Annotated in this window: 201 protein-coding genes, 2 tRNA genes, 18 pseudogenes and 1 riboswitch (2 of these 222 cut by a window edge); of the genes and pseudogenes, 136 read left to right on the top strand and 85 right to left on the bottom strand. The window is 69.7% G+C overall.

What is annotated here, in order from left to right; all coding sequences use genetic code 11:
* The 4 genes from hpnH to ACFVWW_RS04800 form a co-directional block, all read left to right on the top strand.
* Positions 1–353 carry the 3' portion of an adenosyl-hopene transferase HpnH gene (hpnH, locus tag ACFVWW_RS04815; RefSeq protein ID WP_384191083.1) on the top strand. It extends 667 nt beyond the left edge of the window, so the window shows 353 of its 1020 coding nt (coding positions 668–1020); the start codon falls outside the window, past its left edge; its stop codon occupies positions 351–353.
* A gap of 151 nt (positions 354–504) precedes the next feature.
* Positions 505–1941 (top strand): aspartate aminotransferase family protein, encoded by a 1437-nt coding sequence (locus tag ACFVWW_RS04810; protein ID WP_386875944.1) that lies wholly within the window; start codon positions 505–507, stop codon positions 1939–1941.
* Positions 1942–2027: 86 nt separating this feature from the next.
* On the top strand, positions 2028–2651 hold the full coding sequence (locus ACFVWW_RS04805) for a helix-turn-helix domain-containing protein (RefSeq protein WP_384333220.1): 624 nt from the start codon (positions 2028–2030) through the stop codon (positions 2649–2651).
* A gap of 24 nt (positions 2652–2675) precedes the next feature.
* Positions 2676–2867, top strand: coding sequence for a DUF6126 family protein (locus ACFVWW_RS04800; protein ID WP_384191090.1), 192 nt, complete (start codon positions 2676–2678; stop codon positions 2865–2867).
* Positions 2868–2910: 43 nt separating this feature from the next.
* On the opposite strand, the gene ACFVWW_RS04795 is transcribed toward ACFVWW_RS04800, so the two are convergent.
* Positions 2911–3723, bottom strand: a complete 813-nt coding sequence (locus ACFVWW_RS04795) for a tyrosine-protein phosphatase (RefSeq protein ID WP_386875942.1) — start codon at positions 3721–3723, stop codon at positions 2911–2913.
* 442 nt (positions 3724–4165) lie between these two features.
* Positions 4166–4325, top strand: a riboswitch (cyclic di-AMP (ydaO/yuaA leader).
* A gap of 4 nt (positions 4326–4329) precedes the next feature.
* Between ACFVWW_RS04795 and ACFVWW_RS04790 the strand changes: the two genes are divergently transcribed.
* Positions 4330–5232, top strand: a complete 903-nt coding sequence (locus ACFVWW_RS04790; protein ID WP_386875941.1) for a peptidoglycan DD-metalloendopeptidase family protein — start codon at positions 4330–4332, stop codon at positions 5230–5232.
* A gap of 170 nt (positions 5233–5402) precedes the next feature.
* Complete coding sequence (locus ACFVWW_RS04785) at positions 5403–6227, top strand: SGNH/GDSL hydrolase family protein (protein WP_384191097.1); 825 nt, start codon at positions 5403–5405, stop codon at positions 6225–6227.
* 25 nt (positions 6228–6252) lie between these two features.
* Here the strand turns inward: ACFVWW_RS04785 and ACFVWW_RS04780 are convergent, their stop codons facing one another.
* From ACFVWW_RS04780 to ACFVWW_RS04760, 5 genes are all read right to left on the bottom strand, one after another.
* On the bottom strand, positions 6253–7098 hold the full coding sequence (locus ACFVWW_RS04780) for an STM4011 family radical SAM protein (RefSeq protein WP_386875939.1): 846 nt from the start codon (positions 7096–7098) through the stop codon (positions 6253–6255).
* A 6-nt stretch (positions 7099–7104) separates the two neighbouring features.
* A complete protein-coding gene (locus ACFVWW_RS04775) occupies positions 7105–8487 on the bottom strand; it encodes an STM4012 family radical SAM protein (protein WP_386875937.1) in 1383 nt (460 codons plus the stop codon).
* On the bottom strand, positions 8484–9296 hold the full coding sequence (locus tag ACFVWW_RS04770; RefSeq protein ID WP_384191126.1) for an STM4013/SEN3800 family hydrolase: 813 nt from the start codon (positions 9294–9296) through the stop codon (positions 8484–8486). The genes ACFVWW_RS04775 and ACFVWW_RS04770 overlap by 4 nt, the downstream gene beginning before the upstream one ends.
* A gap of 1 nt (position 9297) precedes the next feature.
* The gene (locus ACFVWW_RS04765) at positions 9298–10473 is read right to left on the bottom strand and encodes an STM4014 family protein (RefSeq protein ID WP_386876744.1); all 1176 of its coding nucleotides are present in this window, start codon (positions 10471–10473) and stop codon (positions 9298–9300) included.
* 73 nt (positions 10474–10546) lie between these two features.
* A complete protein-coding gene (locus ACFVWW_RS04760; protein ID WP_384333208.1) occupies positions 10547–11500 on the bottom strand; it encodes an STM4015 family protein in 954 nt (317 codons plus the stop codon).
* Positions 11501–11662: 162 nt separating this feature from the next.
* Here ACFVWW_RS04760 and ACFVWW_RS04755 point away from each other — a divergent pair, with 162 nt between their 5' ends.
* Both ACFVWW_RS04755 and ACFVWW_RS04750 read left to right on the top strand, forming a co-directional pair.
* Positions 11663–12001 carry a hypothetical protein gene (locus ACFVWW_RS04755; RefSeq protein ID WP_386875935.1) on the top strand — a complete coding sequence of 113 codons (339 nt, stop codon included), beginning with the start codon at positions 11663–11665 and terminating at the stop codon, positions 11999–12001.
* 111 nt (positions 12002–12112) lie between these two features.
* A complete protein-coding gene (locus ACFVWW_RS04750; RefSeq protein ID WP_386875933.1) occupies positions 12113–13114 on the top strand; it encodes a DUF6745 domain-containing protein in 1002 nt (333 codons plus the stop codon).
* A 77-nt stretch (positions 13115–13191) separates the two neighbouring features.
* On the opposite strand, the gene ACFVWW_RS04745 is transcribed toward ACFVWW_RS04750, so the two are convergent.
* The 4 genes from ACFVWW_RS04745 to ACFVWW_RS04730 all read right to left on the bottom strand — a co-directional run bounded on the left by ACFVWW_RS04745 (position 13192) and on the right by ACFVWW_RS04730 (position 17757).
* Positions 13192–14070: a carbohydrate kinase family protein gene (locus ACFVWW_RS04745; protein ID WP_386876742.1), complete on the bottom strand. Its 879-nt coding sequence runs from the start codon at positions 14068–14070 to the stop codon at positions 13192–13194.
* Positions 14071–14231: 161 nt separating this feature from the next.
* Positions 14232–14852: a TetR/AcrR family transcriptional regulator gene (locus ACFVWW_RS04740; protein WP_384333205.1), complete on the bottom strand. Its 621-nt coding sequence runs from the start codon at positions 14850–14852 to the stop codon at positions 14232–14234.
* A gap of 23 nt (positions 14853–14875) precedes the next feature.
* A complete protein-coding gene (locus ACFVWW_RS04735; protein WP_386876740.1) occupies positions 14876–16063 on the bottom strand; it encodes a Glu/Leu/Phe/Val dehydrogenase dimerization domain-containing protein in 1188 nt (395 codons plus the stop codon).
* 65 nt (positions 16064–16128) lie between these two features.
* Positions 16129–17757 (bottom strand): 5-guanidino-2-oxopentanoate decarboxylase, encoded by a 1629-nt coding sequence (locus ACFVWW_RS04730; protein WP_386875931.1) that lies wholly within the window; start codon positions 17755–17757, stop codon positions 16129–16131.
* Between the two features lie 287 nt (positions 17758–18044).
* Here ACFVWW_RS04730 and ACFVWW_RS04725 point away from each other — a divergent pair, with 287 nt between their 5' ends.
* Entirely contained in the window at positions 18045–19262 is a 1218-nt protein-coding gene (locus tag ACFVWW_RS04725) for an MBL fold metallo-hydrolase (protein WP_384191120.1), read from the top strand.
* A 234-nt stretch (positions 19263–19496) separates the two neighbouring features.
* Here the strand turns inward: ACFVWW_RS04725 and ACFVWW_RS04720 are convergent, their stop codons facing one another.
* Entirely contained in the window at positions 19497–20396 is a 900-nt protein-coding gene (locus ACFVWW_RS04720; RefSeq protein ID WP_386875929.1) for an oxidoreductase, read from the bottom strand.
* Positions 20397–20775: 379 nt separating this feature from the next.
* Positions 20776–21558, bottom strand: coding sequence for a DeoR/GlpR family DNA-binding transcription regulator (locus ACFVWW_RS04715; RefSeq protein ID WP_386875928.1), 783 nt, complete (start codon positions 21556–21558; stop codon positions 20776–20778).
* A 123-nt stretch (positions 21559–21681) separates the two neighbouring features.
* Here ACFVWW_RS04715 and ACFVWW_RS04710 point away from each other — a divergent pair, with 123 nt between their 5' ends.
* The 4 genes from ACFVWW_RS04710 to ACFVWW_RS04695 all read left to right on the top strand — a co-directional run bounded on the left by ACFVWW_RS04710 (position 21682) and on the right by ACFVWW_RS04695 (position 25481).
* Complete coding sequence (locus tag ACFVWW_RS04710) at positions 21682–22566, top strand: SIS domain-containing protein (RefSeq protein ID WP_384193663.1); 885 nt, start codon at positions 21682–21684, stop codon at positions 22564–22566.
* Positions 22567–22868: 302 nt separating this feature from the next.
* Positions 22869–24665, top strand: a complete 1797-nt coding sequence (locus tag ACFVWW_RS04705) for a sensor histidine kinase (RefSeq protein ID WP_386875926.1) — start codon at positions 22869–22871, stop codon at positions 24663–24665.
* Entirely contained in the window at positions 24652–25107 is a 456-nt protein-coding gene (locus ACFVWW_RS04700) for a roadblock/LC7 domain-containing protein (protein WP_386875924.1), read from the top strand. Before ACFVWW_RS04705 ends, ACFVWW_RS04700 begins: the two co-directional genes overlap by 14 nt.
* Before the next feature lie 2 nt (positions 25108–25109).
* Complete coding sequence (locus tag ACFVWW_RS04695; RefSeq protein WP_386875922.1) at positions 25110–25481, top strand: DUF742 domain-containing protein; 372 nt, start codon at positions 25110–25112, stop codon at positions 25479–25481.
* Positions 25482–25537: 56 nt separating this feature from the next.
* Here ACFVWW_RS04695 and ACFVWW_RS04690 read toward each other — a convergent pair whose 3' ends face one another.
* The gene (locus ACFVWW_RS04690) at positions 25538–26578 is read right to left on the bottom strand and encodes a LacI family DNA-binding transcriptional regulator (RefSeq protein WP_384193690.1); all 1041 of its coding nucleotides are present in this window, start codon (positions 26576–26578) and stop codon (positions 25538–25540) included.
* Between the two features lie 225 nt (positions 26579–26803).
* On the opposite strand from ACFVWW_RS04690, the gene ACFVWW_RS04685 reads away from it, so the two are divergent.
* The 5 genes from ACFVWW_RS04685 (at position 26804) to ACFVWW_RS04665 (ending at position 30762) form a co-directional block, all read left to right on the top strand.
* The gene (locus tag ACFVWW_RS04685) at positions 26804–27652 is read left to right on the top strand and encodes an ABC transporter permease (protein ID WP_386876738.1); all 849 of its coding nucleotides are present in this window, start codon (positions 26804–26806) and stop codon (positions 27650–27652) included.
* A gap of 31 nt (positions 27653–27683) precedes the next feature.
* Positions 27684–28703: an ABC transporter substrate-binding protein gene (locus tag ACFVWW_RS04680; protein ID WP_386875920.1), complete on the top strand. Its 1020-nt coding sequence runs from the start codon at positions 27684–27686 to the stop codon at positions 28701–28703.
* A 2-nt stretch (positions 28704–28705) separates the two neighbouring features.
* Positions 28706–29569 carry an ABC transporter ATP-binding protein gene (locus ACFVWW_RS04675; protein WP_386875918.1) on the top strand — a complete coding sequence of 288 codons (864 nt, stop codon included), beginning with the start codon at positions 28706–28708 and terminating at the stop codon, positions 29567–29569.
* Between the two features lie 93 nt (positions 29570–29662).
* On the top strand, positions 29663–30244 hold the full coding sequence (locus ACFVWW_RS04670) for a helix-turn-helix domain-containing protein (protein WP_386875916.1): 582 nt from the start codon (positions 29663–29665) through the stop codon (positions 30242–30244).
* The gene (locus ACFVWW_RS04665; protein WP_386875914.1) at positions 30241–30762 is read left to right on the top strand and encodes a GNAT family N-acetyltransferase; all 522 of its coding nucleotides are present in this window, start codon (positions 30241–30243) and stop codon (positions 30760–30762) included. The genes ACFVWW_RS04670 and ACFVWW_RS04665 overlap by 4 nt, the downstream gene beginning before the upstream one ends.
* A 67-nt stretch (positions 30763–30829) precedes the next feature.
* On the opposite strand, the gene ACFVWW_RS04660 is transcribed toward ACFVWW_RS04665, so the two are convergent.
* From ACFVWW_RS04660 to ACFVWW_RS04650, 3 genes are all read right to left on the bottom strand, one after another.
* Positions 30830–31744 (bottom strand): sugar phosphate isomerase/epimerase family protein, encoded by a 915-nt coding sequence (locus ACFVWW_RS04660; RefSeq protein WP_386875912.1) that lies wholly within the window; start codon positions 31742–31744, stop codon positions 30830–30832.
* 13 nt (positions 31745–31757) lie between these two features.
* Positions 31758–35210, bottom strand: a complete 3453-nt coding sequence (locus tag ACFVWW_RS04655) for a ThuA domain-containing protein (protein ID WP_386875910.1) — start codon at positions 35208–35210, stop codon at positions 31758–31760.
* A gap of 264 nt (positions 35211–35474) precedes the next feature.
* Positions 35475–36332: an aldo/keto reductase gene (locus ACFVWW_RS04650; RefSeq protein WP_386875908.1), complete on the bottom strand. Its 858-nt coding sequence runs from the start codon at positions 36330–36332 to the stop codon at positions 35475–35477.
* A gap of 138 nt (positions 36333–36470) precedes the next feature.
* Here ACFVWW_RS04650 and ACFVWW_RS04645 point away from each other — a divergent pair, with 138 nt between their 5' ends.
* Positions 36471–37430 (top strand): LysR family transcriptional regulator, encoded by a 960-nt coding sequence (locus ACFVWW_RS04645; protein WP_386875907.1) that lies wholly within the window; start codon positions 36471–36473, stop codon positions 37428–37430.
* On the opposite strand, the gene ACFVWW_RS04640 is transcribed toward ACFVWW_RS04645, so the two are convergent.
* The 3 genes from ACFVWW_RS04640 to ACFVWW_RS04630 all read right to left on the bottom strand — a co-directional run bounded on the left by ACFVWW_RS04640 (position 37402) and on the right by ACFVWW_RS04630 (position 39781).
* Positions 37402–37914 carry a DUF664 domain-containing protein gene (locus tag ACFVWW_RS04640; RefSeq protein ID WP_386875905.1) on the bottom strand — a complete coding sequence of 171 codons (513 nt, stop codon included), beginning with the start codon at positions 37912–37914 and terminating at the stop codon, positions 37402–37404. The genes ACFVWW_RS04645 and ACFVWW_RS04640 overlap by 29 nt on opposite strands.
* 229 nt (positions 37915–38143) lie before the next feature.
* On the bottom strand, positions 38144–39052 hold the full coding sequence (locus ACFVWW_RS04635; RefSeq protein ID WP_386875903.1) for a transketolase family protein: 909 nt from the start codon (positions 39050–39052) through the stop codon (positions 38144–38146).
* A gap of 27 nt (positions 39053–39079) precedes the next feature.
* Positions 39080–39781, bottom strand: a complete 702-nt coding sequence (locus tag ACFVWW_RS04630) for a transketolase (protein WP_384193519.1) — start codon at positions 39779–39781, stop codon at positions 39080–39082.
* Between the two features lie 136 nt (positions 39782–39917).
* Between ACFVWW_RS04630 and ACFVWW_RS04625 the strand changes: the two genes are divergently transcribed.
* Positions 39918–39994: transfer RNA gene (locus tag ACFVWW_RS04625), tRNA-Pro, on the top strand.
* 101 nt (positions 39995–40095) lie between these two features.
* Here ACFVWW_RS04625 and ACFVWW_RS04620 read toward each other — a convergent pair.
* A pseudogene (locus ACFVWW_RS04620) lies at positions 40096–40353 on the bottom strand (tyrosine-type recombinase/integrase); the annotation flags it as partial.
* On the opposite strand from ACFVWW_RS04620, the pseudogene ACFVWW_RS04615 reads away from it, so the two are divergent.
* Both ACFVWW_RS04615 and ACFVWW_RS04610 read left to right on the top strand, forming a co-directional pair.
* Positions 40353–41228, top strand: a pseudogene (locus ACFVWW_RS04615) (RHS repeat-associated core domain-containing protein); the annotation flags it as partial. The pseudogenes ACFVWW_RS04620 and ACFVWW_RS04615 overlap by 1 nt on opposite strands.
* A gap of 663 nt (positions 41229–41891) precedes the next feature.
* Complete coding sequence (locus tag ACFVWW_RS04610; RefSeq protein ID WP_386875901.1) at positions 41892–42413, top strand: SMI1/KNR4 family protein; 522 nt, start codon at positions 41892–41894, stop codon at positions 42411–42413.
* 67 nt (positions 42414–42480) lie between these two features.
* Here ACFVWW_RS04610 and ACFVWW_RS04605 read toward each other — a convergent pair.
* Positions 42481–43310 (bottom strand): IS5 family transposase gene (locus tag ACFVWW_RS04605; RefSeq protein ID WP_386876736.1). Its coding sequence is split into 2 segments (ribosomal slippage): positions 42481–43298 and positions 43298–43310, totalling 831 coding nucleotides; the frame shifts between segments, so codons are not numbered across the junction.
* A gap of 153 nt (positions 43311–43463) precedes the next feature.
* Between ACFVWW_RS04605 and ACFVWW_RS04600 the strand changes: the two genes are divergently transcribed.
* The gene (locus tag ACFVWW_RS04600; protein WP_386875900.1) at positions 43464–44435 is read left to right on the top strand and encodes a hypothetical protein; all 972 of its coding nucleotides are present in this window, start codon (positions 43464–43466) and stop codon (positions 44433–44435) included.
* A gap of 575 nt (positions 44436–45010) precedes the next feature.
* Here the strand turns inward: ACFVWW_RS04600 and ACFVWW_RS04595 are convergent.
* The 5 genes and pseudogenes from ACFVWW_RS04595 to ACFVWW_RS04575 form a co-directional block, all read right to left on the bottom strand.
* Positions 45011–45406, bottom strand: coding sequence for a hypothetical protein (locus tag ACFVWW_RS04595; RefSeq protein ID WP_386875898.1), 396 nt, complete (start codon positions 45404–45406; stop codon positions 45011–45013).
* Positions 45407–45448: 42 nt separating this feature from the next.
* Positions 45449–47263 (bottom strand): FAD-dependent oxidoreductase, encoded by a 1815-nt coding sequence (locus tag ACFVWW_RS04590; protein WP_386875896.1) that lies wholly within the window; start codon positions 47261–47263, stop codon positions 45449–45451.
* Entirely contained in the window at positions 47263–47526 is a 264-nt protein-coding gene (locus ACFVWW_RS04585) for a UBP-type zinc finger domain-containing protein (RefSeq protein ID WP_067378125.1), read from the bottom strand. Before ACFVWW_RS04585 ends, ACFVWW_RS04590 begins: the two co-directional genes overlap by 1 nt.
* A 5-nt stretch (positions 47527–47531) precedes the next feature.
* Positions 47532–47978, bottom strand: a complete 447-nt coding sequence (gene trxA, locus ACFVWW_RS04580; RefSeq protein WP_386875893.1) for a thioredoxin — start codon at positions 47976–47978, stop codon at positions 47532–47534.
* Positions 47975–48158: pseudogene (locus tag ACFVWW_RS04575) on the bottom strand (hypothetical protein); the annotation flags it as partial. The gene trxA (ACFVWW_RS04580) and the pseudogene ACFVWW_RS04575, both read right to left, overlap by 4 nt.
* 415 nt (positions 48159–48573) lie before the next feature.
* Here ACFVWW_RS04575 and ACFVWW_RS04570 point away from each other — a divergent pair.
* Positions 48574–48807, top strand: coding sequence for a transposase (locus tag ACFVWW_RS04570; RefSeq protein ID WP_384192642.1), 234 nt, complete (start codon positions 48574–48576; stop codon positions 48805–48807).
* On the opposite strand, the gene uvrA is transcribed toward ACFVWW_RS04570, so the two are convergent.
* Positions 48759–51245, bottom strand: coding sequence for an excinuclease ABC subunit UvrA (uvrA, locus tag ACFVWW_RS04565; RefSeq protein WP_386875891.1), 2487 nt, complete (start codon positions 51243–51245; stop codon positions 48759–48761). The two genes, ACFVWW_RS04570 and uvrA, sit on opposite strands and share 49 nt — an antisense overlap.
* A gap of 625 nt (positions 51246–51870) precedes the next feature.
* Between uvrA and ACFVWW_RS04560 the strand changes: the two genes are divergently transcribed.
* The gene (locus tag ACFVWW_RS04560) at positions 51871–54048 is read left to right on the top strand and encodes an FUSC family protein (RefSeq protein ID WP_386875889.1); all 2178 of its coding nucleotides are present in this window, start codon (positions 51871–51873) and stop codon (positions 54046–54048) included.
* Here the strand turns inward: ACFVWW_RS04560 and ACFVWW_RS04555 are convergent.
* Entirely contained in the window at positions 54022–54558 is a 537-nt protein-coding gene (locus ACFVWW_RS04555; RefSeq protein ID WP_386875887.1) for a phosphate-starvation-inducible PsiE family protein, read from the bottom strand. The genes ACFVWW_RS04560 and ACFVWW_RS04555 overlap by 27 nt on opposite strands.
* A 422-nt stretch (positions 54559–54980) precedes the next feature.
* On the opposite strand from ACFVWW_RS04555, the gene ACFVWW_RS04550 reads away from it, so the two are divergent.
* The gene (locus ACFVWW_RS04550) at positions 54981–56000 is read left to right on the top strand and encodes a DUF4331 family protein (protein ID WP_384192651.1); all 1020 of its coding nucleotides are present in this window, start codon (positions 54981–54983) and stop codon (positions 55998–56000) included.
* Positions 56001–56063: 63 nt separating this feature from the next.
* Here the strand turns inward: ACFVWW_RS04550 and ACFVWW_RS04545 are convergent, their stop codons facing one another.
* The 4 genes from ACFVWW_RS04545 to ACFVWW_RS04530 form a co-directional block, all read right to left on the bottom strand.
* Positions 56064–56825 carry a hypothetical protein gene (locus ACFVWW_RS04545; protein WP_386875885.1) on the bottom strand — a complete coding sequence of 254 codons (762 nt, stop codon included), beginning with the start codon at positions 56823–56825 and terminating at the stop codon, positions 56064–56066.
* Positions 56822–57733: a hypothetical protein gene (locus ACFVWW_RS04540; RefSeq protein ID WP_384192657.1), complete on the bottom strand. Its 912-nt coding sequence runs from the start codon at positions 57731–57733 to the stop codon at positions 56822–56824. The genes ACFVWW_RS04545 and ACFVWW_RS04540 overlap by 4 nt, the downstream gene beginning before the upstream one ends.
* Positions 57734–58039: 306 nt before the next feature.
* Positions 58040–59086, bottom strand: a complete 1047-nt coding sequence (locus ACFVWW_RS04535; protein ID WP_384192660.1) for a hypothetical protein — start codon at positions 59084–59086, stop codon at positions 58040–58042.
* Positions 59083–60549: a phenylacetate--CoA ligase family protein gene (locus ACFVWW_RS04530; RefSeq protein ID WP_386875883.1), complete on the bottom strand. Its 1467-nt coding sequence runs from the start codon at positions 60547–60549 to the stop codon at positions 59083–59085. Before ACFVWW_RS04530 ends, ACFVWW_RS04535 begins: the two co-directional genes overlap by 4 nt.
* 423 nt (positions 60550–60972) lie before the next feature.
* Here ACFVWW_RS04530 and ACFVWW_RS04525 point away from each other — a divergent pair, with 423 nt between their 5' ends.
* Positions 60973–61401 carry a hypothetical protein gene (locus ACFVWW_RS04525; RefSeq protein WP_386875882.1) on the top strand — a complete coding sequence of 143 codons (429 nt, stop codon included), beginning with the start codon at positions 60973–60975 and terminating at the stop codon, positions 61399–61401.
* Here the strand turns inward: ACFVWW_RS04525 and ACFVWW_RS04520 are convergent.
* From ACFVWW_RS04520 to ACFVWW_RS04510, 3 genes and pseudogenes are all read right to left on the bottom strand, one after another.
* Positions 61389–61543, bottom strand: a pseudogene (locus ACFVWW_RS04520) (AAA family ATPase); the annotation flags it as partial. The gene ACFVWW_RS04525 and the pseudogene ACFVWW_RS04520 overlap by 13 nt on opposite strands.
* Positions 61544–61658: 115 nt before the next feature.
* The gene (gene ltrA / locus ACFVWW_RS04515; RefSeq protein ID WP_384189813.1) at positions 61659–63179 is read right to left on the bottom strand and encodes a group II intron reverse transcriptase/maturase; all 1521 of its coding nucleotides are present in this window, start codon (positions 63177–63179) and stop codon (positions 61659–61661) included.
* A 585-nt stretch (positions 63180–63764) separates the two neighbouring features.
* A pseudogene (locus tag ACFVWW_RS04510) lies at positions 63765–63890 on the bottom strand (AAA family ATPase); the annotation flags it as partial.
* Between ACFVWW_RS04510 and ACFVWW_RS04505 the strand changes: the two are divergent.
* A complete protein-coding gene (locus tag ACFVWW_RS04505) occupies positions 63838–64155 on the top strand; it encodes a helix-turn-helix domain-containing protein (protein WP_386875880.1) in 318 nt (105 codons plus the stop codon). The pseudogene ACFVWW_RS04510 and the gene ACFVWW_RS04505 sit on opposite strands and share 53 nt — an antisense overlap.
* Positions 64101–64301 (top strand): annotated as a pseudogene (locus ACFVWW_RS04500) (transcriptional regulator); the annotation flags it as partial. The gene ACFVWW_RS04505 and the pseudogene ACFVWW_RS04500, both read left to right, overlap by 55 nt.
* A gap of 275 nt (positions 64302–64576) precedes the next feature.
* Here the strand turns inward: ACFVWW_RS04500 and ACFVWW_RS04495 are convergent.
* Positions 64577–64966, bottom strand: coding sequence for a hypothetical protein (locus ACFVWW_RS04495; protein WP_386875878.1), 390 nt, complete (start codon positions 64964–64966; stop codon positions 64577–64579).
* A gap of 297 nt (positions 64967–65263) precedes the next feature.
* On the opposite strand from ACFVWW_RS04495, the gene ACFVWW_RS04490 reads away from it, so the two are divergent.
* The 6 genes and pseudogenes from ACFVWW_RS04490 to ACFVWW_RS04465 all read left to right on the top strand — a co-directional run bounded on the left by ACFVWW_RS04490 (position 65264) and on the right by ACFVWW_RS04465 (position 71603).
* The gene (locus ACFVWW_RS04490) at positions 65264–65803 is read left to right on the top strand and encodes a hypothetical protein (protein WP_386875876.1); all 540 of its coding nucleotides are present in this window, start codon (positions 65264–65266) and stop codon (positions 65801–65803) included.
* Between the two features lie 206 nt (positions 65804–66009).
* Positions 66010–66207: a hypothetical protein gene (locus ACFVWW_RS04485; RefSeq protein ID WP_386875874.1), complete on the top strand. Its 198-nt coding sequence runs from the start codon at positions 66010–66012 to the stop codon at positions 66205–66207.
* Positions 66208–66211: 4 nt separating this feature from the next.
* Positions 66212–66838: pseudogene (locus tag ACFVWW_RS04480) on the top strand (IS5 family transposase); the annotation flags it as partial.
* A gap of 302 nt (positions 66839–67140) precedes the next feature.
* Positions 67141–67935, top strand: coding sequence for an SDR family NAD(P)-dependent oxidoreductase (locus ACFVWW_RS04475; protein ID WP_386875872.1), 795 nt, complete (start codon positions 67141–67143; stop codon positions 67933–67935).
* Positions 67936–68107: 172 nt separating this feature from the next.
* Entirely contained in the window at positions 68108–69184 is a 1077-nt protein-coding gene (locus ACFVWW_RS04470; protein WP_386875871.1) for a protein kinase family protein, read from the top strand.
* Between the two features lie 841 nt (positions 69185–70025).
* Entirely contained in the window at positions 70026–71603 is a 1578-nt protein-coding gene (locus ACFVWW_RS04465; RefSeq protein ID WP_386875869.1) for a helix-turn-helix domain-containing protein, read from the top strand.
* A gap of 474 nt (positions 71604–72077) precedes the next feature.
* On the opposite strand, the gene ACFVWW_RS04460 is transcribed toward ACFVWW_RS04465, so the two are convergent.
* Positions 72078–72644, bottom strand: a complete 567-nt coding sequence (locus ACFVWW_RS04460) for a TetR family transcriptional regulator (protein WP_386875867.1) — start codon at positions 72642–72644, stop codon at positions 72078–72080.
* A gap of 85 nt (positions 72645–72729) precedes the next feature.
* Between ACFVWW_RS04460 and ACFVWW_RS04455 the strand changes: the two genes are divergently transcribed.
* On the top strand, positions 72730–73653 hold the full coding sequence (locus tag ACFVWW_RS04455; RefSeq protein WP_386875866.1) for an SDR family oxidoreductase: 924 nt from the start codon (positions 72730–72732) through the stop codon (positions 73651–73653).
* Between the two features lie 129 nt (positions 73654–73782).
* Here the strand turns inward: ACFVWW_RS04455 and ACFVWW_RS04450 are convergent.
* The 3 genes and pseudogenes from ACFVWW_RS04450 to ACFVWW_RS04440 all read right to left on the bottom strand — a co-directional run bounded on the left by ACFVWW_RS04450 (position 73783) and on the right by ACFVWW_RS04440 (position 76509).
* Positions 73783–74938: pseudogene (locus ACFVWW_RS04450) on the bottom strand (beta-1,6-galactanase).
* 111 nt (positions 74939–75049) lie between these two features.
* Positions 75050–75313, bottom strand: coding sequence for a ferredoxin (locus tag ACFVWW_RS04445; RefSeq protein ID WP_386875864.1), 264 nt, complete (start codon positions 75311–75313; stop codon positions 75050–75052).
* Complete coding sequence (locus ACFVWW_RS04440) at positions 75310–76509, bottom strand: cytochrome P450 (RefSeq protein ID WP_386875862.1); 1200 nt, start codon at positions 76507–76509, stop codon at positions 75310–75312. Before ACFVWW_RS04440 ends, ACFVWW_RS04445 begins: the two co-directional genes overlap by 4 nt.
* 454 nt (positions 76510–76963) lie before the next feature.
* Between ACFVWW_RS04440 and ACFVWW_RS04435 the strand changes: the two are divergent.
* Positions 76964–77554, top strand: a pseudogene (locus ACFVWW_RS04435) (NmrA family NAD(P)-binding protein); the annotation flags it as partial.
* Between the two features lie 53 nt (positions 77555–77607).
* Here ACFVWW_RS04435 and ACFVWW_RS04430 read toward each other — a convergent pair.
* Both ACFVWW_RS04430 and ACFVWW_RS04425 read right to left on the bottom strand, forming a co-directional pair.
* A complete protein-coding gene (locus tag ACFVWW_RS04430) occupies positions 77608–77808 on the bottom strand; it encodes a hypothetical protein (RefSeq protein ID WP_389679195.1) in 201 nt (66 codons plus the stop codon).
* 135 nt (positions 77809–77943) lie between these two features.
* A complete protein-coding gene (locus ACFVWW_RS04425) occupies positions 77944–79635 on the bottom strand; it encodes a PucR family transcriptional regulator (RefSeq protein WP_386875860.1) in 1692 nt (563 codons plus the stop codon).
* 311 nt (positions 79636–79946) lie between these two features.
* Between ACFVWW_RS04425 and dnaK the strand changes: the two genes are divergently transcribed.
* The 7 genes from dnaK to nhaA all read left to right on the top strand — a co-directional run bounded on the left by dnaK (position 79947) and on the right by nhaA (position 88888).
* The gene (gene dnaK / locus ACFVWW_RS04420; protein WP_386875858.1) at positions 79947–81851 is read left to right on the top strand and encodes a molecular chaperone DnaK; all 1905 of its coding nucleotides are present in this window, start codon (positions 79947–79949) and stop codon (positions 81849–81851) included.
* Between the two features lie 9 nt (positions 81852–81860).
* Positions 81861–82499, top strand: coding sequence for a nucleotide exchange factor GrpE (locus ACFVWW_RS04415; protein ID WP_386875857.1), 639 nt, complete (start codon positions 81861–81863; stop codon positions 82497–82499).
* A gap of 7 nt (positions 82500–82506) precedes the next feature.
* Positions 82507–83508, top strand: a complete 1002-nt coding sequence (locus ACFVWW_RS04410; protein ID WP_386875855.1) for a DnaJ C-terminal domain-containing protein — start codon at positions 82507–82509, stop codon at positions 83506–83508.
* Complete coding sequence (locus ACFVWW_RS04405) at positions 83505–83888, top strand: chaperone modulator CbpM (RefSeq protein WP_384184504.1); 384 nt, start codon at positions 83505–83507, stop codon at positions 83886–83888. The genes ACFVWW_RS04410 and ACFVWW_RS04405 overlap by 4 nt, the downstream gene beginning before the upstream one ends.
* Positions 83879–86509 (top strand): ATP-dependent chaperone ClpB, encoded by a 2631-nt coding sequence (gene clpB, locus ACFVWW_RS04400; protein WP_384184502.1) that lies wholly within the window; start codon positions 83879–83881, stop codon positions 86507–86509. The genes ACFVWW_RS04405 and clpB overlap by 10 nt, the downstream gene beginning before the upstream one ends.
* Positions 86506–86949, top strand: coding sequence for a thioredoxin (gene trxA / locus ACFVWW_RS04395; protein WP_386875852.1), 444 nt, complete (start codon positions 86506–86508; stop codon positions 86947–86949). The genes clpB and trxA (ACFVWW_RS04395) overlap by 4 nt, the downstream gene beginning before the upstream one ends.
* A 103-nt stretch (positions 86950–87052) precedes the next feature.
* Positions 87053–88888: a Na+/H+ antiporter NhaA gene (gene nhaA, locus ACFVWW_RS04390; protein ID WP_386876734.1), complete on the top strand. Its 1836-nt coding sequence runs from the start codon at positions 87053–87055 to the stop codon at positions 88886–88888.
* A gap of 55 nt (positions 88889–88943) precedes the next feature.
* Here the strand turns inward: nhaA and ACFVWW_RS04385 are convergent, their stop codons facing one another.
* The gene (locus tag ACFVWW_RS04385) at positions 88944–89243 is read right to left on the bottom strand and encodes an STAS domain-containing protein (protein WP_386875850.1); all 300 of its coding nucleotides are present in this window, start codon (positions 89241–89243) and stop codon (positions 88944–88946) included.
* A 187-nt stretch (positions 89244–89430) separates the two neighbouring features.
* Positions 89431–89877 carry an ATP-binding protein gene (locus ACFVWW_RS04380; RefSeq protein ID WP_389679191.1) on the bottom strand — a complete coding sequence of 149 codons (447 nt, stop codon included), beginning with the start codon at positions 89875–89877 and terminating at the stop codon, positions 89431–89433.
* A 415-nt stretch (positions 89878–90292) separates the two neighbouring features.
* Between ACFVWW_RS04380 and ACFVWW_RS04375 the strand changes: the two genes are divergently transcribed.
* The 4 genes from ACFVWW_RS04375 to ACFVWW_RS04360 all read left to right on the top strand — a co-directional run bounded on the left by ACFVWW_RS04375 (position 90293) and on the right by ACFVWW_RS04360 (position 94215).
* Positions 90293–91435, top strand: a complete 1143-nt coding sequence (locus ACFVWW_RS04375; protein ID WP_384184532.1) for a PP2C family protein-serine/threonine phosphatase — start codon at positions 90293–90295, stop codon at positions 91433–91435.
* 14 nt (positions 91436–91449) lie between these two features.
* Positions 91450–93192, top strand: coding sequence for a CHASE3 domain-containing protein (locus ACFVWW_RS04370; RefSeq protein WP_386875848.1), 1743 nt, complete (start codon positions 91450–91452; stop codon positions 93190–93192).
* A complete protein-coding gene (locus tag ACFVWW_RS04365) occupies positions 93189–93632 on the top strand; it encodes a response regulator (RefSeq protein WP_384184490.1) in 444 nt (147 codons plus the stop codon). The genes ACFVWW_RS04370 and ACFVWW_RS04365 overlap by 4 nt, the downstream gene beginning before the upstream one ends.
* 112 nt (positions 93633–93744) lie before the next feature.
* A complete protein-coding gene (locus ACFVWW_RS04360; RefSeq protein WP_384184487.1) occupies positions 93745–94215 on the top strand; it encodes an ATP-binding protein in 471 nt (156 codons plus the stop codon).
* A gap of 91 nt (positions 94216–94306) precedes the next feature.
* Here the strand turns inward: ACFVWW_RS04360 and ACFVWW_RS04355 are convergent, their stop codons facing one another.
* Positions 94307–95467, bottom strand: a complete 1161-nt coding sequence (locus tag ACFVWW_RS04355) for a PP2C family protein-serine/threonine phosphatase (protein ID WP_386875845.1) — start codon at positions 95465–95467, stop codon at positions 94307–94309.
* Between the two features lie 96 nt (positions 95468–95563).
* Here ACFVWW_RS04355 and ACFVWW_RS04350 point away from each other — a divergent pair, with 96 nt between their 5' ends.
* The gene (locus ACFVWW_RS04350) at positions 95564–96076 is read left to right on the top strand and encodes a MarR family winged helix-turn-helix transcriptional regulator (protein ID WP_384184482.1); all 513 of its coding nucleotides are present in this window, start codon (positions 95564–95566) and stop codon (positions 96074–96076) included.
* Positions 96077–96327: 251 nt separating this feature from the next.
* Positions 96328–96705: an STAS domain-containing protein gene (locus tag ACFVWW_RS04345; RefSeq protein WP_384184529.1), complete on the top strand. Its 378-nt coding sequence runs from the start codon at positions 96328–96330 to the stop codon at positions 96703–96705.
* On the opposite strand, the gene ACFVWW_RS04340 is transcribed toward ACFVWW_RS04345, so the two are convergent.
* The 3 genes from ACFVWW_RS04340 to ACFVWW_RS04330 all read right to left on the bottom strand — a co-directional run bounded on the left by ACFVWW_RS04340 (position 96673) and on the right by ACFVWW_RS04330 (position 98886).
* The gene (locus ACFVWW_RS04340) at positions 96673–97167 is read right to left on the bottom strand and encodes a MarR family winged helix-turn-helix transcriptional regulator (protein ID WP_384184479.1); all 495 of its coding nucleotides are present in this window, start codon (positions 97165–97167) and stop codon (positions 96673–96675) included. The two genes, ACFVWW_RS04345 and ACFVWW_RS04340, sit on opposite strands and share 33 nt — an antisense overlap.
* Positions 97168–97417: 250 nt before the next feature.
* Positions 97418–98632 (bottom strand): phosphatidylserine/phosphatidylglycerophosphate/cardiolipin synthase family protein, encoded by a 1215-nt coding sequence (locus tag ACFVWW_RS04335; RefSeq protein WP_386875842.1) that lies wholly within the window; start codon positions 98630–98632, stop codon positions 97418–97420.
* Positions 98629–98886, bottom strand: a complete 258-nt coding sequence (locus ACFVWW_RS04330; RefSeq protein WP_384336109.1) for a DUF5133 domain-containing protein — start codon at positions 98884–98886, stop codon at positions 98629–98631. The genes ACFVWW_RS04335 and ACFVWW_RS04330 overlap by 4 nt, the downstream gene beginning before the upstream one ends.
* A gap of 230 nt (positions 98887–99116) precedes the next feature.
* Here ACFVWW_RS04330 and ACFVWW_RS04325 point away from each other — a divergent pair, with 230 nt between their 5' ends.
* From ACFVWW_RS04325 to ACFVWW_RS04310, 4 genes and pseudogenes are all read left to right on the top strand, one after another.
* Positions 99117–99527: an ATP-binding protein gene (locus tag ACFVWW_RS04325; protein ID WP_384184471.1), complete on the top strand. Its 411-nt coding sequence runs from the start codon at positions 99117–99119 to the stop codon at positions 99525–99527.
* 177 nt (positions 99528–99704) lie between these two features.
* Positions 99705–100856 carry a Gfo/Idh/MocA family protein gene (locus ACFVWW_RS04320; RefSeq protein ID WP_386875839.1) on the top strand — a complete coding sequence of 384 codons (1152 nt, stop codon included), beginning with the start codon at positions 99705–99707 and terminating at the stop codon, positions 100854–100856.
* Positions 100857–100903: 47 nt separating this feature from the next.
* A complete protein-coding gene (locus tag ACFVWW_RS04315; protein ID WP_384184528.1) occupies positions 100904–101857 on the top strand; it encodes a PmoA family protein in 954 nt (317 codons plus the stop codon).
* A pseudogene (locus ACFVWW_RS04310) lies at positions 101851–102567 on the top strand (cupin domain-containing protein); the annotation flags it as partial. The gene ACFVWW_RS04315 and the pseudogene ACFVWW_RS04310, both read left to right, overlap by 7 nt.
* A 151-nt stretch (positions 102568–102718) precedes the next feature.
* On the opposite strand, the gene ACFVWW_RS04305 reads toward ACFVWW_RS04310, so the two are convergent.
* Both ACFVWW_RS04305 and ACFVWW_RS04300 read right to left on the bottom strand, forming a co-directional pair.
* Positions 102719–103630, bottom strand: coding sequence for an MIP/aquaporin family protein (locus ACFVWW_RS04305; RefSeq protein ID WP_386875837.1), 912 nt, complete (start codon positions 103628–103630; stop codon positions 102719–102721).
* A 333-nt stretch (positions 103631–103963) separates the two neighbouring features.
* The gene (locus tag ACFVWW_RS04300; protein ID WP_386875835.1) at positions 103964–106339 is read right to left on the bottom strand and encodes a discoidin domain-containing protein; all 2376 of its coding nucleotides are present in this window, start codon (positions 106337–106339) and stop codon (positions 103964–103966) included.
* 372 nt (positions 106340–106711) lie between these two features.
* Here ACFVWW_RS04300 and ACFVWW_RS04295 point away from each other — a divergent pair, with 372 nt between their 5' ends.
* Positions 106712–110026 (top strand): family 78 glycoside hydrolase catalytic domain, encoded by a 3315-nt coding sequence (locus ACFVWW_RS04295; protein ID WP_386875833.1) that lies wholly within the window; start codon positions 106712–106714, stop codon positions 110024–110026.
* A 156-nt stretch (positions 110027–110182) separates the two neighbouring features.
* On the opposite strand, the gene cobF is transcribed toward ACFVWW_RS04295, so the two are convergent.
* Complete coding sequence (cobF, locus tag ACFVWW_RS04290) at positions 110183–110956, bottom strand: precorrin-6A synthase (deacetylating) (RefSeq protein ID WP_386875831.1); 774 nt, start codon at positions 110954–110956, stop codon at positions 110183–110185.
* A 138-nt stretch (positions 110957–111094) separates the two neighbouring features.
* Here cobF and ACFVWW_RS04285 point away from each other — a divergent pair, with 138 nt between their 5' ends.
* The 3 genes from ACFVWW_RS04285 to ACFVWW_RS04275 are packed head-to-tail and all read left to right on the top strand — an operon-like array spanning position 111095 to position 113978.
* Positions 111095–111814, top strand: a complete 720-nt coding sequence (locus ACFVWW_RS04285; protein ID WP_384184451.1) for a (Fe-S)-binding protein — start codon at positions 111095–111097, stop codon at positions 111812–111814.
* Positions 111811–113340 carry a LutB/LldF family L-lactate oxidation iron-sulfur protein gene (locus tag ACFVWW_RS04280; protein ID WP_386875828.1) on the top strand — a complete coding sequence of 510 codons (1530 nt, stop codon included), beginning with the start codon at positions 111811–111813 and terminating at the stop codon, positions 113338–113340. The genes ACFVWW_RS04285 and ACFVWW_RS04280 overlap by 4 nt, the downstream gene beginning before the upstream one ends.
* Positions 113337–113978: a lactate utilization protein C gene (locus ACFVWW_RS04275; RefSeq protein WP_384184445.1), complete on the top strand. Its 642-nt coding sequence runs from the start codon at positions 113337–113339 to the stop codon at positions 113976–113978. The genes ACFVWW_RS04280 and ACFVWW_RS04275 overlap by 4 nt, the downstream gene beginning before the upstream one ends.
* Before the next feature lie 57 nt (positions 113979–114035).
* Here the strand turns inward: ACFVWW_RS04275 and ACFVWW_RS04270 are convergent, their stop codons facing one another.
* Positions 114036–114500, bottom strand: a complete 465-nt coding sequence (locus ACFVWW_RS04270; protein WP_386875826.1) for a DUF309 domain-containing protein — start codon at positions 114498–114500, stop codon at positions 114036–114038.
* A 104-nt stretch (positions 114501–114604) separates the two neighbouring features.
* On the opposite strand from ACFVWW_RS04270, the gene ACFVWW_RS04265 reads away from it, so the two are divergent.
* Positions 114605–114678 (top strand) — tRNA-Pro (locus ACFVWW_RS04265).
* 547 nt (positions 114679–115225) lie between these two features.
* Here ACFVWW_RS04265 and ACFVWW_RS04260 read toward each other — a convergent pair.
* Genes ACFVWW_RS04260 through ACFVWW_RS04245 form a run of 4 tightly spaced genes read right to left on the bottom strand, consistent with a single transcriptional unit; the run spans position 115226 to position 118103 of the window.
* Positions 115226–115996, bottom strand: coding sequence for a JmjC domain-containing protein (locus ACFVWW_RS04260; protein WP_386875824.1), 771 nt, complete (start codon positions 115994–115996; stop codon positions 115226–115228).
* 25 nt (positions 115997–116021) lie between these two features.
* Positions 116022–116300 carry a hypothetical protein gene (locus tag ACFVWW_RS04255; RefSeq protein ID WP_386875822.1) on the bottom strand — a complete coding sequence of 93 codons (279 nt, stop codon included), beginning with the start codon at positions 116298–116300 and terminating at the stop codon, positions 116022–116024.
* Between the two features lie 2 nt (positions 116301–116302).
* Complete coding sequence (locus ACFVWW_RS04250; protein ID WP_386875820.1) at positions 116303–116536, bottom strand: hypothetical protein; 234 nt, start codon at positions 116534–116536, stop codon at positions 116303–116305.
* Positions 116537–116585: 49 nt separating this feature from the next.
* Positions 116586–118103, bottom strand: a complete 1518-nt coding sequence (locus ACFVWW_RS04245; RefSeq protein ID WP_386875818.1) for a GMC family oxidoreductase — start codon at positions 118101–118103, stop codon at positions 116586–116588.
* A gap of 68 nt (positions 118104–118171) precedes the next feature.
* Between ACFVWW_RS04245 and ACFVWW_RS04240 the strand changes: the two genes are divergently transcribed.
* The 3 genes and pseudogenes from ACFVWW_RS04240 (at position 118172) to ACFVWW_RS04230 (ending at position 120505) form a co-directional block, all read left to right on the top strand.
* The gene (locus ACFVWW_RS04240) at positions 118172–118642 is read left to right on the top strand and encodes an NAD(P)-binding protein (protein WP_384184427.1); all 471 of its coding nucleotides are present in this window, start codon (positions 118172–118174) and stop codon (positions 118640–118642) included.
* Positions 118543–119104, top strand: a pseudogene (locus ACFVWW_RS04235) (transposase); the annotation flags it as partial. The gene ACFVWW_RS04240 and the pseudogene ACFVWW_RS04235, both read left to right, overlap by 100 nt.
* A gap of 480 nt (positions 119105–119584) precedes the next feature.
* A complete protein-coding gene (locus tag ACFVWW_RS04230) occupies positions 119585–120505 on the top strand; it encodes a PucR family transcriptional regulator (protein ID WP_386875816.1) in 921 nt (306 codons plus the stop codon).
* An 805-nt stretch (positions 120506–121310) separates the two neighbouring features.
* On the opposite strand, the pseudogene ACFVWW_RS04225 reads toward ACFVWW_RS04230, so the two are convergent.
* Positions 121311–121659, bottom strand: a pseudogene (locus ACFVWW_RS04225) (transposase family protein).
* 75 nt (positions 121660–121734) lie between these two features.
* On the opposite strand from ACFVWW_RS04225, the gene ACFVWW_RS04220 reads away from it, so the two are divergent.
* Positions 121735–122115, top strand: coding sequence for a hypothetical protein (locus ACFVWW_RS04220; protein ID WP_386875814.1), 381 nt, complete (start codon positions 121735–121737; stop codon positions 122113–122115).
* A 124-nt stretch (positions 122116–122239) separates the two neighbouring features.
* On the opposite strand, the gene ACFVWW_RS04215 is transcribed toward ACFVWW_RS04220, so the two are convergent.
* Positions 122240–122533 carry a DDE-type integrase/transposase/recombinase gene (locus tag ACFVWW_RS04215; RefSeq protein WP_386876731.1) on the bottom strand — a complete coding sequence of 98 codons (294 nt, stop codon included), beginning with the start codon at positions 122531–122533 and terminating at the stop codon, positions 122240–122242.
* A gap of 439 nt (positions 122534–122972) precedes the next feature.
* Here ACFVWW_RS04215 and ACFVWW_RS04210 point away from each other — a divergent pair, with 439 nt between their 5' ends.
* The gene (locus ACFVWW_RS04210) at positions 122973–124136 is read left to right on the top strand and encodes an MFS transporter (RefSeq protein ID WP_384184419.1); all 1164 of its coding nucleotides are present in this window, start codon (positions 122973–122975) and stop codon (positions 124134–124136) included.
* A gap of 191 nt (positions 124137–124327) precedes the next feature.
* On the opposite strand, the gene ACFVWW_RS04205 is transcribed toward ACFVWW_RS04210, so the two are convergent.
* On the bottom strand, positions 124328–124648 hold the full coding sequence (locus ACFVWW_RS04205; RefSeq protein WP_384184416.1) for a hypothetical protein: 321 nt from the start codon (positions 124646–124648) through the stop codon (positions 124328–124330).
* Positions 124649–124920: 272 nt separating this feature from the next.
* On the opposite strand from ACFVWW_RS04205, the gene ACFVWW_RS04200 reads away from it, so the two are divergent.
* A complete protein-coding gene (locus ACFVWW_RS04200) occupies positions 124921–125214 on the top strand; it encodes a LuxR C-terminal-related transcriptional regulator (RefSeq protein ID WP_384184414.1) in 294 nt (97 codons plus the stop codon).
* A gap of 126 nt (positions 125215–125340) precedes the next feature.
* Here the strand turns inward: ACFVWW_RS04200 and ACFVWW_RS04195 are convergent.
* The 3 genes and pseudogenes from ACFVWW_RS04195 to ispH all read right to left on the bottom strand — a co-directional run.
* Positions 125341–125676: pseudogene (locus tag ACFVWW_RS04195) on the bottom strand (flavodoxin-dependent (E)-4-hydroxy-3-methylbut-2-enyl-diphosphate synthase); the annotation flags it as partial.
* A gap of 1 nt (position 125677) precedes the next feature.
* A pseudogene (locus tag ACFVWW_RS04190) lies at positions 125678–126235 on the bottom strand (1-deoxy-D-xylulose-5-phosphate synthase N-terminal domain-containing protein); the annotation flags it as partial.
* Between the two features lie 262 nt (positions 126236–126497).
* Positions 126498–127448 carry a 4-hydroxy-3-methylbut-2-enyl diphosphate reductase gene (ispH, locus tag ACFVWW_RS04185; RefSeq protein ID WP_386875812.1) on the bottom strand — a complete coding sequence of 317 codons (951 nt, stop codon included), beginning with the start codon at positions 127446–127448 and terminating at the stop codon, positions 126498–126500.
* Between the two features lie 537 nt (positions 127449–127985).
* Here ispH and ACFVWW_RS04180 point away from each other — a divergent pair.
* The 5 genes and pseudogenes from ACFVWW_RS04180 to ACFVWW_RS04160 all read left to right on the top strand — a co-directional run.
* The gene (locus ACFVWW_RS04180) at positions 127986–128894 is read left to right on the top strand and encodes a methyltransferase domain-containing protein (RefSeq protein WP_384184408.1); all 909 of its coding nucleotides are present in this window, start codon (positions 127986–127988) and stop codon (positions 128892–128894) included.
* 409 nt (positions 128895–129303) lie between these two features.
* Positions 129304–130134, top strand: a complete 831-nt coding sequence (locus tag ACFVWW_RS04175; RefSeq protein ID WP_384336050.1) for a methyltransferase domain-containing protein — start codon at positions 129304–129306, stop codon at positions 130132–130134.
* Between the two features lie 137 nt (positions 130135–130271).
* Positions 130272–130364 (top strand): annotated as a pseudogene (locus ACFVWW_RS04170) (IS5/IS1182 family transposase); the annotation flags it as partial.
* Positions 130353–130541: pseudogene (locus tag ACFVWW_RS04165) on the top strand (transposase family protein); the annotation flags it as partial. The pseudogenes ACFVWW_RS04170 and ACFVWW_RS04165, both read left to right, overlap by 12 nt.
* 13 nt (positions 130542–130554) lie before the next feature.
* Positions 130555–130821, top strand: a pseudogene (locus ACFVWW_RS04160) (IS1380 family transposase); the annotation flags it as partial.
* A gap of 161 nt (positions 130822–130982) precedes the next feature.
* Here the strand turns inward: ACFVWW_RS04160 and ACFVWW_RS04155 are convergent.
* The gene (locus tag ACFVWW_RS04155) at positions 130983–132296 is read right to left on the bottom strand and encodes a cytochrome P450 (RefSeq protein ID WP_386875809.1); all 1314 of its coding nucleotides are present in this window, start codon (positions 132294–132296) and stop codon (positions 130983–130985) included.
* A 16-nt stretch (positions 132297–132312) separates the two neighbouring features.
* Positions 132313–132696: a hypothetical protein gene (locus tag ACFVWW_RS04150; protein WP_386875807.1), complete on the bottom strand. Its 384-nt coding sequence runs from the start codon at positions 132694–132696 to the stop codon at positions 132313–132315.
* A gap of 511 nt (positions 132697–133207) precedes the next feature.
* Between ACFVWW_RS04150 and ACFVWW_RS04145 the strand changes: the two genes are divergently transcribed.
* The 11 genes from ACFVWW_RS04145 (at position 133208) to car (ending at position 148429) form a co-directional block, all read left to right on the top strand.
* Positions 133208–133360: a hypothetical protein gene (locus ACFVWW_RS04145; protein ID WP_386875805.1), complete on the top strand. Its 153-nt coding sequence runs from the start codon at positions 133208–133210 to the stop codon at positions 133358–133360.
* A 194-nt stretch (positions 133361–133554) separates the two neighbouring features.
* The gene (locus tag ACFVWW_RS04140; protein WP_386875803.1) at positions 133555–134709 is read left to right on the top strand and encodes a cytochrome P450; all 1155 of its coding nucleotides are present in this window, start codon (positions 133555–133557) and stop codon (positions 134707–134709) included.
* Between the two features lie 79 nt (positions 134710–134788).
* Positions 134789–135616 (top strand): UbiA family prenyltransferase, encoded by an 828-nt coding sequence (locus ACFVWW_RS04135; protein WP_384184391.1) that lies wholly within the window; start codon positions 134789–134791, stop codon positions 135614–135616.
* Between the two features lie 14 nt (positions 135617–135630).
* Positions 135631–136461: an arylamine N-acetyltransferase gene (locus tag ACFVWW_RS04130; RefSeq protein ID WP_386875801.1), complete on the top strand. Its 831-nt coding sequence runs from the start codon at positions 135631–135633 to the stop codon at positions 136459–136461.
* Complete coding sequence (gene pabB / locus ACFVWW_RS04125; RefSeq protein WP_384184522.1) at positions 136461–138557, top strand: aminodeoxychorismate synthase component I; 2097 nt, start codon at positions 136461–136463, stop codon at positions 138555–138557. The genes ACFVWW_RS04130 and pabB overlap by 1 nt, the downstream gene beginning before the upstream one ends.
* Before the next feature lie 8 nt (positions 138558–138565).
* A complete protein-coding gene (locus ACFVWW_RS04120) occupies positions 138566–139381 on the top strand; it encodes an aminotransferase class IV (protein WP_386875799.1) in 816 nt (271 codons plus the stop codon).
* Positions 139382–139394: 13 nt separating this feature from the next.
* Complete coding sequence (locus ACFVWW_RS04115; protein WP_384184383.1) at positions 139395–140339, top strand: diiron oxygenase; 945 nt, start codon at positions 139395–139397, stop codon at positions 140337–140339.
* A 23-nt stretch (positions 140340–140362) separates the two neighbouring features.
* Positions 140363–141784 (top strand): class II 3-deoxy-7-phosphoheptulonate synthase, encoded by a 1422-nt coding sequence (locus ACFVWW_RS04110; protein WP_386875797.1) that lies wholly within the window; start codon positions 140363–140365, stop codon positions 141782–141784.
* Positions 141785–141812: 28 nt separating this feature from the next.
* On the top strand, positions 141813–143069 hold the full coding sequence (locus ACFVWW_RS04105; RefSeq protein ID WP_384336064.1) for a cytochrome P450: 1257 nt from the start codon (positions 141813–141815) through the stop codon (positions 143067–143069).
* Between the two features lie 115 nt (positions 143070–143184).
* The gene (locus ACFVWW_RS04100) at positions 143185–144846 is read left to right on the top strand and encodes a carbamoyltransferase N-terminal domain-containing protein (protein ID WP_386875795.1); all 1662 of its coding nucleotides are present in this window, start codon (positions 143185–143187) and stop codon (positions 144844–144846) included.
* Positions 144847–145057: 211 nt separating this feature from the next.
* Entirely contained in the window at positions 145058–148429 is a 3372-nt protein-coding gene (gene car / locus ACFVWW_RS04095; protein WP_386875793.1) for a carboxylic acid reductase, read from the top strand.
* Here car and ACFVWW_RS04090 read toward each other — a convergent pair.
* Together ACFVWW_RS04090 and ACFVWW_RS04085 are read right to left on the bottom strand one after the other, a co-directional pair.
* Positions 148383–149306, bottom strand: coding sequence for a helix-turn-helix domain-containing protein (locus ACFVWW_RS04090; protein WP_386875791.1), 924 nt, complete (start codon positions 149304–149306; stop codon positions 148383–148385). The genes car and ACFVWW_RS04090 overlap by 47 nt on opposite strands.
* Positions 149303–149962, bottom strand: a complete 660-nt coding sequence (locus tag ACFVWW_RS04085; protein WP_384184371.1) for a lysophospholipid acyltransferase family protein — start codon at positions 149960–149962, stop codon at positions 149303–149305. Before ACFVWW_RS04085 ends, ACFVWW_RS04090 begins: the two co-directional genes overlap by 4 nt.
* A 119-nt stretch (positions 149963–150081) precedes the next feature.
* On the opposite strand from ACFVWW_RS04085, the gene ACFVWW_RS04080 reads away from it, so the two are divergent.
* The 23 genes from ACFVWW_RS04080 (at position 150082) to ACFVWW_RS03970 (ending at position 172049) form a co-directional block, all read left to right on the top strand.
* On the top strand, positions 150082–150267 hold the full coding sequence (locus ACFVWW_RS04080; protein ID WP_386875789.1) for a hypothetical protein: 186 nt from the start codon (positions 150082–150084) through the stop codon (positions 150265–150267).
* A gap of 206 nt (positions 150268–150473) precedes the next feature.
* Complete coding sequence (locus ACFVWW_RS04075; RefSeq protein WP_384336070.1) at positions 150474–151685, top strand: helix-turn-helix domain-containing protein; 1212 nt, start codon at positions 150474–150476, stop codon at positions 151683–151685.
* Positions 151686–151810: 125 nt separating this feature from the next.
* Positions 151811–152227, top strand: coding sequence for an ATP-binding protein (locus ACFVWW_RS04070; RefSeq protein ID WP_384336072.1), 417 nt, complete (start codon positions 151811–151813; stop codon positions 152225–152227).
* A 294-nt stretch (positions 152228–152521) separates the two neighbouring features.
* Positions 152522–153226 (top strand): hypothetical protein, encoded by a 705-nt coding sequence (locus ACFVWW_RS04065; protein WP_386875787.1) that lies wholly within the window; start codon positions 152522–152524, stop codon positions 153224–153226.
* Positions 153227–153301: 75 nt separating this feature from the next.
* On the top strand, positions 153302–153523 hold the full coding sequence (locus ACFVWW_RS04060; RefSeq protein WP_384184360.1) for a hypothetical protein: 222 nt from the start codon (positions 153302–153304) through the stop codon (positions 153521–153523).
* Positions 153524–154289: 766 nt separating this feature from the next.
* Positions 154290–154463, top strand: coding sequence for a hypothetical protein (locus ACFVWW_RS04055; RefSeq protein ID WP_386875785.1), 174 nt, complete (start codon positions 154290–154292; stop codon positions 154461–154463).
* 154 nt (positions 154464–154617) lie between these two features.
* Positions 154618–155478 carry an alpha/beta fold hydrolase gene (locus tag ACFVWW_RS04050; protein WP_386875783.1) on the top strand — a complete coding sequence of 287 codons (861 nt, stop codon included), beginning with the start codon at positions 154618–154620 and terminating at the stop codon, positions 155476–155478.
* A gap of 66 nt (positions 155479–155544) precedes the next feature.
* Positions 155545–156276, top strand: a complete 732-nt coding sequence (locus ACFVWW_RS04045; protein ID WP_386875781.1) for an SDR family NAD(P)-dependent oxidoreductase — start codon at positions 155545–155547, stop codon at positions 156274–156276.
* A 227-nt stretch (positions 156277–156503) separates the two neighbouring features.
* On the top strand, positions 156504–157292 hold the full coding sequence (locus ACFVWW_RS04040; RefSeq protein WP_384184346.1) for an SAM-dependent methyltransferase: 789 nt from the start codon (positions 156504–156506) through the stop codon (positions 157290–157292).
* A 329-nt stretch (positions 157293–157621) separates the two neighbouring features.
* Positions 157622–158695, top strand: a complete 1074-nt coding sequence (locus ACFVWW_RS04035) for an amidohydrolase family protein (protein WP_384184343.1) — start codon at positions 157622–157624, stop codon at positions 158693–158695.
* 6 nt (positions 158696–158701) lie between these two features.
* Positions 158702–159745 carry a hypothetical protein gene (locus tag ACFVWW_RS04030; protein ID WP_386875779.1) on the top strand — a complete coding sequence of 348 codons (1044 nt, stop codon included), beginning with the start codon at positions 158702–158704 and terminating at the stop codon, positions 159743–159745.
* On the top strand, positions 159742–160431 hold the full coding sequence (locus ACFVWW_RS04025) for an RraA family protein (protein WP_386875777.1): 690 nt from the start codon (positions 159742–159744) through the stop codon (positions 160429–160431). Before ACFVWW_RS04030 ends, ACFVWW_RS04025 begins: the two co-directional genes overlap by 4 nt.
* The gene (locus ACFVWW_RS04020) at positions 160428–161114 is read left to right on the top strand and encodes an RraA family protein (RefSeq protein WP_386875775.1); all 687 of its coding nucleotides are present in this window, start codon (positions 160428–160430) and stop codon (positions 161112–161114) included. The genes ACFVWW_RS04025 and ACFVWW_RS04020 overlap by 4 nt, the downstream gene beginning before the upstream one ends.
* Entirely contained in the window at positions 161111–161746 is a 636-nt protein-coding gene (locus tag ACFVWW_RS04015; RefSeq protein WP_386875773.1) for a 4-carboxy-4-hydroxy-2-oxoadipate aldolase/oxaloacetate decarboxylase, read from the top strand. Before ACFVWW_RS04020 ends, ACFVWW_RS04015 begins: the two co-directional genes overlap by 4 nt.
* Before the next feature lie 6 nt (positions 161747–161752).
* Positions 161753–162751, top strand: coding sequence for a PDR/VanB family oxidoreductase (locus tag ACFVWW_RS04010; RefSeq protein ID WP_386875771.1), 999 nt, complete (start codon positions 161753–161755; stop codon positions 162749–162751).
* Positions 162752–162851: 100 nt separating this feature from the next.
* On the top strand, positions 162852–164027 hold the full coding sequence (locus tag ACFVWW_RS04005; RefSeq protein ID WP_386875769.1) for an ABC transporter ATP-binding protein: 1176 nt from the start codon (positions 162852–162854) through the stop codon (positions 164025–164027).
* Positions 164024–165907 carry an ABC transporter permease gene (locus tag ACFVWW_RS04000; RefSeq protein WP_384336090.1) on the top strand — a complete coding sequence of 628 codons (1884 nt, stop codon included), beginning with the start codon at positions 164024–164026 and terminating at the stop codon, positions 165905–165907. Before ACFVWW_RS04005 ends, ACFVWW_RS04000 begins: the two co-directional genes overlap by 4 nt.
* A gap of 80 nt (positions 165908–165987) precedes the next feature.
* A complete protein-coding gene (locus tag ACFVWW_RS03995; protein ID WP_386875767.1) occupies positions 165988–167028 on the top strand; it encodes an ABC transporter substrate-binding protein in 1041 nt (346 codons plus the stop codon).
* An 18-nt stretch (positions 167029–167046) separates the two neighbouring features.
* Entirely contained in the window at positions 167047–168135 is a 1089-nt protein-coding gene (locus tag ACFVWW_RS03990; RefSeq protein WP_384336094.1) for a cupin domain-containing protein, read from the top strand.
* Between the two features lie 38 nt (positions 168136–168173).
* Positions 168174–168539 carry a hypothetical protein gene (locus tag ACFVWW_RS03985; protein WP_386875765.1) on the top strand — a complete coding sequence of 122 codons (366 nt, stop codon included), beginning with the start codon at positions 168174–168176 and terminating at the stop codon, positions 168537–168539.
* A 42-nt stretch (positions 168540–168581) separates the two neighbouring features.
* Positions 168582–169739, top strand: coding sequence for a Rieske 2Fe-2S domain-containing protein (locus ACFVWW_RS03980; RefSeq protein ID WP_384336098.1), 1158 nt, complete (start codon positions 168582–168584; stop codon positions 169737–169739).
* A complete protein-coding gene (locus tag ACFVWW_RS03975; RefSeq protein ID WP_386875763.1) occupies positions 169739–170461 on the top strand; it encodes a class II aldolase/adducin family protein in 723 nt (240 codons plus the stop codon). Before ACFVWW_RS03980 ends, ACFVWW_RS03975 begins: the two co-directional genes overlap by 1 nt.
* 4 nt (positions 170462–170465) lie before the next feature.
* Positions 170466–172049: an ethanolamine ammonia-lyase reactivating factor EutA gene (locus tag ACFVWW_RS03970; protein WP_386875761.1), complete on the top strand. Its 1584-nt coding sequence runs from the start codon at positions 170466–170468 to the stop codon at positions 172047–172049.
* A gap of 51 nt (positions 172050–172100) precedes the next feature.
* On the opposite strand, the gene ACFVWW_RS03965 is transcribed toward ACFVWW_RS03970, so the two are convergent.
* Positions 172101–172910, bottom strand: a complete 810-nt coding sequence (locus ACFVWW_RS03965; RefSeq protein WP_384184304.1) for an IclR family transcriptional regulator — start codon at positions 172908–172910, stop codon at positions 172101–172103.
* A gap of 67 nt (positions 172911–172977) precedes the next feature.
* On the opposite strand from ACFVWW_RS03965, the gene ACFVWW_RS03960 reads away from it, so the two are divergent.
* The 6 genes from ACFVWW_RS03960 (at position 172978) to ACFVWW_RS03935 (ending at position 179814) form a co-directional block, all read left to right on the top strand.
* On the top strand, positions 172978–174237 hold the full coding sequence (locus ACFVWW_RS03960; RefSeq protein ID WP_386875758.1) for an FAD-dependent oxidoreductase: 1260 nt from the start codon (positions 172978–172980) through the stop codon (positions 174235–174237).
* 52 nt (positions 174238–174289) lie between these two features.
* Positions 174290–175411 (top strand): cupin domain-containing protein, encoded by a 1122-nt coding sequence (locus ACFVWW_RS03955; RefSeq protein ID WP_386875757.1) that lies wholly within the window; start codon positions 174290–174292, stop codon positions 175409–175411.
* On the top strand, positions 175408–176295 hold the full coding sequence (locus ACFVWW_RS03950) for a fumarylacetoacetate hydrolase family protein (protein WP_386875755.1): 888 nt from the start codon (positions 175408–175410) through the stop codon (positions 176293–176295). Before ACFVWW_RS03955 ends, ACFVWW_RS03950 begins: the two co-directional genes overlap by 4 nt.
* A 104-nt stretch (positions 176296–176399) precedes the next feature.
* Positions 176400–177557, top strand: a complete 1158-nt coding sequence (locus tag ACFVWW_RS03945; RefSeq protein WP_386875753.1) for an extracellular solute-binding protein — start codon at positions 176400–176402, stop codon at positions 177555–177557.
* Between the two features lie 44 nt (positions 177558–177601).
* Positions 177602–178657 (top strand): cupin domain-containing protein, encoded by a 1056-nt coding sequence (locus ACFVWW_RS03940; RefSeq protein WP_384184290.1) that lies wholly within the window; start codon positions 177602–177604, stop codon positions 178655–178657.
* A gap of 26 nt (positions 178658–178683) precedes the next feature.
* Positions 178684–179814 carry a hypothetical protein gene (locus ACFVWW_RS03935; protein ID WP_384184287.1) on the top strand — a complete coding sequence of 377 codons (1131 nt, stop codon included), beginning with the start codon at positions 178684–178686 and terminating at the stop codon, positions 179812–179814.
* 92 nt (positions 179815–179906) lie between these two features.
* Here the strand turns inward: ACFVWW_RS03935 and ACFVWW_RS03930 are convergent, their stop codons facing one another.
* Positions 179907–180629 carry a chitinase gene (locus ACFVWW_RS03930; RefSeq protein WP_384184285.1) on the bottom strand — a complete coding sequence of 241 codons (723 nt, stop codon included), beginning with the start codon at positions 180627–180629 and terminating at the stop codon, positions 179907–179909.
* Positions 180630–180843: 214 nt separating this feature from the next.
* The gene (locus tag ACFVWW_RS03925; RefSeq protein ID WP_384184282.1) at positions 180844–181362 is read right to left on the bottom strand and encodes a lytic polysaccharide monooxygenase auxiliary activity family 9 protein; all 519 of its coding nucleotides are present in this window, start codon (positions 181360–181362) and stop codon (positions 180844–180846) included.
* Positions 181363–181709: 347 nt separating this feature from the next.
* On the opposite strand from ACFVWW_RS03925, the pseudogene ACFVWW_RS03920 reads away from it, so the two are divergent.
* From ACFVWW_RS03920 to ACFVWW_RS03910, 3 genes and pseudogenes are all read left to right on the top strand, one after another.
* Positions 181710–183167 (top strand): annotated as a pseudogene (locus ACFVWW_RS03920) (glycoside hydrolase family 76 protein).
* 114 nt (positions 183168–183281) lie between these two features.
* On the top strand, positions 183282–183740 hold the full coding sequence (locus ACFVWW_RS03915) for a hypothetical protein (protein ID WP_384184276.1): 459 nt from the start codon (positions 183282–183284) through the stop codon (positions 183738–183740).
* Positions 183741–183864: 124 nt separating this feature from the next.
* The gene (locus ACFVWW_RS03910; RefSeq protein ID WP_386875750.1) at positions 183865–184062 is read left to right on the top strand and encodes an antitoxin; all 198 of its coding nucleotides are present in this window, start codon (positions 183865–183867) and stop codon (positions 184060–184062) included.
* Between the two features lie 126 nt (positions 184063–184188).
* On the opposite strand, the gene ACFVWW_RS03905 is transcribed toward ACFVWW_RS03910, so the two are convergent.
* From ACFVWW_RS03905 to ACFVWW_RS03890, 4 genes are all read right to left on the bottom strand, one after another.
* Positions 184189–184836, bottom strand: a complete 648-nt coding sequence (locus ACFVWW_RS03905; protein ID WP_384184271.1) for an endonuclease — start codon at positions 184834–184836, stop codon at positions 184189–184191.
* 49 nt (positions 184837–184885) lie between these two features.
* Positions 184886–185182 carry a DUF4235 domain-containing protein gene (locus tag ACFVWW_RS03900; RefSeq protein ID WP_386875748.1) on the bottom strand — a complete coding sequence of 99 codons (297 nt, stop codon included), beginning with the start codon at positions 185180–185182 and terminating at the stop codon, positions 184886–184888.
* 302 nt (positions 185183–185484) lie between these two features.
* Positions 185485–186063: a hypothetical protein gene (locus tag ACFVWW_RS03895; protein WP_386875746.1), complete on the bottom strand. Its 579-nt coding sequence runs from the start codon at positions 186061–186063 to the stop codon at positions 185485–185487.
* Positions 186050–186622, bottom strand: coding sequence for an RNA polymerase sigma factor (locus tag ACFVWW_RS03890; RefSeq protein ID WP_384184265.1), 573 nt, complete (start codon positions 186620–186622; stop codon positions 186050–186052). The genes ACFVWW_RS03895 and ACFVWW_RS03890 overlap by 14 nt, the downstream gene beginning before the upstream one ends.
* Positions 186623–186780: 158 nt before the next feature.
* Between ACFVWW_RS03890 and ACFVWW_RS03885 the strand changes: the two genes are divergently transcribed.
* Positions 186781–188028, top strand: a complete 1248-nt coding sequence (locus tag ACFVWW_RS03885; protein WP_386875744.1) for an SGNH/GDSL hydrolase family protein — start codon at positions 186781–186783, stop codon at positions 188026–188028.
* A gap of 85 nt (positions 188029–188113) precedes the next feature.
* Here the strand turns inward: ACFVWW_RS03885 and ACFVWW_RS03880 are convergent, their stop codons facing one another.
* The 3 genes from ACFVWW_RS03880 to ACFVWW_RS03870 form a co-directional block, all read right to left on the bottom strand.
* Entirely contained in the window at positions 188114–189013 is a 900-nt protein-coding gene (locus ACFVWW_RS03880; RefSeq protein WP_386875742.1) for a hypothetical protein, read from the bottom strand.
* On the bottom strand, positions 189010–190020 hold the full coding sequence (locus ACFVWW_RS03875) for an SPFH domain-containing protein (RefSeq protein WP_384184256.1): 1011 nt from the start codon (positions 190018–190020) through the stop codon (positions 189010–189012). The genes ACFVWW_RS03880 and ACFVWW_RS03875 overlap by 4 nt, the downstream gene beginning before the upstream one ends.
* Before the next feature lie 105 nt (positions 190021–190125).
* Positions 190126–190548, bottom strand: a complete 423-nt coding sequence (locus tag ACFVWW_RS03870) for a DUF350 domain-containing protein (RefSeq protein ID WP_384184253.1) — start codon at positions 190546–190548, stop codon at positions 190126–190128.
* A gap of 203 nt (positions 190549–190751) precedes the next feature.
* Between ACFVWW_RS03870 and ACFVWW_RS03865 the strand changes: the two genes are divergently transcribed.
* The 4 genes from ACFVWW_RS03865 (at position 190752) to ACFVWW_RS03850 (ending at position 192844) form a co-directional block, all read left to right on the top strand.
* Positions 190752–191282: a DoxX family protein gene (locus ACFVWW_RS03865; RefSeq protein WP_384337730.1), complete on the top strand. Its 531-nt coding sequence runs from the start codon at positions 190752–190754 to the stop codon at positions 191280–191282.
* Between the two features lie 24 nt (positions 191283–191306).
* Positions 191307–191651 carry a GNAT family N-acetyltransferase gene (locus ACFVWW_RS03860; protein WP_386875739.1) on the top strand — a complete coding sequence of 115 codons (345 nt, stop codon included), beginning with the start codon at positions 191307–191309 and terminating at the stop codon, positions 191649–191651.
* Positions 191652–191869: 218 nt separating this feature from the next.
* Positions 191870–192496 (top strand): aspartate/glutamate racemase family protein, encoded by a 627-nt coding sequence (locus tag ACFVWW_RS03855; protein ID WP_386876729.1) that lies wholly within the window; start codon positions 191870–191872, stop codon positions 192494–192496.
* A gap of 120 nt (positions 192497–192616) precedes the next feature.
* Positions 192617–192844, top strand: coding sequence for a hypothetical protein (locus ACFVWW_RS03850; RefSeq protein WP_384184245.1), 228 nt, complete (start codon positions 192617–192619; stop codon positions 192842–192844).
* Here the strand turns inward: ACFVWW_RS03850 and gndA are convergent, their stop codons facing one another.
* Positions 192845–194287, bottom strand: coding sequence for an NADP-dependent phosphogluconate dehydrogenase (gene gndA, locus ACFVWW_RS03845; RefSeq protein ID WP_386875737.1), 1443 nt, complete (start codon positions 194285–194287; stop codon positions 192845–192847).
* A gap of 411 nt (positions 194288–194698) precedes the next feature.
* On the opposite strand from gndA, the gene ACFVWW_RS03840 reads away from it, so the two are divergent.
* From ACFVWW_RS03840 to ACFVWW_RS03805, 8 genes are all read left to right on the top strand, one after another.
* Entirely contained in the window at positions 194699–195805 is a 1107-nt protein-coding gene (locus ACFVWW_RS03840; RefSeq protein ID WP_384184239.1) for a DUF1996 domain-containing protein, read from the top strand.
* A 76-nt stretch (positions 195806–195881) separates the two neighbouring features.
* The gene (locus tag ACFVWW_RS03835; RefSeq protein ID WP_384184236.1) at positions 195882–197630 is read left to right on the top strand and encodes a discoidin domain-containing protein; all 1749 of its coding nucleotides are present in this window, start codon (positions 195882–195884) and stop codon (positions 197628–197630) included.
* Positions 197631–198058: 428 nt separating this feature from the next.
* Complete coding sequence (locus tag ACFVWW_RS03830) at positions 198059–198820, top strand: DeoR/GlpR family DNA-binding transcription regulator (protein ID WP_384190842.1); 762 nt, start codon at positions 198059–198061, stop codon at positions 198818–198820.
* A 112-nt stretch (positions 198821–198932) separates the two neighbouring features.
* Entirely contained in the window at positions 198933–200291 is a 1359-nt protein-coding gene (locus ACFVWW_RS03825) for an ABC transporter substrate-binding protein (protein WP_384190839.1), read from the top strand.
* On the top strand, positions 200288–201271 hold the full coding sequence (locus ACFVWW_RS03820) for a carbohydrate ABC transporter permease (protein WP_384190836.1): 984 nt from the start codon (positions 200288–200290) through the stop codon (positions 201269–201271). Before ACFVWW_RS03825 ends, ACFVWW_RS03820 begins: the two co-directional genes overlap by 4 nt.
* Positions 201268–202176, top strand: coding sequence for a carbohydrate ABC transporter permease (locus ACFVWW_RS03815; protein WP_384190834.1), 909 nt, complete (start codon positions 201268–201270; stop codon positions 202174–202176). The genes ACFVWW_RS03820 and ACFVWW_RS03815 overlap by 4 nt, the downstream gene beginning before the upstream one ends.
* Entirely contained in the window at positions 202176–203165 is a 990-nt protein-coding gene (locus ACFVWW_RS03810) for a zinc-dependent alcohol dehydrogenase family protein (protein WP_384190831.1), read from the top strand. The genes ACFVWW_RS03815 and ACFVWW_RS03810 overlap by 1 nt, the downstream gene beginning before the upstream one ends.
* Positions 203162–204106 (top strand): carbohydrate kinase, encoded by a 945-nt coding sequence (locus ACFVWW_RS03805; protein WP_384190828.1) that lies wholly within the window; start codon positions 203162–203164, stop codon positions 204104–204106. Before ACFVWW_RS03810 ends, ACFVWW_RS03805 begins: the two co-directional genes overlap by 4 nt.
* Positions 204107–204218: 112 nt before the next feature.
* Here the strand turns inward: ACFVWW_RS03805 and ACFVWW_RS03800 are convergent, their stop codons facing one another.
* The 4 genes from ACFVWW_RS03800 to ACFVWW_RS03785 are packed head-to-tail and all read right to left on the bottom strand — an operon-like array spanning position 204219 to position 208779.
* Positions 204219–205574 (bottom strand): GH1 family beta-glucosidase, encoded by a 1356-nt coding sequence (locus tag ACFVWW_RS03800; RefSeq protein WP_384190848.1) that lies wholly within the window; start codon positions 205572–205574, stop codon positions 204219–204221.
* Positions 205575–205594: 20 nt separating this feature from the next.
* The gene (locus ACFVWW_RS03795; protein ID WP_384190825.1) at positions 205595–206455 is read right to left on the bottom strand and encodes a carbohydrate ABC transporter permease; all 861 of its coding nucleotides are present in this window, start codon (positions 206453–206455) and stop codon (positions 205595–205597) included.
* A complete protein-coding gene (locus tag ACFVWW_RS03790) occupies positions 206448–207455 on the bottom strand; it encodes a carbohydrate ABC transporter permease (RefSeq protein WP_384190822.1) in 1008 nt (335 codons plus the stop codon). Before ACFVWW_RS03790 ends, ACFVWW_RS03795 begins: the two co-directional genes overlap by 8 nt.
* A gap of 10 nt (positions 207456–207465) precedes the next feature.
* The gene (locus ACFVWW_RS03785; protein ID WP_384190820.1) at positions 207466–208779 is read right to left on the bottom strand and encodes an ABC transporter substrate-binding protein; all 1314 of its coding nucleotides are present in this window, start codon (positions 208777–208779) and stop codon (positions 207466–207468) included.
* A 142-nt stretch (positions 208780–208921) separates the two neighbouring features.
* On the opposite strand from ACFVWW_RS03785, the gene ACFVWW_RS03780 reads away from it, so the two are divergent.
* Positions 208922–210262, top strand: coding sequence for an ROK family protein (locus ACFVWW_RS03780; RefSeq protein WP_384190817.1), 1341 nt, complete (start codon positions 208922–208924; stop codon positions 210260–210262).
* A 7-nt stretch (positions 210263–210269) separates the two neighbouring features.
* On the opposite strand, the gene ACFVWW_RS03775 is transcribed toward ACFVWW_RS03780, so the two are convergent.
* Both ACFVWW_RS03775 and ACFVWW_RS03770 read right to left on the bottom strand, forming a co-directional pair.
* Positions 210270–211397, bottom strand: coding sequence for a LacI family DNA-binding transcriptional regulator (locus ACFVWW_RS03775; protein WP_384190812.1), 1128 nt, complete (start codon positions 211395–211397; stop codon positions 210270–210272).
* Positions 211398–211405: 8 nt separating this feature from the next.
* A complete protein-coding gene (locus ACFVWW_RS03770; protein ID WP_384190808.1) occupies positions 211406–213892 on the bottom strand; it encodes a glycoside hydrolase family 3 C-terminal domain-containing protein in 2487 nt (828 codons plus the stop codon).
* A 258-nt stretch (positions 213893–214150) separates the two neighbouring features.
* On the opposite strand from ACFVWW_RS03770, the gene ACFVWW_RS03765 reads away from it, so the two are divergent.
* Entirely contained in the window at positions 214151–215443 is a 1293-nt protein-coding gene (locus ACFVWW_RS03765; RefSeq protein ID WP_384190805.1) for a transglycosylase family protein, read from the top strand.
* Here ACFVWW_RS03765 and ACFVWW_RS03760 read toward each other — a convergent pair.
* Complete coding sequence (locus tag ACFVWW_RS03760) at positions 215324–216361, bottom strand: DMT family transporter (protein WP_384190803.1); 1038 nt, start codon at positions 216359–216361, stop codon at positions 215324–215326. The two genes, ACFVWW_RS03765 and ACFVWW_RS03760, sit on opposite strands and share 120 nt — an antisense overlap.
* Before the next feature lie 352 nt (positions 216362–216713).
* On the opposite strand from ACFVWW_RS03760, the gene glgA reads away from it, so the two are divergent.
* The 6 genes from glgA (at position 216714) to ACFVWW_RS03730 (ending at position 222963) form a co-directional block, all read left to right on the top strand.
* On the top strand, positions 216714–217895 hold the full coding sequence (gene glgA, locus ACFVWW_RS03755; protein ID WP_384190800.1) for a glycogen synthase: 1182 nt from the start codon (positions 216714–216716) through the stop codon (positions 217893–217895).
* 11 nt (positions 217896–217906) lie between these two features.
* Complete coding sequence (gene glgC / locus ACFVWW_RS03750) at positions 217907–219124, top strand: glucose-1-phosphate adenylyltransferase (RefSeq protein ID WP_384190797.1); 1218 nt, start codon at positions 217907–217909, stop codon at positions 219122–219124.
* Between the two features lie 124 nt (positions 219125–219248).
* A complete protein-coding gene (locus tag ACFVWW_RS03745) occupies positions 219249–220169 on the top strand; it encodes an NADP-dependent oxidoreductase (RefSeq protein ID WP_384190795.1) in 921 nt (306 codons plus the stop codon).
* Between the two features lie 92 nt (positions 220170–220261).
* Positions 220262–220954 carry a GNAT family N-acetyltransferase gene (locus tag ACFVWW_RS03740; RefSeq protein ID WP_384190845.1) on the top strand — a complete coding sequence of 231 codons (693 nt, stop codon included), beginning with the start codon at positions 220262–220264 and terminating at the stop codon, positions 220952–220954.
* Positions 220955–221080: 126 nt separating this feature from the next.
* Positions 221081–222571, top strand: coding sequence for an SDR family NAD(P)-dependent oxidoreductase (locus ACFVWW_RS03735; RefSeq protein WP_384190793.1), 1491 nt, complete (start codon positions 221081–221083; stop codon positions 222569–222571).
* Between the two features lie 218 nt (positions 222572–222789).
* Positions 222790–222963 (top strand): hypothetical protein, encoded by a 174-nt coding sequence (locus ACFVWW_RS03730; RefSeq protein WP_384190791.1) that lies wholly within the window; start codon positions 222790–222792, stop codon positions 222961–222963.
* 69 nt (positions 222964–223032) lie between these two features.
* Here ACFVWW_RS03730 and ACFVWW_RS03725 read toward each other — a convergent pair whose 3' ends face one another.
* On the bottom strand, positions 223033–223581 hold the full coding sequence (locus ACFVWW_RS03725) for a DUF1990 family protein (protein WP_384190788.1): 549 nt from the start codon (positions 223579–223581) through the stop codon (positions 223033–223035).
* A 352-nt stretch (positions 223582–223933) separates the two neighbouring features.
* Between ACFVWW_RS03725 and ACFVWW_RS03720 the strand changes: the two genes are divergently transcribed.
* Together ACFVWW_RS03720 and ACFVWW_RS03715 are read left to right on the top strand one after the other, a co-directional pair.
* Entirely contained in the window at positions 223934–225133 is a 1200-nt protein-coding gene (locus ACFVWW_RS03720) for a DUF6777 domain-containing protein (protein ID WP_386875728.1), read from the top strand.
* 63 nt (positions 225134–225196) lie between these two features.
* Positions 225197–227238, top strand: partial view of a SpoIIE family protein phosphatase gene (locus ACFVWW_RS03715; protein ID WP_386875727.1) — the 5' portion only. 37 nt of this gene lie beyond the right edge of the window; only the first 2042 of its 2079 coding nucleotides appear in the window; its start codon is at positions 225197–225199; the stop codon falls past the right edge of the window.

Here is a 227238-nt window from a genome sequence, read left to right as displayed (position 1 = left end):
TCAAGAAGGCGTTCTCCGGCGGCAACCGGGCACGCTGGCGCCTCAATCACTCGCCCCTCTTCCTGGACTTCCTCGAAGGAAAGGCCGACTTCCCCTGCACGGCGTGGGCCATTCCCAACTACTCGCTCTTCGGCTGGCAGCGACCCTGCTATCTGATGAGCGACGGGTATGTGCCGACCTACCGTGAGCTCATCGAAGAGACCGACTGGGACAAGTACGGCCGGGGCAAGGACCCGCGCTGCGCCAACTGCATGGCGCACTGCGGCTACGAGCCGACCGCCGTCCTCGCCACCATGGGCTCCCTCAAGGAGTCCCTGCGGGCGGTCCGTGAGACGGTCGCCGGCTCGCGCTGACGGGACGACCGCTGGAGAGCCTGTCGCACCGGGGCTCCCCGAGCCGCCGGCCCGGCCGATCGCGACGCGCCGTTCATGGCGCGTCCGGGCCCGGCCGGCGGCGGCCGGTGGGGGGCGGTGCGGCAGGCCCGGCACACAAGGAGAGCACGGAATGACCCAGCCCAAGGAGTCCGCGCAGCTCAACGAGGTCAAGGAACTCAAGCAGCCGAAGGGCTTCGACCTCACCCAGCTTCTCGCGGAGCGCGGCGCCGAGCGCTACGAACTGCACGCCAAGTACCTCAACCACCAGCTCCCGCGCATGCTGCACACCATCGGCTTCGACCGGGTCTACGAGCGGGCCGAGGGCGCCTACTTCTGGGACGAGGACGGCAACGACTATCTGGACATGCTCGCCGGCTTCGGCGTGATGGGGCTCGGCCGGCACCACGCCGTCGTACGCAAGGCCCTGCATGATGTCCTCGACGCCTCGCTCGCCGATCTCACCCGCTTCGACTGCCAGCCGCTGCCCGGACTGCTCGCCGAGAAGCTGCTGGCCCACTCCCCGCATCTGGACCGGGTGTTCTTCGGCAACAGCGGTACGGAAGCGGTGGAGACCGCCCTCAAGTTCGCCCGGTACGCGACGGGCAGGCCCAGGATCCTGTACTGCGCGCACGCCTTCCACGGGCTCACCACGGGATCCCTGTCGGTCAACGGCGAGGACGGATTCCGGGACGGCTTCGCACCGCTGCTGCCCGACACCGCCATCGAGCTCGGCGATCTCGACGCGCTGGAGAGGGAGTTGAAGCGCGGCGACGTGGCCGGGTTCATCGTCGAGCCCATCCAGGGCAAGGGGGTGCACGCGACGCCGCCCGGCTTTCTGCGCGCCGCCCAGGACTTGCTGCACCAGCACAAGGCGCTGCTCATCGTCGACGAGGTGCAGACCGGTCTCGGCAGGACCGGTGACTTCTACGCGTACCAGCACGAGGAAGGGGTGGAGCCCGATCTCGTCTGTGTGGCGAAGGCGCTCTCCGGCGGCTATGTGCCCGTCGGCGCGACCCTCGGCAAGGACTGGATCTTCAAGAAGGTCTACTCCTCGATGGACCGGGTGCTGGTCCACTCGGCGAGCTTCGGATCCAATGCGCAGGCCATGGCGGCGGGCCTGGCCGTGCTGTCGGTGATGGAGGACGACAAGATCGTCGCCAACGCGCGGGCGACCGGCGATCTGCTCAGATCACGGCTGGCCGCGCTCGTCGGCCGCTACGAGCTGCTGCACGAGGTACGGGGCCGGGGCCTGATGATCGGCATCGAGTTCGGCCGGCCGACCTCGATCAAGCTGCGCAGCCGCTGGACCATGCTGCAGGCGGCCCGCAAGGGACTCTTCGCGCAGATGGTGGTCGTGCCGCTGCTCCAGAAGCACCGCATCCTCACCCAGGTCTCCGGCGACCATCTGGAAGTGATCAAGCTGATTCCGCCGCTGACCATCGGCGAACGCGAGGTGGAGCGCTTCGTGGACGCCTTCACGGCGGTGATGGACGACGCCCATGGCGGTGGCGGACTGATGTGGGACTTCGGCAGGACACTGGTGAAGCAGGCCGTCGCCAACCGGTAGGACGCGGGTTCGCACGCGGTGGACGCCGCATTTGCCTCCGGGGCAAGAAAGTTGCCCCGGAGGAAATATTTTGGCCCAATGGAGGGATGAGCACTCCTCCCACCGGAGAGCCGACGGGCGAGCTGCCCGACGAGCTCCCCGATGTCGCGCCACGCCTGCGCGAGCTGCGCCGTGGCCGCCGCCTCACCCTGGAGACCGCCGCCGGGCGGGCGGGGCTGTCCCCCGCCCATCTCTCCCGGCTGGAGACGGGCCGCCGGCAGCCCTCCCTGCCCATGCTGCTGGCCCTGGCCCGTATCTACGGGACGACCGTCTCCGAGCTGCTCGGGGAGATCCCGCCGGAGCGCGACCCCATCGTCCGCGCCGGCCGGACGGAGCCCGTGGAGGCGGACGGCTGGACGTACCACCAGGCGGGCGGCTCGGGCCGGGCCATGCAGCCGCTGCGCGTCCAGGTGCCGTACGGGGCGCAGGGTGACCTCGTCCGCGTACACCCGGGGGAGGAGTGGCTCTATGTCCTCGAAGGACGGCTGCGGCTGAGCCTCGGGGACGCCGTGCATGTACTCGGCCCGGGGGACAGCGCGCACTTCGACTCGCTCACACCGCACCGGATCGCGGCCGCCGGGCCCGCCGGGACCGAGCTGCTCTTCGTCCATACCCTGCTGCAGAGCCCCGCCGCCGAGCTGTGCCTCGGTGGCGGGGCCCATCGCCGCTGACCTGCCAGAGAAAGGCCAGTCACCATGTCAGAGAATCCAGCCGGGAACCCGGCCGCGACGCCTGCCGAGCCGGAAGCCCGGCCGGCGCGCGTCGCGCATGAGGAGAAGTCGTTCCCCCGGGGGCTGGTGATCCGGCTCTTCGCCTATCTGGTGGCCGGCCATCTCTTCGCGGGCTTCCTCTATCTGCTCTTCGAACTGGGAGCGCGCGGGCAGTAGGGGCGGCGGCGAGGGCCGGGGCGGCCGGTCCGCCGCCGCGCGGTCAGCTCTCGTCGAGGAGGCGGGCGCGCAGCCGCTCGCGGGTCTCGGGGGCGAGGCCGAGGCCCTCGGTGAGATAGCGGTCGGTGGTGCCCCAGGTCTTCCCGATGGTCTCGAAGGCCGCGGCGAGATATTCGGCGCGGGCGTCGAAGAGCGGGCTGAGCAGCTCCATCACCTCGGGGGACTTGCCGGCGGGAGAGTTGTCGCTGCGGCGTACGAGATAACGGCGGTGCGGGTCGTTCGACTTCAGATAGTCGGCCTCGATCGCCTCGGGCTCGACCCCGACCGCGAGCAGGGACACGGCGATGGAGAGACCGGCCCGGTCCTTGCCCGCCGCGCAGTGCATCAGCGCCGGGACGCTTTCCTCGGCGAGGGCGTGCAGCACCCGGCTGTGCTCGGCGACGCGGTCCGTGATGATCGCCCGGTACGAGTTGATCATCCGGTCCGCGGCCTTGCCGTCCGACAGGAGCGAGCGCAGCTGGTCGAGATCACCGTCCCGGACCATCTTCCAGAACTCGGCGCCGTCGGTCGGGTCGGTGAGCGGAATGTTCACATTTCGCACCCCGGCCAGCTCCACGTCCACGCCGTCGAGCTTGAGGTCGGCGGCATTGCGGAAGTCGAAGACCGTGTGCAGGCCGAGGGAGGAGAGGAAGGCGGCGTCGGCCGCGGTGGCGTTGGCGAGATGGCCGCTGCGGAAGAGCCGTCCGTACCGAACCCGTCGGCCGTCCGTGGTCGGCAGCCCGCCCACGTCACGGAAGTTGCGCACTCCGGACAGCTCGGGCTCGGTCGACGGGACCTGCGGCAGCTGCTGCGTCACGGCCTGCTCCTCCGTGTCTGCCGTCGGCGCTGCTCGCCGACGATGTCGACTCCTGACCCTACGACATCTGTTCGCACGGCAATCAGTTCGACCGCACGGGATGCAGATTGACATTATTCGGACATCACGCACAGGTTGATATCGCCCAAATCATCATCTGTCCGTATTGAGATATTTAGCCCAAGATGCCCCGGTCGAGGGGGAGATGGGCCTCGACCAGTGAGCAGGATCATATCCGTGACGTTGCGTGGCTGTACCAAGAAACGGAATTGCTGCCTCACATGGAATCCGAAGATCGGTAATCCACGCAGGGTGACCGGAATTCCCGGGTGATATCGAAGCGGGTGTCATCGGCGGAAATCAGAGGGCTTGTTCAGGCCGTCCCGACTCGCCTACGTTCACCCTCAATCCGAGCGGAACGCCAAATCCTGCCGCCGCTCGGAATTCGCACTCACCCATCCACGCGTGGCAGGAGCGGGGAACCCAGGTAGTACGCCGGCCCTTAGGCCAGGACCGGCTTGGGGTGAAGTCGCGCAGCACGCGCGGCCGGGCATCTCCAGCCCGAACCCGACAGCTTACCTCGCAGGCGCCGGAGAGGAATTCGTCATGCCCGGTAAGCATCGCCGTCCCAAGTCCAACCCGATTGCCCGCGGATTCATCGTTGCCGGCGCGGGCGGGGCCGCCCTCGCGCTTCCGCTCATGGGCGCCACCGGTGCGCACGCCGCCGAGAAGGCCGCGCCGCAGTCCGCCTCCGTCGCGCACACGGCCCAGAGCCTGTCCGCCTCCGCCAAGTCCCCGAGGCTCTACACCGTGGTCGCCGGCGACTATCTGTCCAAGATCGCCCGCGACCACAAGGTCCGCGGCGGCTGGCACAAGCTGTACAAGGACAACCGCAAGGCGATCGGCGCCGACCCGTCGCTGATCCACCCCGGCCTGCGGCTCACCCTCGGCGCCAAGGCCGGAGCCGCCCACTCCGCGACCCCGGCCACGACCTCCAGCAAGCCCACGAAGCCCGCGGAGCCGTCCGAGGAGCCCTCGGAGCCGTCCACCGTCACGGAGCCCACCGCCCCGGCCACCGAGACCCCCGTGCCGAGCAGCGATGCCGGCTTCACCCTGCCCATCGACGGCGGGCAGCCCAGCACGCCGTACCACGCCTCCGGCAGCAGCTGGTCCAGCGGCTACCACACCGGTGTGGACTTCTCGGCCTCCACCGGCACCGTGGTGAAGGCGGTCGGCGCGGGCACCGTCGTGACGGCCGGCTGGGGCGGCTCGTACGGCAACCAGGTCGTCATCCAGCACAGCGACGGCCACTACTCGCAGTACGGCCACATGTCCTCCCTCTCCGTCTCCGCCGGCCAGACCGTCAGCGAGGGCCAGCAGATCGGGCTCTCCGGCGCCACCGGCAATGTCACAGGACCGCACCTGCACTTCGAGATCAGGACCGGCCCGGAGTACGGCTCGGACATCGACCCGCTGGAATTCCTCCGTCAGCACGGCGTCTCCATCTGATCGGTGAAGCCCTGATATGGCATCACCTCCGCCCGGCACCCGGAGTGCCGGGCGGAGATCATTTCGCGTATTCCCGCTTGGGTGAATCTTGACCGATGGCATATCTCACCCACCGTCAACTCCTTCTTACGGTCGCGTAGGTCACATCCACGGGTGAAAGATGTGCTGCTGTGGCAGACGATTCGAGATCAAGAAGAAGAGGCGTATTCGGGTCGTACACGGCGATCGGTGACAGCTTCACGGAAGGCGTGGGAGATCCGGGGCCCGACGGGCTGTATGTCGGCTGGGCGGACCGCCTCGCGGTTCTGCTCGCGGACCAGCTTCCGGTCTCCGGCGAGACGGCGGACGCCGTGCACGGTGATTTCCGGTACGCCAATCTCGCCGTACGCGGCCGGCTGCTGGACCAGATCGTCGACGAGCAGATACCGCGCGCGAAGGAACTCGGCCCGGACCTGGTGACCTTCTGCGCCGGAGGCAACGACATCATCCGGCCCGGCACCGACCCCGACGATGTCGCCGAGCGCTTCGAACGCGCCGTCGCCGACCTCACCGGCGCCGTGGGCACCGTCATGGTGACCACCGGCTTCGACACCCGGGGCGTCCCCGTGCTGCGCCATCTGCGCGGCAAGATCGCCACGTACACCGCTCATGTACGGTCCATCGCCGACCGCTACGACTGTCCCGTGCTCGACCTCTGGTCCCTCAAGTCCGTCCAGGACAGGCGGGCCTGGGACGGGGACCGGCTGCATCTGTCACCCGAGGGACACACCCGTGTCGCCCTGCGCGCCGCACAGGTGCTCGGCCTCGACGTGCCCGCAGACCCGGACCAGGTGTGGCCGCCGCAGCAGCCGCGCGGCACGTTCGAGGTGCGGCGCGACAACATCCACTGGGCACGGGAGTATCTGGTGCCCTGGATCGGGCGCCGGCTGCGCGGCGTCTCCTCCGGGGACCATGTCGCGGCCAAACGGCCCGATCTGCTGCCGCTGAAGCACTGACGGCGGGGGTGTGCCGGGCGCCGCGCTACGCCCCCGCCGGGATCCGCTCCAGTACCCCGCCCGCGAAGACGTCGTACAACGGCAGCGTCTCCAGATGCACATAGCCGATATGACAGTCGCACACAGCCAGCGGGCAGGCCCGAGGGCCGAGCGCCCGCCGGTACGACCCGTCGTAGAGATTGCCCAGCTCGGCGCGGACGAAATGGCAGCGCCGTACCGTACCCTCCCCGTCCACCGAGATCACCGACTCACCCGTACGGCACGGCAGACCGGCCGAGCGGTGCGGATGACGGCTGTACGGGAAGAGCGGATCGAGCTCCGTCCAGCGGGCGGCCTCCTCGTCCGTATAGCTGTGCCCCTCGGCCGCGTTGATCCAGAGATAGATGTGCCCGGGCAGCTCGGCGCGCAGCCGTCGGGCGTGCTCCTGATGGCCGGGAAGGCCGACGACGCCCACGCTGAACCGGATGCCCCGGTCGGCCAGGTCATGACACTTCGCCAGGAAGCGGTCGTACGGCGTCTGGCCCGGGTGGTACGTGCACCACAGGGCCAGCGTCCGCGGGTCGGCGTCCGCCAGCCAGTCGGTGCGGCAGCTGAGATTCGTCTGGATGGCCACCCGGCGGACATGCGGCAGCCCGGACAGCTCGGTGAGCGCCCGCCGGTACCAGGAGCGGACCAGACCCTCGCCCCAGGGGGTGAACAGGACCGACAGCCGGTCCTCCGTCTGCGCCGACGCCCAGGCGGTGAAGCGCTCCAGGGCAGCCCGGTCGGCGCGCAGCTGCTCGCGGCTGTCGCGCCGCTTGGCGAACGGGCAGTACGGACAGTCGTAGTCGCAGGAGGAGAGCGGGCCGCGGTAGAGGATCGTCAGGTCCACGGGGTCTCACTTCGCTTCGTACGTGGCCATCGCGGCCCGTACGGCGGGAGAGAAGAGCGCCGGGCCCAGGGCGTCCGAGTGGGCGAGCCCCTCGGGGGAGAGCCGCAGCAGCCCGGGGCCCGCGCCGCCGTCGAGCCAGCCGAGCGCCGCGAACCGGCCCAGCTCGGCCGGGAAGTCCTCGGCGGGGCCGCTGCCGAACCGCTCGCGGTAGCCGGCCACTTCCATGCCCCCGGCCTGTAGGAGCGACTGGAGGAGATGACGACGGCGCGGCTCGTCACCGTCGACCCGGTAGCCCACCTCGGCCCGTGAGAAGTCCTCCGCCACTGTGTACGCGTCGATGATCGTCCGTATCTCGCGCATATCGACGGCGTAGTCGAAGGAGTAGTGCAGCCCCGAGGTGTACGAGCGGGCTCCGCAGCCGAGGCCGATCATGCCGTCGGTCTGGCAGGCGTGGTCGTCGGCCCCCTGGGACGGGGAGCCGGGGCGGCGGAACATCCGCATGGACACCTGCTCGTAGCCCTGTGTGAGGAGGTGATCGCGGCCCTGCCGGTAGAGCCGCAGCCGCTGCGCGTCCCAGGCCGCGTCGCTGGCCGTGCCGATCCTGCCGAGGCCGGTCAGGGGCCGTACGTACAGGGGATAGAGGTACAGCTCCTCGGGTTGCCAGGCGAGCGCGGCGTCCAGGGAGTGGCGCCAGGTCTCCTCGGTCTGGCCGTCGATGCCGTAGATGAGATCGATGTTGAGGACGGGGATCCCCGCCTCGCGGATCCGGCCGAGCGCGGCCTCGACCTCGGCGCGGCGCTGCGGGCGCACGGCGGCCTTCGCCTCCGCGTCGACAAAACTCTGGACACCGATGCTCAGCCGGGTGGCGCCGCGCTCGGCGAGCACGGCGAGCCGGTCGGCGGTGGCCGTGGCGGGGGAGGTCTCGACGGAGAGCGGGACGGCGCGCAGATCGGCGCCCATCCGCTTCTCGGCGATGTCGCAGAGCCGGTCCAGCTCATCGGGGTCGAGGTAGGTGGGCGTGCCACCGCCGAAGGCCGCGGCGGCGAACCGTACGGAGCCGTCGCCGCCGTCGCCGCTCGCGCCGCTTCCGCCGCTCCCGCCATTTTCGCCGAGCGCGTCGCGTACGGCCGTCGCCTGCCGGTCGAGGGCGTCGAGGTAACGCGTCGTCAGCTCGTCGGGAGCGCCGATCCGGGTGAAGAGATTGCAGAAGCCGCAGCGGACCTCACAGAACGGTATGTGCAGATAGAGGGAGAGGGCGTCCTTGCGCTCGCCGGCCCACAGGTCGCGCAGCGCCGGGCGGTCGTCGAGCGGGCGGTACGCCGTCTTGTGCGGATAGGCGTAGACATAACTCTCGTACGGACGGGGTGCGGTGGTGGTGGCGGTGTTCATCGGGCGGCCCCAGGTTCCAGGAAGAAGTGGGCGTACGGCACGGTCCAGACGACCTCATGGCCCAGCCGGTGCCCGGTCCAGCCGTCGTCGCCGTAGGCCGTGCCGTGGTCGGAACACACGATCGTGAAGCAGCGGCGGCGGCTGCTCGCGGCGGCGAAGAGCCGGCCTATGTGCCGGTCGACATATTCGAGGGCGGCGGCGTGCGTGGCCCGGGAGTCGCCCGCCTCCCGGGTGGCGCCGGGCAGATGGAACCAGTTGGGCTGGTGCAGCGCGGAGACATTGACGAAGAGGAACAGCCGCCGCTCGCGCGGCAGCCCGGCGACCACCCGCTCCGCCCGGTGGATCTGGGCCTCGAAGGAGGCCGGGGAGGCCACACCGAACTCCGGTTCCCAGTGGCTCTCCTGGAACATGCCGGGCAGGACGGAGCCGAGCGCGCCCCGCCGATTGAAGAAGCCGACCCCGCCGACGCACACCGTGTGATAGCCGGCCGCCGCGAGGCCCGACACCAGATCAGGGGTGTCGTAGACAAACGTCCGGTCGGCCGTGGTCTCGCTGCCCCCGAAGCGCGCGGCGAACAGCCGCGGATGCGGGCCCGGCTCGGCGGGCGTGGGCAGAAAACCGGCGAAGATCGCCTGGTGGGAGGCGTAGGTGAAGCTGCCGGGCGCGTGCCGCCGCTCCCAGCGGCCGTCCGGGAGATGGCGGGCGAGATGCGGGATCCGGCCCGCCGCGGCGAGTTCCTCCGCCACATCGAAGCGCAGGGTGTCGAGAGTGACGAGCAGCAGATCGTCCTGTCCGACGACCTCGTTCATGTCAGGTGTCCGCATGCGCGTTCCTCGGTCGTCCGGGGCGGCGGGCCGCACGTGTCGGCAGGGCGGCGAGCTGCGCCGCGTACGTGTCCAGGCCGTCGGCGCCGCTGCCGGGCAGTCCCGTGAGACCGGGCAGCAGGTCGCCGAAGGCGTTGACCTCGCCGACCGCGAACCGCCGCCAGCTCGGGGCGGGCAGCAGATCGACGCCCACGCAGTGGGTGCCGGGGAAGCAGCCGGCCGCCTCTTCGCAGACGGCGAGAGCCGCGGCCCAGCTGCCGCCGGACGCCTCGACGGCGGCCCGGACCGCGCCCAGATCCCCCCGGGCCCCGCCGAGGTGGAGATTGGTCATGGGGGAGCGGCTGGTCCGTACGACCGCGTGGGTGGCACGGCCCGCGACGACCACCACCCGCAGATCGGCCGACCGGCCGTCCTGCGCCGCCTTGGGCAGCCAGCGTTCGATGTGCAGCCCGTCGGGCGCGAGGGTGTCGACGATCGCCGCCACCTCGCGCTCGGTCGTGTAGCGGCGCACCCGCAGCGAGTTGAAGAGGCGGCCCGAGGCGTCGCGCTCGACGGAGGTGGTGGCGCACACCCGCCCGGGGCCCGCCGTCTCGACGGCGAGGACCCCGGACGCCGATGAGCCGTGGGCGAGCTTGACGAACGCCCGGCGCAGCCCGGCCGCCGCCATCAGGGCCCGCACCTCGGGCCAGCCGGACACGGCCGGAGCGCCGGATCCCGAGGCGGGTGACGAGGTGGGTGACGTGGGAACCGGCACCCCCGCCGTGTCCAGCACGCCGTGGCAGAGCCGCTTGTCGAAGAGCACCGCCAGCTCGTCCGGATCGTCGAGCAGATCCGCTCCGGCGGCGCGGGCCGCCCGGCCGAGCCCGCGGGCGGCGGCCGTGAACGTCTCGTACCAGCGCGCGGTGCCTTCGACCCGTGTCGGGTCGTCCGTACCGCGGAGCAATCGCTCCACCTCGGGGTCCTCGCCCGGGGAGTCGATCCGTACCGTCTCACCGGCCGTGAACCGGGCCTGCCCGCACAGCACATCGAGCCAGGCCACCTCCCGGGCGGCGGGCAGCCCGGCGGCCCGCACGGCGTCCTGGAACAGGGTGACGCGGCGGTTGCCGGGATTCCCGACCACGGCGAGGGTGAGATCCGTACCGCCAGGGACCGAAGCGCTCAGATCCGTAACGCCCGGGACCGAATCGCTCACAGCCGTACGGCCAGGGACCGGGCTGCTCAGGGGCGGCATCGGGTCACTCCGCCACCGCGGTGTAGCGGTGCTCCGTGCCGTCGTCCTCGGTGTCCACTTCCCCGCTGTCGGCGAGGTCGACCTCCACACCGGCGGCGCCGAGCGTGGCGAGGATCCGCTCCCGCATCGCCTCACCCAGATAGTTGTGGTGCAGATCGAGCTTCTTGAGGTGCGTGAGCGGCTGGCCGCCGAGCAGCGCCTCGGCGCCCTCGTCGCCGAGGGTGCCCATCGAAAGATCGAGGATCTCCAGACCGGCGACGACCGGGGCACCCGCCAGGGCTGTCGCGATCTCGTCCTGTATCTCGCTGTTGCGCAGCGCCAGATACCGCAGCCGGGGGAGCCGCGACCCGGCCAGGATCGGTGCCAGGTCGGCCACCTGCGCGTTCGCGCCGTACCACGAGGTGCCGAGCCAGAGGTCCAGATGCTCCAGCGCGGGCAGGTCGCTCGCCGCGACAGAGCGCACCACCTCGGCGTCCAGGCCACCCGTCTCGATGGTCAGCGAGCGCAACCGGTCGTGCCGGACGGCGGGGAAGCGCAGATCCTGGCCGCCGCGGACCCCGAACTCGCGCAGCGCGGGGAAGGCGTCGAGCAGCGGGGTCACCAGCCCCTGGTTGATCCAGGAGATCTCGCACTCGTCGAACGTGATGTCGCCGAGGAACAGGGCGCGCAGCGCCGGCAGCCGCCCGCTCGCCGCGACGAGGGCCGAGATGACCTCGCCGGGCCCCGACTCGTAGGCGTCGCTCCAGGAGCCGACGATCAGAGCCCGGACCTCGGTGGTGTCCACCGCGTCGGTGAAGCGGGTGAACGCCTCCTCCCACTGCTCCTCGGCCTCGTACGAATCGACCGAGACGCGCCAGGCCACGGAAGCCGGAGCCGGGAGCTCCGCCGTCGCTTCGGCGCCGGGGAAGTCGAACGCGGGCAGGCCGTACAGCTCCTGCAGATGGTTCGAAATGGTCATGGCGGATGCTCCAGACACCGGGTGACGTTGATCGGCTGACGTGCGAGCAGTTCTACCAAGCACCACTGACAACGCCCGTCGTCGGGGCCGGATTGTCAGACCCTCCCCTTAGCGTCGTTCACAGGTTCGGCGCACTCGGCGCCGCCGGTGGAGGGGAGAGCCATGTACCGGCAAGGAGACGTGCTCATCATGCCCGTCGCGGAAGAGACGGTGCCGTCGCAGTTCGTGGACGCCGCGGCCGCGTCCGGCGAGCCGAGGGACGCGCGCGGCCGGCTGGTCCTGGCGCTCGGTGAGGTCACCGGTCATGCCCACGCCGTGACCGGTCCCGGCCGGCTCTTCCGTGAGCCGGGTGACCAGGCCGGGCCGATGCTTCTCCATCTCCCGGACGGCGGACGGGTGGTGCACGAGGAGCACGCGGCGATACCGCTGCCCCAGGGGTGGTTCCGGGTGGTGCGCCAGCGCGAGTACCTGCCGGGCGCGGTGCGCGTCGTCGCGGACTGAGCGCGGACCTCCGTCGCCGCGCACCAGCGGCGGCACGCAACGGCACGGAAAACAGCGGTGCGCAGACACCGGACAGGGACCACAGGGACCACAGGGGACGGGGCTTCAGACATGAGTTACGTGGACACATGGCGGGCTGTCGCGGCGGCGACGGGTGCGACGGACCGGCCGGCCGCCGAGGACGGGGTGCGGCTCGCCTACCGAAGGGCGGGCCTGGCGGAGCCGGAGCGGATCATCTGGGCCGGGTCACCGCTGGCCGGCGCGCGGGCCGCGCGGTCGCTGACCGACGCAGGACGGTCGGTGCGCGATGACGTGCGCACATATCCCTGGGCGGAGGAACGGCGCAGGGTGCACGACGCGTTGGGCCCGGCCGGCTGGGCCGAGCACTGGAGCGTCACCGGCGCCCGCCTCTGGGACACCACCCGGGCGCTCGCCGAGCGGATACGCACCGGGGTCGTCGAGGCGCTCGCCGAGAAGCCCTCGGAGACGGCCGGGATCCGGACGGTGCTGCTCGACGCGGTGCTCGGGCAGCACGACGCGGCCTGGCTCGCGGCGTTCGACGGCCGCAGTGAGCGCCTCGAAGGACTGGCCGAGGTGGCGCGGCACGCGGGCTGGTGGTGGCCGTACGAACACGCCGTGGTGATCTGTGAGCGTCCCGTCGCCCTGCATCGCGACGAAGCGGGCCGTCTCGACCGCGGGGACGGCCCCGCGCTGGCCTACCCCGACGGCTTCGCCCTGTACGCGTGGCGCGGGATGCCGGTCCCGGCCGCGTTCCTGAGTGAGCTGCCGGAGCTGACTCCCGAACGGATCCGCGCCGAGGCGAACGCCGAACTGCGCCGCGTGATGCTCGAGTACTACGGCTACGACCGCTATCTGAGCGAGTCGGACGCGCAGCCCGTTCACCGCGACGAGACCGGCATACTCTGGCGGATCGCACTGGACGGCGACGAGGACGTCGTGATGGTCGAGGTGGTCAACTCCACGCCGGAGCCGGACGGGTCGCACCGCACCTACTGGCTGCGGGTGCCCCCCACCGCCAGGACGGCGAAGGAGGGCGTCGCCTGGACATTCGGGCTCGAAGCGGAGGCATACGAACCGACGAGCCAGACCTGAAAGGCCCGGACACGCCCTGCTCCGGACCCGTCCTGCCCCGGACCCGTCCTGCCCGGGGCCGCTCGGCGGCGCGTCGCTCAGGCCTTGGCCGCGAGCAGTCCGTCCTCGTCGATCAGCGCCGCGCCGCCCTCGCCCGTACAGGCATAGGCACCGGCCACCGCGCCGAGCCGGGCGCACTCCTCGAGATCCCGGCCGGCCAGCCGTCCGTACAGAAATCCGCAGACGTACGCGTCACCCGCACCGTTGGAGTCCACCACCGGCGCGGGTGGGACGGTCGCCCGGATCGGGCGCGGGGTGCGGCTGCCCTCACGGATCATCAGGTACGAGCCGCCGGCGCCCGCCGTCGCCACCACTGCCTCGGCCCGGCCCTCGCGCAGGATCTCCCGCATCACCGAGGCGATCCGCTCGCTCGCCCCCGCCGCGCTGAGAAACACCAGATCGGAGCGGAACGCGAAATCCTTGTGCTGGTCGTCGAGACCGTCCCAGTCGTGCAGATCGGTCGAGACCGGAACCCCGAGCGCCTGGATGTCATCGAAGAGGAACCGCGCGAAGTTGGTGATCGACAGATGGACATGGCGGGCACGCTCGAGATGAGGGAGATAGAAGTCGCGCGGCATCCGCAGATCGTCCGGATCCCGGGCGTCGTAGAAGGACATCCGGCGGCCCGTCTTCTCGACCAGGTTGACCGCGCGCCGGGTGCCCGCCGGGGAGATCAGGGCCTCGAAGTCCACCCCGCCCTTGGCGAGCCGCTCGCGGACCTGGCCGCCGGTCCAGTCATCCCCTATGTAGTCGAGGAACTTGACGTTCAGTCCGAGCTGCCGGCAGCCGAGAGCCACATTGCCGCCGGTGTGCCCGGGCCATTCGCGGATCGGTCCCACGCCGACCGAATCGGCGAGCGGCACGGGCAGTGAGTCGACCCGGACCACCGTGTCCACCCCGCTGCCCCCGATGACCAGCACATCGTGACCGAGTGGACCGGGCTGACCGAGCCGGTCGGCCTGCTGGTCGTGCCGGGTCCGGTCGGTGCCATCGCTCTGATCGAGCTGGTCGGTCCGCTGCTGTGCCACAGTCTCCCTCTCCGGTTCGGATGTCCGTCCGCCACACTACGGCCGCTGCCCTATCCCCCGGGGCCGTCGAGCACCGCGAGGTCGACACCCAGCTCACGGGCGAGCGCCGCGTCCGCCCACTCCAGCAGGGTGGAGCGCGACAGCGAACCCGCGTACGAGGTCATCTGGACCGCGAGCCCGTCCAGCAGCGCGGTGAGCCGCCAGGCCGCCGACGCCGGGTCCGTACACCGGAATTCACCCGTGGCCGAGCCCTCCGCGATGACCTCGGTCAGAGCCGCCTTCCACTGCTGGTCGAGATCGCGGGCCACGTCACGCAGCGCGGGTTCGCGCAGCGCCGCCGCCCATCCCTCGATCCACAGCTTCCAGCCCTTCGCCTCGCCCGTCGGCGCGTACCAGCGGACCGCGCCGTGGAGCCGCGCCAGCGCGGTGGTGCGCCGGCCGAGCAGCGTGCGCAGCTGGGCCAGATCGTCCCGGGCGGCATGGGCGAACGCGGCCGCGACCAACTTCTCCTTGGTCGAGAAGTGGTACAGCACCAGCGCGTTGCTGACGCCGAGCACGGCGGCGACATCGGAGATCCGCAGCGCCGCCACACCCCGCGCCTCGATCTGCCCGATGGCGGCGCGCAGCAGGGCCTCGCGCCGTTCCTCCACACCCAGCCGCACTCTCGCCACGCCTGCCACCCTATCCAGCAGGCTCAGCGATACCGGCCGTACCGCAGGGCGATGACCGGCAGCCGGTCGGCGACGATGGCGTGCGCGGCGGCGCGCGGAGTCGTACCGTCCGCGTCGGCGCGCTCCAGCATCCGGTCGATCAGCCCGCGCATCGCCCGGCGGGTATGGGCGAACGCCTCGTCCGCGTCCGGGCCGATATCGCCGAAGAGGGTCCACCACCACCAGGCGTTCGTACCGGAGTTGACCACGACGTCGGGCAGCACCGTGATCCCGCGCCGCGCCAGCAGCTCCTCGGCCTCGGCCAGCACCGGCATGTTCGCCGCCTCGACGATCCAACGAGCTTTGATCCGGGCCTGGTTGCCGGCATCGATGGCGTACGAGACAGCCGCGGGCACCAGCACCTCCGCGTCGACGGACAGCCACGCGTCGCCGGGCGCTTCCCGGTCCTCGGGCCGTAGCGCCGACCGGTCCACCGTGCCGTACGCGTCCCGGGCGGCGAGAAGCGCTTCGACGTCCAGGCCGTCCGGATGGGTGATGGTCCCCCGGACATCGGCCACGGCGACGATCTTCAGCCCGGCCCGGGACAGGAAGCGCGCGGTGGCGCCGCCCATGGTGCCGAGCCCCTGGACGGAGACCCGCGTCCCCTCGTACGCCGTTCCCGCCCGGTCGAGCGTGGCGAGTGCCGACTCGGCGACCCCGCAGCCGCCGACCAGTTCATCGAGACCGATGCCGTCGACCTCCACGGCGAAGGCGTCGGCGAGGCGCCGGCGGGCCTCCTCCTCGTCGTCCAGCAGCGGATGGATCGCCTGGACGGTCGAGACGAGACCGGCCTCGACGGCGGCGCTGTCCACGAGGTCCTGGGTGAGGCCCAGGTCCTCGCCGGTGGTCCAGAAGTGCTCGATGTATGGCCGCGTGGCGCGCAGAAAGCGGACCAACACGCCGTACGCACCGGGGTCGCGCGGATCGCAGTCGATGCCGCCCTTGGCGCCGCCGAGGGGGACATAACGAACCGTCGGGTCCTCCGCGTCGAAGTGCAGGGCCTCCTTCATGGTCATCCCGCGGGCGAGGCCGGTCACCTCGTCCAGGGTGCAGCCCTCACGCATCCGCAGACCGCCACTGGCGACCCCGCGGACCAGCCGGTCCACGACCAGGAAGCCCTGCCGGCCGGTGACGTGGTCCGTCCAGGTGAGCGAGATCAGCGGAGCGGTCACGGCGGTCCCGGACCCGGTCCCGGTTTCAGCCCCGGTCGCCGTCGCTGTCGTGGCGGTGTTCGTCGTCATCGGGCGGTCTCCTCGGGGACGGTGATCACGGTGGGTACGGGGGCGGCCAGCGCCCGGGTGAGGGCGTCCGCGAGCGCCGCCGGGGTGTCCACGCGCTCACCCCGCCCGCCGTAGGCACGGGCGAGCGCGGGCAGATCGACGGGGGCGAGGTCGACGGCGACCGGAGCGTCGCCGCGTGCGGCCATCTCGTCCCGGATCTCGCCGTAACCGCCGTTGTCGAACACCACGACGGGCAGGGAAAGCCGCGACTGCACGGCGGTGGCCAGCTCCTGGACGGAGAACTGGAAGCCGCCGTCCCCGCTCAGGGCGACCACCTGCCGCCCCGGGACCGCGGTCTTCGCGCCGATCGCGGCGGGCAGCGCGTAGCCCAGGGTGCCGAAGCCGGTCGGATGGAGAAATCTGCCCTCCGGGCCGACGGGCAGATGTGGGAGAGCGCCGTAGTAGCAGCATTGCGCGCTGTCGGAGGTGATGATCGCGTCGGCGTCCAGCACGGACCGTACGGCATGCAGGAAGGGCACCCAGCGGGCGTCCCGCCCGGCCGTCTCCGCGTCCCGCTGCCCCCGGAGCCGTACGACGTCGGTACGTGCCGCGTCGTCGCGCCCCGGACCGGACGCGGCCCCGGGGCCGTGCTGCCGGCAGGCGGCGAGCAGCGCCCGCAGCGCGGCGGAGGCGTCCCCGACCAGCGGATGCCCGGCCTGGAGCCCTCCGTACATCTGCGCCGGGTCGAGGTCGACCCGTACCAGCGTGCCGTTCAGCGTGGGCGGCCCGGCCGACCAGAGGTCCGATTCGGCGAGTTCGGTGCCGACGGCGACGACCGCGTCGCGGTCCGCCAGCCACCGCTGTACGGCGGGGCTGTGCAGCGAGACGCCCAGCGACAGCGGATGCGTCTCGGCGACGATGCCCTTGCCGTTGGCCGTGGTGATCACGGGCGCGCCCAGCTCCTCCGCGAGCGCCAGGCACTCGGCGCCGGCCCGCCGCGCGCCGCCGCCCAGCACGAGCGCCGGCCGCCGCGCCGCGCGCAGGGTGCCCGCGGCCTCCCGGACCACAGCGGCATGGGGCACCGTGGGCACATACGGCGGCCGGAGCTGTACGTCGCCCACCGGTTCGGCCGCCTCCAGCAGGTCGAGCGGGATCTCGATGTGGACGGGCCGCGGCCGCTCCGTACCGAACAAGGTGAACGCCCGCGCCACCGCCGCGCCGATCTCCTCGACCGACGACACCCGGTGGCTGAAGGCGGCGACGCCCCGCATCGTCTCGGTCTGAGAGCGCATCTCGTGCAGCAGCCCGGTGGACAGCCGCGGATGCCGCAGCGGCATCCCGGGGGAGACGACGAGCAGCGGCACGCTGTCCGAGTACGCCTGGCCGACGGCGGCGGCGATGTTCAGCAGGGCGGGACCGGTCGTCGTGATCGCGACACCGGGGTAACCGCTGACCCGGGCATAGGCGTCGGCGGCGTATCCGGCCCCCTGCTCATGACGGGGCGTCACGTGAGCGATCCGGTAGCGGTCGAGATGGCGGTAGATCTCCAGGTTGTGCGTCCCGGGGATGCCGAAGGCCGTACGGGTGCCGTGGACGGCGAGTGCGCGCACCAGCGCCTCGCCGCCGGTCATCGCGGACTCGGACATGGGGCCTCCAGGGGGCGACGACCCGTCGTCGCGTTGGCGTACATACGATCGAATGACTAACTGAACCGTCGTTCAGTATCGAGACCGTGATCGCCCCTGTCAAAGAGACCGCTCCGGCGGATGGGGCGTACCCGGGAATCCCGGGGGCATGGGCGATGTTGCACGGTCGTACGAGGGGGGTGGATGGTGCTTGGACACAGCGGCGGGTGGTGCTTCGGCCGGCTCGACCCGCACCGATCTACGTCCCCGGCCATAATGAGGACGACACCGAACCTCCAGGAGGTGCTGTGACAGGCGCTGGTTCCCCCCTTTCGTTGCGCGCCCGGCTGCGCTCGCTGCGGTCCGCGGCCTTCGGGGCCGACTCGGCAGGGGAGAGGCTGGAGCGGATCCACCGCTCGCCGAACTTCGTCGACGGGGTGTTCCAGAACCCGGTGGGGGCCAGGACCAGACCGTCCGGCTCGGGCCTGGAGTTCGCGAAGGTCTACTTCCAGAAGGAAGCGCGGGCGCGGCGGGCCCCGGTCGGCACCATCCCCGTGCACTCCACCACCCTCGCGGACCTCGCGGCACCCCCGCCGTCCGGCCTGCGGCTCACCTGGATGGGGCATTCGAGCGTCCTCGCCGAGATCGACGGCCGGCGGGTGCTCTTCGACCCCGTATGGGGTGAGCGTTGTTCGCCCTTCGCCTTCGTGGGCCCGAAGCGGCTGCACCCCGTGCCCGTACCGCTCGCCTCGCTCGGTCCCGTCGATGTGGTCGTGATCTCCCACGACCACTACGACCATCTCGATCTGCCCACGATCCGCGCCCTGGTCTCCACGGACACGGTCTTCGCGGTGCCGCTCGGCGTCGGCGCCCACCTGGAACGCTGGGGCGTGCCCGCGTCCCGGCTGCGCGAACTGGACTGGAACGAGTCCACCGAGATCGCCGGCATCCGGCTCACCGCCACCCCCGCGCGCCACTTCTGCGGCCGTGGCCTGCGCAATCAGCAGCACACGCTCTGGGCGTCGTGGGCCGTGGCGGGCCCTGAGCACCGGATCTACCACAGCGGGGACACCGGCTACTTCCCCGGCTTCCGTGACATCGGCGCCGAGCACGGCCCCTTCGACGCCACCATGATCCAGATCGGCGCGTACAGCGAGTACTGGCCCGATATTCATATGACCCCGGCCGAAGGCATGCGCGCCCATCTCGATCTCCAGGGCGACCGGCCGTCCGGCGTGATGCTGCCGATCCACTGGGGCACCTTCAACCTCGCCCCGCACCCGTGGGCCGAACCCGGCGAGGGTACGGTCGCGGCCGCCGCCGAAGCGGGCGCGGGGATCGCACTGCCGCGCCCGGGCCAGCCCTTCGAACCCACCACGGACGACGTGCCCACCGCCCCCTGGTGGCGCTCCGTCGCGGCCACACCCCCGGGCGGCTGGCCGGTGGCCCCCGCCCTGGCGGTCCCGGACCCCACCGACACGGACGCCGGCACCGAAAAGACAGCCGAGACCGCGTCCTCCTCCTAAGGGCTGTCCCGTAATCCGTGGTGGATCAGCGCACGGCGTCAGATACGGTGCATCGCAAGGCGGAGGGACGTCCGCATACTGGATGTATTCGGGCGTTCCGACAACGCAGCGAGGTGCCGTAGCTGTCGTCGTGCGCCCGCCACGGATTACGGGACAGCCCTTAGGCCCTGCCTCATCCATCACGTGCGGCTTCGGCTTACGGAGCGTGCTCGAGCACGGTTGATGTGGCCGGCATCAGGATGCGGGGCGGCCGGTCGAATCGAGTAGCTGGAGTTCTTCCACCGCAAGCCGGAGTGCGCCCGCTGCCACGTTGTCGACGAGGTGTTCCGGGTTGCCGGTCCCGGGGATGGCCAGCACGTGGGCGCCTTGCTGCAGGGTCCAGGCCAGGCGGACCTGGGCGGACGAGACACCGTGCGCGCGGGCCACGGCGTCGACCTGGTCGTGCTCGGCTTTGACGGCTCCGGCCTCGCGCCCCTCCCCGGCGATGGAGAAGAAGGGCACGAACGCGATGCCGTGCGCCGCGCATTCCCGGAGCATCTCGTCACCGCCGGGCGCGGCGATGCCGTAGGGGTTCTGGACGCACACCACCGGTGCGATCTCCTGCGCCTGGGCCAGGTGCTCCGGGCGGGCGCCAGAGATACCGAGGTGACGGACAAGCCCTGCGGCGCGCAGCTCGGCGAGGGCGCCGAAGCGTTCGCTGATGGATTCCTGGCCCATGAGGCGCAGGTTGACCACGTCGAGGTGGTCGCGGCCGAGCTGACGCAGATTCTCCTCGACCTGGCCGCGCAGTTGGTCGGGCCGCGCCGGGGTGACCCACTCGCCGCCGGCATCCCTCGCCGGGCCGACCTTGGTGACGATGACGAGATCGTCCGAATACGGTGACAGCGCCGCGTTGATCAGTTCGTTGGCGGAGCGTAGCCGGGAGAAGTAGAAGGCCGCGGTGTCGATGTGGTTGACGCCGAGTTCAACCGCGCGGCGCAGTACGCCGATCGCCTGGCCGCGGTCGCTGGGTGTGCCTTGGTGGAAGGCGGCACTGCCGGTCAAGCGCATGGCGCCGAAACCAATCCGGTTGACCGTGAGGTCACCGAGCGTCCACGTGCCGGCGACTGTCGCAGAGACCATGTGTGACGTCATCTATTCCATCAGCTCCATCTGATCGACCGTCGCCCGTCAACGGTTCAAGGCGCGACGGTCCTGGAGTATGCGCAGGTGATAGGCGTGGCGGGAAGGCGCGACGGGTTGGGGGAATGTCACAGCGCGACCGGGAATCCTGCATACGCACGCCGAGTTGTTGCTGGTGACGGCTTCGTTCCGTGGAACTCCCCTTTCAGGATCGGAGCGACCGGCGCGATCCTTCTGCGCACGAACCACTGCTCGACGCAGGGTCTGGATCGACCAAGACACGCCGGCCTCAGCGCTCAACGCGAGCACGAGCTGCTTGCGTTGACGACATCGCGGAGAATCCGGTACGGGGGTCGGTGAACCCTCCTCTGGGCTCGGGCACCGGAGATTTTCAGACCTGGACGACAGTTACTCCGCGCTCCTTGAACAGCGCGGCCTGCTCCGGTGCGCCGGAGTCTGTGATCAGGGTTCCGATGCTCTGCGTCGGGCAGATTCGGGCGAAGGCGCGGGCGGTGAGTTTTGAGCTGTCCGCCACTACCACCAAGTTCTGTGCCCGCTCGGCGAGCAGGGCGTTGATGCTCGCTTCGTGCTCGCTGTGCGCGCCGGCGCCCGACTCCGCGTCGACCGCGTCCACACCGAGGAAGGCGATGTCCAGGCTGACCTCATCCAGGATGTGCCGGGCCAGCGGTCCGACGAGTTCGTACGACTGGGGCATCGCGACCCCGCCCGTGGTCACGATCTTGATGTGCGGTCGGACCGCGAGCTCGTGGGCGATGTTCAGCGCGTTGGTGACGATCGTGACCGCCGGTTCCGTGGCCGTGCCCGCCAGATCGGAGCGGGTCGCGATGGCCCTGGCCACCTCCGAGGTCGTCGTGCCGCCGTTCAGCCCGATCACCATGCCCCGCCCGACCATCGCCGCCGCGGCCCGTGCGATCCGCTCCTTCTCCTGGGCGTGCCGCACCGCCTTGTAGCGCAGGGGCAGTTCGTACGAGACGGAGTGCGCCACCGCACCGCCCCGGGTGCGGGTCAGCAATTGCTGCTCGGCGAGATGGTCGAGGTCGCGGCGGACGGTCGCCACCGACACGGCCAGCTCCGCGGCGACGGCCTCGACCTCCAGCTGATGACGCTCGGTCAGCAGTTCCAGCAAGGCCGTGTGCCGTTCGTGACGATTCACCGCGTCCCCTTCGCTGTGCGGGTGCGTCTGCGCGCACGCTGCGTGGTGATTGCTTGTTAGTGATCGAAAACGTCATCTACCATGCAGAAAAAATCATACTGTTTCTGGGGAGCGGAGACGCGCATGACGCATGTGGGGACCGAACTGGCCACTCAGCCCGAGTGCTGGCGCCGGGCGGCGACGCTGGCCGAAGGGCTGCGCGGCGAACTGCCCGAGCCCGGGGAGCGTACGGCCGTCGTCGGCTGTGGCACTTCGCTGTTCATGGCCCGTGCCTACGCCTCGCTCCGGGAAGGCGCGGGACTGGGGGAGACCGATGCCTTCGCCGCCTCCGAGTTCCCCGCCAGGCGCCGCTACGACCGGGTCGTGGCGCTGACCCGTTCCGGTACGACCACCGAGGTGCTGCGACTGCTCGCGGACGTCCGGGGCGGGACCAGGACGACCGCGATCACCGCCGACCCCGCCACCCCGGTGCGGTCGGCCGCCGACGATCTGGTTGTGCTGGACTTCGCCGACGAACGGTCCGTCGTCCAGACGCGCTTCGCCACCACGGCCCTCACCCTGCTCCGCGCCCATCTCGGGCTGCACACCGATGCCGCGGTCACGGACGCGGAGAAGGCCCTCGCGGATCCGCTTCCCGACGGCGTGACCGAATGCACCCAGTTCACCTTCCTCGGCCGGGGCTGGACCGTCGGTCTCGCGGAGGAGGGCGCGCTCAAGATGCGCGAGGCGTCCCTGTCCTGGACCGAGGCGTACCCCGCGATGGAGTACCGCCACGGTCCGATCAGCATCACGACCGAGGGAACGGCGACCTGGGCGCTCGGGCCCGCCCCGGAGGGCCTCGGTGAACAGGTCCGGGCGACCGGCGGACTGTGGGTGGCCGGTCGCCTCGACCCGCTGGCCGAGCTGGTACGGATCCAGCGGCTCGCCCTCGCCCTGGCGGACAAGCGCGGCCTCGACCCGGACCGCCCGCGCCACCTCACCCGTTCGGTGATCCTCCCGTCCGCGTAGCAGGGCATCGGCTGCCGGGCGCGGGTCGACTGCCGGTCGCGTGGGGCGACCGTACGGCCCCGAGCCCGGCCCAAGTCCCCGACCGATTGAGGGATTTCGCGCTGATGTACGAAGCCTCATACCAGAGCGGGATGCTCTGTGGGCAAGTTTCCCAACTGAGCTCCGTATCCGAACGCGGGACAACTACTGTGTGTGCTCGGTGATGAACGGAGGGTTCCCACGGCTTGCGCCGGTCCTGCCGTCGCGCCACCGCTGACACCAGCACCCTGCCGATTCCTGGGGCCCCACGACCGAGGACACTGATGTCTCAACTTCGCGCACCTGTCCGGCCGGAGCGCCGTGAGGGCGGACGGCACGGCCGGCCGGGCACCCGCTCGCTGCCGTCGACGGACAGGGCGGACACACCGACCCCGCTGGACGCCCGGATACGCCCTCAACTCCTGCGCACCGCGGTCCTGCCGGCGATAGTGGCCGCGCTGAGCGGCGCGGCCGCCGTGATGTTCGTCCTCCGCTCCACCGCCACGGAACCGACCGCCGGGATCTGGCTCGCCCTCGTCGGCACGGCGCTGCTCGCCTTCGCCGCCGTCGCCGCGGCCGCTCTGGGAGCGGACCGTACCGCCAAGTCCGTCCTCGACCGCTGCAACGCGCTGCGCCGCTCCAGCGCGCGCGGACAGGCCGACCTGCGGGCGGTGGTCGAGCAGCTCAGGCGGGGCGAACGGGTGCCCGCGCGCCGTACGCCCACTCCGCCGGCAGCCCTCGACGGGGACGAATTCGACCTTCTGGCAGAAGAACTGGGCCGGTCCCAGGAATCGGCCGTCGGCGCGGTGGTGCGGGCCTCGCGGCTGTCCAGCAGCGTCGGCAACGAACAGAAGATGGAGGTCTTCGTCAATCTGGCCCGCCGGCTCCAGTCCCTGGCCCACCGCGAGATCCAGCTGCTCGACGAGTTGGAGAACGAGGTGGAGGACCCGGACCTGCTCAAGGGCCTCTTCCACGTGGACCATCTGGCGACCCGCGTCCGCAGGTACGCGGAGAACCTCGCTGTCCTCGGCGGGGCGGTCTCGCGCCGCCAGTGGAGCGAGCCGGTCCTCATCGTCGACGTCCTGCGCTCCGCCGTCGCCGAGGTCGAGCAGTACCCGCGGATCAAGCTCGTACCGCCGATCGACGGCACCCTGCGCGGCCACGCCGTCGCCGATGTCGTCCATCTGCTGGCCGAACTCCTCGAGAACGCCACGCTGTTCTCGGCCCCGCACACCCAGGTGCTGCTGCGGGCGCAGCAGGTGGCGGCCGGTATCGCCATCGAGGTGGAGGACCGTGGTCCCGGGATGCCGCTCGGCGAGCAGAAGAGGATGAACAGCCTGCTCGCCGACCCGGACCAGGTCAATGTCGCGCAGCTGCTGGGAGACGGACGGATCGGCCTCTTCGTGGCGTCGGCGCTGGCGCGCAGGCACGGTATCGCGGTGCGTCTACAGTCCAATATCTATGGCGGTGTCCAGGCCGTGCTGATCCTGCCGCAGGCGCTCCTCGGCTCCGACCGGGCGGCGGACCGGAACAGCCAGGTGCTGCCGCCCGTCGCCGGAGCTGCCGGTCCTGTCCCAGCTGCCCGAGTCGAGTACGCCGACCGCCCCGCCCTCGCCGAGGGCGGCACGGTCCGCGGCATCATGAGCCGGCCCCAACTGCCCAAGCGCCGCGGCCAGGAGCACCTGGTCCCGCAGCCGCGGGACCTGCCCCCGCCCCGCCCCTCCGACGAGCCGACGCTCCACGACCCCGGTCTGATGGCCGCCTTCCAGCGGGGCATCGGCCTCGCCGAGTCCCAGCCCGGCCCGCCGCCCGAGGGACAGCCGGAACCACGGTCCGCCGAACCACGGTCCGCCGAACCACAGGCCGCCGAACCACGGTCCGCCGTGGCGGCCGCCGTCCCACGGGTGGCCCCCCTGACGGACCGCCCTGCGGACCGCCCTGCGGACCCGATGACGGACCGCCCCGCGCATCCTCTGGCGAACCGCCCCGCGGACCCCCTGGCGGAGCCGCTTCCGGACCAGCCGGAATCGCAGCGCCACGACACCACCCCCAAGGAACGGATGCACCATGGCGAGCGATGAGCCGACCGGTCATGTCCCGGACCTCGAACGGCTGTTGAGTGGTCTGGTCCAGCGCGTCCCGTACACCCGTAGCGCGGTGCTGCTCTCCTCCGACGGCCTGGTGCGGTCCGCACACGGCATGGACCCCGACAGCGCCGACCACCTGGCCGCCCTCGCCTCCGGCCTGTACTGCCTGGGCCGCGGCGCCGGGGTGCGCTTCGGCGAGGGCGGGGACGGCGGGGAAGGCGGGGAGGTCCGTCAGGTCGTGGTGGAGCTGGACACCACGCTGCTGTTCGTCTCCGCGGCGGGCCTGGGCACCTGTCTCGCCGTGCTGGCCGGCCGGGAGGCGGACGCCGCGGTCCTCGGCTACGAGATGGCGACGCTGGTCAGGGGCGTACGGCCGTACGTGGTCAGCCCCCTCAGACAAGCGGCCGGCTCGGTACCCAGCCCCGTGGGGCTCTGACCGTGCCGATCGCGACGGACACATTGTTACTCGACGAGGCGGCCGGCCGGCTCCTCCGCCCGTACACCGCGAGCGGAGGCCGGACCCGGCCGACGACGGCGCTGGATCCGCTGACGCTGGTGATCTCGACGGGAGCGGTGCCCCAGGAACATCTCGGCCCGGAGCACGCCCAGGCCGTCGGCCTCTGCCAGGGGCCGACCTCGGTCGCGGAGATCGCGGCGCAGCTGAGGCTTCCCGCGACGGTCACCAAAGTCCTGCTCGCCGATCTGGTCGACTGCGGGGCGATCACCGCCCGGCCGCCCGACAGCTTCGAAAGCCCCACTGACCGTTTCCTGCTGGAGGCAGTGCTCGATGGTCTACGACGACAGCTCTGAGACGTTCCCCATCGCACTGAAGATCCTGGTCACGGGCTGCGGCATCTGACGTGATCTCAATATCGCGCAAAAACGGGGGGATTGGCCGGTGGCGGCGCGGTGCTGGCCCGCAGGACGACCTCGCCGCCGACTCGCAGCACCCGGGAGCGTGTGCCGCGCGGCTCACGCAGCGCGAGGGAGATCACGCTCTGCCCCATGGCGGTGAGCGGCAGGGCGACGGTCGTGAGCGGGGGAGTCAGCTCCTGTACGAGGGGGATGTCGTCGAAGCCCGCGAGGGAGAGGTCCTCGGGGATCCGTACGCCCGCCTCCCGGAACGCGGCCAGCGCGCCCACCGCCATCACATCGGTGACCGCGAAGACGCAGGTGGGGCGGGCCGGCCCGGCGAGCAGTTCTCGGGCGGCCGCATAGCCCCCTTCGCGGGTGAAGGCGCCGTGCACGACGGATCCGGGACCGAGGACGATCCCGGATTCCGTGAGTCCCGCCCGGAATCCGGCCAACCGGTCGGCGACCGTGGTCAGTTGGGCAGGACCGCTGAGCACGCCGAACTCGCGGTGACCCAGAGCCAGCAGGGCGCGGGCGAGCGCCGTGGCCCCGGCGCGGTTCTCGGGCAGTACGGCGTCGGCGCGCAGGCCGCGGTGCCGGCTGACGACGGCGACCCGGCCGCCGGCGCGGACGTACGGCGCGAGCTCGGCGCCCAACTTCCGCTCCCAGGAGGGATTCTGGAAGCCGGAGCCGATCAGCAGGATGGCGCGGGCCCGCTGCGCGCGGAGCATGGAGACATAGGCGATCTCCCTGGCCGGCTCCCGGAAGGTGCTGGCGAGCATGACCAGCACATCCTGCTCGGCGGCGGCCCGCATCACCCCGCCCGCTATCGCGGCGAAGTAGGGGTCGCCGACGTCGTGGCAGATGACACCGACGGTGTTGCTGGAGGCGCTGGCGAGCGCCTGGGCGTGGGCGTTGGGGATGTAGCCGAGCAGATCGGCCGCCGCGCGCACCCGTTGACGCAGTTCCTCGCGGACGCGTGCGGTGCCGTTCAGCGCTCTGGACGCGGTCGCCAGGGAGACGCCCGCGCGGCGGGCGACGGCGTCCAGCGTCACATGGGCCTGTGTTTCCCGTTCACTCAACTCGACCCCCGGGGTCGCGGCGGCGGCAGGGTCCGTGGCGGACCCCGAAACTTCGGGACGACCTATTGACCGTACGGACGGGCAGTCATTAGCGTGGCGATCACCCTACCAGAAAGCGCTTTCTGAAAGCGCTTGTAGGGGAGCACTGCTCTTATAACTGCCCGGACCGCCGAGGAGTTCACTGTGAGCCAGAGCGTCATGCCGGCACCGGCCGGGGAAGTGGCGGGAGTCGCCGAACGGAACAGGCCAGGAGCGGGGGAGAGGTTCACCCGCGCGGTCGAGGCGGGCTGGCGCCCGGTCGCCCTGCTGGTCGCCTGTTTCGCCCTCTGGTGGATCATCGCCGCGGCCGAGCTGGTGGAGCCGTATCTCGTCCCCTCGCCCGGCGCGACGCTCGATGTGCTGACGGGCAAGGCGGGTTACCTCTGGCAGCACACCTGGGTGACGACCTATGAGACGCTGCTCGGCTTTGTGATCGCCGTCGCCGTGGGGGTGCTCGCGGCGGTGGTGATGGTGTACTCCTCGACCGTCGAGAAGACGCTTTATCCCATTCTGCTGTTCGCCCAGGTCGTCCCGAAGATCGCCATCGCGCCGCTGTTCGTGGTCTGGCTCGGCTTCGGCATCACACCGAAGATCCTGATCGCCGTGCTCATCGCCTTCTTCCCCGTGGTGATCTCGATGGTCACCGGGCTGAAGGCGGTCGACCCCGAGATGCTCCAGCTCTCCGCGACCATGGGCGCGAAGCCCTGGCAGACCTTCGCCAAGATCCGCTTCCCCGCCTCGCTGCCGCATCTCTTCTCCGGTCTCAAGGTCGCCGTGACGCTCGCGGTCACCGGCGCGGTCGTCGGCGAATTCGTCGGCGCCAACGAGGGGCTGGGCTATGTGATCCTCCAGGCGAACGGCAACCTCGACACCCCGATGCTCTTCGCGGGACTGCTCGTCATGTCACTGATCGGCGTCGTCCTCTTCGTCCTGGTCGAGATCGCCGAGAAGCTGCTGCTGCCCTGGCACGCCAGCCGCCGGGACACCCACGTCACCACCTCGTACTGACCGACTCGACCCCGTCCGGGAAGGGCCAGCCATGTCCGCGCGCAGATTCCTGATCGGCCTCGTACCCCTGCTCCTGCTTGCCACCGCCTGTGGTGAGGGCGGCTCGGAGACCACCACCAGCGACTCCGGCAAGAAGCTCGACAAGGTGACGCTGACGCTCAACTGGTATCCGTACGGCGAACACGCGCCGTTCTACTACGGCAAGCAGCAGAAGATCTTCGAGAAGCACGGCATCGACCTCACGATCCGGGCGGGCCAGGGCTCGCAGAAGACCGTGCAGGCGACCGCCGCGGGACAGACCGACTTCGGCTGGGCCGACACGCCCGCCGTGCTCAGCGGGGTGGACCAGGGCGTCACGGTGAAGAGCCTCGGCGTCTTCCTGCAGACCACGCCCTCGTCCGTGCAGTTCTTCGAGAGCGCGAACGTCAACACACCCGCCGACCTCAAGGGCAGGACCATCGCGGGCACGGCCGGTGACGCGCTCACCAAGACCTTCCCGATCTTCCTCCAGAAGAACGGACTGAAGGAGTCGGACGTCAAGATCCAGAACACCGATCCGGCGGGCAAGATCGCCGCGGTGATCTCCGGGAAGACGGACGCGCTGCTCGGGTACGCCAGCGACCAGGGCCCGACCATGCAGGACAAGGCCAAGAAGAAGGTGTCGTATCTGCGCTTCTCGGAGCACGGACTCAACTTCTACTCCAATGGTCTGATCGCGGGTCAGAAGATCCTGTCCGGCAGGAGCGAGCTGGCCGGGCGGATGGTGCGGGCCGTCAGCGAGTCCTGGGCGGCCGCCGAGAAGGCGCCGGAGCCGGCGGTCGCCGCGATGGAAGGCGCGTCGGAGCAACTGCCGCCCGAGAGCGTCCTGTCGGAGCAGTTCAGGACGACGATCACGCTGCTGCACACCGACGCGACACGGGGCGAGGCCCCAGGCGTCAACACCGAGGACGACTGGCAGCGGACCATTGATGTCTTCGCCGAGGCCGGGCTCGTGAAGAGCCCCAAGGCGGTCTCGGAGTACTGGGACAGCGGCACGGCGCTGAAGGGATGACGATGGCCAGGGATACGACGCTCCGGGAGCCCGCCGTGACCAAGGACAGCGCACCGGCGCAGGGCGCGGCGGCGAAGGGCACACCGGCTCAGGGCACGGCGGCGGTCGGTCTTGAGGACGTGGCCGTCCGGTTCCGTACGAAGAACCGCGATGTCACCGCCCTCCAGCAGGTCTCGCTCGATGTGGCGATGGGAGAGTTCGTGGCCGTCGTCGGCCCCTCGGGCTGCGGCAAGTCGACCCTCCTCAAGCTGGTCGCGGGGCTCCTCAAGGCGTCCGCGGGGGCCGTACGGCTGCACGGCGAACGGGTCGACGGGCCGCGGCACGACATCGGATACGTCTTCCAGCGGGCGGCGCTGCTGGAGTGGCGTACCGCCCGCCGCAACATCCTGCTCCAGGCGGAGATGCGCCGGATGCCGGCCGGGCAGGCGCGTGAACGCGCGGACGAACTGATCGCGATGACCGGTCTCACCGGCTTCGAGGACGCCTATCCGCATGAGCTGTCCGGCGGTATGCAGCAGCGGGTCGCGCTCTGCCGGGCGCTGCTGCACAAGCCGCCCGTCCTGCTGATGGACGAGCCGTTCGGCGCGCTCGACGCCCTCACCCGCGAACAGATGAACAGGGAGCTGAACCGGATCTGGCGCGAGACCGGCACCACCGTGGTGCTGGTGACCCACTCGATCTCGGAGGCCGTCTATCTGGCCGACCGGGTGGTGGTGATGAGCCCGCGGCCCGGCACGATCAGCGAGATCATCGAGGTGGGGCTGCCCGCCGAGCGCGACTATACGGAGACGCTCGGGCGGCCCGAATTCCGCGAGGCCACCGCCCGTATCAGAGGTCTGCTGGGCGCGGCCTCCGCACAGGACTGAGGCCCGGTCGGCAGCCGGTCCGAGGTTCGCGGCGAAGCCCGACCCGAAGCCCGGCCGGAAAGCACATCCCGGATCTGAGATAAACTCTCACATATGAGAGAGGATCCCGAGGGTGCCCTCGACCCCGTCGACGTGCTCCTCGCCGCGCGCCTCGCCGAACTGCGGGGCGAGCGCGGCTGGTCGCTGGAGGAGCTCGCCCGGCGCAGTGGCGTGAGCCGTTCCACGCTGTCGCGGGCGGAGCGAGGTGAGATCAGCCCCACCGCGTCACTGCTCGGCCGGTTGTGCGCGGAGTACGGGCGGACCATGTCGCAGCTGCTCAGCGAGGTGGAGGCGGAACCCGCCCAGTTGGTCAGGGCGGCCGCCCAGACCGTATGGAAGGACACCGCCTCCGGTTTCGTGCGCCGCTCCGTCTCGCCGCCGCAGCCGGGCCTGCGCGCGGAAGTGGTCGAAGGCACGTTGCGGGCGGGCGCGGATGTGTCGTACGAGCGGCCTCCCGTACCGGGCATGGAGCAGCACATCTGGGTGCTCGAAGGGTCGGTCGAGTTCACGGTGGGACGTGAGCAGCACACCCTGTACGTGGGGGACTGTCTGCGGATACGCCTGTGGGGCCCCACCCGGTTCCGCTGCCCGGGTCCTGAGCCGGTCAGGTACGCGGTCGTGGTGGTCCAGTCATGAGCCGCGCCGTGGTGCCGCTGTCCGCCGGCGAACTGCTCGGCGCCGCGGAAGACCTTGCCGATCTCCTGCTCGACACCGTGGCCGGCGGCGCCTCGATCGGGTTTCTGAGCTCGCTCGACCGGGCGGCCGCGGCGGCCTGGTGGCGGGCGCAGGCCCCTGCCGTACGGGAAGGACGGCTGTCCGTACGGGTCTTCAAGGACGGCGACCGCATCACCGGCACGGTCGGTGTGGCGTTCGTGGACAAGCCCAACGCCCGCCATCGCGCCGATATCGTCAAGCTGATGGTCCACCGCGACGCCCGCGGTCAGGGCCTCGGCCGGACGCTGCTCAGCGCCGGGGAAGAGGCGGCGGCCGCGGCGGGGGTGACCCTGCTGCTGCTCGACACCGAGACCGGGAGTCCCGCCGAGGCGCTGTACCGCTCGGCGGGCTGGACAGCGGTCGGGGTGGTCCCCGGCCACGCGGCGGACCCCGGAGGGACACTCCGCCCGACCACCTTCTTCTACAAGAACATGCCCTGACCGTAAGGGAGTTCCGGGCCGCCGGTTCCCGGCCGCCGCCCCGGAGCGGCGGCCGGGAACCGTCACCTCAGTAGCGCAGCCCCGACAGATACCGGTAGCTGTTCAGCGCCGTCGCGAACGGATCGGCCGGCGCGTCATGCTCCACCAGCCACTGCCGTACGCCTCCGCTGCGCGCCGTGTCGAACATCGCCGGGAAGTCCAGGACACCCGAGCCGACATCCTCGAAGTCCCCGTTCGGCGCCATGTCCTTCACATGCAGCGCCGGGAAGCGGCCGGGGTGCTGTACGAAGAGGCGCCGCGGATCGTCCCCGCCCTTCGCCGCCCAGTACACGTCCAGTTCGAAGCCGACCAGCTCCGGATCGGTCTCCTTGAGCAGGATGCCGTACAGATTCTCGCCGTCGACCACCTCGTGGTCACCGTCGTGATTGTGGAAGAGGACCTTGAGCCCGGACTGCCTGGCGACGCGCCCCGCCGTGTTGAACTGCCGCGCCGCTTCCCGGTATCCGGCCGGTGAGTGCATCTCCACCGGCAGACTCGGTACCACGACCCACTTCCCGCCCAGCGTCGCGACGTCCTCGATCGCCTGCGGCAGACCGCTGCCGGCGACCGTGGTGTAGGCGACATGTTCGAGCACGGCCCTGAGCCGGGTCTCGTCCAGCATCCGCCGGATGTCCGTGGCGCTGTGGCCATGCCTGCCGCTGACGCCTACCGTCGCGTAACCGATCTCCGCCAGGCGCTCCAGCGTCCCCCTGAAGTCCGTCGCGAGAGGGGTACGCATGGTGTAGAGGTGCATGCCGATCCCGGACGGCGGGATGCGCCGCCGGCAGCGGCCGGTGGCGCTCGCGGTGGCCGGGCCCGGCTTCGCGTCCGCCGGTGTCGTGGCCGGGCCTGGGCTCGCGTACGCCGAGGTCGTCGCCACGCCCATCCCGAGCGCGGCCAGACCCACGGCTCTGCCCAGGAACGATCGTCGGGTGCCGCTCATCTTCGCTCTCCCCTCAGCCTGCGTTGATCCGGACGGCGCCGGTCGTCGTGTCACCCTTGTCGTCGGTGACGGTCAGATGGGCCGTGTACGGGCCCGGCCTGGCGTATGTGTGGTTCGCCTCCGGGCCCTCGGCGTCGGCGGCCGCGGAGTTGTCACCGAAGTCCCAGTGGTACGAGGCGACGGTGCGCCCGGACGCCGGTTTCACCGTGCTGCTGAGCCGCACGGCCAGCGGAGCCTTCCCCGTGGCGGGCGCGGCCTTGACCGAGACCTTCGTCGCCGGCTTCTTCTCGACTCCGGGCCCGTTGAAGTGCAGCCAGTCGACCGCGAAGAGATCCGGCTTCTCCGCCGACCAGCCGGGGTTGGTGAAGACCGCGTACAGCTTCACCGAGCCGCCCGGACTCTTGAGCGGGACGGTGGGCGAGACGACATTGCCCCAGCCACCCGTGTTCGGGACGGTCGCCGTGCCCAGCAGCGGTCCGGTCGGCGAGCCGTTGCGGAACTCGACGGTCCCGCCGAGCCCGCCCGAGGCGGCGCCGACCGTGACCGAGGTGATGCCCCGGAGGTGCACCGGGTCGAACGCGATCCAGTCGCCGTCCTCTATCTCGGTCAGCCGCTTGCCGCCGGAGGCGTCGGCGCGGTCGGCGACCACCGCTCCATCGTGCGCGCCGCCGGTGGTGGTGCGGTGCTCGGCCTCGCGGAACGTCGTACGGAGCGTGAGCGAGGACGACCCCGTCAGGGCGGGCACGCCGTCCGCGCCCTTGTCCTCGTACTGCGCGGTGACGCCGTAGTAGAGGTTCTGGCCGGGACCGTGGCTGTCCCCGGCGTCGGTGACGATCTCACCCGCGCAGCCTGTGTAGTTGTCCAGCGGATGCAGATGGCTGTCATGGCCGAGCTGGGACTGTACGACCACCCGCGAGCAGTCGATCGCGCCGCCGGCCCCGGTCTTCCCGTCCTCGCTGTCCTTCACCTTCACGGTGAACGGGATGGTGTCGCCGAAGCTGAACATGCCGCCGTCCGGAGGCTGTTGGATGGTCACGACCGGTCTGGTGTTGCCGACGGTGATCTCCTGGACGGAGAGCGCGGTCAGTCCGCCGGGCCCGGTGACCGTCAGCCGGGCCGTGAACCGGCCCTTGTCCCGGTAGACATGGGACGGATTGGCCTGCGTGGAGTCGGTGGTCCCGTCTCCGTCGAAGTCCCAGGCGTAGGTCACCGGCTTGTCGTCGGGCAGCCCGGATCCCTCGCTGGAGAACTTCACGGTCAGCGGTACGGCGCCGCTGTCCCGGTCCGCCGTCACCTTCGCGTCGGGCAGCCGGCCGTCCGCGACGTAGTCGATGCGGTAGATGCCCGAGCCCTCGTTGGTGCCGCCGCGGCCGGTACCGCTGCCGAGCCCGAAGTCGATGACGTACAGCGCGCCGTCGGGTCCGAAGTCTGCGTCGAAGGGCTGATTCCACTTCATGTCGCCGAAGACACCGTTGATGGAGTGGAGATCACCCGCCTTCACCGGATCGAAGCGCGGATCCGTGAAGGTCTGATCCTTCTGCTGGAACGAGAAGGCCTTGAAATACGTCCTGGTCAGCTCGTAGGTGAGCCACTTCCCCTCGAAGTACTCGGGGAACTTGGACGGATAGGCGTTCGCGGGGTCGTAGTCGTAGACCGGACCGCTCATCGGGCCGCCGCCCCCGGTGCCCAGCTCGGGGAATTCGGGCGAGGCGGAGTAGGCGTACCAGACCGTCGCGGGCTTGGCCGCCGGCAGCTCCCGCAGACCGGTGTTGTTCGGCGAGTCGTTGACCGGCGCGGCGCAGTCGAACTTTGCTCCCGGGGTTCCGGTGGCGAAGTCGTAGTCGTTGAAAGGGGTGTTGGCGCCGGTGCAGTACGGCCAGCCGAAGTTCCCCGCCTCGGTGATCCGGTTGTACTCGACGGTGCCCTCGGGCCCCCGATTGGGCACCGCCTCCCGTGCGTCGGGGCCGTAGTCGCCCACCAGCAGCGCCCCGCTCAGCGGATCGGTGGTGATACGGAACGGATTGCGCATCCCCATCGCATAGACCTCGGGGCGGGTCTTCTCGGTGCCGGGCGCGAAGAGATTGCCCTCCGGGATGGAGTACGTACCGTCGTCCTCCGGGGTGATCCGCAGAATCTTGCCGCGCAGATCGTTCGTGTTGCCCGCCGTTGTCTGGGCGTCCCAGGCGCGGCGTCCCTCGCGCTCGTCGATCGGGTTGAAGCCGTCGGAGGCGAACGGATCGGTGTTGTCGCCGGTCGCGACGTACAGATCGCCGTTCTTGTCGAAGGTGATCGAGCCGGCCATGTGCGAATTGGCCCGGCCCTCGCCCCGCAGCGTCGGGACGGTCAGCAGCCGCTTCTCGGACGCCGGGTCGACGGTGTTTCCGGTGACGGTGAAGCGCGACAGATTGAGCTGTTTCTCGGTCTTGTCGGAGTTCAGCAGATAGAGCCAGTTGTTCTCCGCGAAGTCCGGGTCGAGCGTCAGACCGAGGAGTCCGTCGGACTGGCTCGTCATCTCCGGGGTGTACGCGAAGTCCAGCGCGGTCGAGACCTGGAGCGTCTCCTGATCGATGACCTTGAGCTTGCCGGTGCGCTGGATGAAGAACACCCGGCGGTCCGGAGCGACGGCCAGTTCGAAGGGGTCGGCGAGATCGTTGGTGGCCAGCGCGGTGCGCTGGAACGCGCCCGTCTTGGTCGCGGTGCAGTCGCCGGGCTTGTTGCCCGCCGCCCACTGGATGCCGCCGAGCAGATGCTTGCGGAAGGCGTCCTCCTGGAAGGCGGAGGAGTCGTGTCCGCCGGCGGTGAACCAGGAGCGTCCGCCGTCGTAGTTCTGGCACCAGGACCACGGATGGTCGACGCCCTCGTCCAGGCCGTCGATCCCGTCGTTCACCTTGATCTGGGCGAGTGTGTGCACCTTGCCGGTCGGGTTGGTGCGCCAGTTGTACCACTCCTCCGTACGCTCCCAGAGCTCGGGAAGGCCCTGGGTGGAGGGGTGCGACTGGTCGAGCACCTTCACGCGGCCCGTCTGGACGGCGGGGTGCTTGTCGAAGATCGCGCCGACCAGCCCCTCGTACCAGTCCCAGTCGCGCTCGCTGGCGGAGGCGGCGTGCAGACCGACCCAGCCGCCGCCCCCGCGGATGAACGCCTGGAGGGCGGAGCGCTGTTCGGCATTGAGCAGATCGCCGCTCTCCGGGGTGGAGTTGGTGTTGTTGAAGACGATCGCCTGGAAGCGGGCGAGATTCTCCTCGGTGAAGGCCGTGGCGTCGGCGGCGGTCTCCACCTCGAATCCGTTCTCACTGCCGAGCTGTTCAACGGCCTTGATACCGGCCGGAATCGAGTCGTGCTCGAAGTTGGTGACCTTGGAAAAGACCAGAACGCGGAACGGCGCCGCGTCGGCGCGGGGCGGCGAAGCCATCCCCAGCCCGAGTACGAGCGCCAGCAAGGCGGTGATCACAAGTAAGGGTGACATGGTTCTCGTGGACGTTCTCATGGGCGCTCCCGGTGCTGGTTGAGCCGGCTGCGGGTTAGAAAGCGCTTTCTGGAGTACGTCGCACAGCGTAGGTTCAGCTGTTACAGGGGGTCAATGGGTCGGAAGGGCCCTCTGTTGTAAGGGAGTTGGCGCCGTAGCTGACACATGACCGACCCGTCCCGGCGATGCGCCGGGACGGGTCGGTCATGTCGGTGGGCCGTCAGGCCGCGGCTCTGTGGGCCGTCGGGCCGAGACTGGGGGCCGTCAGGCCGCGTCCAGCTCCGCGACCTCGGCGGCGTCGAGTACGAGGTCGGCCGCGGCGACCGAGTCGAGGATGGTCTCCGGGCGGCTGGAGCCGGGGATCGGCAGCACCGTGGGCGACTTGGCCAGCATCCAGGCGAGGCAGACGCGCTGCGGGCTCACGCCGTGGGCCTCGGCGATCCGGGCGAACGGGGAGTAGGAGGTGCCCAGTTCACCGGCGTGCTTGATGCCGCCGAACGGGCTCCAGGGCAGGAAGGCGATCCCCAGCTCCGCGCACAGCTCCAACTCGGGCTCGCTGGACCGGAAGGCCGGCGAGAACTGGTTCTGTACGGAGGCCAGCCGGCCGCCGAGGATGTCGTTGGCCAGCCGGATCTGCTCCGGGTTCGCGTTGGAGATACCGGCCTGCAGGATCTTGCCCTCGTCGAGCAGATCGCGGAGGGCGCCGATGGACTCCTCGTACGGCACCTCCGGGTCCGGACGGTGGAACTGGTAGAGCCCGATCGCCTCGACGCCGAGCCGGCCGAGCGACGCCTCACAGGCCGCCTTGAGGTGCCCGGCGGAGCCGTCCAGCGTCCAGGAGCCGTCGCCGGGACGCACATGGCCGCCCTTGGTGGCCACCAGCACCTCCGGGCCGCGGTCGTGGGACGCCAGCGCCTTGGCGATCAGGGACTCGTTGTGACCGGCGTCGTGGGCGTTCATGTGGTAGGCGTCCGCCGTGTCGATCAGCGTCACCCCGGCGTCCAGCGCCGCGTGGATGGTGGCGATGGAACGGGACTCGTCCGGCCGCCCCTCGATCGACATCGGCATACCGCCCAGACCGATCGCGCTGACGTCGACGGTCCCGATGCGGCGAGTCTTCATGGTGTGGTGCGCCCTTCCTGCTGCGGTGCCCGGCCGGTTCCGGCGGGCGCTCCCCAGCTTCGCCGCTGCCCGGCGGTGCGTCCAATAGAAGAAAACGAACGCATTGAGCGACTGGGCTTCTCAATTACGCTGTTCGTCATGGAACTCCGGCATCTCGAGTACTTCGTCGCCGTCGCAGAGGAACGTCACTTCACCCGGGCCGCCCAGCGGCTGATGGTCTCGCAGTCGGGGCTCTCGGCATCCGTGCGCGCCCTGGAGCGTGAGCTGGGCGCCCGGCTCTTCGTACGCTCCACCCGCAGAGTGGAGCTGACCAGCGCCGGCCGCGCCCTGCTCGTGGAGGCGTCCCGCGCGCTGGCGAGCGTACGGGCCGCCAAGGAGGCGGTCGCGGCGGTGCAGGGGCTGCTGCGCGGCACGCTGGCGGTCGGCACCGAGCAGTGTGTCACCGGAGTGCACGTCCCCGGCCTGCTCGCGCGGTTCAGGGCCGAGCACCCCGAGGTCGAGGTGCGGCTGCGGCAGGCGGGATCGGCCTCGCTCGTGGAGGACGTGGCGGCCGGGCGGCTCGACCTGGCCTTCGTCGCCCTGGCCGGGGCCGTGCCGGAGGGCGTCCGGCTGGTACCGCTGGCCAGTGAGCCGATGGTGCTGCTCTGTCACCCCGATCACCCGCTGGCCGGAGCGGCGAAGGCCGACTGGGCCGAGCTGGGCGGCGAGGTGTTCGTGGACTTCCACGAGGACTGGGGCGCCCGCGGCCTCACCGACCGGGCCTTCGGCGCCGCCCGTACCGAACGGCGGGTCGCCCTGGAGGTCAACGATGTGCACAGCCTGATCGAGCTGGTCGGCCATGGTCTGGGCATCGCGGTGGTGCCCCGGCCGATCGCACGCAAGGAGCAAGCAGCGGCTCTGTGCACCGTGCCGCTGGCCGGCGCGGAGGACCATCTCTGGGAGGTCTCGGCCGCTCTCCCCGAGGACCAGCGCACCGGCCCGGCAGCCAGGCAGCTGCTCTCGTACCTGCGGCGCCCGGTGACGGGGGCCGGGCCGGCTAGCGCCGTTTCAGCGACGAGGGCCACTCCGGCTAGCGCCGCTCCAGCACACCCCGGATGAAGGCCGCCTGCCCGACGTGCTGGAGGTCGTCGGAGATCACGCTGACGAGCCGTACGCCCAGGGTGACAGCAGGGGTCCAGCTCCCGTCGACGACATGGCCGAAGTCCCCGGCCTTCAGGGTGCGGATGTATTCCACCGTCCGGTCGTGGACGGCGTCGTGGTACTCCGCGAGAAGCTCCGCCGAGATCCCGCCGAGCGCGGCCACATCCTTGGGGGAGTGGCCGTAGCCGGTCGCACCGCGCGAGAACGGCAGCTCGAACCGCTTCGACCAGTCCTCCGAGAGCCACACCTCGTCGGTTCCGGCCGCGTCGGCGATGTGGTCGTCCTGGACCCGGCTGAGATGCCAGACGAGCCAGGCGATCGAGTTCGCCCCGTCGTCGAGCCGGACGGCCAGCTCGTCGGGGGTGAGGCCGTCGACCACCTCGTGGACGGTCTCGCGGATACGGCCGAAGGCGTCGATGAGCAGATCACCGCTCGCGGTCATGGCTGGCTCTCCTTCTCTCCTGTACGGCTCTCTCCTGTACGGCTCCGGTCGGCCGTACGCGCTCCGGCGGCGCGGAATCGGGTCCAGCGGGGGCCTGGTCCGGCGCGGAACGAGGTCGGGCGTGGTCCCTGGTCCGGCGGGGGCGTCCGGTCCGGCGCGGGGGCCGGTCCGGACGGATCATGCGTCCCGTCCAGGTTCCCCCCTGTCGCCCGGCGATGCCTGCCGGGAGTCAGCGCGTCAGGAATCCGGAGATCCGCTCGTGCAGCGACCTCGGGTCGAGGCCCTGCGCGACGAGGTGCTCGTCCATCTCGCCGTACCGGCGCAGCTCGCGCCGGCCCACACCGAGCCCCAGCACCCGATGCGGTGTCGCGGCCAGGGCGTCGTTCGCGGCGGCCGTAGAGGTCCCGGCGAGATACGGCTCGACGATCACGACATCCGCCGTGTCCCGGCCCGTGACGGCCCGGCGCAGCGCCGCCCCGTCGAAGGGCCGCACGGTCGTCGCGTACAGCACCGTCGTGTCCAGCCCCTCCGTCGCGGCCAGGACGTTGTCCAGCATCGGGCCGACGGCGATCACCACCCCGCCGGCCGCCGTGCTTCCCTCGCGCACGGTGAGAAACCCGGCGCCGGTCACCGGCCGCGGCCGCTCGTTGCTCTGCAGCGAGAGCCGTACGTAGTCCCGGCCGTCCCCGGCGGCGGCGTGCCGCAGCAGCGCCTCGGCCTCGTCGGGGTGGCCCGGCACATGCACGGTCCAGCCGTCGAGCGTGTCCAGCAGCGCGACATCACCGGGCGCCATATGGGTGAAGCCGCCCGCCGGCCAGTCGTACGACGCTCCCGCGCTCACCAGCACCCCGCCCACGCCCTGGTGGCCGAAGTCCAGCTTCACCTGCTCGAACGGCCGCTCGACCAGAAAACTGGCGAAGGTGTGCACGATCGGACGCAGCCCGGTGAGGGCGATTCCGCCGCCCACGCCGATGAGCAGCTGCTCGCGGATGCCGACATTGATCACCCGGTCGGGATGGCGGCGCTGCGCCGGCTCGAAGCCGTCCCGGCTGATCTCGGCGAGGACGACCGCGAGCCGTGGATCCTCGTCCAGCAGCGCGGAGGCGGTGGAGATGAAGCGGTCGCGCATGGTGTCCATGGAAATACCCCTCGTGATGCTGTGCGGTCAGGACTTCGGCTCGACGCGGGCCACGACCGCGCGGGGCCGTCCCGCGTGCGGCGCGGTGAACGCCGCGTACATCGCCTCGTGGTCCCGCCCGTCGACGGTCTCGGCCGACCAGCCGGCCGCCTCGAACCGGGAGGCGATGCCACCGGGCCAGCCGTAGCTGGCGGACGCGTTGTCGATCACCAGGGTGTGGAGCTGTTCGAGCCCCGCCGGGCCCGCGAAGGCGATGGCCTCGTGATTGCTGCCCTCGTCGAGTTCGGCGTCGCCGATCAGCACCCACACCCGGGGGCCGGTGAGCCCCTGCGCCCGGAGCCCGAGCACACTGCCCACGGCGAGCGGCAGCCCATGCCCGAGCGAGCCGCTGCCGATCTCCACCCCTGGCAGCAGCGTCCGGTCGGGGTGATGGCCGAGGGGCGAGTCGTACGAACCGAAGCCGGGCAGCAGCTCCTCGGAGAGGAACCCCTTGGCGGCGAGTACGGCGTAGTACGCCATGGGCCCATGCCCCTTGGACAGCAGGAAGCGGTCACGCCCGGCCGCGTCGGCGCTCTCGGGCGACACCCGCAGCACCCGGTCGTACAGCACCCACAACGCGTCCAGGGTGGAGGTCGCGGCGGGCCCGTGCTTCTCGTCCCCGGTCATCAGGGCCAGCAGCCGGTTCAGCTCCGGATAACCCGGTGCGGCGGTCGTCGCTGTCTTCGTCATACCTTCCACCGTGCAACGTCAACCACACTTGAGGTCAAGCCCGCCATGCCCGGAAAGCGGTTCGTGACCACCGGCCGGAGTGCGGTATTGTTCTCATGCGCGTTCGGCCAGGGGAAATCGCAGGTCAGACGGGCATCGGGACGTGGCGCAGCTTGGTAGCGCACTTGACTGGGGGTCAAGGGGTCGCAGGTTCAAATCCTGTCGTCCCGACCAGCGTTTACGCAGGTCGCAGGCGGTATCGGAGAAATCCGGTACCGCCTTTCCGTGTTTCTTGGGGACCACGCGGTCCAGCGGCGGTGTCCGGGGGCGGGCTGGACTGCGAGGCTGATGGGTGCTCGGACAGGGTTGAGGTGGGCGGTGAGGGCGTTGCCGGCGTTGGTGATCTGGGTCATGTCGGGGTGGAGGTAGCGCTGGGTGGTGAGCAGGGAGCCGTGTCCGGCGATCTTGCGGAGGACGTGGGCGGGGACGCCGGCGTCGGCGAACCAGGTGAGGCCGGTGTGGCGGAGATCGTGGCGGCGCAGGTGTTTGTGGCCGAGCGAGGTGACCACCTCGTCCCAGTGGGTGGCGTCGCGCGGACCGGCTCACCAAGTCGGTCAAGACGGGCAACGGCGCCGGCACGGAGACGTACGTCCACGACGACAACGCCAACGTCGTCAGCCAGACCGTCAAGGGTGTCAGCACCGCGTTCCACTACGACCGCGACAGGCTGCTGACCGCGACGACGTCGGGCGTCAGCGCCAACTACACCTACGACCCTTTCGGCCGCCAGCAGTCGGTCATTTCAGGCGGCAAGGTCATCGAGCGGAGTGTGTACGACGGCTTCGACAACGTCGTGGAGTCCCAGAAGATGGACGCCGCAGGCGCGATGACGATATACACCTTCGGCCCGCTGGACCGCACCGCGTCGAAGACGGCGGACAGCAAGACCACCGACGTCGAGTACCTGGGCCTGTCCGGCGAGGTACTCGACGAGAAGGTCGCCGGCGAGCTGACCAAGTCGTACCAGTACAGCCCGTGGGGCGAGCGCCTGTTGCAGACCAAGCACAACACCGACGGCACGACCGAGGACGGCTTCTACGGCTACAACAGCCACACCGACGTCGAAACCCTGACCGACGACAACGGCGACACCAAGGCCACCTACGGCTCCACCGCCTACGGCAACAACGACGCCACCGAGTTCACCGGGATCGACAAGCCCGAGGCCGGCCAGCCGGACAAGGAGACGTACAACCCCTACCGCTTCAACGCGAAGCGCTGGGACGCCCAGTCCGGCACGTACGACATGGGCTTCCGCGACTACAGCCCGGGACTCAACCGCTTCACCACCCGGGACATGTACAACGGCGCTCTGTCCGACATGAGCCTGGGCGCGGACCCGTACACCAGCAACCGCTACGCCTTCACCGGTGGCAACCCGGTGACCAACATCGAGATAGACGGCCACCTCTTCGCGCTTCCCGCGCTTGTCTACTGGGCGGCGGGGGCCCTTGGACGGGGCCCACCCCCCCAACCGTCGCCGGGCTCCGCGCCCAGGCCCGCGCCGCGGGGAACCGACAACAACACCGTCACCTGCAACCCGATGCCTCTGATCGACGGAGGGCGGATCTATGGAGGGCTGGAGGCGTACACGAATCACCAGGGAAACAAGGGCTGCAGGGCGACCGGCGCCTTCGCATTCCTCACCAAGAGCGACCGCAGGTCGCGCACCGGGGCGAACGGCATGCCGAAGTGTCCCGAATGCAATCCTTCTGTTTCGCCGGACGGAATGGGAGAAATAGAGGCGGGAAGCCTCAAGCCGGCCACCTGATAGGTTATTGGGACAAGGGCACCGGCCAGGATGTCCGAAACCTGGTGGCTTTGCATGGCAGTGCAAATAGAAGGATGGCCAGCAAGGTGGAACGCTTCGGCTGGAAGCACTTGACTGGGGGCAACAAACTGTTCATGTCGGTCGTTCTCATCTACGGATATCCACATTCGGCTGTTCCCACACTCGTTCAGGTGGGAATGACCGCATACGGGCCCCAGGGAGATATCGCGGACACTTTCTCGTGCACTGCGATAAACTCCCAGACCGGCATCGGCTCGAAGTGCTAGAAGGGGCATAGCGGTGGCAACGCTTTCGGAGATCAAAGCCCTGTTGGGCGAACCCCGGTTCAACTGGTCGGATCCGGCGCCATGGATCGAACTGGAGCAGGAACTCGGTATCGAATTCCCTGCGGACTTCCGTGAGATCGTGAACGCCTACGGTTCGATCAAGATCAACGGGCAGTTGTATCTGGCTCACCCCGCCGGTCATCTTCTGCACGGTCTGGGAAGAACCATCAAGGGGGATCTCGAGCTCTGGCGCGACGAGGACATGGCGGAGTTCCTGCCCAGTCCGGTAGGGGGGAACCGCGGAGAATTGATGCCGGTGGCGACGGCCATGACGGGCGAGGCGGTTTTCCTTCGCGTTCCCGACGACCCCTCGTCGCCATGGCGCGTCGTGGTTCAGGAGTTCGACAGTCCGGCCTGGACTCTATACGAGATGACGTTCAGTGAGTGGTTGCTGGCTTATCTCAAGGGTAGGGACGTGACGTTGTGTTCTCACAACTTTGCGTCTGACGGCCCGTTCTACGAGTTCCTGCCCTGATGACGAATGCGGTGGTATCTCCTGTCCTGGTGACAGGAGATACCACCGTGTGAAGGTTTAACAGCGGCTAACACAATGAGTTGATCTGTCGGTAGGTGATCAGGCAGCAGGCCAGCTTGAGGAAGGCTTCGTGGATGTCGGCTCGGCGTTCCCGGCGGATGCGGAGGCGTTTGAAGCCGTGGAGCCAGGCGAAACTGCGCTCGACGACCCAGCGGTAGATGCCCAGCCCGGAGCCATGAGGAGTGCCGCGGCGGGCGATGGCCGGCGCGATCCGGCGTTGTCGGACCTGATCGCGGTAGATGTCGTGGTCGTACCCGCGGTCGGCGAAGAGTGAGTCCGGCTTGCGTCGTGGGTGCCCGACCCGGCCTCTGACCGGTGGAATGGCGTCGATCAGCGGCATGAGCTGGGTGACGTCGTTGCGGTTGCCGCCGGTGAGGATCACGGCGAGCGGGGTGCCATGCCCGTCCGTGATCAGGTGGTGTTTCGATCCGGCTCGGCCACGATCGACCGGACTCGGTCCCGTCTGGTCCCCCCCTTTTATCGCCCGCACATGGCTGGAGTCGACCACTGCCCGCGACCAGTCGAGACGAGCCGCCGCGTTCAGCTCGGCCAGCAGGACTTCGTGCAACTGCTGCCAGACCCCGGCCTCGTTCCAGTCCCGCAAACGGCGCCAGCACGTCATGCCCGACCCGAAGCCCAACTCTTGCGGCAGGTACTCCCATTGGATGCCCGTATGCAGCACGAACAAGATGCCGCACAACACCTGCCGGTCTGCCAGAGGCTTGCGGCCCGGGTGCCGAAACCGGCGCTCTCTTCGTGGCAGCAGCGGCTCGATCCGCTCCCACAGGTCATCCGACACGATCCACGGCGAAGTCCCCATGCCCGGACAACGCCCAACACCTGACGCGGACACGGCCACCAGGACCGATCCACCTCATTGTGTTAGGCGCTGTAAGTCCCCTTGAGGAACTGATCCGGCACAGATGAGGCGGTGGGGTGAGCGGCCGGCGGCTGCCCACCCCACCGCCGATGCCGTTCATGGAGGAACACATGAATCATCTCGACGTCATCTGGCTGCTCGGTCTCGACGCCCCGGTGCGGGCGCAGGGCGACGGGCACGGGCAGGTCGTTCCCAAGGACTTCGAGTTGCTGGTCCAGGCGCTGCCGCCGGCGGTGATCGCGGCTTCGGTGCTGCTCGGACGGCCCGATGTCCCCGTGCGTTCTCTGCTGGACTTCACGGAGGAAACCGCACTGCGCCTCGCGGACATGGAGGAATCCCTGCGCACCCGCGAGCACGAGCTTACGCTGTCCTTCTTCCCGCAGCCCGGCGGCATGGTGCCGTGGGGCCGCACCGCCCGTGACGGCGCGCTGCTGTGGGACACCACCGACCCGGACACCGCGAACTGGACAACCGTCCTCACAGATTCCGATTTCCAGCTGTGGCTGGACCTTCCTTTCTCCGCGTCGGAGTTCATCGCGCGGGCCCTTCTGGGACGCCCCGAGGGAGTTTCCGCGTTCGACACGTACGAGGAATACGAGTCGGGCTCGTTCTGGAATGTCGCCGACGACATGCGCGCGACGGCCACCGCGCTGGCGAACCCGGACATCGGGGCGGTGGAGGAAATCCTCACCAAGGTGCGGGGTATCGGTGTCCCGGGCGTCCGGCAGTACGCGGAAGAGCTGCTGGACCGGGCCGTGAAGGAGTCGTTCGGTGCGCTTCCGGCGGACTACCTGGCCATCATGAAGGAATTCCCCGGCGGGGTCATCGCCGGTATCCGGGTGTTTCCTGTCGTGGCGAGGCCGGCGACCCAGGGGCTGCGGTGGCTGGATGAGGACCGGCTGTTCCTGCAGTGGGGAGAGGCACAAGGACAAATGTTCGGCTGGCTCACGGGCCAGGGCTCCCCCGAGGACTGGCGCATCGCCTACATCGATCCGAGCGGCACCGCGCTCACGCACCTGGAGGACCAGACCTTTTCCACATTCCTACGACGTCGGACGCGGGGCAACAACTCACTGTTCTGATCCGGTCCCGTCCGTATATCCGGGCAGCTCGAAGCTCTGGCCACGATGGGTTCGGTCCCTTGGCAAGGGACCGAACCCATCCTGACCAGCGTGTTTGTGTTGCCGCGCTCCAGGCGCACGTCTTCTCGATGTCGCACCATGCGGAGTGCGTGGCGATCCTTGAGCCTGCCGCAAGGGGTGCCTGACCGCACGTGCCAGTGCAGCCACTGATCGAGGGCAAGGGCCACTCGCCCCTGTGCCTGCACGCCCACGAGCGCGCGGTTGTGGCCAGCGACGACCTCCTCACCCTCTGCGACCTACTGGCTCGTACCGACTTCAACTGGTGCAGTAAGTGCGGTGGCTACGCCGTACGCAGGCTTGCCGACTCGGAACTCTCCTACTACCGCGCGGCTCACCGCTTGGACAACCTCAAACGGCAACTCGACGGTGGACGCGGAACCGCCGGCATCACCGACGCCGCCACGGTGATCTCCCGTCTGAAGGAACTGGCGGCCTGGCGGCCCGTCGATGAGGAGGAGTGGTGTGCTAGCGATTCCTGGCGCTGGCACGACATCATCGCGAGCTCAGGATGGCCCCTACTCCTGGGGGTCAAGGGGTCGCAGGTTCAAATCCTGTCGTCCCGACCAGCGTTTACGCAGGTCGCAGGCGGTATCGGAGAAATCCGGTACCGCCTTTCCGTGTTTCTTGGGGACCACGCGGTCCAGCGGCGGCGTCCAGGGGCGGGCTGGACGGCGAGGCTGACGGGGCCCTCGGCCAGGACCGATCTCTATGTGGAACGCGTCCTCGGATTTCGACACGTCCGCGAGAGGCGTCCACGCGGCCGCGGGTGTCGCGCCCACCGTCGACTCCAGCAGACCGCTCATCTGGTTGAGCAGTTCGTCGAACTCGACCAGGGGACTGAGAGGGGTGGGTGCCCGGACGGGCCTTTCCTGCAGACCGCCACCGCGGTGGCGCCGGACGGGCACGGCCATCGCCCCCTGCTTCCTTCTCGTGATCTCATCGCCCGCCATTCGTCATGCGAGCCATGCGGACTCCTTATGACGTATGCGTGGGGAGACGTCCGAGCCGCCCCCGGCAGCGGACGTGCCCGTGGTGCCGGGGGCGGCCGAGTGCCCCAGGTGCCGGTGCACGAAGTGGATGGCCATCGCGCCCTCACCGGCCGCCGAGGCCACTCGCTTTACCGAGCCGCTACGGACGTCCCCTACCGCGAAGACCCCGGGCAGGCTGGTCTCCAGGGTCATGCACGAGCGCCCGCGCCCGTGCCACACCTCGGGGTAGGCGCAGGCTTCCTGGGCCTCCGGGCCGGTGAGGACGAAACCGCGGGAGTCGAGGGCGATGATGCCGGCGAGCCACTCGGTGTGGGGGTCGGCGCCGGTGAAGACGAACAGGCCCCGTACGGCGAGCGGGCGGTGCTCGCCCGTGCGGTTGTCGACCACGTCGAGCTCCTCCAGCACCTCCTGGCCGATGACCTCGGTGACCTCGGTGTGCAGCGTGACCTCCACCTGCGGATGGCGCTCGACCTGGTCGACCAGGTAGCGGGACATGCTGGCCTCAAGGCTGGGTCCTCGGACCAGCAGGTGCACCTTTGGCGCGTACCCGGCGAGGAACAGCACCGCCTGGCCCGCCGAGTTGCCTCCGCCGACGACGGCCACCGGGTCGGTGCGGCACTGCTGGGCCTCGTAGACGGTCGCCGAGTAGTGGACGCTCGTTCCCTCCAGGCGTTCGATACCGGGCACCTGGAGCCGGCGGTAGCGGGCACCCGTGGCCAGGACGACGGCGCGGGCGGCGATCTCGCTGCCGTCGGCGAACGCCACCACGTAGTGGTCCTCGTCCTTGGGATGGAGACCGGTCGCCTCCACCGGAATGCTGATCCTGGCGCCGAACTTGTCGGCCTGGAGCACGGCGCGTTCGGTGAGTTCAGCGCCGGAGATGCCGGCGGGGAAGCCGAGCAGATTCTCGATGCGGGACGACGTGGCGGTCTGGCCGCCGGTGGCCATCGCCTCCACCACGGTGGTGCTCAGGCCCTCGGAGGCGGCGTACACCGCGGCAGCGAGGCCGGCGGGTCCGGAGCCGACGATGAGGACGTCGCCGTGACGGTTTCCGGCGGGCAGTGACGGCAGGCCGATGAGCCGGGCCAGCTCCGCGTTGCTGGGGTTGCGCAACAGGGTGGTGTCCCGCCAGATGACGAGCGGTGTCTCCTCCGGGCCGACGCCGAAGCGACGCAGCAGCTCCTCGGCCTCCTCGTCGGTCTCCAGGTCGATCCAGCGGTGTGGCAGCCGGTTGCGGATGGCGAACTCGCGCAGCCGCCGGGTGTCGGGCGAGTAGCGCGAGCCGATGATGCGGAAGCCGGCGCCCTGTCCGACGAGCAGCGCGCGACGGCCCAGACAGGCGCGCAGCACGACGTCCCCGATGGTGGAGTCCTGGGACACCAGGTGGCGCAATTGGTCCAAGGAGATGACGAGGACCTCGCCCGGCTCCCTGGCGACAGCGGTGTAGAAGGCCACCTGTCCGTGCAGCAGCCCGAGTTCGCCGATGAAGCGACCGGGGCCGTGCACGCGCAGCACGCGCTCCTCGGGAGTGCCGTAGTCCTCGACGACGGCGACGGTACCGCTGAGGACGATGAAGAACGTCTCGCAGCGCTTCCCCTCCTGGATCAGCACGTCGTTCGGAGCCATGCTCCGGCGTTGCCCGTGCTCCGCCAGACGTGCTATCTGGTCCTCCGTAAGGCGCGGATACGCGCCGTAGATGTCCGGGGTCTCCCGGAAGGCGGCCTCGTCCGCTTCCTCCGGCACCCGTTCTTCGCCCGGCAGCGACTGGTCGCCGGACATCAGACGAACGCCTCGTGAACGTAGCACCAGCGCCATTCCTCGCCGGGCTGGAACGACTGCACGATCGGATGGGCGTCGGCAGCTGCGTGCCTACGCGCGTGCTTGTTCGGCGAGGAGTCACAGCAGCCGACGTGCCCGCAGGTCAGGCAGAGCCTCAGGTGGACCCACGGGGAGCCGAGCAGCAGACACTCCTGACACCCTTCTGGGGTGAGCGGCTGGACCGGCCGGACAAGCGCGAGGTGGGGGTCTGCGTGCAGGGTCATCCGGATCACCCTTCCCGGGCCGTGATCGACTGTTCCACCCACTGGCGCAGAGCGGGGGCGGGCGCCGCCCCCGCCTGCCGGGCGACCGTCTCGCCCGGGTCGAGGACGAGCAGTGTCGGTACCGCCTGGACCTTGGAACGCTGCGACAGCCGCGGGTTCTCGTCGACGTCGACCTTGACGAGTTTGATCCGGCCGGCGAGATCGGTGGCGACCTTCTCCAGCGCGGGGCTGACCCTGCGGCAGGGGCCGCACCAGGTGGCCCACAGGTCGACCACGACGGGGACGTCGGCCCGCTCGGCGACCTCGGTGAAGTCGTCGTCGCCCGCGTCCACCATCCACGGTAGGGGATGCTCGCAGTGGCCGCACTTGGGGCGGCCCTCCGCGGTCACGGGCACTCGGTTGGTGCGCCCGCAGTTCGGACAACTGACGGTCGTCGCCTGCATCGTGCTCATGCCGCCCGCGCTCCCTTCACCCTCGGGCTGGTCGTAGGTGACCACCAGCTCTCCGTGTTCGGCGTCGACGCGGACCGTCGCGCTGTCCTGGACGTCGCCGCGCAGCAGGGTGCGTCCGACCAGTGTCTCGACCTCGTGGGAGATGTAGCGGCGCAGTGGCCGGGCCCCATACACCGGGTCGCAGCATGCCGGCGCCGAACGGCGGACGCTGCGGCACACTGCTGGACTGGCGGACCTACGGGTCGCCTTGCACGGGGTGCGCAGGCCCCCACCCTGGGCACGTTCCTGCGCTCCTTCACCCACGGGCACGTCCTTCAACTGAACGCGGTGCACCGCAGGTTCCGGGCGCAACTAAGGGCTGTCCCGTAATCCGTGGCGGGCGCACGACGACAGCTACGGCACCTCGCTGCGTTGTCGGAACGCCCGAATACATCCAGTATGCGGACGTCCCTCCGCCTTGCGATGCTCCCCCGTAGCCTTGACGGCACGGGAGGTACCCCCTCCATCTGACGCCGTGCGCTGATCCACCACGGATAACGGGACAGCCCTTAGGCCGTGTATCGAAAATGGATCTTGGGCTGTGAATGATCACGGTATGGGGCGGGAAGATCTCACGGACGAGCACTGGGCGGTGCTGGAGCCGTTGTTGCCGAAGGGCGCCAGGGAGGGGCGGCCGCCTGTCCGGCCTCGGCGGCAGTTGATCGACGGCATACGGTTCCGGGTCCGTACCGGTGTTCCGTGGCGGGACATGCCCGTCGAGTACGGGCCGTGGGGCCGGGTCTACGACCTGTTCCGCCGATGGCAGCGCGCGAGCCGGGCCGCGAGATAGGGCGCGGTGGCGCTGCGGCGGGCCCTCGCCACCTTGGCCGGCGGGCCCGCCGCGACCACCCGCCCGCCCGCGTCCCCGCCGCCCGGCCCGAGGTCGATGACCCAGTCGGCGGTGGCGATCGTGTCCAGGTCGTGCTCGACGAGGACGACCGTGTTGCCGGCGCCGACGAGCCGGTGCAGCTGTCGCAGCAGCAGCGCGATGTCCGAGGGGTGCAGCCCCGCCGTCGGCTCGTCGAGCAGGTAGAGCGCGTGCCCGCGGCGGGCTCGCTGCAGTTCGGTGGCCAGTTTGATGCGTTGCGCCTCACCACCGCTGAGTTCCGTCGCGGGCTGGCCCAGCCGCAGGTACCCCAGTCCCACCTCGCGCAACGTCTCCAGTCTGCGGGAGGCGGCCGGGACGGCGGACAGGAACTTGGCGGCGGCGTCGACGGACAGCGCCAGCACTTCCGCGATGTTCTTGCCGCGGTAGGTGACTTCCAGCGTTTCGGCGTTGTACCGGGCGCCCTCGCAGGTCGGGCACGGCGCGTAGGTGCCGGGCAGGAACAGCAGTTCCACCGCGACGAATCCTTCGCCCTGGCAGGTCTCGCACCGCCCTTCGGGCACGTTGAAGGAGAACCGCCCGGCGGAGTAGCCGCGCGCCCTGGCCTCGTCCGTCGCCGCGTACAGCTTGCGCACCGCGTCGAACATCCCCGTGTACGTGGCCAGGTTGGACCGGGGAGTTCGGCCGATGGGCCGTTGGTCGACCCGGACCAGCCGGTCGAACGACTCGACCCCCGACGCGTCCTGGACGTCGACCTCCAGCTGCGCCTCGTCGGGCTCCTCGGGTACGAGTCCGAGGTGGCCGCGGACGACCTCGGCGAGCACCTGCGTCACCAGCGTCGACTTTCCGGAACCGGACACGCCCGTCACCGCCGTCAGTACGCAGAGCGGTACGTCGACGGACACGTCGTGCAGATTGTGGCGGGAGACACCGCTCAGGTGCAGCCAGCCGTGCGGTGTGCGCGGGCGGTGATCGAGCGGCTGGGCGCGCCCGAACAGGTACTGGCTCGTGGCCGACTCCCCGACCCGCTCAAGGCCGGCGACCGGGCCGCTGTACAGCACGCGTCCGCCGCCCTCGCCCGCGCCGGGGCCGATGTCGACCACCCAGTCCGCCCGCCGTACGACGTCCATGTCGTGCTCCACGACGAACAGCGAGTTGCCCGCCGCCTTGAGGCGGTCCAGCACGTCCAGCAGCGGTTCCGCGTCAGCCGGGTGCAGGCCCGCGGAGGGTTCGTCGAGGACGTAGACGACGCCGAACAGCCCCGAGCGCAGCTGGGTGGCGATCCGCAGGCGCTGCGCCTCGCCGGGCGACAGGGTCGTCGAGCGGCGCCCGAGGCTGAGATATCCGAGGCCCAGGTCGAGCAGTACGTCGACCCGCGCGACCAGATCGCAGCAGATCCGGACCGCGACCTCGGTCGTCTCCCCGGATCGGGCGGTCGACGTGGTGGCGTCGGCCTCGGACCGCCCCGCGACAGGCCGCAGCAGCGCCACGACCTCGGTGAGCGGCATCGCGTTGATCTCGGCGATGGAACGTCCGGCGAAGGTCACGGCGAGCGCCTCGGGCCGCAGTCCGCTGCCGTGACACTCGGGGCAGGGCACACTCCTGACGAACCGGAGCGCCCGTTCGCGCATCTTCTCGCTCTTGGAGTCGGCGAGGACGTGCATGACGTGCTTGCGGGCGCTCCAGAACTTGCCCTGGTAGCCGTAGTCGACGCGGTCCTCCTCCGGCTCGATGTACACGGAGGGCTGCTCGTCCGTGTACAGCAGCCAGTCCCGGTCCTTCTTCCTGAGCCTGCGCCACGGTCGGTCGATGTCGATCCCCAGGCCGCTCACGACACTGCGCAGGTTGGCGCCCTGCCAGGCGCCCGGCCAGGCGGCGATTGCCCCCTCGCGGATGCTCAGCGAGGGGTCCGGGACGAGCAGGTCCTCGGCGACGTCGTGCACGACGCCCAGTCCGTGGCACTCCGGGCAGGCGCCGGCCGCGGTGTTGGGTGAGAACGACTCGGCCTCCAGCCGTGCGGCCCGGGGCGGATAGGTGCCGGCGCGGGAGTACAGCATGCGCAGCAGATTGGACAGCGTGGTGATGGTGCCGACCGTCGAGCGCGAGCTGGGTGACCCGCGTCGCTGCTGCAGGGCCACGGCCGGTGGCAGTCCGGTGATTTCCTGCACGTGCGGTGCGCCGACCTGTTGCAACAGCCTTCGGGCGTATGGTGCTACGGACTCGAAGTAGCGCCGCTGGGCCTCCGCGTAGAGCGTGCGGAACGCGAGCGAGGACTTGCCCGAACCGGAGACGCCGGTGAAGGCGACCATCGCGTCCCGCGGAACGTCGACATCGATGTTCCGCAGGTTGTTCTCACTGGCGCCCCGGACATGCACGAAGGGGTCGGTCGCGTCCTTGTTCACCGTTCCTGACTACCTGATCGCGCCGGGAACCGCGCGACAGGCGCCGTCACCGGGCCCCGCTCACACGATCGTCCGGAGAATCCCGGTATGAGCCGCTCCCAGGGAATATGCGAGGGTGCTTCACCGTTCGTTCGCGTTTGGGCGTGAAGGGAACTGTGTTCTCGGGCCACACCCTTTGCCCATGAGGACGATCGTTCGACCGAAGCCTTATGGAGCCCCCGCCGCGAGGCGACCGCCCTTCGCGCCCTGCCCTTCAACATCGCCTGCGGCTTCTGCAAGCAGTGCGAGCGGGGTCTCACCAACTACTGCCTGACCATGCAGCCGGGGCCGCCGTCCCGCCTGTTTCCCCCGGACCGGTCCGGGGGACGGGTGGCGATCTGCCCGTCCTCCGGCCGGGGATGGGGGCAATCGCCCGCGCTCCGGTCGGACCTGAAACAACGGCGATTGCCCGCGCTCCGGACCGGAGGACGGACGGCGGACGCTCAGCAGTGTCCGCAGTGGCAACACCCCGTCCCAGCGGCTGCGGCCGCCAGCATGTTCCCGGGCCGTGTGGGAGGCCCGACGGCTGCCGCACCTCAGCCAGGCCGACGCGTCCCGGCAGGGCGTTCCGGCTAGGCTCACACACGTGACGTGGCTGCGGGCTTTCGGGGAGGTCGTGCGATCCGGGCTCACGATCGAGGAGACGCGGCTGGAGCCCCTGCTCGCGCTGCGCACGGCCGCTGGGGTGGCGATGGTCGTCGGGCCGGCTCTGTGGCTGGTCTCTCCTGCGTACGCCGCGTCCGCCGCCCTCGGTGCCTACGCCGCGGGTGCGGCCACCTTCCAGCGCACCTGGCGTCCACGCAAGGTGATCGCGCTCGGCGCGGGCGCGGGTCTGGCGATCAGCACCTTCGTGGGCTACCTGGCGGCGGGGCGACTCGTGACGTTCCTCCCACTGCTGGCCGTATGGGCCTTTGTCGCGGGGATGGCGTGGGCCGTCGGATCGACCGCTGGGATCGTCGCAGCGACGACGGTCGGCAGCATGCTGGTGACCATCACCCTTCCCACGAGCGTCGGGCGAGCCCTGGAGCACGCCGGGGTCATCGCACTCGGGGGCGTGGCGCAGGCCGTGCTGATCTTGCTGTTCCCGATCCGTCGTTGGGGGGCGCATCGTGACGCGCTCGCCGACGCCCTGGCCGCCGTGGCGGACTACGCCCGCCGGCTGCGGCACGACCCGACTGCCCCGTTCGACCCGGAGCCGTTGATGACGGCCCGGGACGCGGCCTCCGTGACGCCGTCACAGGCCCGCACCCGTCCACCCGTCCTCCACGGCCCCCGGGGGCTCGCCGAGCGCATTCGGCCGGTCGTCGCCGCGCTCGCCGACCCGTACGTCGGCGCCCCGGCGGAGGGCCCCGGGCGGGACCGCGCGCGGGAGTTGCTCGACGCGGCCGCCGATGTCTTGGACGCGGCCGCCCGTTCGATCCGCCGCGGCACTCCCTCCGAGGTGCCGCCCAAGAGCGTGGACGTCCTGCGCGTCGACGAGGAGCACGAGGTGCTGGAGGGGCCCGCGCGGCAGGCCGCCGAGCGGCTCGTGGAACTGCTCGGCGAGGTGTTGGAGATCGCTGGGAGCGGCGGCGCGCGCGGGAAGACGCCCACGCCGCCCGGCCCGGCGGGCGCCCAGTTCCTGGTGCGCCCGACACTGTTCCGGCTGGTCCCGGTCGTCGTCCGGGCGGTCCGCCGTGAACTCCGCCGGGACTCGCCCGTGTTCCGGCACGCCGTCCGCCTGGCGGCGGTGGCCACGCTCGGCTATCTGATCGCCGCCCGGCTACCCCTGGGCCACGGCTACTGGGCGCCCATCGCCTCCGTGATGGTGATGCGGCCGGACTTCCACCGGACGTACGCGCGTGCGGTGGCCCGTCTCGCCGGAACCCTGACGGGGGTCGCGCTTGCCACCGGGATGGTGCGGGCTCTGGGCCCGGACGCCCAGGTGTCCGGCGCGCTGGCGGTGGTCTCGGCAGGTCTGTCGTACACGCTGGTCCGTACCGGCTACGCCTACTCCCAGTGCTTCACTGCCGCTTACGTCGTCTTCCTGCTCGGCATGGGCGGCCAGGCATGGGAGCAGACGGTCCCGGAGCGGGTGGTGCTCACCCTGCTCGGCGGGGCCCTGGCCATGCTGGCGTACGTGGTGTTCCCCGCATGGGAGACGCCCCGGCTGCCGGGCCGGCTTGCGGACTGGCTCGCCGCCAACGGCCGCTATGCGGCCGCGGTGCTCCGCAGCTACGCCGAACCGACTCGGGAGCATCGCGCCGACATGCGCAAGGCACTGCTGGCGAGCAGGGAGGCACGTGCCGCCTGGCAGGAGGCATACGACCGGGCAAGGCAGGAACCGGTCCGCCCCCGGGGCCTGACGTCGCGCGAGGCGGAGGAGGCGCAGGAAGCGCTCAAGGGGTTCGGCCGGGCGGCGATGCTCATGGAGAGCCACGTCCCGCGGGCCGACAGCCGTTTCGTCCCCGAGGCGGAGCGGTTCGCCGAGGCCCTGGAGGCGGACACCGAGCAGGCGGCAGTCGACGTGCGCGAGCACAGAAATCCGGACTGGGGGCGCGTGGAGGAGGCGCTCCACGCGTGGGAGGGCGCCGCCGCCGGGGACCGGAGCCCGGTGGTGCGGCGCGGGGCGGAACTGCAGAAGCGGGCCTTGGAGGACCTCGCGACAGCCGTGAGCCGCACACCCCTGGAACGGGACGTCGGCTCCGCTCGCGAGGAGCAGCGGGTGCGGACGGCCGTGGCGGCGGAAGGTGACGGATCAGGACCCGCGCCCCGGGGTGGGTGACGGCGCCGGCGACGGGGAGCGCCGCGCCTCCTGGAGCGGGAAGTAGTCTCCCGGCCGCGTCGAGCGCCGCCACACGTACGCCGCTGTCGCCATCACGAGGATCAGCCCCGCCAGGATGAGCAGTTCGATCCCCTCGACGTTCCACCGGAAGGACCTCTCCGCCTCGGCCGTCACGATGAGCACCTTGCGGATGCCGGCAATCAGGCCGACGACGAGGAACGGCTCCGCGTCGAGGGTCTGGTTCCTGATGGTGAGGCGGACGGTGTGGAGGAGCTCGGCCACGATGAACAGCACAAGGCCGTTGTCCAGGGCGGAGAGAACGACCGTCTCCTCGCGGTACGGACCCTGGATCGACCTGATGACGTCGTGGACGACCCCGACGGTCAGGAGCCCCGCGAGCAGTACGAGGAGCGCAGCGACGACGAGGTGGATGCCGTCCTCGATGAGCTGCAGGAGGCTCTGTACCCGGCCGCCCTCGATCTTCGGGAGATTGGGTCGCACAGTCAGCATGCTAGGGGTGCCCCGGCCCGCAGGCGCGTCCTGCTGCCGAACGGGTGGACGGGCGGGTGGACGGCTCTGTTCGTCGGCGATCCAGCCGTGGACGGTGCGGTCGACGGCGCCGTTGGTGATCATCCGGACGGGGAAATATCTGAGGCAGGGACGACGCGCCGGCGCCGGCGCCGAGGGCGGTGGCGTGGCCGGCCGCGCCACCATCTACCCAGCCGGACTCCACATCGCAGACATCAGTCGTCGCCCCTGCGGTGACCCATTCGAGGGCCATTTGACAGCGGCGCTTTCGCCCTCGACGGTCGGACCGCCGTGGCGGGCTAGCGTGGCCGCACAGCCCGGGTGAGGGTGCACCTCACGAGCGGCGGAGCGGCCGTTCGCGCGCTCTGGCGGTCTTCCAGCGAGTGAGCAGAGGAAAGCCCGACATGTCCAATCACTTCACCGGCCTGAGTCTCGGGCCGCCGCTCGGCGACCAGCGCCTCGATCTGTGCGACCTGTACGCCTTCGCGGCAGCTGGCGATCCGAGCAGGACCGTTCTCATCCTCAACGCCAATCCCAACGCAGATGCCCTGCACCCCGACGCCGTATACCGCCTGAACATCGACAACGACGGCGACTACCTGACCGACCTTGCCTTCAGCTGGGTCTTCAGCCCGCCGGCAGTCGACGGCTCACAGACCTACAGCGTCTTCATGGCAACCGGTACGGAGTCCCGCAAGCCCGAGGCGGTTGGCACCAAGATCGTGTCGGACGCCGCCGTCTCCTTCGACACCCAGGCCAACGTGGTCATGAGCGGCGACTACAAGGTGGCCGCCGGCAGCCGCAGCGACGCCTTCTTCTTCGACTATGACGGTGTCAAAAATCTGTTCGACACCAGCGGCAACCGGAATTTCACCGCACCGCATCTGAGCGGGCAGTCCCCGTGGACCGGCGTCGACTCCAACAGCACGGCCAACGTCTTCTCCATGGCGATCGAGCTGCCGACCGCAATGCTGGCGCCCCAGCCCGAGCTGCACATCTGGGGCCGGTGCAGCGTCCTGCGCGACGGTGAACTCGTTCACGCGGACCGGGCCGGGCACCCGTCGGTGAGCAGCTTCTTCAACACCGACGACACGAAGGAGGAGTACAACGCCAGCGAGCCCGTCAACGACCGGGCCCGGTGGACCGACCAGTTCGTCCACCTGCTGGGCCACACCGGCGACTACACGCGTGAGGAGGCGATGGCCGCGCTCGATGGGCACGGCATCCTGCCGGACGTGTTGCACTTCGACCCGTCCAAGCCCGCCGCGTACCCTAACGGCCGTACGTTCACGGAAGACGTCATCGAGGTCCGCATCGCGTTCCTCACCAAGAACGAGGCGCCGCCGACCGGTCTGACGCCGCACACCGACACCCTGGACCGGTTCCCGTACCTCGGCGACCCACACCCGGCAGCCGCTACCTGACGGATCCCGGCAGGAGCTGCCCGGCGTGACGGAGAACCCCACCTGGCCGTGCGCCGGCAGTCCTTACGCGGCCAGGAGGTCAACCAGCCTGTCGCGGACGCCGTCCCTGCCACCCGCCGGGGCCGGCACCAGCCTGTCCCGGTGCTGCGGATCCCGGGAAAGGACGTGCAGCCGCCCCTCGTTACGGGCCAGGATCAGGTCGGTGCTGGTGCCTGCCGTCTCGGCCGATCCCTGCGTGGTGTACTGGGTGACGGTGACCAGCGCGGAACGCTCCGACCCGGTGAGCACGGCATCGGCGTCCATCGACGCATCGGTATCCGCCGACGGGCCCCGGGGCAGCCAGTCGGTGAGCGTACGGAGCGCCTCGTCGAGCTTGTACAGGCCGACCTGGTGGACGCCGAGCGCGTCGATGCGGACCATCAGGCAGATCCGCTCGGGCTGGGGGAGCAGCAGGATCCGCCACGGCTCGCCCGGATCCGTTCCGGTCGTACGGGCGTCGAGCACCTTCCTGGCCCGCTGCTGCAACGCCACAGCGATGCCCAGGTCTCCCCGTACTTGGACCTCCTCGCCCGAGGAGCCCGCCAAGAGCAGTTGGCGGGCGGCCAACGAGCGGACGGCCTCGGCGAGTTCGTCGTCCGACGGCCGGGCCTCCAGGAAGTCCACGATCGCGTCCACAGCGGTGAGTTCGGCGATGGTGTACGCGCCGAGCAGCACCGGCCCGGTGTTCACCAGATCCACCACGGCCGAGATCAGCCCTGGGGGAACGGACGCCTCGCCCGGCCCCGGCGGTGACGCCGAAGGAGTGCCGCGTTGATCGTCGCTCATGACGAACCTCCTGCCGGCCAACCGCCCACGGCAGGCGCCGCGCGATTCTCACGGAGAACCGCGGCGGCGATACGGGACGGGGTCTGCGTCACCCATACGTCGGAGTTGCCGAACAGGCCCCGGCCGGCCCTGCCGGACAGCGCCTGGCCCAGCTCGCCGGCCAGATCCGGCCGGTCCGGTGGCGGGAACCGGGCCGCGAGTTCCTGGGACACGGCCGTGACGTCGTCGTTCGCCTCGATCCGGCGCAGCGCCTGAGTCAGAGACCGCGCGATCGGCGGCGTCAGGGACGTGGGCACCGCCAGAACCGGCGAGAGATACAGCGGGCGCCGCTCGGTCATCCGCGACAGACCCCAGGGCCCGACATTACTGTCGGTGAATTTGTACACCAGGTAGTCCCACAGGTGCCGAAGGTCGCTCGGACGGGGCAGTTTGGGCCCACCGAACGCGGCCGGGGTCTTCTCCAGTTGCACCCAGGTGCCCTGTGTCGTGCGGCCGTGCAGTTTCTCCCGTACGACCTGTCCGCGCATCCCGATGTCGGGGTAGAGCTTCTTGTCGATGTCGCGGTGGTGGCTGGACAGCCGCGGATGGCTGCCCTTGGCGAACCGCCACTTCTCGTACAGCCGCGGATCGTCCACCAGCACATGGCCGCCGCGCAGCACGTCTCGCAACTGTGGTACCTGCAGTCCGTGCCGTTCCAGATCGTCAAGGATCACCGCTTCCTCAGGACTGAGGCGTTCGGCGGCTTTGACCAGGCCTTTCCGGTACGATCCGGCCCGCGCGGTGATCTCGATCATGAGCCGCACCCTGGCGCGCACCTCTTCGGCCCGATCGGCGGGGACGGCATCGGAAGCCGCCTTGCCGGGCCGCTCAGCGCGGGCGGCGAACGCCCGCGTGTGCTTGCGCTTCATCTGGCCAGTACAGCACGACAGTCAGGCACGCGCAGGGCCTGGCGCTGCCCGCCGGAAGGCCTGGAGCTGCCCGCCGGGAGGGCCTGACGCTGCCCGCCGGGAGCTGGGGCCCGGAGCCCTGCCGGCACGCTTCGAGCAGCTCGCCCGCGGTGAAGACGTCGGGGCAACCGATGTCGGCGCCCGGGCCGCTGAGTTGGCGTGAGCCGCTACCGGCTCCAAGAATGACAACGACCGCCGCGAAGCCACCAAGCCCCCGCCGTCACCCCTCCGGTCTTGCCCGTCGTCGCCCCGGCCCGCGAGCCCGGATCAGTTCTGCCGTACCACAGGCACCGATTCACAGCCGCGGAGCCGGGCGTCCCTGCGTGCCTGACCAGGCGACTTCCCGATGCCCACCGCCCGGCCGTCGACAACCGCGAGCCAGTCGCCCTGGGACAGCTCCGCCCGCAGCGCATCCACGCCGGTCGGTTCGAGCGCCTGGAGCAGCGCGGGGTCGGGGTCCGTGGGGGTGTCGGCCGCCGCCGCGCGCGGTGTTCCCGCGCGCCACTCGGCGGTGGTCCGCTCGCCCGACCTGGCCCGTGACCACAGCACGTGCTGCAGCATGATCAGCGGTCCCAGCGCCGTCAGGAGCGGGAACGCCCCCGTCAGCAATCCCAGGCCGAACAGCAGGCTGACGCTCGCGGACACCGCCAGTCCGACCCCGGCCGCGAGAAGACCCGCTGCCCGCCCGAAGGCCTTGAGCGCCACCAGCGGGAAGAGCACCAGGAGCAGCAGGTCGCCCAGTCCGAGCGCCACCGGTGGTCTGCCCTGGGTGACTGCCAGCAGTGGGGCGAACGGCAGTCCCATGACCTGGGCGGCGAACCGGTCCATGACGGAGGTGAGTCCGGTCGCCACCAGGTCGTAGCAGCAGAGCATGCCCGCGAACCACGCCGCGTGGACGGAGCGCATCCCGCTCTGCGCCCACATGTTGGCCACTCCCACCACGGCGATGGCGAGCAGTACGTCGGTCAGAGCCGTCACGGCGACCGGCAGGTCCGCGAACGCGCATCCGGCGGTGGTGGCCACGGAGACCGTCGCGGCCAGCCAGGCCCGCCCCCCGCCGATCAGCGGCGCGAGGGTGAACTGGAGCGCCGCGCAGAGGACCAGGCCGAAGACGACGGCCACCGCGGTCCGGGGCATTGCCAGATACGCCAGGGGAGCCGCCACCACGACGGCGGTCATCACGGCGACATCGGGCAGTTCGTACTTGCCGACCGGGGGGCGGGGCATCCGGACCCGCGCGAAGTAGACGGCACCTGCCACCGTGATCGCGGCGACGGCGCAGTTGAGGCCCACGAGGGCGAGGGCGGTACTCATGCCGGGCTCGTCATGCGTACGGCGGCGGGGCGGGCCGACTCGAAGGTGTGCTCGCGCAGATCGGCGCGGACCGGGCCGGTCGGCGGCAGCGTGGCCGGATCGTCGTGGAGCACGATGCCGTCCAGCGCGAGGCCCGCCGCTGTGGCCCGCTCCTCCAGCCTGCCGAGCAGGGCGGCGGCGGGCAGTCGGCGGACCAGGACATGGAGGACAGGGCCCCCGGGCCGGTCGACCAGGGCGTAGCGCGCCGGCAGCGGGATGTCCGGCTCGGACTCCAGCAGGTTCAGCACCGACCGGGTGGGTACCGCGATGCTCCGCGGACCCGACCAGCGGCCGAGTATGGGCGAGGTCGCGGGCAGATGGGCCAGCTCGCACGTGGGCTCGGCCTCGGGGCGCCCGACCAGGTCGCCGGTCGCGTAGCGCAGCAGCAGGGTGCAGTCCCGGTAGGGGACGTACGGCGTCTGCACGATGATGCCGACGGCGCCCGGCGGCGTCGGCTCGTGTGTCACGGGGTCGAGTATCTCCATGTGCCCGAACTCGGTGGTGTGGTGCAGATGTCCCTCGGTGCACGGCGTACCGCCCGAGGGGAGGGTCTCGGTCATCATGTACGCCGTGGAGATCCGGGCGCCCAGGGCGGCTGCGGCCCGCTCCCTCAGCGGGTCGGAGAGCACTTCACCGCCGACGCCGATGGATTCCAGGCCGAAGTCCGACGCGTGCCAGCCGCTTCTCTCCGCTTCTTCGACGAGGGCGGAGAGGTAGGACGCGGAGACCGTCAGGTGGGTGATCTGCGGGGCCTTGCCCCGCAGACCGAGCGGGGTGGCCAGCCGGTCCAGCGCCACGGCCGGGTCCACGGTGCCGATCTGGACGAACGAGGCACCGATCCGGGTCACCGACTCCTCCACGTTGAGCAGCGGCAGGGTCGCCCGGGAGCATCCCGCGTACGCCATGGTGTGGCGGGGCCGCAGGCCCATGCCGAGCACGGCCGAGACGGTACTCATGGCAACCGCGATCTCCACCTCGGCCCTGGAGTACCAGACGGTGGTGGGGGTGCCGCTGGTCCCTGTGGTCAGCGCCATCAGCGCGGGAGTGGAGGCGGCGGACACGAAGGCGGCCGGCAGACCGCGCAGGGCCTCTTTGGGTGTGACCGGTATTCGGTCCCAGGTCTCCGGGGTGAGGGTGCTCGGGTCGAGTCCCAGGACATCGAGGGTCCGCCGGTAGTGGGCCGTGTGCTGGGCGGCGGCCCGTGCGGTGGCCCGCAGGCTGCGCTCCGTGACGGTCCGTCGTACGGCGGGGTCGACGGACCCTGCCTGACCGGGGAGCAGAGCCGAGTCCGCCCCGGGCTCGCCGAACTCGGCGAGGGTCGCGATCAGGTCGCGGGCAATGCGTTCCAGGTCCTGCGGGCGGATGCGACGGTTGCGCAGGATCGCCATGCCGTAGCGGAGCTGACTGAGGGCGGTGCCGAACAAGGGGTCTCCTGATGCCTGGACCGGGTTGTTTTCCCGGTCCAGGCCGGGGCCGAGCGTCAGACCATGCTGGCGAACATCGCCGCGGTGAGCGTGCTGAACGCGTACTTGACGTAGTGCTTGACCATGATGGATCTCCCTTGTTCCGCGCCGCCCGGGGACGGCTGGGCTCCTGGTGGTGCACTCCCGACCGGGGGCGGTCGTTCGATTAACGCGACCTTAGAGTAGGGCAGTTGACTGATCAACGGTTTCTCTCGACGAACTGGATTCCCGGTGTTCGCTCAGTCGCCCCTCCGTTCTGGTCAGGAAATCGCGGGAGCCGCTGAGTACACGTGAGAGTCGGTCCCGCGACCGCCTCGAGGGTGTGCGGTTGGCGTGTCTCTCAGTGTCCGGCCGTTGTCAGTGCCTGCTGACAGGATCACCGGCATGACACCGTTGCTTCTCACCGACATCGAACGAGCCGTTCGCAGCAGTTGGAGTGCCGAGACGTGCACGCCTGAGTTCCGATCGCGCTGGTCCAAGGACAACCCGGCCCGGGATCAGTGCGGGGTGACCGCCATGGTGCTCAATGACCTGCTGGGAGGTGAGTTGATCCGGGGAGAGGTCCACGTAAACGGCGAACGGGTGGACTACCACTGGTGGAACCGCCTGGGCACGGGCATGGAGATCGACCTCACCCGCGAGCAGTTCGGGCCGGAGGAAATCGTCACCGGAGGCATCGTGATTCCCCGCCCGCCCGTGACCGAATGGCGCAGGCTCCGGCAGGAGTACGAGCTTCTCCGCGACCGCGTCGTGGAGAAGCTCAATCGGCAGCAGGCGACGGCCGCTGCGGCCGTGTCTCGTCAGCCGGCTTGAACCTGTTCGGCTCGCGCACGGGTGGTAGCCAGGCGGTAGGAGCCGGTGCCGGTCTCGATGCGATGGCGACGCTGTTCTTCTCCTCGCGCTCGGTCAGCACCTGGATGAGAAGTTCGGCGCTGTTCCGGTCGAGCTCCATGTGTTGGGTCGGGGACGAGACGCTGTGCACCGTTTCCGATGCCGGTTTTCCCGTCCCCGCCCGCCGAACCCGCCGTGCGAGTTGGCCCCGCAACGGGCTCTCCACGTGATCCGATGTGTCAAGCGAGGTATTCGCTGACCTGGCCGACGAAGGCCACATCGTCGTGGCTGGTCCGGCGAAAGCGAGCCTTCTCCGGATCGACCTTGTCGATGTTGTATGGCGTGCTGATCTGCGCTCCGCGGAAGCGGTATCGCTCGACCTTCATCTTCGCCGGGTTGTAGAGGACGAGACCGCCCTCGCTGATGCGGTCCGCACCGAAGTACCGGCGCCGCAGCTGTTTCCAGGTCAGGTGGGGGCGCTTGTAGCGAATCCAGCGGAGCACTCGCCACCACGCATACCAACCGAGGTAGGCAAATGTCCGTTTCGAGACGCCATAGCGGAAGTAGGCCGCCCAGCCCCGCAGGACCGGGTTGACCGTCCGCAGCACCTCCTCCAACGAGAGCGACGTCGTACTTCGCCCCGTTAGTTTCTTGATCTTGTGCATCACCGACGCCAACGCCTGCTTGGACGGGATGGTGAGCACGACGCGACGGCCGTCGCCCCAAGACCTCCGCTGGATGTGGAAGCCCAGAAAGACGAAGCCGTCGTCGATATGGGTGATGTGGGTCTTCTCCTCCGAGAGGGTCATCTTCAGTTTGCTGGCCAGCAGCTCGGCGATCTCAGCCTTGAGCGCTTCGGCCTCGGACCTCTTGCCGTGCACGAGCACGACGAAGTCGTCGGCGTATCGCACCAGGCGAAAGTTCGGCCGCCCCATCCGACGTCGATACTGCCGACGCCATGGCGGGGTCATCCCCTGGTCCCAGATCCGCGAGAAATGCCGGTCCAGTACCGAGAGATAGACGTTGGCCAACAGCGGAGAGACGATCCCTCCTTGCGGAGTCCCGGTGAGGGTCTCCGCGAACCCACCATGTCGCTCGACAACCCCGGCCCGCAGAAATGCGCTGACCAGACGCAGGACCTTGCGGTCCTTGACGCGCTCGGCCACCAGGTCCATCAGGACGTGATGGTCGACGTTGTCGAAGCAGGCCTTGATGTCGCCCTCGATGACCCACTCGTAGGTCGACGGCTTGCAGGTGAAGTGGTGGATCTCGGCGATGGCATCCTGAGCCCGACGCCCAGGCCGATACCCGTAACTGGACGGGTAGAAATCGACCTCGAAGATCGGCTCCAGGACCAGCTTGAGCGCCATCTGCGCGACGCGGTCCCGCAGAGTCGGGATGCCCAAGTAACGGACCTTGCCGTTCTTCTTGGGGATCACCGCCTGCTTGACCGGCAGCGCGGTGAACGACCCGTCCTTAAGGGAGGAGCGAAGCTCCTCCAGGAACGGGATCACTCCCTGTCGCTCTTCGACGTGATAGCGGGTGACCGCATCCACGCCTGCCGTCCTGGCACCCCGGTTGCCAGACACCCGCTCCCAGGCCACCACCAAAGTGGCCCGGTCGCAGATCAAGTTGAATACATCATCGAACCGGCGCTCCGGTTCGTTCCTTGCCCATCGGTGCAGCTTGATCTGGTGATCGAGTACCCGCCGCGCGGCCGTCATACTGCCCGGCCAAAGCGGCGGCGCGTCGTTGTTCAACAACGTTCCTCCCCGACAGCAGTCCTGCTGCCATCACGCTGTCGCCCTTCCCCACGTGACCGGCTCTCCCGGCCTCCGAGTACTACGGCGACTCCGCCACGATCTGGCGTCATCAGCGGGCATTGCGCCTGCCCGCCGCCCGGCCGGCCGCCGGACGGGAAGGGCGATGCCAGATCGCTTCCCACGTTCACTGAGGATCTCTGTGACGGCTTCGGTGCCCAGCTATATCCCGGCGGCATCGCCACGGACCGCAGATCGCAGTCTTGGTCCGGGCCTCCCGGCGCCCATGGGTTCAGGACGACGAGAGAGGAGAGCCCATCGGCTAGGGATCTCTCCAGCACCGCAAAGCGGCCCATCCACCAGAGTTGGCAGGCCGCTGACGACTCACGGGACGTCAACCACTGGTTCAGTTTCCTTGCACCCATTCCGTCTTCGCTAGCGGGCACGAACCGTCTGGTGGTGCCGGTCCGTCCCTACGTTGTCGAGGCTGCTTCCGGCCTCACCCCCAACCCGGGGATCAGCCTGCCTCCAGCTTCAACCGGTCCCTGCGAGGACCGGCGGCGGTCTCCTCCTTCCGCGAGAATCCTCAGCGCCTCGTGGCGCACAGCCGAGCTCGTCAATGCAGAGAAGATCGACGCGGCCGTAACGGACGATCGTCATGTTCAGCTGCTTCTCGTCGGCGGCCTCGACCAGCTCGTTCACCAGCTTCGTGGGTGTGAGCTGCGGAAGCAGCGCGGCGACGTACGGTGGCAGCGTGGCAGACGAAGATCTGGGACGGACGCTCCGCCGCCTGCGCCGTCTGGCCGTCCTGACGGAAGAAGAGCTGGCCGAGCGCTCCGGCGTGTCCGTCGATGTGATCCGTCAGCTCGAACAGCGACGGAAGACTCGGCAGCGTGTTCAGCCCGTCGTCGGTTCGCATCGCTGCTCGATGTGGCCCGAGCACACACGGACATCGGGGATGCCGCCGGAGCGGTGAAGACTCTGGAGTCACTGCGTCGTGTGGCGCCGACCTGGATGCAGCACCACACGTTGGCCGTGGCAATCGCGCGCGACCTCTGGACGCTGCCCAACCGTCCACCGGGACTGCGCCCACTGGCGGAGTTTCTGGGGGTCAGCGACTAGCGTCCTGAAACTGGGACGCTGCGTCCCTGTCAGCACTCCCGGCATGTCGCTTCCATAAGCGCGCCCACCGCTCGGCGCCTGGTGCGCATCGCCTTGGCCGTCTGGGGGCCGGACGAACTAGCTTTCGTACTGGCGCTGCGACCCGGTCACCCGGGCCGAGTTGATGGTGATCAGCCCGTCCCGGACGGCGTGTTCCATGACGCGTACGGGGACGGCGAGGCTCTTGACGGTGCAGAGGCTCTGCCCTAGACGAGTAGGTTCAAATACCCGTGCGGTTAGAGCGTGGGCAGAGCCTCGGTGTGGCCTGGTGACCGGCGTTCTTCGAGCCAGTAGAGGTAGACCCGCAAGTCGGTTTCGAGTTCGCCGTCGAGGTAGGTGAGGAGGTCGTTCAGTCCTTTCGCTGCCTCCTGGTAGTACTCATCCGTGCGGGCTGACCAGGTGGTTTTAAGGTTGGTGGCCCATTCGTGCAGACAGGCCCGTTCGTGCCACCATGTCCGGACGGAGCCGGCAGTCCAGTGCTGGTCTCCGTCCCAGCCGTATCCGCCGCAGGGATCGTTCCAGGCGGCGAAGAGCAGACGATCAACCTCGACAGCGTTCTTGGGCTGGCGGTAGACGAACTCCTGGCCCGTCACATCGTCGTAGAGCACGTGATGGGGTGCAGCCATGCGCCCTGTCCAGCAGTTGTCGGTGTCGGCTCCGTAGAACGGCCCCGGAACGTTGCGCCAGTTCCGCTCCGCCCAACGGCCCTTCAAGTACGTCTCGGGTTGCGGCCCCGCCAGAACCAGGTTGGGCACCGCTTCGGGCACCGGAGTATCGGCAGCAGTTCGTGCCGCCGGGAGCGGATCCCAGTACCCAGCGTGACCGTTCATCCCCGCCTCTCGCTTGTCCCTGCGTTCGCCTGCGAGAAGGCGGCGAGGCTGTCCAGGATCGGCGTTGCTGAGCAACGCTGACCAGGAGGCCACGTGCCCGCTGATCTGGACACCCTCGTGACCGCACTTTACGTCAAGGTCAACGACGAGATCGGGGGGACTCGAAGCATCGGCAGACCGCCATTGCTGAGTGATTCCGAGCTCGTTTGCCTGGCTGTGGCCCAGGCCCTGCTGGGCTTCAACTCCGAGTCCCGCTGGTTGCGCTACGCGAACAAGCACCTGTCCGGCATGTTTCCGTACCTGCCCCAGCGCGCCGGCTACAACAAGCGGCTCCGCTCGGCGCTCGGGTTGGTCAAGCGGATGATCCGGGAACTGGCGATGGACACCGACTTCTGGTTCGACAACCACTGGATTACCGACTCGACGTCGGTGCCGTGCGGCATGTCCCGCCCGACAGTGCAGCGCTCCAACCCGGCGAACTGGGCCGGCGACGGCTACTGCGCCTCCCACTCCCGGTTCTTCTGGGGCCTGCGCCAGAGGGCGTCGCCGTACGCATCGCCCAACGCATCTTGGCGATGGACGCCGCGATCTGGCACAACACCACCACCAGAGCACCGATCCCCCGCTCGCTGATCGCCTATGACCACTAATCACTTCGGAACAACTCGTCTAGGTCGTGTCTGACAAATGATCATTGGGTGTCTGTCTCTGGGCTCAACTGCCTTGCTGTCCTGGCACCGACCAGCGATTCTGGGCCGGTGCCAGGACAGCGAAAGAGGAAGGGGCAGCGGCAGGCTGCGGGGCAGCGGGTTGCAGTCCGCGCGCCGGGACGCTGGGAGGTGATCATCGAGACGCAGGACGAGGCGGAGTGGCGTGCCCACCTACGCCGTCTTCGTGCCGGAGAGGAGCCGATCGACTGGGCGACGGCCCGGATCGACACGCTGTGCGGCCGTCTGATGCAGCCGACCACCTATCGGTTGAGTCTGTTCGTGGCCGACCCCTCATGGGATCCCGGCCACGCGCACCCCGACGATTGATCTTGTGGTGGGTCGTGGTGAGTTGACGGATGCGGCGTGGGAGCGGATTGCTCCGTTGTTGCCGAGGGCGGACGGGCGGGGCCGGCCGTAGCGGGACCGCCGGCAGGTGGTCGACGGGTTCCCGTGGCGGCTGCGGACCGGGGCACCGTGGCGAGACCTGCCCGAGTGGTACGGCCCTGGCAGACCGCCTATGAGCGGTTCGCGCGCTGGGAGGCGGACGGGATCTGGGCCGCGCTGCTGGAGCACGTGCAGGTCCGCGACGACGCGGTCGGCGCGGTGGAGCGGACGGTGTCAGCGGGCTCCACGATCAACCGGGCCTACCGGCCCGCAGCCGGGGCCCGCAAAAAGGGGGAGCCGTCCGGGGACGAACTCGGCGAACTGGCGGATCCGGCAGACCCGCAGGCGGGCCAGGCCCTCGGACGGTCCCGGGGCGGCCCGACCACCAAGGTCCACCTCGCCGCTGACGGCCGCGGCCTGCGCTGTCCATGGTCGTGACCGTCGGCAGCGTCAACGATTCCACCGCCTTCGAGCAGGTCCTCGACGCCATCCGTGTCCCGCGCAAGGGTCGGGGCCGACCGCGGAACCTGCCCGACCGCGGAACCGGCCCGACCGGGTCATCGCGGACAAGGCGTAGTCCTCGCGGGCGATCCTGGCCTGGTGCCGCCGCCACCCGATGCGGCAAACTCACCGACCGCTACCGCGCCGACATTCTCCTCGCCGCCCTCGTCCTCTGGCTCCGCGAAACGCCATGATCAATTGTCAGACACGGCCTGTGCGCCCACTCGCCCCAGCACGTACGCGGCGGGGAAGGGCTCGGGCATGTACGTGATCGGGCAAATCAGGAGTCGCCTCGTTCGGCGGTGCTCCGGCAGGCCCCTCGGGCTGCCTCTGCCTACGCTCAGTCTGTACCGATCGATCAAGAAGGGAAGCCCCATGGACCTCCATCTGGAGGACAAGGTTGCCGTGGTCACCGGAGCCAGCAAGGGCATCGGTCTGACCGTCGCCGAGACGCTCGGCCGGGAGGGCGCCAAGGTGGTGGCCGGCAGCCGCACTTCCACCCCGGAACTGGAGGCACTGGTCGACCGGTACGACGTGACCGTCGTCCTGGTCGACCTGGCCACCCCCGATGGTGCGGCGACGCTGGTGCAACGCGCCGTGGACGTCCATGGCCGGCTGGACATCCTGGTCAATGGCTTGGGGGCCGCAAAGGCGCGCCCCAGCTTCCTTGACGTCGACGACGCCGAATGGCAGCGGATCTTCAACCTCTCCCTCTTCGGCGCCGTGCGCGCCAGCCGAGCGGCCCTGCCCCATCTGCTCGCCGACGGCGGCGGGTCCATCGTCAACATCAGCTCCGTCAACGCCCGGCTCCCCTTTACTACGGTGGTCGACTACTCCGCCGCCAAGGCCGCGCTCACCAACCTCACCAAGTCCCTGTCCGAGGAGTTCGCGCCACGGGGCGTACGCGTCAACTCGGTCGCCCCCGGCCCGGTGCGTACCCCCTTCTGGACGGCCCCGGGCGGCTTCGCCGACACCACAGCCGCCGCCGCGGGCACCACCGCCCAGGAGGCCATCGACGTGGTGATCCCGAAGAGCATGGGCATCACCACCGGCCGGTTCACCGAACCCCAGGAGGTGGCCGACCTGGTGGTCTTCCTCGCTTCCCCCCTGGCGGGCAACATCACCGGCGCCGAGTTCCTCATCGACGGCGGCCAGACCAAGACCACCTGACCGCCGGGCGCGCACCGCCTGGGCCCCCGGGCGGGAGTGTGTGGGGAGGCGTGGACGGCCCAGTCGGGCCGTGACGCATCGGTGCTCAGGATGCCGACCGGCCGCCACGGATAAGGTCGATCACACTCTGAAGATCGCTGATGCTGATGGTTCCGGCATTGAGGAGCCGTTGATGGACCACCCTGACCCGCGGTATGCCGCACGCCTGGCCACGTACGGATCCGTCTCCACCCACTTGTCGCTGCTGAGCGACCGTCGACTCGGTGAAGTCGTGGCCGCAGCTACCCCTCTCGGGTCCGGCATCGGGGGCAGGTCGGCGGAGCTCACGGTCGGTGGGGTCCGAGTGTTTGTCAAGCGAGTCCCCTTGACGGACATCGAGATGCGGCCGGAGAACGCACGGTCGACGGCGAACCTCTTTGGACTGCCGATGTTCTATCAGTACGGGGTGGGCTCATCCGGCTTCGGGGCCTGGCGCGAACTGGCCGTGCACACGATGACCACCAATTGGGTCCTCGGGAACGAGTACGAGGGTTTCCCGCTGATGTACCACTGGCGAGTTCTCCCGGACTCCCACCCCCAGGGATTCGCCGACGAGTTCGGGGGTATCGAGGGGGCGGTCGCGCACTGGGAGGGTTCGTCAGCCGTACGCGAGCGGCTGGAGGCCATCGGCCGGTCCTCCTCCAGTCTTGTGATCTTCCTGGAACACGTCCCGCACACACTCTCCGTATGGCTGAGCGACCAACGGAAGGCCGCTCCGGAAGTCGAAGTCGGCCCGACGTACGCGTGGGTGGAGGAAGCCCTGACGCGCGGAGCCGCATTCATGAGCTCCCGCGGGCTCGTCCACTTCGATGCCCACTTCAACAACGTCTTGACCGACGGCCGGTTGATCTACTTCGCGGACTTCGGTCTCGCCCTGAGCTCCGGGTTCGAACTCTCGGAGGACGAGGCCGAGTTCCTGAGCGACCATCTCGCCTATGACGGCTGTTACATCGCGAACCATCTGCTTCGCCACCATCTACCCGACGGCGTGCGCGGCAACGTGGAGCACGAGCCGTTCCTGCACAACTGGATTGCGGGTGAAAGGTCCGAGGGGGTCGCGCCCGCGCTCGCCGCGATCATCGACCGGCATGCCCGGGCTGCCATGGTGCTGGACAGGTTCCATCACCGCCTACTTACCGCCAGCAAGCGGACACCGTATCCGGCCGCCGACATTGAGCAGGCCAGGCCGGGTGTCCGTTCAGCCGGGTAGAGGCGGGCCGGGGTTGGCTGGGCAGCAGGTATGTTCCCGCAGGTGTACGCAGCGGTCCAGGGTGGGGGTGTCTTTGCTGCCCACGCGGTGGCAGAGGGCCTTGTCACGGTTGTAGTAACACGCTCTGGTGCTACCCGGATCGACGGCGGATTGCTGAGAGCAGGCGCCGCATACCCACCACGTGTCCGCCCGTCCCGATGACCAGCGCGCGGTAGCAGCGGCCCGCCACGCCGGGAAAGGCAGCTCGGCTTTCGGCACACAGCCGGGATTGACCTGGACCAATGTGTTCGAGGCGGAAGATCAGGGCGTAGGACGAGAAATGATGGCGCCCCTCAAGGACCAACTCACGTCCCGGGACCGCGGCGGCTACCCGAAACCCGGGAAACGTCGAGCCCTCGGCAAGGGGCCGTGGCCCGGACGCCGTGCGGTCGACGGAACCGACCAGTCTCGCGTAGAGGGTCATACCAGGACGCGAAAAGGACCGGTCCAGTGTGTCACCCAGACCGCGCCAGACGTCGTCGGCCCCCGCAGCAATGACGGTCGCGTGCTCATCGATGTACGGCAACGAAGCGGTCTGCATCAAAGCCTCCGTGAGGTCCGATCGCGGGACCGCAGAAATTATGTCAGCTGACCACTGAACGCATCACGGAAGGCAGCAACGGTCGCGAAGCCCCGGCACTTCAAGCGGCGCGACGGATCAGTCGCGAGCAGGCGGGCGACGCTGCGTTGGACCGGGCTCCGGGGCGGGGCAGAGGTCCCGCCGTGGCGGGGACAATGGGTGTCCTTCCGTGGCGGGTTGCCAGGACCCGACACACTCACCGGCGAGGCGAAGAGGTACGGCGTGGATGTGCGAGCGGTGCCGTCCCCGGACTCCCGGCGCGCGGCCGACATCCTGACCATGTACCGGCTGGCCGGCAAGGCGGACGGCGTACAGGCGCTGCTGCGGTGGCTGGCACGCCGGACGGGGTGCTGGGTCGGGCTGGTGGACCTGGCCGGCGGCGTACAGGAGGCGTCTTCCCGGCGGTACGACTCCGATGTGATGGCGCTCGTCGCCGACGGGCTGCGCGTGATGCGAGAGCGGGGGCTGCGTACGTTCGTGGTGGGCGAGTCCCCGGGCCGCTCGGGCGCGCTGCTGGCCGTCGACATACCCGGGGACCAGTCCGGAGCCGGCCAGTCCGGACCAGTCCAGTCCGGTTCCGTCCCGTCCGGACTGGTCCTCGCGGTCGTCGGACCGGACCCCCTCGGGACGGCCGCCCCGGCCGACGCGGGGCCGCTGCTCGGGGTCAGCTGGTCGGCGAAGGAGACCGAACGGACCCGGCGGCGCGTGGAGGTCGCCGACGCGCGCGGACGGGAGGCCGTGCTGCATCTGCTGATGTCCGGGAATCTCACGACGGCGCACCAGATCGCGGGCGTCCTCGCGCCGCGCCTCTACGATCCGGCCCGGTTCCATGTCGTCGAGTGCGGCGTCGACCGGCGCGCCGAGACGATCCGTATCTGCGCCGAACTCACCGGCGGCCGGGCGTGGATCGTACGGTGTCCCGTCTACTCCGACCATGTGCTCGTGGTCGCGTCGGCGACCCCCGTCCCCGCCGACGCCCGGCCGCTGGAGGCCGCGCTCGCCGCCGAGATCGAGGGCTGTGTCGTGGGGGCCGGCGACGCGCTGGCGCTGCGTGATACGGCCGTCGGCTACGAACAGGCCTTCCACGCTCTCGCGGTGGCCCGTGGCCGCGCCGAGCGGTGGGCGCGGTTCGACGCCGCGCTGGGGCTGCCCGTCGTGGCGGGCCGCCAGGGCCGCGCCTGGGCCGACCACCTGCTGGGGCCGCTGAGCGGGTACGTTCCCGCCCGGGGCACCGACCCCGACAGCCGCACGCTGACCGACACGGTCCGGTCGTGGCTGGCCTTCTCGTCGGCCGCGACCCGGTATCTGAAGATCCACCGCAACACCCTGGCCTCGCGCCTCCGTCGCGTCGAGGAGCTCCTCGGGCTGGACCTGGAGCTGGTGGGTGACCAGGCGAAACTCGATCTGGCGCTGCGGATCGCAGCGTTGCCGCGCGGGACGGACCATGGGCCGGTGGGCATGGCGGGGCTGGCGCTGCCGGCTCCGGCCGAGGATGCCTTCGAGGCGCTGCTGCGCCTGCCGGCCGTACGGCAATGGGCGCTGACGCAGTTGCGGCCCGTACATGAGGACGCGCCCGCGCTGGAGACGACGCTGCGCACGTGGCTGCGGAACGACACCCGGCTGAGTACGACGGCACAGGCCCTCGGTGTGTCGGTGACGGGAGCCCGTAAGCGAATAACGCGGCTCGAACAGGTCCTGCGCCGGTCGCTGTTACGGGTTCCGAACGCGCGTCATGACCTGTGGCTGGCCGTTGAGGTCCTCGAGGCCCTCGACGGCGGAAGGCCTGACAGGAACTTCTGAAACCGCCGGCCGGTCCGGCTGTGCAGTCTGACTCTCGCCGGTCCGCCGCACGGAACCTAGAGTCGGGACCGTGTTCACGCCCTGATTGGGGGGTAGGGCGTGAACACCACCACGCGCCACGGCGCACCACCGCGCGCCGGCCCCCGGCGTGCCGGACCGCAGCCGGTCCACGGTGTTCCGGACCTCAACCGGTTTACGGTGAGTCCGTTCCCGTTCGGGCTCGCGTCCGCGCGCTGCCCGCCTTCGCCGTCCCGGACGCTGTTGCGGTGGCTGGTGTGATCACGGCACCGGAGCCGTCGTCGACAGCCCCCATCACCGGGCGTCCAACCGCGTCATCAGCCACACGGCTTCTCCGTTCCCGGGCGTCCGCCGTACGACGGCGGCCGGGCGCGAGGTCCCACTCGCCGTCGCCATCGCGTCGAACACCGCCGTGCATACCGCGCGATCGTCCCCGGCGTGGGCCTTGGCGTACACCTAGCCGCCCGCAGTCACGGCCTTGAGCTCGTCCAGTGATTCCCGCATCAACCGCGACATCTCGCGTTCCTCGGTCGCCACGATCCAGCGCTCGAAGCCGACTTTGAAGACGGCGACCCCCGCCTCGGCGGTCAGGCTCGCGGCCGGCTCCGTAACGCCGCGTCGGCGCAGGGTGTCGGCGAGCGCGGCCGACATCGAGGCGAGCTTGATCAGCTCGCGCTCCTGGAGCTCCGCGTTCGCCATGATCACAGCCTGTCGCGTACGCGCGTAGTCGCGGCGGTCGGCGAACATCTCGGAGACCGCGTCCAGGCCCACCGCCAGCGCGTCGATCGGCGCCGCGGACTCCAGAGCGTCGGCGACCGCCCGCACAAACAGCTCCTGCAGCTCGCCGGAGCCGGCGAACAGCACCTCGCGCTTGTCGGCGTAGTGCCGGAAGAAGGTCCGCTCCGTGAGCCCGGCCCGTTTGGCGATCTCCGCCACGGTGGTCTGCTCGAACCCGCGCTCGCTGTAGAGCTCCAGCGCTGCTTTCGCCAGGCGCTCGCGCGCGTTTGGTTCCCACCTACCCATGCGCAGATCTTACGTGATGACAGCAGCTGACATCAGGTGTAGCGTTGATGACAGTAACTGACATCAACACGTTTGGGGTTTCTCCATGCGCATCTTTGTGACTGGCGCGTCGGGCTGGATCGGCTCCGCCGTCGTTCCCGAGCTCATCAGCGCGGGGCACCAGGTCGTCGGCCTCGCCCGCTCCGACGCCTCCGCCACCGCGCTCACCGCCGCCGGCGCGGAGGTCGTCCGCGGCACCATCGACGATCTTGAGGTCCTGCGGGACGCGGCCGCTGCGTCGGACGGAGTGATCCACCTCGCCTTCAAGCACGACATCGCCTTCACCGGCGATTTCCAGGGCGCCGCCGAGGCCGATCGCCGCGCCGTCGACACTTTCGGCGACGCGCTCGCCGGCACCGACCGTCCCTTCGTCCTCGCCTCCGGCGTGGCCGGCCTCGCGCCCGGGCGTGTGGCGACCGAGCGGGACATGCCCACGATCGACGGCTCGCCGATGTCGATCCGATCGGCCACCGCCCAAGCGGTGCTCACACTCGCCTCGCGCGGCGTGCGCTCATCCGTGGTGCGGCTCTCCCCGACCTGCCACGGCGACGGAGACAACGGCTTCATGGCGACCCTGGTCGCCATTGCCCGCGCGAAGGGCGTCTCCGGCTACATCGGCGACGGCGCCAACCACTGGCCGGCGGTCCACCGCCGCGACGCGGCACGGCTGTTCCGTCTGGCGGTCGAGAAGGCCCCGGCCGGATCGGTGCTGCACGGCGTCGCAGAGGAGGGCGTCGCGATCCGCGACATCGCTGAGGTGATCGGCCGCCACCTCGACGTGCCGGTGACCTCCGTGGCGTCCGAGGCCGCGGCCGAGCACTTCACCTGGCTGGGCGCCTTCCTCGGCCTCGACATGCCGGCGTCGAACACCCTGACCCGCGAACTGCTGGACTGGCAGCCGACCCACCCCGGCCTGCTCGAAGACCTCGACAAGGGCCACTGCTTCCACACCCCCGCCACCGCCGCCTGACCAGCCCCCCGGCCCAAGGTGTGCTTCGCCTTCGGACCGCTCACGTTCCTGCGGCCCCTGGTTCACGATGCGAGCCGTCGTACGGCCCCGGCCCACGAGGGCCTCATACGCCTGACCCCCGGCGCATCGTCACACCACCACCCCGTCCACCTGAAGGGTCTGCACCGACTTCGCCGCGAGCTGCACGCTCACCGTCTTGCCGGAGAGATACGTGTCCGAGTACGAGGCGTAGAGCTCGCCCGCCCCGCCGAACGCGGTGTTCCACCGGGGGACCAGGCCGCCCGAGCCGCCCGCCACCGTGGTGAAGCGGGGGCCGGATATGGCGGCTGAACTGCGCCATCACGTAGTACTTCGGCTGTACGGCACCGGCCTCCAGCGTGTTCCGGTCGTACGCGATCAGCGCCCAGGCGGGGTTCGGGTCCAGCACCTGCCAGTAGGCCCAGGCGGTCGGGTGCAGCGAGCGGAAGTCGAGGAGCAGGTTGTTCGCGAGGGACCAGCCGCTGGCGTCATTGTCGCCGTCCTCGGAGTTCCACAGGTCCTTGCCGGCCGTCGTCACCACGTCCGCGTAGAGGAGGTCGCGGCGGCCGCCGGAACCCTGGTAGCCGTGGACGTTGACCTGGTCCACATAGCCCTTCGCTGCCGGGCCGAACTGGTTCCAGGTGGCGCGGGCCTGGTCGTAGTTCGTCTCGTCCGACGCCGCGATCCTCGTACTCGTCAGGCCGCGCTTGTCCAACTCGCCGCGCATGTAGGGAAGTACGGCCGACTGAACAGACGCGTCCATGTGGCAGCCTTCCTGGCTGCCGCCCGAACTCCACCAGGCCGCACTCGGCTCGTTGAACGGCTCCACCGTGCTGAAGTACACGCCCCAGTTGTCCCTGGCGTACAGGGCGACGGCAGCGAGATGGGATGCATGCTGGCGGTAGGTCCAGAGCTGGAGGTTGTTGCCGCCACCCGAGGCGCCGCGGCGGGGTGCGAAGTCGGAGCCGTTCGCCAACTCCCCCATGTGGTGGAGAGGTTGTAGCGGGCGGTGTTCAGGCCCAGGCCGGGGAGTGTTCTGCCGTTGTACGGCACCGAATCGGTGGTGAAGAAGATGTCGGCGAAGTCGTCCCGCTCGCCGAAGACGTTTGCCCACCAGGCCAGGGAGGTGCCCCAGCCTTCCCAATTCCCTTACGTCACGGACGGGTTGACGGTCGCCGTGGCGTCGGCGCGGGCGGTGCCCGTGGCCAGCGCTGCTCAGGAGGCCGCCACCTGCGGTTCGACCAGGACGCCGCCGGAGTCGCCCCACCGCAGTGGGACGTCTCCGGCACCACCGGCGCGGCGAAGACCGACGTGGGCACGAACGGCCCGGACGACCAGCAGCTCACGATGTGGCACCCCAGTCCCTATCCGGCCTGGGTCAGGCAGGACGCGGCCCGATGGTTCTTCCCGTGGCGCGGTCTGTGACGGTGATCGCGAGGACGGGGCACGAGTCGGCGGCGTCGAGGAGCGTCGCGTCAGGGCTGTTGTCGGCCGCGCCGGGCAGGACGAGGGCGGTGTTGCCCGGCAGCGCGAAGTGGTCGGGCACCAGTGCGACGCACATGCCGGAGCCGATGCACTGCCCCTGGTCGACGGCGAGGTGCCAGGCGGCCTCCTCGCTGTCGGCCGGGGCGCGGGCGGTCACCAGCCCACGACCATCCGTCTCGGGGCGCGGACGAGCATCCCCTCTTTCCACACGACCTCGTCGGCCACGTGCAGACGAGGCATCGTGGTGACGAGTGCGCGCAGGGCCTCCTGCAGTTCCATCCGGGCCAGCGGCGCGCCCAGGCAGTGGTGGACGCCGTGGCCGAACGTCACGTGCTGGTTGGCCGGCCGGTCCAGGTGCAGCGCGTCGGGGTCCTCGAAGCGCGCAGGGTCGCGGTTGGCCGCGTTGGTCGCCACGATCACGGGCTCCCCGGCCCGTACCAGCACCCCGCCGACCTCGATGTCCTCGGTCGCGTACCGGGCGAAGGCACCCCCGACGATGAGCGGCACGAACCGCATCAACTCCTCGACGGCGGCAGGGATCAGTCCGGGGTCGTCCCTGAGCCGCCGCCACTCCTCGGGGTGGTCCAGCAGCACATGGACGAAGTTGGGGATCTGCGAGGCGGTCGTCTCGTGGCCCGCGATCAGGATGCCGACGCAGAGGTTGACCAACTCCTGCTCGCTGAGCCGGTCCTCGACGTCCCGGGCGGCGATGAGCGCCGAGATGAGGTCGTCCCTCGGAGCGAGGCGCCGCGCCGCGACGTGGCCCGTGATGTAGTCGCGCAGCGCCAGCATGTTGGCGAACTGCTCCTCCTGCATGAGCTGGCTGGTGGACAGCACGCCGTCGCTCCACTCCCGGAACCGCGGCCGGTCGGCGGCCGGTACGCCCAGCAGTTCGCAGATGACAGCGACGGGCAGCGGCAGCGCGAAGTCCTCGACCAGGTCCGCCGTGTCGCCCCGCGCCTTCAGCCCTGTCAGCAGCTCGTCGGTCAGGTGCCGGACCCAGGGCCGCAGGCGCTCGACGCGCTGTTTGGTGAACGCGCGCGAGACGAGGGTACGCAGCCGGGTGTGGTCGGGCGGGTCCATCGACAGGATGCTGTCCGCTTCGACACCGGCACCGGGGGTGTGCCGGGGTTCGTCGTGCTCCTGGGCGAGGGCGCGGGAGAAGCGGTTGTCGCTGAGGACTGCGCGTACGTCGGCGTAGCGCGTGGCCAGCCACGCGGGCTCACCGTAGGGCATCTGGACGCGGATCATCCCTCCGAACGCCCGGGCCTGGGCATAGGCCTCGTGCATGCCGAGGCCGGGCCCCTTGTTGAAGGGATAGGAGACGGGGACAGGGGGAGTGGTGCTCGTCAAGAAAATCTCCCTCGCGGACGCGACGGTTGAGGAGGATCCGAGCGCGCTCGAAGGAGCCGAACGTGCTGCGGCGGAGACGAACGGGCTGGTTGGCCACGGGAGATGCCTCCCGAGCAACCGCTCACCACGCTAGGTAGACGGGTCGCGTGGCGTCAAGATCGCCTCACGGGGCGCGCAGGCAGCCGCCGGGTACGGGCCTGGGCAGCAGCGTGGATTGCCCGGCGCACGACCGACCCTGACACACCGGCACCTGCGGCGAGATCGGATGTGCTTTGGTGCTAATCGGATCGACGGCGGATTGCTGAGAGCAGGCGCCGTATACCCACCACATGTCCGCCGGTCCCGATGACGAGCCCTCGGTGGCAGCGGCCCGCCACGCCGGGAATGGCAGCTCGGCTTTCGGCGCGCAGCCGTGATCGACCTGGACCAACGACCAACGTGTTCGAGGCGAAAGATCAGGGCGTACGTCGAGAAACGATGGCGCGCCGTCGAAGCGCTCGGTGCCGAGCTGGTCACCGGCGATCTCGACGACCGCGACTCCGTGACCCGGGCCGCCGAAGGAGCCCGCGCCGTCTTCTCGGTGCAGATGCCCGAGATGAACGGACGTGCCTTCTAGGGTGAGTTGGCGCAGGCCGTCAATCTGATCGAGGGTGCGATGGCCGCCGGTGTGCCGCAGTTCGTGCACTCGTCCGTCTCCGGCGCCGGGCAGCACACCGGGGCCCCCGGCTGGGCGCTGGGCCGCTGGGCCGCGATGGAGCCCTACTTCGCCACCAAGGCCGGGATCCAGGACAGGGTCCGTGAAGCGGGCTTCACGCACTGGACGCTCATCAAGCCGGGCTTCTTCATGGAAAACTTCCTGCCCTCCATGGCCTTCCCGTTCCCCCGAGGTGTCGAGGGCGGACTCGTAAGCGTCCTGAAGCCCGAGACCCAGCTGTCCCTTGTCGCGGTCGACGACATCGGCAACGCCGCCGCTGCGGCCTTCGCCGCGCCGGAGCGATTCGACGGCGTCGAGCTGGAGTTGGCGAGCGAGTGCCTGACGATGACGGCCTGACGCTGCCCCGGCCGGATCCCGACGCAACGTGCGTCAGGGAGAGGGGTTCAGGCCTCTACCGGGTGGCCGCCGTCGCCTTCGACCACGACCCGGTCCTCGCCGGCCTCGTCTGCCTGTTCGACCATGGTGACGTCGATCTGTCCGTCGCCAGTGGTGTCGAACTGGTAGAGGTCGGCCTTCCCGTCACCCGTGGTGTCGGTCATCCATACGTCCGTCTTGCCGTCACCATTGGCGTCAGCGGCGAGCACTACGTGATGCTCGTTGCCACGGGTCTCGACTACCTCTTCTACCGCTTCGTTTCTGTCCATAGCGGCCGGTTGCCCCGCGCTCCTGGTTCAAAACTGGCGCGCCGCGGCCTGCCGGGCCCGTCGGCTCGATGAAGCTCAGGGGGGTTCTGTCAGGACGTTGCGGATGCGCGTCGCCACGTGCAGGTTGAGCCGGGTCTCGACGTCTCCCAGGTCATGGCCGGTGATCTCGCGGATCCGCTGGAGCCGGTAGCGCAGCGTGCTGCGGTGGATGCAGAGGAGGTCGGAGGCCGCGTCGTAGCTGCCGCCGCTCTCCAGGTAGTGGAAGAGCGTGGCGACCAGGCTGGTGTGGTGGCGGGAGTCGTAGTCCAGCAGGGCGCCGAGCCATTCCCGTACGAACCGGTCGGCTTCCCGTTCGCCGTCGCCGGTGCCCATCATGCGACAGAGGCCGAGCTCCTCGAAGTCGGTGCTGCCGTGCGGATCGTGGGATCCGCGGCGTACGGCGAGGGCGCGGACGGCCTCGTCGTAGGAGTGCGGAAGGTCCGCGGGGCACTCGCAGTGGCCGCCCACTCCGACGGCTCCGGGGGCGCCGAGGCTGTCCGAGACGGCTCGGTACAGTGCGTCCCCGGCCTCCAGTCCCGCGACCAGGACGACCGTGGTGTCCCGGCGGGCGCCGATGAGTACGTTCAGCCGCAGGCGCTCGGCTGCCCGCGCGACCGCGTCGCCGAGCGCCGCCTGTTCGGCGGGTCCGGGCCAGCGCAGCAGGGCGACGCGGTTCGGCCGGTGCAGATCGTGGCCGAAGGTGGCCGCGCGGGCGAAGACGTCCTCGGTCGCCCTGCCCGAGATCAGCTTCTCGACGAGATCATGCCGCAGCCGTGGTTGCAGCTCGGCGAGTACGCGCTCGTGTGAGAGCTCCGGGGCCAGGACCAGGCCCGCCCGTTCGAGGGCGGAGGCGTCCATCTCCGTCGCCCGCCGGTCCGGGTCGATCAGGGAGATCATGCCGAGCAGCTCGCCGGCCATCTCGACGGGGGCGATCAGCCGGTCCCGGTCACGGACGGCGCCGGGCCGGTGCCGTGCGTTTCCGAGCAGCTCGTCCCACTGCCGGGGCTCCCGTCCGGGCGGTTCGGGGCGGCCGGCGCCCGCCCAGGCCCGCAGGTTGCCGAAGAGGTCCTCGGTCAGCGCCGGGAGCCCCGTGTGTTCGTGGAGGGTTTCGAGGATGCCTTCCTCGCCCCGGCCGGAGGCCGCGACGCGGGACAGCACGTCGTGGTAGTCGCTTCGGCTTTCCAGAACGGAGACAGTGGTGCGCTCCTCGGTGCGGGCGCGCTCCGCCCGGCACCGGGCGACACTCGCGAGCGCGATCCCGGCCTGCCGGGCGAGCAGATCGGCCAGTACGGCTTCCTCGGCCGAGGGAGGGTAGCGCGCGCGGATGACGAGGTAACCGAGGCAGCGTTCGTGGTGACGCAGCGCGATGGCCCGTATCCAGGAGCCGTCGCCGTCCTCGCCGTCGTGCAGACGTCCACTGTGGCCGTCCAGGGCGCCGATCCCCCGTTCGAGGCGGCCGGCGGCCGCTGTGCCGCCGGGCCGTGACGTGCCCGCGGCGGCCGCATTCCATGGTGGGCAGCGTTGTGGCGCGCGGTGGTGCACGAGATAAGCCGCTTCGGTCGTGAACGGACCGATCGCGGCTATGGCGGCCGTGGCTGCCCACAGCACCTCACACGCGTCGGCGTCGTCGAGCGTCGCCGTGGTGAGGTTCCGGCGGGTGTACGGGCCCGTGACGGGCTGCAGGACCGGTCGGAGAGAGGGGGCCGTCGTGAAGGGGACGGCAACCATAAAAGGTCCCTTCGTTCGGAAGAGCGCCCCTTTCACCACATTACGCTGCCCGGCGCGGAGTTCACGGCGAGCCGCCGGGAGCTCCACGCCGTCCTTGCGGACCGGAGAGCCGCCGCGGGTTCGACCTGCCAGGGCGAGGCGGGGCGGGAAGCGCCGAGCGAAACTTTCAGCAGGTGTGGGTGCGAGCCCGTGCGGGTGCCGCCGACGGCCGCGCCGTCCGATCCGTATCACTACGGCCGTCCGGTACGTACAGCTACGGCCGTCCGGATCACTACGGCCGTCCGGTCCGTATCACTACGGAGGAGATTCTCATGGCGAAGGCAGTCGGTATCGACCTCGGTACCACCAACTCGGTGATCGCGGTCTGGGAGGGCGGTGAGCCGACGGTGATCCCGAACGCCGAGGGTTCCAGGACCACACCCTCGGTGGTCGCCTTCTCCGACAACGGCGAGCGCCTGGTCGGGCAGCTCGCCCGGCGGCAGTCGATCCTCAACCCCAAGGGCACCATCACCTCCGCGAAGCGATTCATCGGCCGCCGCTACGACGAGGTCTCCGACGAGGCCAGGGCGGTTTCCTTCGACGTGGTGGAGGGGCCGGGCGGGGTGGCCCGCTTCGACGTGAACGGCAAGCAGTACGCGCCCGAGGAGATCAGCGCCCAGGTGCTGCGCAAACTCGCCGAGGACGCCGGGAAGTCGCTCGGCGAGCGCGTGACCGAGGCTGTGATCACGGTGCCGGCGTACTTCAACGACGCGCAGCGGCAGGCGACCAAGGACGCGGGGAAGATCGCCGGTCTCGAGGTGCTGCGGATCATCAACGAGCCGACCGCGGCGGCGCTCGCCTACGGGCTGGACAAGAAGGGCCATGAGACCGTCCTGGTCTTCGACCTCGGCGGTGGCACGTTCGACGTCAGCATCCTGGACGTGGGCGACGGTGTGGTGGAGGTACGCTCCACGGCCGGCGACTCCCACCTCGGCGGCGACGACTTCGACCGCCGGCTGGTGGACCACTTGGCGGACGACTTCCAGAAGACCGAGGGCATCGACCTCCGCAAGGACCCGCAGGCCCTGCAGCGGCTGTTCGAGGCGGCCGAGAAGGCCAAGACCGAGCTGAGCTCGGTCACCCAGACCCAGGTGAGCCTGCCGTTCGTCACCGCGGATGCCTCCGGGCCCAAGCACCTCACCGAGACCGTCCGCCGTTCCACCTTCGATCAGATCACGGCAGACCTGGTGGAGCGCTGTCTCGACCCGGTGAAGCAGGCGATGGGCGACGCGAAGGTCACCGACAACGACATCGACGAGGTCATCCTCGTCGGCGGCTCGACCCGGATCCCGGCGGTGCAGACGCTGGTACGGCGCCTGACCGGTGGCAAGGACCCCAACATGAGCGTCAACCCGGACGAGGTGGTGGCGCTGGGCGCCGCTGTCCAGGCCGGAGTGCTCAAGGGCGAGGTCAAGGACGTCCTGCTGCTCGACGTCACCCCGCTCTCGCTGGGCGTGGAGACCGCGGGCGGCGTGATGACCAAGATCATCGATCGGAACACCACCATCCCCGCCCGCCGGTCCGAGATCTTCTCCACGGCCGAGGACAACCAGCCGGCCGTGGACGTCGTGGTGCTCCAGGGCGAACGCGAACTGGCCGCCGACAACCGGGTGCTGGGCCGCTTCCGGCTGGAGAACATCCGGGCCGCACGGCGCGGGGAGACCCAGATCGAGGTCACCTTCGACATCGACGCGAACGGCATCCTCAAGGTCAGCGCCAAGGACAAGGACACCGGCACCGAACAGTCGATCACCATCAGCGAAGGCTCCAACCTCGACCCGGCCGAGGTCGAGCGGATGATCGCCGAGGCCGACCGTAACCGGACGTCCGACCAGGCGCTGCGCGAGGCCGTCGACGCCCGTAACGAGCTGGACGCGGCCGCCTACCAGGTCGAGCGCCGGCTGAGCGACCTCGGTGACGCCGCGCCGCAGCACGAGCGGGCCCGTGCCGAGCTGCTGATCGAAGAGGCGCGCACAGCCGTCAAGGAGGACGCACCGGTGGACCGCGCCCGTAACCTCACCTCCGAACTCCAGCAGGTCTTCGCCGCACTGGCCTCCCACTCCGGCGAGTCGGCACAGCCCGGCGCCCAGCCGGGGCCGGCGTCCGGCGGAACGCCCTCGGGTAAGCCTTCGGGCGGCGACGACGACGTCATCGACGCCGAGTTCGACCGGGGCTGAGGCGGCGTGATGTCCGAACACGACCAGGCCCGTCCCCTGCGGGAGGCGTCCCCGGAGCCTTCGGAGGGGGAGACGCCCGAGCCGCAGCAGGCCCCCTCGGCGCCCGACGCCGACAAGGCCAACAAGGTCAACAAGGCCGACGAGGCCGACGAGGCCGACGAGGCCGAGGATGCCCACGAGGCCGAGGATGCCCACGAGGCCGAGGATGCCCACGAGGCCGACAAGGCCGAAGAGCTGGAGGACCGCTGGCGGCGCGCCCTCGCAGACCTGGACAACCTCCGCAAGCGCCACGCCCGCGACCGTCCCCGCGAACTGGAGGCCGAGCGCGCCAGGGTCGCCGCGGCCTGGCTCGCGGTCCTCGACAACCTCGAACTGGCACTCGCCCACGCGGGCGCCGACCCCGGGGCGATCGTCCAGGGGGTCCAAGCGGTCCGCGACCAGGCCGTCGAGGTGCTGCGCAACCTCGGCTACCCGCGCCAGGACGAGACCGGTGTCCCCTTCGACCCCACGCTGCACGAGGTGGTCTCCGTGGTCGACGCCCCGGACACCGCCCCGGGCACCGTCGTTCAGGTGCTGCGCCCCGGCTACGGCGAGCGCGACCGGCAACTGCGGCCCGCGGCCGTAGCGGTCAGTCGCAAGCAGGAGTGAGAGCGCCATGGCACGCGACTACTACGAGATGCTGGGCGTGCCGCGCACTGCCGACGCGGCCGAGATCCAGCAGGCGTTCCGCACCCTGGCCCGCCAGCACCACCCGGACGTCAACCGCGATCCCGCAGCCGAGGACCGCTTCAAGGAGATCAACGAGGCGTACAGCGTGCTCTCCGACCCCGACACCCGGGCCCGCTACGACCGCTTCGGCGCCGACTTCCGCCAGATCCCCGAGGACTACGACGAACGGGCGGCCGCCGCCCAGGGCTTCGGCGGAGGCGGTGCGTACCGCGGCGGCTCGTACGGCGGACCCTTCCGCGGGAGCGGGACCGGGAGCGGCAGCGGGGACACCGGCCGACGGGGATCCCAGGTCTGGACCGAAGGGGACTTCGACACCTCCGGCATCGACTTCGAGGATCTCTTCGGCGGCATGTTCGGCGGCCGGGCGGGCCGGGGCGGCGGTGGCCCGGTCCCCGGCGCCGACCAGGAGGCCGAGCTCACCCTCACCGTGGAAGAGGCCTACCGGGGCGGCCGCCGGAAGATCACCCTCGGCGGCCCTGGCGGGGAGCGCGGCTACGACGTGAACATCCCGGCCGGTGTGGTCGACGGCCAGCGGATCCGGCTCGCGGGGGAGGGCGGCCGGGGCCGCGGCCCCGGCTCCGCCGGGGATCTCTATCTGGTGGTCCGTATCGCCCCGCACCCCCGCTACCGCCTCTCGGGCCGCGACATCCACGTCGACCTGCCCGTCACCCCGTGGGAGGCCGCGCTCGGAGCGACCGTCCCGGTCACCGGTCCTGGCGGCACCGCCAAGGTCCACGTCCCGCCGGGTACCTCCACCGGCCGCCGGCTGCGGCTGCGCGGTGAGGGGATGCCCCACCCCAAGGGCTCACCCGGTGACCTCTACGCCGAGATCCGGGTGCTGGTGCCCCCCTCGCCGAGCCCGCGCGAACGTGAGTTGTTCGAGGAGCTGGCCGCCGTCTCGACCTTCGACCCGAGGAAGCAGACATGAGAGCGCATCGGCATCTTCCCACTGAAGGCGCCGGACAGGAGTACGCCGGCGCCGGCTATCCGCTGGTGCGGATCTACCGGGTGGATCCCTACCGGCTGTCCCTGGACAGCGTCGCCCTCCGCAGTGGCCTGCCACCCGACCTGGTCCGCCGTTTTGTCGCCCTCGGGCTGGTGGACGCCGAGCGGGACGCGGGCGGCCGGCTGTGGTTCCGTACCGGCGCCCCGTCGGCCATCGCCCGGGTCCAGCGGCTGCGGACCGGATTGTCCCTCAACTACGCCGCCATCGGGCTCGTCCTCGACCTCCTCGACCGCATTGAGCGGCTGGAGCAAGAGCTGCGCCGCAGCGAGCGGGCCGTCAAGGAGCGAACCCCATGGACATGAACCGTCTCACCCAGAAGTCCCAGCAAGCCGTGCAGGAAGCACAGAGCGTCGCGGTGCGGCTGGGCCAGAACGAGGTCGACGGCGAACATCTGCTGCTGGCCCTGCTCGACCAGCAGGACGGTTTGACGACCCGGCTGCTCGGCCAGGCGGGCGCCGACCCGGCCGCGCTGCGCACCGCCGTCGAGGCAGACCTCGCCACGCGCCCGCGCACCACGGGCCCAGGCGCCACGCCCGGCCAGGTGATGGTCACCCAGCGGCTCGCCAGGCTGCTCGACACCGCCGGACAGGAGGCCAGGCGGCTCAAGGACGAGTACGTCTCGACGGAACATCTGGTCCTCGCCCTGGTGGACGAGGGGCCGGCCACCGCCGCCGGCCGCCGGCTGACCGAACAGGGCGTCACCAAGGACACCTTCCTGACCGCTCTCACCCGGATGCGCGGCAACCAGCGCGTCACCTCCGCCAATCCGGAGGACGCCTACGAGGCCCTGGAGAAGTACGGCCGTGACCTGGTGGTGGAGGCCCGCACCGGCCGCCTCGACCCGGTGATCGGCCGGGACGCCGAGATCCGCCGGGTGATCCAGATCCTCAGCCGCAAGACCAAGAACAATCCCGTACTGATCGGCGAGCCCGGTGTCGGCAAGACCGCCATCGTCGAGGGCCTCGCCCAGCGGATCGTACGAGGCGACGTCCCGGAAGGGCTGCGGGACAAGACCGTGTTCTCCCTCGACATGAGCTCCCTGGTCGCCGGCGCCAAGTACCGCGGCGAGTTCGAGGAGCGGCTCAAGGCCGTGCTGGCCGAGGTCAAGGGAGCGGAGGGCCGGATCCTGCTCTTCGTGGACGAACTGCACACCGTTGTCGGCGCCGGCGCCGCCGAGGGCGCCATGGACGCGGGCAACATGCTCAAGCCGATGCTGGCCCGCGGCGAACTGCACATGATCGGCGCCACCACGCTGGACGAGTACCGCAAGCGCATCGAGTCCGACGCCGCCCTCGAACGCCGGTTCCAGACCGTCCTGGTGGACGAGCCGACCGTCGAGGACGCGATCTCCATCCTGCGCGGCATCCGCGAGCGCCTGGAGGTCTTCCACGGCGTCAAGATCCAGGACGGCGCGCTGGTCGCCGCCGCCACCCTCAGCCACCGCTACATCAGCGACCGCTTCCTCCCCGACAAGGCCATCGACCTGGTGGACGAGGCGTGCGCCCGGCTGCGTACCGAGATCGACTCGATGCCCGCCGAGCTCGACGAACTCACCCGCCGGGCCACCCGGCTGGAGATCGAGGAGGCGGCCCTCGGCCAGGAGACCGACCCCGCCAGCGGCGCCCGCCTGGAGGACCTCCGCCGTGAACTCGCCGACCTGCGCTCCGCGGTGGACGCCAAGCACGCCCAGTGGGAGGCCGAGCGCCAGGCCATCCGCCGGGTCCAGGAACTGCGTCAGGAGCTGGAACGCGCCCGGCAGGAGGCCGAGGAGGCCGAACGCGCGTACGACCTCAATCGCGCCGCCCAGCTCCGCTACGGCACCATCAGTGAACTCGAGCGCCGCCTCGCCGCCGAAGAGGAGCAGCTCGCCGAGAAGCAGGGCGAGACCCGGCTGCTGCGCGAGGTGGTCACGGCCGACGAGATCGCCGGGATCGTCTCCGCCTGGACCGGAATACCCGTCACCCGGCTCCAGGAGGGCGAACGGCAGAAGCTGCTGCGCCTGGACGAGATCCTGCGCGAGCGGGTCGTCGGACAGGACGAAGCCGTCCAGCTGGTCGCCGACGCGGTGATCCGGGCCCGCTCCGGCGTACGAGACCCGCGCCGGCCGATCGGCTCCTTCATCTTCCTCGGCCCCACCGGCGTGGGAAAGACCGAGCTCGCCAAGACCCTCGCCGCCGCGCTCTTCGACAGCGAGAGCAACATGATCCGCCTGGACATGAGCGAGTATCAGGAGAGGCACACCGTCAGCCGCCTGGTCGGCGCACCCCCCGGATACGTCGGGTACGAGGAGGGCGGCCAGCTCACCGAGGCGGTGCGCCGCAAGCCCTACGCGGTGGTCCTCTTCGACGAGATCGAGAAGGCCCACGCCGATGTCTTCAACACCCTGCTCCAGGTGCTGGACGACGGCCGGATCACCGATGCCCAGGGGCGTACCGTCGACTTCCGCAACACCGTCGTCATCATGACCTCCAACCTCGGCTCCCCGTACCTGCTCCAGGACGCCACCGCCGCCGGCGAGATCAAGCCCGAGGCACGTGACCTGGTGATGGGCGAGCTCAACAGCCACTTCCGGCCGGAGTTCCTCAACCGCGTCGACGACATCGTGCTCTTCCACCCGCTCGGCCTCGCGCAGATCGAACGCATCGTCGACCTGCTCCTCGACGAGCTGCGCCGCCGCCTCGCCGACCAGCGCATCACTCTCGTCCTCACCGAGGAGGCCCGCCGCCTGATCGCGGCCGAGGGGTACGACCCGGTCTACGGAGCCCGGCCGCTGCGCCGCTTCATCTCGCACGAGGTCGAGACGAAGATCGGCCGTGCGCTGCTCGGCGGCGAGGTCCGCGAGGGAGTGACCATCCTGGTCGACGCCCGGGAAGGCGAGCTGGTCGTCACCTTCCAGGACGAACCGGAGGAGGGGTCCGTATGAGCGCCGCCACCGTCCGCTGCGCCAACTGTGGCAAGGCCAACAGACTGCCCGCCGCCGCGCAGGGCCGGCCCAGGTGCGGCAACTGCCAAGCTCCCCTCCCCTGGATCGCCGCAGCCGGCGACGCGGACTTCGGCACCGTCGCGGAAGAGTCCGAGCTGCCCGTGCTGGTTGACCTCTGGGCGACCTGGTGCGGACCCTGCCGCATGGTCAGCCCCGCGCTCGAACAGGTCGCCACCGAATTGGCCGGCCGGATCAAACTCGTCAAGGTCGACATCGACGCGTCGCCTGCTGTGGCCCGGCGCTTCGAGGTCCAGGCCGTGCCCACCCTGCTGGTCCTCGACCACGGCCGGACCGTCGCCCGTCAGGCCGGAGCCGTGCCCGCCCCCGCACTGCGCCAATGGGTGGAGAAGGCCCTGACGGACACCGCCCAGCCCGCCTGACCGCCGCGCACGCGCGTCCCGTCGGGCCCCGCAGGAGAATGACGGGGTGACTGTGCCTCCGGCAACCCCGAGTCTCTCCGGCCAGACCTCGTGCGGCGAGGACATGCGGACCCCGCTGCGCGACTTCCTGCGCACGGAGACCGGCAGCGCCGCCTTTCTGCTGGCCGGGGCCCTCGCCGCGCTCGTCTGGGCCAACGCGGGGCCAGGAACGTACGAGGAGTTCTGGCGGACGGACCTCGCGGTCCGTATCGGCTCCGCCGGTGTCTCCCTGGAGCTGCGCGAGTGGGTCAACAGCGGCCTGATGGCGCTGTTCTTCCTCGTCGTCGGCCTGGAAGCACGCCGCGAGTTCGACATGGGCGAACTGCGCGAACGTAAACGGGTCGCACTGCCGCTGCTGGCCGGTATCAGCGGCATGATCGTGCCGGTCGCGATCTATCTCGCCTTCAACGCCGGACACGATTCGGTGCACGGCTGGGGCGCCGCCATGTCCACGGACACGGCGTTCGCGCTGGGCATGCTCGCCGTCTTCGGAACACGGCTGCCCAGGGGGCTGCGCGTCTTCATCCTCACCGTCGCCGTCGTGGACGACTTCGTGGCGCTCGGCGTGATCGCCGTCGCCTACAGCGGTCATGTCTCCATGCCGGCGCTGGTGGTGGCCATCGGGATCTTCGGGGTGATCCTGGTCGTCAGGGCCGCCCATGTGCGCCGGGGCGTGGTGTACGCGCTGCTCGCGACGGCCGCCTGGGTGGCCCTGCTGAAGTCCGGCGTGGATCCCGTCGTCACCGGCCTGGTCATGGGGCTGCTGACGTACGCCTACCCGGCGGCACGCGGCGATCTGGAGCGGGCGAGCGGCCTGTTCCGGCTCTTCCGCGAGCAGCCGACACCCGAGCTGGAGCGGTCCGCGCGCATCGGGCTCGCCTCGGCGATCTCCCCCAACGCGCGGCTCCAGCGGCTGTATCACCCCTGGACGAGCTACGTGATCGTGCCGGTGTTCGCCCTCGCGAACGCGGGCATCACGCTCAGCGGCAGTCAGCTGGCGCGGGCCTTCAGCTCGCCGATCACCCTGGGCATCCTGTTCGCCTATGTCGTGGGCAAGCCCGTCGGCATCCTCGGCGCCTCGCTGCTGACCACCCGGCTCAGCCGTGGGCAGCTGCGGCCGCCGGTCGGCTGGGGCGCCACGGCGGCCGGCGGCACCATCGCCGGCGTCGGCTTCACGGTGTCCCTGCTGATCGCCACCCTCGCCTTCCGCGGTGACCGGCTGGAGGAGGCGAAGATCGGCATCCTCACCGCGGTGATCTGCTCGTTCGCCGCCACCTGGCTGGTCACCTGGGTGATCGGGACGCTGCCGCGGCGTCCCCGGATCCGTGCGCTGCTCGGCACCGCCGAGTCCATCGTTGACCTGTCGGACCCGGTCGACCCGGACCACGACCATGTACGCGGTCCACGGGACGCGCCGGTGACCGTCGTCGAGTACGGCGACTTCGAGTGCCCGTACTGCGGGCTGGCGGAGCCCGTCATCCGTGCGCTGCTCGCGGACTTCGGGGACGTCCGGTACGTCTGGCGCCATCTGCCCCTCAACGACGTTCACCCCAACGCCCAGCTCGCGGCGGAGGCGGCCGAGGCCGCGGCCGAGCAGGACGCCTACTGGGAGATGCACGATCTCCTGCTCGGCCGGCAGGACGCCCTGCAGCCCGGCGATCTGCTCCGCTACGCCCAGGACCTCGGGCTGGACGCCGACCGCTTCCACCGGGATCTGCGGTCGCACACGGGCGCGGCCCGGGTCGCCGAGGATGTCGAGACCGCCGATGTGAGCGGCGTGTCGGGTACGCCGACCTTCTTCGTCAACGGGCGGCGCCACCACGGCGCCTACGACATCGCGGGCCTCTCCGCCGCCGTACGCGCCGCCCGTGAACGGTCCGCGCTGATCGAGCCTTCCTGATGATCAGGCCGCCATCGCGCTCCGCCGCACGCCGTCCGCTTCCGGCCGGCCTTCGTCAGTGACGCAGCAGCGCGCTCTCGAGATCGGGATCGACCGGGAAGCCCGCCGCAGAACCGGTCACGTCGAGCAGCCGTCGCAGCGACGGATGCAGCGGTCCGACGATGCGCAGCTCGTAGCGCCGGGCCGCGGACAGCAGCAGATGCAGGACCGTCGAGTCGGCGAAAACCACGCGGGACAGGTCGAGGACGACACATGACGCGCCGAACCGTCCGGCGTCGCTGATCGCGAGCTCGATCTCGGGCGCGACATCGATGTCCACATCGCCCGTCAGACTTACGACAAGGCAATCCCCCACGGGGCGATGTGTCACGACGGCGTGCTCCGGTGCCTGGCGGTGGTCGGGACTCATGGGGCGACAGCATGCCATGCGATGTCCGTCCGCCGCCGGAGTGATCACCTGGTGGCCGGTCGTCGTCCGGAATCGGTCACGGACACACCGGCACGGAAAAGGCTGACGAGCGGGCCGATGGCCGCCCGGCCGGTCAATGACGGACGAGCGCCCTGATCAGCTTGCCACCGTCCCCCAGGGGGACCACCGTGACCTCGGCCAGCCGGTGCACCAGAGGCCAGCCGTAGCCGCCCGGCAGCCAGTCCCCCCGGTGCTCCTTGTGCTCGGGCAGCCGCGCGCTCGCGTCCTGCACCGTGATCTCGACCACTCCCGTACGGGCGGCGATCCTGAAGGCGGTCACTCCCTCGGCGTGCCGTATGGCGTTGGTCACCAGTTCCGAGACGATCAGCAGCACATCGACCACCGTGCGCTCGGGCACCGCCGGCTCGCGCCGGTCCAGGAAGGAGCGCACCAGCGCGCGGGCTTCCGCCGTGTCCGCCGGGCGCGCGTCCAGCCAAGCCCGTGCTCCCGTGACGGCGTTGTCCGCCCCGTCGTCGACCGTTGTCATCCCCGCACCCCCGTACGCGGTTGTGGAATTCACGCAACTGAGTTCATGCCTGTACTTATGCCCGCTGTGCCCGGTATGTCACGCGGTTCCTGTGTCCTGCGTGGCCCCGGGTCCGCCGGAGAGCATCGCATGTTTCCCCTGCGGGTGAACCGGAGTAGGTCAATCAGGGTGGTGCGGGGCGCCACTCCGGCAGGTCGGTTTGTCGTAAGTGCACCCCCGGGGTGGCTTCTCCCACCAGGAGCGGAACGATGCTCCGGTTGTCGCATATGCTTCCGGCCGAACGACGCCGGGGCGACCCCGGCGCCGCCGGGTGAGGGGGTGGAGTGTGGTCGAGTTGCCTGTGGGTCTCTCATCGCGTCCCGTGCAGGGCCGCCGTACGGCCGGAGCCGTACCGTCGCAGCACGTCTCCGCGGTCGTTCGTGACTCCCTGTGGGCCGTCGACGCGGTGATGCTGCTGGTCGAGGACGACGCCGGCGACGCGCTGCTCGTCGAGGAGATGCTCGTCGACAGCGATCTGGACTCCTCGCTCACCTGGTGCAAGACGATGGCCGAGGCGCAGCGGTTCCTCGCGACCTGCACCACCCCGGTCTGCGTACTGCTCGACCTGCATCTGCCGGATGTCCACGGGGTCGACGCCGTCACCCGCATCGTCCGCAGCGCGCCCGGCGCCGCCATCGTGGTGCTCACCGGCATGGCCGAGGGCGAGGCCGGGCTCTCCGCCGTGGCGACCGGCGCGCAGGACTATCTCGTCAAGGGGCGGTTCGACCCGGAGGCGCTGAGCAGAGCCGTCCGCTACGCCCTCCAGCGCAAGCAGGTCGAACAGGCCTCCGCCGCCCTCCGCGCCAATGAGCTGATGGCCCAGGAGAACGCCCGCCTGGAGCGCGGCCTGCTGCCCGTTCCCCTGCTGCGCGGGGACGACTTCGAGGCCGTCGCCCGCTATGAGCCGGGTCGCGCCCACGGCCTGCTGAGCGGCGACTTCTACGATGTCGTACAGACCGCGGACGGCACGGTGCACGCGGTGATAGGCGACGTCTCGGGCCACGGCGCCGCGGAAGCGGCCCTCGGGGTCTGTCTGCGGGTCGCCTGGCGTACGGCGGTGCTCTGCGGGACGCGACCGCTCGACCAGGTGCGGCTGCTGGAGGAGATCCTCGTCGCGGAACGCTCCGACCAGCATGTGTTCGCGACGGTCACCTCGCTGGTCTTTCCGGCCGGCGGTCGGGCGGTACGGGTGATCCGCGCGGGCCACCCCGGACTGCTCGTGCGCCACGGCTCCGAGGTCCACTGGGAAGAGCCCCAGGTCGGCATGGCGCTGGGGCTGCTGCCCGGCATGGGCCGCTGGACCGAGACCGAACTGCCGCTGCCGCCCGGAGGACATGTGGTGCTCTTCACCGACGGCCTCTTCGAGGGGCGTACGGGCCCGTCGACCCGGCTCGGCGAGGACGGGCTCCTGAGACTGGCCAGAAAGCACGGCGCCCTGCCGGCGGACGCCTTCGTCGACGCGCTGGTCGACGAGGCCACCGAGGGAGCCGCTCCGTACGGCGGTCTCGCGGACGATGTCGCTGTCCTCCATCTCGGCTGGGGCGACACATGATGAGCATGGAGAAGATGAGCACCGGACCCACGACGCATGCCGACCGGACCACGACAGGTGCCGGGCGGAACTCCGCCCGCCCGCCGGGGTGGGGCACCACGCGGTCCCGGCTCTCCGTCCAGGGCTGGGTCCAGCTGATCCTGGCGGCCCTGGTGCTGGTGGTGTGCGGCTGCACGCTCGTCGGCGGTGTGCTGCTGTCGCAGACGAACGACCGCACCAACGAGCTGGTCGACCACATCCAGCCCGCCAGGTCCACCGTGTTCCAGCTGCAGAAGTCCCTGCTCGACCAGGAGACCGGGGTGCGCGGCTTCGCGCTGACCGCGGATCCCTCCTTCCTCCAGCCGTACGAGCAGGGCCGCAAGGACGAGCGGCAGTACACCCAGCGCCTCGGCACCATTCTGCAGTCCGACTCCCTGCTCACGGACGACCTCACCCGCATCACGCGCGCCGCCGAGGACTGGCGGCGTGAGGAGGCGGAGCCGCTGATCGCCTCCGTACGGACCCGGGGCGCGGAAGCTGCCTCAGCGGAACGGCTGACGCAGAGCAAGGCGGGGTTCGACGGGCTGCGCGACCTGTTCGCCGCGCAGCAGAACCGTCTGGACGAGGCACGCGACCGGGCGCGCTCCCAGCTGTCCGACGCCCGCGAGCTCCGTGACGCCGTGCTCTTCGTGATCCTGGGCGTCTTCGTCATCGCGGTGGTGGGCCTCGCCCTCGTGCTGCACCGCATGGTGGGGCGGCCGCTCAACGCGCTGCGCGCCGCGTCCGACGACGTACGCGCCGGAGCGTTCGACCGGCGCATCGAAGTCGGCGGCCCGTCCGATCTGCGGGCCGTCGGCGCGGCCGTGGAGGACATGCGCAGGCGCCTCGCCGATGAACTCGCCGCGACCCGGTCCCGCGAGGCCCTCCTCGCGGAACAGACGGAGGAACTGCGCCGCTCGAACTCGGAGCTGGAGCAGTTCGCGTATGTGGCCTCGCACGACCTGCAGGAGCCGCTGCGCAAGGTCGCCTCGTTCTGCCAGCTGCTGGAGAAGCGCTACGGCGACCAGCTGGACAGCCGGGGCAAGCAGTACATCGATTTCGCGGTCGACGGCGCCAAGCGGATGCAGATCCTGATCAACGATCTGCTCACCTTCTCCCGGGTCGGGCGGGTGCACGACGCGTGGCAGACCGTCGGTCTCGACACCGTCCTGGACCGCGCGCTGGGCAATCTCGCCCTGGTCGTCGAGGAGTCCGGTGCCACCTTCGTACGGGAGACCCCGCTGCCGGAGGTGACCGGCGACCAGACCACCCTCACCATGCTCTGGCAGAACCTCATCGGCAACGCGATCAAGTTCCGCAGGCCCGACGAGCCCTGCCGGATCGACATCGGCTGCACTCGCGAAGGCGACGAGTGGCATCTGACCGTCTCGGACAACGGCATCGGCGTGGCGCCCGAGTTCGCCGAGAAGGTCTTCATCATCTTCCAGCGGCTGCACGCCAGGGACGAGTACGAAGGCACCGGCATCGGGCTGGCGCTCTGCCGCAAGATCGTCGAGTTCCACGGCGGCAGGATCTGGCTGGAGCCCGTGCCCGAAGGCGGCACCCGCATTCACTTCACCCTGCCCGCCATCGCCGCGCCCGCCGAGTCCGCCGCGTCCACCGGGTCCGATGAGGCCGCCGGGTCCGATGAGGCCGACGAGGCCCCGGTCCCCGCTGAGGCCCCGGCCTCCGCCGACGCCGACGCCCTGCCGATCACTCCACCGGGAGCCGCCCTGTGAGCACCCCTGTACAGCCGATCGAGGTCCTGCTCGTCGAGGACGACGCCGGCGACGAGTTGATGACCCGTGAGGCGTTCGAGGACAACAAGATCCGCAACACCCTTCATGTGGTGCGTGACGGTGAGGAAGCCCTCGACTTCCTCTACCGGCGCGGCGCCCACGAGGGTGCTCCCCGGCCGGATCTCGTCCTGCTCGACCTCAATCTGCCGAAGTACGACGGACGGCAGGTGCTGGAGCAGATCAAGACGGATCCGGAGCTGGCGCTGATCCCCGTCGTCGTACTGACCACGTCGTCGGCGGAGGAGGACATCCTGCGCAGCTACAAGCTGCACGCCAACGCGTATGTGACCAAGCCGGTCGACCTGGACCAGTTCATCAAGGCCGTCCGGCAGATCGACGAATTCTTCGTCAGCGTGGTCAGGCTGCCGGGACGCACGTGACACACGTGACGTCCCTCACGGAACCATCGGGCATAGCGTCGGCGTGTGAGGGCATAAGGGCCTCGGAGAAGAGGGGCCCGGATCGCCCTCACCGGCGCGCGGGCAGGAGCGTATGAACGAGCAGAGCATCATCGATACGGCATTCGCCCCCCTCGTGGCGGATTCCGTACAGCCGCTCCGCCGGGCCGCGGAATTCACCGGGGAGCCCGGCTGTATCGCCGAGGCGCGGCTGCTCGCCGTCCGGTTCCTGCAGCAGCTGGAGGCCGAGTGGTTCGCCACGCTCGGCGGCCGTACGGGCGACGATCTGCTCCTCGTCGTCAGCGAGCTGATCACCAACGCGGAGCGGCACAGCCATGGACCGTATCTGCTGGAGCTGGAGGGCACCGCCCGGCAGGTGATCGTGACCGTGTACGACAGCAGCTCGGCCCTGCCGCGCCGCTACGGGCAGGACCCCGGCCGGGTGGGCGGACACGGCATGGAGATCGTCCACGCGCTGTGCGACCGGCTCACCGCCGAGCGGGTTCCGGTCGGCAAGCGGGTCCAGGCCATGTTCGACCTGGAGCGCCGCTCGTCCCCGGCCTGACGCGGACCCGGCCTGGGTACGGCTCCGGGCCCCGCGTCACGTTCTACCGGCCCGGCTTCCACCGGCCCCGGCTTCCACCGGGAGCCCCGGCTTACTGGGCGTTCTGCTCCTGCCTGCCGAACCAGTCCATGCAGACGACCAGCGCGTCGTCGGTCGACTCGGCCTCGCGGTAGGTGGCCAGTTCGCTGAGCACCGCGCGCGGCACCATGGCGGCGGGCAGCAGACTCGTCGCGCTGATCGCCCGGGCCAGCGCCCGCTCCTCGTAGATCTCGCCCTGGGGTGAGACCGCCGCGTACACGCCGTCACTGACGAAGAGCAACCGGTCACCCGGCGCGACATCGAACGTCTGCGCCACATAGTCCGATTCCTCGAACATGCCGAGCGGCAGCTGAGCGTCGAGGTCGATGCGCTCCACGGTCTTGTCCCGCTGCCGCCACAGCTGCGGCGACCCGGCGTCCACCGCCTCGACCTTGCCGGTGCCCAGCTCGAACCGCAGGAGCAGCGTCGAGACGTAGGACGCGCCCCGGTGCTGTTCGTACAGTGCCTGGTCCGCCAGGGCGGCCTGGTCGGCGATACCGATCCCGGCCCGGCGGGCATTGCGCAGGGCGTTGACGGCGAGATTGGTGAGCAGCGACGCCTGGATGCCCTCGCCCATCCCGTTGGTCACCGCGAGCGTCAGCTCGTCGGCGTCCGACGCCCAGTCGAAGTTGTCGCCGTGGATGGCGTAGGCGGGCTCCAACTGGGCCCCGATGGCGTACTCCTGCGCGGTACAGGCCCGCGCGGGGAGCAGCTCCCACTGCATCTCCGCCGCCAGCGTCAGCCGGTTCACCCTGCGTGCCCGCTGGTAGAGATCGGTGTCCCGCTCGGCCACCAGGATCTCGTGCCCGAGCAGCTCGGCCAGCTGTGTCAGATCCTCGACCGTGTCCGGAGTGGAGCGGTCGCCGGGCAGCCGGACCGTGAGGATGCCGAGACGTTCGCCACGGACCGTGACCGGCAGATGGTGGTCCACCGCGTCCCGGTGCCTGACCTGCTGCTCGTGCGGCTCCTGGCTGCCGAAGGCGCGGCCCTCCGGGGTGTTGTGCAGCGACAGCGCGTCGGCGGGATGGGTGACGGTGTCGACCGGCTGGAGTACCGTCAGCCCGTAGTCGGCGAGATAGAGCTGTACGGATGTCGCACCGTACGTCGTGGCGAGCGCGTTACGCACCGTGTCCACCAGGGCATGCGGCGCCGCTGTCCGGACCGCTCTTTCCACATCCGCGAGTAGAGTCACTGTCGTTCAGGCCTTCTTCTTCCAGGGTCGGGTCCGTCTGGGCTGACAAAGGCCCGTGCCGGATGAAAGAGTGCATCGATGTCCCGCTTCACCGGTCAGCCACCCCACCGCGAGCAGGTAGCCGAGGCCGCCTGCGCCGCCTCGGAGCTGCTTGAGGTGCTGTGGGGCCGCGGCCAGGAGGCCGCGCCGTCGGGACCGGTCTCGCCTTCCCAACTACGAGCCCTTCTCGTCATCGAAAAGCATGAGGGCGCCAACCTGCGGACGCTCGGTGAGGTACTGGGTTCGCGCCCTTCCTCGCTGAGCAGGCTCTGTGACCGGATGGAGGCGATGGGCCTCGTGGTCCGTTCGCCCAGTCCGACGAGCCGCCGGGAGGTCGAGCTCCGGCTGAGCCGGCGTGGGCACAAGGTGCTGGACGAGTACCGCGCCTTCCGCACCCGGGAGGTCGGAATGGTGCTGGAGCGTATGGACCCCGCGGACGTCGTCATGCTCGCGGAGGGGCTCGCCGCGTTCCGCGCCGCGGCAGTCGCGAGCCTCGGAGCCGACAGCGCACCCGCCGGCTCCGAGCGGAGCCACGTGGCGGACAGCGCATAGCTTCATTCAGGCCCACTTCCTGGCAGTGACACGTTACTCTCCGCGCAAAGTCCTTGTGCGGAAGCAGTGAACAGATTGTTGCCCACCAGAGAATGTTGTCAAATGGCAACTATCGCTTCTATCGTGGTGGCACCGTCTAGTGAGCCGTGGGGCCGCCTGCTGTGCGGCGCGGCCGGACGGCATCCCTGACCGTCCTCCTCTACAGCCCCCGAAGGATCTCCGTGCAACCTCCTCACAGCGCAGGCCCGACCATGGGAATGGCCGCGAGACAGGAAGGCGACGCGATCGTGTTCGCCATCAGCGGCGATCTCGATCTGGAGAACATCGCACCGCTCGCCACGGCGCTCACCGAGGCGGGCGGGACCGTGACAGGACCCGTCGTCGTGGATCTGTCCCGCGTCAGCTTCGCCGACTCCACCACGGTGAATGTGCTGCTCCAGGCCCACAGCGCACTCGGCCCGAGGCTGCGCCTGGCCCAGCCGTCCGCCTTCGTGCAGCGCCTTTTCGCCGTCATCGGGCTGGAGCAGGCCCTGCCCGTGTACGAGACGGTCGAGAGCGCGCTCGCGGCCGCCGGGCCGGGGGATCCCGTCGGGCCCTCAGGACCACTCGCCTCTGACGGCGTCGAGTGACACGGCGAACGCCCGCAGCCCGGTGAGGAGATCGCGGCGCTCACCCGCCGGCATCCGGCGCATGATCTCCGCTATCTCCTCCGCCCGGCGGCCCCGGTAGTCCGCCAGCAGGGCCGCGCCCTCCGGGGTCAGCGCCAGCTCGATCTCGCGGCGGTCGGCGATCACGGGACGACGCTCCAGCATGCCCGCCGACTCCATCCCGCTGCACATCCGGCTGGCACGGGGGAGCGTCAGCCCCATCGCCCTGGCCAGGCCCGTCAGATTGATCCCGGGGTGGTCCTGGACGATCAGCAGGACTCTCAGCCGGTGGCGCAGCAGCCGTGGATCGACGGCGAGCGCCGCGGTCGCCGCGATCTCCGCGATGGCCTCGGCGGACACCGCGAGCTGTTCGGCGGCCTCGTACAGGGTCTCGGCCGATGCGGCTGATGCCCCTGCCGGCGCTTCCGGTCGACGGCCTTCCATGTGCCCATCCGTTCCCCGAGTGACGACCGGTCAGGCGCCGCCGGAGGAACCCTTGAACGTCCTGACGGAACACCGGTTCGCCGGGGAGGCCGGATCCGGCCGTGCTGTCTGACCTCTGCAATGCCCGCTCATCCGGATTTCACACGAGGACGGGGCAGGCGGCCGACTGAAGCCAGGCCGTCCGCACGCCGTCCCGTCACGTTGCCGTCACGTTGTCCGTACGCCGCCCGTACGTCGTCGTCATGCGCGGTCAGAGGAACCGGCGGATGGGCATGACCGCGAGTTCCCGCGCGCGCTGAGCGACGGAACGCCGCTTCCAGCGGCCCGGCTCGATCGGCTCGCTCGCTGTCAGATCCTCGTCGAAGTCCGCGTCCAGGACGGCGGCGAAGTCCTCGTCGATCACGGCGAGCATGACCTCCTCGTCGTGGTCCAGGGAGCGCCGGTTGACATTGGTGGAGCCGACGAGAGCGGCGATACCGTCCACGGTGATCACCTTGGCGTGCATCATCGTCGGCTGGTACTCCCAGATCCGCACGCCGCAGGCGAGCAACTCCTCGTAGTGGTCCTGCCCGGCCAGCCGGCAGACCCGCTTGTCGGTGTGCGGGCCCGGCAGCAGGATCTCCACATCGACCCCGCGCGCGGCCGCCCGGCACAGCAGGTCCACGAAATACGGGTCCGGCGCGAAATAGGCGGTGGCCAGCCGCAGCCGGTCCTGGGCGGACTCGATCACCACCCGCATCAGGGTCTGCATGTCCTGCCAGCCGAAGCTCGCGGAGCCCCGCACGATCTGCACCACGGCGTCGCCCTGCTGGGGGTGCTCGATGAAACGGTCCCGGTCGTCGAAGAGTTCGTCATGGCACTCGGCCCAGTTCTGGGCGAACGCGGCGGCGATCCCGTCCACGGCGGGCCCGCGCACCCGCACATGGGTGTCGCGCCATTCGTTCTCGTTCCTGGCGTCGCCGCACCACTCCTCGGCGATTCCGACCCCGCCGGTGTACGCGGTCGACTCGTCCACCACGAGGACTTTCCGATGGCAGCGGTGATTCTGCTTCATCGGCGTGATCCACAACGGCCTGCGGAACCAGGCCACTTCGACCCCGGCGTCCGCCATCGCCGTCAGCAGACTCTGCTCTATGAGCCGGCTGCCGAAGCCGTCGAGCAGCAGCCGGACGCGCACCCCGGCGCGGGCCCGGTCGGCGAGAGCCTCCGCGAACTCCCTCGCTATCTCCCCGCGCCAGTAGACGAAGGTCATCATGTCGATGGTGTGCTCGGCGCCCCGGATGCTTGCCAGCATGGCCGCGAAGATCTGGTCGCCGTTGCGCAGCCGGACCAGAGCGTTGCCCTCGGTCGCGGCGATCCCGAGCAGCCTCTCCAGACGGCGGCGGAGAAGCTGCCCGGACGGCGGGGCCGACGGGGACGGTGCGGGACCTGTGCCCGGCTTCGGCGTTTCCTGACGAGTACTCATCGGACGGTCAGCGCCACTGCTTCTCCCGCGGTGACCGACATGGCCGCCTGGTCGGCGAAGGCGGTGGCCAACTGCCGTTCCGCGACGGCGAGGGCCTCCTCGACGACGCGCGTCCCGGTGGAGACACAGAGCGTGTAGGTGAGGTCCTCCAGTCTTCTGCGCGTTTCCGGGCTCTCCTTCTCGGCGTGCAGGATCTGGAGGACTTCGTACTGCTGCACAAGGTTGCGCAGTATCGCGGGGTGAGCCATGAGCACGGGCGTGCCTTCCGTCGTCGTCGGGGGTCTGTCGCTCTCGCCGTCTGCCCCCACGAGTGGAGACCATGTACACGTATTTCGGCCTTCCGGTGTGGCGCGGGAACACCGGGGGCCGGGACGGCGGCCCAGGAACCACAAGGTTCACCCGGAGACTCTTCGGCACCGATCGCGGGGGTAAACGGCGGGGAGGAGATGGCCGTAAGAGAAGCCCAATCGACGGGGTGAGATGTATGCACCACCCGCACACGACCGACCACCAGTCCCCCCACCCCGCCGAGCGCGACTGCCGGCCGCGACGGGCGGCCGAGGCCCGCGACGCGACGTACGGGTTTCTCGCCGGCCTGTGCCCGACACCCTCCGCGCACACCTCCCAGAATCTGGTCCTGGTGGTGTCCGAGCTGGTGACGAACGCGCTGCGGCACGCGGGGGAGGTCACTTCCCTGCAACTGCGCGCGGACCGGCGGAGCCTGCAGATCGTGGTGAACGACCCCAGCCCCGCGCAGCCCCAGGACCGTACGCCGGATCTCACCGGCAGGACCGGCGGCTTCGGCTGGCCCATGGTCCAGCGGCTGGCCGAAAAGGTCACGGTCCGCCCCCGCCCCGGTGGCGGGAAGACCATCCGGGCCGTTCTCGCGCGGTAGCGCGTGGCGGGTCCGTACGGGGGCGGGCCTGGCGGGTCGCGGGTGTCCGGAACGGTGCGTTGACACCGTGGTGCGGGCGATCTACGTTGCTCGTAGAAAGCGCTTGCTGTGCGGCGCCCGCAGCGGGAGGTCGCCGGCGTGCGTCCCGAAGCCCGAAGGCCCGAACCCCGAAGGGGAGTGTTCGCGACGTCTCCGCGCACCCTGACAGACCGGCGGATCCGCACCGCCGTCATCGGCACCGGAGGGATCGCCAGGGGCGCCCACCTCCCGGCTCTCCAGGCCCTCGGCGACGACATCGAGACGGTCGCCGCCTTCGACATCGACGAGAAGGCCGTTCGCGCGTTCTGCGCCGACGGCGGCATCCCGCATCCCTGCACCGACCTCGGCCGCATGCTCGACGAGCACCGCCCGGACCTGGTCACCGTCTGTACACCGCCCGTCTTCCACCGCGAGCAGACCGTCGCCGCACTGCGGTCCGGCGCCTGGGTGTGGTGCGAGAAGCCGCCGTGCCCGTCCCTCGCCGACTTCGACGCCATCGAGGCGGCGGAGGGCGCGGACGGCGGACCGTACGCCTCGATCGTGTTCCAGCACCGCTTCGGCTCCGGGGCCCTGCACGCCCGCTCCCTGATCGCCGACCGGGCGATGGGCCGCCCCCTGGTCGCCCACTGCCAGACCACCTGGTACCGGGACGCCGCGTACTACGCCGTGCCCTGGCGCGGCACCTGGGCAAGCGAGGGCGGCGGTCCCGCGATGGGCCACGGCATCCACCAGATGGATCTGCTGCTGGATCTGCTCGGACCATGGAGCGAGGTACGCGCCATGGCGGGCCGGATGGTCCACGATGTCGAGACCGAGGACGTCTCCACGGCGCTCGTCCGCTTCGAGAGCGGCACGCTGGCCACGATCGTCAACAGTGTGCTCAGCCCGGACGAGGTGAGCCGCGTCCGTGTCGACTGTGAGCGCGCCACCGTCGAAGTGACGCATCTGTACGGGCACACCAACGACGACTGGCGGATCACCCCCGCCCCCGGTGTCGATCCCGCGGAGCTGGCCGGCTGGCGCGACATGGGCGAGAACGTGCCCAGCTCGCACCTGGCCCAGCTGCGTGCGCTCGTCGCCGATCTGCGGGCCGGCCGCCGGCCGCGCGGCAGCGGAGCCGACGGCCGCACCAGCCTCGAACTGATCACCGCGCTCTACAAGTCGGCCTTCACCGACACCACCGTCAGGGCCGGCGAGATCGGCCCGGGCGACCCCTTCCACGCCGCCCTGCACGGCAATATCCCCGGCTGGGCGCCGCGGCCCGTCCCCGTCACGGAGATCCCCGTATGACCGCGCCCGAACCGATCACACTCGTTCCGACGGCAGCCGTGCCGACGATGCCCGATCCGGCCGTGCCCGATCCGGCCGTCGCGCCCGGTCTGCGGCTGACCCATGCGCACGGCGACCGTATCGACCTGCGGTCCGGCGAGGTCACCCTGCTCAGCTATGTCTACCGGCCCGAGGCGGCGTGGGAGGCCCCCAAGCCGTATCTGCATCCGCTGCGCACGCTCTCCGGGGGTGTGGTCACCGACTACCGGCCCAACGACCACCGCTGGCACAAGGGCCTCCAGCTCACCGCCTCCCATCTGTCGGGACAGAACCTGTGGGGCGGAAACTCCTATGTGCGCGGCGAGGGTTACCTCCCTCTGCCGGAGCGCGTCGGCTCGATGAGCCATGAGGGCTTCGACGAGGTGTCGGCCGCCGAAGGACGCGCCGTCATCGCCGAACGGCTGGCCTGGCGCAACCACGACGGCGACGCGTGGGCCGACGAGTCCCGCCGGATCGAGATCCATGACCTCGATCCGGCGGCCGGTGCCTGGACGCTGACCTGGGCGAGCGCCGTCACCAATCGCCGGGACGAGCCGCTGCGCTTCGGCAGCCCCACCACCGAGGGCCGCGAGATGGCCGGCTACACCGGTCTCTTCTGGCGGGGCCCGCGCGCCTTCCGGGCCGGGCGGCTCCTCGGCCCGGAGCTGGAGGGTGAGGAGCTGATGGGGACGCAGGCCCCCTGGGTCGCGTACAGCGGAGAGTTCGACTCCGTCGACGGACACGCCACGGTCGTCTTCGCGCACGCGCCGGAGAACGACCACACGGGCGCCGGGGGAGAGCACCCCGCCCACTGGTTCGTACGCAGCGACCCGTTCGCGGCCGTCGCACCCTCCTGGGCGTTCCACGAGGAGCTGGTCCTCCGGCCGGGTGACACGCTGACCCGGCGCTGGCGTGTCGTCGTGGCCGACGGCCGCTGGGAACGCGACGACATCGCCGCGTACCTCAAGGGGCTGGCATGGTGAGCCCGGCGGCGGGATTCGCCGGACTGCCGGGCGCCGTCGCCGTCTCCCATCTGAGTGTGTACGACTGGGAGGCCGCCGACGGACTCTGCGGCGGCACCCCGCATCTGCACCTCACCTGCTCCGAGGCGTATGTGGTGACCGCGGGCCGCGGCGCCGTACAGACCCTCGGCGCCGAGAGTGCCGACACCACACCGCTGGAGCCCGGCGCCGTCGTCTGGTTCACGCCCGGCACCATCCACCGCCTCGTCAACGAGGACGGTCTGCGCATCGTCGTCCTGATGCAGAACAACGGGCTGCCCGAGGCCGGTGACGCCGTGCTGACCCTCCCGCCGGAGTACCTCACCGACCCGGAGACCTACGCGCGGGCGGTCAGGATCCCGGACGCGTCCGAGGCGGAGCAGAGCGCCGCCGCGCGCCGCCGTCGCGATCTCGCGATCGAGGGCTTCCTGACGCTTCGTACGGCATGGGAGTGCGGTGACCGACAGCCGCTGCTCGACTTCCATCGGGCGGCCGCCGCGCTCGTACGGCCCAAGGTGGCGCACTGGCGGGCCCGTTGGGAGGCGGGGGCGGCCGAGGCGGCGCGGCAGACCGGCGTCCAGCTCGACCGGCTCGCGGCGGGCGACGCCTCGCATCTCGCCGCATCGCGGGTCCATGCCCGACGCCCCGCCGCGCGCGGAAAATTCGGCATGTGCGGACGGCTGGACACGTACGACATCCTCGGCGCTCCGGACGACGTCACGGACGGTGGCTCCGGCGGTGGTTCCGGCGCGGGCGGCTCTGACGACGGCTCTGATGACGGCCCTGACGCCGGCCCGGCGGGACGGACCGGCGGACCGTGACCGCACCGCGTTCGACCTCTGCCTACTCGGGCGCGTTCGACTTCTCGTCCCCGGCCCGCCCGCCTTCCCGTCCCTCGCCGACCTTGCGGCGGGCATCGAGCACCTGTCCGATGAACAGGTCATAGACAACGGCTCCGACGAGTCCCCCGACCAGCGGACCGACAATGGGGATCCAGAGGTAGTGGCTGAACCATTGATAGGTCCCGGGAATCGCGATGTCTCCCCAGCCCATGATGTAGGTCCACAATCGGGGCCCGAAGTCGCGTGCGGGATTGATCGCATAACCGGCGTTCGTGCCGATGCTGAGGCCGATCGCGACGACGACCATGCCGGTCAGATAGGGGCCGAGGTTGGACGCGGGTGCGGTGTTCCGCGTATCGATGAGAGCGAAAACGAGCATGACGAGCACCGCGGTGCCGATGATCTGGTCCAGCAGCGGCCCCCACCACGAACTGCCGAAGTACTCGGCCGGAAAGGTGGCGAAAATCGAGAAGGTGGAAAGCGACTGGTCCCTGGCGATTCCGGCTTTTTTGTCGAGCGCGTCGATGGCCCAGTGGTAGGAGGAAAAGACAACAGCGGCGCCCAGGAAGGCGCCTACGAGCTGTGCGCCCCAGTAGGGAAGGACCTTTCTCCAGGAAAAGCCCCGGCGCGCGGCGAAGGCGAGCGTCACCGCGGGGTTGATGTGCGCCCCGCTGACACCGCCCGCGACATACACGCCGAAGACCACGGCGAATCCCCAGCCGAATGAGACGATCACCCAGTTCGCCGCACCGAACGCGCCGACCTGGCGCCCCGATCCGGGGAGTCCGGCGACGGCGACGGCGACCGACCCGCAGCCCAGCAGGATCAGCACGAATGTTCCGAGGAATTCCGCGAGCAATTCGCCGCCGAGTCCTTCTCGGTAGCCGCGACGCCTCGAACCGGTATCTGCCATTACTCCTCCTGTCTCAGATGAGTCCGGCCTGCGATCCGCATGCTCGAAACCCACGGAGACAACCTCCGCGCGGGCCTCGAAACGGTCGGTCGCGAGACCGCATCGGCTATTCGGGTGATGGCGTGTTACCTGTCTCACAGCATAGGAACATGTCGATCAGGAGGAGTCCACCGGGAGAAAATTCCTCCCGGCCATATGGGTGAACCGTGCAGGACGGCGACGCCGGTGGACCCCGACGGCGCAATGGCCCAGGACATGAGAACGCCCGGCCGGGAGACACCGGCCGGGCGTTCCGTTCGTTCCGAGAGGGATGACTGGCAACCCCTCGTGGCGCTAGCTCGTGTACGCCTCCAGCTCGGAGAGCTGCGCGGCGGGCCAGCCGGTGTTACCGGTGAAGGTCAGCCGCAGATAGCGGGTCGACGTCCCGTCCAGATTGACGGTCGCGGTGTTGCCGCTCGACGGATTGAAGGTGTAGCCCGCCGATGCCTTGAGCGTGCTGTACGTGGAGTTGTTGGTGCTCCCCGACACGCTCAGGGTCTGTGTGCGGGTGGACCACGCCGACGACGGAGGAAGCTTCAGCACCACACGCTTGACCGCCTTCGCCGCGCCCAGGTCGACGGTGATGGTCTGCGGCCACGCGTTGTTCGTGCTCTCCCAGTACGTGTTGGCGTTGCCGTCCACCGCGTTGCCCGCGCCGTACACATCGGCGTGGCCGGACTCGGTGACCGGACGGCCCTGGGCGATGTTGCCCGTGTCCGCCGGCGGGGTGGTGGGCGGCGTGGTGGGAGGCGTGGTCGGCGGGTCGGTGGGCGGGTCGGTGGGCGGGTTGCCGCCGCCCGGTACGCCGCCGTTGGTCCACACCGGGTCGGGCCAGGTGCCGGTGCACGCGGGCGGGTTGGCGTACCAGCCCGAGTTGCCGGTGCCCTGGGTGATCTGGAAGCCGCTGCCCACACAGTTGTGGATCGGGTTGGGCTGGGCGATATGGGTGGCGACCACATTGGTGAACGAGGCCGTGCCCGGGGCCTGGATCTGCAGGGCGTACGTACCGGCCCCGTCGATCCGGATGTTGTTGAAGTGCAGCCCGTTCGTCGCGCCCTCGATCAGATGGATCGCGGCGTAGGAGCTGTCCAGGATCTCGGAGTCGGTGATGTTGATGGTGGCGTTGATCGGTTCGTTGAGACCGCTGAACCAGATCGCGCCGACGCCGAACCGCCAGTTGTAGTCATTGTTCCCGGTACGGATCAGGGTGTTGCGCGCGGCCGTGGTGGTGCCGGAGACCGCTGTGCCCTGACCGGAGTTGACCCCCGGGTAGCGGTTGGCGATGTGCAGGCCGCCGCCGTTGCTGATGGTGTCCGACATGACGTTGTCGGAGATGGTGATGTCCTTGCCGCCGTACGTGACGATGTTGTTCGCCAGGATCGGCAGGATCACCGTGTTGAACGTGAACTTGTTCTTCACGTTCGGGACGTTCTCCGCCCACATGGCCAGACCGTCGTCCCCGGTGTTGCGGACGAAGGTGTTGGTGACCGTGGAGTTCGTGACGCCGTAGTGGAAGTTCACGCCGTCGGCGGTCTGGTCCAGGATGCGGCTGTTCTTGATGGTGAAGTTGTCCATCGGGCCGTCCATCCAGGCGCCGCACTTGGTGTGCTGCATCCAGACGTTGTCGACCACGGAGTTGGACATCGCGCCACCGATGGCGTTGACCTGGTCGTTGTCCACGCGCTCACGGATGTCGCCCATGATGGCGAAGTCCTTGAGGGTGACATTGCTGCTGCCGCCTGCCGAGGCGTACTTGCCGTAGACGCCGACGGCCTTGCTGCGGTCGGACGGGTCACGTCCGGTCAGCACGCTGTACCAGGGGCCCGCACCGCGCAGCGTCACCTTGTCGACGACGATGTGGTCGCGCACCTGGAAGGTGCCCTGCGGTATGTAGACCTCTTTGCCCTGAGTCCTGCCCGCGTCGACCGCCGCCTGGATCTTGGCGGTCGAGTCGGCGGCGCCGGTCGGGTCGGCGCCGAAGTCGCTCACCACGTCCAGCGCGCCCGAGGGCTTGCCGATCGGTGCGCCGACCTGCTCGAAGTCGGCCAGGTCGATGGTGAACGTCGGTGACGAGGCCGTCGAGGAGACCTGGAGCCGGACCTTGGTACCGGCCGCCAGGGTCGACCCGAACATGGTGCGGGTCTCGTCGTAGAAGTGGTGCGGGTTGGTGTCGCCGGGGTTGTTGTTGAAGGGATAACCGCCGTAGTACCAGCCGTACTTGGAGGTCACCGGCACGCTCTTGAGCGAGTTGCCGTTGACCCGCAGGTCGATGGTGGCGTCCCGGCCGGTGCCCGCCGAGTTGTCCGGCAGCGAGTAGCGGAACGACATCGCGTTCGCGGGCGCGGTGAGCGTGAACTCGACGTACTCGCCGACCGCGTCGAGCGTCACGGCCTGCCGGCCGGACGCCTCCGAAGGCAGCGTGCCGTAGAGGCGATTGGGTCCGATCAGGCTGCCGTTGGTGGCGGCGTACTCGGCTTCCTGCTCCTTGAACGGCAATGTCGCGCCGCGGCCGGGGACGTTGACCGGAGAGGGGGCGGGGACCGCCGCTGCCTGAGCGGCGGGTGCGGTGGAGAGCACGACCGCTGCGGCTGTCCCGGCCACAGCGAGTGCGAGGGACACGGATGCGGAAATGCTGCGCCGGAGCAAGCGGCGTCTAGGGGGGAGTGTCACAGACATACGTCCTTGCGGCTCGTGGGGACTCTGCGGACGCGAAAAGGCTAGAAGTGGGGCCGCAGAAAGTCTATGAATCTGCGCAATTTTTGAAGGCAGAAGTAAAAATCTTCGACGCGGGCGGATGGGCGGTGCTGCACATACCGGATTAATGCGCTCAACTCGCTTGCGCGGTACGGGTGATGGCGAGTCGGCGGCTCGTCCGGCGGCTCGTCCGGCGGAGCCGCCTCGGACGCCGCCGCACTCCTGGGCCGCGCCGTGGCGCACCCTCAACGCCGCCTCCGTGCACACCTCTTGTAGTGCCTTCGAGGTCGGCCCTACGATGCTTGACGCCGGGCATGAAACGTTTCAATCGAAGGGGCTGCGATGGGCATGGGCTGGACACGCCGAGGTCTCCTGCACACCTCCGTGGTGGGCGCGGGAGCTGGAATCGCCGGGCTGGCCGCCGCCTCCCCGGCCGCCGCCACGCCCCCGGCCGGCACCCCGGCGGGTAAGGGCGCCCGTGCGGGCCGACTGCGGATCGCGACCTCCACGGTCGAGTACGCGGAGCAGCTCCTCGGCACCGACATCGCCGCCCCGCTGCTGTCCTGGGAGCTCGACGGCGAGGGTGACAGCCGCGACGGCGGCGGGCGTGGCGGCGAACGCGACGGCCGGGGTGCACACCAGAGCGCCTATCAGATCAGGGCCGCCACCGATCCGCGCGACCTCGCGGCCGGCCGAGGACTGCTCTGGGACACCGGCCGCGTGACCTCCGACCGCACTGTCGCCGTCCCCTACGCCGGCCCCGCGCTGCCGCCCCGTACCCGCTGTCACTGGCAGGTCCGCGTCTGGGACGCCGACGGAAACGCCTCGGAGTGGAGCACGGCCGGCTGGTGGGAGACCGCGCTCGGCGATGAGAAGTGGCAGGCCCAGTGGATAGGCGCGGACCAGCCCGCCGAGCCGCCGGCCCTCGACGGCGCGTCCTGGATCTGGACCGAAGGAGCGACCACCGGCGACGCCCCCGCCGGGCCACGGTGGTTCCGCGCCGGACTCGACCTCCCCGCGGGCGCGGACATCACGCGTGCCACGGTCGTCGCCACGGCCGACGACGACTTCACCCTGCACCTCGACGGCCGGCAGGTGCTGCACGCGCCCGAGCAGGTGGACGGCTGGCGCACCGGCCAGATGGCCGCCGTCACCGAGGCCGTACGGTCCGCCGGCGACCGGATCGTCCTCGCGGCCCTCGCCACCAACCGCGGCAGCGTCTCGGTCAATCCGGGCGGCCTGCTGGTACGGCTGCTCGTCGAGACGGCCGGTGGCGCGAGCCATCAGCTGGTCACCGGAGCCCTCTGGCGCTGCGCGGACACCGAGCAACCGGGCTGGGAGCGGCCGGACTTCGCCGACGGCGACTGGTCCCCGGCGACCGTGCTCGCCCCCTACGGCCAGGGACCGTGGGGCACGGGAGTCTCGGTCGCCGTGCCCGAGGCGCCCGCACCCCTGCTGCGCCGCGAGTTCACCGTACGCAAGCCGGTCAGCCGCGCCCGGCTCTACATCAGCGGACTGGCCTACTACGTCGCCGAGTTGAACGGGAAGCGGGTCGGCAGTCAGGTCCTCGACCCGGCCTTCACCGACTACGACGAGACCGTGATGTACGCCGTGCACGACGTGACTGCTCTGCTGCGCGACGGCAACAACGCGATCGGAGTGACCCTCGGCCGCGGCTTCTTCGGCATGACGACCCCCAACGTCTGGAACTGGCACCGGCCGCCCTGGCACGGCGAGCCCCGGCTGCTGTGCCGGCTGGAGGCCGAGCACCCCGACGGCACGCGCACCACCGTCGTCTCCGACACCGACTGGCGCATCACCGAAGGCCCGACGCTCACCAACTCCCTCTACGCGGGCGAGACATACGACGCCCGGCGAGCCTCCACGGGCTGGACCCTGCCCGGCTTCGACGACAGCGCCTGGCGTCACCCCACACCCAGGACGGCCCCCAAGGGCGCCCTCCGCGCGCAGCCGCACGACCCCATCGAGGTCATCGAGACCCTCACCCCGACGGCGATCACCGAGCTGCGCCCCGGCGTGTACGTCGTCGACATGGGCCGGACGACAGCGGGGTGGACCCGGCTGACGGTAACCGCCCCGGCCGGTACCGTCGTTCAGCTCGTCCACGGCGAGAAGCTCAAGGAGGACGGCAGCGTCCACGCGGAGACCGGGCATGTGCCGGGACGGTTCCAGCGCGACGAGTACATCTGCGCCGGTGGCGCGGGCGCCGAGGTGTGGGAGCCGTCGTTCTCGTACAAGGGCTTCCGCTATGTCCAGGTCAGCGGGCTCCCGTCCCGGCCGCGCCCCGAGGATGTGCGGGGCCGGGTGGTGCACACCAAGGTGGCGGAGGTCAGCAGCTTCGGCTGCTCGGAGCCGTTCTACGAGCAGCTCGACCGGGCGATGCGCCGCACCCTGCTCAACAATCTGCACGGCATCCCGACCGACACCCCCATGTACGAGAAGAACGGCTGGACGGGCGACGCACAGCTCGGAGCGCCGATCATGGAGTACGCCTTCGGGGTCCACCGTTTCCTGGCGAAATGGCTCGGCGACCTGGCGGACAGTCAGAACGCCGACGGTCAGCTGCCGGTGATCGTGCCCAGTGGCGGCTGGGGCTACGGAGATCTCGGGCCTTCCCCCGAGTGGACGACCGTATATCCGTTCCTGGTACGCGAGATGTACCGGATCTACGGCGACGACCGGGTGGCGCGCGAGCACTGGCCGACGGTGACCCGCTATCTCGACTGGGAACTCGACCGGGTGGTGGACGGTCTCGCGGTCACCGCGCTCGGTGACTACCTGCCGCCCGGCTACGGCGGCAATCCGCCCGAGGACACCCGGCTGACGGCGACCGCGTATCTGCACCGCGCGCTGACGCAGACGGCCGAGCTGGGCGATCTGCTCGGCCACGGCGAGGTCGCGGAGCGCTACCGGGCGGCGGCGAACGGGCTGAAGGAGGCATTCAACGCCACGTTCCTCGACGCCTCCGGGCACTACCGCACAGCAAAGGATCCGGGGTACCGGCAGACGTCCAACGCCCTTCCGCTGGCCTTCGGCCTGGTGCCGAGCGGCGCTCGCGCCTCGGTGCTCGACAGCCTCGTCGCGGACATCGCGGCCCGCGGCAATCATCTCAACACCGGGGCGCTCGGCACGAGCGTGCTGCTGCGCGTCCTGTGCGCGCACGGCCGCCCGGAGGTCGCGCACGCCATCGCCACCCAGCGTACGTATCCGAGCTGGGGCTACTGGTTCGACAACGGCGCGGACACCATGTGGGAGATGTGGCCGCTCGACTCGCGCTCGCGCGACCACTACTTCCAGGGCACGGTCGTCCAGTGGCTGTACGAGAACGTCGCGGGACTGCGGCCGGGTGACGCGGGCTATCGCACCTTCACGGTCCGGCCCGACGGACGGACCGGGGTGAGCTGGGCCCGTACCTCGATCCGCACGGTGCGCGGCACGGCGGCGGTGGCGTGGTCGAAGATCGGCAAGGATCTGCGGCTCACGGTCCGGGTGCCGGTCGGGGCGACGGCGGAGATCCACGTACCGGCGGAGCGCCGGGAAGACGTCACGGCACCGGCGGGAGCCGGCTATCTGCGCACCGAGCCGGGCTTCGTGGTGTACCGGGCGGAGCACGGCGCCTGGGACTTCGTGGGGCGGGGCTGACGGGGAAGGGGCGCGGCGCTGAGGGACACGGCTGACGGGGGAGGGGCGAGTGACGGGTGTCGTCCGGCGCGGCACATGGCGACCGGTGGCGCGGCCGACGAGGTGGCGGGCGCCGCGCCACGCCGGCCGACGGCGCCCCGGCCGCGGCGCGATGTCTCAGTCGCGCCGCAGCAGATACGTGTCCATGATCCAGCCCTTGCGGGCCCGCGCCGCCGACCGCAGCTCCTCGATCCGCCCGGCGACCTCGGAGAGCCGCCCGGAGACCAGGATCTCGTCCTCCGTGCCCACATAGGCGCCCCAGTGGATGACGGGATCCGCCGCCAGATGGTGCCGGAACGACTGATGCGCGTCCAGCATCACGACGACATCGTCCACCCCGTCCGGCCAGCCCTCGGCGAGCCGCCGGCCCGTGGTGATCTGTACGGGCCGGCCCACGCGGTTCAGCCCGACGCGATGCCGGGCGGCCAGCGCCGAGACACTGCTGATGCCAGGAATCACCTCATGGTCGAACCGCACCCTGCCGCGCTCCAGGATCTCTTCCAGGACGGCGAGCGTGGAGTCGTACAGGGCGGGATCGCCCCAGACGAGGAACGCCCCGGTCCTGTCCTCGCCAGGACCCTCGCCCAGCTCATTGATGATCATGCGCTCGTAGAGGGCGGCCCGTCGGCTCCGCCAGTCGTCGACGGCTCCGGGATAGGCGGCGCTGTCGGCGACGCGGTCCCGCTCGGGGTCACGGGCCTCGACCAGCCGATAGGCGCGGCCGTCGATGTGCCGCCGCAGGATCTCGTGCCGGAGCGCGATGAGGTCGGACTTCTCTTCGCCCTTGTCGAGCAGGAAGAAGACATCCACATGGTTGAGCGCTTTGACCGCCTGCACGGTCAGCTGGTCCGGGTCGCCCGCCCCGATACCGATGACGTAGATCTTTCTCACCGGACCGAGTCTGCCCCATGCCCTCCGGCCATCCCGCCCTCGCGCGGAGAGGCGGCGGACATTCATCGGATATCTGATGATCCATCAGAGTCTTCGAAGGTCTTACGCGCGCCGCCGCACGCGACATATGCTCCGCCCATGCGTGCCGCCCTCTTCGTCACCTGCGTCAACGACGCCGTGTATCCGTCCACCGGGATCGCGACCGTACGGCTCCTCGAACGGCTCGGGGTCGAAGTCGACTTTCCCGATGCGCAGAGCTGCTGCGGCCAGCCGCAGTTCAACACCGGCTACCGCCGCGAGACCGAGCCGCTGGTACGGCGGATGGCCCGGGCCTTCGAAGGGTACGAGTATGTGGTCACCCCGTCCGGATCCTGCGCGGCGATGGTCCGCCACCACTACCCGAAGATCGGCGACGCGGCCGCCGCGTCCCTTGCCTCACGGACGTACGAACTGACGGAGTTCCTGGTCGATGTGGTGGGCGTGACGGATGTCGGCGCGTACTTCCCGCATGCCGTCACCTACCACCCCTCGTGCCACGGTCTGCGGTTGCTGGGGCTGGGCGAGCGGCCGCGGAAGCTCCTGGAGGCGGTGCGGGGCCTGGAGCTCCGGGAGCTGCCGGGGGCAGAGGAATGCTGCGGCTTCGGCGGCACCTTCGCGGTCAAGAACTCCGATGTTTCCGCGGCGATGGGCCAGGACAAGGTACGCAACGCCGTCTCCACCGGAGCCGGTGTGCTGTGCGGCGCGGACAACTCCTGCCTGATGCACATCGGCGGGATCGTGAGCCGTGAGGATGCTCCGGTGCGTGCGGTGCATCTCGCGGAGATTCTGGCGTCGACGGAAGAGGAGCCCTGGTCATGAGCGGTACGTATCTGGGGATGCCGGCGTTTCCGGTGGCGGCGAAGGCCGCGGTGGGCAACGCGACACTGCGCGAGAATCTGCGGCACGCCACGCACACGATCCGCGACAAGCGGGCCAAGGCGGTGGCGGAGCTGGACGACTGGGCCGAGCTGCGCGAGGCGGGCAAGCAGATCAAGGACCACACGCTGCGCCATCTGGACCGGTACCTGATCCAGCTGGAGGAGTCGGTCACGGCGGCCGGCGGGGTGGTGCACTGGGCCGCCGACGCCGCTGAGGCGAACCGGATCGTGGCCGGCCTGGTGAAGGCCACCGGCGAGTCGGAGGTCGTCAAGGTCAAGTCGATGGCCACCCAGGAGATCGGCCTGAACGAGGCGCTCGAAGCCGAAGGCATCTCCGCGTACGAGACCGACCTGGCCGAACTCATCGTGCAGCTCGGCGACGACCGTCCCTCGCACATCCTCGTCCCGGCGATCCATCGCAACCGGGGCGAGATCCGTGACATCTTCCGTGACCGGATGGCCGCGTGGGGACGGGCGGCGCCGGAGGGGCTGTCCGATTCCCCCGCCGAACTCGCCGAGGCGGCCCGGCTGCATCTGCGGGAGAAGTTCCTGCGGGCGAAGGTCGGTATCTCCGGGGCGAACTTCATGGTCGCGGAGACCGGGACGCTCGTGGTCTTCGAGTCGGAGGGCAACGGGCGCATGTGCCTGACCCTCCCCGAGACCTTGATCTCCGTCGTCGGTATCGAGAAGGTCGTGCCGACCTGGCAGGACCTGGAGGTCTTCCTGCAGACCCTGCCGCGTTCGTCGACGGCCGAGCGGATGAACCCGTACACGAGCATGTGGACCGGCACCCACGACACCGACGGCCCGCGGACCTTCCACCTGGTGCTGCTGGACAACGGCCGCACCGACACCCTGGCCGACGAGGTGGGCAGGCAGGCCCTGCGCTGCATCCGCTGCTCGGCCTGTCTGAACGTCTGCCCGGTGTACGAGAGGGCCGGCGGGCACGCGTACGGCTCCGTCTACCCGGGCCCGATCGGCGCGATCCTCAGCCCCCAACTGCGCGGCACCGGCAGCGAGATCGACGCGTCACTGCCGTACGCCTCCTCCCTGTGCGGCGCCTGCTACGACGTGTGCCCGGTCGCCATCGACATCCCCGAGGTCCTGGTGCACCTGCGGGAGCGGGTCGCGGACCAGGGCGGCAAGGGCCATCGGCTGGAGAAGGCCGCGATGAAGGCGGCGGGGTGGGTCTTCGACCATCCGCGCGTGATGGCCGCGGGGGAGCGGGCCGCGTCCAGGACCCGGAGACTGCATCCGTCGCGGCTCCCGGGCGCCGGGGCCTGGACCGACACGCGTGACCTGCCGGAACTCCCACCCGAGTCGTTCCGTGACTGGTGGAAGAAGAACCGTAAGAGCGACAGCAAGAACGAGAGCAAGAGCGGCAGCGAGAACGACAGCAAGAGCGACGGCAAGAGCGCCGCCCGCGGGAGCGAGCGCGCGAACGACCGGAAGGACAACGGGACATGAGCACCGGTTCGGATTCGCGGGAGCGGATCCTCGCCCGTATCCGTGGCGCCGTCGCCGATGCCCCCGACGCCCCGGAGGCACGCCGCGACTATCTGACCACCCACACCCCGGACGACCGCGTCATCGACCTGCTCGCCGAGAACCTCGCCGACTATCGCGCCGTCGTCCACCGGTCGGACGCCGAAGAGCTTCCCTCGCTCATCGCCGGCCTGCTGGCCGGGCGCGGGGCGCGGACCGTTCTCGTACCGCCGCTGCTCCCGCCGTCCTGGCTCTCCGCGATCGGGACCGGCATCACCCAGGTCCACGACGACCCCGAGGCCACCGCCCAGGAACTCGACGCGGTCGACAGTGTCGTCACCGGCTGCGCGCTTGCCATCGCCGAGACCGGCACCCTTGTCCTCGACGCCGACCCCGACCAGGGACGCCGACGCATCACGCTCGTGCCCGACCACCACATCTGCGTCGTACGCGTCCCGGACCAGGTCGTCGGATCCGTACCCCAGGCGATGCCGCGCCTCGACCCCACCCGCCCCCTGACCTGGATCTCGGGACCGTCCGCGACCAGCGACATCGAACTCGACCGGGTGGAAGGGGTGCACGGCCCGCGCACCCTCGAAGTCATCCTGCTCACCGACTGAACGGAGGCCGGCGCGTGACGTCAGCCGCGTGACGTCACCCGCGTGAGGTCGGCTGCGTCAGGTCAGCCGTGGGGCCTCGTCGGCCGCGTCCACCGGGCCGTCCAGCCGTCCCGCCAGCTCCCGGGCCCAGGCGGTCAGCCCGTCGACATCGATGCCGTGCGGGGCGGGGTACGCGGCGATCCCGCCCGCGCCGCGCAGCAGCAGCCGCGCGCCGCCCGCCGTATTGCCCCGGGCGGCATGCGTCAGCCCCACCGCGAGCTGAGCCAGCCCCCGCCACAGCGCCCGCTCCGCGTCGGGGCCCGACTTCCAGGCGTCCTCGAACACCTCGTGCGCGTGGAAGGGCTTCCCCTCGTCCAACAGCCGCTGCGCCTCCCTGACGCTCTCCTCAGGCGTACGCACCACCCCCTCCGGCTGCCGCTCCACCCCCTCCGCCTCGTACGGCAACGGCCGCCCCAGCCCATCCCGCGGCCGCGCGTTCCGCGCCCGCCCCTCGCTGTCACGGTCCCGCCGGTTCTCCTTCATACGTCGATTGTCGCCCGGACAGGGGCTGTCTCCCGGCTGCACGGAGTGAGGTAATGTTCTCTTGCGTGGCCAACCGGGGGAATCCCGCCGGTGAGGCCGGGCACCGGGACGTGGCGCAGCTTGGTAGCGCACTTGACTGGGGGTCAAGGGGTCGCAGGTTCAAATCCTGTCGTCCCGACTGGAGACAGTCGCAGGTCAGGGCCGGTTTCGGAGACATCCGAAACCGGCCCTTGATCTTTTTTGGGGACCAGGTGGGGACCAGGATTCCTTGACCGGTGTCAGCGGGTGATGACACCGGGAGTTGGCAGGGAGCGTGGAGCCCGCAGTGCGCTCAGGTGCGACGAGGTCGTCGCACTCGGCAGCGGTGAGGCGTTCCCGCAGGCGCATCCAGCCCAGGTGATGGCCGGCCGAAGGTCCGTTGTCCCGGACCAGGGACAGGTCGCGGGTCCGTACGACAGGATCTGCCGCTCGTGTGGGGACGGCCGGAGTCGAGGCCGCGGTCGGGCCCGCCGCGGCGGCCGCGGCCCGGACGGACGGCGCCGGTCCCGCAGCGCTCTCGACCGGCAGGAAGAGGTTGTGCCGCACGAAGATCCGGGTCTGCTCGACGGCGTCGTAGTGCTGACCGACCGCTGGCAGCTCCCCGGGCGTGAAGGACTCCGCCTTCGCCACGTGGTCGACGACGGGCTGGAGCCGCCCGTCGAGGCGCAGAGTACCGCCGGGGAAGGTCAGCCGCGCGAGCCCGTACTCGCTGTCGGATTCGCTGGAGGTGAGGCAGCGCGGACGCGAGGGCTTCGGGACCGGTGACCGAGCGGCGGAACGGCTCGTGGGCGCGGAGCATCCGCCTTGGTGTCCGCCCAGGACAGCGTGTGCAGGCCGAGTGTGAGGTGCAGCGACGCCTCGTCCGCCGTGTATGCGACGTGGGGAAAGCCGTGGGGGACCGACAGGACGTCGCCCGGCTCCAACGTTGCGGAGACGAGGGCTTCCGACTGCTGCGAGCCGGGCGCGAACACCTCCCACCGCTTGCTGCCGTGCAGTTGGGCGACGAGCACCGAATGGTCGTCGTGGTGGTGGTCGAAGCCCTGCGCGCGCGGGGGAGTGAGGTACGCGTTGGCGCCCACCGACTCGGAGGGGAGCGCGCCCAGCTCCAGGTCGAACTCGATGCCGCGGCACAGCTCGCCGACCAGGGAGCAGCGCCGGGCCAGGAGGGAGAGCAGTAGCGTGGCGCCGGAGCGGTAGGCGGACAGGACGTCCCGCCCCGGGGCCCGGTCGGAGTGGTGGGGGACGACCGGCCGTGCCCGGCCCTCCTGTACGACGCTGAGATCGGTATCGCCGCCGCAGGCCAGCCGCTCGAAGTCTTCGATCGTGAACAGCCGCCCGACCAGCGGAGCGGCGGCCCCGCCGAGCAGCTGCGCTTCGCGCTCCCAGCTCGTGCGGAGGAAGGACGTGACGTTCAGGCTGCCGAGGACTGCGGCCAGCCCTCGCTTCTCCGTGTCCACAGGAATCAGTTCCGAGCGGTGCCGCTCAGCAACTCGGCCCGCCGACGTTGGACGCGCACCCTGCGCAGGCCGTGATCATGCCGAAGCTCTGGTTGTCCAGCTCGATGTCGACGGTCTGGAGCGAGATGGACATGACCTCCCCGGGCGGTGGCGATGTGTCGTCGGCGGCGCTGCCCGTGCCAGCCTCACCGTAGGTGTCGGTCGTGTCGGTCTGCCCGGTGCGGCGGCGGAGCTCGATGGCGACCCGGTCTCCGTCGTTCAGCTCCACTCGCGGCGTGTCGGCGCCTTCGAACACCTCCACCACGATCAAGGCGACTGTGACGCGCTGAGCAGCACATTCATGTCCTCGGCTTCGAAGGCGGCGTCGAAGGACTGGTCGTACTTGGTGTCGCGGTCGCGCAGCACGAAGCGCAGGGACTCCATGCGCGTGGCGAGTTGGTCGGCGAGATTGCGGGCCCGTTGCTTCGCCCAGGCCCGGGTGGGGTGGGCGGTGATGCCGGTGAGGTGCAGTTGGCGGGTGCCGTGTTCCAGGAACGCCATATGGACACCGCAGATCACCTGCAGCGATGACTTTACGAGCCCCACCGCCTCAGCGCGCGGCGCGGGTGGCGACCATGTGCGCCGCGCGCTCGGCGATGCCCAGTACGGCCGCGTTGGTGTTGGCCGAGACAATCGAGGGCATCACGGAGGCGTCGGCGATGCTCAGGCCGTCGATACCGTGGACGCGCAGGGCCGTGTCGACCACAGCCTCGTCGTCCGTGCCGATGCGGCAGGTGCCCACCGGGTGGAAGTAGGTGCCGACGGTGTGGCGGATGTACGCACCGCACTCTTCGTCGGTGACAACCTCCTGGCCAGGGAGGATCTCGTCGTCACGCCAGGCTGACAAGGCGTCGGCCCGCGCGATGTGCCGTGCCATGCGCAAGGCGGCGACCATACGGGCCAAGTCTTCGCTTTCGGCCAAATAGGCGGGGTCGATGAGAGGGTAGGAGGTGGGGTCCGCGCTGCGCAGGCGCACGCTGCCCCGGCTGGTGGGGGTCGCAAGGCCGAAGAGGATCGAGAAGCCCTCTTGGGCACCTGCCCATCGTGGTTTCAGCGCCACGGGCGTGAAGCTCATCAGGATGTCGGGATCCCTGCCCCGGCCGGTGCGTGCGAGGAGCATCGCCTGCCGCGAGGGGCCAGGTACCGGGGACTTCTTCACCCCGTAGGAGGTCCAGGCCAGGGGATGGTCGTGCAGGTTGGCGCCTACACCGGGGAGATCGGCACGAACCGGGATCCCTAGCTGTCGCAGATGGTCGGCGGGGCCGATGCCGGAGAGCATGAGTATCTGCGGAGATCCGATGGTTCCCGCGCTCAGCACGACTTCCCGCTCGGCGTGGACGGTGCGTGGCTTGCCGTTCCGAACGTACTCGGCACCTCTGCATCGGCCGTTGTCCATGAGGAGGCGCTGCACCTGTGCGTCGGTGACGACGGTGAGATTGGGCCGTGAGAGCACCGGAAGCAGATACGCGTCCGCAGCGCTCTGCCTGCGGCCTCGGGCGACATTCCTTTCGCACCAGAACACCCCTTCGGCCTGGGGGGCGTTACCGTCCTCACAGCGCGGGAAGCCCGCGTCGACTGCCGCGTCATGGAGGTCCTGCGCGAGAGGAGTCGCGGCGGGCGGCTCCTCGATGGTCATGGAACCCGCTTGTCCCCGGAAGTGCGGATCCCGGCCTCTCGCCCGCTCGCTGCGCATGAGGAACGGCAGCATTTCCTGGTAGTTCCAGCCAACGGCGCCCTGCTGCTCCCAGGCGTCGTAGCTTGATGCGTGGCCGCGCAGGTGAGTCATGCCGTTGATACTGCTGGAACCGCCCAGTACCCGCCCTCTGGGCCAGGTATGGACAGTGTTTTCGGTACCTGACTGAGGTGTTGTCGTGTAGTTCCAGTCCACGGACGATCCCCAGAGACCGACTGCTGCCTCAGGGTTCGCATCCGACATGATCGCAGGGCCCCCTCCGGCTCCCGCCTCCAGAAGGGCCACACGGGCTTCAGAGTTTTCCGACAGCCGGGCGGCCAGCACTGCGCCGGCCGTTCCGCCGCCGACGATGACGTAGTCGTATATTTGCTCCATAGCCATCCTCATTCATCTGGAATTTCCTCACGGACTGCCCGGCGGTTTCTGTGACCGATGGGCGATGAATGAAGGAGGCTACCCGCATGAACCGGGCGCCGAACTCCGAGTTCGGGAAGCGGCACGCGAGGGTTCGTTGCCGCAGCCATCGCAGGTCGACTGTGGCGAGACCGCGCGGAGGTTGGTGTTTGCCTCCCTGGCAGGAGCGGGGGCTGTTTCGTTGGCGTCTGTGCCCAGCAGCCGGATCATGGCACCCAGTTCGTGCCTCCTGCACCGCGTGGCAAACCGACAGCAGTGGTGATCGGGGCCGGAGTGTCCGGGATGCCGCGGCCTATGCTCTGTCACATCGCTTCGACGTGACCGTCTTCGAAGCCAGAAACCACTTGGGCGGAACGCGGACACACGCAATGTCCCCGCAAGGGAGCCTCGACGTGTCCTGGGCGACGGCGGTGAAGGTGCCAAGTACTGGCTCCAGGTCCTCACCGAGATCCGCAACCGGGGTGTCGAGGATGTGTGCATGGTCGTCTGCGATGGACTGAAGGGGTTGCCGGACGCCATCGCGGCAGTATGGCCGCAGGCGGTCACGCAAACGTGTGTCGTTCACCTGATGCGGGCCTCGTTCCGTTACGCGGCCCGCCAGGACCGGGACAAAATATCCAAGGCGTTCAAGCCGATCTGCACCGTACCGACCGCGAAGGCCGCCGAGGACCGCTTCCTGGACTTCCAGGAGGAGTGGGGCGCCAAATATCCCGCGATCATACGGCTTTTGGAGAATTCCTGGGCCGAGTTCGTACCCTTCCTTCAACGCGCGGATCCGCAAAGCCGTCAGGGCCCGCGGACACTTCCCGAACGAAGCCGCCGCACTGAAGTGCGTCTACATGGCCATCATGAGCCTGGCCCCCACCGGCCAGGGCCGCAAACGCTGCGCCACGCGATGGAAGCCCGCACTTCAGGCATTCGACATCGCCTTCGACAGCCGACTCTCCATCGGCCGTCGGTAACTCACACCACACGAGTTACATCGATGGCTGGACAGACCCAGGTCACAGCGCAACTCCTCGGCCACCTGGCCCAGTTGGCTCCGGCGCGACGACGTCCCCGCGCCCGTACGGCATGGCTCGTCAGGGGCCCGAAAACGGGTGTCAATCGGTCCTCGAAATGACGGATACGGGCAACGCCTCGCATGTTCCCCGCCCGGCGGAACATGCCAACCTATTCAATGCCGCAGCTCCGACCACTCTTTTGCGATCGTCACCGGCAGAGGGGAACGCCCGTTTGCGTGCGGCGATACGGGCCACCGCTCGGCCCCAGAGGCGCATAAGGAACTCTTGTGCCGCGCCGGGGCGTGTCCTAGGGTTTTTTACCGATGCCTTCACCGATCCCTTTACCGAGTTGCCCGGAAAATTAGGGAAGTGATTCTTTTGGCTGGTGTTGTACATTCTGCGGCCAGGCTCCGAGTCCACGAAGGGGATCGCGAAGAAATGACCGAAATGATAGGCAGGTCGCTATCTCCGGTCGAGGTGCTCCGCTCGACGCCGGAGGAGGACAGGGTCGCTGACTTCAGAGCGAAGGTGCGGGCCGCAGGGCAGGAGTGGACCGGTAACGAGCCGGACGAGCTGGTTGAGCTGCTGACCAAGGCGGCGGCAGGTGATCCGAGGCTGGCCGCCATCGCGCGCTCCGGGGGTCGCCTGCTGCAGGACTTCCTCGACGGATACCAGCAAAAAACCACTGCGGATGTTTCGCGTGATCTGGCAGGCGACCTCGCCGACGGTCATCCGCTGCCCGCGGACGTGCTCGAAGGGCTTACTCCTCGATACCTGATCGCCGTGGTGAGGCTTGCGGAGCCCGGCCGCGAGGTGGAAGCGTTGCGCGCGGTGGCGGGAGAGGACACGCTGCTGACGCACCGGGACGGCAACGTCATTCTCTTCATCCCGGCAGGCGGTTTAGGCAGCGGCGAACGCTCGGTGACGAGGCTGACCCAGTGTCTTGGCGGCAGGGGCTGGCTCGCGACTGCGGAACGGGACAGAGCACGCCTCGTCGATGGGTTCAACGAGGCGTCCTACGTGCTGAGGCTGGTGGTGGCGGGACTGCGCCCGAGCGGTGCCTACACGATCTCAGACGTGTTGGTCGAGTATGCGTTCACGCTGCACGAGAAGGTGCGGACCAACCTGGCTGCGGTGATCAGGCCGCTTCGGGCGCACAAGGTCCTGTGGGAGACGCTGACTGCCTTCGTCGACTCTGACTACAGCAGGAACAAGGCGGCCCGCAGCCTGTTCATCCACCGCAGCACGCTGGACTACCGCCTGAGGCGGATCGGAGAGGTCACCGGCTGCGACCCGACCAGTGGCAGGGGCGCGCAGATGCTGACGGCGGCGCTGATCGCCGAAACCCTGCATGGATGACCAGGTGTGCGCTGATCGCCGTGCAGGACGGCGCGTAGCCGGCCGCGCGTCGCTGCTTCCGTAGCGGACCTGCAGCGGTCGGACGACGCTCACGACTTGGGCGTGATCGCGTGCGTGCAGATGTAGTGGACAGCGCCCCAGCGGCGTTCCCGTACCGGATCGCACACTCACGCACCGTGGACAGGCTCGCCCCGACAGCACTACCGCTCGGTCAGCGATTCCGCCGCGGACCGGCTCGCGGCACACTCGAGCACCCCTACCAAATCCTGCCCCGCCTCCGACTCCGAGCTTGCGATAGCAGATGATGAGGTTTCTCGACAGCACGGCTGTTGACCTGGAGCGTTGCAGCGATCTCAGTGTTGGTTCTCCCTGTCGCGAGGAGGCACGTTCGTGGACCGGGTAACCCTGCGTCGCGAAGCCTGTTCGCAAGCGACGACAGCGCCGCGGCGAGCTCCCCATGACGGTCCGACGGCCCCAGCACGTCGACCCTCCGGTGTCAGCGAGTCGGCGGTGCAACCGCGACGCCCACGCGCGCGACGGGATCAGGACCGGATTCCGCCAACCGATTCGGTCGAACAAGCGCCCGACCTCCATCACATGTGAAAGGGCATCCCCCGCGTCCTCACGGTCGGGTGACGAAGCTCGCAACAACCACCCAGTGCTCGGCATTCGGGCGTCCGCAGGCGCATGGGCCATGCACTGCGCTCATCCGACCGGCGAGGCCACGATCCCTGCACTTGCTGGCGACCGACACGAGCGAGCGGACGAAAGCGGACTCCGGAACCGTGCTGTACGGCTGGGTGGTCTATCCGGCGAGGGCGAGGTTGTGCATCCGTGCGATACCGAGCATGGCGTGGTGGACGCCGTCGCCTTGGAGACGGCAGTCGCGGAGAATCTTCCAGGTCTTCATACAGGCGAAGACGTGCTCGACGCGGGCGCGGACCTGCTTGTGGGATTCGTTGTGGGCCTGCTTCCAGTCGGGCAGCTCCTCTCCTTTGCGGCGCCGGTGGGGCATCACTCCACGGCCGACCCCTGCGGACCGCGTCTGCACCCTCGCGCCGCAGAACCGTCATCAACTTGGCAAAGGCGCGCGGGCTCAGCCCGGTGAACGGGGCTGTCCACGAGGACTCCGACGCCGTGATCACACCAGCCATACGACGGATCATTTCAGTTGCCGACATGTCTCCCCGCGACTGATCCTGGGCATCGGGCAAGCAAGGAGGAACAGGATGGGGCTCATGCTCTCCCCCGGAGACGACGACGTGACCAGCCCAGACGTCTCCTGGTCCTATACCGGCTTCAACATGTTCAGGGAGTGGCTGGCCCAGGCGGAGGGGTTCACCCTTGCGGAGATGAACGGATTCGGTGGAGACCGCGTGTGGAGCAGCGTCTCCACCACGCTGGCACCGCTACTCGACCATCCAGACGACGACGGCTCTCTCGCGCACGCTCAATGCGCGGCCATGCTGCCCAGGCTGGAGGCAATCACCGACCAGCGGCAGCACGAGGACGGGGATCCCGTCCTTGAGCGACGCATCGACGACGTGCGCCACCTGGTCACCGTCATGAAGTACTGCTTGGAGAAGGAAGTCGAGCTCATCTTCTGCTGACCGCCGCAGGCTGTCTCCCGCTGGAGATGAACAGCAGTTACAGGACAGTCCTTAGGGATGCCTGCGGAGCCGGCTGCGGTTGTACTCGATCTCGATGTACCGGAAGACGTCGGCCTGGGCAGCCTCACGGCTTCCGGACGGTGGTTCCGATCTCCGCTTTGCGGACGGCAAACCAGCTTTCCGTAACAGCATTCTCATAACAAGAGCCGACACGTCCCATCGACTGTCGTATGCACAACTTGCGTATCTCGGCACGGAATTTGTCATTTGTGTATTCGCTGCCACGGTCGGTGTGCATGATGCAGTCAATTTCCAGGCCACCTCGCCCGGCCGCCATCCGCAGGGCGACGACCGGCAGCCCGGCGTGGTGGTGGTCGGCCATCGCCCAGCCGACCACCTCCCGCGTCGCGAGATCGATACAGGTCTCCAGTTACAACGTCCCTTCCAGCTTGAGTAGTTCGGTCATGTCACCAACCAACCGCATCCCGGGGCGGGATGCGGTGAAGTCCCGTCCGACCCGCCCCAGCCCACGCCGTCAACCTCAGGCCCGGGCCGTGACCGCAGTTCGACGAGCCGGACAGGTTCGCCGCCTGGTGGTGGGGCCTGAGTGACGCCATCCAACTGGCGAGCCGGCCGCTGTGCCGGAGAAGAGGCGTCCGCGAAGCCGGTGCGACTGGTAGCCGATTTTAATGAGTTCTCGGACGGTTCTCCGCGAATTGCGGAAAATCGGAGCTGAGTCACGATGAACCCTGCGCGGGCGCCTAGCATTCGTTCTCCCGAGCGGAGAAACTTGAGGGCTGAATGGACTGGTTCGATTGAGTGGATCTAACAGATGGGTTGTGCTCATCGGCTCGTTCATGGCCTACATGTTCGACGCGCTGGAAATCTTGCTGCTGTCGTTCATGCTGCCTGTGATCCGCGCCGATCTGGGACTCACGACGACACAGGGCGGCCTGCTCGCCACGGCGACGTTGCTCGGGATCGGGCTGAGCAGCGTAACTGTCGGCTGGCTCGCCGACAACTACGGCCGCAAACGGGCGTTGATGATTTCGCTCGCGGTGTTCGGCGTGTTCACCGCGGCGATCCTGGGAGTTCAGAGTTTCACGATGTTCCTGGTGCTGCGTTTCGCCGCGGGTCTGGGACTCGGAGGTGTCTGGGGAGTGGTGTCGGCCTACGTGGTCGAGACGTGGCCGGCCGCGCAACGGGGCCGTGCGGTCGCGTTCGTACTCAGCTCGTTCCCGATCGGCGGGGTGGTCGCCGCGGTCCTGTCGGGTGCCCTGCTCCCGGACTGGCGCCTGTTGTTCTTCATCGGCGGGGTGGGCGTGGTGATCCCGCTGGTCATCGTCGGACTGTTCTTCCGTGAGTCGGCCGAGTGGGTCGAGCAGAAGACCACGCCGGTGAAGGTGAAGGAGATCTTCGCTCCGGAACTGCGCAGGAAAACGTTGCTCGGTGCGACCGTGACGACGTTCGCGATGTTCGGGGCGTGGGGCGCGTCCACGTGGCTGCCCACCTACCTGCAGGCCGACAAGGGCATCCCGGCCGCGACGGTCGCGCTGTTCATGACGGTGCTCAATATCGGGATGTTCGTCGGCTACAACGTCTTCGGACTGATCGCCGACCGGATCGGCGGCAAGTACGCACTGGTGCTGTCACTGGCCGGTGTGGCGCTGACCTTGCCGCTGTACGTGGTCACCGCCGACCACACGACGCTGCTGTGGCTGGGTCCGATGTTCGCCTTCTTCGCGGCCTACGCGGGCGTCTTCGGCGTGTACCTGGGTGAGTTGTTCCCGACCAGGGTGCGGACGACCGGTGCCGGATTCAGCTACAACATCGGGCGTGGTGTATCCGCGTTCGCTCCGCTCACGCTGGGAGTGCTGGCAGCCAACGCGGGGTTCGGTGCCGGTCTGCTGGTGTGCGCGGGCTTCATGGCCTGCGCGGCGATCGCCATGACCTTCCTGCCCGACCTGCGCGGCGCGACCCGGCTGCGAGCCTCACCGGCACGCGCCGACAGCCGGCTGTGAGCCCAGCCGGAAGCCGGTGACGACACCGGCGTTCGTCGAGCTGTCGAACGCCGGCGTCGCACACGTACAACCAGCACCGGCGCTTCGTCGGTCACGTGTTTCAACCGGCTTCTTCTCCAGTGTGTCGTCCGGGTGGGGGTCGCCCTGCACGGAACAGATGAGCCGCCACTTCTTGTGGCGGCTCGAGAGTCTCACTTCCGGTCCACCGGATCGTTGTCACCGGTCCGCCACAGGTAGCTGCGCACCGAGAGCGACGCGGCGCGCATGGCCGCGCGGATGTCGTCGAGGTCTTCGCCGGCGAGCTCGCCACGCGCCGGGGTGAGCGTGGGCAGCATCAGCCTGGCCGCCTCCAGCAGGCACAGCATCGCGTCCAGCTGTGCGCTGGCCGGCAGTCTGCTCAGGTCCTCGTACAGGGTCTGAATCAGGGCGTCCGGTTCTGCCGGCGCTGCGGTCTTGGTATCGCGCGCGAAGTTCGTTACGGCCGTTCCTCGGAGCTGCTCCGCTGTGGACACAGGGCTGAGTCTCCTCCCCGGGGTTGGATGCGCGGGAACTGATGATCTTCATGTCGTAGCTCGTCGGCCAACGCCATTCCCCGGCACACGTCACGAACAAGGCCAGAATTCCTCAAAATTTGGAGGGAATTCCGAGGTGGACAGAAAATGACGGGTTGCGACGGCGCAACAGTGACAAAGAGTGAGGGGTCCACCTAGGATCTTATTCAAGTGCTTCTCGCTCTGTATTTCTCCGGCTACGGTCCTTTGGCCCAGCCGGCTGTACGGAATGGATGGGTGCCATGGATGATGATCAGCACGGCTGCGAAGTGTCCCGGCCGGTCGGTAGCTGGGTTCTCAGCTCGGTCCAGGGCAGGATCCTGGAGGGTGTTGCGGCCGGCTTCTCCAGCGGGCGACTTTCGAGAGAGTTGCACCTCAGTTCGAAGACCATTGACTATCACGTCCGCGTCATGTCCGACAAGTTGCAGGCGCCGAATCGTGTCTCGTTGGTTTCGAGGGCGTTCGTCCTCCAGATTCTGCGAACAGATTCGTGGCCCCCGCGCATTGCGTGTGAAACTTTGGATTAACGCTCGGTGGTTCGCGAGATCGTAATCCGTACATCCAGTGGAGGGAGACGAGTTCCCTTCCCTGTGAAGCTCGTCGGGTTCGTCATGGAAGACCTCTCTTCTCGTCGTCGGACCGGGTGCGGCCGGTCACGTCTCGACGTCCACGCCCATCTCCTCGGCGATGCGTGCGGCCTCGGCCAGGAGGGTCTCCACGATCTGTGACTCGGGGACCGTGTGGATCACCTTGCCCTTGACGAAGATCTGGCCCTTGCCGTTGCCGGCGGCGACACCGATGTCGGCCTCGCGCGCCTCGCCAGGCCCATTGACGACACAGCCCATCACCGCCACCCGCAACGGCACCGGGAACCCCTCGAGTGCCGCGGTGACCCGCTCGGCGAGGGTGTGCACATCGACCTGGGCCCGGCCGCAGGACGGGCACGACACGATGTCCAGTCCCCGTGGCCGCAACCCAAGCGACTCCAGGCCCGCCGACGGTCGGCGCGTAGGAGCGTTGGTTGTCGTTGAGTACCATGACGAGCGGCCGCTCCCGCCCGCCCGCGATGTTGTTGAGCGCCTCCCAGGCCATGCCGCCGGTCATCGCGCCGTCGCCGATGATCGCGACGGTTGCCCGGTCGCGTCGGCCGAGGTGGGCGTCCGCCCTGGCCAGCCCGTCCGCATAGGACAGCGTGGTGGACGCGTGTGAGTTCTCCACCAGGTCGTGCTCGGACTCCTCCCGGCTCGGGTAGCCGGAGATCCCGCCCGACTTGCGCAGCCGGTCGAACCCGGCCTGGCGGCCGGTGAGGATCTTGTGCACGTAGGACTGGTGCCCGGTGCCCCACAGCAACCGGTCCCGCGGGGACTCGAACACCGTGTGCAACGCGATGGTCAGCTCCACCACACCCAGGTTGGGCCCGAGGTGTCCCCCGGTCGCGGAGACCCGCTCGATCAGGAACGCGCGGATCTCCCCGGCGAGGTCGCGGAGCTCCCCGGCGGTCAGCTCACGCAGCCGCGCCGGGTCGTGCACGGTTTCCAGCAGCGCCATGTCGAACAGTGCTCCTCACCGGGCGTGGTGGGCGGCCGCGGCCGCCCTCTCGGTCAGTTCGGGCCGACGGCCAGGCGCGATGCCGGTTCGGCCGACGGCCTCGTGTGCCGGCTGACGCCTGGAAGGACCCTCATGGCATGTGGTGGCCGCGGCTGGTCGGACAGGTCGGAACGACGGCCGACGCGCCTCACCGCCGACTCGCCCTTGCCGACAGAGTCCTTGCCGGCGCCATCAGCGACAGGGGTCGCCCGGTCTCGATCGGTCACGGCACGTCCGCCACTCCGGTCAGCCGCGTGGGCGGGGAGAACACGATGTCCTCGGTCGCCACCCGTTCTACAGACGTGTCCGCGTAACCCAGTTCGGCGAGCCGGTCGAGCAGCTGGTCGACGAGGATCTCCGGCGCGCTCGCGCCGGCGCTCACGCCGACCGTGCTCACGCCGGCCAGCCACGTGGGGTCGAAGTGGGTCACGTCCGGCACCAGTTCGGCCCTGCCGCCGAGCCTGCGCGCCACCTCGACCATCCGGATCGAGTTGCTGGAGTTGGTCGAACCGACCACCAGCACCAGGTCGCACCGGTCCACGATGGCCCTGATGCCGTCCTGGCGGTTCTGGCTGGCGTAACAGATGTCGTCGGTGGCGGGCCCGCGCAGGTCGGTGAACCTGCGCTGAAGCACGGCGATGATGTCCCTGGTCTCGTCCACCGAGAGCGTGGTCTGGGTGAGGTAGGCGACCGGTGCGTCGGGGGGAAGGTCCAGTGCCTCCGCGTCCGCGACCGTCTCGACGATGACCGTCTGGTCGGGAGCGTGCCCGTAGGTGCCCTCGACCTCCTCGTGGTCCGCGTGCCCGACCAGCAGCAACGTCCGCCCGTCGCGGGCGAACCGGCGGGCCTCCTGGTGCACCTTGGCCACCAGGGGGCAGGTCGCGTCGAGCACGTCCAGCCCGCGTGCGTCCGCGTTCTGCCGCACCTGCGGGGAGACACCGTGCGCGGAGAAGACACACACCGCGCCCTCCGGCACCTCCTGCTCGGAGTCGACGAACCGGACACCCCGGCGCTGGAACTCGCGCACCACGTAGTGGTTGTGCACGATCTCCTTGCGGACGTAGACCGGCGCGCCGTGCTGTTCCAGCGCGAGGTCGATGATGGCTATCGCTCGGCGTACACCGGCACACAAACTCCGCGGCTCGGCCAGCAGGACCTGCTTACCGCCATTCATTCCCACTCCGTTCCGTGCCATGACGTCCGCGTCGGAACGCCTGGCTTGCGTTGCCGAACAGGGCATCCACGCCGGTCGGTAGAGACCGAGTCCTTCTCAGGAAGTCTTGTCTGCCGTTGGGTGCCGGCTTAATAGCCGGACTCGAACACGGCCTTGGTGCCGCCCAGCAGCTATCATTCCGCAGGGTAGTCCAATCCAGGCCTTACGCCGTCCTCTTTGGGGTTTTTCCTAAAGTCGAAGATGCTCACGCCGCGTCGTTGACACGACAGGAGAGGTCGTTCAGGATGGAATCCAATAGCTGCCACTCAATTTCAGGGCGACTCAAGATTCCAGATCATGAGGGCGACCCTGCATTCTTGCCTCGGTGCCGGGTGACTCTCGTATGTGGGAGGTGCTGGCATATTTGATGAACATGGAATCCGGTCCGGTGATCCTTGTCGAACCACGTATCCTCGCAAAATCATGACGAGCGCAGCGTAACGACCAAAGCAGGCCATTCGCCAATGTCGTCGGCATCCGAGCTCTGGAGGAGTGACCGTGGCACATCTGGATGAACTTTCAAGTTCACCTCAAACAGCGCTGGAGCCTCAGGATGAGGTAAGAATAGTTGGCCAATACTACGACGACAAAACAGCTAGGCTTGTTCGCAAATACGGGCCTGGACCCAGGATTCACTATCATGTAGGTTACTACCCTTCCTCTGAAACGCCACTGAATGCTCACGATGCGACGCCGGATGCTATTCGCCGCAGCATACGGCTTCATCAAGAGGGTTTGCTGCGGTATGCGGCCAAGATCTGGGGCGCTGAACACCGGCTGTCGGGGAGAGTCCTGGATGTCGGCTGCGGTCTTGGCGGGGGCTCGCTCTTCTGGGCACAGGAATACGGCGCCGACGTCACGGCGGTCACCAATGCGCCGGAACACGCGCCGATAGTTGACGGGTTCGCGCGGGAAGGCGGTGTGGGCGGGAATGTCCGAACACTGGTCTGTGATGCAATGCATCTCCCCTTGGACGGCTCCTACGACGCAGCAGTAGCAATCGAGAGCAGCGGATATTTCAACCGTCCTCTGTGGTTCGAGCGTCTGGCGCGTGTGCTTCGTCCAGGCGGGAGTGTGTGCATCGAGGAAGTATTCATTACACGCCCTCACGGGGCCGATGTGTGGGCCGAATACTTCTACACAAAACCGGCTACGGTGCTCGACTACGCAGAAGCCGCGCAGTCTGCGGGTTTTGAATTGGTCGATGACGTCGACGCTACGTCAGAAACCTTGCCGTTCTGGGAGGAGAGTGCCGCCTGGACGAAGGCGGTACTGGACAGTGACAGCAGCCTTTCAGCAGTTGACCGCAGGCAGCTGAGGATATCTCTGATGGCGAACCAGGCGCTTGGCACTGAATGGCAAGCAGGGGGCCTGCGACTGGGTTTCTTGCGCTTCGAGCTCAAGTGAGCAAAGAACATGTTGGCGGATTCTCGGGGTCCTCGCAACACCTGATGGCTTACCTGGTTGTCAGTGGTTGTCAGTAGATCACGCAGGCGCTCGGCTGGGGTTACCCAGCCGAGCGCAGCGGGTTTCCGCCCGCCTTTCGATGTGACTGCCGGATTCCAGGGCGGTTGACTGAGATCCTCGCCGCAGAGGGTCTGTCATCGGCCGACATGGACCAGCCGGTGCAGCTCCGAGTCGCGCCGTACCACGAGAGCGCTGGGGATGACGGGCCGCCGCGACGCCATACCTTCGGCGGCCAAGGTCTCAAGGACTACGTCAGCTGTATCCACGTCGCCAACCACGCGGGCTCACCGCCGGTACGGCTGAACCGCCGCCGACTTCCCGCCACCTTCACAACGATACGGAGTGCCTCATGACGCTCGACCAGTTTCCCGCTCCCAGCGACGTCGCCGACGTGTACGACGGGATCGGTCAGATCTACGGTTCCGCGTGGGGCCCCAACAAACACTACGGCTACTGGGAGAACGACGCCGACGACAGCTCCATCGAGGAAGCCACTGACCGCCTGACCGACCTGATGATCTCAGGTATCGCCGCGCAGGCCGGCCAGCGGGTCCTGGACATCGGCTGCGGCATCGGCCATCCCGCGCTGCGGCTCGTCCGCGCTTGTGACGTGAGCGTTTTGGGCATCTCCGTCAGCCACGTCCAGGTGGCGCGGGCCACGGAACTCGCGGCCGCGGCTGGGCTCGCCGACCGGGCCACGTTCCAGTTCACGGACGCGATGGACATGCCCTTCCCCGACGGCTCGTTCGACGCGGCCTGGGCGTTTGAGTCGATGTGGCACATGCCCGACCGCGGCCAGGTGCTCTCCGAGACCGCCCGCGTCCTGCGCCCCGGCGGCCGCCTCGCCATCGCCGACGTCATCGAGCGCGGCCCGGTCAGCCCTGAGGGACGCGTGGTCCTGGACCACATCTGCGAGAACTACGCGGTGCGCTCCTTGGGCACTGTGGACGAATACCGGACGGCGTTGGCCGCCAACGGTTTCGTCGACGTGGAGATCCGTGACATCAGCGACAACGTCTCCCGTACCCTCGCGCGCATGGCCGACGCCGTGGAGACCGTCCGCGACAAGCTGGTCGGTCTGGTGGGCGAGGAACAGGCCACCTCGCTCATCGATTTCATGCGTTTGTCCGCGGTCACCCCGGAGAGCGGCTACCTCTTCCTGACCGCGGTCCGCGCATGACCGCGGGCGCCGTCCCCGGTTTTCAGCTCGGCGTCTCATGGCGTAAGGATGAGGTCGCGGTACTTCCTGACGCTTCCTGAATGGTGAGCCATTCTCGCTAATGGTCCGTCACGTCAAGTAAGGACACCGTCGAGTTCCTGTCCCGGCTGCTGGCCGCCAGTTGCGGCCGGCAGCGTACTCGGCGTGGGCGACGCGCGCTGAGCTGCTTCAAACAGGCCGTGCTGGTGATCCCCACCGACCGCGTGCCGGACGGCTGGCCTATCTGGGTCTCCGCGGTGCGATCCGGCCGCGAGCACGACATCACCTGCGCCCGCCACCACGACGTCATGGACTCCCTGGCCGACATACGCGACGATCTGCCCGCCCTGACCGATCTGGGCTACGAAGGGCGCCGGGGACACCGTTCGTATCCCGGTCAAGAAGCCGGTCACCGGCTTGCTGACCGACGACCAGAAGCCTTCAACAAGCTGCAGCACTGCCGCCGGCATCGACGCCGCCCAACTCGTCCTGGCCCAGTTGCCCAAGAAGTACCGGCGCGGACGGCAGACACTGGTCCGTACCCACTCCCGTGGCGGCACCCACGCGTTCGTGGCCTGGCTCATCAAGCGCGGCCGGTGGCTGTCGTACTCGGTCGGCATGACCATCACCGACGCCATCCACGCCGCGGTGCTGCGCCTCCCGGGCGCCCACCCGACGCGACAGCCGGGCCACCGGCAGGCCCATCACCAGTCCGACAAGCCGAAACGGCCCGCCAGTTGAACTGACGGGCCGTCACGAAATGCCGGGGCTAAGGGCTCCTGATCTGTGGAACCCACGGTCCTCACCTTCAATGCCGTCGGACAAGTGAGTCAAGTACGTTCTGCGGGGGTCAACGTGTCGTCCAGATCTCCCGACGACCGCCCGGATGTCCGTCCCCGCTGCCGCACCCGCAACTCGGTCAACGCTCGAAGCGGAAACACTGGCCGGTGACGTGGCGGCAGCCCTGGTGCCAGAGTCAGACCTGGCATCCTGGTGGCGATGGCCTGTATCGCGATCTCCAGTTCCATGCGGGCGAATCCGGCTCCGAGGCAGAAATGGATGCCGTGCCCGAACGCGAGATGCGCGGCAGACCCACTGCCTGGACTGAACCCGGCCGGACATGTGTGCGAGTGACTGTCCCGGCCGGCCGCTCCGTACAGCAGAAGTAGTCGGCTCCCCGCGGCCAGGTGGACGTCGCCGACCACTACGTCACGGACCGCGCTCCGGTACATGCCCGCCAGCGGACTGTCGAACCGCAACCCCTCCTCGACAAGGTCCCGTACGGCGATCGTGCCGTCGACCACCTTGGCCCAGCCGCCGGGTGACTGAAGCTGCTGGAAGAGGATCGTGCCAAGCGCCTCGGCACAGGTCATGTGTCCCGCGAAGATCAGTGTGGGGACCTGGACAGAAGCCTCGTCGGCGGTGAGCGTCTGGCCTGCCTTGCCGTCGTGGAGCAGTTCACTGATCAGGTCGTCTTGCGGTGAGGCGAGCCGCTCCTGCACGAGTGATCGGGCGAACGCTCCGAAGTCCATCAGCCCGCGGGCGCATTCACGCAGCCGGTCAGGATCGGTGTAGCGCTGCAACATCATGAGTTCGATGCGTTGCTCGGACCACGTGCGGCAGCGGTCGAGGTACTCGTCCGGTATCCCAAGGCGCCGGCAGATCACCTCAAGGGAGTACGGAACGGCGAACGCCGTGATGAAGTCGAACTCCGCCGCGACCGCAGCCCGCTCGACGAGGTCGGTGGCGATCGCACGGATCGTGGGTTCGAACGCTCTGACCCTGGCCGGCGTGAACCCGACGTTGAGTACTTCCCTGATCCTGGCGTGCTCGGGAGGGTCGAGTGAGCCGACGGCTAGAGCACCAGCACCGCGCCAAGTGCGGAGCATCCGACTCACGTCCTCGGGCAACGCGACCGCGGAGCGGGGGTTGTGGTCGCGCGCCGAGAAGTTTCTGTCGTCTCGTAGCACGGCAACGATGTCCTCGCGCCGGGTGACGCACCACGCGTTGAGCAAAGGGGCGTAGAACACCGGCTCCGTCTCTCCGATGTCGGCCAGAAATGAATACGGGTCGTCGCGATGTGCGCCATACGGGTCGAACGACCTGTCTTCATTTAATTGCCCAGATTCAACTGACATAGCCATTCCGCCTCTCAAGCTTTCAGTGAACCATTCCCGGTAATGGCCGGTGACGTTGTGCGATGTCGGGGGGAAGGTCAACTGGCTCCGCGTCGGCGACCGTCTCGACGATGACCGTCTGGTCGGGAGCGTGCCCGTAGGTGCCCTCGACCTCCTCGTGGTCCGCGTGCCCGACCAGCAGCAACGTCCGCCCGTCGCGGGCGAACCGGCGGGCCTCCTGGTGCACCTTGGCCACCAGGGGGCAGGTCGCGTCGAGCACGTCCAGCCCGCGTGCGTCCGCGTTCTGCCGCACCTGCGGGGAGACACCGTGCGCGGAGAAGACACACACCGCGCCCTCCGGCACCTCCTGCTCGGAGTCGACAAACCTCCGCGGCTCGGCCAGCAGGACCTGCTTGCCGCCACTCATTCCCACTCCGTTCCGTGCCATGACGTCCGCGTCGGAACGCCTGGCTTGCGTTGCCGAACAGGGCATCCACGCCGGTCGGTAGAGACCGAGTCCTTCTCAGGAAGTCTTGTCTGCCGTTGGGTGCCGGCTTAATAGCCGGACTCGAACACGGCCTTGGTGCCGCCCAGCAGCTATCATTCCGCAGGGTAGTCCAATCCAGGCCTTACGCCGTCCTCTTTGGGGTTTTTCCTAAAGTCGAAGATGCTCACGCCGCGTCGTTGACACGACAGGAGAGGTCGTTCAGGATGGCGGTCAGAACGGTCACGCAAATTCCGGTGCATCATGAGCTTTGCGCAAGCCTTCGTCATCGACAGTTCGCCGAGGTTTCACCGCACGGCGAGGTGGGGCAAGGGCTGAGAAGATAAGTAAGCAACATATCCAGCACAGTGATTTTCAGTGGTGCAATTCGCGAACCCCATGCGCGCAGGTCTGACCAGGAATTGGGAAGGCGTGCGACCGGAGGAGAATCTCGATGAGCGCACTCGACACCTCGTCGACCGGGCTCCAAGCCTTCCTGTCGCCGAGGATGGTGCAGTCCACGGTATTGCCCGTTATGCGGCTGCAGGCTTCCGCACTGGAGCCGACCCTGGCCCGGATCTGCCCTTACCACCTCGGCACTACGTGACCAAGCCCCAGGACCCCGATCAACCCGCCGCTGGGCGACTTTCCGCCCACCGCATGGGGGCTGGCCGGCAGGTCTGCCTTCCTCGTTCCTCGACGGACACCGGGGCGACGAGCTCCAGTACGTCGTGATCGTCTTCGACAAGGTGGTCTGAACCTCGATTCCGGTGGAGGCCGTCAGTGAGTACCCCAGCTCAATTGCCTTTCGAGCAGACGAATGTGCTGCAACTCGCGCCAGGGCTGCGCACGCTCCAATCCCAGGGCGCGGTCCATCGGGTTCGTACTGCCGAGGGCGACGAGGCGTGGCTGGTCACCGGTCATGCCTGGGTGAGGCAGTTGCTTGACGATGACCGGCTCAGCCCCTCCCATCCCGATCCGGAGGCCGCGGCGAAGGACAGCGGGTCGGCGCTTCTCGCCGGCCTGCTGGGCGGCTTCGCCACCGACCACGCTCGGTTGCGTGCGCTGCTGGAGCCGCACTTCTCACCCGAGCGGATGCTGGCGCTGCGGCCCTACGTCGAAAAACTGACCGGGCAACTCCTGGACGGATTGGCCGGGCAGAAGCCACCGGTGGACCTGCGCCAGGCGTTGGCGCTGTCGCTGCCGATTCAGGTGATGTGCGAGTGGTTGGGCGTGCCCCAGGAGGACAAGGACCAGTTCGGCAGCTGGACCCAGGACGCCGCCAACGTCGGGGATCCGGTCAGGTCCAAGCAGGGGCTGGGCGAGTTGTTCGGCTATTGCAGGCAGCTTGTCGCTGATAAACGGCGAAATCCGGGCGATGACGTGATCTCCAGGATCTGCGCGACCGAGGGGATCAACGACAACGAGGTCATCGGGCTGACGGCGTTGTTGTTGTTCGGTGGTTATGAGACCACGGTGGCCCGGATCGGCACCTGTGTGTCGCTGTTGTTGGCCAACTCCGAGCAGTGGCAGGCGTTGCTGCACGACCCGAGTCTCATCCCCGGCGCGGTCGAGGAAACCCTGCGGATGTCGATGCCGAACCCGCACAACGGCGGCATGCCCCGTTATGCGCTGACGGACTTCGAGATCGACGGGATTACCATCCGGACCGGCGACTTCGTGCTGCTGAACATCATCGCGGCCAACCACGACGAGACGGCCTTCGCCGACCCCGGCCGGGTCGATGTCACTCGCGACACCACGGGCAGCCTCATGTTCGGGCACGGTGCGCACTACTGCGTCGGCGCGATGCTGGCCCGGATGCAGCTGCAGGTGGTGCTCACCCAGCTCGTCGCACGATTCCCGACCATGCGTCTGGCCGTCGGTGCAGAAGAGCTGAGGCTGCGCCACAACACGCTGATCGGCGGGTTGATCCAACTTCCGGTGACCTGGTGATTGGATCCTGATGCTGTACAAGATATCTACCGGCGTAGTCACGAAGAGCCCGGATTCAATCCGCGCGTATCTCCTGTTGATGCGACTGGACAGGCCTACGGGGTACGTGCTCTACCTGCTTCCAGGGCTGTGGGCCGTCGTCCTCGCCTCCGGGCAACGACCAGACCTGCTGACGGTCGTGGTTGTCGCCGTAGCCGCGGTGCTGGTGCGCGGCGCGGCCTGCGCGGTCAACGATGTGGTCGACAGGGACGTCGACGCCCGAGTCGCCCGCACCGTGTCGCGTCCTGTCGCGTCGGGGACGATCAGCGTCGGGAACGCACTCCTGTTCGCCGCCGCACAGGCCGTGGTCGCACTGCTGGTCCTGGCGGTGGCGAACGTGGAGACGGCCCTGGTCGCCGGGGCCTCGTACCCGCTGATCGTCGCGTACCCCTACATGAAGCGCATCTTCTTCTGGCCCTCGGCCTTCCTGGCGCTGGTGATGAGCGTCTACGTGCTGATCGGCTGGACGGCGGTGACCGGGAGCGTCGACTACCCGCTCGCGGTGTACGGCCTGTACGCCTGCGGGGCCTTCTGGACGCTGATTCACGACGCGATCTACTCCCATCAGGACAAGGAGTACGACCGGAACATCGGTGTCAAGTCTTCCGCTCTGCTGTTCGGCGAGGCCACCAAGGCGTGGCTGGCGATGTTCGTCGTGCTCAGCGTCGGCGGCGTGCTGTGGGCCGGTTCCCAGATGTCGATGGGGTGGGCGTTCTACCTGATCGTCGTGCTCGCGGGAATCTTTCTGTCCTCTCTGGTCGTACGTGTGGACCTGGACGATCCGAAATCGTGCTGGGACGCCTTTGTCGCCAACCCTTACTTCGGTTGGATCACTCTCGCGGCCGTGGTCACCGGGAAGTTCACATGAAGGATGAGCTACGTGTGACAGATTCGATGTGGCAGGGCAGTGGCGTCGACCTGGACGCCTACCTGACCCGCGTGGGCTACCAGGGCGACGTGGCTCCGGACCACTCCACGCTGCGGGGCCTGCACACCGCCCACGTCGACGCGATCGCCTTCGACAACCTCGACGCGGTGCTCGGGCGCGCGGTGGTGCCGCTGGACCTGGACAGCGTCCAGGAGAAGATCGTGCGGCAGGGCCGCGGCGGCTGGTGCCTGGAACAGGTCGTGCTGATGGCGGCCGTGCTGGACCGCATCGGGTTCACGTTCACGGCGTTCGCCGGCAGGACGCGGATCCGCACCGGGAGCAAGTTCGGACCGGCCCTGCACGTGGCCCTGTGCGTGGAGCTCGACGGCGAACGCTGGCTCCACGACGTGAGTTTCGGTGGCTACGGGCCGCACGAGCCGATCCAGCTCGCGGAGAACTCGCGGCTGGACGGCGACTGGTCGTTCGATCTCGTGCGAGAGCCGACCGGTGAACACGTGCTGCGGTTCCTGCGGCCGGAGGGACCGGTGGAGCTCTACGGCTTCACCACGGACGTGCGCTATCCGTCGGACTTCGAGCTCCTCAACCACTTCTGCCTCACGCATCCGCGCTCGCCGTTCAACCACCGGATGGTCCTCCAGCGCACACGGCCCGAAGTGAGACACGTCCTCGCCGGCAGCACTCTCACGGAGATACGTCCTGCGGAGCCGGCGACCTTCCGGGAACTCGACGTGGACGAGATGCTTTCCGCTCCCGAGGAGATCTTCGGGATCACCTTGGAACCGGGCGACGTCCAGGCGCTCTCGAAAATCTTGGACGGTCCATGATGCGTACCTTGCTGCTGGACAACTACGACTCGTACACCTTCAACCTGTACCAGTTGATCGCCGACATCAACGGCCAGGAGCCGGTCGTCATGGTCAACGACGATCCGATGTTGTCCAGCCTGCGGCTGGAGAACTTCGACAACATCGTGGTCTCACCCGGCCCTGGACGGCCGCAGAACCCCCGCGACGTCGGCCTCCTCGGCGACCTGCTGCGCCGCACCACGCTGCCCGTGCTGGGCGTCTGCTTCGGCCATCAGATGATCGCGCACCTGGCCGGAGCGCCGGTGGTCGCCGCGCCCGAACCGAGACACGGGCACCTCGCCAAGATCTCCCACGAGGGAGATCCGCTGTTCGCCGGAGTTCCGCGTGAATTCGTCGCGGTTCGCTACCACTCGCTGTGCGCGCAGGAGCCCCTGCCCGAGGAACTCGTCGCCACCGCGTGGGCGGACGACGGTGTGCTCATGGCGCTGCGTCACCGCGATCTGCCGCAGTGGGGCGTGCAGTTCCACCCCGAGTCGGTCGCTTCCCAGTACGGGCGTGAGATCCTGCAGAACTTCGCCGAACTGACCCGCCGGACTCAGCACGGACAACGGCCGTCCGTCACCGACACCGTCACCGCACTGTCCGACGACACGCCCGGCGCGGTCGAGGGACTGGGAATCATCAGCACGGTCGTGTCGACCGCTGCCGATTCCGAGGCCATTTTTCTCAAGCTCTTCGACAACATCCCGTACTGCTTCTGGCTGGACAGCAGCCGGGTGGAGGAAGGCCTGTCCCGGTTCTCGTTCCTCGGCGACACGTCAGGTCCGCTCAGCGAGGTCCTGACCTACCGCACCGGCAGCGGGACAGTGGAAGTGCGCGATGCGAACGGCGTCCACATCGTCACCGGCAGCGTGTTCGACGTCCTCGAACAGCGGCTGCGCGAACGGCGCATCCCCGACTCGGACCTGCCCTTCGACCTGACCGGCGGCTACGTCGGCTACTTCGGCTACGAACTCAAGGCCGAATGCGGGGCCACGGCCCGCCACACCGCCGAAACGCCGGACGCCATCTGGATGTTCGCCGATCGCGTCATCGCGGTCGACCACCAGGAGGGACTGACCTACCTGGTGGCCGTCCACGACGAGAAGACCCGGCGCGACGCGCAGGACTGGGTAGAACGGACGTCCGCGCTCCTGATGGGCCTGAACCCGGCCGACGCCGAGCCGCCGCGCGAACCTGCCGCCGGCCCGCCCCCGAATGCCGAGGAGTACCTCGGCCGCGGCCGGAGCCAGTACCTGGCGGACATCACGGAGTGCCGACGGCAGCTGAACCGGGGCGAGAGCTACGAGATCTGCCTGACCAACAAGTTGCACATGCCGTTCCATGACGACGACACGTCCTTCTACCTGAGGCTGCGCCGGGCGAACCCGGCACCGTACGCCGCGCTCTTACGCCTCGGCGAAGTCACGGTCTTCAGCTCCTCGCCGGAGCGGTTCCTGCGCATCGAGAGAGACCGCACGGTCACGAGCAAGCCGATCAAGGGCACAGCTCCTCGCGACGCTGACCCGGTGCGAGACGCCGAACTGGCTGCCACCCTCGCCTCAAGCGCCAAGACTCAGGCCGAGAACCTGATGATCGTCGACCTGTTGCGCAATGACCTGGGCCGGGTGTGTGAGGTGGGCAGCATCGAGGTCGACCCGTACCTGGCCGTCGAGAGCTACGAGACCGTGCACCAACTGGTCTCCACTGTTCGTGGACGGCTCAATGACGGGGTCAGCGCGATGGACTGCGCCCGGCAGTGCTTCCCAGGCGGGTCGATGACCGGGGCGCCGAAGCTGCGCACCATGGAGATCATCGACCGCTTGGAGACGGAGGCCCGGGGTGTCTACTCCGGCGCCCTCGGCTACTTCGGCCTGTCCGGCGGCACGGACCTGAACATTGTGATCCGCACCGCGGTCCGCGTCGGTGACCGGTTGACCATAGGAGCCGGCGGGGCGATCGTGCTCGACTCCGACCCGCATGAAGAGTACGAGGAGATGCTGCTCAAGGCGGCAGCATCGCTCCGCGCCTGGCGTGCGCCGGCGGTGTCGGACGTGGGCGGCTCCCAACGATGAACAGAGCGATGAGCACAGCGACCGCCCAGGGCGTCCGCCGGTGGTGGGACGCCGATGGCGGATGGTCGACGGCCGACGCCGCCGGGACGGTGCTGGTCATCGACTCCTGGCTCGTGGACGAGGGGCGGGTGCGGGGACTCGACCGGCACGCCGAACGCTTCGGTTCGGCCTGCGACCGGTTCTCCGAACCGGGAGCGGAACAGACGAACCGGTTCCTGCGGGCGGTCGCCGAGTCGTTGCCCGCCCGAGGCCGATGGTTTCCTCGCGTCGAACTCGTGAAGATCGGGTCGGGAACGCGGCTGCGGATGTGGCTGCGCCCCGCGCCACCGCGCACCGCGACCGTCGGGGTGTGGACCGCGGCGGGACCTGACCGTCGTCGACTGCCGGCCGTCAAGGGCGCCGACCTGGACCACCTGGCTTCCCTGCGCGCTGCCGCGGCCACGGCGGGAGCTGACGAGGCGCTGCTGGTCTCGACGGAAGGGCACGTGGTCGAAGGGGCGTCCACGAGCATCGTCTGGTGGCGGGGCGACATGCTGTGCGGGCCACCCCCCGGCCCCGGCCTGCTCCCCGGGATCACCCGCGCCCTGCTCGGCGAGCTCGCCGGTACGGCAGGGCACCAGGTCGTCACCGAGCAGGCCACCGCGCCGGATCTCGCCGGCGTGCCCGTCTGGACGCTGAACGCCCTGCACGGCATCCGGCCGGTCACCGAGGGGCTGGGCCGGTTCCAGGACACGGACGCCGCAGTGGCCGAGCGCTGGCAGTCGCGCCTGGCTGCGCTCGCCGTTCCGGCCGGCGCCTCCCTGATTCCTGTGGTGAACCCATGAAGGAGGTTTCCCGATGACCGCGGCACGTGAAGTGCCCGAGCACGAGCGTGACTTGCTGGTGCAGTTGACGCTCCGCTGGGGGAAGCGAGTGGCCGTCAAGAAGGACGAGCTCGACCTCGACGGTCACTTCGACGCGGCGCTGCCGGACTTCCCCGAACACCTCGTCCCGGTGCTGGGCCTGCCGGGTGCCGACCGGCTCGACCGGGACGCTCGCGAGCGCATCCTGTCCGCGGCGTGGATCGCCTACAACGCCAAGACCGCGGCCATCGAGGACGAGATCATCCTGCCGGCCTGCCGGTTGATGCTCCAGGAACGGATCCCCGTCCGCCGCGACGACGTCGCCGTCGACGCGCTGCACCAGACGATCATCGATGAGCACTATCACATCCTGATGTGCCACAACGCCGTCGGCGTCACCCGCAGGCGGCGCGACCTGGCGGACGTGCGGTTTGCGCCGGGCGTCTGGTCGGTCGTCCAGGGACTGGACGCGGTCCGCGCCGGGCTGTCCGGGTTCGACCGCGACATCGTCGACATCGCGTTCTCCCTGGCCGCCGAGACGACGATCAGCGGGTTCCTCTCCGCACTCGCCACCGCCCAGGAGATCCAGCCGATGAACCGGATCACCACTGATCTGCACCGGCGGGACGAGAGCGGGCACGCGGTGGTGTTCCGCGAGTTGTGCGGCTCGCTCTACCGGAACCTGGACGGCGCACAGCAGCGGACGTTCCGCGAAGCACTCGTCACCGGGCTGACCGCGTTCCGCTCCCCGGACCTGGACCCCTGGGTGACCGTGGCGGCCCAGGGCGGCTTCGAGATCGACACCGGTCAGCTGAGCGAGTGGGCCGCGTCCCGTCCCGTGCCCGCGCGGGACACCGGACCGTTGCAGCTGCTGCTCGACGATCTGGGCATCAGCCACGACCTCGTCGAGATGGTCCCGCTGACGGCCCCGCACCGTTGAGCCATGAGGAGCGGACGGAGATCATGTTGACCCTCACCGGCGAAGCCGCCGCGCACTGGCGGAGACTCGTTGCCCACCAGCGGCCGGAGTGGCCCAGCCTGGCTGAGCTCGGCGACGCGACGGATCACCTGGCGGCCTTGCTCCCGTTGGTCACGCCACAGGAGTGCGACACGCTCACTGCACGACTCGCCCAGGCGGCAGAGGGCAAGGCGTTCCTGCTGCAGGGTGGCGACTGCGCCGAACGTTTCGACCGCCTCTCGGCACAGGCGATTCACAGCAGACTGCGCCTCCTGCAGCAGATGGCCGTGATCCTGACGTACGCGTCGGCGGTGCCGGTGGTCAAGGTGGGCCGGATGGCCGGGCAGTACGCGAAGCCCCGATCCCGGCCGACCGAGACCCTCGACGGGCGCACGCTCCCGGTCTACCGGGGCGACGCGGTGAACGGCATCGGCTTCAGCCAGGCCGAACGCCGGCCGGACCCGGCCCGGCTACTTCGGATGTACGACGCTTCGCGCGACACCCTGGACGTCATGCGCGCATGCGCCCGTGGCGGCACCGACCTACGCCAACTGCACAAGGAGAACCAGGACTTCGTCTCACGCTCGCCTGCAGGTGAACGCTACGACGAACTCGCCAGTCGAATCGGCCAAGCACTGTCCCGCGAAGACCCGTGCGGCGGCGATCCGTTGCGCACCACGGAGTTGTTCGCCAGCCACGAGGGACTGCTGCTCGACTACGAGGCCGCGCTGACCCGCTACAACCCGCGTTCCGGCCGAAGGTATGCGAGCAGCGGCCACATGCTGTGGATCGGCGACCGCACCAGACAGCTCGACGGCGCCCACGTCGCCTACTTCGCGACCATCGACAACCCGATCGCGGTGAAGCTGGGCCCTGCCGCCACGCCCGAGCAGGCGATGGCCCTGATCGACCGCCTCGACCCCGACCGACGGCCGGGCCGGCTGACGTTCATCGTGCGCATGGGGGCGCACCGCGTGCAGTACTTGCTGCCGGAACTCGTGGAGAAGGTCACGGCTTCCGGCGCGCCGGTGGTGTGGGTGTGCGATCCGATGCACGGCAACACCTTCGAGGCGCCCAGCGGGCACAAGACCAGGCGGTTCGACGACATCCTCGCCGAGGTCGCAGGCTTCTTCGAGGTGCACAAGGCGCTCGGCACCCACGCCGGCGGACTGCACGTGGAGCTGACCAGCGAGGACGTGACCGAGTGCGTCGGCGGCGGCGCCGAACTGGGTTTCGACGACCTGCACCGCAGGTACGAGTCGGCGTGCGACCCGCGCCTCAACGGAGGCCAGGCGCTTGATCTGGCCTTCGTGGTCGCCGAGATGTTCAACCCAGGAGCAACCGGCGTCGTGGCGCCGGACGCAGCGGTGAATGCCGCGGCCCGGGGCGCACGTCACAGCGATTCTCCCGCCTCGTTCGACGCGTGAAACCAACAACATTTTCGAGGATGCACCCATGGATCAGGATTCCACCCCTCTGGAACTCGACTTCGCGTTCGTGCAGGACCCTTACTCGGTGTACGCGAAGCTCAGCACCGAAGGCTCGGCGCACCGGGTGAAGATGCCTCCCGGAGTCCCCGTGTGCGGCGGACTGCCGGTTTGGCTCATCACCGGATACGAGGCGGTGCGCTCCGCACTGGCGGATCCCCGGTTGAGCACCGATCTGAACAGGATGGACAGGCTGTTCGCGCAGAACGAGCCGGACAGCAACAGACGTGCCGGTTTCTCACCGGCCATTTCCAGCCACATGCTGAACGCCGACCCGCCGGACCACACCCGGATGCGCAAGCTCGTGAGCAAGGCCTTCACCAGCCGCGCTATCGAAGTGCTCCGGCCGGAGATCGAGCAGATCACCGGCGGGCTGATCGATGCCCTCTCGGACGACGACACGGTGGACTTGCTGGACGCCTTCGCGTTTCCGCTGCCGATCCGGGTGATCTGTCTGCTGCTGGGTGTGCCGATCGAGGAGCAGGAGAACTTCAAGTCCTGGTCCAAGGCGCTCGTCTCCGGCGACTCCCCCGAAGCGGCCGCCGCCGCCACGACCGAGGTGGTCGAGTACCTCGGCGAACTCATCGAGCGCAAACGCCGCGTGCCCACCGACGACGTGCTCGCCGCCTTGGTCTCGGCACACGACGTCGACAACCAGCTGACCGAGACCGAACTGGTCTCGACGGCCTACCTGCTGTTCATCGCGGGTTTCGAGACCACCCTCAACGCCCTGGGCAACGGCACGCTCCACCTGATGCGGAACCTGGACCAATGGGAGGCACTGCGCGAGGACCGTTCCCTCCTCCCCGGCGCGGTCGAGGAATTCCTGAGGCTGGAGAGCCCACTGAAGCACGCCTCCTTCCGGTGTGCGACGGAGTCCCTGACCATGGGTGACGTCGAGATCCCGGCCGGCGACTTCGTGCTGCTGGCGATTGCCTCCGCCAATCGTGATCCACAGCGCTTCGACGATCCGCATTCGCTGGACGTCCGCAGGCCCACTGACGGCGGCCATCTGGCCTTCGGACATGGCATCCACCACTGCCTCGGGGCGCCGCTGGCCAGGGTGGAGGTGCGGGTGGCGTTCGGCGCCCTGCTCGACGCGTTCCCCGCCATGAGGCTCGCGGCCGACCCTGAGGAACTGCGGTGGCGTAACAGCACGATCATTCGCGGGCTGCACTCACTGCCGGTACGGCTGAACCGCCGGACAGGACCTAGTGGCGCGTGAACGAAATTCCTTGAACGCCCGGGCATGACGTGTTCGAGGGTTTCGTCTGCGGTTCTGGTCCAGGTGAACGGCTGGCAGCGGTCAATTCGACTCTCAGAAAGGTGTGGCTGACCACATGCTCATATGCGGGATCAAGGCATCGCACGACGGCGGGGTTGCCGTCATCGAAGACGGTCGCCTTCTCTTCAGCTACGAGATCGAGAAGCTGAACAACGGCGAACGCTACAGCTCCCTCGGAGACCTGGAACGTGTGACTGAGATCCTTGCCGCGGAGGGTCTGTCACTCGCCGACGTCGATCAGTTCGTGGTCGACGGCTGGTACACGAAAGACGACGCGGGCCGGACCGCCGTCAAGGTGAACGCCGGTGGCCTGCCGGTACAGTTCCGGGTCGCACCGTATCTCGAGAGCCCCGGCGACGACGGGCCGCTGCAACGCCACACCTTCAGCGGCCATGGTTTCGACAACTACGCCGGCTACACCCACGTCGCCAACCACCTCATCGGCACGTACTGCTCAAGCCCGTTCGCCGCCAGGGGCGAAGACGCGTTCGTCGTGGTCTGGGACGGCCTCATCACGCCGCGCCTCTACCATGTGCGGGCCGCGACCCGTGCAGTGACCTTCGTCGAGGCCCTGTTGCCCGTCCTCGGAGGCAGCTTCGCGGCCTTCTGCTCGCGGTTCGAACCGTACTTGCTCAAGACCGACGACGTCACGTCGGACACGTACATCCGCCAACACCTCTCCGTCGCGGGGAAGGCCATGGCGTACGCGGCCAAAGGCCGGGTCGAGACCGGTGCCTTCGCCGTCTTCGACGACCTCATGGCCGAGTTCCGTGACCTCCCCTTCGACAAGGTGGGCGTGCTGGGCGACAAGGTCGCCGCGAACAGGGACGAGTTGATGCCGGGTCTGTCCAACGCGGACCTCATCGCCACCTATCAGGCCCACATCGGCCACAACCTGCTCGCGCGGCTCACCACGGCGGTGCGCAGCCGCTTCCCGGACGGCGGCCACAACCTGGTGCTCGGCGGCGGCTGCGCGCTCAACATCAAGTGGAACACCGAGATTCGGGCCAGCGAGGTCTTTCGGGAGGTCTTCGTCCCGCCCTTTCCCAACGACGCGGGGGCGGCGATCGGAACAGCGGCCTGCGAGATGTTCCGGCGCGGCCGGACGGCGCTGGAGTGGGATGTCTACAGCGGACCGCGGATCACTACCGGCACCCTTCCCGACGGGTGGCGGGCACAGCCCTGCGACGAGCGGCAGTTGGCCGCCCTCCTGCACACCGAGGGCGAACCGGTGGTCGTCCTTTCCGGCCGGGCGGAGCTGGGCCCGCGCGCTCTGGGCAACCGGAGCATCCTGGCGCCCGCGACCGACACCCGGATGAAGGACCGGCTCAACGACATCAAGAACCGAGCCCCGTACCGGCCCGTCGCGCCCATCTGCCTGGAGGACCGTGCGTCGGAGGTCTTCGCCCCCGGCACGCCCGACCCCTACATGATCTTCGAGCACCGCATGCGGCCCGGCTGGGCCGAACGCGTCCCGGCGGTCGTTCACCTGGACGGTACCGCTCGGCTCCAGACCATCGCGTCGACTCAGGACACCGACACCGCTCGTATCCTCACCGCCTACGCGGAAATCAGCGGAGTACCCGTGTTGTGCAACACGAGCGCGAACCTCGAGGGACGGGGTTTCTTCCCCGACGTCGAGTCAGCTGCCCGTTGGGGCGGGACTCGTTACATCTGGTCCGAGGGGACGCTTTATACGAACCCCCGAGTGGGGTGACGTTCTCTTGCCGGTCCGTGCACAGGCCCGGCTGAGAATCGGCACCTGGATCACCGGGTTCCGCAACACCCGCTGATTACGCGGCACCTGTAAAATGTCGCGCCCTGGAGAGACGGCCCCCCGACTCCCGGCGAGGGGAATCGCAGGCCGCCGGTCCGGACAAGTCCGCCACCTATACGACGCGGAGATCACCGTGCGACTCGCGCAAGTAATGGCACATGCCTTTGAGCGCTATCAGGACCGGCCCGCCGTCGGTGAGCGTGCGAGGGAGTTCGTGCGGGACGCCCGGACCGGGCGCGTGTCGGCCCGTCTGCTGCCGCGCTACGAAATGACCACCTACCGGCAGTTGTGGAGCCGTATCGGCGCAGTGGCGAGCGAATGGCATCACCACTCGCAGCGCCCTCTCGTCGCGGGCGACCGTGTCGCCCTCCTCGGCTTCACGAGCCGGGACTACGCGACACTGGATCTGGCGTGCGGCTATCTGGGCGCCGTCAACGTTCCGTTGCAGATCAGTGCGCCGACCGAGAATCTGACGTCCATCATGGCGGAGACCGAGCCGGTTCTGGTCGCCGCGAGCATCGAGCGACTGGGCACCGCGACCGAGCTGTCCCTGCGCACTCCCTCGGTCCGGCGGCTGGTCGTGTTCGACTATCATCCGCGCGCCGAGGACCAGGCGGAGCGATTTGCCGCCGCCCGCGACAGCCTGGCCGAGGCTGGACGGGACGTGGAGGTCGTCGCCCTGTCGGCGGTTCTCGACCGCGGCGCCGGCCTGCCCGACGCTCCGCCGTACATCCCGGGCGACGACGAGGATCCCCTCGCGATGCTCGTCTACACCTCGGGGAGTACGGGAACGCCGAAGGGCGCGATGTACACCGAGCGGCTCGCCAGGGTGATGTGGGAGGACAGGGCGAAGCGGGCCGACACGGACATGGTCGCCATCAACTACATGCCGCTGAGCCATGCCGCCGGCCACTTCTTGCTGACGAACGCACTGGCCCGCGGAGGCTCCAGCTGCTTCACCGCCAGCAGCGACCTGTCGACATTCTTCGAGGACACCGCTCTCGTACGGCCCACCGAGCTGTTCCTCGTGCCCCGTCTGTGCGAGATGCTCCACCAGCTCTACCAGAGCGAGCTGGACCGGCGGACCTCCACGGGCACCGACCCGGAGCGGGCCGCGACCGAGGTGCTCAAGCAACTCCGCGAGGACGTCCTCGGAGGGCGCGTCGGCGTGGCCGGAACCGGCTCCGCGCCGTTGTCCGCCGCACTGACCGAGTTCACCGAGGCCCTTCTCGGCGTTCCCCTGCACAACGGGTACGGCTCCACGGAGGTCATGGGCATCGCCGCCGACGGCGTGTTGCAGAGCCCGCCGGTGATCGACTACAAGCTGGCCGACGTGCCCGAGCTGGGCTACTTCCGCACCGACGCCCCCCACCCGCGCGGCGAGCTCCTGCTGAAAGCCGACGGCATCCCCGGCTACTACAAGCATCCCGAGCTGACGGCGGATCTCTTCGACGAGGACGGCTACTACCGGACCGGCGACATCGTCGCGGAGCTCGGTCCACGCCGTATCGCCGTGGTGGACCGCCGCAAGAGTGTCCTGAAGCTGTCCCAGGGCGAGTTCGTGTCGATCGCCAGGCTGGAATCGATATTCGCCGCCTGCCCGTTGGTGCGGCAGATCTTCCTCTACGGCAACAGCGAGCGCTCCTACCTGCTCGCTGTCGTCGTGCCCACCCCCGATGCCCTGCGGCGGTACGGGGACGACCGGGTACGTCTCGAACAGCCGCTGAGCGAATCGCTCCAGCGGATCGCGAAGGACACGGGCCTCAATTCGTACGAGATCCCCAGGGGTCTGCTGCTCGAGGCCGAGCCGTTCAGCCAGGCCAACGGCCTGCTGTCGGACCAGGGAAAGTTGTTGTGGCCCAAGCTCGTGGAGCGTTACGGCGAGCGACTGGAGCATCTGTACGCCGAGATATCGGCCCACGAGACCCAGGAGCTGCTCGAACTGCGCCGCACGGGCGGCGACCGGCCGGTGCTGGAGACGGTCCAGCTGGCCGCGCGAGCGCTGCTGGTGGGCTCGGCGACAGAGGTGAGTCCCTCCGCGCACTTCCGGGACCTCGGCGGCGACTCGCTGTCCGCGGTGTCACTGTCGAACCTGTTGCACGACACCTTCGGTGTCCGGGTACCGGTCGACGTCATCATCAGCCCCGCGCACGACCTGCGGCAGTTGGCCGCCTACGTCGAGGCCAAGCGCACGGCCACCGTGACGCGACCCACCTTCGCGTCGGTGCATGGCGAGGACGCCGGCGAGACGCACGCCAAGGACCTCGTCCTGGGCCGCTTCATCGATGCGGCGACTCTCGACGGCGCCCGCCACCTCCCGCGCCCCGCCGGGGAGCCACGCCGCGTTCTGCTGACCGGCGCGAGCGGATACCTGGGGCGCTTCCTCACCCTCGAGTGGCTCCATCGGCTGGCCCCGGCCGACGGCAAGCTGATCGTCGTGGTCCGCGGCAAGGACCCGGACGCCGCCGGACAGCGACTGGCCGATGCCTTCGGCAGCGACGACTCCGAACTGACCCGCACTTATCGGGAGTTGGCCGCAGAACACCTGGAAGTGCTGGCAGGAGACATCGCCGAGCCGAGGCTGGGCCTGGACGACGCGACATGGGAACGGCTGACCGGTGAGGTGGACCTGATCGTCCACGCGGGCGCCCTGGTGAACCACGTGCTGCCTTACCGCCACCTGTTCGACGCCAACGTCCTCGGAACCGCGGAGCTCATCCGGCTGTCCCTGACCAAACGGCTCAAGCCGTTCACGTACATCTCCAGCGTGGCCGTGTCCAGATCCCGGAGGGGACAGCCTCTCGACGAGGACACCGACGTGCGCGCCGCGCTGCCGGTCCAGCCTGTCGACGACGGGTACGCCGGCGGGTACACGACGAGCAAGTGGGCAGGGGAGGTGCTGCTGCGGGAGGCGCACGACCTGTGCGACCTGCCGGTGACGGTGTTCCGCTCCAACATGATCCTCGCGCACAGCCGGTACACCGGGCAGCTGAACGTGCACGACATGTTCAGCCGACTGCTGTTCAGCCTCCTCGCGACGGGCGTGGCCCCGAACTCCTTCTACCGGACCGACAGCGGCGAGGGGCCGCGGGCCCACTACGACGGCCTGCCCGTCGACTTCACCACGGCATCGGTCGTCACGCTGGGACGGAGCACCTCCGGGTACCGGACCTTCAGCCTGGTGAACCCGCACGATGACGGCATCTCACTCGACACGTTCGTGGAGTGGCTCATCGAGGACGGCCACGGTATCGAGCGGATCGCGGGCTACGGTGACTGGCTCGTCCGCATCGAAGCCGCCCTGCGCAACCTCCCCGAGGCACAGCGCCAGTACTCCGTCCTTCCCTTGCTGCAAGGCCTCCAGGAACCGGGAGAGGCTGTGCCCGGTTCGGACGTCCCGTCGGTCCGCTTCCGGGAGGCCGTCCAGGAGGCCGGCATCGGACCGGATCGGGATGTGCCGCGCCTGTCCCCAACTCTCATCCGCAAGTACGTGACGGACCTGCGGCGCCTGATGACCGCCTGACCACGCTGTATCTGGCGAAATCTCCGGTCGAGTCTCCCGGTCCAGGTGTGGTCGGCCAGAACCTCTCCACCCAGAGCCGGTGTGCCGGACCGGGGACAACTCGTCGGGGGGCAGCCCACCACGATCCATGATCAAGTTCATCCGCGGTATCCGTACGCCGCAGGATGGTGTCGAACAGGGCGGGGAACTTCCCGTCGCGGTCACGGATCATGAACCGGGCTCGGCAGCCGGCGCCTTCGAGGTCCATGACGAGGTTCTTCGCGGCTTGCGTCACCCATGTGGCGGTCGGGTGTGCGGTGGCGCCGAGGATCCGGATCCGGCGGCCGGCGTGTTCGATTACCGCGAACACATGCAGCCGCGCCCCGGACAGGGTGACCGTCTCCAGGAAGTCGCCTGCCGGCAGGGCGTCGGCTTGGGAGAGAAGGAAGTCCGTCCAGGTACTGGAGGCCCGTTCGGGCGCCGGGTCGATTCCGGTCTCCTTGAGGATCTCCCAGACGGTGGAGGCGGCCACCTTGATCCCGAGGCCGAGGAGTTCGCCGTGGATGCGGCGGTATCCCCAGCTGGGGTTCTCCCGCGCGAGGCGCAGGACCAGGGCGCGGATGGAACGCACGGTCCGCGGCCGTCCCGGGCGCTTCGGCCGAGATGTGGCGGCGTGGCGGCGTGCGACCAGGTCCCGGTGCCGGCGGAGCACCGTGTCCGGCCGGACCACCAACCGCACCCTGCGCAGCGCCTCCACCGGGAGTCGGTGGAGCAACGCCGCCAGGAACGCACGGTCGCTCGGGGTGAACCGCACTCCGCCGTTGCCGAGTTGGCGTTCCAGCACCGTGATCAGATGGCGCAGGGCGAGGATTTCCGCGTCCTTGTCCCGGTCGCTCATCGGCAGGGGAAGGGCTCGCCCAGGTGGGCGGCTGCCGTCCGCCAGGCGATGGTCACCGCGGCCCGGGCCCTTGCCGTGCGCACCTCGCGCCCGCCGGTCAGCAGCAGCGGCGCACCCACGTGAACATGCAGGTCCGGGCGACGCACCGGTGCGGTGGTCAAACCCGCAAGCTGTTTGGTGACGCTTCCCGAGGTGACGCGACGGGCGCCGGCCTGGCCCACGGGGACGACGGGGGCGCCGGTGCGCTCGGCGAGACGGGCGAGGCCGCTGCGGAAGATCCCGGGCGCGGCCTCAGCGGCGTCCTTGCGGCGGGGCAGGCCGCCCTCGGCGTAGATGAGGACCATCCGCCCCTGCCCAAGGGCTTCCGCGGCGGTGTCGAGTGAGGCCGCGGCCCGCCGGTCCCCGCGGAATACTGGAATGTGCCCCCCGCCGGCGAGTGCGCGGCCAAGGAGCGGGACACGCCACAGGCCGGCGGCCGCCATGATGACCGGCTCGGCGCCGAGCCGGCGCAGAGCGGCGAGCACGATAGCCGGGTCCGCCAGTGAAGTGTGGTTCGCGGCGATGATGCTGCCCGGTGTGAGTGCGGTGTCGGCGTCGGTGGTCACCGACAGGCGGCCGACGGCGGGCACCAGGATGTCGGCGATGCGGCTGAGCATGAGCGGTCTCCCGGTCTCGACGGTGGTGATCTTCATCATCGGTGGCGGTCTCCGCTGATGCGTGAGTCGTCGTACTCATCTTCACGCCTGCCGTTACCGGCGCCGGTGCGGACGCCCGGGTGATCATCGACGGGCGGCGCGCAGAACCTCCGTCGCAGGCTGGGACCGTCGACATCGCGCTCTACCGGGCCGCCGACATCGACGCGCTGCCGGTCACCCGTACAGAGATCAACTGCAAGCGGCTGCGCGCGGTGGCGAAAGGCCGGTGCTCTCCGCTCACTGCTCTTCAGCCCGCCCCGGCCTGACCCCGCGTTGCACGAGTGGGGCCTTCCGAACCAGCCCCCTGACCGCGTGGAGGAAACCCGCGAAGCCGCACCAGCCGCACGCTGTTCTCACCGAAGCGACCGGAACGACTCCGGGTCGGGGTGGACATAGGTCCGCTTCGTGAACGACAGGTTGTGGCTCTGTGCTGCTGAAGAAGCGCGGCAGCGTCGCGGCGTACGGTGGCAGCGTGGCAAACGAAGACCTGGGGAAGACTCTGCGCCGCTTGCGCCGTCTGGCCTCCCTGACACAAGAAGAGCTGGCCGAGCGCTCCAGCGTGTCCGTCGATGTGATCCGCCAGCTCGAACAGGGGCGGAAGCACTCAGCACGCCTCCCCACACTGCACGCGCTGGCCAACGGTCTCGGTGTCGAGTTGACCACGCTTCTCGGTGACCCGCCCGCCGTCTCCACGGGCGAGACCGACGGCCCGCGCTTCGTGGCCGTCCGCAGGGCCGTCATGCCCGTGCTCTGGGGGCCGGAGCCTGAGCCGCCAGGCTCTGACTTCTCGCTGGACCGTCTCCGCGAGCAGATCGCGGACGGCTGGACGCGGTACCACGCCGCCGAGTTCGACATGGTGATGAAGGCGCTGCCGGACTTGCTCTCGGATGCGCGCACCGCCACGGCCTCGGGCAACGAGGACGACCGAGGGGCCGGTTTCGCGGCCCTGGGCAAGGCGCTTCAGCTCGCCGGACATGTCGCCGTGCGGATGGGCAAGACGGACCTTGCCTTGACGAGCCTGGAGCGCGCCATGGACGCTGCGGGGCGGTCGTCCGACCCGCTGCTTCTGTCGATGATCGTCAACTCCATTGCGTGGACCTATCAGAGACAGGGACGCCTGGAGGATGCGCTGAGTATCGCCCTCCGTGCCGCTGACGACATGGTGAACGCGGGCCGCGACGAGACAGCCGACGGCCTGAAGGTGTGGGGCGCACTGACTATGAGCGCCGCTACGTCGGCCGCGCGGAGCGGCGACTACGAGCGCGCGGCGGCGATGATGGAGACGGCGGAGACGGAAGCCGCACGAGTCGCGAAGCTCCCCGACAGTGGCGACAACCGTATGGTCAGCGTCTTCAGCCCGTCGTCGGTCCGTATCGAACGTGTCCGTCTCGCCGTTCAGTACGGGCACCCGGAAGACGCCTTGGCACTGGCCAAGGGGATGCGGTTGAGCAAGGACACCCCGCCGTCTTGGCGGACGTGGCTGCTGCTGGACGTGGCCCGAGCCCACACAGACATCGGGGACGCGGCCGGGGCGGTGAAGACCCTGGAGTCTCTGCGCCGGGTGGCGCCGACGTGGATGCAGCACCACACGCTGGCCGTGGCCATCGTGCGTGACCTGTGGGCGCTCCCCAACCACCCACCGGGGCTACGGCCGTTGGCGGAGTTCCTGGGGGTCAGCGAATAGCGTGGAGAAAGTGGGACGTTGCGCCCCTGTCAACGTTCCTGGCATGTCGCTTACATGAGCGGACAGCGCCCCGGCGGCCGTGCGACCGGCCCCGGGGCTCGGCCGATCTGAGAGAGCAGACCGACATGCCGCAACCTACAACGCGGGCCCGCCGGACCGGGCACCCCGGCTACAGCGAGACCCTGCCGCGCGAACCCGAGAGCGCCGCCACCGCGCGGCGCCTCACAGACGCCGCCATTTCCTGCTGGGGCTTGGAAGAGTTGGCCGAGGACGCCGCCTTGATCGTCTCCGAGCTGGTGGCCAACGCCGTGCGGCACGCCCGACGGGAATCCATCCGCGTGGTGGTGGAGCGCACCGCCGTGCGGACGGTACGCGTGGCCGTCGCGGACTTCTCACAGGCGCGGCCCGAAGTGCGCGAGGCGGGCGACGGTGACGAGGACGGGCGCGGCCTGTTCCTGGTGGCGGCGCTGGCGGCCGACTGGGGCACGGATGAGCGGCGCTGGGGCAAGATCGTGTGGGCGGACCTGGAGGGACGCGGGTGACCACTGGAGAGTCCCCCACCCGCAGCATTGCCCGAGCCCACCTGTCGCAAATAATCGAGATGTTCGGCACAGACGGCTGCCTGCGGATCAGCACGGTCCATGAACCCGACACGACCGGTAGGGCCCCGGCTCTCGCCTCCGACAGCGGGGCGCCGGAGGACGACGAGCAGACCTGACTACGACTGATTGACTGTGCGCGTGACCGAGATGATCAACCTTCCGGATCCCGAGGCTGATTGGGCGTCTGCGACGTCCTTTCAAGGCGGCGGAGGCAATCCGGCGTGGCAGTGCTCGATGTTTCACGCCGCGACCGAACCGCTGGTCTCGCTGGCGCTGCTCTCCGTGGATCTGGACGCGGTGGCTTGGCGGCTGAGGCTGACGATCGAGGAGTCGTGGGACGGGCACGGAGCCGTGCGTGCCGCGTTCTTCACGCTCGGCGGAACGGACTTCGTCGTCACCCATCACGAGGGTGATCCGTTGGGAACGTGTGTCTGGGTCAGGAAGTCCGGACCTGTCGATCCGGCCGAGCGCATGGCCGTTCTCTTGACGGCGCTTGGCGTCGGAGCAGAGGCGGTGTCGTACTCCACCTGGGGCATCGGCACCGACCGCTCCCAGCTGCCGGCTGCCTGGCGCCGGGGCAGGAGCAAGCCGGTCGAGTCGCACCAGAGGTTCTGGGAGAACTTCAGGAAGCGGCCGGGCCTCTACGTCGGTCGCATCACCTACGACGCGGTGACGGCTTACCTCAACGGTTACGACCATGCCGTCGGCGGAGCAGTGCTGAACGGATTCCGGCAGTGGCTCGCGGACACATACCGGGTCGGCCAGAACCTCGTCTGGTCCGCGCAGGTCGTGCAGGTCGTCTTTCCCGAGGGCGGCCGTCCGGCCGAGCCGTGGTCCGAAGACGAACACCAACACGCTGTCGCAGGGCTCTTCACCTTGCTTGAGGAGTTCTTCCAGCACCTCGCCGCCCGCGACGATGCGCCATCGCCCACCGACTGACGCGCCCAAGCCCGACCGGACAGGGCCTGGCGGTCGGCCTGCTGGCCAGGTGACGGCAGGCCTTACGATCTGCCCATGATTGACACCCCGAAGCATTGGACCGTGCGCCATTTTTCGCAGGCCAACCCCGCTGGCCCGGGCTGCGATAGTGTTCCGGCCCTCTTGCGACGGCTGGCCGATGCCATTGAAGTGCTGGGCCCTGTTGAGATCCAGGACGTGGTGATCGAGTCAGAGATGACCGAGCACGGTCCCTGGCGGTCGGGGACCGTCTACTTCCATCTGCCGGAAGACGGATAAGAGCCGATCCTGGCGCTCACGAGCGGAGCCAGAGGGCCTGCCCGGCCCGAGCTTCGGGACACGGATCTTCTCCAGGACCGGGGTGAACTGCGTGCGGTCCGCCCGCTGTCCCGGTGTGACGATCAAGGACAGGGGGCGTCAGCGGCCGTCCGCGCTCAGGTGAAGCTTGGTGGTGAACCCGCCCCGCGAGCGGCCCAGGCCCTCACCTCCCGCACCACCTCCACCAGGCGGGCGACCAGGCTCTGACACGGTGCCTCGCCCTGATGTTCCTGCGGTTCGGCCCCCTTTCCCGTCGTCGGGCGCGGAGGATGATGTGCAATGTCAGTATGGAAGAAGATCTTTACCAGGGCGGCTTTGTGGGCAGCTGCGGCGACCGTGCTGGTTTACCTCGGCGGGCTGTGGCTGACGTCCTCCCTGAGTGACGCCACCAAGATCGACCGCTGCCTGCTCAAGGTGGGGTTCGGGAACGGTCCTTCCTCCTCAGCGCCGGTCGACCTCTCTACGACCTATTTTCCGGTCGGCTCCGCATGCGACTGGGCGGGGTACGGGCGCGTAGAGGTGACGACACCTGGGATCACTCCACTGGCTTCCGGGCTCCTGGCCCTCACGACGGTTACGGCGGGCGCGGCCGTATGTCTCCGGGTGTCCTCTCAGCGCCGGCGGCCTTCTGCCAAGACGCCTGCGGGCACGTCGCGTACGTAGGTGAGACAGCCGGATCCCGTGCTCCGGACGATCCAAGGTCGTCATCGGCTATGCGCTCGTGCTGGTGGCGCTGTTCACCGCTGTTGTCGTGGGGGCTCTTCATGTCTCCCGGGACGCGTCGCACGGGGGCGTACGCGTGCTGGTACCCCGACCCGTGCCGTGGCCGGTGGTGGCCATCCCGGGGTACGGAGTGACCGTGGGAGCGGTCGCCTACCTCATCGAGGCCCTCGCCGGCTGAGCCCGATTCCCCCTGGCGCCGGACGTTTAGCGCAGGCGGGGAGATTGTCACCCGGGTGGCGGTTCCCATTCACCCGCGTGCTCTCAACGCGCGCCGTGCCGTCGCGGGGCGATGACGCTGAGGCCAGCCCATCCGCCGTTCGAAGGAGAAGCAGATGGCCGTGTCGTCCACTCCCGCCCCGCGGATACGTCCGCGTCGCAGGTATACGCTCGCCGCCGTCCTTACCGCCACGGCGTTCGCCACCACCGTTCCCGCCACGAGTGCCCGGGCCGCCGTCCCCGAGGGCGGTGGTGTTGACGCCAAGCCGACGGTGGTGCTGATCCACGGCGCCTGGGCCGACGCTTCGAGCTGGAGCGGTGAGGTGAGGATCCTCAGCAGCCAGGGGTACACCGTGCGCGCCATCGCCAACCCGCTGGAGAACCTCACCACCGACGCGGAGACCGTGGCCGACTTCGTCAAGAGCATCGCCGGCCCCGTCGTGCTGGTCGGCCACTCGTACGGTGGCTCGGTCATCACGAACGCCGCCGCGCAGACGGACAACGTGAAGGCGCTCGTGTACGTCGACGCCGCCGCGCCGGCGGTGGGTGAGACCACCGGATCGCTCAGCGGCGCGACATCAGCGCTCAACGCCCCCGCGAACACGCTGTTCGACAGCGTCCCGTACGCGAACGCCCCGGAGGGCGTGACGAACCTGTACTTGAAGAAGGACATCTTCCTCAAGAAGTTCGCCCAGGACCTTCCGGTCCAGCAGGCCGCCGACCTCTGGGCCTCGCAGCGCGCCGCGTCCATGGCCGTGTTCGACACTCCGTCCGCGTACGCGGCGTGGAAGACGATCCCCTCGTGGTACTTCATCAGCACCGGCGACCAGATCATCACGCCGGAGTCCGAGCTGATGATGGCGCGTCGGGCCGGCTCGAAGATCACCACCTTCAAGGGCGGTTCGCACCTGACGCTCATCTCCCATCCGGCGGCCGTCGCCAAGGTCATTGACGCGGCCATCGACGCGGTCAGCTGACGGCTCGTCGCCAACCCTTCCCCCGGTGCGGCGTCGGCCCACCGGGGGAAGGGTTGCGAGCTGCGGTTGGGCCGGACGGTCGGACTGCGCTGGGCGCTGCTCAGGCTGGTGTCACGCGGCGTGCGCGTGATCGGTGAGCATCTCATGGACAACGTGTCGTGCGATGGCTGCCATGACCGGGTTCGTGTCCCGGTAGTAACGCAGTTCGTCGAGCGCGATCGACAGCGCCCGCTGCCGATCGACGTCACCAGCGACGAGTCGGTCCGGACGGCGGTGGAGCTGGTCCGCGAGGAGGCGGGGCTGCTGGACGTTCTGGTCAACAATGCCGGCATCGTGACCAACGAGGCCGGCGTCGCCGATGGCTCGAAGCCGATCAGCGAGGTCACCGCCGCCGACCTGGAGACCATCTACGCCACCAATGTCTTCGGCATCGTGCGGGTCACCCACGCCTTCCTGCCGCTGCTGTCCGCCGCCGACCACCCCGTGGTGGTGAACGTCAGCAGCGGTCTGGGCTCGCTGGCCCGCGTCACCGATCCCCAGCGGTTCGAAGCGGCGCGGTTCCCGGCCTACGGCTCCTCCAAGAGCGCGGTCAACATGCTCACCGTCCAGTACGCCGAGGCGCTCCCCGAGTTCAAGATCAACGCTGCCGACCCCGGGTACACCGCCACCGACCTCAATGACCACAGGGGTACCAAGACGGTCCAGGAGGGCGCCGACATCATCGTGCGCCTGGCCACGATCGGCGCCGACGGTCCGACGGGTGGCTACTTCGCCGCCGACGGCCCGGTCCCGTGGTGACCCCGGTACGGCTCTGACCGGTGTCGAGGGGCAACGCCCCATGATCGCCGCCAAGTTGCTGTGGGAGACTGCGCTGACAGGGCGGTGGCCGGGTGGTAAACCTCGTCCCGGTGGTACACCGCGTCCCGGCCGCGCGAGTCCACGGCCAGGGCAGGTGGCCGGCCGACGGCCGCCCCTCGGTTCTCGCCTGTCTTTTTCTCGTCTACCTCTTGTGAACGGAGCTCGTCATGACGGCCGGTACAGCCAAGCCCCAGATCGACACCAGCAGGCCGCATCCGGCGCGCGTCTACGACTGGCTTCTGGGCGGGAAGGACAACTACCGCGTCGACCAGGAGGTGGGGGAGCAGCTTCCGGCCATGGCGAAGGACGCGGCGCGGCAGAACCGTGAGTTCATGCGCCGCGCGGCGGCCTGGCTGGCCGGCGACGGCATCGACCAGTTCCTCGACATCGGTACGGGCATCCCCACGCAGCCGAACCTGCACCAGATCGTCCAGGAGGTCGTGCCGACGGCGCGGGTCGTCTACACGGACAACGATCCCATCGTCCTGCGTCACGCGGAGGCCCTGCTGATCAGCAGGCCCGAGGGCGTCACGGACTACATCCAGGCAGACGTGCGGGAGCCGGAAGCGATCCTCGACCACGCCCGTGGCGTCCTGGACTTCGACCGGCCGATCGCGCTCTCGCTGATCGCGCTCATGCACTTCATTTCCGACGACCAGGACCCGTACAGCATCGTGCGTACGCTGGTGGACGCCCTGCCCGCCGGCAGCTACCTGGTCCTGTCGCACGCGGCATCCGACCTCTATCCGGAGATGGCGGAGCGGGTCACCGCCGAGTACGCGAAGGGCGGCATCCGGCTGGGCTTCCGTGCCCGCGCCGGGGTCAGCCGCTTCTTCGACGGGCTCGACCTCGTCGAGCCGGGACTGGTGACGGCGCCGGAGTGGTTCAAGGGCACGTCCGCCCCGGAGGCCGAGGGCAGCGGCATCTACGCCGGAGTGGCCCGCGTCGGCGGCTGACGCCCCACCCGTCCACGCCCCTCCTACCTGTCGGTCGTACCTGTCCGTCTTGAGGTCGCGCACGTAACCGCTCGACCCGCACCCGCTCCACCACGTACCCACTCCCACCAGGGCCCCGGCTGTCACACAGCCGGGGCCCTGTGCTGTGTGATGGGGAACTTTGCGCGCAGTGGGCCTAATGGCGGGAAATCTACCTAGTATGTCGATCTATCGGCTGATGGCAGCTCATCGACCTGCTGATCGGCCTTGCCGAATATACCGCTATGAGGAATTCATGCGAGAACTATTCCGCAGAGGCGGTGTCGTCCTTATGGTTCAGGACATCCGGGGTGGAGCTTCGAGCAGCTCCCACGGGCTGCGGCGGGCATCGCCGTTCCGGTCACGAGGAGGGCAGCGCCATCTATATCGACGTCCACGGGCATGTCACCGCCCCTGACAAGCTCTACGCATACAAAGCCGGGCTGTTGTCCCACCGCGGCGCTCACGGGCGCGGGCGTTCGGGGGTGACCAAGGAACACGTCGTGGAGGCGCTCAACGCGCCGCACCCGAGTTTTGGCAAGATCTCGCATCTGGACCATCTCGATCAGGCCGGGGTTGACCTTCAGTTCATCTCGCCGCGGCCGTTCCAGATGATGCACAGCGAGAGCCCGGCCGCGCTGGTCGAGTGGTTCACCGCGGAGACCAACGACGTCATCGCCATGTGCTGCGAGGTCGACAGCCGCTTCCGCGGCGTCGCGGGCATGCCGCAGTCGATGGAACTCGACCCGGCCGCGTGGACCCGGGAGCTGCGCCGCTGCGTCAACGATCTGGGCTTCGTCGGCGCGACCCTGAACACCGACCCCTACGAGGGACTCCGGCAGCCGCCCGCCATCGGAGACCGCTTCTGGTACCCGGTGTGGGAGGCGCTGTGTGAACTGGACGTGCCGGCCATCATCCACTCCGCGGCCTGCCGGCCCCCGGCCCGGGAGAGCTACTCGCTGCACTTCGTACAGGAGGAGACCTTGGCGGTCGCCGGGCTGCTCCAGTCGACCGTCCTCGACGACTTCCCCGAGCTCAAGATCGTCGTGTCGCACGGCGGCGGGGCCATTCCGTACCAGAAGGGCCGCTTCTACCCCGCCGCCCTGCGGGCGGGCACGACCTTCGAGGAGCGCCTGCGCCGCCTCCACTACGACACCTGCCTCTACACCCGCGACTCGATCGAGTTCCTGCTGCGCACCGTCGGCGTCGACCGCTGCCTGTTCGGTACGGAGAAGCCGGGTACCGGCTCGGTGAAGGACCCGGAGACCGGCCGGTGGATCGACGACATCCATCTGCTCATCGAGGACATCGACTGGCTGACCGACGAGGACAGGGCGGCGCTGTTCGAAACGAACGCCGTCAAGCTGTTCCGCCTGGAGGTGTGAGCACGCATGGCCGATCTCGTGCTGGGCGTGGGCACCTCGCACGGCCCGCTGCTGAACACACCGCCCGAGGACTGGGGACAGCGGGCCGCGGCCGACCGCGCCAACACCGCGCTGGTCTACCGCGGTGCGGACTATCCGTACGCCGAGCTGCTCGCGCTGCGCGCACCCGGGTTCGCCGATGAATGCGCGCTTGAGGTACGCCGTCGCCGCCACGCGGCCTGCCGTGAGGGCATCGAGGAGCTCGGCCGGCGGATCAAGGCCGCCGAGCTCGACGTCCTGGTGGTCGTGAGCAGCGACCACAAGGAGGTGTTCGGGGATGAGCTGCTGCCGCAGTTCGCCTTCTACTGGGGCGACACCATGCGGCACGAGCCCTTCACCCAGGAGCAGCTCGACGGCATGAAGCCGGGCCTGGCCGTCGCCGAGGTGGCCAATGTGCCCGACAGGAGCACCGTCCGCCCGGGCGACTCCGCGCTGGCTCGGTACCTGATCGAGCAGACCTCGGCCGCGGGGTTCGACCCGGCCGCGTCCAGGGGACTGCCAGCGGGAGAATGGGGCAACTCGGGCATACCGCACGGCTGGGGCTTCATCTTCCAACAGGTGCTCGGCGGTGGCGATACGCCGCCGACCGTCCCGGTCTTCGTGAACACCTTCTGGGAGCCGAACCCGCCGTCGGCCGGCCGCTGTTTCGACTTCGGCGTCGCCCTGGGCGAGGCGATCCGGCGTTACCCGGGCAGCCCGCGCGTCGGCATCGTCGCCTCCGGCGGGCTGAGTCACTTCGTCGTCGACGAAGAGCTCGACCGGGCCTTCCTCTCCGCCCTGACCAGTCGCGACGCCGCCTATCTGCGCTCGCTGCCGGACGCGGTGCTGCGGTCCGGGACCTCGGAGATGCGGAACTGGATCGTCGTGGCCGGCGCGTTGCAGTCCTCCTCGCTCAGCGCCGAGCTGGTCGGCTACGAGCCGTGCTACCGCACCGAAGCGGGCACCGGCTGCGCGATGGCCTTCATGACCTGGCAGGCCGACCGTCCCGAGGACATGGAGGGGCACCGATGAACGAGGTACGGACGCCTTCCCCCGCCGCCACCCTGGTGGAACGGCTGCGGGCGCTGGACTCCTGCGCGGTCTCGGACGCCCTGGACGCCTTCGGCATATCCGCGGTGGTGCTCGGGCCCGAGCCGGTGTGGCCGGTACGGCACGTCGTCGCCGGCCGCGTGCGCACGGTCACGGTGGGACCGCGCCGTTCCGACAAGCCGGCGGGCCATGTCGCCGCCGCGGCCGTGGACCTCTCAGGCCCGGAAGATGTGCTCGTCATCGCCAACGAAGGACGCCTGGACGTGTCCTGCTGGGGCGGGATACTCAGCCGCGCCGCGGTCGCCAGGGGCATCGCCGGGGTGGTGGTCGACGGCGCCTGCCGGGACGCCAGCGAGAGCCGGGATCTCGGTCTGCCGGTCTTCGCGCGCGCCGTGGTGCCGGTCAGCGCACGCGGCCGGGTGGTCCAGCACGCGATGGACGAGCCGATCACCTTCGGCGAGATCACCGTACGGCCGGGCGACTACGTCGTCGCCGACGGCAACGGCGTCGCCTTCGTACCCGGGCCCGACGCCCAGCGGATCGTCGCCTTCGCCGAGCGCATCGTCGCCCGCGAGGCGGCCATGGCCGACGCGGTCGCCCAGGGACGGCCAGTCGCCGACGTCATGCACGACAGTCAGTTTCCCGCTACCGAGGAGTCCCGGTCGTGACCAACGATCTTGTCGCCAGTGAGCCGCCCACGGCCGAAGGCCCGGCGCACCCCCTGCGGGGCTACTCGACCGCGACCATCTCCGACGCCCTCGACCGCATCGGCAGGGACGGCTGCCTCCTCGGCATCGCCCCGTTGTTCGACGGCGCGGAGATCTTCGGGCGCGCCTACACCGTCTCGTACGTCGCCGCCGGGCATCCGGCCGGCACGGTGGGGGACTACCTGGACGAGGTGAAGCCGGGCGAGGTGGCGGTGCTCGACAACGACGGCCGCACCGACTGCACGGTCTGGGGCGACATCCTCACCGCGATGGCCGACAACCGCCGTATCGCGGGCACGGTGATCGACGGTGTCTGCCGTGACGTCTGGCGGGCGCTCGACGTGAGCTATCCGCTGTTCACCCGGGGCCGTTACATGCGCACCGGCAAGGACCGGGTCGAGGTCCGGGACGTCCAGTGCCCGGTGAGCATCAGCGGGGTGAATGTCGCGCCCGGTCAGCTGATCATCGCCGACGACGACGGCGCGGTCACCGTGCCGCTCGACGTCGAGGACGACCTGGCGGAGATCTGCCACACCATCCATGTCCGTGAGTCGCGCATCGTCGAGGACGTACTCGCAGGGCGCTCCCTGACCGAGTCACGTGCCGCCCATGGCTACCACCTGCTGCAGAGGAGCCAGGCATGACGACCGCCGCGTCCGAAGACATCGACACCACCGCGTTCCTGAGGCTGGGGACCGCGACGCTCTACGAGGCGTCGAAGCTCGACTGCTTCCTTCCGCCCCGCATCCGGCCGGTCTGGCCCGGCGCCGCGGTCGTCGGCCGGGCACTGCCGGTCGCCACCGCACCGGCCGACAATCTGCCGCTGCACCTCGCGCTCGAAGTCGCAGAACCCGGCGATGTGCTGGTGGTCGACGGGCGGCAGGAGGCCTGCGGCTACTGGGGCGAAGTGCTCACGGCGGCCGCGCAGGCGCGCGGGATAGTGGGGCTGGTGATCGACGGCGGTGTACGCGACGTCGACCGGCTGCGCGAGCGTGGCTTTCCCGTCTTCAGCTCCGGGGTCGCGGTGCGCACCACGGTCAAGGACGACGCGGGCACGGTCGGCGTCCCCATCACCCTGGGCGCGGCCACCGTCAGCCGCGGTGACCTCGTCGTGGCCGACGCGGACGGCGTCGTCGTGATTCCGCGGGCGCTGGTCGCGTCGGTGCTGGACCGCGGCAGGGCGCGCGAGGCCGCCGAGGCGGGCTATCTGAGCCGGATCGCAGGGGGCGAACTCACCCTCGACATCTACGGGTTCCGGCCCGCCGGTACGGACTGAGCCGGCATGGCCGATCTGGACCCCCTCGCACACCGGTCGCTCCTGGTCGAACAGGTACGTCTGGAAGCCTCCGGGGTCGTCTCGCTGACCCTGGTCGATCCGGACGGCGGTGAGCTGCCGCCGTGGGCGCCGGGCGCGCACATCGATCTGCGCCTGCCCAGCGGCACGGTCCGCCAGTACTCGCTGTGCGGCCCACTGGACGATCCGCGCTCCTACACCGTCGCGGTGCTGCGTGAAGAACACGGCCGGGGCGGATCGGTGGAGGTGCACGACTCGGCGCTGGTCGGCCGGGTGCTCCGGGCCCGGGGACCGCGCAACCACTTCGCCCTTGTCGACGCGCCGCACTACCTCTTCCTCGCCGGCGGCATCGGCATCACGCCGATCCTGGCGATGATCCGTCAGGTCGCCGCGCGCGGTGCCTCATGGGAGCTGTACTACGGCGGGCGCACGCGCGACACCATGGCGTTCACCGAGGCGCTCTTGGCCATCGGCGCCGAGCGCGTACACATCGTGCCGCAGGACGAGCGCGGCATGCTGCCGGTCGTCGAGCTCGTGGACGCCGCGCCCGACGGCGCCGCCATCTACTGCTGCGGCCCGGAGGGCATGGTCCTGGCGGTCACCGGGGCATGCGCCGCGGCCAGGCCCGGCGCCCTGCACGTCGAGCGCTTCGGCGCGCCGGCCGGCGGCCTGCCGGGCCGCCCGGTGGCGGCGAGCGCACAGGGTCCGCCGGCCGGCGCGGGCCACTTCACCGTGGAGCTGCGGCGCAGCGGGCTGACCCTGGAGGTCCCGCCGGACAGAACGCTGTTGGACGTGGTCCGTGAGGCCGCGCCCGATGTGGGCTTCTCCTGCGAGGAGGGCTACTGCGGTTCGTGCGAGACGAGGGTGCTCGCCGGTGTGCCCGAACACCACGACACCGTGCTCTCGGACGAGGAACGCGAGCGCGGCGACACGATGATGATCTGCGTCGGGCGGTCGGCCTCGGCGCTGCTCACATTGGACCTCTGAGCACCGCTATTCCATATCAAGGAACTTAGCGAACAACTATTTCTCTATAAGGTATTCCTGGTTAAGGTCGTGTGAACCAGGACTGATCCGAGGAGTGCAGATGTCTATGAGGGCGAGCACGACGGACCGCCTCAAGGGCCGGGTCACCGGCTCGATGGACAAGACTTCCGGTGAGCCCGAGGTTCAACTCCGGCTGTCCGGTGTGACCAGAAGGTTCAACGACGTCATAGCGGTCGACCAGATCGACCTTGAGGTGAAAGCCGGCGAGATATTCGCTCTCCTCGGCCCGAGCGGCTGCGGAAAGAGCACGTCGCTGCGGATGATCGCGGGCCTGGAGAAGATCGACGAGGGCTCGATATCCATGCGGGACAGGGCACTTGCCGATGCCGGGCAGGGCACCTTCCTGCCGTCGGAGAAACGCAACATCGCGATGGTCTTCCAGTCCTACGCGATCTGGCCCCATATGACCGTCGCTCAGAACGTCGCCTTCCCGCTGCGTATGCGCCGGGTGAAGCGCGCGGAACGGCGCCGGAGAGTCGAGGAGATTCTCGCGGTCACCGGACTGGAGGCGGTGGCCGACCGGCCCGCGACCCTGCTCTCGGGCGGCCAGCAGCAGCGGGTCGCGCTCGCCAGGGCGCTCGTCTACACCCCCGACCTGCTGCTGCTCGACGAGCCGTTGTCGAACCTGGACGCCAAGCTGCGCATCCAGATGCGGCGCGAGATCCGAAGACTCAACCAGGAACTCGGTATCACCATGCTCTTCGTCACCCACGACCAGGACGAGGCACTGTCCCTGGCCGACCGCCTCGCGGTGATGAACAAGGGCAAGGTCGAGCAGGTCGGCCGGCCGATGGAGCTCTACGAGCACCCGAAGACGCCGTTCGTACGTGACTTCCTCGGCCGGCTCATCGTCGTCGAGGGCGTCCTCGACGGAGACACGGCGCTACGCCGGGTCCGGCTCGACACCGGCGGCCGGCGGGTCGGCGAGATCGTCGGCCCGGACGTGCCGGCGGGGCTGGGCGAGGGCGACCGGGTGGGCGTGTACCTGCGGCCGGAGGACGTCGACATCAAGCCGTACGACGCCGCCGAGCCGGCCCCGAACCAGGTGATGGCCCGCGTGCTGTCCTCGGCCTACCTCGGCGACAGCTTCGAGTACGTGCTCGACATCGCCGGGTCCAACGTACTGCTCAGCGCCCCGCGCCGAGTGGTCCACCACCCCGGTGACACGGTCGTCGTCGAGGTCGACCCCCAGCGCGCGATGGTGTGGCCGTTGTGAGCGGCGTCCTGCCACCGGTGGCCCCGGACGATGTCGAAGCGCTGCCGGGGCCGGTGCGGAAACTGATCAGCGCGCGCCGCTCCAGCGGCTCCCGGGTGACCGGTGTCGTCGTGCTGCTGCTGGTGGCCGCCGTGACCGTCGTCCCCATCACGCTGCTGCTGCTGAACAGCCTCAATGTCGCGGAACCCGGCGACCCGGCCGGCTACGGCCTGGACAACTGGCGGCAGGCCTTCGCCAACGGCGCGATGTGGGAGTCGGCCTGGAACACCTTGCGTCTCGGCGTGCCGAGGGTACTGATCGGCATGGTGATCGCCACCGTCGTCTCGTGGCTGATCGCGCGCACCGACATGCCAGGCGGCAAGGTCATCGAGGTGTTCCTGTGGTTCTCGTTCTTCATCCCCTCACTGTCGATCACCCTGGGCTGGATCCTGCTGCTCGACCCCGCCAACGGCGTCGTCAACCAGGTGATCAGGATGCTGCCGGGGCTGGGTGACATCAGCGACGGACCGCTGAACATCTACAGCTACTGGGGCATCATCTGGACCCATCTGACCGCCACCACCGTGCCCATCATGGTGATCCTGCTGGTCCCGGCGTTCCGCAGGATGAGCCGGTCGATGGAGGAAGCCGCCCAGATCTGCGGGGCCAGCCGGCTGCGGACCCTGGTGCGCATCACCGTGCCGATGATGCGGCCGGCCATCATCGCCGCCACCCTGCTCAGCTTCGTCTACTCATTGAAGACCTTCGAGATCGAACTGCTGCTGGGCACGCCGATCAATCTGAACGTGTACTCCACCCAGATCTACAACTGGCTGCAGTCGTCCCCGCCGCAGTTCGGCACCGCGACCGCGCTCGGCTCGGTGTTCATCCCGATCCTGATCATGCTGGCGATCGTGCAGCGGTTCGCCGTACGCAGCCGCAGTTACGTCACCGTCGGCGCGCACACCTACAACGACGAGCCCATGCGACTGGGCCGCATCCGCCGCTGGGTCGTCGCCGGGGTGCTCTCCCTCTACGTGGTCTTCACCGTGGTGCTGCCCATGGGCGCGATCGTGCTGGGCTCGTTCATGCGGCGGTTCGGGTTCTTCCAGCTCACCAACCCCTTCACCACGGAGCACTGGTCGGCGCTGTTCAACGACAACCTGTTCGGTTCTTCGGTGCGCAACACCCTGATCATCGGCCTGATCGCCACCCTGGTCGGTGTCCTCGTCTACTTCGTCATCGCCTTCGTCATCGTCCGCAGCGAGCTGCCGACCAGAGGCGGCGTCGATGTGATGGCCTGGCTGCCGGCCGCCGTACCGGGCATGCTGCTGGGCCTGGGGCTGCTGTGGGTCTATCTCGGTACCCCGCTGCGCACCGTTCTCTACGGGAATCTCTTCGGCCTGATCATCGCGCTGGTCATCAGCCACATGGCCACCGGTACGCAGCAGCTGAAGGCCGCCATCCTCCAGGTGAGTCCCGACCTGGACCGGGCGGCGCGCATCTGCGGCGCCAGTCCGGTGCGCTCCTACGTCTTCATCCTCTTCCCGCTGCTCGGTCCTTCGGTGGCCGCGGCGGGGGTCCTCACCTTCCACTCCGCGGTGAGCGACGTCAGCACGGTCGTCCTGCTCAGCAGCAACGACTCCCGGCCGCTGTCGATCCTGCTCCTCGAATACAGCACCAGCGGCGTGCTCGAACAAGCCTCTGTGCTCGGTGTCCTCATCAGCATGCTCACCGTCGGTGTGGCGCTGCTGTCCCGGGCCCTCAGCGGTGGCCGGCTGCGCTCGTCGCGGTCGGCCCGCCGCCTCCGGATGGCCGGCGGTCCCCCGCCGTCATCCCCCTCCGCAACGAAAGCAGGTGCGTCATCAAAAGATTCATCGCTCACCACAACTGGAAGCTGATATCCGCGGGCGCCGCGGTAGCGCTCGCCGCGACCGCGTGCGGCGGCACCGGCGCCTCGGACACGACGACCACGGGCAGCGTGTCCGGCAAGGTCAGCACCGACTGTCCGGATCCCTCGGGCGAGCTGGTCGCCAAGGCGAAGAAGGAGGGCACGGTCGTCATGTCGGGCCCGCCCACCGACACCGTGCGCCAGCAGTTGCCGCAGGCGTTCGAGAAGACGTACGGCGTGAAGCTCGACTACATCGGCACCAGCGGCAAGGACAACGCGGCCCGGCTGCAGTCCGAGCGCAAGGCCAAGATCTACTCCCAGGACGTGTTCCTCGGCGGCGCCGACACCATGGCCAACACGTACCACGCACAGAACTGGATCGCTCCGCTGACCGGCGTGCTGACGCCGACGGAGCTGGACACCAAGGCATGGCGCGGCGGGGCCCTCCCGTTCGTCGACGCGGACAAGAAGATCCTGAGCATCAGCCGGTACGTCAGCGTCCCGGTGGTCATCAACACCGACAAGGTGAAGCCGGACGAGATCAAGACCTGGAAGGACCTGCTCGACCCGAAGTGGAAGGGCAAGATCGCCACGATCGACCCGCGGAGCCCGGGCGGCGCGATCTACAACGTCGGTATGTTCCAGGCCGCCGCGGGGTACGGCGACGACTTCGTCAAGCAGCTGTACAAGGACCAGAAGCCGATCCTCCTCAAAGACTCCCGGCAGGGCACCGACGACCTGGCGAGGGGCAAGTACCCGATCGCCCTGGGACTCGGCCAGCTGGACGTCGACACGGCGGCGGACGACGGGCTGCCGGTCGAGGTGGTCATGCCCGATCTGCTCCAGACCACCAGTGGTTTCGGCTTCCTGGCCGTCTCCGACAAGCCGCCGCACCCGAGCGCGGCCAAGGTGCTGGCCCAGTGGCTGGCCTGCAAGGACGGCAACAAGGCATGGAACGACGCGTACGGGAGCATCAGCACCCGCGCCGACGTCGAGCCGCCGGCGAACCTGCCCGCCTGGCAGGTCCCGAAGGACGGCGTGACGTACTTCGACACCAACTCCTGGGCGTTCCTGACCAAGGGCGTCGGAGAAGCGACGGATCTCATCGAAAGCCTCATCGGTACCAACTAGCGCCCAAGGAGGCACCGGATGACGGTCGCCGAGACCGAGTTGCCCACGATCAAGCGCCCGACGGCCTACGAACAGTGGCTGGCCGACGAGGGACTGAAGGTCGTGGAAGGGCTGTTCATCGAAGACCTGCGCACCGTCGAGCTGGGGGACTGGGCGCGGCGGGAGTGCCGGGCCGCGGTGGCCCGGCTGGAGGGCACCGAGGACGTCAACGACGCCCACATCATCGAGATCGCTCCCGGCGGGCAGATGGCACCGGAGCGCCATCTCTACGAGGAGATCACCTACGTCGTCTCCGGCCGGGGCTCCACCACGGTGTGGAACTCCGCCGGGACGCGGGCGACGTTCGAGTGGAACGCCGGCAGTGTGTTCTCCGTACCGCTCAACGCGTACGCGCAGCACTTCAACGGCAGTGGGTCGCAGCCGGCCCGCTTCTACACCGTCACCAGCGCCCCGCTGGTGATGCGGATGTTCCACAACCGCTCGTTCATCTACGACTGCGACTTCGACTTCACCGACAGGTTCGGGTCGGACAAGGACGACTTCAGCGGCGCCGGCACGGCCTACCAGGCCCGGGTGTGGGAGAGCAGGTTCATTCCCGACGCCGCCGGCATCGAGCTGAAGTCGTGGGCCGCGCGCGGTGCCGGCGGCAGCAACGTGATGCTCGAGATCGCGGACAACAGCCTGTGCGGCCACGTCTCGGAGTTCCCGGTCGGTACGTACAAGAAGGCCCACCGGCACAACGCCGGCGCGCATGTGATCATCCTCGGCGGCACCGGCTTCTCCCTGCTCTGGCGTGAGGGCGAACCGGTCCGCAAGGTCGACTGGCAGCAGGGATCGATCGTGGTGCCGCCGGAGCGGTGGTTCCACCAGCACTTCAACACCGGCACCACTCCGGCCCGCTACCTCGCCCTGCGCTGGGGCAGCAAGAAGTACCCGCTGTTCAAGCAGTTCCTCATCGACCGCCCCACCACCGAGGGCGGCGACCAGATCGAGTACCAGGACGAGGATCCGTCGGTGCGCGCGACCTTCGAGGCCGAGCTCGCCGAGCACGGTACGCACAGCCGTATGGAAGCGGTCTACGCCCGGGCCGGCCTGCGGACCGGCTGACCGGACCGCGACGGCGCCGCAGGAAGGAAGGAGGCGAAATGATCACCTTGGAACGTCACTTCGACGAGGACTTCTACGTCGCGGCCGACGGAGCGACGCTGGCGATCGACTTCTGGAGCTATCTGAACGCGCTGCAGGCGAGGCTCGGGTGGACCTCCGCCGACGACCGGACCTGGCGTTATCTGGAGGAGCTCGTACGCGACATCGAGCCGCTCATCGAGGCTCTCCCGGACACCGACGGGGACGCGGACGCCGAGCCGTACCTTCGCCGGCTCATCGACGCGTGGGCCTCGCACGGAGCCGGGGAGCGCGACGACCTCCGGCAGCGGGTCGCCGCCATGCTGCGGCAGGCCCTGCGGGCCCGGAGCGCGGTGACGCCCGCCGGGGCGGCGCGTCATCCGTGACCCGCGCCCCCTCAGCAATCAGCAGGCAAGAGGAGCACGCTCATGATCAGTGAAGCCGACAACGAATTTCTCACCCGGGTCGGCCCGGGCACCCCGATGGGCGACCTGCTGCGGCGGTACTGGCAGCCGGTCGCCGTCACCGCCGATCTCTCCCCGGACAAGCGCACCAAGCGGATACGGGTACTGGGCGAGGACCTGGTGCTCTACCTGACCGACGAGAACACCTACGCGCTGGTCGCGGAGTCGTGCGCGCACCGGCGGGTGTCCCTGTACTACGGCTTCGTGGAAGGCTGCGAGATCCGTTGCCCGTACCACGGGTGGAAGTACGACCGCACCGGCCAGTGCCTTGAGCAGCCTTTCGAGCAGGAGAACCGGCGGGCCAGGGAGCGCGCCCGCATCGACGCCTACCCCGTACGGGCCTACCGCGGCATCGTCTTCGCCTATATGGGCCCCGGCGAGCCGCCCGTCCTGCCGGAGTGGGATGTGCTCGACCGGCGCGACGGCCACCTCACCCTGTTCATCGAGGCGGACCTGAACTGCAACTGGCTGCAGCCGATGGAGAACGCCGTCGACACCGTGCACACCTTCTGGCTGCACGGGCACACGATGCGCATGAAGGGCATCGACCGCGGCAGTTACTACTACCGCCCCATCGAGAAGTACTCCTTCGAGCAGTTCGAGTGGGGCATCATCAAGCGCCGCGTGTACCGCGACAAGGCCGGTGAGCTGGAGGAGGAGACCGGGCATCCGCTGGTGTTCCCGAACATCCTGCGGCTGCCCGAGGGTCCGCTGCAGGCGATGCACTGGCGGGTGCCCGTGGACGACGAGCACACCATGCTCATCCGGGCCGGTCTGCTCCCGGACAAGCCGGGCGAGGAACGGGTGCACGACGAGGAACCCAGCGTGGTCCGCATCCCGCCGGAGCTGACCGCCGACGGTGATCACGCGATGAACACCTTCACCAGCCAGGACCGGATGGCATGGGAGACACAGGGCGCCGTCTACGACCGTACGAAGGAGATGCTCGGCGCGGAGGACAAGGGAATCGCCATGTACCGCCGCCTGCTGCGGCAGCAGGTCGAGCGCGTGCGGGCCGGCGAGGACCCGATGGCGCTCATCCGCGACCCCGCCAAGTCCGTGGTCACGTTCGATGTGTCCCAAGGCCAGGCCCGGGTGGCCGTGGCCGAGGGCCGGGTGTGATGACCCCCGCGGCCGAGCGCGTCGCGGCGGCCTGCCGGGTCCTCGGCCGGCTGGGGCTCACCCGCGAACCGGCCGGCCACATCAGCATGCTGCTCGACGACGGGACCGTGGCGGTGAAGGCCCGCGGGCCCTCGGAGTCCGGTCTTCGCTTCGCCGGGGCCGAGGACGTGGTGGTGGTCGACCGGGACGGGACGCTGCTCTCGGGCGGGCCAGGACTGACCGCACCTCAGGAACTCGCCATCCACCTGGCGGTGTACCGGGCACGCCCCGACGTCACCAGCGTGGCGCACGTTCACCCCCTGATGCCGGTGCTCTTCGGCATCTGCGATGTCCCGCTGCTGCCGGTGATCGGCGCCTACGACCCGTACGCCCTGCGGCTGCTGGCCCGCGGTGTCCCGACCTTCGAACGCAGCGTGCTGGTGACGACCCCGTCGCTGGGGGACGAGGTGGCCGCCGTGCTCGGGGCGAGCGCCGCCTGTCTGATGCGCGGCCACGGGGTGACGACCGTGGGCGCGAGCCCCGAGGAGGCGGCACTGAACGTCATCAAGCTCAGCGAGCTGGCCGAACTGAACTACCTGGCCCGACAGCTCGGGGAGCCGCGGCAGATCGATACGGCCGAGCGTGAGGCGATCGTCGGTACCGGCCGGACCCGGCCGGAGCTGATCGACTCCGCGTGGCGCTTCTACCGCAGGCTCGCGGACGAGAAGGCCGAGGAGCGGTGAGAACATGTCCGACAGCGCCCTGACCGCCGTACAGCAGTACGGCCACCAGCACGGTCACCCGCACGACCACGACCATGGCCACGACCACAGCGACGACCATGGCCACGACCACGATCACGGCGTGAACATCTCGCCCGACGACCCGGAACATCCGCTGTGGGAACGCGATCAGATCGTACTGACCAGCGTGGGGATCGACATCGGCTCGGCCACCAGCCAGTTGCTCTTCTCCCGGCTGACGCTGCGCCGGCTGGGCCGCGAGTTGTCCAGCGCCTTCGTCGTCGTGGACAAGCACGTCATCCACGAGTCGGCCGTCGCCCTGACGCCCTACGCCGACGGACTGCGCATCGACGACGAGCGGCTGAAGGCCATCGTCGACGAGGCATTCGAGAGCGCCGGTATCTCGGCCGACGAGGTCGACACCGGAGCGGTCATCCTCACCGGTGAGGCCACCCGCCGCCGGAACGCTCGAGCCATCGCCGACCTGTTCGCGGCTCGGACGGGCCGCTTCATCTGTGCCACGGCCGGGCACGACATGGAGGCGGCACTCGCCGCCCACGGGTCGGGCGCGGTGGCCAGGAGCGAGCGCGACCACGCACGCGTACTCAACATCGACATCGGCGGCGGCACCACCAAGCTGTCGGTGGCCGAGTCCGGCACCGTCCGGTCGACCAGCGCGCTGCACCTGGGCGCGCGGCTGATCGTGGCCGACGACTCCGGCCGGATCGTCCGGCTGGAGCCCGCGGGCAGACGACTGGCCGCGGCGCTCGGCAGGGACTGGTCGCTGGGCGACCGGGTCGGAGCGGCCGAACTGGCCGAACTGGCGGCGCTGATGGCCGACACCGTCATCGCGGAGGTCAACCGGACGCCGGCGCCACTCGGCGATCTCGACTGGATCCGTCTCACGGAACCGCTGACCGAGCACGGTCCTTACGACGCTGTTCTGTTCTCCGGTGGAGTGGCCGAGTACGTCTACGGGCGCGAGGCACGGGAGTTCGGCGACCTGGGGTTGCTGTTCGGCCGCGCGCTTGCCGAGCGGACCGGCCGGCTGCCGGGCCCGGTGGAGGACAGCGGCCGGGCGATCAGGGCGACGGTGCTCGGGGCGTCCCAGTACACCGTGCAGGTGAGCGGGAACACCATCCACATCAGCGACCCCGACCTGCTGCCGCTGCACAACCTGCGGGTGGTCCGCCCCGATGTGGACCTGGCGGGTACGGTCGATCCGGATCAGATCGCGGCCGCGATCGAGAGACACCTGTCCCGCGCCGAGGCGGATCCGGACGACGCGCTGGTTTTCGGATTCCGGTGGAGCGGACTGCCGAGCTTTCCCCGTCTGGACGCCTTCGTCGAGGGCATCCGGCGTGGTCTGAGCGGCAGGATCGCGGCGGGCCTGCCGCTGTGTCTGCTCTTCGACGGCGACATCGCCAGAACCGTCGGAGGCATCCTGCTCGACCAGGGAGTCACGACCCCGGTGGTCTCCGTCGACGGCATCGCGGTCACCGAGTTCGACTTCGTCGACATCGGCGCGGTGCTGCCCAAGTCCGGGACCGTACCGGTCTCGCTCAAGTCGATGGTGTTCTCGCTGTGACCGGCGGACCCGCGTGGGCGAGGCCGCCGCCGTTACCCCCGGCCGTCCGGCTCAGCCCGCCTTGTTGAAGGCATCACGCACCGACGCCTGCGCCTGGACCAGCAGATGCGCGAGTTCGCCGGCCTGCTCGACGGTCTCCAGCCGCGAGCTCGGTACGGCCACGGCGATAGCCGCGAGCGGGTAGCCGATGAGATCGTAGATCGCCATCCCCACGGCGCAGATGCTGCTCTCACCCTCTCCGAAGTTCACCGCGTAGCCGTTGTCCCGGATTTCGTCGAGCTCGGACTCCAACTCGCGCCATGTCGAGATGGAGTTCGGTGTACGGGTGTCCAACTGCCGGGTGGGGTAGCGCCGGTCCAGGTCACTGGCCGGCAGCGCCGCCAGGATCGCCTTGCCGCCGGCCGTGCAGTGGGCCGGCAGGACGATCCCGGTGCGGGTGGCGACACGCACCGACCGTGAGCCCTCCACACAGTCGATGAAACGGACGGAATCGCCTTCGAGCAGCAGCAGACTGACCGTCTCCTGCGTGTCTTCACTGAGCTGTTCGAGCACCGGGCGGGCCGCGTGCCGGATGTCGACGCGGCCGATGGCCGACAGACCGATCTCCAGCAGGGCGGGGCCGGGGCGGTAGACACCGTTCGGCTTGTCCTGCGTCACGAAGCCTTGCCGGCGCAGTGCGGTCAGCAGCCGGTGCGCGGTGGAACGGGCGACGCACAAGTCGTCGGCGGCCTCGGCGACGCGCAGTGCGCGGCGCTCGCCGATGAGACGCAGCAACTGCAGGGCGTTGTCGACCGATGACAGGCCCGTCTGTGCCGAGTTCGGGACGGAGGGGCGGGGTTCATCTCGAACAGTATTCTCCATGCCGGAATAGTAGCGCCAACTCTTTCGTGGCGCGGAATAATCGCTAAGGTTTGGTGCTATGACATTCGTGTCGAATCATCCTGGGCCGCCTGTGCTCATCCTCGGCGGCGGCCCCGTCGGCGCCACCGCGGCCTGGGCACTCGCCCGGGCAGGCGTACAGGTACACCTCATCGAGCGCGAGCCGGAGCCGCGTACCGACTGGCGTGCGTCGACATTTCATCCGCCGACCCTCGAACTGCTCGACGAACTCGGCCTGGCCGCGCAGATGCACGCGGAAGGGCTGGTGGTGCCGCGCTACCAGTACCGCGACCGGCGGGCCGGCCTGGTGGCCGAGTTCGACTTCACCCTGTTGAAGGAGGAGACGAAGTACCCGCACCGCCTTCAGCTGAACCAGCAGCACCTGGTCCGGATGCTGGTGGAGCGGCTCGTCGACGCGCCGAATGTCACCCTGCACTACGGCACGGAGGCCACGGCGATCCGCACCGACGACGACGGGGTGGTGGTGGAGGGGCGGGGCCCGTCGGGCGCGGTGAGTCTGCGCGGCGGTTTCCTGGTGGCCGCGGACGGTGCGAGCAGCACGGCCCGCGGACTGCTCGGCGTGGAGTTCACGGGCTTCACCTACCCGGAGCGGTTCCTGATCGCCAGCACCTCGGCCGACTTCCGCTCGCTCATCCCCGGCATCGCCGACGTCAATTACGTCGCCGACCCTGAGGAATGGCTCTTCCTGCTGCGCACACCGGAGTCATGGCGCGCGGTGTACCCCCTCCCGCCCGGTCAGACGTACGAGCGGGCCACCGACCTCGCGGAGATACAGCAACGCCTCCAGGGCATCGCGGCCCTGCCGGGCGGCTACGAGATCGGCGACCACCAGATCTACACCGTGCACCAGCGGGTGGCGAACTCGTTCGTGGCCGGCCGCTGCGCGCTGATCGGCGACGCCGCGCACATCAACAGCCCGCTCGGCGGGGTGGGGCTCAACAGCGGTATCCACGACGCGGTCGACCTCGCGCGACGGCTCGCCCGCGTCCTCAACGACGGAGCGGACGAGGACGCCGAGCTGGCGACCTTCGCCGAGGTGCGCCGGCAGGTGGCCGTCGAGTACGTACAGGCGGACACCAAGCGCAACACGGAGCGGATCGGCGAGCGCGACGAGGACAAACGGCGGGCCAACCACGACGAGCTGCGCGCCGTCGCGGCCGACCCCGACCGGGCACGGGCCTGGTGCCGGCGTGCCTCCCTGCTCGAGTCGGTGGCCCGCTTCGGCATCGGCCTGCCGCCCCAGGACGTCCGCCGCCGCATCGACACGGCGGCGAACTCCACCCCATGAGTGCACCGTTGCCGCCGGCCCGCCCGGGCGCGGCACAGGCGAAAGAGGACCCATGACGCTCGATGAGACCCCACGCGCGCGGACCGATGAAGACGATCAGCTGGCCTCCCTGTACACGGATCTGGCGGCCGTCGACCTCTACCCGCTGTGGACGATCACCCGTGATCTGCTCACGCCCGCCCCGCGCCCCCGCTCGGTCCCGTGGCTGTGGCGCGCGCGGGTACTGACCGAACTCGCCGAACGCGCACTGCGGTTGGTGCCCGTGGAGCGCGGCGGGGAACGGCGGGTGCTGAGCCTCGGCAATCCGGGCCTGGCGGGACAGCCCTACGCGGCCGGAACCCTGTGGGGCGCCATTCAGTGCCTCGGCCCCGGTGAGACGGCGCCCGCCCACCGCCACACCCCGGGCGCCATCCGGTTCATCCTGTCCGGGGACGGCGTCGCGACCACGGTCGACGGCGATGTGTGCGACATGCACCCCGGGGACCTGATCCTCACACCGTCGTGGAACTGGCACGATCACAGCAGTACGAGCGACGGCCCGATGCTCTGGTTCGACGGGCTCGACCTGCCGATGATCGAGGCACTCGACGCGGTGTTCTTCGAGCCGTACCCCGATGTCCGGCAGCCGGGCGCGGAACCGCGCAACCGGTCGGAGGCCGAGGCCGGCCCAGGGCCACGCTTCGTCAGCGGAGCCGTACGCGACGTCCTCACCACCGAGCACTCACCGCTGCTGGTCTACCGGTGGCCCGACACCGACAGGGAGCTGTCCCGGCTGGCCGCCGAGAGCGGCGCACCGCTGGTGAGCCTCGAATACGTCAACCCCGAGACCGGCGCCAGCGTGCTGCCGACCATGAGCTGTGGCATGCACCGGTTCGTACCGGGCGCGAAGACCCTCCCCGTGCGCCGCACCGGCAACAGCGTCTTCGTCGTCCACCGCGGGTCCGGCTGGTCGGTGATCGACGGCCAGCGCTTCGACTGGTCGGCCGGTGACATGTTCGTCGTCCCCTCCTGGGCCGCCGTCGAGCACACCAGCGGCGAGGGCGCGGACCTGTTCAGCATCAGCGACACCCCGGTGCTGCGGGCACTGGGACTCCACCGCGAACTGACCCTCGACGCCGCCCAACAGGTGACCGGCGTCTTCACCCCGGCGAACCTGGACACGGTGAGCGTATGAAACTCGCGATCTTCGACGACAACCGCCTCGGTGTCGTCACCGGTGACGAAGTGGTGGACGTCACCGGCGCACTGCCCTGGCCGCACGAGCCCGATCCGCTGCTCGCCGGCTGGTGGCGGGCGCTGTGCCGGGACTTCGCCGCGCTCGCACCCGCCCTGGAGGCGGCGGCCAGGAGCGGCCGGGGGCAGCCGCTGGACTCGGTACGCCTGGCCGCGCCGGTGCTGGGGCCGACGAAGGTCATCGCCTCGGCCAGCAACTACCAGGAACACATCGACGAGATGCACTCGGTCCAGCAGCGCACCCTGGGTCAGGTCGAGTCCTGGATGATGAACTTCGACATCTTCCTGAAGGCGCCCTCGTCGATCGTGGGGCCCGGGTCCGGCATCGTGCTGCCGCGCGACGTGCTCGCCGAGGGCAGCGAAATCCACCACGAGTCCGAGCTCGTCGTCGTGATCGGCACCGGCGGCAAGGACATCGCGGTCGAGAACGCGCTGGACCATGTTCTCGGCTACACGATCGGGCTGGACATCACCGTACGGAGCCCGGCCGACCGGTCGCGGCGCAAGAGTTACGACACCTTCAGCCCGCTCGGCCCCTGGCTCACGACGAGCGACGAGGCGGGCGATCCCGCGGACTTCGACATCCTGCTGACCTGCAACGGCGAGACGCGCCAGGCGGTCAACACGTCCACGATGATCACCCCTGTGCCGCAGATCGTCGCCTATGCGTCGCGCATGATGACGCTGCACCCCGGCGACGTGATCTTCACCGGCGCACCCCCCGGTGTCGGGCCGATTCTGCCGGGCGACGTGCTGGACACATCGATCAGCCGACTCGGCGCCATGACGATGACAGTCCGGGCCGAGGATGCCATCTATTCCTGATATAGGAATACTTGCCAGGACTATTCCTGGGGAGCGAACTTCGTGGCTATGGTCCTGACACTTGCCAGCCAATGGCTCATTCGCACCGAAAACAGGTGAAGGCAATGTCAATGACGACGAAGGCCAGATTCATCCTCCCGGCGGCCGTGGTACTGCTCCTCAGCGCCTGCGGGGAGAGCCCGTCCACCGCTCCCGCCGCAGGCACCGCTTCCGGCAGCGCCGGCGGCAAGACCGTCTCAGCGGGGTGTCCGGACCCCGACGGCGCCCTCGCCCAACGGGCCAAGAAGGACGGGGAGGTAGTCATGACGGGTACGCCGGACGGCAGTGTGCGCACCGACGTGCCGAAGGCGTTCGAGCAGACCTACGGCGTCAAGGTCACCTACGTCGGCGGCCGTAACAGCGACATCGCGGCCAAGCTCCAGTCCGAGCGCAAGGCCGGCATCTTCACCCATGACGTCTTCGGCGGTGGTGGCAACACCATGACGAGCACCTACTACGGCGAGGGGTGGATCGGCTCCCTCAAGGACGTGCTCGACCCGGCGTTGCTCACCGCGGACAACTGGCGCGACGGCGCGCCCAAGTGGGTCGATCCGGAGAAGGAGATGATCCTTCAGCTGTCGAACTACGTCGACTCCGGCGTCGTCGTCAACACCGACCTGGTGAAGGACGGCGATCTGACCACCTTCGAGGACATGCTCGATCCGAAGTGGAAGGGCAAGATCGTCGTCGACGACCCGCGTTCCAACGGCGGAGCCATCTACGACGTCGGCACCTTCGCGCAGGCTTACGGCGAGGACTTCGTCAAGTCCCTCTACGTCGACCAGAAGCCGACCCTGCTGACCGACCAGCGCCAGGAGCTGGACGACATCGCCCGGGGCAAGTACGCCTTCGGCCTGTCCCTGCAGAACGCGGAGACCGAAGAGGCGCTCGCCGAGGGGCTGCCGCTGAAGCAGCTCAAACTGACCGGCGCTCCGCCGGTGGCGACCGGCGGCTCCAGCCTGCTGGCCATCGACAACAAGGCTCCGCACCCGGACGCCGCCAGTCTGCTGGTCAACTGGCTGGTCTGCAAGGACGGCAACTCCGTGTGGATGAACGCCCTCCAGGTTCCCAGCACCCGCGCGGACGTGCCGGCGCCGGCCGAACTGGGCGCGACCGTCCCCGAGGCGGGCAGCGAGTACTACGACAGCTACGGCTGGGACGTACTGACGAAGGACGTGAAGCGGCTGCAGAAGATGCTGATCGACCTGCTCGGTCCCCAGTAGTCCGGCCGTCCGACGGTGTTCCGGTCGCATCCTTGGAGGAATTCATGACAGCGCAGCCGTCCGCCACACCACCGACCGCGTACGCGCGGTGGTCCCGCGGCCAGGGCATCGACATCATCCCCGGCTTCCACATCCCCGATCTGCGGGCGGTCGCCCTCAAACCCTGGGCACGGACGGGCGGCTACGGCTGTTTCATCACCCACGACGACAGCGACCGCAGCAACGACTGCTACCTGAGCCGGATCCCGGCAGGGGAGAGCCTTCACCCGGTGCGGCATCTGCACGAGCTGATGATCTACGTGCTCTCCGGGCGGGGAAGCACGACGGTATGGGGTCCTGACTCGGTGCCGCAGAGCTTCGAGTGGGAGCGGGGCTCGCTGTTCGCCATCCCGCTGAACGTCCGCTACCAGCACTTCAACAGCAGCGGTGAACAGCCGGCGACCCTGCTCGCGGTGACCAACGCGCCGGTGCTGATCAATCTGTTCGACGAAGCCGAGTTCCTCTTCAACTGCCCGTACGACTTCCCCTCGCGTTTCTCCGGGGCCGCCGGCTACTTCAGCGGCGAGGGCACGCTGACCGGCCGGCTGTGGGAGACCAACTTCGTCCCCGACGTGCGCGGCTTCCAGCTCGTGGACTACCGCGAACGCGGCGCCGGCGGCACGAACGTCCAGTTCAAACTGGCCAGGAACACGATGATGGCGCATGTGTCGGAGTTCCCGGTCGGGACGTACAAGAAAGCCCACCGGCATTCGCCCGGCGCCCATGTGGTGATCCTCAGCGGGACCGGATACAGCCTGATGTGGAAGGAGGGCGAGCCGGTCACCCGCTACGACTGGTCCGAGGGCTCACTCGTCATCCCACCGGGCGAGACCTTCCACCAGCACTTCAACACCGGTGCCACACCGGCCCGTTACCTCGCCCTGCGCCATCTCAACGCCCGCCGTGATCCGGCGACCGGGCTGCCCATGTCCACGGTCAGCACCCGGCTGGGCGGCGACCAGATCGACTACGAGGACGAGGACCCGGTGGTCCGGCGGATGTACCGCGACGCGTGCGCCGAGAACGGCATCGCGTCGCGTATGGAGGAGTTCTATTCCTGAGTCCTGTCCAGAGAAAGGAATGACTGATGGCGTCGTCCGGCCGGGCCCGGGAAACGTTCTACGACAGCTGGATGCGGAAGGAAGGTCTGCCGGTCCATCGCGGCTACGGCATCGCCGACGTCCGCACGCTGGAGCGCGCCGACTGGGCACGCACCGGCGGCAAGGCGGCCTTCGTCCATCTGCACGGCATGGAGGGCTTCACCGGTATGCACATCGGTGAGATCGCCGCCCGCCGGTCGCTGGACCGCCAGCAGCACCTGCACCAGCAGTTCATCACCGTCCTGTCCGGGCGCGGCGCGGCCGATGTATGGCTGCCGGGCGACTCGCGCAGGACCACCTTCGAGTGGGCGCGGGGCAGCTTCTTCGCCATTCCGCTCAACTGCTCCTACGTCCTGCACAACACCGGGTCCGAGCCCGTCGTGTACATGGCCGTCAACGACGCGCCCATGGTGATGGACCTGTTCCACAACGAGGACTTCATCTTCGCCAACGACTACCGTTTCACCGACCGGTTCTCGCCCGGCGACGCGTACTACTCGACCAGCGAGCGCTACCAGAACTACTTCGGCGGCGTCGCCGAGACCAACTTCATCGCCGACATCCACCGGATCGCGCTGGACTCCCTGGGCGTCAAGGGCAGCGGCGTGGACGCGACCGTCTTCGAGATGGCGGGCAACACCGTCGCCGCGCACATCACCTCGTGGCCGGTGGGGCGTTATCACAAGGCCCATCACCATCTGGGCGGGGCCATTCTCTACGGCCTGCGGTCGAGCGGGTATGTACTCATCTGGCCTCAGGAGGCGGGCAGCCGCCCGTATCTGGCGGGCAACGGCGATCGGGTGGTGCGGGTGGAGTGGGGAGAGGGCTCCGTCTACAGCCCGCCGAGCAAATGGTTCCACCAGCACTTCAACACCGGGTCGGGGACCGCCCGGCAACTGGCCTTCCGCGGCGGGGTGAAACACCCGACGGGTATCCGCCGGGCCGGGAACCCGATCGTGGACGGCCGTCCCGGAGTACTCGTCAGCGTACGGGAAGGAGGCAGCCTGCTTCCGTACGAGGACGAGGACCCGCGGATACGCCGCGACTACCTCGACGCCCTGGCCGCACGCGGCGTCTCACCCGATATGCCCGACGAGCTGTACGTGAGCTCGCCCTGATCCCCGGGCGGAAGCCCCGGGATCGACGGCGGGGCGGTACCGACGGCCGGTGAGCCGTCGGTACCGCCCCGCCGGTGATTACGGTGTCTGCTTCAGCAACTCAGGTTGGCACCCGGGTCGACTCCGAGGATCTGTGTGAAGCCCGTGTAGCTGTTGATCCTGCTCTGCACCTGCGCGGGGTTTCCGCCGTTGCATTCGAGGCTTCCGTTGATGCTGCGGATGGTCTCGCCGAATCCCGCGCCGTTCACCATGGCGTTGTGCGGTGTCATGGTTCCCGGACCGTTCTGGGTGTTCCAGTACCAGAGGCCGGTCTTCCAGGCCACGGCGGAATCGTTCTGCACGAGATCGGGGTTGTTCAGCAGATCGATGCCCAGCGCGTCGCCCGCGGACTTGTAGTTGAAGTTCCAGCTGAGCTGAATCGGGCCACGCCCGTAGTACTTGTCCTGGCCCGCCGGGCAGCCATAGGGCTGGGACGAGTCGCAATAGTGCGGGTAATTCGCTGTGTTCTGTTCGACCACATGGACGAGGCCGCCGGTCTCGTGGCTGACATTCGCGAGGAAGGCGGCCGCTTCCTGCTTCCGTACGGTGTCACTTCCCGTGCCGGAGAAGCCCGGATAGGCGCTCAGGGCGGCGGTCAGGCCGCCATAGGTGTAGAACGAGTTCCGGTTCGGGAACATCTGATTGAACTGGGCCTCGCTGACGACGAAATCGGCCGCCGGGGCCGACTGCGCCGCGGAGGACGGCGCGAGAGACAGCAGGGAGAACGCGGCGGCCGAGGCGGTCGCGGTAAGCAGTCCGAGGATGCGCTGACGCACGGTGACTCACTCCTTGGATCCGGCCGCCGTACGCGCGGCGGCCCAGGCAGGTGTGTGGGGGGATTTCAGGCACGCGTGTGTGCACCGGCAGGCGGCCTGGTGGGGGTGGGGCGAGCTGGTGGCGCGAGAGGGTGGGGCGAGCTGTGGCTCGTACGGGTGAGCCCCCGCCTGAGGTGTCAGGGGCTCACCCTGCGTGAGTCGGGTCCGGAGGACCTCAGCCGCCGACGTTCACGTCGATGCAGGCGTAGAAGGCGTTCGTGGTGTCCGCGACATTCCAGACCGCGAGGACCTTCTGATGACCCGACAGGCCGCCGAAGTTCACCTGGTGGGTGACGGTCGCTCCCGGCTTCGCTCCGTTGTCGTTGAATTCGGCGATCTGCTGCCCGCCGGCGAAGTACTGCCAGGTGCTGGTGGCGTGCTGCGCGGTCAGCTTCCACTGGAATGACGTGGTGCTGCCCACGGGCGTCACGGTCCAGCCCTTGGAGTCGTCGTCCAGCTCGGCGAACCGTGAGTTTCCGCCGCTGCAGCTGGTGAGCCCCTTGGGCCCTTCCACGCTCTGCGGTTCGTACGTGATATCGCCGCAGCTGACCGTTCCCGCGGCGCACTGGGCCTGCCTGCTGGGGGGCGAGGAGATATATCCGTGGGCGCTGGCGGAACTCGCGGGAAGGCTCAGGGCGAGAACCGGCGCGACAACGGCGCCGAGGGCAGCGGCCAGCTTCCTTTTGGCATGCATGAAGTACTCCTTCACATCAGGTCTTCCTGCGCGATTCCGGGTTGTGGGGAACCCGGATACGGCAGGTCGGCCTCTCGAGTGTGGGGGCCAAGAGGCGCGAAGGTCGGCGGTGGATTCCCTTCCGTGCGCAGCGGAAATGACGTTGCATCCGGGAAAGGTCTCTACCACTTGGCCTAGACCATACAGGTCGACGTGTTCCCGTCAAGGGTGCTGTGCGAACGGCTTGGTGGGGCCGCGGCCGGACTGATTGACGTGAGCGCGTCACGGTCATACGTTCTGGGAGCGCTCTCGGTACCCCCTGTCCTCGCCCATGTCGTCCGACCCCGGAGCCGCTCATGTGGACAACGATGTCAGCTCGGATGCGCCGCCTGGTGGCGCCGGTCGTCACCACGCTCGCCGTCGGTACTCTCGCCGCGGCGGACCCCCAGGCCGTCGCCGCCCCCACCGCCGCCATCTGCAACACGTACTGCGACGCCCGTGACCCCGCGCTCGCGCCGCAGGACCGCGCCCCCGTCTCCGCGGCGCTCTTCTCCCGCTCCATCACCCTCCACTTCGACGACCAGGACGCGATGGGCTGGGCCTCACTCGGCGACGGCAGCCCCGGCGACGAGGTGTGGCTGGACCGGTCCTTCGACGGCGGGCGCACCTGGAGCTCCGGCAGCCGCCTCGGCGCCACCACCGTGCCCGCAGGACAGCGCGGCTGGCGCACCCTCATGTACAACGTCGACGACTGGAACAACCACGGCGTCGGCGCCCTGCGGGCCTGCGGCAAGGCCGGCGACCGTACGGAGATCGCCTGCACGCCCTGGGCGCGTACGACCTGGAACGCGGGCGACCGGCGCAAGGCCGCGGCCACCGCGCAGATGTAGTTCTACAACAACGGCACCGGCCTGTTCGACACCACCGGCTGGTGGAACTCCGCCAACGCGCTCACCGCCGTCATCGACAACATCCGGGTCTCCGGCATGCCCAGTTACCGGTACGCCATCGCCAACACGTACGACCGTCAACTGAACGCCCAGGCCGGCCAGTTCCGCAACGACTACATCGACGACACCGGCTGGTGGGGGCTGGCCTGGGTCGCCGCGTACGACGCCACCGGCGACAGCCGCTATCTGAACACCGCCCGCGCGGACGCCGACCACATGGCCGCCTACTGGGACGGCACCTGCGGCGGCGGCGTGTGGTGGAGCACCGCGAAGACGTACAAGAACGCCATCGCCAACTCCCTCTACATCCAGCTCAACGCGGCGCTGCACAACCGCGTCGCGGGAGACACGGCGTATCTCGGCAGAGCGCGTGCCGGATGGTCCTGGTTCCAGGGCACCGGCATGGTCAACGGCTCGCACCTGGTGAACGACGGCATCGATCTGTCCACCTGCCGCAACAACGGCAGCACCGTCTGGTCGTACAACCAGGGCGTGCTGCTCGGCGCGCTCACCGAACTGCACCGCGCCACCGGGGAAGGACAACTCCTCACCGCCGCACGGCAGATCGCCGACGCGGCCACCACCACGTCCTCGCTGAACACCACCGACGGCATCCTGCGTGACCCGTGCGAGAGCGGGGACTGCGGAGCCGACGGACCGTCCTTCAAGGGCGCGCACGTACGCGGTCTGGGCGCGCTCAACGCCGCGCTCGCCGATCATCCCTACACGGCGTATCTGAAGAGGCAGGCCGACGCCGCCTACGCCAGGGACCGCAATCCGCTCGATCAGTACGGACTGCGCTGGAACGGACCGCTCGACACGGCGGACGCGGCTCGCCAGCAGAGCGCCCTCGACCTGCTCAACGCCGCGCCCTGAGCCCTCACTTCACGCGGGTCCGCTACCTCGTTCGAGTGGCTCTGGCGGAAACGGCTCCCGCCGGGGACCGTGGGCTCTCTAGTCTCGGTGTCAGCCGACCTCAGGGAGCCCGTGATGCAGAAGCAGCCCGCCACGCAGCCCCCGTCTGTGGATGTCGCACAGCTGGCCTGGGCGGTGCTCGTGCTGGAGCAGGCGCAGCAGCTCCTCAAGGGAGCCGAGGACGCCTGCCGGCTGCACACCGTCACCGGCGGGACGGGCGAGCACCAGGCGGGCCTGTCCCTGCTGGCCTCGGGGGCGACCGAGGCCGCCGTCACCATGGCCTCGGCCCTCGGCTTCGCCACCGCCGGCCTGGAGACCAAGGCGTCGTGGAAACTTCGCGGCGCCCGCTACCTCGGCAATCTCCCCACCGGTGTCAGCCGCATGGACCGTCCGCTCGAACCGGCCGTGATCGAAGGTCTCCTGCTGGTGCGTCAGGTGGCCGAGTTCTACAACCCGGACACGGTGCGGGAGATCGACGTCGCGCTCGCCGCGACCGCCCCGTCCTGGCCGCCCGCCGGCCGCGAGATGGGCTGAGGGCAACCGGCTCCGCCTCTCGGCATCACTGCGGGTGAGTGAGCGGACCGTATCCGCTGCGGATGCGGGATCGCTGGTCAGCGGCGATGGTGGGAGGGAATACGTTTCGAGCGAGGAGCCGAACATGTCGATGCTCGACAAGCTGAAGGGCCTCATCAAGGGGCATGAGGACACGGCACGCAAGGGGGTGGTCAAGGGCGGCGACGCGTTCGACCAGAAGACGCAGAACAAGTACAGCGGCCAGACAGACGCCGCCCAGAAGAAGATGAATGAGCAGCTCGGGAACGAGCCGCCGTCGGACAAGCGTCCCCCGCAGAGCTGATACGCCGCACAGCTGACGTCGTCGTCTGACGTCGTTGTCCCGCACGCGCGCGCCACCGGACCGAGCGTCGTCATCATCGACGGACCGCCGACGGATCGGTGGCTTGCGTGTGCCTTTGCGTGTGCCTCAGGCTCCCGCGGATACCGTCTTTTTCTTCTCCAGGGCGACTCGCACCAGCGCGGAGGCGAACACCGCCGGGTCGGCGTCGCCGGCCAGGCGTGCCAGTGCCTCGGGATGGTCGGGCAGTCCGAGGCGGTGTGCCCCTTGGAGCGCCTTCTCGTCCAGATACGGCGCGAGCTCCGGCCAGACGGCCTGCGCCTCGCGCAGGAAGATGTCCACACCGACGGGACCGAGTCCGGGCACCTCTCGCAGCAGTCGGCGCAGGGCGTCGACATCCGTGCCCGCCGCGTCACGCAGCCGCCGCAGATCGCCGCCGTACTCGTCGAGAAGCAGCTCGGCCCCCTCGCCGAGCTGGGTCGCGGTCCGTTCGTCATAACGTCGGTAGCCGCCCCGGCCCAGTGCGTCCACGCGCTCCTGCCAGCCGGCGTCCGCCATCCGCCGGGCACTGTCGAGCCCGGAGTCCGTGAGCGCACGCGAGGTCGCCACCGCGGTGTCGCTGCGGATCCGCGCGCTCAGCAGACAGGCCAGCACCAGTGTCTGATAGAGCGGCTGGGGAGTGTCGCGCAGACGGATGTGTGCTTCCGCCGCGTACGTACGGCCGTGGGTGTCGAGCAGCTCCCGTACGGTCTCCTGGTTGCCGGTTCTCGTCACCATGCGCCTCCTCCGTGAGGCAGCCGCCGCGGCGCTACTCCTCAACCACGCGCTAGTCCCTGCCCCCATTATTGTCACTCGGCCAGGTGCCGGTCGCACGCTCGATGGCCTTGGCGCCCGACCGGTCCACGGCGCTGCGCACGACCGCGAAGATGGCGCCCTGGACGGCGGCCGCCAGCAGGACTTCGCCCCAGCCACGGTCCCGGTCGAGGGCGTCCGGCGCGTTGTCCTCGTGGCGCAGGGCCTTCCATGTCGTCTGGAAGGCCAGCCCCGCCAGCGCTCCGCCCGTCCAGCCGAGCACGAACCCGACCGGCCGGTAGGCGAGCGTGAGTTTCTGCTTCTTCTTCACCCGAGTCTCCTTCGCTGACTGCGCCGGCTGCGCCGGTTGCGCCGACCGCGCGGATGGCGGCCGTGTCCTGCCGGTTGGCGCGACAAGAGGTCGGGTGCCCTCCTGGGATGGATGCACACAGGTGATCGCGACGGCCCCGCGCCTCCACCGGCGTGGGGACACGGCGCGTGCCGTGCGTGGGGGTACGCGGCACACGCCGTGTGTTCATGAGGCGGCCCGTGCGGGGCCCGCCGTACACGCACTACACGATCGGCGGGCCCTCCCCGTATGACACCTTCCGGAGTGACCTGCGTCACAGGGGCTCAGTCGGTGAGGCACTCCGGCACGTCCGGCGCGTCGCGGGTGCGGACCCCCGGCAGCCAGCCGTGCCGGCCCTGGGGGGTCCGCACCAGATACCAGCGCGTCGAGGAGATGCCCGACTCGTCCTCGGTCCGGGTGCCGTCATCGATCGCACAGCGTGCCGTCAGCCGGTCGTCGTGCCAGACCGGCGTGACCTGGTTGCCCTGCGCCGCGTAGCGCGCGTACGGATCCACCGCTAGGCGCAGCGCGCACTCCGTCGTGCGCGGTCCACGGCAGCCGCGGACCGCGTGGTACACGCTCATGGCCGTTCCCGCGCTGTCGGCGGGCGGCGCGAGTTCAGGTGCCGGCCGGCCGGCACCTGAACTCGTCGGCCACCACGCCCCGAGGGCGACCGCGGCCACTGACGCCGCCGCCAGCACGGCGGCCAGGACGGGGTGCGGAAGCCGGTCCGCCCTGCGGGGCGCCGACGCGGGGGAGCGGACGCGCTCCCACAGGCCGTGCGGGAGACCTATCTCCTCCTCGGCGGCCCGCAGCCGTTCGCGCAGGGCCGCGGCCACGGGGTCGTCGTCAGGCCTGCTCATGGCGCTCTCCGTCCCGGATGTTCCGGCCCTCCCGGGCGTCCTGGCCCTCGGCGGCCAGGGTGCGCAGTTTCTCCAGCGCGCGGGCGCGGTGCCGGGCGGCCGTACCCCGGTGCACCTTCATGATCTTCGCGGCCTGGTCGATGGTGTAGCCGTCGAGATCCACCAGGATCACCACTCCGGCCTGCCGCGCCGACAGCCGGCTCAGCAGCCGCAGCGCTTCCCACTCGCTCTGCCGCCGCGCCAGTCCGCCGTCCCAGCCGTGAGCCTGCGCCGCGCCGGGGTCCTCGGTCGGCACCTGCCGTATCTCCTTCCTGCGCGCGTCGCGTACGGCGCTCAGCAGCGCCGCGAAGGCGTAGGCGTACGGCTCCGGGTGGGCCAGCAGCCGTTCCGGGCCGGCCACCAGCTTCAGATACGTCTCATGGACCGCGTCCTCCGCCGACTGGCGCGCCCCGGACAGCATCACGGCCCTGCGGTACAGCCTGGGCAGCAGCGCGCAGAACAGGGTGTCGAACGGCGTCCGTCCGGGAGGAGGGGGGCCGGTCTCTTCGTCGAGGGCCATCGGTCCCCATGAATTCCCACCGTGGGCCCCGGCCAACCGGAACGCCCCCGGGGTATCGGGACCGTCCGAAATCCGTTCGAAAGTCGAACCGGTAGCGCTTTCCGTGCGTGCCATTACTGACATGAGCACGACCATCGCTGGAGAGGGACCAACCCGCAATGAACAGACCGGAGTTACCCCGCGCCTGGCGCGCGGCCGCCGTCCTCGCCCTCGCTCTCGGCACCGTCCTCGCGGTCCCGACCGCGTCCTTCGCCCTTACCACCGCCTCCGTACCGGCCACCGCCCACGCACCGGCCGCCACCACCCCCGTCGTCACCTGGGCCGCCAGCGCCGACCGGCTGGACACGGCCGTCCCCGCGCGGACCCACCGGATCGTCGTGCACACCAGCGCCGGCGGAAGCGGGCTGCGGATCCGGCTGTCCAACGCCTTCGGTGAGCAGCCGGTGACCTTCGGCCGCGCCTACGCGGGTGTACGGTCCTCCGGCGCCGCGCTGGTGCCCGGCAGCAACCGCGCGCTGTCCTTCGCCGGCGCTCCGTCGGTGACCGTCCCGCCGGGCGGATCCGTCTACAGCGACCCGCTGCGCGGCACCGTGGGCCCGCAGTCCGATCTGGCTATCAGCGTCTACGTACAGAACGCGGCCGGCACGGCCACCGGTCACCGGCAGGGGCTCCAGACTTCCTACATCGCGCCCGCCGGCAACCACGCCGCCGAGGAGGCCGCCACGTCCTACACCCAGCAGACGGGCTCCCGTTACTACCTGGACGCGGTGGTGGTCGACGCCCCGGCCGGTACCGGCGCCGTCGTGGCTCTCGGGGACTCGATCACCGACGGCTCCATCTCCACCGGGGACGCCAACCGCCGCTGGCCCGACTTCCTCGCGGGCCGGCTGCGGAGCGACGCCGGTACCACCCTCAAGGGTGTCGCCAACGAGGGGATCTCCGGCAACAAGGTCCTCTCCGACGGCGCCGGGCAGAGCGCGCTGAAGCGGCTGAACCGGGACGTCCTGTCGCAGCGGGGTCTGCGCACGGTGATCCTGCTCGAAGGGGTCAACGACATCAAGGCCAACCCCGCGCCCACGGCGGCCCAGCTGATCGACGGATACCGTCAGATCATCGAGCGGACACATGCCGCCGGCGCCTGTGTGGTCGGGGCGACCGTCATGCCGTACCAGGGCTGGCAGGAGTGGAACGAGGGCGGCGAAGCGGTCCGCCAGGCGGTCAACTCCTTCATCCGGAGCGGCGCGTTCGACGGGGTCGTGGACTTCGACGCGGCGGTCAAGGACCCGGCCGCCCCGGCGAAGATCCTGCCCGCGTACGACAGCGGGGACCATCTGCACCCGAACGACGCGGGCATGAAGGTCATGGGGGACACCGTCAGTATTCCGAGCCTGCGCTGCGACCGCTGACCCCCGCCCCCACCCGCTGACCTGGCCTGGGGGGCGGAGGCCCGCGCCCTCGCCCCCTTGTCAGTGACCCGCCGAAGAGGCGGGCTCAGCCGAGCAGCCGCAGAGACGTCGCGGATCTGCCCAGCCGGACCGTCTGACCCCATGTCAGCTCCAGCGCGTCGCTCTCCATGCCGTCGCCGAAGGCCACCAGCCGGTCGGACTCGACGGTGAGCCGCAGCCGTTCCGTGTCGGCCAGCACCCCTTCCACCAGCGAGGTGCCGGTGGCGGGGGAGGGCCAGGCCTCCCTGACGTACCAGATCAGCCGGTTGTCGGTGGGACCGGGAAGCGGCAGGGCGCTGCCGCGTTCCCGCCGCAGCGAGCGCAGCCAGCCCGTGGCGCCCGTGCCGGTGCCGACCAGCACGCCGGACGACGCCTGGGCCTCGCCGGGAGCCGTCCCGTCGTCAGGGCCGAGGCGGTAGCGGGCGGTCTGGTGGCCCGGCCGGCCGAGATAGATCTCGTTGAGCGCGAGCAGCCGCTCGCTGTCGTCGGCGACCGCCTCCACCATGGTCAGCTCGTCGACGGAGCCGGCGCGGGCGGCCGCCGCCCGCAGCAGTCCGGCCGCGTCGGCCGCCCGATGGCGTACCAGCACACCCGGGTTGCGGCCCGGGTCCGTGTCGATCCCGACCACCGGCTGGCCCGACAGATACTTGGCGGCGTTGGCGACCAGTCCGTCCTGGCCCACGACGATCACCACATCCTCGGGGGCGAACAGGAACCGGTCCAGGTCCGCCCGCTCCACCCGCGCCTGCCGCCATTGCAAGGGCACAGCGGCCGCCACCTCGGCGAGCGCCCTCCGCGCCCGGTGGTGACGCTCCGCCACCTCCTCGATGGACCGGCCGCGCGAGGAGAGGAAGAAGGCGGCCTGGCCGTGGGTGCCGTGCCGGGTGAGCAGCTCCTCGTACTCACTGGTGCGGTGCACCAGCACCGCGCGCGGCGCGAGGCTCACCGCCGCTCCCCGCCCGCCCCGCCGAGCTTGGCCAGCAGGCCGGTGAGGACATCGGGGGAGAGGGTGACGCTGTCGATGCGCGGCAGGTTCTCGGCGAGCCTGGTGGCGGCCAGCGCGTGCAGCGTGGCGGCGTCCGCATCGCCGTGGACCCGCAGCCAGGCGGACTGGGCGCCGGCCCGCGCCTCGCCGGTCTCCCGCGCGGCCTCGGCCTGCGCCTTGGCCAGCCGTACGGTACGCAGCGCCTCGGCCTCGGCGCGTATGGCGTCCGCCGCCGCGCTCTCCTCGGCCTCACGGCGGGCGTTGGCGCCCTGTTGCTCGACCAGCCGTTCCTCCCTGCGGGCCAGTTCGATCTTGCTGGCGAGTTCGTTCTCCGCGATGGCGCGCTCGCGCTCCACGGCCACGGCGCGGCGCTCATAGGTGGCCCGGTCCGCCTCCTGCTGGATCTGTTCCCGCGTGGGGGTGCGCAGCGCGCGCTCCACCTCGGGCTCCGGGCGGATGGCGACGACCCGGGCCGCCACCACCTCGATCCCGGTGGCGGGCAGCCGCGGTTCCGCCGCCAGACCGCCGGAGATCCGCTCCCGTACCGACGCCACGCCGTCCGCCAGGGTTTCCGAGAGCGAGGTACGGGCCAGTACGTCGAGCGCGTGCTGCTGGGCGGTCTCGGTGAGCAGGGTGGAGATCTGCTCCAGCGGGGCGCCGCGCCAGACGCCGGTGTCCGGGTCGATGGAGAAGTCCAGTCGGGCGGCCGCGGTGGCGGGTTCGCTGATCCGGTACGTCACGGTGGCCTGCACGGTGACGTCCTGGAAGTCCGACGTACGCGCGTGGAAGGCCATCGCCAACTCGCGGTCGTCCACCGGGATCTCGGAGAGCGCGGCGGTCAGCGCCCGGAACCAGAAGCTCAGCCCGGGACCGTCGTGGACGAGCCGGCCGCGCCGGTGGTGGCGGATATGGGCGGTGGGCGCGGAGCGCAGATGGCGCCGGCCGAGGCGCCGGGTGATGTCGGCCATGGAAAGGACCCCCTCTTCTCGTCAAGAAGACGCTATCGAGGGGGTCCGTTATCGTCAAGGTGACGAAAGAGGGGGGCGGGCCCGTTCGCAGGGGAATCCCGGGGGTCAGGCGATGGACGCCGAGATGATCGCGGAGACCGCGATGTTGCAGGACGCCGTCACCCACACCGCCGGATGCGGCTCCGGCTCCACCAGCGTCGCTCCCAGCTTCCCCGGCGTGACGAGATCGACCACCAGGAACGCCACCGCCATCATCACCAGGCCCAGCAGCCCGAACAGGGCGGTCGACGCGAGCCCCTTGCCGAAGTCGTCGTACGTCGTCCAGATCGACGTGAACACGATGCCGCCGATGCCCAGCAGGGCCGAGCTGAGGAGGATCGCGGCGTTGCGGTTGCGCTCCTCCCAGATCTGCTTGCCGAGCTTTCCGGGGGTCAGCATGTCCACCAGGACGATGCCGAGGATCAGCAGGACCACACCGAGTGCCCCGTAGGCACCGGCCCGGCCAAGTCCATTGACTATGTCGCTCATTGAGTAGTCCGTCTCCGCGGCTGAAGGTGGCTGAAGGTGGCTGAAGGTGGCTGAAGCCGATCGAGGCAAAGGCGCCGCAAAATGTATCGCACGGACCCCGCGCCCCGTCTGACCCGTACGGCCCAGCAACGCTGACCCCCCGCGCGCCGCGCCGCAGAGAGTGGAGTCGTACGTCCACACCTCCCCGACACCCGGAGCCCGCCATGACCCGTCAGAACCGGCACGACCTCGGCCTGCTCGCCCTGCGGCTCGGCGCCGGAGCGGTGCTCGCGGCGCACGGCACCCAGAAACTGTTCGGCTGGTTCGGCGGCGCCGGGATCAACGGGACCGGTCAGGGCATGGAGGCCATGGGCTTCCGGCCGGGCAGGCCGAGCGCCGTCGCCTCCGGGCTGGCCGAGGCCGGCGGCGGGCTGCTGCTGGCCCTGGGCCTGGCCACCCCGGCGGCCGGGGCCGCGGCGGCGGGCGGCATGGCGGCGGCGGTCTCGGTCCATGTCCCCAACGGGTTCTTCAACCAGGCGGGCGGCCTGGAGCATCCGGGCTTCCTCGGCTGGACCGCGGCGTGCATCGGCCTCATGGGGGCCGGACGCTACTCGCTCGACCACGCCACCTGTCACCGCCTCAACCAGGACTGGATGGTCCCGGCCGCCTTCGTGACGAGCGCGGCCGCGGCCGCGGTGATCATCCACAAGCGGGCCAAGGCGCTGGAGGCGGCCGCCGACGAGGGCGCGAACTGACGGCGCGGCAGGGAGGCAGCCGTCATGGCGGACATCGACATCCGCGACAACCGGCCGAAGGGCCGCCTGGAGGCGTACGAGGACGGCCAGGTCGTCGGCCTCATCGTCTACTTCACCCTGGACGCCACCCCCGCCGCACTGGTCGCCGTGCACACCGTGGTGGAGGAGAGCCATGAGGGGAAGGGCATCGCGGGCGCGCTGGTACGGGAGTTCTACGCGATGGCCGGGCGCGAGGGCGTGCCGGTCGTACCGCTGTGCCCGTACGCGTCCGGATGGGCGCGCCGCCATCCCGACGAGGCCCCCGCGGCCCCGGCCGACGCGGTCAGGGCCGCGGAGGAACAGCTGAAGGCCGGCCCCCCACGCCGGTGAAACGCGCCTGTGGCACAACAGCCCTAGAGCCTGTCGGGCTCTTACGACCTGGTGCACGATAGCCAGCGGGCTCCCGACGCCCTGCGACTCCGCCTCCGGCGTTGTCGTCAGTCGACGACGCTCCGCGTCGCCTCCCTCCTCCGCCTTGGATGCGAAGCCGCAAGACGCCGCTCGCTGATCCACTGGCTATCGTGCACCAGGTCGTTAGCATGGCGATCATGCTTGCGCTGCTGCACACCTCCCCGGTCCATGTACCGGTCTTCGACGCGCTGCGGGACGCCGGCCATCCGGGGCTCGCCCTGCGGCATCTGGTCCACGAGGACCTCCTCGCCCGGGCTGTGGCCGAGGGGCCTCAGGCCGTGGCGGCCGGCGTCGAAGCGGCGCTCGCCGCCGCCGTCGCGGCGGGGGCGAGCGCCGTGCTCTGCACCTGCTCCACGATCGGCGGGGTGGCCGAACGGGCCGGCGAGGCCCTCGGCGTGCCGGTGCTGCGGGTCGACCGGCCGATGGCGCGCGCGGCGGCCTCGGCCGGCCGGGTCGTGGTGGTGGCCGCGCTGGAGAGCACACTGGAACCGACGGCCGAGCTGATCCGCGAGGAGGCGGCGGGACGCCCGGTGGATCTGCGTACGCTGGTGGTGGAGGGCGCCTGGGCACGCTTCGAGGCCGGTGACCGCGACGGCTATCTGGACGCGGTCGCCGCCGCCGTCGACAGCGTCACGGCGGCGGATGTGATCGTGCTGGCCCAGGTCTCGATGGCCGACGCGGCGCGGCGCACCACCAACACCACGCCGGTGCTCTCCAGCCCGCGCCCCGGGCTGGCCGCCGCCGCGGCCGCCGCCGGGGCCTGACGGGCGGCCCCGCGGATCACCCTGACGGGCGGCCCGCGGATCATGAGTGGACCCGGCGCGCGTGGGCAGGCGCACCACGAGACATTGGGAACGCACGACCCGCACTACTGGAGGTCAGGCATGACCAGCCCTTACCCCGACCCCGTACCGCCCTCGCCCACGCCGACCCCCGGCCCGCCAGGACCCGAGCCGGGACCGCTGCCGGGACCGGCGCCCGTTCCCTCGCCGCCGCCGACCCCGGCGCCCCCGCCGCGCCCCTCGCCGGTGCCCACGCCGGACCCGATTCCCAGCCCGCCGGGCCCCGACCCCGTACCGGAGCCGGAGCCCGCACCCGGGCCGCTCGGCTGATCAGCCGGCCGCGACCTCGGAACGGTCGCCGCCCCACAGGGTGTGGAACGAGCCCTCACGGTCGGTGCGCCGGTAGGTGTGCGCGCCGAAGAAGTCGCGCTGCGCCTGGGTGAGCGCGGCGGGCAGCCGCTCCGCGCGCAGCGCGTCGTAGTACGCGAGCGCCGCGGAGAAGCCCGGTGTCGGGACACCCTGGTGCACCGCGGCGGCGATCACCGCGCGCCAGTCGTCCTGCGCCGCGCCGATCTCCTCGGCGAACTGCTTGTCGGACAGCAGACTCGGCAGGTCGCGCTGCGTGTCGTACGCCTCGCGGATCCGGTCGAGGAACGCGGCACGGATGATGCAGCCCGCCCGCCAGATCGCGGCGACCGAACCGAGGTCGATGTCCCAGCCGTACTCCTCACTGCCCGCCTGGATCTGGTGGAAGCCCTGGGTGTACGAGACGATCTTGGACGCGTAGAGCGCCTGCTCGACCTGGTCGGCGAAGCGCGCCGCGGCGGCCTCGTCCAGCGGCGCAGCCGCCGGGCCCGCCAGTGAGCGGGACGCCTCACGCAGCGCCGCGTGCCCGGACAGGGAGCGCGCGAAGACCGCCTCGGCGATGCCGGAGACCGGCACGCCCAGATCGAGGGCGATCTGTACGGTCCAGCGTCCGGTGCCCTTCTGCTCGGCCTGGTCGGTGACGATGTCCACGAACGGCTTGCCGGTCGCCTCGTCCGTGTGGGCGAGCACCTCCGCCGTGATGTCGATCAGGTACGAGTCGAGCCGGCCGGTGTTCCAGGTCCTGAAGGTCTCCGCGATCCGGGCGGGGGAGTAGCCCGCGACGGACCGCAGCAGGTGGTACGCCTCGGCGATCAGCTGCATGTCGGCGTACTCGATGCCGTTGTGGACCATCTTCACGAAGTGGCCCGCGCCGTCCGGACCGATATGGGCGACGGTGGGCGCTCCGTCGGGCGCCTTCGCGGCGATCTTCTCCAGCAGCGGGCCGAGCGACGCGTACGACTCTGCGGAGCCGCCCGGCATGATGCTGGGACCGTGCAGCGCGCCCTCCTCGCCGCCCGAGATGCCGACGCCGACGAAGTGGATGCCGCGCTCGCGCAGCTCCTTCTCGCGGCGGCGGGTGTCGGCGAAGTGGGCGTTGCCGCCGTCGATGATGACGTCGCCCTTCTCCAGCAGCGGGGCGAACTCCTGGATCACGGCGTCCGTCGGATCGCCGGCCTTCACCATGATGATGAGACGGCGCGGGCGCTCCAGCGCCGCGACGAAGTCCGCCGCGGACTCCGCGGCGACAAAGGTGCCCTCGTCGCCGAACTCGTCCACCAGCGCACGGGTCTTCGACGCGGTGCGGTTGTGCACGGCGACGGTGAGGCCGTTGCGGGCGAAGTTCCGGGCGAGGTTGCGGCCCATCACCGCAAGCCCCGTGACGCCGATCTGGGCAGTACCACTCATGCGTGCGCTCCTGGATGTCCGTCGGATGTGCCGCGCCCGCCCGTAGGGATACGTACTGCCGGACACGGCCGTTCGTCAATCGTCAAGCCGCCCGGAGGGTTCCGCATTTCCGGGCCTGTCGCATCGTGCCGTGTTCACCCTACGAACGCGAGGGGGTGTGGGCCGGATGCACCGCCGGGACCGCCGTTACCGGGCCGGCGGCAACAGCGCGCGGACCGGGGATCGTTCACGAAGTATTGACACTCTCTCAGCGGCGGCGTAACACTGGCACCGCTTTGGAGAGCGCTCTCCCACAGGATTCCGGCTTCTCGCCGAACACGGGTACGGCTCTCCGCGGTGCACCATCCAGCTCCACTCTCCCCCCCACCGCACACCCGACGTGTGCGGACGAAGAGCGGCATGGAGGTCCGCATGGCCGATAGATTCCGCAGAACCGCCCTGGTGTCCGCGTTGCTCGTCGCCACCGCCCTGGCCCTGGTGGCCTTCGGGCTCACCGCGATCCCGGACGCCACCACCGCCACCGCGCGCGCGGCCGAACACCCGGCCGCGGCGGCGAAGGCAGCCCACGCCGGGCACAAGATGGCCCCGGCCGTCCCCGTACCGTCCGGCGACGATCCCGACGGGGACGGATACATTCCGGCGAATCCGCCCGTGACCGGGGTGGTGCCGTCCGCCGAGATTCCGCCGCACCGTTACTTCCACGAGTTCCAGGCGAACTGCACGGTCTCGCACGCCAGGCCGGACGACCCGATCGTCTTCCCGGGCCAGCCCGGCGCGTCGCACAACCACACCTTCATGGGCAACACCACGACCGATGCCGCGAGCACCACCGCTTCGCTGAGCGGCGGCGGCACCGCGTGCAAGGCGCCCGGTGACAAGTCCGCGTACTGGATGCCGACCCTCTACAAGGGCGCTCAGGAGATCCGCCCGGTCGGCCCGCAGACCATCTACTACAAGTCGGGCGTCACCGACTACCGGAGCGTGCGGCCGTTCCCCAAGGGGCTGCGCTTCGTGGTCGGCAACCCGATGCAGACCGCCGAACAGTTCCGTAACCACCCGGGCTGGGTGGAGGGCTGGGAGTGCGGGGAGTCGTACAACAACACCGAATTCCCGGCGAGCTGCCCGACCGCCCAGGACGTGCAGCTCAACCTGCGCTTCCAGGCACCCAGTTGCTGGGACGGCAAGTACCTGGACACGCCCAATCACCAGAGCCATATGGCCTATCCGACCGCCCAGGGCGCCAACCAGGACGTCTGCCCCACCTCGCACCCGGTGGCCCTGCCGATGATCGAGTTCAAGATGGCCTGGCCCGTCAACGGCGATATGTCGCAGGTCAGGCTGGCCAGCGGAACCGGCCACTCCTTCCACTACGACTTCTTCAACGCCTGGGACGACGCCACGCTGAGGGCCCTGACGCAGCACTGCGTCATCGAGGGTCTCCAGTGTGACGCCCGCGGGTACGACCAGGCCCATCCCGAGGCCGGCGCCGCGCTCAACGCGAACTACGAACTGCCCTGACCGTCGCGCTCTCCCTCGTGGGTGCTCCGCGCCCATGGGGGAGAGCGCTCTCCCACCCCAGAGGGGACAGCACCCCATGTACCGACCAGCCATCAGAAAGCGGCGGGCGGCGGCCCCGCTCGCCGTCACCGCCCTGCTCGCCGCGTGCGCCGTGGCCCTCCCGGCCCCGGCCGCCCACGCCGCGGGCAGCGTCGTCAAGGTCACCGGATCGCAGGGAAACTGGCAGCTCACCGTCGACGGAGCGCCCTACCAGGTCAAGGGCCTGACCTGGGGCCCCGCCGTGGCCGATGCCGCGCGCTATATGCCCGACGTCGCGTCGATGGGCGCCAATACCGTACGGACCTGGGGCACCGACGCCACCAGCAAGCCGCTCTTCGACGCGGCGGCCGCCAACCGGGTCAAGGTGATCGCCGGGTTCTGGCTCCAGCCGGGGGGCGGTCCCGGCAGCGGTGGCTGCGTCAACTACCTCACGGACACCACGTACAAGAACGACATGCTCGCGGAGTTCCCCAAGTGGGTGGACACCTACAAGGACCACCCGGGCGTGCTGATGTGGAACGTCGGCAACGAGTCCGTCCTCGGGCTGCAGAACTGCTACAGCGGGGACGCGCTGGAGCAGCAGCGCAACGCGTACACCACCTTCGTCAATGAGATCGCGAAGAAGATCCACGCCGTCGACCCCAACCACCCGGTGACCTCGACCGACGCGTGGACCGGGGCCTGGCCGTACTACAAGCGCAACGCGCCCGACCTCGATCTGTACGCCGTGAACTCCTACGGCGATGTGTGCAACATCAAGCAGACCTGGGAGTCCGGCGGCTACACCAAGCCGTACATCGTCACCGAGGGCGGCCCGGCCGGCGAGTGGGAGGTGCCGAACGACGCCAACGGAGTGCCCGACGAACCCGCGGACACCGCGAAGGCGGCCGGCTACACCAAGGCCTGGGACTGCGTCACCGGGCACCGGGGAGTGGCGCTCGGGGCGACGCTCTTCCACTACGGCACGGAGTACGACTTCGGCGGCGTCTGGTTCAACCTGCTGCCCGCAGGACAGAAGCGGCTGTCGTACTACGCGGTCAAGAAGGCGTACGGCGGTGACACCTCCCGGGACAACACGCCGCCCGTGATCTCCTCGATGACCGTCGACGGGGCCGCCTCGGTCCCGGCCGGCCGGGAGTTCACGATCCGCGCCTCGATCGCGGACCCGGACGGCGATCCGCTCTCCTACCAGGTGCTCGTCGGCAGCAAGTACCTGGACAACGCGGGTCAGTTGAACGACGCGCAGTTCACCGCCCAGGGCAACGGCACCTTCAAGGTGACCGCCCCCGAGCGGCTCGGCGTGTGGAAGGTCTACATCAAGGCCTCCGACGGCAAGGGTAATGTCGGCATCGAGACGAAGTCGTTCAAGGTAGTGCCGCCGCCGGTCGGCGGGACCAACATCGCCAGGGGCAAGCCGGCCACGGCCTCCACGTTCCAGCCGACCGGAACCGGCTGCCCCTGCACCGCGGGGAACGCGGTGGACGGCTCGCTCGACACCCGGTGGGCGAGTGACTGGAGCGACGGGCAGTGGATCCAGGTCGATCTGGGCGCCAAGACCGCGTTCCGTCATGTGCAGCTCGCCTGGGAGGCCGCGTACGCCAAGGGCTACACCCTTCAGACCTCCGACAACGGCCAGGACTGGACGACCCTGCGCACCGTCACCGACGGCAATGGCGGGATCGATGACTACGACGTCACCGGCAACGCCCGCTATGTGAGGGTCAACGCGTCCGTACGGGGCACCCCGTGGGGCTACTCGCTCTACGAGTTCGGCGTGTACAGCTGAGTTCGTAGCCCGGGCCGCGCCGTCTCCACCCCGCTGTCGGCGCGGCCCGGCAGTCCGCGGCGGGCCACGGCAGTCCGTGGCCCGCCGCGGATTCTGCTGTGCGCGGGACACAGCCGGGACCGGGCCAGGACGCGGTCGGCACATGGCCGACGCCCGGCCGGGCGCTCGGGTACGGGCTCCGGTTGGCGGCAAAGTCCGTACCGCCTCGGGCACCGAACGGGCACGGACCTGGCTTAAATCGGGCAGTGATCCGGGTAACACCGACCCCGTTCACGGCCTTGATCAGCGCAGATGCCCTGGGTGAAACGGGCCTGAACGGGCACAGTCGATGCTGCGAAGAGCCTGGTCGCCGCCGGTCTCTTGCTTGTACAAACGACGCATGAGCCCGAACGGGTGCTGAGCCGCAGCAAGCAGGGAAGTGTGTTGTCGTGGACACCGACGAGCGCCGACGAGAAATTCTTGAGATCGCCCGACGTGACGGGTCAGTGGAAGTCACCGCACTGGCCGGGAAGCTTCATGTGGCCAAGGAGACCGTCCGGCGCGATCTGCACGCCCTGGAGGAACACGGGCTGGTGCGGCGCACCCATGGCGGCGCCTATCCGGTGGAGAGCGCCGGGTTCGAGACGACTCTCGCGGTACGGACCACCCGCCTCGTACCCCAGAAGTCACGGATCGCGGCGGCCGCCGCCGATCTCCTCGGCGACGCGGAAACGGTCTTCGTCGACGAGGGCTTCACCCCCCAGCTCGTCGCCGAGGCCCTGCCCCGGGACCGGCCGCTGACCGTGGTCACCGCGTCCCTCGCGGTGGCGACCGCACTCGCCGACGCGGAGAAGATCGCCGTGCTGCTGCTCGGCGGCCGGGTGCGCGGTTCCACGATGGCCACGGTCGACCACTGGACCACCCGGATGCTCTCCGAATTCGTCATCGACCTGGCGTACGTCGGAGCCAACGGCATCTCCCGTGAATACGGCCTGACCACCCCCGATCCGGCCGTCAGCGAGGTGAAGGCCCAGGCGATGCGCAGCGCGCGGCGCCGTGTCTTCGCCGGCATCCATACCAAGTTCGGCGCGGTCAGCTTCTGCCGGTTCGCCGAGGTCAGCGACTTCGAATCGATCGTCACGGACTCGGGGCTGCCCTCGGCGGAGGCGCAGCGCTACTCCCTCCTCGGACCGCAGGTCATCCGCGTCTGAACCCGCACCAACCCCCTCACGTGTGCCCATGGCCCCCGCCCGACAGGCCGGGAGGCGGGGCGGACACGTCCCCAGAACCCCTTACGCACCATCGAATGATCAGGAGAATCTCATGCCCCTCCAGCAACGACGACGTGCAATCAGCGTGCGTGTGGGCGCGGGCGCGGCCCTGGCGGCGCTCCTCGCGGGGTGCAGCGGCGCGGGCGGCACCTCTTCCGGCGGGGATGACACCCTCAACGTGCTCATGGTGAACAACCCGCAGATGGTCGAGTTGCAGAAGCTGACCGCGGACAACTTCACGAAGGAGACCGGAATCAAGGTCAACTTCACGGTCCTGCCGGAGAACGACGTCCGCGACAAGATCACTCAGGACTTCTCGAACCAGGCCGGTCAGTACGACGTCGCCACGATCAGCAACTTCGAGGTGCCGTTCTACGCCAAGAACGGCTGGCTGCACCCGCTCGACGACTACACCGCCAAGGACAAGGCCTTCGACCAGGGCGACATACTCAAGCCCCTCCAGGAGTCCCTGACCGCGGAGGACGGCAAGCTCTACGGCCAGCCCTTCTACGGCGAGTCGTCCTTCCTCATGTACCGCAAGGACGTCTTCGACGCGAAGAACCTGACGATGCCGGCGAAGCCCACCTGGCAGGAGGTCGCCGATCTCGCCGCCAAGGCGGACGGCGCGGAGAAGGGCATGAAGGGCATCTGTCTGCGCGGACTGCCCGGCTGGGGCGAGGTCATCGCGCCGCTGACCACCGTCGTCAACACCATGGGCGGCACCTGGTTCACCAAGGACTGGGAGGCTCAGCTCACCTCCCCGGAGTTCACCAAGGCCACCCAGTTCTATGTCGACCTGGTGCGCAAGCACGGTGAGGCGGGCGCGCCGCAGTCCGGCTACGCCGAGTGCCTCAACAACATGACGCAGGGCAAGACCGCCATGTGGTACGACGCCACCGCCGGCGCCGGATCGCTGGAGGCGAAGGGCTCCCCGGTCAAGGGCAAGATCGGCTATGTGCCGGCGCCCGTGGACAAGACGGAAAGCTCCGGCTGGCTCTACACCTGGGCCTGGGGCATGCAGAAGGCGTCCACCAAGACCGAGAGCGCCTGGAAGTTCATGTCCTGGGCGTCCAGCAAGGAGTACGAGAACCTCGTCGGCGAGAAGATCGGCTGGGCCAATGTGCCCGCGGGCAAGCGCGCCTCGACCTACGCCAACCCCGACTACCTGAAGGACGCGGCCGCGTTCGCCGACGTCACCAAGCAGGCCATCGCCAGCGCCAACCCGCGTGACCCGGGCACCCAGCCCCGCCCGACGGTCGGCATCCAGTTCGTCGACATCCCGGAGTTCACCGACCTGGGCACCAAGGTCTCGCAGGAGATCAGCGCGGCCATCGCGGGCAAGAAGTCGGTCGCCGAGGCGCTGAAGGTCTCGCAGGCGCTCGCCGAGAAGGTGGGCGAGGAGCAGCGGTGAGTACCTCCGTCAGCACACCCCCACTGTCCCCGGCCGGCGCGTCGCGCCCCTCCCCGCAGCGGCGGGCCGGCCGGGGGGCCTCGGGACGGGCCCGCGCCTGGGCCACCCGCGCCCCCCTCCTGCCCGCCCTCGTCTTCCTCGTCGCCGTCACCCAGCTGCCCTTCGTGGCCACGCTGGTGATCTCGCTCTTCGACTGGAACTCGCTCGCCCCCGACGAGCGCGCCTTCGCCGGGCTCTCCAACTACGGGTCCGTGTTCAGCGACGCGAGCCTGCGCGACTCGGTGTTCACCACGGTCCTGCTCACCGCGAGCGTCGTGATCGTCAGCGTGGTCCTCGGACTGCTGCTGGCCCTGCTGCTCGACCGTAAGTTCATGGGCCGTGGCTTTGTCCGCACCCTGCTGATCACCCCGTTCCTGCTGGTCCCCGTCTCGGCGGCGCTGCTGTGGAAGCACGCGCTCTACAACCCCGAGTACGGCCTGCTGAACGGCGCGTGGGCCTGGTTCGCCGGACTGTTCGGCGACTCCGCCCCGGCCCAGCCGGACTGGATCTCCGACATGCCGCTGCTGGCGGTCGAGGCCTCCCTCATCTGGCAGTGGACGCCGTTCATGATGCTCATCCTGCTCGCCGGACTGCAGAGCAGGCCCGCCGAGATCACGGAGGCGGCGAAGCTGGACGGCGCGACCGGCTGGCAGGCGTTCCGCTACCTCACCCTGCCGCATCTGCGCCGCTATCTGGAGCTGGGCATCCTGCTCGGCTCGATCTACATCGTGCAGAACTTCGACGCGGTCTTCACCCTCACCTCGGGAGGACTGGGCACCGCGAACCTTCCGTACACCATCTACCAGACCTTCTACCAGGCTCACGAGTACGGACTGGCCTCCGCCGCCGGAGTGGTCGTCGTGATCGGCACGATCGTGATCGCGACCTTCGCCCTGCGGGTGGTCTCGTCCCTCTTCAGTGAGGAGGCGAACCGCGCATGAGTACGCACTCCGCGACGGAAACCCCGAAGTCCGCCGCCACCGCACGGCCCCGCATCGATCCGTACGCACCCGCCACCCGGCGGGCCAGGCGGCGGTCCGCCGGACTGGGCGTGCTGGCCTGGATTGTCGGCATCCTCTTCTGTCTGCCGGCGCTCTGGATGCTGCTCACCTCCTTCCACTCGGAGGCGGACGCGGCGACCAACCCGCCGTCGCTCGCCGCCGGGCTCACGCTCGACAGCTACCGGGTGTTCTTCGGCGCCGGAGGCGGGGCGAGCCCCTGGCCGCCCCTGATCAACTCCCTGACCGCGTCGCTGTTCTCCACGCTGTTCGTGCTCGTGCTCGCCCTCCCGGCGGCGTACGCGCTCTCCATCAAGCGCGTGGAGAAGTGGACGGACGTGATGTTCTTCTTCCTGTCCACGAAGATGCTGCCGGTCGTCGCCGGACTGCTGCCGGTGTACCTGTTCGCGAAGAACATCGGGATGCTGGACAACATCTGGCTGCTCGTCCTCCTCTACACCTCGATGAATCTGCCGATCGCGGTGTGGATGATGCAGTCCTTCCTCGCGGATGTGCCGGTCTCCATCATCGAGGCCGCGCAGGTGGACGGCGCCCGGCTGCCGACCGTCCTGGCCAGGGTGGTGGCGCCGGTGGCCGCGCCCGGTATCGCGGCCACCGCGCTGATCTGCTTCATCTTCAGCTGGAACGAGCTCCTCTTCGCCCGGGTGCTCACCGGGGTGACGGCTCAGACCGCCCCCGTGTTCCTGACGGGCTTCGTGACCAGCCAGGGTCTCTTCCTCGCCCAGCTGTGCGCCGCGTCCGTCGTTGTTTCCCTGCCGGTGCTCGCCGCCGGTTTCGCCGCCCAGGACAAGCTGGTCCAGGGCCTTTCTCTTGGAGCTGTTAAGTAATGAGGGCAGCGATCGTCGAAGCCGTCGGCAAGGTCTCCGTCACGACGGTTCCCGACCCCACCCCGGGCCCCCGGGACGTGGTTGTCGCCGTCGCCGCGTGCGGACTCTGCGGCACCGATCTGCATATTCTCCAGGGCGAGTTCGCGCCCACCCTGCCGATCGTGCCAGGTCATGAGTTCGCCGGTGAGATCGTGGGCATCGGCTCCGATGTCACCGAACTGTCGGTGGGTGACAAGGTCGCCGTCGATCCCTCACTGCACTGCAACGAGTGCCGTTACTGCCGGGCCGGGCGGGGCAACCTGTGCGACCGCTGGAAGGCCATCGGAGTCACGGAGCCGGGGGGAGCGGCCGAGTACGCCGTGGCGCCCGTGGCCAACTGTGTCCGGCTGCCCGACCATGTCGACGTGCGGGACGCGGCGCTGATCGAGCCGCTGTCCTGCGCGGTCCGCGGATATGACGTCCTCAGCTCCACCCTCGGTGCCGAGGTACTGATCTACGGCTCCGGCACCATGGGCCTGATGATGCTGGAGCTCGCCAAGCGCACCGGCGCCGCCGGAGTCGATATCCTGGACATCAACCCGGAGCGGCTGGCGACCGCCGCCCAGCTCGGCTGCTCGCGCTCCGCCGCCACGGCGGAGGAGTTCGACCGGCCCGGCGGCTGGGACGTCGTCATCGATGCCACCGGCAACGCCGGAGCCATCCAGGACGGCCTCGGCCGGGTGGCCAAGGGAGGAACGTTCCTGCAGTTCGGGGTCGCCGACTACGCGACGACCGCGGTCATCGAGCCGTACCGCATCTACAACCAGGAGATCACCATCACCGGCTCCATGGCGGTGCTGCACAGCTACGAGCGGGCCGCCGCGCTCTTCGCCAGCGGGGTCCTCGACCCGGCGGTGTTCATCAGCGACCGGCTGCCGCTGGAGCAGTACCCGCAGGCGATCGACCGGTTCAAGGCGGGCCAGGGCCGCAAGATCGTGGTGCAGCCGTGAGCGGTGGCCCCGCCGCCGGCATCGGTCCCGGCGCCGTCCTGGTGATGGGAGAGGCGCTCATCGACCTCGTCCCGTCGCCGGGCGATCCGGAGACACACCGCGCCCAGCCCGGCGGCGCGCCCGCCAATGTCGCTGCCGGGCTGGCCCGTCTCGCCACGCCCAGCTGGTTCGCCGGCGCGCTCGGCGGCGACGGCTTCGCCCGTACGATCGAACAGCGGCTGGTCTCCGCCGGTACCGAACTCGGCCTCTGCGCACGCTCGCCGCTTCCCACGGCGCTCGCGGTCGCGGACCCCGGCCCGGACGGCACCGGCTACCACTTCCACCTCCAGGACACGGCGACCTTCCGGATCACGGACCGCGCCGCGGAGGTGGACCGGTTCGGCGCGGTGTACGTGGGCGGACTCGCCGCGGTCGTCGAACCGGCGGCCGAGGCGGTGGCGGCGACCGCACGCGCGGGCGCCGAGCGCTCCCTGCTGGTGGTGGACCCCAATGTGCGCGAGGACCGTACGCTCGATCCGGAGCTGAGCGCGCGCCGGCTCCGGGAGCTGTGCTCCCTCGCGCACGTCATCAAGGCGAGCGACGAGGACCTGGAGCGGCTCTGGCCCGGTACCGACCCCGACGAGACCTGCCGGCGGCTGGCGGGGAAGGGCCGGCTCGTGGTGCTCACCCGCGGCGCCCGGGGCAGCACGGCCTACACCCGCTCCGGCGAACCGGTGTCCGTGCCCGCGGTGCCCGTCGACGTGGTCAACACGATCGGCGCCGGGGACGCCTTCATGGCGGCTGTCCTGCACTGGCTCACCACCAACGGCGCGCACCGCGAGGGCGGCGTGGACCGGCTGCCGCCCGACCGCGTGGAGGAGATGCTGGGCTTCGCCTCCCAGGTGGCCGCCTCCGTCTGCGCGCAGACCGGTACGGAACCCTCGATACCGGCCCGTAGCTGAGCGGCCCCCCACGGCCCGTCCGGCATCCGTCGGACGGACCAGCCCCCCCGAACAGCCGGAGCCACCGCTCTTCCCCCCGGAGGCGGTGGCTCCGGTCTTTCCCGGACCGGTGTCAGGCGGCCTCGCGGCCCCGTCCTGACACCGCGCGGATGATGTCCGCGTAGCGGTGACCGCTGCCCTTGATGGTGCGGCGCTGGGTCTCGTAGTCCACATGGACCAGACCGAACCGCTTGTCGTAGCCGTACGCCCACTCGAAGTTGTCCAGCAGCGACCAGGCGAAGTACCCGGCCAGCGGAGCGCCCTTCTCCACGGCCCGCGCGCAGGCCGTCAGGTGCTCCTCCAGGTAACGGACCCGCTCGGGGTCGTCGACGGTGCCGTCCGCCCGGACCACGTCCGGGAAGGCCGAGCCGTTCTCGGTGACGTAGATGCGCCGCGCGCCGTACTCCTCGGTCAGCCGGAGCAGCAGCTGCTCCAGACCGTCCGCGTGCACCTCCCAGCCCATGTGGGTGTGGCGGGCGTCCGCCACGTCGACCTGCTTGGCGAACGGAGCGGCGCCGGTCGGGTCGTCCCGGACGATCTGGCGGAAGTAGTAGTTCAGTCCCTGCCAGTCCAGTGGCGCCGCGATGGTCTCCAGATCGCCGGGGCGCTCGGGCAGGTCCACGCCGTACAGGTCGAGCATGTCCTGCGGGTAGCCGCGGCCGTGGATCGGGTCGAGCCACCAGCGGTTGGTGTGGCCGTCGGCCCGCACGGCGGCCGCGCGGTCCGCGTCGCTGTCACTGGCCGCCTCGATCGGGCTGAGGTTGTTGACGATGCCGATACGGGCGTCCGAGGAGGCCGCACGGATCGCCTGCACGGCCAGGCCGTGCCCGAGGTGCAGATGGAACGAGGTGCGCACGGCGGCCGTGAGATCGGTCAGCCCGGGCGCCATCTTGCCTTCGAGATGGCCGATCCACGACGAGCACAGCGGCTCGTTCAGGGTCGCCCAGTCCTTCACCCGGTCACCGAGGCGCTCGGCGACGACGGAGGCGTATGCGGCGAAGTGCTCGGCGGTGTCGCGGGACGGCCAGCCGCCCCGGTCCTGGAGCGCCTGCGGCAGGTCCCAGTGGTAGAGCGTGGCGAACGGGGTGATGCCCGCCTCCAGCAGACCGTCCACCAGCCGGTCGTAGAAGGCCAGTCCTGCCTTGTTCACCGGCCCGTCGCCGCCGGGCACGATCCGCGGCCAGGCCAGCGAGAAGCGGTACGCGTCGACACCGAGCTGCTTCATCAGCCCGATGTCCTCGGGGACACGGTGGTAGTGGTCGCAGGCCACATCCCCGTTGTCGCCGTTGTCGATGGTGCCGGGGGTGTGGGAGAACGTGTCCCAGATCGAGGGGGCGCGGCCGTCCTCTGCCACGGCTCCCTCGATCTGGTACGCGGCGGTGGCGACGCCCCAGGTGAAGTCGGCCGGAAGGGCGTTGAGGTCGTTCACGGACTGCCTTTCTGAAGTGGTCACTTGACGGCGCCCGCGGTCAGTCCGGCGACCAGGTAGCGCTGGAGGAGCAGGAACCCGGCGACGACGGGCACGCTCACGACGAGCGACGCGGCCATGACCTGGTTCCAGTAGACGTCGTTCTGGGTGGCGTAGCCCTGCAGACCGACGGCGAGGGTACGGGTGGTGTCGTTGGTCATGACCGAGGCGAAGAGGACTTCGCCCCAGGCCGTCATGAACGCGTAGACGGACACGGCGACGATGCCGGGGACCGCCGCCGGCACCACCACCCGGAAGAGAGCGCCGAACGGCCCGCAGCCGTCCACCATGGCGGCCTCGTCCAGGTCCTTCGGGATGGAGTCGAAGTAGCCGATCAGCATCCAGATGGAGAAGGGGAGCGAGAACGTCAGATAGGTGAGGATCAGCCCGCCGCGCGACCCGTACAGGGCGATGCCCGTGCTGTTCCCGATGTTCACGAAGATCAGGAACAGCGGGAGCAGGAAGAGGATGCCCGGGAACATCTGGGTGGACAGCACCGTGACGGTGAAGACCCGCTTCCCGCGGAACCGGTAGCGGCTCACCGCGTACGCGGAGAACACCGCGATCACCACGGAGAGCACCGTCGCCGCACCCGCCACGATCAGCGAGTTGACGAAGTAGCGGGCCAGCGGAACGGTGTCCCAGATGTCGAAGTACGGGCGGATGGTGAGCCCGCTCGGGATCCACTGGAACTTGCCCGAGACATCCTGGAGCGGCTTCAGCGAGCTGCTGATCATCACATAGACGGGCAGCAGCGCGAAGACCGCCAGCAGCGTCAGGACGACCCGCCGGGTCCAGATGAAGGACTGCGGCGGTGCGATGGGAGACCTGGGCCTAGGCATCTTCGCCCTTCCTTCCCCGAGTGGTGAACAGCAGATAGACGGCCGTGACCACCAGCAGGAAGAGCAGCAGGAGTACGGACATCGCGGAGCCGGCGCCGAAGTTCCAGGTGACGAACGACGACTGGTAGATATGGATCGAGATCAGATCCGCCGCCTCCGGCGCCGACTTGCCGAACAGCACGTACGGCGTGTTGAAGTCGTTGAACGTCCAGAGGAACAGGACGAGCACCAGCACCTGGTTGACCGGGCGCAGCGACGGCATCGTGATCCGGCGGATCTGCTGCCAGACGCCGGCGCCGTCGATCGACGCGGCCTCGTACAGCTCACGCGGGATGTTCTGCAGGCCCGCCATCACGATGAGGAACGCGAACGGCCAGGACTTCCAGACCGCGACGACGACCAGCGCGATGAAGCTGTTGTCGCCGATCAGCCAGAAGGACGGCTCGTCGGTGAGGCCCAGCTGATCGTGCAGGACATGGTTGATCAGACCGTTGTCACGCTGGAACATGAACGCCCAGGTGATGACGGCCGCGTACACGGGCAGGGCGTACGGGACGAGGAAGATGGCCCGCAGGAAGCCCCGGCCACGGAAGTTCTCCTGCAGCATGATCGCCGCGGCGACGCCGAAGAGCCAGGACAGCCCGACGGCGAGCACGGTGAAGGCGCAGGTCACATAGAAGGAGTGGAGGAGCGCCTGACCGATCGGCGCGTCGAAGTCGACGGCGACCTTGTAGTTGTCCAGCGCCGTCCACGGGGCCTTGCCCCAGTTGCTGATGTAGAACTGCGTGAGCTGACGGAAGCTCATCACGATCCCGATGATCATCGGGATCAGATGGACGAGGAGTTCCAGCAGGACAGCCGGCAGCAGCAGGAGATAGGGCAGGCCGCCGCGGCGGATCCGGTCGGGGATGCGCGGCCACTTACGGCGCGCATCCCCACTGCCCCGGCTCTCCCCGCTGCCCGCCTTGTCCGCACGACTTGGTGTCACGGTGGCGGTCATGGAGTGAGCCTCACTGCTGCATCTGCTGCTGGGCCTTGTTCAGGCGATCCTTCACGGACTCGGTGGTCACCGGACGGCCGGCGGCCGCGTCGGCCCACAGCTCCTTGACGGCCGTGCCGACGGTGGTCTCGAACTGCGACTCCGTCGGGACCTGGGGGAGCGGGGCGGCACTGGTGGAGAGGGTGTCGCGCAGGACCTTCAGGTCGGGGGCGGAGAACGCCGCGTCGGCCTGGGCGGCCTTCACCGGCGGGATCGAACCGTACGTCTTGTTGAGCAGCTTCTGCTCAGCGTCGCTCGTCATGAACTTCACGAACTGCTTGGCGCCGTCGACGTTCTTGGTGTTCTTGAACACCGCCATGTTGATGCCGGCGACCATGGAGTTGGTGCTCTGGCCGGCGCCCGGCGTGCCGGCCGGGACCGGAACCGGTGCGACGCCCCAGTCCTCGGGCTTCATGCCCTGGGAGGCGAAGGTCGAGGCCGCGGCCTGCCACAGGACCATGGCCGTCTTGCCCTTGGAGAAGTCCTGGAGGGACTGGTTCTGGGCGTACTCCGCGTTGCCCGGAGCGATGATCTTGTCCTTGGCCATGAAGTCGACGTACTGCTTCACGGCGGCGACAGCACCGTCGGAGGTGAAGGTCGGCTTACCCGACTTGTCGAAGAAGTCCGCTCCGTGCTGCTTACCGAGGGCGAACACCTGGTGGATGTTGTTCGACAGGTTCGCACCCTCGGCGCCGAGCGCCCACTTGCCGTCCTTGGAGATCTTCTTGCCGTCGGCGACCAGCTCGTCCCAGGTGGCCGGCGGCTTCGAGATACCCGCGTCGGCGAACATCTGCTTGTTGTAATACAGCGCGTACGCCAGCGAGTACAGCGGCACGGCGGCGGGGTCCTGACCCTCCGCGCCGGCCGAGGCGACCGCCGAGTCGACGAAGCGGTCCCGGCCGCCGATCGCGTCGAAGTTCTTCTGGTCCCACGGCAGCAGGGCGCCGGTGGCCTGGAGCGAGGCCGACCAGGTGTTGCCGATGTTCAGGACGTCGGGGCCCTGACCGGAGGTGGTGGCGGCCAGGATCCGGTTGAGCAGATCGGCCCACGGCACGACCTCGAGCTTGACCTTGATCCCGGTCTGCTCCTCGAACTTCTTGAGTTCGGGGGTGAGTATCTTCTTGTCCGCCTCAATGCTGGGCCCCTGGTTGGACGCCCAGTAGGTGAGGGTTTTGGGTGATTCGTTGCTTCCGCCGCCTTCCGACGACGAACCGCCGCCGCATCCGGTGACGGCTGCGAGGGCGCTGACGATGGTGACGGCTGCTGCGGCTCTGATACTGCGCATGTGAGACGGCCCCTTTCCGGGGGTGGCAGCGTTCGGAAGTCGAACGGCCTCCATGACTTAATTTATGACGTGATTTAAGAGGTGAGAGAAGGTCGCGTCAAGGTCTGCGACCGGGGTATGTTGCGTCCACGGAAGGAGCAACATGGCAGAGCGCAACAGACGGACAGTGCGTGACCTGCGGCGGGGCAATCGGGCAAGGGTTGTGCAACGGTTGTATTTCGACGGCCCGCTGAGCCGCCAGGAGCTCGGCCCCGCCACCGGTCTGAGCTCGGGTTCCATCAGCAACGTCGTCGCGGAACTCGCCGCCGAAGGCCTTCTGGAGGAGGCCGGTGTCGTCGACTCCGACGGCGGCCGTCCCCGTACCCTGCTGCGTGTCGCCCCCGGCGGCGGCCTGCTCATCGGCATCGACATCGGGGAAACCCGGGTCCGTGTCGAGCTGTTCGACCTCTCGCTCACCGAACTGGCCCGCACCGACCGCCTGCTGGCCCAGCACGGCTACGACGTCGACCGCATCGTGTCCCATGTCCGTACCGGCGTCGCCGATGTGCTGCGCGACGCGGGGGCCGACCCGGCGCAGCTCCTCGGCATCGGCATCGGTGTCCCCGGCATCATCGAACGCGGCGGGCCGGACGGAGCGGTGGTCCACGGCCAGACCATCGGCTGGACCGAGGTGCCGTTCGAGAAGCTCCTCCGCGCGGCCGTCGAAGTGCCCTCCGAGGTACCGCTGTTCATCGACAACGGCGCCAAGACCCTGGGACAGGCCGAGATGTGGTTCGGCGGCGGCCGGGGAACCGGCGCGGCCGCCATCGCGCTCATCGGCTCCGGTGTCGGCGCGAGCGTCATCCACGGCGGCGCGCTCGTCGAGGAGAGCGGCCGCGGCAGCGCCCTCGAATGGGGCCACACCACCGTGCAGATGCGCGGGCGCCGCTGCCGCTGCGGCTCGATCGGCTGTCTGGAGGCGTACGCCGGGGCGGAGGCGATGCGCGAGCGGTGGTACGAGGCGGGCGGGCCGCTCCCGGACGACGCGGACGACGAGACGGCGCTGGCAGCCCTGCTGGAGGCGGCCTTCCCAGGACCCGACGGGCCGGCGCCCGATCCGGTGGCGGTCGCCCTCCTCGACGAGACCGCCGAGTGCCTGGGCGCGGCCGTCGCCGATCTGATCAACCTCTTCCTGCCCGAGCGCATCCTCCTCGGCGGCTGGGCCGGACTGCTGATCGGCCCGCATCTGCTGCCGGCGATCCGGCTCCACGCGGAGGCGTACGCGCTCAGTCACGCGGCGGCGCGCACCACCATCGAAATGGGGCATCTCGGCCCCGACGCGGTCACCGTGGGCGCGGCCACGCTGCCCCTCGCCGCGTTCCTCGCGCGCGGTGGCAGCCGTCCCCGCGTGCCAGGACCCGCAGTTCCCGCGGACCCCGGCGGGGTGGCCGCGTCCCGGCGATGGCGGCGTGCCCCGGCCACCGCGGGAGAGACGTCGGGCTGAACGGGACTCAGGCCGATCCGCGGACCACCAGCGTGGGTTCGAAGATCACTGATGTGACCGCACGGTCGGGCACGGCGAGCCGGTCCAGCAGCAGCCGGCCCATCTCCGCCGCCATCTCCTCCACCGGCTGTCTGATGGTGGTCAGCGGCGGCCGGCAGGCGGCCGCCACGCTGCTGTCGTCGAAGCCGATCACGGCGACGTCCTCTGGCACCCGTTTTCCCCGCTCCCGCAGCACATGGCAGGCGCCCACGGCCATCAGGTCGTTGGCCGCGAACACACCGTCCAGATCGGGGTGTTCGGTCAGCAGCCGCTCCATGGCCGCTTCGCCGCTCTCCTGGGTGAACCGCCCCTCGGCGATGGGGATGTACGGATGGCCCTGCCGCGCCATCGTGTCCCGGAAGCCCGCCAGCCGGTCCTGACCCGCCGGCACGTCGAGCGGTCCGGTGATCGTGGCGATTCGCCGGCAGCCGCGCTTCAGCAGATGTTCGGCGGCCAGCCGCGCGCCGTCCTGGTGGGCGAGATCCACATAACTGATCCGGGCCGGCCGGGCGGGGCGCGCGTACAGAACGGCGGGCAGCCCCGCCTCCGTGATGAGAGCGGGCAGCGGATCCTCGGCGTGGGTCGATACGACCAGGGCGCCGTCGACGTTCCCCTGACGGAGGTACGAGACGACCTCGACGCGGGCCCGGGCGGTCTCGGCGAACATCAGCACCGGGTACATCCCGCGCGGCCGGAGATAATTGACGACCCCGGTCACCACCCGGCCGAAGAACGGGTCGGAGAAGACCTGCGCGGTGAAGGAGCCGCTCCCGACACCGAGATCACCGCTGTCCTCGCCGCCGTGGCTTCCCGTCGGCACGGAGTCCGGGGCCGCCTGGTCCTGCGGGTCCGGGTCGTCCCCGGCGCCCGAGACCACCAGCGCGATGGCGTCGGCCTTGCGGGTGACCAGCGAGCGGGCGGCGCGGTTGGGTGTGTAGCCGGTGGCGGCCACCGCCTGCCGTACGGATTCCTGTATCACCGGGTCGACATTGCGGACCCCGTTGATCACTCGTGAGACCGTGGCACGGGAGACACCGGCCGCCCGCGCCACATCCTCCAGGGTGGGTGCGCCGGCCGGTCGCAGATCTTCCGTCATGACCTCATTTATAGCATCAGCGGAGAGCGCTCTCCGTGGTCGCCCCTGGTGAGCGCGGTGCCACTGTCAGACAGCCTCACCGTGGCGCCGACCGGCAGATCTCCGGCCGAACGGCCGCCGAGCAGGACGAGATCGCCCGGCTCTGTCTCCCAGCGGTGCCGCTCGGCCGACCAGTGGGCCGGCGCCCGCCCGTCCACCTGTACCACCGCGACGGCCTCCTCGCCGGGATCCGCGCTGACCGCCGCGTACCCGACCAGCCGGCGCACGGGGCGCTCCGCCGCCGCTCCCGGCCCGGCCAGATAGAGCTGGACGACCTCGCGGCCCCGGCGCCCGCCCGTGTTGCGCAGCCGTATCCGTACCTCGAAGGGCTCGCCCGCGGTCACGGTGTCCGGGGCGTCCATCGCCTCGTACGACCAACTGGTGTAGCCCAGGCCGTGGCCGAACCAGTAGGCGGGGGCGGCCGCCGACCGCAGCCAGGCGCGGTACCCGATGTGCGGGCCCTCGTCGTAGGGGAGCCGGCCGTGCGCCGGCCGGGTGCGCAGGACGGGGACATCCTCCTGGGCCGCCGCCCAGGTGGTCGGCAGCCGGCCGCCGGGCTCGGCGCGTCCGAACAGTACGTCGGCCAGTCCGTGCCCGGCTTCCTGCCCGGGGAACCAGGCGAGCAGCAGCGCGGGCACCCGGGTGTGCCAGGGCAGCGTGACCGGGCCGCCCGCGTTCACGATCACCACCGTGCGCGGATTGGCCAGGACCACGGCCCGTACCAGCTCGTCCTGTCCGTCGGGCAGCGCGAGCGTGTCACGGTCGCGGCCCTCCGACTCGCTCTCCTCGGTGGTCCCCACGACCACCACGGCGGCGTCCGCGTCCCGGGCCGTCGCGACGGCCGCGGCCAGTGCCGTGGCCGCGTCGCCCTCGGGCGGGGCGGCGGCCAGGAGGGTGGCGATGCCGGTCCCGGGGTCGAGACCGCGCCGGGCGACCACCTCCACCTCCTGTCCCGCGGTCAGTTCGGCGCGAATGGACCGGTAGGGCGGGGCGACATGGACCCGGGTCGGATCGTCGGAGTCCAGCGGGAACGTGCCGGTGAGCAGCGTCCGGCCGTCGACGGACAGCGACATCGGTCCCCAGCCGCCGACCGAGAGAGTCCAGCCGCCGGTCCGCTCCGGCCTGATCAGGGCGCGGATCTCCACGGTCCGCGCCCCCGCCACCCTGGCGGGCTCCACGATCCGGCCGGACAGCCGGTGCTCCGCGTGGAGTTCGGCGCCGGCGGAGTCCAGCAGCCGTACCAGCACGCCCGGTTCACCGCTGCGCGGATCGCGGGTCCACGTACGGTCCAGCGGCCGGGGCAGACCGCTCGGCGCCAGCCCCGGTGAGTAGGTCACCTCGGCTCTCCCGTCCAGGGCTTCGGTGATGCCGTCCAGCGGGGTGACCACCGAAGCGGGGAACACCTCCGCGCTGCCGCCGCCCTGGATCCGTACCGCCGTGGCATGCGCGCCGATGACCGCGACCGAGCGCAGCCGCGCGGGATCGAGCGGCAGGAGATCTCCGTCGTTGCGCAGCAGGACCGTCCCGGCCGCGACCGCCCGGCGCAGCAGCCCGCGCCGCGCGGACGGAGAGGCCGCGGGCCGCCACCCCGGACGGGGATCACCCAGGGCGCCCACCCGGGCGGCCAGCCGCAGCAGCCGGCGTACCTTGTCGTCGATCCGTTCCACCGGGACCAGGCCCGCTTCCACGGCGGCGAGCAGCCCGCCGGCCCAGGGGCCCTCGGGTCCTGGCATCGCCAGATCCTGCGCGGAGCGCGCGGTGTCGAGCAGGGAACGGACCGCCCCCCAGTCGGAGACGACCAGGCCGTCGAAGCCCCACTCGCTCTTGAGCGGCCGGTCGAGCAGCGGTCCCGCGGCCATCGTGACGCCATTGACCTGGTTGTACGCGGACATCACCGCCCAGGCGCCCGCCTCGACGGCCGCCTCGAAGGGCGCGAGATACACCTCGCGCAGGGTTCGCTCGTCGACGCGCACATCGACCGTCAGCCGGTCTGTCTCGGCGTCGTTGGCGACGAAGTGCTTCGGGGTGGCCGCCACGCCGCCCGCCTGGACGCCCCGGACCAGGGCGGCGCCGGTGCGCCCGGTCAGCAGCGGGTCCTCCGAGAAGCACTCGAAGTGCCGTCCGCCCAGCGGCGACCGGTGCAGATTGAGGGTGGGGGCGAGCAGGACGTCGACGCCTTTGCGCCGGGCCTCGGCGGCGAGCAGGCCGCCCAGCTCGGTGGCCAGTTCCTCGTCCCAGGCGGCGGCGAGCGCGGTCGGGGACGGCAGGACGAGGGAGGTGTCCCGTTCGTCCCAGGCCTCGCCGCGCACCCCGGCCGGTCCGTCGGACAGGGTGAGGGCGCGCAGCCCGATGGCTGGTTCCGCGTGCGTGCGCCAGTTGCTCGCGCCGGTCAACAGGCGCACCTTCTGCCGGAGATCCAGCTTCTCGAGCAGATGGTCGATCTCTTCCCCGGTCATGCCTGCCCCCTTCGCCCACTCGATTCGCCCACTCGATGGGAGAGCGCTCTCCCGCTCGCTCGGCACAGCCTCTCCGTACGGTGGCGACCCTGTCAATGGCAGCCAATATCGGGCTCCGGGCCGCACACCGGGCCGAGGGATGGCACGCTGAGTGTCGAGAAGCGGTCGGGGAGTAGCTGAGACCTTGTCAGGGTCCGTGCCGAGCCCCTAAGTTGGCCGCTTGCGACGTGTCCTACCTGTCAGTGGGGGAGCCAAGTCATGGCCGCATCCGGTCGGCACCGCAGATACCAGCCGAGCCGTATCAACCGCGCTTCGCTGACCGTCACGGCGAGCGGCGCGGGAATGGCGCTGCCGCTCATCGCCGCGGGGACGGCGCACGGAGCGTCGGTCGATGTCTGGGAGAAGGTCGCGGCCTGCGAATCGACCAGCAACTGGCAGATCAATACCGGTAACGGCTATTACGGCGGGGTGCAGTTCACCCAGTCCACCTGGGAGGCGTACGGCGGCCGGCACTACGCCCCGCGCGCCGACCTGGCCAGCAAGGACCAGCAGATAGCCGTCGCTGAGAAGGTGCTCAAGGGGCAGGGCCCCGGAGCCTGGCCCAGCTGCTCGGTCCGTGCCGGACTGACCCGCGGCGGCGACGCGCCCGACATCGCGCCGGAGAAGGCCCGCGAGGGCGCTAACGCGCCCCGGGCCTTAGGCGGGGCGGAGGCGAAGGCCCAGCCGAGCCGCCCGAAGAGCGAGCCGAAGAAGAGCGCCTCGCCCACCACCGTGCCGACCCAGCGCGAGGCCTACACCGTGGCCCGCGGCGACTCGCTCTCCGAGATCGCCGTCGACGAATCGGTCAAGGGCGGCTGGCAGCGGCTGTACGAGGAGAACCGCCGGCTCATCGGCAGCGATCCCGACCTGATCTTCCCGGGCCAGAAGCTCGTCCTCCAGGTCCAGGGCGGCGCGGTCGCACCGCCCAAGGAGACGGCGAAGCCCGTCCCGGCCGAGAAGCCGAAGCAGCCGGCGCGGACCGCGAAGCCGAAGCAGACCGAAAAGCCGAAGCAGGCCGAGAAGCCCGAGCCGCCCAAGCAGACGGCCAAGCCGAAGCCGGTCGAGAAGCAGCAGGCCAAGGCGCCCGCCCGCGCCGAGAAGCCGAAGACGAGCGGCTTCACCGCTCCCGTCTCCGCCTCCACCGGCACCCCGTACCGCAAGGCGGGATCCTGGGCCAGCGGCTATCACACCGGCGTCGACTTCCCCGTCCCCACCGGCACCTCGGTCAAAGCCGTCGCCGCCGGCCAGGTGGTCTCGGCCGGCTGGGAGGGGTCGTACGGCTATCAGGTCGTCATCCGGCACGCGGACGGCAAGTACAGCCAGTACGCGCATCTCTCCGCGCTCAATGTGCGGGAGGGCCAGCAGGTCGGCAGCGGCCAGCGGATCGCCCGGTCAGGATCCACCGGTAACAGCACCGGACCGCATCTCCACTTCGAGGTGCGTACGGGGCCGGGCTACGGCTCCGACATCGACCCCCTCGCCTACCTGCGCGCGGGCGGCGCCCGCATCTGAGGGCATGCCGAAGGGCGGCCCCGCGTCCTCGGGTGATCGGTCCGCGTGGGGCGCGGCCTCCGGCGATGACTCCGCCTCGCCGCTCTGCCGCGAGGCGCCGAGGCGCTCCGTGGTGAGCAGGATCAGTCCGCCCGCCGCGAGGACACCGGAGCCCAGCGCCAGCACCGTGCCCGGCACGCCGTACCGGAACTGCTCACCGAACAGGGTGAGACCCACGGCCGCGGCCACCACCGGGTTGACGACCGTGACCGCGGCCAGCGGGGCGGCCAGCCCGGCGCCCCGGTAGGACGCCTGGGAGAGCAGCAGCCCACCGGCCGCGAGGACCGCGATGACCAGCAGGCTCGGCACCTGTACGGTCGGCCGGTCCGAGGTCCAGTCCACGGCGACGGTCTTGGTGAAGACCGAGGCGATGCCGAACGCGACACCGGCCGCGCCGGCCAGCAGCATGCTCCGTACGGCAGGGCGCCCCACCAGCTGCGCGGCCAGGAAGAGCAGCCCGACCCCGCCGAAGGTCGCCGCGGCCAGAATCAGCCGCTCCCCGCCGTCCAGCGAGTGCGAATCGGTGCCCGCGGTGAGGGCGAGCAGCCCGGCCAGGCCGACGGCGGCCATGAGCGCGCCCCGCCAGGCGGTGCGCCCGGCCTTGCGGCCGACGAAGAGCGCCGCCATGGGCAGCGCGAAGACGATGGTGAGCGCACCGAGCGGCTGGACCAGGCTGAGCGGTCCGTACGCCAGCGCCACGACATGCAGGGTCGCGCCCAGACCGTTCAGGGCCACGGCCGCCCACCACACCCCGTGGTGCAGGGGAGCATAGGGACGGGCGGGGGTGGTCGCCGCGACGCGCTCCTGCAGGATGGCCCCGGACGCGTAGGCGACCGCGGAGACCAGAGACAGCAGCACGGACAGCGCGAGTGCACTCATGTCTTCCACGATCTCTCGTCCGCGCGCTTTCGTCGTCGTCCTGAAGAGGTCAATCCGGCGTACTGCTCTCGTAGTACGGGAAGGGGCAGGAAGTCCTCCCATGGATGGTCGCCCAGGTCAGGGGTAGGAGATGAGCGTGGGTCACCGGCGATCCCGATACCCGGGAGCCGGCCGGAGTCAAGCCGCAACGCCGATGAGGCGTCACGAGGAGTGACGGAAGAGGGGGAGACGTGGATCAGCCGGGCTTCGCGGGGGCCGCATCCTCGACCCGCCGCCGCAGTGGTCTTCCGCACGGACGGATTCCGGGTGACCATGACAGGGCTGCGATCACTGACGAGGACGGGGGCCGGGCGTGAAGGTGGGGCTGCTGACCCGCGAGTATCCGCCGGATGTCTACGGCGGAGCGGGCGTCCATGTCGAGTTCCTGGCGCGCGAGCTGCGGTCGCTGACCGACCTGGAGGTGCACTGCTGGGGCGGCAGCGGTGGCGCGGCCGGGGCCGGCGACCCGGGAGTCTTCCGTCACCTGGCCGCCGCCGGTCTCGACGGAGCCAATGACGCCCTGCGCACCTTCTCGGTCGACCTCGCGATGGCGGCCGCGCTCGACGGGCGCGAGCTGGTCCACTCCCATACCTGGTACGCCAATCTCGCGGGCCATGTCGCCAAGCTGCTCTACGGCATCCCGCATGTGATGACCGCGCACTCCCTGGAACCCCTGCGCCCCTGGAAGGCCGAGCAGCTCGGCGGCGGATACGCCCTCTCCAGCTGGGCCGAGCGCACGGCCGTCGAGAGCGCGGACGCCGTCATCGCCGTCTCGCGGGGGATGCGCGCCGATATCCTCGCCTGCTATCCCTCCCTCGACCCCGACCGGGTGCGTGTCGTGTACAACGGCATCGACACCCGGCTCTACCGGCCGGATCCCGGCACCGGCGTACTGGAGCGGATCGGCCTCGACCCCGACCGGCCCTTCGTGCTCTTCGTCGGCCGTATCACCCGCCAGAAGGGTGTCCCGCATCTGCTGCGCGCCGCCCGCGCTCTCGAACCCGACGCCCAGCTGGTGCTGTGCGCGGGCGCGCCGGACACTACGGAGATCGGCCAGGAGTTCCGTGAGCTGGTCGAGGAGCTGGGGCGGACGCGGGACGGGGTGCACTGGATCCCCGAGATGCTGCCGCGCCCCGATGTGGTCCAGCTCCTCACGCACGCGGCGGTGTTCGTCTGCCCGTCGGTGTACGAGCCGCTGGGCATCGTCAATCTGGAGGCGATGGCCTGCGGGACGGCCGTCGTCGCCTCGGCGGTCGGGGGCATCCCCGAGGTCGTTGACGACGGGACGACGGGACTGCTCGTGCCGTACGACGAACGCGCCCCGGAAGCCTTCGAGTCGGGGCTCACCGAAGCGCTCAACCGGGTGCTCGACGACCCGGAGTCGGCCGCCCGGATGGGGGCGGCGGGCCGGCAGCGTGCGGTACGGGAGTTCGGCTGGGACCAGGTGGCCCGCCGTACGTACCAGCTGTACCAGGAGCTTCTGACGTCCGAATAGAGGGAGCGGCGATGCGCGGTGGACCTTCGGTGCTCGGGATCGTACTGGCCGGTGGGGAAGGCAAGCGCCTCCTGCCGCTCACTGCGGACCGGGCCAAACCGGCTGTGACGTTCGGCGGTTCCTACCGCCTCGTCGACTTCGTCCTGTCGAATCTGGTGAACGGCGACATCCTGCGCATCTGCGTGCTGACGCAGTACAAGTCGCACTCGCTGGACCGCCATGTCAGCACCACCTGGCGGATGTCCAGCCTCCTCGGGAACTACGTCACGCCCGTCCCTGCCCAGCAGCGGCTGGGGCCGCGCTGGTATCTGGGCAGCGCGGACGCGATCCTCCAGTCCCTCAACCTCGTCCATGACGAACAGCCGGACTACATCGCGGTGTTCGGCGCCGATCATGTGTACCGGATGGATCCGCGCCAGATGCTGACGCAGCACATCGACAACGGCGCGGGGGTCACCGTCGCCGGCATCAGAGTGCCGCGCGCCGAAGCGTCCTCGTTCGGGATCATCACCCCCGCCGCGGACGGCGTCCAGGTCGAAGGATTCCTGGAGAAGCCGACCGATCCGCCGGGACTGCCGGGCGACCCCGGACATGTCTTCGCCTCGATGGGCAACTACCTGTTCACCACGAAGGTCCTGGTCGACGCGTTGCACCAGGACGCCGAAGACGCGAACTCGGTGCACGACATGGGCGGTTCCATCCTGCCGATGCTCACCGAGCGCGGGATGGCGCAGGTCTACGACTTCCAGGACAACCATGTGCCGGGCGAGACGCCCCGCGAGCACGGCTACTGGCGCGATGTGGGCACGCTCGACTCGTACTACGACGCCCATATGGACCTGATCTCGCACCATCCGGTGTTCAACCTCGACAACCGCCGCTGGCCCATCTACACCCACTCCGGGCAGCTGCCGCCCGCGCGCTTCGTGGCGGGCGGGATCGCGGGCGAGTCGATCGTCGGCCCCGGCTGTGTGATCCGCGGCCAGGTCACCCGCTCCGTCCTCTCCCCGGGCGTGGTGATCGAGGAGGGCGCGGTGGTGCAGGGTTCCGTGCTGCACGACAACGTACGGGTGGGGCGTGGGGCGGTGGTGCGCGGCGCGATCCTCGACAAGAACGTGGACGTGCCGCCGGGCGCGACGATAGGCGTCAACCCCGGCCGGGACCAGGAGCTGTACACCGTCTCCAAGAACGGGATCATCGCGCTCGGCAAGGGCCAGGTGGTGGCCTGAGCGCGGGCCCCCGGGAATTTCGGACCGTCGCCCACTCTTTTACACTCGTGGCCGGCGAGGCGCCGCGCACTTACCGCGCACCCGGCTCCCGGCCCGACAGAGTCGCCGAAAGAACGAGAGTCCCATGGCCAAGGCGTATGTCTTCACCGAGCACGGCGGTCCGGAAGCGGAGACCTTCATCGACCTGCCGCCGCCCAGCCCCGGCCCTGGCCAGTTGCTGGTGGCCGTCCGCGCCGCGGGCGTCAACCCCGTCGACTGGAAGCTGCGCAACGGCTACAGCCGGCCGGGTTCCGCGCCCACGGAGCTGCCTGCCGTGCTCGGCAGCGAGGCCGCGGGCGTGGTGAAGGAGATCGGCGCGGGTGTCGAGGGCTTCTCCGTCGGTGACGCGGTGTTCGGCTCCACCCTCACCGGCGGATACGCGGAGTACACCCTGCTGCCGGTGGAGGTCACCGCGCACAAGCCGGACGCCGTGTCGTTCACGGACGCGGCCGCACTGCCGGTCGCGGCGGCGACCGCGTACGACGCCGTCAACCAGGTGGCCCTGCCCCCCGGTGACACCCTCCTGATCATCGGAGTCGGCGGAGGCGTGGGAGTGGCCGCGGCGCAGATCGCCCGCGCCTTCGGCATCCGGGTCGTCGGCACGGCGAGCGCGGGCAAGAAGGAGTTCGTCGAGTCCCTGGGCGTGGTCCACGTACCGCCGGGTCCGGATCTCGCGGAGCGGATACGGGCCGCGGCGCCCGACGGCGTCGACGCGGTGCTCGACCTGGTGGGCGGCGCCGATCTCGAAGCCGCGGCCACGCTGCTCGCGGACCGTACGAAACTGATCAGCGCGGCGGACAAGGGGACCGTGCCACGGCTGGGCGGCGCGGCGGTCGTACGGCTCAGGACGGCCGCGGTCCTCGACGAGGTCGCGAAGCTCGTCGTCAGCGGCGCGCTGCGGCCGTATGTGACGCGTACGTTCCCGCTGGAGCGTGCGGACGAGGCGCTGCGCGCGGTGGAGGAAGGGCATGCCCGGGGAAAGATCGTGATCGAGGTCGGTGCGTGAGCACCCAGCAATGCGCCGCGCCGTGCCGGGGTCCGCACGGACAGGACGGACAGGACGGGCAGCGGCGGGACGCTGATCCGCGGGACGCGCGGCTGGACAATCCCGCGCGTTCCGCGCTGACCGGCCCGCACGCCCACTTCGCCGAGCGGCACGGCCGGCTGCTGCGCTATCCGCCCGAGATCTCGCCCTGGCTCGTCCTGCCCGACGAGCCCGACGAAGCCGACTGGGCCGATGTCGCCGCGCTCGCCGGGCCCGGCGGGTCCTTCGCGCTCGCCGGATACCACGTGCCGCCGCCCGCCGGCTGGGAGATCACCTTCCGCGCCGACGGCGTCCAGCTGGTGGCCGACGGGCTGGTGCCGGCGCCGGACGAGGAGGCCGTACGCCTCGGCCCCGCCGATGTGCCGGAGATCCTCGACCTGGTCGAACGCACCAAGCCGGGCCCGTTCATGTCACGCACCATCGAACTCGGTACGTATCTGGGCATCCGCCGCGACGGCGCGCTGGTGGCCATGGCCGGGGAGCGGATGCGGCCGCCGGGCTGGACCGAGATCAGCGCGGTCTGCACCGCCCCCGAATTCCGCGGCCAGGGCCTGGCGGCACGGCTCATCCTGGCCGTCGCCGACGGCATCCGCGAGCGCGGCGACACGGCTTTCCTGCACGCCGCCGCGGACAACACGAACGCCATCAGGCTCTACGAGTCGCTGGGGTTCCGGCTGCGCCGGCCGATCGCGTTCCTCGGGGCGCGTCTCCCGGCCGTGGAGCGCCGACGTGCGGGGACCGGATAAGATATTGGCATTTTGTTGACTCCCGGCGCGTCGGTATGCTCCTGACCTGCGGGGATGACCGCAATAGCCAACAAAGGCCCCCATCCGGGACTCCGGCGTACGAGTGATCGAGGAACGGCAACAGCGATGACGGTGACAGAGGACAGCCCGGCGTACGGCGAGAGCCCCGCGTACGACGGCGGCCCGGCGTACGGTCCCGGCGTCGATCCCGAGCGCATGGCCGTCTGCCTGAGCGTGCTCGACGAACTCGACAAGCTGGACGTCGACCACCCCGACGCCATCGCGGTCCGGCGGGCCACCGCGGGGATCTACCGGACCGTGAAGCAGCGCCGCCGCCAGGAGCGCAGGGCCGCCAAGACCGCCCACGACAAGGCCGTCACGGAGGCCACCGCCACCGGCTCGGCCGAGCGCATCGACGACGAGACGCAGGGCCTGCTGCCCTCCTCCTCGGTCAGCGGCGAGATCGCGGGCATACTCCAGCGCCCCCGCTCCTGCTACATCTGCAAGGCCCGCTACACCGAGGTCGACGCCTTCTACCACCAGCTCTGCCAGGAGTGCGCCGCCGAGAACCGGGCCCGCCGTGAGGCCCGTACGGACCTCACGGGCCGGCGCGCGCTGCTCACCGGCGGCCGCGCCAAGATCGGTATGTATATCGCGCTGCGGCTGCTGCGCGACGGCGCGCACACCACCATCACCACCCGCTTCCCCGGTGACGCGGTCCGCCGCTTCAAGGCGATGCCGGACAGTGACGACTGGATCCACCGGCTCAAGATCGTCGGGATCGATCTGCGAGATCCGGCGCAGGTCGTCGCGCTCGCCGACTCCGTCGCCGCCGAGGGCCCGCTGGACATCCTGATCAACAACGCCGCGCAGACGGTACGCCGTTCCCCGCAGGCGTACAGCGAACTCCTCGCCGCCGAGTCCGCGCCGCTGCCCGCCGGTGAACTCCCCTCCTCGCAGGTCATCGGAGCCTTCGGCAGCGGTGCCCAGGCCGTTCTGCCCGCCGTCGGCGCCGAGGCCCTCAGCGCCTCGGACGTCACCGGCCTCGCGTTGATCGGCGGCTCGGCCACGCTCGCCAGGATCGAGGCGGGCACGGCGATCGACGCCGGCGGTCTCGTGCCCGATCTGCACGACTCCAACAGCTGGGTCCAGACGGTCTCCGAGGTCGACCCGGTCGAGCTGCTCGAAGTGCAACTGTGCAACTCCACCGCGCCGTTCATCCTGATCAGCCGACTGCGCCCGGCGATGGCCGCCGCCGCGGCCCAGCGCGCCTACGTGGTGAACGTCTCCGCGATGGAGGGCGTCTTCAGCCGTGGCTACAAGGGCGCGGGACATCCGCACACGAACATGGCCAAGGCCGCGCTGAACATGCTCACCCGCACCAGCGCCCAGGAGATGTTCGAGTCCGACGGCATCCTGATGACCGCCGTCGACACCGGCTGGATCACCGACGAGCGCCCGCATCCGGACAAGATGCGCCTCGCCGACGAGGGCTTCCACGCCCCGCTCGACCTGATCGACGGCGCCGCCCGGGTGTACGACCCGATCGTGCGCGGCGAGGGCGGCGAGGACCTCTTCGGCTGCTTCCTCAAGGACTACGCGCCCGCCAACTGGTAGCGGCCGACTGGCCTGAAAGATCACCCGAACGCGAGCCTATAGAGCGGGTAGATGCTCATCTGGTTACTGTGGTGCGCACGGACGGCCAACCAGGGGACACACCATCCCCACGGCCGTGCGGGGACAGGCACTACCACGGCCGCGGTCCCGTCCGAGTAACGACGCCACCGCGACGGAACTGCCCTGTCCCAGAGTTGCGCGACACAGAGGAGTGCGCGGTGACACCAGATCTCACGAAGCATGACAAGCGGCCGCATGAACCGGTCGAGCGGGCCCGCAGGCCCGAGAAGAAGCTCGGGAACCTCGAAGTGTGGGCCAGGTCCGCCCCGATCCGGCTGGCCGGCTACGAGGACGATCTCCTGGAGCCGCACATCCTGCCCGGTGTCGACTGACAGAGCCTCCGGCGTCCCGTACCCCGCGTGTGCCGGGGTACGGGACACCCCCGGTCCGTCCCACGGGTCTCAGGCCGCGGCCGCGATCCGGCGCAGGGTGTGTCCCAGCCACCGTGCGTACCAGCCCTGGAACACCGGCACCAGCGGGCCCGCCAGCCTGGAGTACCAACGGGCCGGCCGGCTGAAGGCCATGACGGTGAACCACACCGAGCCGTCCTCGCGCAGCTCGACGACGAAGGACTCCTCGCCGCGCTCCGGGTGCCCGGCCAGCGTCCCGTACGCGAAGCCGGTGCGCTCCCTCTCGTACGCCGTCCACACCACCTCGCACGGCGCGCTCACCCGCAGCGGGCCCACGCCGAGGGCGACCTCGACAGCGGTGCCCGGCTCAGCCCGGGGCGATCCGGCCCGTACGCGCGTGCCCGCGCGGCGGTGCAGACGGAAGGTGGTCACCGCGGCGCCCGCCGCGTCGAAGACCGGGCGGCCCCGGCCGATCCTGGTCCGGTGGTGGAGATGGTGATAGCCCTCGGGGAGCGGGCCGAGCCGGGTCGCGCCGACCTCCGGGTAGGTGAAGGAGCCGCTGACGGGGCCGGGGGTGCTGCGCGCGGGGCGGGGCTTCATACGGCGTTCTCTCCTTGAGTCGTCGCCGGGCGGTCGGCCGGACAGGACCTGTGCGCCCGCCACCGGCGGCGTAGTGCGCGCAGACCGGCAGTGGCGGCGGTGCCCGGCGGTTTCCACGGGTGCGGGCCCGCGGGCCCGGCGATCCGCCTGCCGGGGGTCACGATCGGGTTGACCAGCATGGACATCCGCACCACCGCCCGTACTTGAACGTGTTCAAGCCGCTGGATCAGCGTAGGGCGTCGAGTGAACGCGTTCAAGTCCCCGGCTCTTGCGCCCCGCTCCCGCTTGCGGGGCCCGGTCGGATCCGGCAGACATAGAAGGACATCTCTGGAGGAAGAGGCAGGAGATTCTGGTGCGTTCACCCATCCGTCGTCGGTATATCGCGCTCGCCGCGCTCTCCGCAGGCGCTCTGATCACGGCCGGCTGCGGCGGGGACGGCGAGGACGTGTCGAGCGCCAAGGATCTCTTCCTCCAGCCGGTCGCGGCCCAGGGCGCCGATCCGTTCACCCCGTCGACCGCCGCCGCGCCCCCCAAGGCCGTGCCCTCGGCCCGGCCTTCGACGCCGGACGGCCGGACGGGCCAGGCCGGCCAGCGCGCTCCGGCGCGGACGGCGCGTGTCCTTCCGGGCTCCACACCCGGACTCTACGGGGGCATCAGGTCCGCCCCCAGCTGTGACGTGGAGCGGCAGGTCCGTCTCCTGACCGAGGGCAGGACCAAGGCGCGCGCCTTCGCCCAGGGGGCCGGTATCAGCGAAACGTCCGTCCCCGACTTCCTGCGCGGGCTCACTCCGGTGGTCCTGCGGGCCGACATCCGGGTGACGAGCCACGCCTTCCGGAGCGGATCCGCCGCCTCCCTGCAGTCCGTGCTCCAGACGGGCACCGCCGTGATGGTGGACCACTACGGGGTGCCGAGGGTGCGCTGCGCGGGCGGCAACCCGCTGCGTCCGCCGGTGGTCGCGCAGGGCTCCGTGACGCACCGGGGGCAGCCGTGGCCGGACTACCGGCCCGACCGGGTCGTCGTCGTCAACCGTGCCCCGGAGGTCGTCAACAGCCTGATCATCGCCGATGCGGCCGGTAAGACCTGGATCGAGCGGAGCGTCGGAACCGACGGCGGCGAGGACAGGAGTCCCGAGGTTCCGCCGTCGTACGACCCCGGCGCCGACATCACCGATCCGGGCATCGTGAAGCCGGCGGTCCAGGCCCTTTCTGACGGCTCCTCCACCGGCTCCGGCCCCTCTTCGCCGAGCGGGACGAAGACGGCGCCGGGGCCGGGCCCGGACGCGGGTTCGGGGGCGGGTCCGGAACCGGCTCCCGACGCGCCGGCGGACTGCCCGTCGAGCACCTCGGATTCTGGGGACGGCCGGAGTGGGAGTCTCTCCGTCCCGCCCGACTGCCCCCTTCCGGCGGACTCGCTGTTCGGGCCCGACGACGTGTCCGGCGATGTGTCCGGCGACGCATCCGGCGAGGCGCCCGGAAGCGAGCCACTTCCCGCGGTGCCCGACGGCGGGGAGCCCGGCGACGTACTGCTCGGCCCCGACGCGTTTCAGGGCTGACGGCATGTCTCAGGGCTGACGGGACAGCTCGAAGAATCCGGCAAATAATGACAAAGTATCCTCATGGCTGAACGGGCAGCAGCGGGGCCCCTGTCGCTTCCCGACGACTGGCCGGCCCATTCGGACCTCACCCTCTCCCTCAACCGGATGGGCACCTTCGACTGGGACCTCGACAGCGGGCTGCTGCATCTGGACAGCCCCGCCCTCGACGTGTTCGACCTCCGCCCCGACGAGTACGACGGCCGGCCGGAGACGCTCAGAAGCCGGCTCCCGCAGGGCGAGGGCCGCCGGCTGGACGATGTGGTGTCGGCGGCGCTCAGGGACGGCAGCGCCAACTACGGCGCGTACCTCCGGATCCGGCGGCGGAACGGCACCCTGTGCTGGACCCATACCCAGGGCACTATCCGCCGCGACGCCGACGGCAGGCCCCACCGCGTCATCGGCATCGTCCGCGACGCCACCCAGGAGCTCGCCGACTCCGTCGCGCGTCTCGAACTGGACGCGGTACGCCGGGTGCGGACCAGCCTCGTCGAGGGCACCACCGCCGCGCTCGCCCATGCCAGGACCGTCCAGGACGTCATCGACGTGCTGAAGGAGTCCCACGGTCTCGCGGACCTCGGTGCGACCAGCCTGGTCATGGGCCTGCTGGACTCCGGACGCATCCATCTGGTCGCCGAGGGGCCCGAGGGCTCCTTCGTGCCGGGGACGCGCATCACGCGCGTCGACGAGGGATACCCGATGAGCGAGGTGCTGCGGACACTCACCCCCCGCTTCATCGAGTCCGCCGGGGAGTTCGCGCTCTCCTACCCGCTGCTGTGGCCGCACATCAGCGGGCTCGGCATCACGGCCGCCGCCTATCTCCCGCTGATCGCGCAGTCACGTCCCATCGGGGCGCTCGGGCTGCTCTACCGCGACAAGTACGGATTCACCGCGGAGGACCGCAATCTGCTGGTCGCCCTCGGCAGCAGCATCGCCCAGAGCCTCCAGCGCGCCGTGCTCTTCGAGCAGGAGCACGATCTGGCGGAGGGGCTCCAGCAGGCGATGCTGCCGCGCCGGATCCCCGCCGTGCCCGGCGCCGAGATCGCGGTCCGCTACCGCTCCGCCCGGCTCGGCCGGGACATCGGCGGCGACTGGTACGACATCATCCCGCTGCCCGGCGGCCGCGTCGGGGCGGTCATCGGAGACGTACAGGGTCATGACACCCACGCCGCCGCCGTGATGGGACAGCTGCGCATCGTGCTGCGGGCGTACGCGGCCGAGGGGCACGCGCCGGCCACGGTGATGGCGCGGGCCTCGGTCTTCCTCCATCAGCTGGACACCGACCGCTTCGCGACCTGCACCTACGCGGAGGCCGATCTGTCGACGGGGGTGGTCCAGCTGGTCCGCGCCGGTCATGTCGATCCGCTGATCAGGGACGTCGACGGCGACTGCCGCAGGCTGCCGGTGCCGGGCGGGATGCCGCTCGGTCTCTCCGCGGCCTTCAGACGGCTCGACTACCCGGTGGAGACCACCGAGCTGGAGCCGGGCGAGACCCTGCTGCTCTGCACGGACGGGCTGGTGGAGCAGCCGGGCACCGATCTGGACGACGGGATGCGGCTGCTGGCCGCGCTGGTACGGGACGGTCCGCGCGATCTCCAGCTGCTGGCCGACCGGCTCTGTGAGGTGGTGGACGAGCGGGGCGGCGAGGACGACGTCGCCGTACTCCTGCTGCGCCGCGGCGGCGCGCGCGCCCCGCAGGACGGCGGCCGGCTCCAGCAGCGGGTCGGCCAGGGCGACCCCGGGGCGCTGAGCACCGCACGGCACATGATCCGGGCGGCGGTGGCCGCCTGGGGGGCCAGGGAACGTTCGGACGAGATCGAGCTGGCCGCCGACGAACTGATCACCAATGCGCTGATGCACACCGGAAACGGAGCGATCGTGACCGTACGCGAGCTGTCCGGGTCGCTGGAGCGGCGGCTGCGGGTCGAGGTCGAGGATCGGTCCAGTGCCCTGCCGCACCGTCGCGACCCCGGGGAATCGGGGGTTTCGGGGCGTGGACTGCTGCTCGTGGACGAGCTGGCGGATGAGTGGGGGGTGGAGTCGCGCGGCAGCGGCAAGTGCGTGTG

The organism is Streptomyces sp. NPDC058198 (genome assembly GCF_042882605.1).
In the GTDB taxonomy this organism is placed as follows: Bacteria; Actinomycetota; Actinomycetes; order Streptomycetales; family Streptomycetaceae; genus Streptomyces.
This window is presented reverse-complemented; position numbering and strand designations above follow the sequence as displayed.

Coding starts and splice junctions, on each gene's coding strand:
- ACFVWW_RS03955 (WP_386875757.1), top strand. CDS start 174,290: ATGACGCTCGATGAGACCCCACGCGCGCGGACCGATGAAGACGATCAG.
- ispH (WP_386875812.1), bottom strand. CDS start 127,448: ATGAATGGCGGTAAGCAGGTCCTGCTGGCCGAGCCGCGGAGTTTGTGT.
- ACFVWW_RS04670 (WP_386875916.1), top strand. CDS start 29,663: ATGAGAGAGGATCCCGAGGGTGCCCTCGACCCCGTCGACGTGCTCCTC.
- trxA (WP_386875852.1), top strand. CDS start 86,506: ATGAGCGCCGCCACCGTCCGCTGCGCCAACTGTGGCAAGGCCAACAGA.
- ACFVWW_RS03855 (WP_386876729.1), top strand. CDS start 191,870: ATGCTTGCGCTGCTGCACACCTCCCCGGTCCATGTACCGGTCTTCGAC.
- ACFVWW_RS04475 (WP_386875872.1), top strand. CDS start 67,141: ATGGACCTCCATCTGGAGGACAAGGTTGCCGTGGTCACCGGAGCCAGC.
- trxA (WP_386875893.1), bottom strand. CDS start 47,978: ATGAGCACGATGCAGGCGACGACCGTCAGTTGTCCGAACTGCGGGCGC.
- ACFVWW_RS04455 (WP_386875866.1), top strand. CDS start 72,730: ATGCGCATCTTTGTGACTGGCGCGTCGGGCTGGATCGGCTCCGCCGTC.
- ACFVWW_RS03725 (WP_384190788.1), bottom strand. CDS start 223,581: ATGAAGCCCCGCCCCGCGCGCAGCACCCCCGGCCCCGTCAGCGGCTCC.
- ACFVWW_RS04115 (WP_384184383.1), top strand. CDS start 139,395: ATGACCGCGGCACGTGAAGTGCCCGAGCACGAGCGTGACTTGCTGGTG.
- ACFVWW_RS04635 (WP_386875903.1), bottom strand. CDS start 39,052: ATGGACACCATGCGCGACCGCTTCATCTCCACCGCCTCCGCGCTGCTG.
- ACFVWW_RS04645 (WP_386875907.1), top strand. CDS start 36,471: ATGGAACTCCGGCATCTCGAGTACTTCGTCGCCGTCGCAGAGGAACGT.
- ACFVWW_RS03865 (WP_384337730.1), top strand. CDS start 190,752: ATGACCCGTCAGAACCGGCACGACCTCGGCCTGCTCGCCCTGCGGCTC.
- ACFVWW_RS04755 (WP_386875935.1), top strand. CDS start 11,663: ATGTACCGGCAAGGAGACGTGCTCATCATGCCCGTCGCGGAAGAGACG.
- clpB (WP_384184502.1), top strand. CDS start 83,879: ATGGACATGAACCGTCTCACCCAGAAGTCCCAGCAAGCCGTGCAGGAA.
- ACFVWW_RS04350 (WP_384184482.1), top strand. CDS start 95,564: ATGTCCCGCTTCACCGGTCAGCCACCCCACCGCGAGCAGGTAGCCGAG.
- ACFVWW_RS03835 (WP_384184236.1), top strand. CDS start 195,882: ATGTACCGACCAGCCATCAGAAAGCGGCGGGCGGCGGCCCCGCTCGCC.
- ACFVWW_RS04250 (WP_386875820.1), bottom strand. CDS start 116,536: ATGGCGTTCCTGGAACACGGCACCCGCCAACTGCACCTCACCGGCATC.
- ACFVWW_RS03875 (WP_384184256.1), bottom strand. CDS start 190,020: ATGGCCGACATCACCCGGCGCCTCGGCCGGCGCCATCTGCGCTCCGCG.
- ACFVWW_RS03825 (WP_384190839.1), top strand. CDS start 198,933: ATGCCCCTCCAGCAACGACGACGTGCAATCAGCGTGCGTGTGGGCGCG.
- ACFVWW_RS04770 (WP_384191126.1), bottom strand. CDS start 9,296: ATGAACGAGGTCGTCGGACAGGACGATCTGCTGCTCGTCACTCTCGAC.
- ACFVWW_RS04200 (WP_384184414.1), top strand. CDS start 124,921: ATGGGTGCCATGGATGATGATCAGCACGGCTGCGAAGTGTCCCGGCCG.
- ACFVWW_RS04050 (WP_386875783.1), top strand. CDS start 154,618: ATGGCCGTGTCGTCCACTCCCGCCCCGCGGATACGTCCGCGTCGCAGG.
- ACFVWW_RS04100 (WP_386875795.1), top strand. CDS start 143,185: ATGCTCATATGCGGGATCAAGGCATCGCACGACGGCGGGGTTGCCGTC.
- ACFVWW_RS03785 (WP_384190820.1), bottom strand. CDS start 208,779: ATGCGCAGTATCAGAGCCGCAGCAGCCGTCACCATCGTCAGCGCCCTC.
- ACFVWW_RS03735 (WP_384190793.1), top strand. CDS start 221,081: ATGACGGTGACAGAGGACAGCCCGGCGTACGGCGAGAGCCCCGCGTAC.
- ACFVWW_RS03945 (WP_386875753.1), top strand. CDS start 176,400: ATGTCAATGACGACGAAGGCCAGATTCATCCTCCCGGCGGCCGTGGTA.
- ACFVWW_RS04275 (WP_384184445.1), top strand. CDS start 113,337: ATGAGCACCGGTTCGGATTCGCGGGAGCGGATCCTCGCCCGTATCCGT.
- ACFVWW_RS04110 (WP_386875797.1), top strand. CDS start 140,363: ATGTTGACCCTCACCGGCGAAGCCGCCGCGCACTGGCGGAGACTCGTT.
- nhaA (WP_386876734.1), top strand. CDS start 87,053: ATGCGGACCCCGCTGCGCGACTTCCTGCGCACGGAGACCGGCAGCGCC.
- ACFVWW_RS04805 (WP_384333220.1), top strand. CDS start 2,028: ATGAGCACTCCTCCCACCGGAGAGCCGACGGGCGAGCTGCCCGACGAG.
- ACFVWW_RS04470 (WP_386875871.1), top strand. CDS start 68,108: ATGGACCACCCTGACCCGCGGTATGCCGCACGCCTGGCCACGTACGGA.
- ACFVWW_RS04230 (WP_386875816.1), top strand. CDS start 119,585: ATGACCGAAATGATAGGCAGGTCGCTATCTCCGGTCGAGGTGCTCCGC.
- ACFVWW_RS03940 (WP_384184290.1), top strand. CDS start 177,602: ATGACAGCGCAGCCGTCCGCCACACCACCGACCGCGTACGCGCGGTGG.
- dnaK (WP_386875858.1), top strand. CDS start 79,947: ATGGCGAAGGCAGTCGGTATCGACCTCGGTACCACCAACTCGGTGATC.
- ACFVWW_RS04425 (WP_386875860.1), bottom strand. CDS start 79,635: ATGGTTGCCGTCCCCTTCACGACGGCCCCCTCTCTCCGACCGGTCCTG.
- ACFVWW_RS04090 (WP_386875791.1), bottom strand. CDS start 149,306: ATGAGCGACCGGGACAAGGACGCGGAAATCCTCGCCCTGCGCCATCTG.
- ACFVWW_RS04775 (WP_386875937.1), bottom strand. CDS start 8,487: ATGAACACCGCCACCACCACCGCACCCCGTCCGTACGAGAGTTATGTC.
- ACFVWW_RS04705 (WP_386875926.1), top strand. CDS start 22,869: ATGTCTCAACTTCGCGCACCTGTCCGGCCGGAGCGCCGTGAGGGCGGA.
- ACFVWW_RS03895 (WP_386875746.1), bottom strand. CDS start 186,063: ATGAGCAGGCCTGACGACGACCCCGTGGCCGCGGCCCTGCGCGAACGG.
- ACFVWW_RS04550 (WP_384192651.1), top strand. CDS start 54,981: ATGTCCAATCACTTCACCGGCCTGAGTCTCGGGCCGCCGCTCGGCGAC.
- ACFVWW_RS04525 (WP_386875882.1), top strand. CDS start 60,973: ATGACACCGTTGCTTCTCACCGACATCGAACGAGCCGTTCGCAGCAGT.
- ACFVWW_RS04305 (WP_386875837.1), bottom strand. CDS start 103,630: ATGGCAGATACCGGTTCGAGGCGTCGCGGCTACCGAGAAGGACTCGGC.
- gndA (WP_386875737.1), bottom strand. CDS start 194,287: ATGAGTGGTACTGCCCAGATCGGCGTCACGGGGCTTGCGGTGATGGGC.
- ACFVWW_RS03925 (WP_384184282.1), bottom strand. CDS start 181,362: ATGCATGCCAAAAGGAAGCTGGCCGCTGCCCTCGGCGCCGTTGTCGCG.
- ACFVWW_RS04590 (WP_386875896.1), bottom strand. CDS start 47,263: ATGTCCGGCGACCAGTCGCTGCCGGGCGAAGAACGGGTGCCGGAGGAA.
- ACFVWW_RS04340 (WP_384184479.1), bottom strand. CDS start 97,167: ATGGAAGGCCGTCGACCGGAAGCGCCGGCAGGGGCATCAGCCGCATCG.
- ACFVWW_RS04650 (WP_386875908.1), bottom strand. CDS start 36,332: ATGAAGACTCGCCGCATCGGGACCGTCGACGTCAGCGCGATCGGTCTG.
- ACFVWW_RS04245 (WP_386875818.1), bottom strand. CDS start 118,103: ATGGAGCAAATATACGACTACGTCATCGTCGGCGGCGGAACGGCCGGC.
- ACFVWW_RS03910 (WP_386875750.1), top strand. CDS start 183,865: ATGTCGATGCTCGACAAGCTGAAGGGCCTCATCAAGGGGCATGAGGAC.
- ACFVWW_RS04660 (WP_386875912.1), bottom strand. CDS start 31,744: ATGAGCGGCACCCGACGATCGTTCCTGGGCAGAGCCGTGGGTCTGGCC.
- ACFVWW_RS04025 (WP_386875777.1), top strand. CDS start 159,742: ATGAACGAGGTACGGACGCCTTCCCCCGCCGCCACCCTGGTGGAACGG.
- ACFVWW_RS04285 (WP_384184451.1), top strand. CDS start 111,095: ATGCGTGCCGCCCTCTTCGTCACCTGCGTCAACGACGCCGTGTATCCG.
- ACFVWW_RS03965 (WP_384184304.1), bottom strand. CDS start 172,910: ATGGAGAATACTGTTCGAGATGAACCCCGCCCCTCCGTCCCGAACTCG.
- ACFVWW_RS03795 (WP_384190825.1), bottom strand. CDS start 206,455: ATGCCTAGGCCCAGGTCTCCCATCGCACCGCCGCAGTCCTTCATCTGG.
- ACFVWW_RS03970 (WP_386875761.1), top strand. CDS start 170,466: ATGTCCGACAGCGCCCTGACCGCCGTACAGCAGTACGGCCACCAGCAC.
- ACFVWW_RS04315 (WP_384184528.1), top strand. CDS start 100,904: ATGCCCGATCCGGCCGTGCCCGATCCGGCCGTCGCGCCCGGTCTGCGG.
- ACFVWW_RS04700 (WP_386875924.1), top strand. CDS start 24,652: ATGGCGAGCGATGAGCCGACCGGTCATGTCCCGGACCTCGAACGGCTG.
- ACFVWW_RS04640 (WP_386875905.1), bottom strand. CDS start 37,914: ATGACCGCGAGCGGTGATCTGCTCATCGACGCCTTCGGCCGTATCCGC.
- ACFVWW_RS04665 (WP_386875914.1), top strand. CDS start 30,241: ATGAGCCGCGCCGTGGTGCCGCTGTCCGCCGGCGAACTGCTCGGCGCC.
- ACFVWW_RS04070 (WP_384336072.1), top strand. CDS start 151,811: ATGCCGCAACCTACAACGCGGGCCCGCCGGACCGGGCACCCCGGCTAC.
- ACFVWW_RS04240 (WP_384184427.1), top strand. CDS start 118,172: ATGAAGGAGGCTACCCGCATGAACCGGGCGCCGAACTCCGAGTTCGGG.
- ACFVWW_RS04175 (WP_384336050.1), top strand. CDS start 129,304: ATGACGCTCGACCAGTTTCCCGCTCCCAGCGACGTCGCCGACGTGTAC.
- ACFVWW_RS04145 (WP_386875805.1), top strand. CDS start 133,208: ATGAGCGCACTCGACACCTCGTCGACCGGGCTCCAAGCCTTCCTGTCG.
- ACFVWW_RS03860 (WP_386875739.1), top strand. CDS start 191,307: ATGGCGGACATCGACATCCGCGACAACCGGCCGAAGGGCCGCCTGGAG.
- ACFVWW_RS03775 (WP_384190812.1), bottom strand. CDS start 211,397: ATGACGGAAGATCTGCGACCGGCCGGCGCACCCACCCTGGAGGATGTG.
- ACFVWW_RS04345 (WP_384184529.1), top strand. CDS start 96,328: ATGGGAATGGCCGCGAGACAGGAAGGCGACGCGATCGTGTTCGCCATC.
- ACFVWW_RS04325 (WP_384184471.1), top strand. CDS start 99,117: ATGCACCACCCGCACACGACCGACCACCAGTCCCCCCACCCCGCCGAG.
- car (WP_386875793.1), top strand. CDS start 145,058: ATGGCACATGCCTTTGAGCGCTATCAGGACCGGCCCGCCGTCGGTGAG.
- ACFVWW_RS04085 (WP_384184371.1), bottom strand. CDS start 149,962: ATGCTCAGCCGCATCGCCGACATCCTGGTGCCCGCCGTCGGCCGCCTG.
- ACFVWW_RS03915 (WP_384184276.1), top strand. CDS start 183,282: ATGCAGAAGCAGCCCGCCACGCAGCCCCCGTCTGTGGATGTCGCACAG.
- ACFVWW_RS04415 (WP_386875857.1), top strand. CDS start 81,861: ATGTCCGAACACGACCAGGCCCGTCCCCTGCGGGAGGCGTCCCCGGAG.
- glgC (WP_384190797.1), top strand. CDS start 217,907: ATGCGCGGTGGACCTTCGGTGCTCGGGATCGTACTGGCCGGTGGGGAA.
- ACFVWW_RS04655 (WP_386875910.1), bottom strand. CDS start 35,210: ATGTCACCCTTACTTGTGATCACCGCCTTGCTGGCGCTCGTACTCGGG.
- ACFVWW_RS04630 (WP_384193519.1), bottom strand. CDS start 39,781: ATGACGAAGACAGCGACGACCGCCGCACCGGGTTATCCGGAGCTGAAC.
- ACFVWW_RS04495 (WP_386875878.1), bottom strand. CDS start 64,966: ATGGCTGCACCCCATCACGTGCTCTACGACGATGTGACGGGCCAGGAG.
- ACFVWW_RS04150 (WP_386875807.1), bottom strand. CDS start 132,696: ATGAGTGGCGGCAAGCAGGTCCTGCTGGCCGAGCCGCGGAGGTTTGTC.
- ACFVWW_RS03850 (WP_384184245.1), top strand. CDS start 192,617: ATGACCAGCCCTTACCCCGACCCCGTACCGCCCTCGCCCACGCCGACC.
- ACFVWW_RS04585 (WP_067378125.1), bottom strand. CDS start 47,526: ATGACCCTGCACGCAGACCCCCACCTCGCGCTTGTCCGGCCGGTCCAG.
- ACFVWW_RS04800 (WP_384191090.1), top strand. CDS start 2,676: ATGTCAGAGAATCCAGCCGGGAACCCGGCCGCGACGCCTGCCGAGCCG.
- ACFVWW_RS04600 (WP_386875900.1), top strand. CDS start 43,464: ATGAATCATCTCGACGTCATCTGGCTGCTCGGTCTCGACGCCCCGGTG.
- ACFVWW_RS04680 (WP_386875920.1), top strand. CDS start 27,684: ATGTCCGCGCGCAGATTCCTGATCGGCCTCGTACCCCTGCTCCTGCTT.
- ACFVWW_RS04570 (WP_384192642.1), top strand. CDS start 48,574: ATGGGGCGGGAAGATCTCACGGACGAGCACTGGGCGGTGCTGGAGCCG.
- ACFVWW_RS04505 (WP_386875880.1), top strand. CDS start 63,838: ATGTTCAGCTGCTTCTCGTCGGCGGCCTCGACCAGCTCGTTCACCAGC.
- ACFVWW_RS04220 (WP_386875814.1), top strand. CDS start 121,735: ATGGGGCTCATGCTCTCCCCCGGAGACGACGACGTGACCAGCCCAGAC.
- ACFVWW_RS04155 (WP_386875809.1), bottom strand. CDS start 132,296: ATGGCTATGTCAGTTGAATCTGGGCAATTAAATGAAGACAGGTCGTTC.
- ACFVWW_RS04685 (WP_386876738.1), top strand. CDS start 26,804: ATGCCGGCACCGGCCGGGGAAGTGGCGGGAGTCGCCGAACGGAACAGG.
- ACFVWW_RS03980 (WP_384336098.1), top strand. CDS start 168,582: ATGATCAGTGAAGCCGACAACGAATTTCTCACCCGGGTCGGCCCGGGC.
- ACFVWW_RS04595 (WP_386875898.1), bottom strand. CDS start 45,406: ATGGCCGTGCCCGTCCGGCGCCACCGCGGTGGCGGTCTGCAGGAAAGG.
- ACFVWW_RS04710 (WP_384193663.1), top strand. CDS start 21,682: ATGACGCATGTGGGGACCGAACTGGCCACTCAGCCCGAGTGCTGGCGC.
- ACFVWW_RS04545 (WP_386875885.1), bottom strand. CDS start 56,825: ATGAGCGACGATCAACGCGGCACTCCTTCGGCGTCACCGCCGGGGCCG.
- ACFVWW_RS04730 (WP_386875931.1), bottom strand. CDS start 17,757: ATGTCCGAGTCCGCGATGACCGGCGGCGAGGCGCTGGTGCGCGCACTC.
- ACFVWW_RS04360 (WP_384184487.1), top strand. CDS start 93,745: ATGAACGAGCAGAGCATCATCGATACGGCATTCGCCCCCCTCGTGGCG.
- ACFVWW_RS03890 (WP_384184265.1), bottom strand. CDS start 186,622: ATGGCCCTCGACGAAGAGACCGGCCCCCCTCCTCCCGGACGGACGCCG.
- ACFVWW_RS04760 (WP_384333208.1), bottom strand. CDS start 11,500: ATGACCATTTCGAACCATCTGCAGGAGCTGTACGGCCTGCCCGCGTTC.
- ACFVWW_RS03885 (WP_386875744.1), top strand. CDS start 186,781: ATGAACAGACCGGAGTTACCCCGCGCCTGGCGCGCGGCCGCCGTCCTC.
- ACFVWW_RS04720 (WP_386875929.1), bottom strand. CDS start 20,396: ATGACGTCACACATGGTCTCTGCGACAGTCGCCGGCACGTGGACGCTC.
- ACFVWW_RS03810 (WP_384190831.1), top strand. CDS start 202,176: ATGAGGGCAGCGATCGTCGAAGCCGTCGGCAAGGTCTCCGTCACGACG.
- ACFVWW_RS04295 (WP_386875833.1), top strand. CDS start 106,712: ATGGGCTGGACACGCCGAGGTCTCCTGCACACCTCCGTGGTGGGCGCG.
- ACFVWW_RS03990 (WP_384336094.1), top strand. CDS start 167,047: ATGACGGTCGCCGAGACCGAGTTGCCCACGATCAAGCGCCCGACGGCC.
- ACFVWW_RS04060 (WP_384184360.1), top strand. CDS start 153,302: ATGATTGACACCCCGAAGCATTGGACCGTGCGCCATTTTTCGCAGGCC.
- ACFVWW_RS04405 (WP_384184504.1), top strand. CDS start 83,505: ATGAGAGCGCATCGGCATCTTCCCACTGAAGGCGCCGGACAGGAGTAC.
- ACFVWW_RS03840 (WP_384184239.1), top strand. CDS start 194,699: ATGGCCGATAGATTCCGCAGAACCGCCCTGGTGTCCGCGTTGCTCGTC.
- ACFVWW_RS04005 (WP_386875769.1), top strand. CDS start 162,852: ATGTCTATGAGGGCGAGCACGACGGACCGCCTCAAGGGCCGGGTCACC.
- ACFVWW_RS03790 (WP_384190822.1), bottom strand. CDS start 207,455: ATGACCGCCACCGTGACACCAAGTCGTGCGGACAAGGCGGGCAGCGGG.
- ACFVWW_RS03745 (WP_384190795.1), top strand. CDS start 219,249: ATGGCCAAGGCGTATGTCTTCACCGAGCACGGCGGTCCGGAAGCGGAG.
- ACFVWW_RS04810 (WP_386875944.1), top strand. CDS start 505: ATGACCCAGCCCAAGGAGTCCGCGCAGCTCAACGAGGTCAAGGAACTC.
- pabB (WP_384184522.1), top strand. CDS start 136,461: ATGCGTACCTTGCTGCTGGACAACTACGACTCGTACACCTTCAACCTG.
- ACFVWW_RS04750 (WP_386875933.1), top strand. CDS start 12,113: ATGAGTTACGTGGACACATGGCGGGCTGTCGCGGCGGCGACGGGTGCG.
- ACFVWW_RS03985 (WP_386875765.1), top strand. CDS start 168,174: ATGATCACCTTGGAACGTCACTTCGACGAGGACTTCTACGTCGCGGCC.
- ACFVWW_RS04675 (WP_386875918.1), top strand. CDS start 28,706: ATGGCCAGGGATACGACGCTCCGGGAGCCCGCCGTGACCAAGGACAGC.
- ACFVWW_RS04335 (WP_386875842.1), bottom strand. CDS start 98,632: ATGAGTACTCGTCAGGAAACGCCGAAGCCGGGCACAGGTCCCGCACCG.
- ACFVWW_RS03975 (WP_386875763.1), top strand. CDS start 169,739: ATGACCCCCGCGGCCGAGCGCGTCGCGGCGGCCTGCCGGGTCCTCGGC.
- ACFVWW_RS04540 (WP_384192657.1), bottom strand. CDS start 57,733: ATGAAGCGCAAGCACACGCGGGCGTTCGCCGCCCGCGCTGAGCGGCCC.
- ACFVWW_RS03770 (WP_384190808.1), bottom strand. CDS start 213,892: ATGACCGGGGAAGAGATCGACCATCTGCTCGAGAAGCTGGATCTCCGG.
- ACFVWW_RS03870 (WP_384184253.1), bottom strand. CDS start 190,548: ATGAGCGACATAGTCAATGGACTTGGCCGGGCCGGTGCCTACGGGGCA.
- ACFVWW_RS03935 (WP_384184287.1), top strand. CDS start 178,684: ATGGCGTCGTCCGGCCGGGCCCGGGAAACGTTCTACGACAGCTGGATG.
- ACFVWW_RS04535 (WP_384192660.1), bottom strand. CDS start 59,086: ATGAGTACCGCCCTCGCCCTCGTGGGCCTCAACTGCGCCGTCGCCGCG.
- ACFVWW_RS04105 (WP_384336064.1), top strand. CDS start 141,813: ATGGATCAGGATTCCACCCCTCTGGAACTCGACTTCGCGTTCGTGCAG.
- ACFVWW_RS03760 (WP_384190803.1), bottom strand. CDS start 216,361: ATGAGTGCACTCGCGCTGTCCGTGCTGCTGTCTCTGGTCTCCGCGGTC.
- ACFVWW_RS04370 (WP_386875848.1), top strand. CDS start 91,450: ATGAGCACCGGACCCACGACGCATGCCGACCGGACCACGACAGGTGCC.
- ACFVWW_RS03815 (WP_384190834.1), top strand. CDS start 201,268: ATGAGTACGCACTCCGCGACGGAAACCCCGAAGTCCGCCGCCACCGCA.
- ACFVWW_RS04410 (WP_386875855.1), top strand. CDS start 82,507: ATGGCACGCGACTACTACGAGATGCTGGGCGTGCCGCGCACTGCCGAC.
- ACFVWW_RS04210 (WP_384184419.1), top strand. CDS start 122,973: ATGGCCTACATGTTCGACGCGCTGGAAATCTTGCTGCTGTCGTTCATG.
- ACFVWW_RS03780 (WP_384190817.1), top strand. CDS start 208,922: ATGGCAGAGCGCAACAGACGGACAGTGCGTGACCTGCGGCGGGGCAAT.
- ACFVWW_RS03765 (WP_384190805.1), top strand. CDS start 214,151: ATGGCCGCATCCGGTCGGCACCGCAGATACCAGCCGAGCCGTATCAAC.
- ACFVWW_RS04555 (WP_386875887.1), bottom strand. CDS start 54,558: ATGCTGACTGTGCGACCCAATCTCCCGAAGATCGAGGGCGGCCGGGTA.
- ACFVWW_RS04790 (WP_386875941.1), top strand. CDS start 4,330: ATGCCCGGTAAGCATCGCCGTCCCAAGTCCAACCCGATTGCCCGCGGA.
- ACFVWW_RS03905 (WP_384184271.1), bottom strand. CDS start 184,836: ATGGTGACGAGAACCGGCAACCAGGAGACCGTACGGGAGCTGCTCGAC.
- ACFVWW_RS04135 (WP_384184391.1), top strand. CDS start 134,789: ATGCGACTGGACAGGCCTACGGGGTACGTGCTCTACCTGCTTCCAGGG.
- ACFVWW_RS04120 (WP_386875799.1), top strand. CDS start 138,566: ATGAGCACAGCGACCGCCCAGGGCGTCCGCCGGTGGTGGGACGCCGAT.
- ACFVWW_RS04280 (WP_386875828.1), top strand. CDS start 111,811: ATGAGCGGTACGTATCTGGGGATGCCGGCGTTTCCGGTGGCGGCGAAG.
- ACFVWW_RS04460 (WP_386875867.1), bottom strand. CDS start 72,644: ATGGGTAGGTGGGAACCAAACGCGCGCGAGCGCCTGGCGAAAGCAGCG.
- ACFVWW_RS04010 (WP_386875771.1), top strand. CDS start 161,753: ATGGCCGATCTGGACCCCCTCGCACACCGGTCGCTCCTGGTCGAACAG.
- ACFVWW_RS04375 (WP_384184532.1), top strand. CDS start 90,293: ATGCTGCTGGTCGAGGACGACGCCGGCGACGCGCTGCTCGTCGAGGAG.
- ACFVWW_RS04040 (WP_384184346.1), top strand. CDS start 156,504: ATGACGGCCGGTACAGCCAAGCCCCAGATCGACACCAGCAGGCCGCAT.
- ACFVWW_RS04270 (WP_386875826.1), bottom strand. CDS start 114,500: ATGAAGGAGAACCGGCGGGACCGTGACAGCGAGGGGCGGGCGCGGAAC.
- ACFVWW_RS03950 (WP_386875755.1), top strand. CDS start 175,408: ATGAAACTCGCGATCTTCGACGACAACCGCCTCGGTGTCGTCACCGGT.
- ACFVWW_RS04030 (WP_386875779.1), top strand. CDS start 158,702: ATGGCCGATCTCGTGCTGGGCGTGGGCACCTCGCACGGCCCGCTGCTG.
- ACFVWW_RS04015 (WP_386875773.1), top strand. CDS start 161,111: ATGACGACCGCCGCGTCCGAAGACATCGACACCACCGCGTTCCTGAGG.
- ACFVWW_RS04065 (WP_386875787.1), top strand. CDS start 152,522: ATGTTTCACGCCGCGACCGAACCGCTGGTCTCGCTGGCGCTGCTCTCC.